205 protein-coding genes, 1 tRNA gene, 3 rRNA genes and 3 pseudogenes (1 of these 212 cut by a window edge) are annotated in these 226371 nt (G+C 70.9%); 132 read left to right on the top strand and 80 right to left on the bottom strand.

What is annotated here, in order from left to right:
• On the bottom strand, window positions 1-166 hold the beginning of the coding sequence (locus tag AC3IYJ_RS09710; protein WP_489400908.1) for an HNH endonuclease. The gene continues 167 nt to the left of window position 1, outside the view; only the first 166 of its 333 coding nucleotides appear in the window; the start codon lies at window positions 164-166; its stop codon lies beyond the left edge, outside the window.
• Window positions 167-636: 470 nt separating this feature from the next.
• On the opposite strand from AC3IYJ_RS09710, the gene AC3IYJ_RS09705 reads away from it, so the two are divergent.
• From AC3IYJ_RS09705 to AC3IYJ_RS09605, 21 genes are all read left to right on the top strand, one after another.
• Entirely contained in the window at window positions 637-1122 is a 486-nt protein-coding gene (locus AC3IYJ_RS09705; protein ID WP_489400907.1) for a hypothetical protein, read from the top strand.
• Between the two features lie 612 nt (window positions 1123-1734).
• Window positions 1735-2487, top strand: a complete 753-nt coding sequence (locus tag AC3IYJ_RS09700; RefSeq protein ID WP_489400906.1) for a PD-(D/E)XK nuclease family protein — start codon at window positions 1735-1737, stop codon at window positions 2485-2487.
• Between the two features lie 135 nt (window positions 2488-2622).
• Window positions 2623-3456, top strand: a complete 834-nt coding sequence (locus AC3IYJ_RS09695; RefSeq protein ID WP_489400905.1) for an AAA family ATPase — start codon at window positions 2623-2625, stop codon at window positions 3454-3456.
• A gap of 34 nt (window positions 3457-3490) precedes the next feature.
• The gene (locus tag AC3IYJ_RS09690; protein WP_489400904.1) at window positions 3491-3838 is read left to right on the top strand and encodes a hypothetical protein; all 348 of its coding nucleotides are present in this window, start codon (window positions 3491-3493) and stop codon (window positions 3836-3838) included.
• Window positions 3838-4269 (top strand): endonuclease VII domain-containing protein, encoded by a 432-nt coding sequence (locus tag AC3IYJ_RS09685; RefSeq protein ID WP_489400903.1) that lies wholly within the window; start codon window positions 3838-3840, stop codon window positions 4267-4269. Before AC3IYJ_RS09690 ends, AC3IYJ_RS09685 begins: the two co-directional genes overlap by 1 nt.
• The gene (locus AC3IYJ_RS09680; protein ID WP_489400902.1) at window positions 4262-4570 is read left to right on the top strand and encodes a hypothetical protein; all 309 of its coding nucleotides are present in this window, start codon (window positions 4262-4264) and stop codon (window positions 4568-4570) included. Before AC3IYJ_RS09685 ends, AC3IYJ_RS09680 begins: the two co-directional genes overlap by 8 nt.
• 114 nt (window positions 4571-4684) lie before the next feature.
• The gene (locus tag AC3IYJ_RS09675) at window positions 4685-5077 is read left to right on the top strand and encodes a CHC2 zinc finger domain-containing protein (protein WP_489400901.1); all 393 of its coding nucleotides are present in this window, start codon (window positions 4685-4687) and stop codon (window positions 5075-5077) included.
• Window positions 4971-5600 carry a topoisomerase gene (locus AC3IYJ_RS09670; RefSeq protein WP_489402761.1) on the top strand — a complete coding sequence of 210 codons (630 nt, stop codon included), beginning with the start codon at window positions 4971-4973 and terminating at the stop codon, window positions 5598-5600. Before AC3IYJ_RS09675 ends, AC3IYJ_RS09670 begins: the two co-directional genes overlap by 107 nt.
• On the top strand, window positions 5597-6034 hold the full coding sequence (locus AC3IYJ_RS09665) for a DUF3310 domain-containing protein (RefSeq protein ID WP_489400900.1): 438 nt from the start codon (window positions 5597-5599) through the stop codon (window positions 6032-6034). Before AC3IYJ_RS09670 ends, AC3IYJ_RS09665 begins: the two co-directional genes overlap by 4 nt.
• Window positions 6031-6417 carry a hypothetical protein gene (locus AC3IYJ_RS09660; protein ID WP_489400899.1) on the top strand — a complete coding sequence of 129 codons (387 nt, stop codon included), beginning with the start codon at window positions 6031-6033 and terminating at the stop codon, window positions 6415-6417. Before AC3IYJ_RS09665 ends, AC3IYJ_RS09660 begins: the two co-directional genes overlap by 4 nt.
• A gap of 36 nt (window positions 6418-6453) precedes the next feature.
• Window positions 6454-7263 (top strand): metallophosphoesterase, encoded by an 810-nt coding sequence (locus tag AC3IYJ_RS09655; protein ID WP_489400898.1) that lies wholly within the window; start codon window positions 6454-6456, stop codon window positions 7261-7263.
• Window positions 7260-7811: a hypothetical protein gene (locus AC3IYJ_RS09650; RefSeq protein WP_489400897.1), complete on the top strand. Its 552-nt coding sequence runs from the start codon at window positions 7260-7262 to the stop codon at window positions 7809-7811. Before AC3IYJ_RS09655 ends, AC3IYJ_RS09650 begins: the two co-directional genes overlap by 4 nt.
• Window positions 7808-9802 (top strand): ribonucleoside-triphosphate reductase, adenosylcobalamin-dependent, encoded by a 1995-nt coding sequence (gene nrdJ / locus AC3IYJ_RS09645; RefSeq protein ID WP_489400896.1) that lies wholly within the window; start codon window positions 7808-7810, stop codon window positions 9800-9802. The genes AC3IYJ_RS09650 and nrdJ overlap by 4 nt, the downstream gene beginning before the upstream one ends.
• Window positions 9803-9873: 71 nt before the next feature.
• Entirely contained in the window at window positions 9874-10398 is a 525-nt protein-coding gene (locus AC3IYJ_RS09640; protein WP_489400895.1) for a hypothetical protein, read from the top strand.
• A 76-nt stretch (window positions 10399-10474) separates the two neighbouring features.
• Entirely contained in the window at window positions 10475-11182 is a 708-nt protein-coding gene (gene thyX, locus AC3IYJ_RS09635; RefSeq protein WP_489400894.1) for an FAD-dependent thymidylate synthase, read from the top strand.
• Window positions 11183-11332: 150 nt separating this feature from the next.
• The gene (locus AC3IYJ_RS09630) at window positions 11333-11827 is read left to right on the top strand and encodes an SAM-dependent methyltransferase (protein ID WP_489400893.1); all 495 of its coding nucleotides are present in this window, start codon (window positions 11333-11335) and stop codon (window positions 11825-11827) included.
• 14 nt (window positions 11828-11841) lie between these two features.
• Window positions 11842-13632 (top strand): DNA polymerase, encoded by a 1791-nt coding sequence (locus AC3IYJ_RS09625; protein ID WP_489400892.1) that lies wholly within the window; start codon window positions 11842-11844, stop codon window positions 13630-13632.
• Window positions 13633-13641: 9 nt separating this feature from the next.
• Window positions 13642-13908: a hypothetical protein gene (locus tag AC3IYJ_RS09620; RefSeq protein WP_489400891.1), complete on the top strand. Its 267-nt coding sequence runs from the start codon at window positions 13642-13644 to the stop codon at window positions 13906-13908.
• 299 nt (window positions 13909-14207) lie between these two features.
• Window positions 14208-14390, top strand: a complete 183-nt coding sequence (locus tag AC3IYJ_RS09615) for a hypothetical protein (RefSeq protein WP_489403080.1) — start codon at window positions 14208-14210, stop codon at window positions 14388-14390.
• Entirely contained in the window at window positions 14344-14799 is a 456-nt protein-coding gene (locus AC3IYJ_RS09610; protein ID WP_489400890.1) for a deoxycytidylate deaminase, read from the top strand. Before AC3IYJ_RS09615 ends, AC3IYJ_RS09610 begins: the two co-directional genes overlap by 47 nt.
• 202 nt (window positions 14800-15001) lie before the next feature.
• Window positions 15002-15262 (top strand): hypothetical protein, encoded by a 261-nt coding sequence (locus AC3IYJ_RS09605; RefSeq protein ID WP_489402760.1) that lies wholly within the window; start codon window positions 15002-15004, stop codon window positions 15260-15262.
• A gap of 46 nt (window positions 15263-15308) precedes the next feature.
• Here the strand turns inward: AC3IYJ_RS09605 and AC3IYJ_RS09600 are convergent, their stop codons facing one another.
• The 4 genes from AC3IYJ_RS09600 to AC3IYJ_RS09585 all read right to left on the bottom strand — a co-directional run bounded on the left by AC3IYJ_RS09600 (window position 15309) and on the right by AC3IYJ_RS09585 (window position 21465).
• On the bottom strand, window positions 15309-16823 hold the full coding sequence (locus AC3IYJ_RS09600; RefSeq protein ID WP_489400889.1) for a recombinase family protein: 1515 nt from the start codon (window positions 16821-16823) through the stop codon (window positions 15309-15311).
• Window positions 16824-17015: 192 nt separating this feature from the next.
• Window positions 17016-17996, bottom strand: a complete 981-nt coding sequence (locus AC3IYJ_RS09595; protein WP_489400888.1) for a DEDDh family exonuclease — start codon at window positions 17994-17996, stop codon at window positions 17016-17018.
• Window positions 17997-18050: 54 nt separating this feature from the next.
• Window positions 18051-20666, bottom strand: coding sequence for an MXAN_6230/SCO0854 family RING domain-containing protein (locus AC3IYJ_RS09590; RefSeq protein ID WP_489402759.1), 2616 nt, complete (start codon window positions 20664-20666; stop codon window positions 18051-18053).
• A gap of 175 nt (window positions 20667-20841) precedes the next feature.
• Complete coding sequence (locus AC3IYJ_RS09585) at window positions 20842-21465, bottom strand: TetR/AcrR family transcriptional regulator (RefSeq protein ID WP_489400887.1); 624 nt, start codon at window positions 21463-21465, stop codon at window positions 20842-20844.
• 119 nt (window positions 21466-21584) lie between these two features.
• On the opposite strand from AC3IYJ_RS09585, the gene AC3IYJ_RS09580 reads away from it, so the two are divergent.
• From AC3IYJ_RS09580 to AC3IYJ_RS09565, 4 genes are read left to right on the top strand one after another with little or no spacing between them, the layout of a single operon-like run.
• Entirely contained in the window at window positions 21585-22382 is a 798-nt protein-coding gene (locus AC3IYJ_RS09580) for an acetoacetate decarboxylase family protein (RefSeq protein ID WP_489400886.1), read from the top strand.
• Complete coding sequence (locus AC3IYJ_RS09575) at window positions 22382-23266, top strand: SDR family NAD(P)-dependent oxidoreductase (RefSeq protein WP_489400885.1); 885 nt, start codon at window positions 22382-22384, stop codon at window positions 23264-23266. The genes AC3IYJ_RS09580 and AC3IYJ_RS09575 overlap by 1 nt, the downstream gene beginning before the upstream one ends.
• A 19-nt stretch (window positions 23267-23285) precedes the next feature.
• The gene (locus AC3IYJ_RS09570; protein ID WP_489400884.1) at window positions 23286-24572 is read left to right on the top strand and encodes an amidohydrolase family protein; all 1287 of its coding nucleotides are present in this window, start codon (window positions 23286-23288) and stop codon (window positions 24570-24572) included.
• Window positions 24569-25804, top strand: coding sequence for an amidohydrolase family protein (locus AC3IYJ_RS09565; protein ID WP_489400883.1), 1236 nt, complete (start codon window positions 24569-24571; stop codon window positions 25802-25804). Before AC3IYJ_RS09570 ends, AC3IYJ_RS09565 begins: the two co-directional genes overlap by 4 nt.
• Before the next feature lie 73 nt (window positions 25805-25877).
• Here AC3IYJ_RS09565 and AC3IYJ_RS09560 read toward each other — a convergent pair whose 3' ends face one another.
• Complete coding sequence (locus tag AC3IYJ_RS09560; protein ID WP_489400882.1) at window positions 25878-29087, bottom strand: NACHT domain-containing protein; 3210 nt, start codon at window positions 29085-29087, stop codon at window positions 25878-25880.
• Between the two features lie 125 nt (window positions 29088-29212).
• Between AC3IYJ_RS09560 and AC3IYJ_RS09555 the strand changes: the two genes are divergently transcribed.
• Genes AC3IYJ_RS09555 through AC3IYJ_RS09545 form a run of 3 tightly spaced genes read left to right on the top strand, consistent with a single transcriptional unit; the run spans window position 29213 to window position 31891 of the window.
• Window positions 29213-30097 (top strand): sterol desaturase family protein, encoded by an 885-nt coding sequence (locus AC3IYJ_RS09555; RefSeq protein ID WP_489400881.1) that lies wholly within the window; start codon window positions 29213-29215, stop codon window positions 30095-30097.
• Window positions 30094-30807 carry a lysoplasmalogenase gene (locus tag AC3IYJ_RS09550; protein WP_489400880.1) on the top strand — a complete coding sequence of 238 codons (714 nt, stop codon included), beginning with the start codon at window positions 30094-30096 and terminating at the stop codon, window positions 30805-30807. Before AC3IYJ_RS09555 ends, AC3IYJ_RS09550 begins: the two co-directional genes overlap by 4 nt.
• Before the next feature lie 40 nt (window positions 30808-30847).
• Window positions 30848-31891, top strand: coding sequence for a zinc-dependent alcohol dehydrogenase family protein (locus AC3IYJ_RS09545; RefSeq protein WP_489400879.1), 1044 nt, complete (start codon window positions 30848-30850; stop codon window positions 31889-31891).
• A gap of 90 nt (window positions 31892-31981) precedes the next feature.
• Here the strand turns inward: AC3IYJ_RS09545 and AC3IYJ_RS09540 are convergent, their stop codons facing one another.
• Window positions 31982-33529, bottom strand: coding sequence for a S8 family serine peptidase (locus AC3IYJ_RS09540; protein ID WP_489400878.1), 1548 nt, complete (start codon window positions 33527-33529; stop codon window positions 31982-31984).
• Window positions 33530-33785: 256 nt separating this feature from the next.
• On the opposite strand from AC3IYJ_RS09540, the gene AC3IYJ_RS09535 reads away from it, so the two are divergent.
• From AC3IYJ_RS09535 to moaA, 3 genes are all read left to right on the top strand, one after another.
• Complete coding sequence (locus AC3IYJ_RS09535; RefSeq protein WP_489400877.1) at window positions 33786-34151, top strand: DUF485 domain-containing protein; 366 nt, start codon at window positions 33786-33788, stop codon at window positions 34149-34151.
• Window positions 34152-34159: 8 nt separating this feature from the next.
• The gene (locus AC3IYJ_RS09530; RefSeq protein WP_489402758.1) at window positions 34160-35803 is read left to right on the top strand and encodes a solute symporter family protein; all 1644 of its coding nucleotides are present in this window, start codon (window positions 34160-34162) and stop codon (window positions 35801-35803) included.
• Between the two features lie 195 nt (window positions 35804-35998).
• Window positions 35999-36988, top strand: a complete 990-nt coding sequence (gene moaA / locus AC3IYJ_RS09525; protein ID WP_489400876.1) for a GTP 3',8-cyclase MoaA — start codon at window positions 35999-36001, stop codon at window positions 36986-36988.
• Between the two features lie 89 nt (window positions 36989-37077).
• Here moaA and AC3IYJ_RS09520 read toward each other — a convergent pair whose 3' ends face one another.
• Window positions 37078-37335 carry a hypothetical protein gene (locus AC3IYJ_RS09520; RefSeq protein ID WP_489400875.1) on the bottom strand — a complete coding sequence of 86 codons (258 nt, stop codon included), beginning with the start codon at window positions 37333-37335 and terminating at the stop codon, window positions 37078-37080.
• Between the two features lie 136 nt (window positions 37336-37471).
• A complete protein-coding gene (locus AC3IYJ_RS09515) occupies window positions 37472-37804 on the bottom strand; it encodes a DUF3099 domain-containing protein (RefSeq protein WP_489400874.1) in 333 nt (110 codons plus the stop codon).
• A gap of 178 nt (window positions 37805-37982) precedes the next feature.
• Here AC3IYJ_RS09515 and AC3IYJ_RS09510 point away from each other — a divergent pair, with 178 nt between their 5' ends.
• Complete coding sequence (locus AC3IYJ_RS09510) at window positions 37983-38261, top strand: GlsB/YeaQ/YmgE family stress response membrane protein (RefSeq protein WP_489400873.1); 279 nt, start codon at window positions 37983-37985, stop codon at window positions 38259-38261.
• 123 nt (window positions 38262-38384) lie between these two features.
• On the opposite strand, the gene tyrS is transcribed toward AC3IYJ_RS09510, so the two are convergent.
• The 3 genes from tyrS to AC3IYJ_RS09495 form a co-directional block, all read right to left on the bottom strand.
• On the bottom strand, window positions 38385-39650 hold the full coding sequence (gene tyrS, locus AC3IYJ_RS09505; RefSeq protein WP_489400872.1) for a tyrosine--tRNA ligase: 1266 nt from the start codon (window positions 39648-39650) through the stop codon (window positions 38385-38387).
• A gap of 94 nt (window positions 39651-39744) precedes the next feature.
• A complete protein-coding gene (locus AC3IYJ_RS09500; RefSeq protein ID WP_489400871.1) occupies window positions 39745-41142 on the bottom strand; it encodes a metallopeptidase TldD-related protein in 1398 nt (465 codons plus the stop codon).
• Window positions 41142-42665: a TldD/PmbA family protein gene (locus AC3IYJ_RS09495; RefSeq protein ID WP_489400870.1), complete on the bottom strand. Its 1524-nt coding sequence runs from the start codon at window positions 42663-42665 to the stop codon at window positions 41142-41144. Before AC3IYJ_RS09495 ends, AC3IYJ_RS09500 begins: the two co-directional genes overlap by 1 nt.
• 184 nt (window positions 42666-42849) lie before the next feature.
• Here AC3IYJ_RS09495 and fabG point away from each other — a divergent pair, with 184 nt between their 5' ends.
• The 3 genes from fabG to AC3IYJ_RS09480 all read left to right on the top strand — a co-directional run bounded on the left by fabG (window position 42850) and on the right by AC3IYJ_RS09480 (window position 45092).
• Window positions 42850-43569, top strand: a complete 720-nt coding sequence (gene fabG, locus AC3IYJ_RS09490) for a 3-oxoacyl-[acyl-carrier-protein] reductase (protein ID WP_489400869.1) — start codon at window positions 42850-42852, stop codon at window positions 43567-43569.
• Window positions 43570-43574: 5 nt separating this feature from the next.
• On the top strand, window positions 43575-44345 hold the full coding sequence (fabI, locus tag AC3IYJ_RS09485) for an enoyl-ACP reductase FabI (RefSeq protein ID WP_489400868.1): 771 nt from the start codon (window positions 43575-43577) through the stop codon (window positions 44343-44345).
• A gap of 300 nt (window positions 44346-44645) precedes the next feature.
• Window positions 44646-45092 (top strand): hypothetical protein, encoded by a 447-nt coding sequence (locus tag AC3IYJ_RS09480; RefSeq protein ID WP_489400867.1) that lies wholly within the window; start codon window positions 44646-44648, stop codon window positions 45090-45092.
• On the opposite strand, the gene AC3IYJ_RS09475 is transcribed toward AC3IYJ_RS09480, so the two are convergent.
• A complete protein-coding gene (locus AC3IYJ_RS09475; RefSeq protein ID WP_489400866.1) occupies window positions 45073-45768 on the bottom strand; it encodes a FadR/GntR family transcriptional regulator in 696 nt (231 codons plus the stop codon). The genes AC3IYJ_RS09480 and AC3IYJ_RS09475 overlap by 20 nt on opposite strands.
• 78 nt (window positions 45769-45846) lie before the next feature.
• On the opposite strand from AC3IYJ_RS09475, the gene AC3IYJ_RS09470 reads away from it, so the two are divergent.
• From AC3IYJ_RS09470 to AC3IYJ_RS09455, 4 genes are all read left to right on the top strand, one after another.
• A complete protein-coding gene (locus AC3IYJ_RS09470; RefSeq protein ID WP_489400865.1) occupies window positions 45847-47169 on the top strand; it encodes a CynX/NimT family MFS transporter in 1323 nt (440 codons plus the stop codon).
• Between the two features lie 5 nt (window positions 47170-47174).
• On the top strand, window positions 47175-47297 hold the full coding sequence (locus AC3IYJ_RS09465; RefSeq protein WP_330295703.1) for an SGM_5486 family transporter-associated protein: 123 nt from the start codon (window positions 47175-47177) through the stop codon (window positions 47295-47297).
• A gap of 149 nt (window positions 47298-47446) precedes the next feature.
• Entirely contained in the window at window positions 47447-47647 is a 201-nt protein-coding gene (locus AC3IYJ_RS09460) for a hypothetical protein (RefSeq protein WP_489400864.1), read from the top strand.
• A 163-nt stretch (window positions 47648-47810) separates the two neighbouring features.
• Complete coding sequence (locus AC3IYJ_RS09455; RefSeq protein ID WP_489400863.1) at window positions 47811-48329, top strand: SixA phosphatase family protein; 519 nt, start codon at window positions 47811-47813, stop codon at window positions 48327-48329.
• Window positions 48330-48417: 88 nt separating this feature from the next.
• Here the strand turns inward: AC3IYJ_RS09455 and serB are convergent, their stop codons facing one another.
• The gene (gene serB / locus AC3IYJ_RS09450; protein WP_489400862.1) at window positions 48418-49617 is read right to left on the bottom strand and encodes a phosphoserine phosphatase SerB; all 1200 of its coding nucleotides are present in this window, start codon (window positions 49615-49617) and stop codon (window positions 48418-48420) included.
• Between the two features lie 353 nt (window positions 49618-49970).
• On the opposite strand from serB, the gene AC3IYJ_RS09445 reads away from it, so the two are divergent.
• Window positions 49971-52478: an ABC transporter ATP-binding protein/permease gene (locus AC3IYJ_RS09445; protein WP_489400861.1), complete on the top strand. Its 2508-nt coding sequence runs from the start codon at window positions 49971-49973 to the stop codon at window positions 52476-52478.
• A 125-nt stretch (window positions 52479-52603) separates the two neighbouring features.
• On the opposite strand, the gene AC3IYJ_RS09440 is transcribed toward AC3IYJ_RS09445, so the two are convergent.
• Window positions 52604-53275 (bottom strand): transglycosylase SLT domain-containing protein, encoded by a 672-nt coding sequence (locus AC3IYJ_RS09440; protein WP_489400860.1) that lies wholly within the window; start codon window positions 53273-53275, stop codon window positions 52604-52606.
• A 640-nt stretch (window positions 53276-53915) separates the two neighbouring features.
• Here AC3IYJ_RS09440 and AC3IYJ_RS09435 point away from each other — a divergent pair.
• The 3 genes from AC3IYJ_RS09435 to AC3IYJ_RS09425 all read left to right on the top strand — a co-directional run bounded on the left by AC3IYJ_RS09435 (window position 53916) and on the right by AC3IYJ_RS09425 (window position 56103).
• On the top strand, window positions 53916-55094 hold the full coding sequence (locus AC3IYJ_RS09435; protein ID WP_489400859.1) for a GAF domain-containing sensor histidine kinase: 1179 nt from the start codon (window positions 53916-53918) through the stop codon (window positions 55092-55094).
• On the top strand, window positions 55087-55746 hold the full coding sequence (locus AC3IYJ_RS09430; RefSeq protein WP_489400858.1) for a response regulator: 660 nt from the start codon (window positions 55087-55089) through the stop codon (window positions 55744-55746). The genes AC3IYJ_RS09435 and AC3IYJ_RS09430 overlap by 8 nt, the downstream gene beginning before the upstream one ends.
• Window positions 55747-55857: 111 nt before the next feature.
• On the top strand, window positions 55858-56103 hold the full coding sequence (locus AC3IYJ_RS09425) for a chaplin (protein ID WP_489400857.1): 246 nt from the start codon (window positions 55858-55860) through the stop codon (window positions 56101-56103).
• 308 nt (window positions 56104-56411) lie between these two features.
• On the opposite strand, the gene AC3IYJ_RS09420 is transcribed toward AC3IYJ_RS09425, so the two are convergent.
• A complete protein-coding gene (locus AC3IYJ_RS09420; RefSeq protein WP_489400856.1) occupies window positions 56412-57194 on the bottom strand; it encodes a hypothetical protein in 783 nt (260 codons plus the stop codon).
• 145 nt (window positions 57195-57339) lie between these two features.
• Here AC3IYJ_RS09420 and AC3IYJ_RS09415 point away from each other — a divergent pair, with 145 nt between their 5' ends.
• The 4 genes from AC3IYJ_RS09415 to AC3IYJ_RS09400 all read left to right on the top strand — a co-directional run bounded on the left by AC3IYJ_RS09415 (window position 57340) and on the right by AC3IYJ_RS09400 (window position 60633).
• On the top strand, window positions 57340-58134 hold the full coding sequence (locus tag AC3IYJ_RS09415) for an ABC transporter ATP-binding protein (RefSeq protein WP_330295693.1): 795 nt from the start codon (window positions 57340-57342) through the stop codon (window positions 58132-58134).
• A 104-nt stretch (window positions 58135-58238) separates the two neighbouring features.
• Window positions 58239-58670, top strand: a complete 432-nt coding sequence (locus tag AC3IYJ_RS09410) for an NfeD family protein (protein WP_489400855.1) — start codon at window positions 58239-58241, stop codon at window positions 58668-58670.
• A 115-nt stretch (window positions 58671-58785) separates the two neighbouring features.
• Window positions 58786-59763 carry an SPFH domain-containing protein gene (locus AC3IYJ_RS09405; protein WP_489400854.1) on the top strand — a complete coding sequence of 326 codons (978 nt, stop codon included), beginning with the start codon at window positions 58786-58788 and terminating at the stop codon, window positions 59761-59763.
• Between the two features lie 99 nt (window positions 59764-59862).
• On the top strand, window positions 59863-60633 hold the full coding sequence (locus tag AC3IYJ_RS09400) for a sulfite exporter TauE/SafE family protein (protein ID WP_489400853.1): 771 nt from the start codon (window positions 59863-59865) through the stop codon (window positions 60631-60633).
• Window positions 60634-60692: 59 nt separating this feature from the next.
• Here the strand turns inward: AC3IYJ_RS09400 and AC3IYJ_RS09395 are convergent, their stop codons facing one another.
• The 3 genes from AC3IYJ_RS09395 to AC3IYJ_RS09385 form a co-directional block, all read right to left on the bottom strand.
• Window positions 60693-61196, bottom strand: a complete 504-nt coding sequence (locus AC3IYJ_RS09395; RefSeq protein WP_384658294.1) for an HNH endonuclease — start codon at window positions 61194-61196, stop codon at window positions 60693-60695.
• Between the two features lie 161 nt (window positions 61197-61357).
• Window positions 61358-61891: a YbhB/YbcL family Raf kinase inhibitor-like protein gene (locus AC3IYJ_RS09390; protein ID WP_489400852.1), complete on the bottom strand. Its 534-nt coding sequence runs from the start codon at window positions 61889-61891 to the stop codon at window positions 61358-61360.
• Between the two features lie 51 nt (window positions 61892-61942).
• The gene (locus tag AC3IYJ_RS09385) at window positions 61943-62725 is read right to left on the bottom strand and encodes a sporulation protein (RefSeq protein WP_489400851.1); all 783 of its coding nucleotides are present in this window, start codon (window positions 62723-62725) and stop codon (window positions 61943-61945) included.
• 96 nt (window positions 62726-62821) lie between these two features.
• On the opposite strand from AC3IYJ_RS09385, the gene AC3IYJ_RS09380 reads away from it, so the two are divergent.
• From AC3IYJ_RS09380 to AC3IYJ_RS09355, 6 genes and pseudogenes are all read left to right on the top strand, one after another.
• Window positions 62822-63463 (top strand): DNA-3-methyladenine glycosylase, encoded by a 642-nt coding sequence (locus AC3IYJ_RS09380; RefSeq protein WP_489400850.1) that lies wholly within the window; start codon window positions 62822-62824, stop codon window positions 63461-63463.
• A gap of 534 nt (window positions 63464-63997) precedes the next feature.
• Window positions 63998-65522, top strand: a 16S ribosomal RNA gene (locus AC3IYJ_RS09375).
• 286 nt (window positions 65523-65808) lie between these two features.
• Window positions 65809-68932 (top strand): 23S ribosomal RNA (locus tag AC3IYJ_RS09370).
• A gap of 107 nt (window positions 68933-69039) precedes the next feature.
• Window positions 69040-69156, top strand: a 5S ribosomal RNA gene (gene rrf, locus AC3IYJ_RS09365).
• Together the 16S, 23S and 5S rRNA genes form the textbook arrangement of a ribosomal RNA operon.
• 105 nt (window positions 69157-69261) lie before the next feature.
• Window positions 69262-70530: pseudogene (locus AC3IYJ_RS09360) on the top strand (hypothetical protein); the annotation flags it as partial.
• Between the two features lie 426 nt (window positions 70531-70956).
• Window positions 70957-71853 (top strand): tetratricopeptide repeat protein, encoded by an 897-nt coding sequence (locus AC3IYJ_RS09355; RefSeq protein WP_489402757.1) that lies wholly within the window; start codon window positions 70957-70959, stop codon window positions 71851-71853.
• A gap of 64 nt (window positions 71854-71917) precedes the next feature.
• Here AC3IYJ_RS09355 and AC3IYJ_RS09350 read toward each other — a convergent pair whose 3' ends face one another.
• Window positions 71918-73189, bottom strand: a complete 1272-nt coding sequence (locus AC3IYJ_RS09350) for a DUF1015 family protein (protein WP_489400849.1) — start codon at window positions 73187-73189, stop codon at window positions 71918-71920.
• Window positions 73190-73275: 86 nt separating this feature from the next.
• Here AC3IYJ_RS09350 and AC3IYJ_RS09345 point away from each other — a divergent pair, with 86 nt between their 5' ends.
• The 4 genes from AC3IYJ_RS09345 (at window position 73276) to AC3IYJ_RS09330 (ending at window position 77415) form a co-directional block, all read left to right on the top strand.
• A complete protein-coding gene (locus AC3IYJ_RS09345; protein WP_489400848.1) occupies window positions 73276-74346 on the top strand; it encodes an HAD-IIA family hydrolase in 1071 nt (356 codons plus the stop codon).
• Between the two features lie 86 nt (window positions 74347-74432).
• Window positions 74433-75482, top strand: a complete 1050-nt coding sequence (locus tag AC3IYJ_RS09340; protein ID WP_489400847.1) for a FecCD family ABC transporter permease — start codon at window positions 74433-74435, stop codon at window positions 75480-75482.
• A gap of 80 nt (window positions 75483-75562) precedes the next feature.
• Complete coding sequence (locus AC3IYJ_RS09335) at window positions 75563-76564, top strand: FecCD family ABC transporter permease (RefSeq protein ID WP_489402756.1); 1002 nt, start codon at window positions 75563-75565, stop codon at window positions 76562-76564.
• On the top strand, window positions 76561-77415 hold the full coding sequence (locus tag AC3IYJ_RS09330) for an ABC transporter ATP-binding protein (RefSeq protein ID WP_489400846.1): 855 nt from the start codon (window positions 76561-76563) through the stop codon (window positions 77413-77415). Before AC3IYJ_RS09335 ends, AC3IYJ_RS09330 begins: the two co-directional genes overlap by 4 nt.
• A gap of 98 nt (window positions 77416-77513) precedes the next feature.
• On the opposite strand, the gene AC3IYJ_RS09325 is transcribed toward AC3IYJ_RS09330, so the two are convergent.
• Window positions 77514-77861 carry a sterol-binding protein gene (locus tag AC3IYJ_RS09325; RefSeq protein ID WP_489400845.1) on the bottom strand — a complete coding sequence of 116 codons (348 nt, stop codon included), beginning with the start codon at window positions 77859-77861 and terminating at the stop codon, window positions 77514-77516.
• Between the two features lie 65 nt (window positions 77862-77926).
• On the opposite strand from AC3IYJ_RS09325, the gene AC3IYJ_RS09320 reads away from it, so the two are divergent.
• From AC3IYJ_RS09320 to AC3IYJ_RS09300, 5 genes are all read left to right on the top strand, one after another.
• Window positions 77927-78205: a hypothetical protein gene (locus AC3IYJ_RS09320; RefSeq protein WP_489400844.1), complete on the top strand. Its 279-nt coding sequence runs from the start codon at window positions 77927-77929 to the stop codon at window positions 78203-78205.
• Window positions 78206-78212: 7 nt separating this feature from the next.
• Window positions 78213-79028, top strand: coding sequence for a TlyA family RNA methyltransferase (locus AC3IYJ_RS09315; RefSeq protein ID WP_384659522.1), 816 nt, complete (start codon window positions 78213-78215; stop codon window positions 79026-79028).
• Between the two features lie 2 nt (window positions 79029-79030).
• Window positions 79031-79987: an NAD kinase gene (locus AC3IYJ_RS09310; RefSeq protein WP_489402755.1), complete on the top strand. Its 957-nt coding sequence runs from the start codon at window positions 79031-79033 to the stop codon at window positions 79985-79987.
• A 112-nt stretch (window positions 79988-80099) separates the two neighbouring features.
• Complete coding sequence (gene recN / locus AC3IYJ_RS09305; RefSeq protein ID WP_489402754.1) at window positions 80100-81827, top strand: DNA repair protein RecN; 1728 nt, start codon at window positions 80100-80102, stop codon at window positions 81825-81827.
• 157 nt (window positions 81828-81984) lie between these two features.
• Window positions 81985-83121 carry a glycosyltransferase family 4 protein gene (locus tag AC3IYJ_RS09300; RefSeq protein ID WP_489400843.1) on the top strand — a complete coding sequence of 379 codons (1137 nt, stop codon included), beginning with the start codon at window positions 81985-81987 and terminating at the stop codon, window positions 83119-83121.
• 354 nt (window positions 83122-83475) lie between these two features.
• On the opposite strand, the gene AC3IYJ_RS09295 is transcribed toward AC3IYJ_RS09300, so the two are convergent.
• Window positions 83476-85098 (bottom strand): PucR family transcriptional regulator, encoded by a 1623-nt coding sequence (locus tag AC3IYJ_RS09295; RefSeq protein WP_489400842.1) that lies wholly within the window; start codon window positions 85096-85098, stop codon window positions 83476-83478.
• Between the two features lie 181 nt (window positions 85099-85279).
• Here AC3IYJ_RS09295 and AC3IYJ_RS09290 point away from each other — a divergent pair, with 181 nt between their 5' ends.
• Together AC3IYJ_RS09290 and AC3IYJ_RS09285 are read left to right on the top strand one after the other, a co-directional pair.
• Window positions 85280-86836 (top strand): APC family permease, encoded by a 1557-nt coding sequence (locus AC3IYJ_RS09290; RefSeq protein ID WP_489400841.1) that lies wholly within the window; start codon window positions 85280-85282, stop codon window positions 86834-86836.
• A 12-nt stretch (window positions 86837-86848) separates the two neighbouring features.
• The gene (locus tag AC3IYJ_RS09285; protein ID WP_489400840.1) at window positions 86849-88480 is read left to right on the top strand and encodes a flavin monoamine oxidase family protein; all 1632 of its coding nucleotides are present in this window, start codon (window positions 86849-86851) and stop codon (window positions 88478-88480) included.
• An 18-nt stretch (window positions 88481-88498) separates the two neighbouring features.
• Here AC3IYJ_RS09285 and AC3IYJ_RS09280 read toward each other — a convergent pair whose 3' ends face one another.
• Together AC3IYJ_RS09280 and AC3IYJ_RS09275 are read right to left on the bottom strand one after the other, a co-directional pair.
• Complete coding sequence (locus AC3IYJ_RS09280; protein ID WP_489400839.1) at window positions 88499-89881, bottom strand: FAD-binding oxidoreductase; 1383 nt, start codon at window positions 89879-89881, stop codon at window positions 88499-88501.
• 77 nt (window positions 89882-89958) lie between these two features.
• Entirely contained in the window at window positions 89959-91764 is a 1806-nt protein-coding gene (locus AC3IYJ_RS09275) for a glycoside hydrolase family 15 protein (RefSeq protein WP_489400838.1), read from the bottom strand.
• 475 nt (window positions 91765-92239) lie between these two features.
• On the opposite strand from AC3IYJ_RS09275, the gene pyrG reads away from it, so the two are divergent.
• The 14 genes and pseudogenes from pyrG to AC3IYJ_RS09205 all read left to right on the top strand — a co-directional run bounded on the left by pyrG (window position 92240) and on the right by AC3IYJ_RS09205 (window position 108019).
• A complete protein-coding gene (gene pyrG, locus AC3IYJ_RS09270) occupies window positions 92240-93910 on the top strand; it encodes a CTP synthase (protein ID WP_489402753.1) in 1671 nt (556 codons plus the stop codon).
• Window positions 93911-93990: 80 nt separating this feature from the next.
• A complete protein-coding gene (locus AC3IYJ_RS09265; RefSeq protein WP_489400837.1) occupies window positions 93991-94623 on the top strand; it encodes an NUDIX domain-containing protein in 633 nt (210 codons plus the stop codon).
• Between the two features lie 237 nt (window positions 94624-94860).
• Entirely contained in the window at window positions 94861-96834 is a 1974-nt protein-coding gene (locus AC3IYJ_RS09260) for a tetratricopeptide repeat protein (RefSeq protein ID WP_489400836.1), read from the top strand.
• A 152-nt stretch (window positions 96835-96986) separates the two neighbouring features.
• The gene (gene ald / locus AC3IYJ_RS09255) at window positions 96987-98102 is read left to right on the top strand and encodes an alanine dehydrogenase (protein ID WP_243340997.1); all 1116 of its coding nucleotides are present in this window, start codon (window positions 96987-96989) and stop codon (window positions 98100-98102) included.
• A 337-nt stretch (window positions 98103-98439) separates the two neighbouring features.
• The gene (locus AC3IYJ_RS09250; protein WP_384656661.1) at window positions 98440-99600 is read left to right on the top strand and encodes a ParA family protein; all 1161 of its coding nucleotides are present in this window, start codon (window positions 98440-98442) and stop codon (window positions 99598-99600) included.
• Window positions 99585-100076, top strand: coding sequence for a hypothetical protein (locus tag AC3IYJ_RS09245; RefSeq protein WP_489400835.1), 492 nt, complete (start codon window positions 99585-99587; stop codon window positions 100074-100076). The genes AC3IYJ_RS09250 and AC3IYJ_RS09245 overlap by 16 nt, the downstream gene beginning before the upstream one ends.
• A 257-nt stretch (window positions 100077-100333) precedes the next feature.
• Window positions 100334-101407, top strand: coding sequence for a segregation and condensation protein A (locus tag AC3IYJ_RS09240; RefSeq protein WP_489400834.1), 1074 nt, complete (start codon window positions 100334-100336; stop codon window positions 101405-101407).
• Window positions 101404-102069, top strand: a complete 666-nt coding sequence (scpB, locus tag AC3IYJ_RS09235) for an SMC-Scp complex subunit ScpB (RefSeq protein WP_489400833.1) — start codon at window positions 101404-101406, stop codon at window positions 102067-102069. The genes AC3IYJ_RS09240 and scpB overlap by 4 nt, the downstream gene beginning before the upstream one ends.
• Window positions 102069-103595, top strand: a complete 1527-nt coding sequence (locus AC3IYJ_RS09230) for a pseudouridine synthase (RefSeq protein WP_489400832.1) — start codon at window positions 102069-102071, stop codon at window positions 103593-103595. Before scpB ends, AC3IYJ_RS09230 begins: the two co-directional genes overlap by 1 nt.
• Before the next feature lie 119 nt (window positions 103596-103714).
• Window positions 103715-104323, top strand: a complete 609-nt coding sequence (pnuC, locus tag AC3IYJ_RS09225) for a nicotinamide riboside transporter PnuC (RefSeq protein ID WP_489400831.1) — start codon at window positions 103715-103717, stop codon at window positions 104321-104323.
• Window positions 104320-105459 (top strand): AAA family ATPase, encoded by a 1140-nt coding sequence (locus AC3IYJ_RS09220; protein ID WP_489400830.1) that lies wholly within the window; start codon window positions 104320-104322, stop codon window positions 105457-105459. Before pnuC ends, AC3IYJ_RS09220 begins: the two co-directional genes overlap by 4 nt.
• Complete coding sequence (locus tag AC3IYJ_RS09215; RefSeq protein ID WP_489400829.1) at window positions 105456-106211, top strand: NUDIX hydrolase; 756 nt, start codon at window positions 105456-105458, stop codon at window positions 106209-106211. Before AC3IYJ_RS09220 ends, AC3IYJ_RS09215 begins: the two co-directional genes overlap by 4 nt.
• Window positions 106208-107227 (top strand): ADP-ribosylglycohydrolase family protein, encoded by a 1020-nt coding sequence (locus AC3IYJ_RS09210; protein WP_489400828.1) that lies wholly within the window; start codon window positions 106208-106210, stop codon window positions 107225-107227. Before AC3IYJ_RS09215 ends, AC3IYJ_RS09210 begins: the two co-directional genes overlap by 4 nt.
• Before the next feature lie 3 nt (window positions 107228-107230).
• Window positions 107231-108019: pseudogene (locus AC3IYJ_RS09205) on the top strand (nucleotidyltransferase domain-containing protein).
• Between the two features lie 7 nt (window positions 108020-108026).
• On the opposite strand, the gene AC3IYJ_RS09200 reads toward AC3IYJ_RS09205, so the two are convergent.
• The 3 genes from AC3IYJ_RS09200 to AC3IYJ_RS09190 form a co-directional block, all read right to left on the bottom strand.
• On the bottom strand, window positions 108027-108749 hold the full coding sequence (locus AC3IYJ_RS09200; protein WP_489400827.1) for a nucleotidyltransferase domain-containing protein: 723 nt from the start codon (window positions 108747-108749) through the stop codon (window positions 108027-108029).
• Window positions 108750-108777: 28 nt separating this feature from the next.
• Window positions 108778-109254, bottom strand: coding sequence for a Rieske (2Fe-2S) protein (locus AC3IYJ_RS09195; protein WP_489400826.1), 477 nt, complete (start codon window positions 109252-109254; stop codon window positions 108778-108780).
• 87 nt (window positions 109255-109341) lie between these two features.
• Window positions 109342-109683, bottom strand: a complete 342-nt coding sequence (locus tag AC3IYJ_RS09190; RefSeq protein ID WP_489400825.1) for a DUF952 domain-containing protein — start codon at window positions 109681-109683, stop codon at window positions 109342-109344.
• Between the two features lie 161 nt (window positions 109684-109844).
• On the opposite strand from AC3IYJ_RS09190, the gene AC3IYJ_RS09185 reads away from it, so the two are divergent.
• The 5 genes from AC3IYJ_RS09185 to der all read left to right on the top strand — a co-directional run bounded on the left by AC3IYJ_RS09185 (window position 109845) and on the right by der (window position 114521).
• Window positions 109845-110300, top strand: coding sequence for a YidB family protein (locus tag AC3IYJ_RS09185; protein WP_489400824.1), 456 nt, complete (start codon window positions 109845-109847; stop codon window positions 110298-110300).
• Between the two features lie 139 nt (window positions 110301-110439).
• Window positions 110440-111528, top strand: coding sequence for a prephenate dehydrogenase (locus AC3IYJ_RS09180; RefSeq protein WP_489400823.1), 1089 nt, complete (start codon window positions 110440-110442; stop codon window positions 111526-111528).
• Window positions 111529-111633: 105 nt separating this feature from the next.
• The gene (gene cmk, locus AC3IYJ_RS09175) at window positions 111634-112341 is read left to right on the top strand and encodes a (d)CMP kinase (RefSeq protein WP_489400822.1); all 708 of its coding nucleotides are present in this window, start codon (window positions 111634-111636) and stop codon (window positions 112339-112341) included.
• Window positions 112342-112397: 56 nt separating this feature from the next.
• Entirely contained in the window at window positions 112398-112985 is a 588-nt protein-coding gene (locus tag AC3IYJ_RS09170; protein WP_489402752.1) for a lysophospholipid acyltransferase family protein, read from the top strand.
• 75 nt (window positions 112986-113060) lie between these two features.
• A complete protein-coding gene (der, locus tag AC3IYJ_RS09165; RefSeq protein WP_489400821.1) occupies window positions 113061-114521 on the top strand; it encodes a ribosome biogenesis GTPase Der in 1461 nt (486 codons plus the stop codon).
• 40 nt (window positions 114522-114561) lie between these two features.
• Here der and AC3IYJ_RS09160 read toward each other — a convergent pair whose 3' ends face one another.
• Complete coding sequence (locus AC3IYJ_RS09160) at window positions 114562-115050, bottom strand: hypothetical protein (protein ID WP_489400820.1); 489 nt, start codon at window positions 115048-115050, stop codon at window positions 114562-114564.
• 206 nt (window positions 115051-115256) lie between these two features.
• On the bottom strand, window positions 115257-116045 hold the full coding sequence (locus AC3IYJ_RS09155; protein WP_489400819.1) for a hypothetical protein: 789 nt from the start codon (window positions 116043-116045) through the stop codon (window positions 115257-115259).
• 296 nt (window positions 116046-116341) lie between these two features.
• On the opposite strand from AC3IYJ_RS09155, the gene AC3IYJ_RS09150 reads away from it, so the two are divergent.
• Window positions 116342-117007, top strand: coding sequence for a LysM peptidoglycan-binding domain-containing protein (locus tag AC3IYJ_RS09150; protein WP_489400818.1), 666 nt, complete (start codon window positions 116342-116344; stop codon window positions 117005-117007).
• Between the two features lie 10 nt (window positions 117008-117017).
• On the opposite strand, the gene AC3IYJ_RS09145 is transcribed toward AC3IYJ_RS09150, so the two are convergent.
• Window positions 117018-118739 (bottom strand): MFS transporter, encoded by a 1722-nt coding sequence (locus tag AC3IYJ_RS09145; RefSeq protein ID WP_489400817.1) that lies wholly within the window; start codon window positions 118737-118739, stop codon window positions 117018-117020.
• Window positions 118740-118972: 233 nt separating this feature from the next.
• On the opposite strand from AC3IYJ_RS09145, the gene AC3IYJ_RS09140 reads away from it, so the two are divergent.
• Window positions 118973-120088: a glycosyltransferase family 39 protein gene (locus AC3IYJ_RS09140; RefSeq protein ID WP_489400816.1), complete on the top strand. Its 1116-nt coding sequence runs from the start codon at window positions 118973-118975 to the stop codon at window positions 120086-120088.
• A gap of 263 nt (window positions 120089-120351) precedes the next feature.
• On the top strand, window positions 120352-121446 hold the full coding sequence (locus AC3IYJ_RS09135) for a phosphatase PAP2 family protein (RefSeq protein WP_489400815.1): 1095 nt from the start codon (window positions 120352-120354) through the stop codon (window positions 121444-121446).
• 284 nt (window positions 121447-121730) lie between these two features.
• Here AC3IYJ_RS09135 and AC3IYJ_RS09130 read toward each other — a convergent pair whose 3' ends face one another.
• Window positions 121731-122723: a helix-turn-helix transcriptional regulator gene (locus AC3IYJ_RS09130; RefSeq protein WP_489400814.1), complete on the bottom strand. Its 993-nt coding sequence runs from the start codon at window positions 122721-122723 to the stop codon at window positions 121731-121733.
• A gap of 161 nt (window positions 122724-122884) precedes the next feature.
• On the opposite strand from AC3IYJ_RS09130, the gene AC3IYJ_RS09125 reads away from it, so the two are divergent.
• Window positions 122885-124054, top strand: coding sequence for an acyl-CoA dehydrogenase family protein (locus AC3IYJ_RS09125; RefSeq protein WP_489400813.1), 1170 nt, complete (start codon window positions 122885-122887; stop codon window positions 124052-124054).
• Between the two features lie 59 nt (window positions 124055-124113).
• Here the strand turns inward: AC3IYJ_RS09125 and AC3IYJ_RS09120 are convergent, their stop codons facing one another.
• Window positions 124114-124566: a cell division protein SepF gene (locus AC3IYJ_RS09120; RefSeq protein ID WP_489400812.1), complete on the bottom strand. Its 453-nt coding sequence runs from the start codon at window positions 124564-124566 to the stop codon at window positions 124114-124116.
• A 283-nt stretch (window positions 124567-124849) separates the two neighbouring features.
• On the opposite strand from AC3IYJ_RS09120, the gene AC3IYJ_RS09115 reads away from it, so the two are divergent.
• From AC3IYJ_RS09115 to AC3IYJ_RS09100, 4 genes and pseudogenes are all read left to right on the top strand, one after another.
• Window positions 124850-126004, top strand: a complete 1155-nt coding sequence (locus AC3IYJ_RS09115; RefSeq protein ID WP_489400811.1) for a DUF5685 family protein — start codon at window positions 124850-124852, stop codon at window positions 126002-126004.
• A gap of 78 nt (window positions 126005-126082) precedes the next feature.
• Window positions 126083-126666 (top strand): annotated as a pseudogene (locus AC3IYJ_RS09110) (DUF1684 domain-containing protein).
• A 195-nt stretch (window positions 126667-126861) separates the two neighbouring features.
• Window positions 126862-127686 (top strand): S1 family peptidase, encoded by an 825-nt coding sequence (locus tag AC3IYJ_RS09105; protein WP_489402751.1) that lies wholly within the window; start codon window positions 126862-126864, stop codon window positions 127684-127686.
• 102 nt (window positions 127687-127788) lie between these two features.
• Window positions 127789-128268 (top strand): hypothetical protein, encoded by a 480-nt coding sequence (locus AC3IYJ_RS09100; RefSeq protein ID WP_489400810.1) that lies wholly within the window; start codon window positions 127789-127791, stop codon window positions 128266-128268.
• Window positions 128269-128320: 52 nt separating this feature from the next.
• On the opposite strand, the gene AC3IYJ_RS09095 is transcribed toward AC3IYJ_RS09100, so the two are convergent.
• The 7 genes from AC3IYJ_RS09095 to AC3IYJ_RS09065 form a co-directional block, all read right to left on the bottom strand.
• Entirely contained in the window at window positions 128321-129217 is an 897-nt protein-coding gene (locus tag AC3IYJ_RS09095) for a DUF4231 domain-containing protein (RefSeq protein WP_489400809.1), read from the bottom strand.
• Window positions 129218-129310: 93 nt separating this feature from the next.
• Window positions 129311-133306, bottom strand: coding sequence for an FxSxx-COOH system tetratricopeptide repeat protein (gene fxsT / locus AC3IYJ_RS09090; protein ID WP_489400808.1), 3996 nt, complete (start codon window positions 133304-133306; stop codon window positions 129311-129313).
• Window positions 133290-134693 (bottom strand): TIR-like protein FxsC, encoded by a 1404-nt coding sequence (locus AC3IYJ_RS09085; RefSeq protein WP_489402750.1) that lies wholly within the window; start codon window positions 134691-134693, stop codon window positions 133290-133292. Before AC3IYJ_RS09085 ends, fxsT begins: the two co-directional genes overlap by 17 nt.
• A gap of 43 nt (window positions 134694-134736) precedes the next feature.
• A complete protein-coding gene (locus AC3IYJ_RS09080) occupies window positions 134737-135594 on the bottom strand; it encodes an AAC(3) family N-acetyltransferase (RefSeq protein WP_489400807.1) in 858 nt (285 codons plus the stop codon).
• The gene (gene fxsBH, locus AC3IYJ_RS09075; protein WP_489400806.1) at window positions 135591-137891 is read right to left on the bottom strand and encodes a radical SAM/SPASM protein FxsBH, inactivated beta-hydroxylase extension form; all 2301 of its coding nucleotides are present in this window, start codon (window positions 137889-137891) and stop codon (window positions 135591-135593) included. The genes AC3IYJ_RS09080 and fxsBH overlap by 4 nt, the downstream gene beginning before the upstream one ends.
• A gap of 29 nt (window positions 137892-137920) precedes the next feature.
• The gene (fxsA, locus tag AC3IYJ_RS09070; protein ID WP_489400805.1) at window positions 137921-138178 is read right to left on the bottom strand and encodes an FxSxx-COOH cyclophane-containing RiPP peptide; all 258 of its coding nucleotides are present in this window, start codon (window positions 138176-138178) and stop codon (window positions 137921-137923) included.
• Window positions 138179-138372: 194 nt separating this feature from the next.
• Window positions 138373-139275 carry an alpha/beta fold hydrolase gene (locus AC3IYJ_RS09065; protein ID WP_489400804.1) on the bottom strand — a complete coding sequence of 301 codons (903 nt, stop codon included), beginning with the start codon at window positions 139273-139275 and terminating at the stop codon, window positions 138373-138375.
• A 300-nt stretch (window positions 139276-139575) separates the two neighbouring features.
• Between AC3IYJ_RS09065 and adhE the strand changes: the two genes are divergently transcribed.
• Window positions 139576-142209, top strand: a complete 2634-nt coding sequence (adhE, locus tag AC3IYJ_RS09060) for a bifunctional acetaldehyde-CoA/alcohol dehydrogenase (RefSeq protein WP_489400803.1) — start codon at window positions 139576-139578, stop codon at window positions 142207-142209.
• Between the two features lie 145 nt (window positions 142210-142354).
• On the opposite strand, the gene AC3IYJ_RS09055 is transcribed toward adhE, so the two are convergent.
• A complete protein-coding gene (locus AC3IYJ_RS09055) occupies window positions 142355-142912 on the bottom strand; it encodes a TetR/AcrR family transcriptional regulator (RefSeq protein ID WP_489402749.1) in 558 nt (185 codons plus the stop codon).
• A 225-nt stretch (window positions 142913-143137) separates the two neighbouring features.
• Between AC3IYJ_RS09055 and AC3IYJ_RS09050 the strand changes: the two genes are divergently transcribed.
• The 4 genes from AC3IYJ_RS09050 to AC3IYJ_RS09035 all read left to right on the top strand — a co-directional run bounded on the left by AC3IYJ_RS09050 (window position 143138) and on the right by AC3IYJ_RS09035 (window position 147823).
• Window positions 143138-144538 carry a purine-cytosine permease family protein gene (locus AC3IYJ_RS09050; RefSeq protein WP_489400802.1) on the top strand — a complete coding sequence of 467 codons (1401 nt, stop codon included), beginning with the start codon at window positions 143138-143140 and terminating at the stop codon, window positions 144536-144538.
• A gap of 89 nt (window positions 144539-144627) precedes the next feature.
• A complete protein-coding gene (locus AC3IYJ_RS09045; RefSeq protein WP_489400801.1) occupies window positions 144628-146280 on the top strand; it encodes an amidohydrolase in 1653 nt (550 codons plus the stop codon).
• Between the two features lie 112 nt (window positions 146281-146392).
• Window positions 146393-146491: a putative leader peptide gene (locus AC3IYJ_RS09040; protein WP_489400800.1), complete on the top strand. Its 99-nt coding sequence runs from the start codon at window positions 146393-146395 to the stop codon at window positions 146489-146491.
• Between the two features lie 687 nt (window positions 146492-147178).
• Complete coding sequence (locus AC3IYJ_RS09035; protein WP_489400799.1) at window positions 147179-147823, top strand: phosphatase PAP2 family protein; 645 nt, start codon at window positions 147179-147181, stop codon at window positions 147821-147823.
• Here AC3IYJ_RS09035 and AC3IYJ_RS09030 read toward each other — a convergent pair.
• The 4 genes from AC3IYJ_RS09030 to AC3IYJ_RS09015 form a co-directional block, all read right to left on the bottom strand.
• Window positions 147798-148346, bottom strand: a complete 549-nt coding sequence (locus tag AC3IYJ_RS09030; protein ID WP_489400798.1) for a hypothetical protein — start codon at window positions 148344-148346, stop codon at window positions 147798-147800. The genes AC3IYJ_RS09035 and AC3IYJ_RS09030 overlap by 26 nt on opposite strands.
• A 70-nt stretch (window positions 148347-148416) precedes the next feature.
• Window positions 148417-149601, bottom strand: coding sequence for an AAA family ATPase (locus AC3IYJ_RS09025; RefSeq protein ID WP_489400797.1), 1185 nt, complete (start codon window positions 149599-149601; stop codon window positions 148417-148419).
• Between the two features lie 4 nt (window positions 149602-149605).
• A complete protein-coding gene (locus AC3IYJ_RS09020) occupies window positions 149606-150268 on the bottom strand; it encodes an acetate uptake transporter (protein WP_489400796.1) in 663 nt (220 codons plus the stop codon).
• Entirely contained in the window at window positions 150265-151383 is a 1119-nt protein-coding gene (locus AC3IYJ_RS09015; RefSeq protein WP_489400795.1) for an ABC-2 transporter permease, read from the bottom strand. The genes AC3IYJ_RS09020 and AC3IYJ_RS09015 overlap by 4 nt, the downstream gene beginning before the upstream one ends.
• A gap of 244 nt (window positions 151384-151627) precedes the next feature.
• Between AC3IYJ_RS09015 and AC3IYJ_RS09010 the strand changes: the two genes are divergently transcribed.
• Complete coding sequence (locus AC3IYJ_RS09010; RefSeq protein WP_489400794.1) at window positions 151628-152488, top strand: esterase/lipase family protein; 861 nt, start codon at window positions 151628-151630, stop codon at window positions 152486-152488.
• A 112-nt stretch (window positions 152489-152600) separates the two neighbouring features.
• On the opposite strand, the gene AC3IYJ_RS09005 is transcribed toward AC3IYJ_RS09010, so the two are convergent.
• The 3 genes from AC3IYJ_RS09005 to AC3IYJ_RS08995 all read right to left on the bottom strand — a co-directional run bounded on the left by AC3IYJ_RS09005 (window position 152601) and on the right by AC3IYJ_RS08995 (window position 155398).
• Window positions 152601-153722 (bottom strand): lytic polysaccharide monooxygenase auxiliary activity family 9 protein, encoded by a 1122-nt coding sequence (locus AC3IYJ_RS09005; RefSeq protein ID WP_489400793.1) that lies wholly within the window; start codon window positions 153720-153722, stop codon window positions 152601-152603.
• A 240-nt stretch (window positions 153723-153962) separates the two neighbouring features.
• The gene (locus AC3IYJ_RS09000) at window positions 153963-154457 is read right to left on the bottom strand and encodes a ribonuclease FAU-1 family protein (protein ID WP_489400792.1); all 495 of its coding nucleotides are present in this window, start codon (window positions 154455-154457) and stop codon (window positions 153963-153965) included.
• The gene (locus tag AC3IYJ_RS08995; RefSeq protein ID WP_489400791.1) at window positions 154454-155398 is read right to left on the bottom strand and encodes a GNAT family N-acetyltransferase; all 945 of its coding nucleotides are present in this window, start codon (window positions 155396-155398) and stop codon (window positions 154454-154456) included. Before AC3IYJ_RS08995 ends, AC3IYJ_RS09000 begins: the two co-directional genes overlap by 4 nt.
• Before the next feature lie 83 nt (window positions 155399-155481).
• Here AC3IYJ_RS08995 and AC3IYJ_RS08990 point away from each other — a divergent pair, with 83 nt between their 5' ends.
• Window positions 155482-155874, top strand: a complete 393-nt coding sequence (locus AC3IYJ_RS08990; protein ID WP_489400790.1) for a GntR family transcriptional regulator — start codon at window positions 155482-155484, stop codon at window positions 155872-155874.
• A 6-nt stretch (window positions 155875-155880) separates the two neighbouring features.
• Here the strand turns inward: AC3IYJ_RS08990 and AC3IYJ_RS08985 are convergent, their stop codons facing one another.
• Together AC3IYJ_RS08985 and AC3IYJ_RS08980 are read right to left on the bottom strand one after the other, a co-directional pair.
• Window positions 155881-156423: a heme-binding beta-barrel domain-containing protein gene (locus tag AC3IYJ_RS08985; protein ID WP_489400789.1), complete on the bottom strand. Its 543-nt coding sequence runs from the start codon at window positions 156421-156423 to the stop codon at window positions 155881-155883.
• A gap of 210 nt (window positions 156424-156633) precedes the next feature.
• Window positions 156634-157734, bottom strand: coding sequence for a DUF5925 domain-containing protein (locus tag AC3IYJ_RS08980; protein ID WP_489400788.1), 1101 nt, complete (start codon window positions 157732-157734; stop codon window positions 156634-156636).
• Window positions 157735-157943: 209 nt separating this feature from the next.
• Here AC3IYJ_RS08980 and AC3IYJ_RS08975 point away from each other — a divergent pair, with 209 nt between their 5' ends.
• Complete coding sequence (locus AC3IYJ_RS08975) at window positions 157944-158744, top strand: SGNH/GDSL hydrolase family protein (RefSeq protein WP_489402748.1); 801 nt, start codon at window positions 157944-157946, stop codon at window positions 158742-158744.
• A gap of 11 nt (window positions 158745-158755) precedes the next feature.
• Here the strand turns inward: AC3IYJ_RS08975 and AC3IYJ_RS08970 are convergent, their stop codons facing one another.
• Entirely contained in the window at window positions 158756-160513 is a 1758-nt protein-coding gene (locus AC3IYJ_RS08970) for a serine/threonine-protein kinase (protein ID WP_489400787.1), read from the bottom strand.
• A gap of 258 nt (window positions 160514-160771) precedes the next feature.
• Here AC3IYJ_RS08970 and AC3IYJ_RS08965 point away from each other — a divergent pair, with 258 nt between their 5' ends.
• Entirely contained in the window at window positions 160772-161041 is a 270-nt protein-coding gene (locus AC3IYJ_RS08965; RefSeq protein ID WP_266876723.1) for a hypothetical protein, read from the top strand.
• Window positions 161042-161143: 102 nt separating this feature from the next.
• Here the strand turns inward: AC3IYJ_RS08965 and AC3IYJ_RS08960 are convergent, their stop codons facing one another.
• The gene (locus tag AC3IYJ_RS08960; protein ID WP_489400786.1) at window positions 161144-162355 is read right to left on the bottom strand and encodes a CaiB/BaiF CoA transferase family protein; all 1212 of its coding nucleotides are present in this window, start codon (window positions 162353-162355) and stop codon (window positions 161144-161146) included.
• 143 nt (window positions 162356-162498) lie between these two features.
• The gene (locus AC3IYJ_RS08955) at window positions 162499-163635 is read right to left on the bottom strand and encodes a type ISP restriction/modification enzyme (protein ID WP_489402747.1); all 1137 of its coding nucleotides are present in this window, start codon (window positions 163633-163635) and stop codon (window positions 162499-162501) included.
• A 156-nt stretch (window positions 163636-163791) separates the two neighbouring features.
• Here AC3IYJ_RS08955 and AC3IYJ_RS08950 point away from each other — a divergent pair, with 156 nt between their 5' ends.
• Window positions 163792-163953, top strand: a complete 162-nt coding sequence (locus AC3IYJ_RS08950) for a hypothetical protein (RefSeq protein ID WP_330295618.1) — start codon at window positions 163792-163794, stop codon at window positions 163951-163953.
• 82 nt (window positions 163954-164035) lie between these two features.
• On the opposite strand, the gene AC3IYJ_RS08945 is transcribed toward AC3IYJ_RS08950, so the two are convergent.
• Both AC3IYJ_RS08945 and hmgA read right to left on the bottom strand, forming a co-directional pair.
• The gene (locus tag AC3IYJ_RS08945) at window positions 164036-164785 is read right to left on the bottom strand and encodes a GntR family transcriptional regulator (RefSeq protein ID WP_489400785.1); all 750 of its coding nucleotides are present in this window, start codon (window positions 164783-164785) and stop codon (window positions 164036-164038) included.
• A 49-nt stretch (window positions 164786-164834) separates the two neighbouring features.
• Window positions 164835-166160, bottom strand: coding sequence for a homogentisate 1,2-dioxygenase (hmgA, locus tag AC3IYJ_RS08940; protein WP_489400784.1), 1326 nt, complete (start codon window positions 166158-166160; stop codon window positions 164835-164837).
• A 757-nt stretch (window positions 166161-166917) separates the two neighbouring features.
• Between hmgA and AC3IYJ_RS08935 the strand changes: the two genes are divergently transcribed.
• From AC3IYJ_RS08935 to AC3IYJ_RS08900, 8 genes are all read left to right on the top strand, one after another.
• Window positions 166918-169080 carry a right-handed parallel beta-helix repeat-containing protein gene (locus AC3IYJ_RS08935; RefSeq protein WP_489400783.1) on the top strand — a complete coding sequence of 721 codons (2163 nt, stop codon included), beginning with the start codon at window positions 166918-166920 and terminating at the stop codon, window positions 169078-169080.
• 26 nt (window positions 169081-169106) lie between these two features.
• Complete coding sequence (locus AC3IYJ_RS08930) at window positions 169107-169988, top strand: cupredoxin domain-containing protein (RefSeq protein ID WP_489402746.1); 882 nt, start codon at window positions 169107-169109, stop codon at window positions 169986-169988.
• Window positions 169985-171286, top strand: a complete 1302-nt coding sequence (locus AC3IYJ_RS08925) for a hypothetical protein (RefSeq protein ID WP_489400782.1) — start codon at window positions 169985-169987, stop codon at window positions 171284-171286. The genes AC3IYJ_RS08930 and AC3IYJ_RS08925 overlap by 4 nt, the downstream gene beginning before the upstream one ends.
• Before the next feature lie 48 nt (window positions 171287-171334).
• The gene (locus AC3IYJ_RS08920; protein ID WP_489402745.1) at window positions 171335-171955 is read left to right on the top strand and encodes a TetR/AcrR family transcriptional regulator; all 621 of its coding nucleotides are present in this window, start codon (window positions 171335-171337) and stop codon (window positions 171953-171955) included.
• 206 nt (window positions 171956-172161) lie between these two features.
• Window positions 172162-174384 carry a molybdopterin oxidoreductase family protein gene (locus AC3IYJ_RS08915; protein WP_489400781.1) on the top strand — a complete coding sequence of 741 codons (2223 nt, stop codon included), beginning with the start codon at window positions 172162-172164 and terminating at the stop codon, window positions 174382-174384.
• A 73-nt stretch (window positions 174385-174457) separates the two neighbouring features.
• The gene (locus AC3IYJ_RS08910) at window positions 174458-175882 is read left to right on the top strand and encodes a CitMHS family transporter (protein ID WP_489400780.1); all 1425 of its coding nucleotides are present in this window, start codon (window positions 174458-174460) and stop codon (window positions 175880-175882) included.
• A gap of 101 nt (window positions 175883-175983) precedes the next feature.
• Window positions 175984-177396: an aldehyde dehydrogenase family protein gene (locus AC3IYJ_RS08905; protein WP_489400779.1), complete on the top strand. Its 1413-nt coding sequence runs from the start codon at window positions 175984-175986 to the stop codon at window positions 177394-177396.
• Between the two features lie 68 nt (window positions 177397-177464).
• Window positions 177465-178544, top strand: a complete 1080-nt coding sequence (locus AC3IYJ_RS08900) for a Zn-dependent alcohol dehydrogenase (RefSeq protein WP_489400778.1) — start codon at window positions 177465-177467, stop codon at window positions 178542-178544.
• A 22-nt stretch (window positions 178545-178566) separates the two neighbouring features.
• On the opposite strand, the gene AC3IYJ_RS08895 is transcribed toward AC3IYJ_RS08900, so the two are convergent.
• Window positions 178567-179214, bottom strand: coding sequence for a TetR/AcrR family transcriptional regulator (locus tag AC3IYJ_RS08895; protein ID WP_371615141.1), 648 nt, complete (start codon window positions 179212-179214; stop codon window positions 178567-178569).
• A 105-nt stretch (window positions 179215-179319) separates the two neighbouring features.
• Here AC3IYJ_RS08895 and AC3IYJ_RS08890 point away from each other — a divergent pair, with 105 nt between their 5' ends.
• The 3 genes from AC3IYJ_RS08890 (at window position 179320) to AC3IYJ_RS08880 (ending at window position 181723) form a co-directional block, all read left to right on the top strand.
• The gene (locus AC3IYJ_RS08890) at window positions 179320-180471 is read left to right on the top strand and encodes an acyl-CoA dehydrogenase family protein (RefSeq protein WP_489400777.1); all 1152 of its coding nucleotides are present in this window, start codon (window positions 179320-179322) and stop codon (window positions 180469-180471) included.
• A gap of 186 nt (window positions 180472-180657) precedes the next feature.
• Complete coding sequence (locus AC3IYJ_RS08885; RefSeq protein WP_489400776.1) at window positions 180658-180969, top strand: YiaA/YiaB family inner membrane protein; 312 nt, start codon at window positions 180658-180660, stop codon at window positions 180967-180969.
• Between the two features lie 82 nt (window positions 180970-181051).
• Entirely contained in the window at window positions 181052-181723 is a 672-nt protein-coding gene (locus AC3IYJ_RS08880) for a TetR/AcrR family transcriptional regulator (RefSeq protein WP_489400775.1), read from the top strand.
• 24 nt (window positions 181724-181747) lie between these two features.
• Here AC3IYJ_RS08880 and AC3IYJ_RS08875 read toward each other — a convergent pair whose 3' ends face one another.
• Window positions 181748-182209: a MaoC family dehydratase gene (locus AC3IYJ_RS08875; RefSeq protein WP_489400774.1), complete on the bottom strand. Its 462-nt coding sequence runs from the start codon at window positions 182207-182209 to the stop codon at window positions 181748-181750.
• A 120-nt stretch (window positions 182210-182329) separates the two neighbouring features.
• Here AC3IYJ_RS08875 and soxR point away from each other — a divergent pair, with 120 nt between their 5' ends.
• The 3 genes from soxR to AC3IYJ_RS08860 all read left to right on the top strand — a co-directional run bounded on the left by soxR (window position 182330) and on the right by AC3IYJ_RS08860 (window position 184687).
• Window positions 182330-182773: a redox-sensitive transcriptional activator SoxR gene (soxR, locus tag AC3IYJ_RS08870; RefSeq protein ID WP_489400773.1), complete on the top strand. Its 444-nt coding sequence runs from the start codon at window positions 182330-182332 to the stop codon at window positions 182771-182773.
• Window positions 182774-182788: 15 nt separating this feature from the next.
• Entirely contained in the window at window positions 182789-183043 is a 255-nt protein-coding gene (locus tag AC3IYJ_RS08865; RefSeq protein WP_489400772.1) for a hypothetical protein, read from the top strand.
• A gap of 63 nt (window positions 183044-183106) precedes the next feature.
• Window positions 183107-184687 carry an IS1182 family transposase gene (locus AC3IYJ_RS08860; protein ID WP_489396696.1) on the top strand — a complete coding sequence of 527 codons (1581 nt, stop codon included), beginning with the start codon at window positions 183107-183109 and terminating at the stop codon, window positions 184685-184687.
• 99 nt (window positions 184688-184786) lie between these two features.
• On the opposite strand, the gene AC3IYJ_RS08855 is transcribed toward AC3IYJ_RS08860, so the two are convergent.
• The 4 genes from AC3IYJ_RS08855 to AC3IYJ_RS08840 form a co-directional block, all read right to left on the bottom strand.
• Window positions 184787-185413: a 3-keto-5-aminohexanoate cleavage protein gene (locus AC3IYJ_RS08855; protein WP_489400771.1), complete on the bottom strand. Its 627-nt coding sequence runs from the start codon at window positions 185411-185413 to the stop codon at window positions 184787-184789.
• A gap of 232 nt (window positions 185414-185645) precedes the next feature.
• Entirely contained in the window at window positions 185646-186236 is a 591-nt protein-coding gene (locus AC3IYJ_RS08850; RefSeq protein ID WP_489400770.1) for a hypothetical protein, read from the bottom strand.
• 153 nt (window positions 186237-186389) lie between these two features.
• A complete protein-coding gene (locus tag AC3IYJ_RS08845; protein WP_489400769.1) occupies window positions 186390-187811 on the bottom strand; it encodes a serine-threonine protein kinase in 1422 nt (473 codons plus the stop codon).
• A 66-nt stretch (window positions 187812-187877) separates the two neighbouring features.
• Window positions 187878-189176 carry an exo-beta-N-acetylmuramidase NamZ family protein gene (locus AC3IYJ_RS08840; RefSeq protein ID WP_489400768.1) on the bottom strand — a complete coding sequence of 433 codons (1299 nt, stop codon included), beginning with the start codon at window positions 189174-189176 and terminating at the stop codon, window positions 187878-187880.
• 115 nt (window positions 189177-189291) lie between these two features.
• Here AC3IYJ_RS08840 and AC3IYJ_RS08835 point away from each other — a divergent pair, with 115 nt between their 5' ends.
• From AC3IYJ_RS08835 to AC3IYJ_RS08825, 3 genes are read left to right on the top strand one after another with little or no spacing between them, the layout of a single operon-like run.
• The gene (locus AC3IYJ_RS08835) at window positions 189292-190062 is read left to right on the top strand and encodes an SDR family oxidoreductase (RefSeq protein ID WP_489402744.1); all 771 of its coding nucleotides are present in this window, start codon (window positions 189292-189294) and stop codon (window positions 190060-190062) included.
• On the top strand, window positions 190059-191780 hold the full coding sequence (locus tag AC3IYJ_RS08830; RefSeq protein ID WP_489400767.1) for a class I adenylate-forming enzyme family protein: 1722 nt from the start codon (window positions 190059-190061) through the stop codon (window positions 191778-191780). The genes AC3IYJ_RS08835 and AC3IYJ_RS08830 overlap by 4 nt, the downstream gene beginning before the upstream one ends.
• Before the next feature lie 51 nt (window positions 191781-191831).
• Window positions 191832-192440, top strand: a complete 609-nt coding sequence (locus tag AC3IYJ_RS08825) for a TetR/AcrR family transcriptional regulator (protein ID WP_489400766.1) — start codon at window positions 191832-191834, stop codon at window positions 192438-192440.
• 8 nt (window positions 192441-192448) lie between these two features.
• Here the strand turns inward: AC3IYJ_RS08825 and AC3IYJ_RS08820 are convergent, their stop codons facing one another.
• Entirely contained in the window at window positions 192449-193585 is a 1137-nt protein-coding gene (locus AC3IYJ_RS08820) for an alkene reductase (RefSeq protein WP_489400765.1), read from the bottom strand.
• A 62-nt stretch (window positions 193586-193647) separates the two neighbouring features.
• Between AC3IYJ_RS08820 and AC3IYJ_RS08815 the strand changes: the two genes are divergently transcribed.
• The gene (locus AC3IYJ_RS08815; protein ID WP_489400764.1) at window positions 193648-194043 is read left to right on the top strand and encodes a MerR family transcriptional regulator; all 396 of its coding nucleotides are present in this window, start codon (window positions 193648-193650) and stop codon (window positions 194041-194043) included.
• Here the strand turns inward: AC3IYJ_RS08815 and AC3IYJ_RS08810 are convergent.
• The 8 genes from AC3IYJ_RS08810 to AC3IYJ_RS08775 all read right to left on the bottom strand — a co-directional run bounded on the left by AC3IYJ_RS08810 (window position 194040) and on the right by AC3IYJ_RS08775 (window position 200103).
• Window positions 194040-194663 carry an acetate uptake transporter gene (locus tag AC3IYJ_RS08810; protein ID WP_489400763.1) on the bottom strand — a complete coding sequence of 208 codons (624 nt, stop codon included), beginning with the start codon at window positions 194661-194663 and terminating at the stop codon, window positions 194040-194042. The genes AC3IYJ_RS08815 and AC3IYJ_RS08810 overlap by 4 nt on opposite strands.
• Before the next feature lie 173 nt (window positions 194664-194836).
• On the bottom strand, window positions 194837-196075 hold the full coding sequence (locus tag AC3IYJ_RS08805; protein ID WP_489400762.1) for an acyl-CoA dehydrogenase family protein: 1239 nt from the start codon (window positions 196073-196075) through the stop codon (window positions 194837-194839).
• A gap of 10 nt (window positions 196076-196085) precedes the next feature.
• A complete protein-coding gene (locus AC3IYJ_RS08800) occupies window positions 196086-197138 on the bottom strand; it encodes a phosphotransferase family protein (protein WP_489400761.1) in 1053 nt (350 codons plus the stop codon).
• Window positions 197139-197285: 147 nt separating this feature from the next.
• Complete coding sequence (locus AC3IYJ_RS08795; RefSeq protein WP_489400760.1) at window positions 197286-198197, bottom strand: MBL fold metallo-hydrolase; 912 nt, start codon at window positions 198195-198197, stop codon at window positions 197286-197288.
• A 190-nt stretch (window positions 198198-198387) separates the two neighbouring features.
• Window positions 198388-198690 (bottom strand): hypothetical protein, encoded by a 303-nt coding sequence (locus tag AC3IYJ_RS08790; RefSeq protein WP_489400759.1) that lies wholly within the window; start codon window positions 198688-198690, stop codon window positions 198388-198390.
• Window positions 198691-198781: 91 nt separating this feature from the next.
• Entirely contained in the window at window positions 198782-199066 is a 285-nt protein-coding gene (locus AC3IYJ_RS08785) for a DUF202 domain-containing protein (RefSeq protein ID WP_489402743.1), read from the bottom strand.
• A 98-nt stretch (window positions 199067-199164) separates the two neighbouring features.
• Window positions 199165-199563, bottom strand: a complete 399-nt coding sequence (locus AC3IYJ_RS08780) for a YidH family protein (protein ID WP_489400758.1) — start codon at window positions 199561-199563, stop codon at window positions 199165-199167.
• Window positions 199564-199581: 18 nt separating this feature from the next.
• On the bottom strand, window positions 199582-200103 hold the full coding sequence (locus AC3IYJ_RS08775; protein WP_489400757.1) for an NUDIX hydrolase: 522 nt from the start codon (window positions 200101-200103) through the stop codon (window positions 199582-199584).
• Window positions 200104-200185: 82 nt separating this feature from the next.
• On the opposite strand from AC3IYJ_RS08775, the gene AC3IYJ_RS08770 reads away from it, so the two are divergent.
• The 3 genes from AC3IYJ_RS08770 to AC3IYJ_RS08760 all read left to right on the top strand — a co-directional run bounded on the left by AC3IYJ_RS08770 (window position 200186) and on the right by AC3IYJ_RS08760 (window position 204980).
• Window positions 200186-201841 carry an FAD-binding dehydrogenase gene (locus tag AC3IYJ_RS08770; protein ID WP_489400756.1) on the top strand — a complete coding sequence of 552 codons (1656 nt, stop codon included), beginning with the start codon at window positions 200186-200188 and terminating at the stop codon, window positions 201839-201841.
• A 540-nt stretch (window positions 201842-202381) separates the two neighbouring features.
• Window positions 202382-203326, top strand: coding sequence for a hypothetical protein (locus tag AC3IYJ_RS08765; RefSeq protein WP_489400755.1), 945 nt, complete (start codon window positions 202382-202384; stop codon window positions 203324-203326).
• Window positions 203327-203435: 109 nt separating this feature from the next.
• A complete protein-coding gene (locus tag AC3IYJ_RS08760) occupies window positions 203436-204980 on the top strand; it encodes an APC family permease (protein ID WP_489400754.1) in 1545 nt (514 codons plus the stop codon).
• Window positions 204981-205071: 91 nt separating this feature from the next.
• On the opposite strand, the gene AC3IYJ_RS08755 is transcribed toward AC3IYJ_RS08760, so the two are convergent.
• Window positions 205072-205431: a zinc ribbon domain-containing protein YjdM gene (locus AC3IYJ_RS08755; RefSeq protein WP_489400753.1), complete on the bottom strand. Its 360-nt coding sequence runs from the start codon at window positions 205429-205431 to the stop codon at window positions 205072-205074.
• 84 nt (window positions 205432-205515) lie between these two features.
• Window positions 205516-205603, bottom strand: a tRNA-Leu gene (locus AC3IYJ_RS08750).
• 175 nt (window positions 205604-205778) lie between these two features.
• On the opposite strand from AC3IYJ_RS08750, the gene AC3IYJ_RS08745 reads away from it, so the two are divergent.
• The 3 genes from AC3IYJ_RS08745 to AC3IYJ_RS08735 all read left to right on the top strand — a co-directional run bounded on the left by AC3IYJ_RS08745 (window position 205779) and on the right by AC3IYJ_RS08735 (window position 208555).
• Window positions 205779-207104 (top strand): M20/M25/M40 family metallo-hydrolase, encoded by a 1326-nt coding sequence (locus tag AC3IYJ_RS08745; protein WP_489400752.1) that lies wholly within the window; start codon window positions 205779-205781, stop codon window positions 207102-207104.
• 206 nt (window positions 207105-207310) lie between these two features.
• Window positions 207311-207544, top strand: a complete 234-nt coding sequence (gene chpH / locus AC3IYJ_RS08740; protein ID WP_112452274.1) for a chaplin ChpH — start codon at window positions 207311-207313, stop codon at window positions 207542-207544.
• A gap of 174 nt (window positions 207545-207718) precedes the next feature.
• Window positions 207719-208555 (top strand): chaplin, encoded by an 837-nt coding sequence (locus AC3IYJ_RS08735; RefSeq protein WP_489400751.1) that lies wholly within the window; start codon window positions 207719-207721, stop codon window positions 208553-208555.
• Between the two features lie 78 nt (window positions 208556-208633).
• On the opposite strand, the gene AC3IYJ_RS08730 is transcribed toward AC3IYJ_RS08735, so the two are convergent.
• Complete coding sequence (locus tag AC3IYJ_RS08730; RefSeq protein ID WP_112452273.1) at window positions 208634-208822, bottom strand: DUF5703 family protein; 189 nt, start codon at window positions 208820-208822, stop codon at window positions 208634-208636.
• A gap of 47 nt (window positions 208823-208869) precedes the next feature.
• Between AC3IYJ_RS08730 and AC3IYJ_RS08725 the strand changes: the two genes are divergently transcribed.
• On the top strand, window positions 208870-209544 hold the full coding sequence (locus AC3IYJ_RS08725) for a hypothetical protein (protein WP_489400750.1): 675 nt from the start codon (window positions 208870-208872) through the stop codon (window positions 209542-209544).
• 67 nt (window positions 209545-209611) lie between these two features.
• Here the strand turns inward: AC3IYJ_RS08725 and AC3IYJ_RS08720 are convergent, their stop codons facing one another.
• Entirely contained in the window at window positions 209612-211957 is a 2346-nt protein-coding gene (locus AC3IYJ_RS08720; protein WP_489400749.1) for an ATP-dependent DNA helicase, read from the bottom strand.
• A complete protein-coding gene (locus AC3IYJ_RS08715; protein ID WP_489400748.1) occupies window positions 211954-212946 on the bottom strand; it encodes an aldo/keto reductase in 993 nt (330 codons plus the stop codon). The genes AC3IYJ_RS08720 and AC3IYJ_RS08715 overlap by 4 nt, the downstream gene beginning before the upstream one ends.
• 193 nt (window positions 212947-213139) lie before the next feature.
• Between AC3IYJ_RS08715 and AC3IYJ_RS08710 the strand changes: the two genes are divergently transcribed.
• Window positions 213140-214189 (top strand): LLM class F420-dependent oxidoreductase, encoded by a 1050-nt coding sequence (locus AC3IYJ_RS08710; RefSeq protein ID WP_489400747.1) that lies wholly within the window; start codon window positions 213140-213142, stop codon window positions 214187-214189.
• 193 nt (window positions 214190-214382) lie between these two features.
• A complete protein-coding gene (locus AC3IYJ_RS08705) occupies window positions 214383-215171 on the top strand; it encodes a ferritin-like domain-containing protein (protein WP_489400746.1) in 789 nt (262 codons plus the stop codon).
• Window positions 215172-215184: 13 nt separating this feature from the next.
• Here the strand turns inward: AC3IYJ_RS08705 and corA are convergent, their stop codons facing one another.
• Window positions 215185-216150, bottom strand: coding sequence for a magnesium/cobalt transporter CorA (gene corA / locus AC3IYJ_RS08700; RefSeq protein ID WP_489402742.1), 966 nt, complete (start codon window positions 216148-216150; stop codon window positions 215185-215187).
• Window positions 216151-216231: 81 nt separating this feature from the next.
• Here corA and AC3IYJ_RS08695 point away from each other — a divergent pair, with 81 nt between their 5' ends.
• From AC3IYJ_RS08695 to mshC, 4 genes are all read left to right on the top strand, one after another.
• Window positions 216232-216954, top strand: coding sequence for a histidine phosphatase family protein (locus tag AC3IYJ_RS08695; RefSeq protein WP_489400745.1), 723 nt, complete (start codon window positions 216232-216234; stop codon window positions 216952-216954).
• Window positions 216955-217055: 101 nt separating this feature from the next.
• The gene (locus AC3IYJ_RS08690) at window positions 217056-217646 is read left to right on the top strand and encodes a DUF3090 domain-containing protein (RefSeq protein ID WP_330295577.1); all 591 of its coding nucleotides are present in this window, start codon (window positions 217056-217058) and stop codon (window positions 217644-217646) included.
• Window positions 217610-218446 (top strand): SCO1664 family protein, encoded by an 837-nt coding sequence (locus AC3IYJ_RS08685; RefSeq protein ID WP_489402741.1) that lies wholly within the window; start codon window positions 217610-217612, stop codon window positions 218444-218446. The genes AC3IYJ_RS08690 and AC3IYJ_RS08685 overlap by 37 nt, the downstream gene beginning before the upstream one ends.
• A gap of 181 nt (window positions 218447-218627) precedes the next feature.
• Window positions 218628-219857, top strand: coding sequence for a cysteine--1-D-myo-inosityl 2-amino-2-deoxy-alpha-D-glucopyranoside ligase (mshC, locus tag AC3IYJ_RS08680; RefSeq protein ID WP_489400744.1), 1230 nt, complete (start codon window positions 218628-218630; stop codon window positions 219855-219857).
• Window positions 219858-219945: 88 nt separating this feature from the next.
• Here mshC and AC3IYJ_RS08675 read toward each other — a convergent pair whose 3' ends face one another.
• The 5 genes from AC3IYJ_RS08675 to AC3IYJ_RS08655 form a co-directional block, all read right to left on the bottom strand.
• The gene (locus tag AC3IYJ_RS08675; RefSeq protein ID WP_489400743.1) at window positions 219946-220953 is read right to left on the bottom strand and encodes a PAC2 family protein; all 1008 of its coding nucleotides are present in this window, start codon (window positions 220951-220953) and stop codon (window positions 219946-219948) included.
• A 127-nt stretch (window positions 220954-221080) separates the two neighbouring features.
• Window positions 221081-222688, bottom strand: a complete 1608-nt coding sequence (locus tag AC3IYJ_RS08670) for a glycerol-3-phosphate dehydrogenase/oxidase (RefSeq protein ID WP_489400742.1) — start codon at window positions 222686-222688, stop codon at window positions 221081-221083.
• A 45-nt stretch (window positions 222689-222733) separates the two neighbouring features.
• On the bottom strand, window positions 222734-224260 hold the full coding sequence (gene glpK / locus AC3IYJ_RS08665; RefSeq protein WP_489400741.1) for a glycerol kinase GlpK: 1527 nt from the start codon (window positions 224258-224260) through the stop codon (window positions 222734-222736).
• A 78-nt stretch (window positions 224261-224338) separates the two neighbouring features.
• Window positions 224339-225121, bottom strand: coding sequence for an MIP/aquaporin family protein (locus AC3IYJ_RS08660; protein WP_489400740.1), 783 nt, complete (start codon window positions 225119-225121; stop codon window positions 224339-224341).
• Between the two features lie 327 nt (window positions 225122-225448).
• Window positions 225449-226216 (bottom strand): IclR family transcriptional regulator, encoded by a 768-nt coding sequence (locus tag AC3IYJ_RS08655; protein ID WP_489400739.1) that lies wholly within the window; start codon window positions 226214-226216, stop codon window positions 225449-225451.
• Between the last annotated feature and the right edge of the window lie 155 nt (window positions 226217-226371).

The raw sequence follows: 226371 nt of genomic DNA, 5'->3' as shown, positions 1-226371 counted from the left end.
AGGCCCGGGGTCGGATCCGACGCTCCCAGGCACTGTCACGCGTCTGGTTCCGAGCGCTCTTCCGTGCCCACGCTCGCTCAGGTGGGGCGTGCTCAACGCACCGGCCCGAGCGCACAGTTCGGCGGGGGCAGCCCCCCACAAGGCATATCGATGCAGCTCTAGGCATACCTACTTACTCCTTGGTAGTGATCACTTAAGGTGGAGCTAGTTGCTGGTTGCCCTTGGCGGCTCACTGCTGTGGTGGCCTCGGAGGTTCCTTGTCTGGCTCCGAGGCCACCCCTCCTTGGCTCTGCGACCTGCGGACTTAGTCCAGCAGGGAGACTCAACAAAGAGGAAGATTTAGGACTTAAAGGTTTCGGAGGTAATGATTCCGGTTCCTTGTGTATCTGTACAGAGAGTGACAAAGGAATGACTGAACTATGAAGTGCTCTTGTCTTTAGCTCTCAATATGTATGTACGTGTCCGGTGGGGAGTGCCAGGACGCGCCAGGGCTAAGCTGAGACCTGGATCACACCATCTCTAGTCATACTGTCTGGAGGTTGCCCCTGCGGGTAGAGTGCGGCTAACTCCGCCGCGCAACCCCGCTGGAGGGCGCACAACCACCAAGAAGAACCTACGGATTTGGGTAGGAAAGCCGTGAGAAAACTTCCTGACAACGCAGCGCTTCTGATGCTGCAAGAGGCTGGTAAGAGCCATCAGGAAATTGCCGATGAGTTCCACGTGACTCGGCAGGCCGTCACTTGGCGCTTCAACGAGATGGAGAAGTACAGCCGAGGCCCCTTGCGGCAGGTGTCCGAAGCTATTCCTTGGGACCTTTCAGACCCAGCCCTGAGGCGCAAGGTGTGGAGCCAGGAGCCCTACATGGGCCTCCGCGCCTTCGTTCAGACCCGCCTAGGCGCACAGGTGGGTCGGCGTGCCGAACTGGCGTTGAGGGCGTTTCTGAACCGCCTGGACAAGGGTGAGGTTCTTAACCTGGATGCGGAGCGCGGTGTGCACTACGTGCCGCGTGACCCCCAGCTTGATGGCGATCTCCTCGTGATCCGTTGGCCGGCAGATGTACCTCAGGATGGCCGGGTTGGCTTGTTCGAGCTTCTGGACGACGAGGCCGCGCTACCCGAGTAGAGCGGGGCAATCAGCGCCGAAACACGAGCCCGCAGAGGGGCCCCAGCAGGTGAGACCTGCTGGGGCCCCTTCTGGTTGTACGAACCCGAGGATCCCGACCGTGTGGCCTACGTCACACCAATTTTCACATTTGCTTCACGGGTCACCCGGCGTACGCTCGTGACCACGACGAGGGCGTACAGGCGTTCGAATCGTGGTCGAACCCTGGGGGGCGTGTGCTGATGATCTTGGGAGCGGGAGCTTCGCGCTGGAAGACGAAGGCGGAGCTGCGGCGGGCGGTAGGGGCCGCTCAGCCGGTGGCGCTGGCCGAAATGCACTCGTCCGAGGCGCTGCGGATCAAGCGCGTAGCCACCGAAAGCGCAGGAACGTACTACATCGTTACAGAATCGGACATCCTGCTTCCTGAGGACCATGACGCGTTGGAGCGCCTTGACGCCGAGCTTCGGTCCTTCTGGAGAAAACGAGTTGTCGAATCTCAGTTTTGGGCGCAGCCTCACAGGCAGTTCCCGCTGTCCAACCACTTCAGCGTGCACCTGGTGCACCCGGAAGTCCGAGCCGAATGGGAGGCGTATGGAAGAGAACCGCGCGCATGTCGCAAATATGACTCGCTCCGTGAGTCAGCTTGAGAGTTACGAGAAGTGTCCTAGGCAGTACGAACTTCAGCGGGTCGAGAAGATCATTCCTCGGCCCGCTGCTTGGTCTCATCAGGGCTCCGCGTTTCACGGGGCGGCTGAGATCTATGAAGGCGAAGGCCGCACCCTCACCGCGGATCAGGTCGCAGACCTTTTCCACGAGGACTACACGAATCGGGTCAACAAGGCCCTTGCCCGGGAACCGAACTTGGACCATTGGATGACCGCCGGCACCGACGGTCAGTCAGACATCGAGGCGCGGTATGTTCTGGGGATGGAGCAGACCCGGGCCTACGTCCGGTGGGCGGAGGAGAATCGGCCTGTCATCTGGAAGGACCCCGCAGGTCAGCCCGGTATCGAAACACACTTGACGGCAGACCTCGGCGGTGTCAGAGTCCAGGGCTACGTAGACCAGTTCGTCAGCCAGCCTGACGGGTCGGTCCGAGTGCGGGACCTCAAGACGGGTTCCACCAAGTCGAAGTTTCAGCTCCAGACCTACGGGGTCCTGGCGCGCAAGGTGTTGGGGGTGGAAGTCAATGACGCTGATTGGTACATGGCAAAGTCGGGCGGGCTTTCACGGCCCGTCGACCTCACCGCAGTTACTGAGGAAGCGATAGCCGAGCGCTTCGTGAGCATGGATCAGAGCGTGAAGGCCGGGGACTTTCCTGCCAGGCCGGGCTTCCTCTGCCGCTTCTGTGATGTCGGCTATGCCTGCTCTTCCAGGCGCGGGTAGGGAAAAACCATTGCCTTGCATATGCCGCAGGCGTATGCTGCGACCAGAGACGCCGCCCCTCGGGGCTTTTTTTAGAACCTCGCACTTGCTTCCCGTGATGATGTGGTCTGGGGGTCAAAGGAAGGAACTGAAGCCATGTTCTCGCTCACTCAATCGACAAGAATCCGGGGTGCGGCGGGTGAGCCAATCCCCAACTCGTTCAAGTCGCTCAGGCGGCTAGAGGTCGAGTTCCGCAGGTCCGAGCTATCGCTAGTTGTTGCCGGCCCCGGTACGGGAAAAAGCCTCTTCGCGTTGTTCCTTGCGATGACGGCCAACATCCCCGTTCTCTACTTCTCGGCTGACTCAAGCGCGGCCACGCAGGTGGCAAGGGCCACTGCCATGGTTACCGGGGATGACTCCAAGGTGGTCAAGGAAGCCCTTGTGGGAGGCGACTTCTCGGAGTATGAAAATGCCCTAGGCGGACGCTGGTGGACCCGATTCAACTTTTCGGCTCGTCCCACTCAGAAAGAAATTGAGTCCCACCTTCTGTGCTACCTGGAAGTTTATGGGTGCACACCCCATCTACTCGTGGTAGACAACATCACCAATGTGGATACGGGTGAGGTGGGGTCGGCGGAGAGCTACACATTCGGCCTGGAAGGGCTTTGTGAATACCTCTCGGAAATGGCGCGGGAGACAAGCGCTCACGTGCTCGGCCTACATCATGTAACTGGGGAACACTCAGACGGTTTGAATCCCATCCCGCTCTCAGGAGTCAAGGGCAAAGTGCACCGTGTTCCTTCGCTGATTCTCACCATTCATAAAGAGGTTGACGGGATGAACAGCCGCATTCTAAATGTGTCCCCAGTCAAAAACCGCGAGGGCTTCGAGGACTCCTCTGGTGGGACCTTCGCAAGCTTCCGGCTCAACCGCTCGAACCTCCGGCTGGAGGAACTGGACGAGGAGCTCCCGGGCTCTTTTGTTGCCTAATTACTTGCCTCCCGTGATGAAGGGTGTATGGCCAATGGAAAGCATGACGATGGTTCGAGAGATTCGCGGTGGCTTCAGGGCTGAGCGAGAGTTCGGCTTCGCCCTGGCAACGCGGTTTCCTGGTCTGGATCTCACTGGCTTGGACATCGATGGGGCGGCCCTGGTGGTAGTCATTGACAGCCCCCGTAACCTCAACCTCTTCCAGCTTTCCAAGGTGCTGATAGGTGCTGCCAAGGGCGGTGTCAGGACAGCGGTCATCGACTTCCAAGGCAGGCAGCTCATGGCCGCTATCTCGCTCTTCAACTTGTTTACTCTCGTGGACGAGAACGTGACGCTCAAGGAAATGAAGCGCTTGGAGTACCTCATTAAGGTGCGGGCCTAGTGCCGCGTAAAGGGTTCCGTGAATGTGTGAAGTGCGGGAAGAACAGGGCTGAGCAGTTCTTCACCTCGACCCGAGGCAAAGTCTGCTCCTCCTGCCGCAAGACCACCCGCCGGCAGGCGACCCGGAACGCTCGGATTCAGGCTACCTACGGCCTTTCGGTCGAGGAGTACGACCAGCTCTTTAAGGCGCAGGAGGGTAAATGCGCCATCTGTCGAGAGACCCGTACAACAAATCTGGCGGTTGACCACTGCCACAAGACGGAGGCCATCCGGGGCCTCCTCTGTGCCCGCTGTAACAGTCAGCTCCTAGCACGGGGGGCTAGGGATCGGCCCGAGGTTTTGCGGCGAGCAGCGGACTACCTAGAGAGCTATCCGGCTTGGAAAGTTCTCGGACCTCGTTACACCTTCGATAAAGGGATTGAGAATGGCTGAGGCCAAGCGCACGATCATCGACCAGGAAGTCACGAAGATCGAGAAGGTTCCGGCCATCTCGCTCACCATCACCATTGAGGAAGCCGAAGCGCTCACGGCCGTCCTCGTAAAGGTGGCCGGCAGCATGACCAATAGCCCGCGTAAGCACACCGGCGCAGTCCTGGAGAGCCTTGAGAAGGCACACGTACGGGACTGGCAGGCAGAGGGGCACCCCTTCTCCCTTCTCGCCACCGGAGGGGGAGGGATTGAGTTCAAGGACTTCCGCCCGGCGCCGAAGCCCTTCTATGGGGTGACCTTCTAATGCAGATCACTTACACGGGGGCTAATTCGCTCCGTGACGCACGCGGTGATTACCACACGTGGCAGGCCGCCGTTCGGGAGTATGACTTTCCTGTGACCGTGAGGCGAACTGGTGATGAGAAGCAGTCTGCCAAAGCCGTCAATCGTTAAGGTTCTGGCGCACTTCTACGGACTCGATATCAAGGCATCAAGGGGACGACAGAAAGTCTGTTGTCCCCTTCATGCTGACTCGAATCCGTCAGCTTCCGTGGATGTGACCGGGAACCGCTGGAACTGTTTCGTCTGCAACCTCTCAGAGGACTCATATGCAGTGATCATGAGGGAGAGAAACTGTGGCTTCCTTGAAGCCCAAGAATTTGCACGTACCCAACTCGGTGGAGATGGCCAAGACCTACCACCAGATGTACCGGGGGAGTCCAGCCGAGGAGTACGTAGCGGCTCGGGGGCTCGGGGAGGTCGCAACCCGGTTCGGACTGGGCTACGTCCATTTGGCTCAACCTGGACATGAGCGGTATACGGGAAGTCTCTGTATCCCCTACATGAGGCCTGCCGGCGGAGAGCACGGAGTAGCTACCTGCCGCTTCCGGTGTATCGCGGACAGGTGTGTACGGGACGTGGATGGCTCGTACTTCTTCGAGAAGGACCAGAAGGAAAGGCACGATCACAAGGGCGGCAAGTACATGAGCCTCCCTGGAGACCCTCCCCGCCTGTTCAACACGAACGCGCTAATCCAGCCGAGTGCCGTCCTGGTCGTAGTAGAAGGTGAATTCGACACCATGGCATGGGACTTGGCCGGCATCCCGGCCATCGGCGCCCCTGGTACAGGCACTTGGCGGGACTACTGGACCCCCGCTCTCTACGGCTACGAGACCGTATTCCTCATTGCTGAGGACGGACCAGGACTCACTTTTATGGACGAGCTAGCGGCCGACCTGCCTAACGGCAAGGTCATTCAGATGGACAACCGCGACTCAAACGCCATTCTCCTCACCTCCGGGCTGAAAGCCCTTACAGATCGGATCGGACTGTGAAGTTCAAGGCCGGAGATAAAATTCGCGTCGGTCCACACACGGGGACGCGGGTGGGTGCATATCAGGGGTACCGGGGGATCGTCCACTCTGTGAACTCGCATACGACAGCCCCCTACCCGTACGGCGTGAAGCTTTACGTAAACGGGCAGGCCAAGTTTCTCAACATGGCTGAGGACGAGATAGAAGCGGTTTCAGCGCCCGTATCTGATGGCGGGGACTCCGCGGTTGACCATCCGAGCCACTACACCTGGTTCCCCAACGGCCTTGAGGTAATCGACCTCACCGAGAACCTCAACTTCAACCGGGGTAACGCTGTCAAGTACATCTGCCGCGCAGGACGTAAGGACGCAGCAACAGAGCTGGAAGATCTTAAGAAGGCCCGTTGGTACGCCGACCGCGAGATTCAGCGACTGAGCAAGGAGCAGGGAAAGTGACCGCAGCAACCATTCCGAGTTTCACCAAGAAGGAAATCCTTGGTGCGCTGAAGGCCGTGGTGCAGGAGGCCCCTGACACGGTTTATAGGGCCCCCTGGTATATGGACCCCGAGCGCACTGGTAGGTGCTTCTACGTACACGTAGATAAGTCCGGGGTCCCGACCAGTGCCGGCTGTGTGGTGGGTCAGGTGCTTCACCGCCTGGGCGTGCCGCTCGATGCCCTCAGGCAGGCAGAGAGGCTGAGCGCTTCTGGAGCCCTCAAGCTCCTTGGGCAGGACGGTGAGAGCCAATTGGCGGAGCACCTGCAAAGGGTGCAGTTCCTTCAGGACCACGGGGAAACGTGGGAGGCCGCTTACACGGCTGTTTTCGGGAAGCTGTGGTGAAGCGGCTCATGGGCATTTCGGAACGGAGCTGACGATTTGAAGCGTGTAGTGGTGATATCTGACCTTCAGGTTCCGTATCACGACCCGAAGGCACTGAACAACCTCATCGGCTTCATCGGTGACTACCAGCCTGACGAGCTGTACCAGATCGGTGATCTCAACGACTACGAAACTCCGTCTCGCTGGAACGAGGGCACGCGGTTCGAGTATCGACAGCAGGTCAAGAGCGATTCTGACGTTACTAAGCGTCGGGTGCTCGAACCCATCAGGGCTGTCTATGACGGACCGTTCGGAATTCTGGAGGGCAACCACGATCTCCGGCCCCGCACATACCTAAGTGCGAAGGCTCCCGCCCTGGCCGAGTATGCCGATGACTTCCACTTCTCAAAGCTCCTCGACTTCAACTCTTTCGGCATCAGCCTGACCCCGGCATTTCACAAGGTTGGACCGGATACGGCTCTGATCCACGGACACGAGATCAAGGGCCTGTCCAGCATCGCGGGAACGACCGCATACGGGCACGCCAGCAAGGCCACGACGAATCTGGTCATGGGTCACACTCACCGCCTCGGTGTCCGCCGGCATGGTCCCTCGCATCTCGGCGGCATGCGGTGGGGATTCGAAGTAGGTCACATGATGGACCCGCGGAAGGCCCAATACCTCGGACCGGGTGCTGTGGCCAACTGGCAGAGCGGCTTTGGGGTTCTGTACGTCGGTGACCATGACGTTTCGCCTTACCCCGTAGACATCCGCCGTGACGGCTCGTTCGTGGTGGAGGGCGAGCGCTACGGAAAAGTAGTTCGCGGCGCCGGGGGGCGCTTTGTTAAGAAGGGGGTAGCCGCATGACCGTTATCGACTGGGCGCATGTCGGCGAGATTGCCGACAAGGCGGCGCGGTCCATCGCTTCAGCTTGGAGTGTGGTGGAAAAGGATGACGTGAAGCAGGAGATCCTTCTGCACGCCTATGAACGTCGCACTTACCTTGAGCAGCACTACGAGGACCAGTTCCTGTGGATGTTCTGCAAGAAGGCTGGCACGCAGTATGCCTCTAGGGAGCGCGATGCTCGGGATGTAGAGGACGGGAAGTATTACTACACTCCCGAAGAAGCTAAGGCTGCCCTCTCAACGTTCCTCTATTCCGATGAGGAACTGGGACAGATGCTCGGCCGCAGAGATGACCTCCTTGCCTGCCGCATCACTGATGCTCTGATGTCCGCTCGCATGGACGCTTCCACGGCACTAAACCGCCTGGCCAAGACACAGCGAGACATTGTGTTGCGTCGGTACGTCTACGGACTTCCGCCGAAGGACGATACCGAGCGCAAGGCGAGCAACCGCGGCTTGGATGCCTTGGCTCGTCAGATGAACCGGGACCTACGAAAGGTGACTGCATGACTTTTCCAACCGAGACGGCCAAGACCGTATACGAGCGCACTTACTCTCGGGTAAAGCCGACTGGTGAGCAGGAGACTTGGGCTGAGACCGTTCAGCGTGTGGTGGACGGCAACCTTGCTCTTGTCCCCGAGCGGTACACAGAAGAGGGCGAACGCGCCGCTCTCCTCGACCTGATTGCATCCTTCAGGGTGTTGCCGGCGGGCCGACACCTCAAGTCGTCCGGGGTCAACGAGTTCGCTCTCAACAACTGTTGGGCGGCAGGCTGGGACGCGAGGCGCCCTGAGGAGCACTTCACCTTTTCGCTCCTCCGCCTGGCGGAGGGTGGTGGAGTGGGGGCCAACTACTCTTCCCGGTACTTCGACGGCTTCCCTGAGCTGGTCATCCCCGTAGAGGTGCACATCGTGTGCGACCCCTCCCACGGTGACTATCTCGACCTCGTAGAGGCCGGGCTGATCTCCATCGAGTACAGCCACGAGTGGACAGGTGCCTACCAGGTCCAGGACAGCCGTGAGGGCTGGGCGGAAGCGCTGGGGGACCTGATCCGCACCGCGCACGCCCCTGAGACGCGTCACACGGCCCGCGTGTACGACGTGAGCCGTGTACGGGCAAAGGGGGCCCCGCTCAAGGCTTTCGGTGGTACCGCCAGTGGGCCTCAGCCCTTCGGGCGGATGCTCAAGGCCGTGGGCCAGGTGCTCAAGGACGGCGAAGGCCGTCCGCTCCACGGCATCGACGCCATGCGCATTGATCACGAGATTGCTCAGTGCATCGTCTCTGGAGGCGTCCGCCGATCCGCCCGTATGTCGATCATGCATTGGCGTGATCCACTCATCTGGACCTTCCTGCGGATCAAGTCGGAAGGAGGGCACTGGACAACGAATGTGTCGGTCGAGATTGACGCGGACTTCATTGACCTGCTCGGCAAGATGTCGTCGCCCTCTATGCCGATCCTGCGGGAGATCGCCGCCGGCATGCTCCGCAATGGAGAGCCAGGCGTTTGGAACTCCAGCCTGACGGCCGCGGGAGAGGTTGACGGGACCTACACCACCAACCCGTGTGGTGAAGCCACGCTGACCCCCTGGGAGCCCTGCAACCTTGGCTCAGTGAACCTTGGCGCCTTCGTGGATTCGGATGGAGTCGTTGACTACCCGGGCCTGACGAAGGCGCACCGCTACCTGACGCGGTATCTCATCAGGGCGACGTTTGCGGAGGTGGCTGATCCCAAGTCGGCTGTAGCCATTGCCCGCTTCCGGCGTATCGGGGTAGGGCATCTCGGGTTCGCTGACTTCCTGGTGAAGCAGGGAATCAGGTACTCGGAAGCTGCGGAACTCGGATTTGTGGGTTGGGATCTTGCCGACCTGTCTTATGAGGTTGACAAGGAAGCCGCAGCCTACGCAAACATCCTGCGCATCCCTGTTCCGATCAAGAAGCGCGTCATTGCTCCGACTGGGACGACTTCCAAGTTGGCCGGCGCGTCGGGGGAGGCGGTACACGCCCCCTTCGCTGGCTACTTCAAGAGGCGGATCAGGTTCAGCGATCTGGAACCTACAGAACGGGCGCAGGTGGAGGAGTACCGACAGAAGGGGTATGACGTTGAGCCGGACAAGTACGCGGCAAACACCAGCGTTGTCACGATCCCGACCAAGGACCCGCTTGCTGATTTGGGGGACTCCTTTGAGCACGCCGGAGAGCTTTCCTTGACGGACATGCTCTCGGTTCAGGCGCTATACCAGGAGCATTGGGCCGATCAGGCAGTGTCTTACACGGCTAATGTCGACCCTAAGGCTTATACGGTTGACGACCTGGTCAAGGCTCTGATTCCTTTCCTGCCGAAGCTCAAGGGGACCACGGTTTTCCCGGAGATGTCCTTTGAGCAGCCTCCTTACGAGCGCATCACCAGGGAGGAGTACGAGGAGCTAGCGGCAGCGGTCGGTGTTGAAACCGCTGACACCTCGTATGACGAGATCTGTGCATCCGGCGCCTGTCCCATCTAGGTGTCTCTTTTTTTGCCCAACAACTTGCTTCCCGTGATTACGGGGTGTGGGTTCATACCGCTGGAGAGCGAATGAGCTTCCCCAACCCATTTGATGGTGCCTCCCCGTGGGGCGAAACCAACACACCAGTCCCAGAGCCTCAGGAGGCCGCCTCTATGACCAACGTTCCAGTTACGTCGCCCAATGGCTTCAAGCTCGGCATGACCCTTAAGGGTGCTGCGGGTTATGACGCAGAGTGGCTCACTCCATGCGTCTACGGAGCCACCGCCGATGAGACGGCACAGCGGGCCGTCGACCTTATCAAGGCCCTGGCGGACCGGGGCGTAATTGAGCTGGTGTCTCACGCCGCGAAGAAGGTGCGGGAGACGCATCAGCCCACCGCCGGCAAGGGCGGGAATTCGGCACCCAAGACCTTCCAGGGCGGCAAGGTTCAGTCCGCTTCCCCGGCTGGTCCTGCTGGTGATTCCTGCCCGCACGGCCGAACTCTGCGCGAGGGCCAGGGCAAGAACGGCGGATGGGGAGCGATGTTCTGCAACGCCCCCAAGGGGTCTAACTGTGACCCGCTGTGGCGGCAGAAGGACGGCTCTTTCTCGTAGGAGCTAGCGAGCTTTAGCAAGGCACCTTTTAGGGGGCCGGGGATTCCTCGGCCCCCTTTTCCTTTGGAGTCATTCAGTGACAGGCATCCAGTTCAGGCCTGACGTAACCGTCAAGCTTGTAGATATTTCGGCCAACGATGCAATGGTTGCCAAGGCGGCAAGGGTCTCGACTGTCGGTAAGCAATCCGCGGTCGATGACCTGCCCACCGAAGCACTTATCAACTTCCTGATACGGGACCGCCACGGTTCCCCCTTCGAGCACACGCATTTCACATTCCTGGTAGAGGCTCCGATCTTCGTTGCCAGAGAGCACATGAGGCACCGTGCCGGCTGGTCATACAACGAGGAGTCCGGACGCTACAAGGAGCTTGCAGGGGTCTTTTATCAACCAGATGAACAGCGCTCGCTAGTTCAGGTGGGAAAGCCTGGGGCGTACACCTTCGAGTCAGGAACCCCAGCTCAGCATAAGGCGGTCAAAGAGGGTTTTTACTCGGCATACACCTGGGCTTATCAAGCGTACCTGTCCCTCCTGCGGCGGGGGGTGGCCCGGGAAGTTGCTCGAATGGTGCTGCCGGTCGGGACCTTCACGTCGTATTACGCAACATGCAATGCCCGGTCGCTCCTGCACTTTCTGTCGCTCCGAACCATCTCGGAAGTATCGCGCTTCCCCTCGTTCCCGCAGAGGGAAATTGAGATGGTCGCAGAGCGGATGGAGCGAGAGCTTTCTGTGGTGATGCCTCACACCTACGCAGCCTTCGTCAAGAACGGGCGGGTAGCGCCGTGATAGGGGGGCGGGGGGATTCTTAAGATACTTGATCTCTACTGCTGCCAGGGGGGAGCAGGCAAGGGGTATCGAGATGCGGGATTTGAAGTTGTCGGAGTCGACATTGCTCAGCAGCCCCGCTATCCATTTGAGTTCGTCCAGGCTGAAGCGATGCAGTTTCTGCTGACTTACGGCCAGCGATTCGACTTCATACATGCCTCGCCGCCTTGCCAGCTCTACAGCAAGACCCAGCGGATTCGGCAGAACGATCATCCGGACCTCTTGGGCCCTACTCGTGATGCACTGAACGCCGTTGGCGTTCCGTGGGTTATCGAGAACGTCATGGGGGCTGAGCCTCAGATGAAGAGCCCGGTCATGCTCTGTGGAGACTACTTCGGGCTGCACACATACAGGCACCGCCTTTTCGAGGCCGGGGGCTGGGTGCTTCCGCAGCCGGCGCACCCGGCTCACGTAAAGCGCCAAACGAAAATGGGCCGCCGTCGACTTCCCGGCGAGATGGGGATTTACGTCGGGAACTTCATTGGGGTGGATGGAGCAAAGGAAGACCTGGGGGTGCCGTGGATGTCTCGTGAGGGAATTCGTGAGTGCATCCCTCCCGCCTACACGGAGTACGTAGGTACGGAGTTCATCAAGCAGCTTGAATAGATGGGGGAAGGCTCTTGCAGCATCTCAGTTACCGGCTCAAGGGCCAGCCGATATCGATTCGGGTTGCGGAAACCGTTCGTGACCTTGAACAGTTCCGGGAGTTTGTATCTCAGCACCGCATCCTTGGATTCGACACGGAGACAACTGGGCTCGATTGGTGGGCGGATGACTTCCGGTGCCGTCTGGCTCAGTTTGGGACCGGCTCTGAGACCTGGGTCATTCCGGTGGAGAAGGGTCCGACCTTCGCGGAAGCGGTCCGCTGGGCTCTTCTCCGCCTTGAGTGGCTGGTAGCCCACAATGGCACCTATGACCTGCACGTTGTTGAGTCGACGCTCGGGATAACCATGGAGGAGCTTGCCCCAAAGATGTGGGACACCAAGCTCCTTGCTCACCTAGTCGATCCGCGGGCAGTCAAAGAGCGTGGTCCTGGCCTGAAGCTGGAAGAGCTGACCAAGTTCTATATTTGCGAGACCACGGCTGAAGAGGTCAAGGGCTCGATCCGGGAACTGGCTAAGAAGTACAAGACCACGAAGGAAAGAATCTGGAAGCTCGTTGAGCTTTTCGATCCGGACTTCCTGCTCTATGCAGGTATGGACCCGGCCCTTGCCTACCGTCTCTTTCAGCTCCTGTATCGGCTGGTGCCGGCACGCTCCAAGTCCCAGGGACTCATTGGGTGGGAGCACCAGCTAGCACACGTCACAGCCAAGATGGAGCGAAATGGCTACCTCCTAGATGTTGAGTACGCCGAACGGCGGTGCGAGGAGCTTTCGGCAGAGCAGCAGCGGCAAGAGCTCATTGCCCGAACGTTCGGCGTTGAGAACGTCAACTCGAATCAGCAACTGATCGACGTATTCACGGACCTCGGGGTAAGGCTGACCAAGCGGACCCCCAAGGGAAATCTGTCGATAGATGACGACGTGCTGTCAGCTATCAGTCACCCCCTAGCCGCTGCCGTGGTCCAGGCTAAAAAGGCGGGTAAGTGGCGGAAGACCTGGTTTGAGCGGGCCCTGAATGGTCGCGATTCAAGCGATCGGGTGCACGGAAGTATAAATAGTCTCCAGGCCAGAACATCCCGGATGTCAATTTCGGGAAGCATTCCGGCTCAGACATTCCCCTCGGGGGACGGCTATGTGCGTCACATGTTCCTAGCCGATGAGGGTCACGTCAGTTGCTCCATTGACTTCGGCAACATGGAACTTCGCTATCTAGCTGCGTTCTCTCGTGACCCCACGATGCTGAACGCATTTGTCAATGGATTGGATCTACACCAGATCACGGCTGACGCTGCGGACGTTGCCCGCAAGATCGGCAAAATGGCGAACTTCCTGACCGTATACGGCGGAGGTTGGGCAGCTCTTATGGAGCAGGCCCACGTAGACGAGGCCACCGCGAGAAAGGTGCTCGGAGCCTTCGCCCGCACCTATCCGGGAGTGGGCGTTTTCGGGAAGCGCCTTGCCGACGAAGCGCGCAGAACCGGGTTCATCTATACGGCCACTGGCCGGCGTCTGCCCGTAGACCCAGGTAAGTGGTTCCGAGCCCTGAATTATTACGTGCAGGGTGGCAGTCGGGACGTAACGGCTCGGGCCCTGCTCAAGCTCGATGCTGCGGGATTCACTCCCTACATGCGTCTCCCAATCCATGACGAGATCGTGTTTTCGTTCCCGAGGAATGAGGCAAAGGAGATGGCTCGTGAAGCAGCGCAGTTGATGCAGTTTTCCGTACAGGGCCTAATGATCCCCGCAGATGCCGAGATCGGTGATCGGTCCTGGGGGAGCGTGTTGGAACTCGAAGCAAGTAAACACTGAGGAGACGCGATGAGCGAGAACGAGAATGACGAGTCGGGCTCTTTCGAGGAACTGATTTCCGGAATCGAGACGGAGATGAACGCCGAGCGGCTTCACAAGCAGGCGGCGTACGCAGTTACGGCAGCTCGCATAGCCGGCACGGTCGTTACTGAGGCTGTTGCCGCTGGGGTCCCTTTCGAGCTTGCCAAGGAGATGGCTGCCGATACGTGGAACTCGCTTATGGGGTACCAGCCAATCATCCTTGACGAGACTGAGAGTGGGGAAGCAGCCGGGTGACCCCCATGGAAGAGCGCTGCGAAGGCCCGCGGAAGGGCCTCGCCGGTATGCCATACGCATCCATCGTGCCTAGCCGAACTCCCGCCTTGAAGTATCACGTTGGACTTGGGAGGGCTAAGGCAGCAGTCGCCTGGGAGCTGTCTAACCGGTACAACCCCGAGACCCGAAGGTTCGAGTACCAAGGCGTTCGGGGCGGAGAAGTCTACAAGCGTGAAGGCAACTCTTGGAAGCTTCTCTACCGAGTCGAAGCGGGAACGATTCCGGAAGATCTCCCCTGGAAGGCGGAGTAGTGATGGACTGTGAGTAAGGCGAAGCAGAGCGAAGCTCAGCGGGGATTTCTGCGAGACCTGAACGCTCTCGTGGAGCGGTACGGCCTCTTTCTTGAGTCTGCCGGCTGCTGCGGCGAACTCCTCCTTCTAGGAGGGAAGGCGCCGGTTGATCTCCGCTACGACTACGACGAAGAGGCCTACCGGGCCTTCTGAGCGGCCCTCGTGGGACGCCTGGGCTCTTGGCATAGCTGACGCTGTAGCACTTCGGGGGGACTGCACCCGCTCTCAGGTGGGCGCGGTCCTCCTGGACCGCAGGCACCGCTTGGTCATGTCCGGGATGAACGGCGTCCCCTCCGGCGAGCAAGGTTGCCTTGCGGGTGCCTGCCCGCGTGGCAGGACCACCTACGAAGAGATCCCAGCCGGCAGCGATTACGGCAACTGCATCGGCATTCATGCAGAGGAGAACCTTTTGATTCATGCGCGGCGTGAGGATCTCGATGGTGGGACCGTCTATGTAACTCGTGCACCGTGCTACCGATGCCTTCCCCGACTGAAGGCCGCTGGGGTCGCCCGAGTGGTGTGGCGAACTGGAACAGGGTGGGACGAGAAGATTTTGAACTGAGGGGTGGGGGGGCGTGACTAATGCAGAGTGGTTGGAACGATGGCTGTCTGAAGTGCCCGTTCTCACTGAGGGCCAAACGGACGAGATCCTTGAGCTGTTGGACCTGAAGCCAGCATGAACTGCGTACGCTGACCGGGTGGAACATCCGATCGGTGAGTGCTGCGGCTTGCCTGCGGCCTGCGTACCACTGACCATGTTCCCTATGGCCCGTTGCGAGGTATGCGGAAACGACTACGCCCTTTCGTTCACTGTCCTGACGAAGGATGGCTCACGGCACGAATTCGATTCGTTCGCCTGCGCCATTCACCGCATGGCTCCGATCTGTGAGCACTGCCGAGTTCAGATCGTCGGACAGGGTGTCGAGGCTGACGGTCAGTGGTTCTGCGGGGCGCATTGCGCCCGCGCTGAAGGTAAGACAGGCATTGTTGACCGGGTTGGAAGCGTGTCCAACTCGGCTGGATAACACGAAGGCCCCTCCCATCCGGGAGGGGCCTTTTGCGTGCTTGGAACTAGTGAGGTACGGGTTCGACTCGACTGGGGTCGAAGCGGCCACCCCGGCTCTTAGCAGGGTGGATGACCAAGGCCCGCAGTACCTTGCGGACTATGATGCGCTGCCGCTCAAGGGACAGATTCCCCCATCCGTTGGTCAGCAGCTCCTCAGTGATCGCACGTGTGCCGGCGGGCACGCTGTGGTAGGCCCGATCCGCAAGCAGCTCGTTCCGGCGAGCGTTCAAGTCATCCAGTGCGGTGACATAGGAACCGGCCCTGACCTTCTTAGCGGCCCATAGCTCTTGGAGTTCCTTTAGGTCGGTCTCTACTTCCTGAAGCTCCGCCGCACCCGTCCAAGGCTCGACCGTGGCCGTTAGCTGCTTCTGCGTGCTAGCCCGCAGCACCTGAGCCCAAACGAACTCTTGAATCAGCTTGTCGAGGTGTGGGCCATCGATGGCCAGTCGGCCGCAATACTCCGGACGCTGTTTGTTGCAGTTGTAGTTGTACCCTGCCGTACGCGCGCCCTTCGTCCACTTCGGGTGGCCTTTTAGACCCGCACCGCACCGACCGCAACGGGCGATGGCGGTTAGGAGGTAGCTGACGTTAGCCTCCCGAGTCTTCTGGTGTGCATCCCGACCCTTGGCGGCCTGGATCTTGTACCAGAGATCAAGAGTGGGGAAGAGGGGTTCCCAGTCACCCATGACGATTTGGTTCTGGTCGTCGTAAATGAGCTCTTCGTTGTAGGTGCGGATGCCCCAGTTCCTGGGCGCAAGGATCATGGCCTTGGCGCCGCCCCAGGTGAAGTGTTTCCCTGTGGTCGGGTTGATCACCCCGGGGCCGTTCTCGTCATCCGCAAGCCACTTCATGATGGTGGCGACCCGGTCACCAGCAAGGTGCTTCTCAACGGCCATGCGTCGGATCGGCGCGGTCTGGGGGTCAAGCTTGCTTGGGTCGCTCTCCAGCCAACCGAAGGTCAGCCCCCTGGCGTGCGACTGCCCCTTGTGTGCCCGGGAGACGTTCGCGCGGATCAGTCGGCGCTTGGTGTCCTCGCTGGACTTGTTCGCGATGTTCACGAAGAGGCGGGCTGAGAAGCGGCCGTCTGAGGTGGTCAGGTCGAAGTTCTGCCCTGAGAGGGTCTTGAAGACCAGGTGTTCCTTGGCGGTCTCGTAGTAGTCGATGACTCGCTCAAGGTCCCGGGGCTGGCGGTACACGCGGTCAATGTCGTAGGCGAGGATGCCGGACAGTCGGCCTGCCCCAAGATCCTTCACCATCTGCTCGAAGTCCGGACGCCTGACGTTGCGCTTGAAAGCGGAGAGGTTGTTGTCCTCGTACCACTTGATAGGCGCTCCGCCGGCAAGCGTCTCGATGTCCTCACGCTGGCGCAGGACACCCTTGCGCTCCTCCTCAGCCGCCTCTTCGGGCGTGAGGTGTCCGGACTTCACGGCTCTACGTATGTCCGCTAGGTCCGCATCTGAGATGCGGCAGTACCCCGCAAGCGGCTTGGCCAGCACGCGGTTCCCCTCCCTGACGTGCACGAATGCCCACTCTGATGGGGGAACTGTAGGGGCGAGTAGTCAACTCAGTCAAACAGGAGTACAGCACCCTGTGCGTGGACTTCGAAGGACATGCCGTAATCGTTTCCGCAGACTTCGCAACGTGCCATGCGCCACAGGGTGGGACCGGACCGGCCGGACGGGAAAGCGGACGCCGGGCGAGTCGCCCGACGGTCACCCGTCTGCCGCAGCCACGTCCCGCAGGAGCTGGGTGAAGGCGGCCTCGTCGACGACGGGGGTTCCGAAGGACTTCGCCTTGACCGTCTTGGAGGTAGCCGAGTCGGGGTCGTTCGTCACGAGCAGGCTGGTGAGCCGCGACACGCTCGTGGCGATGTGCAGGCCCGCCTCGACCGCACGGTCCTCCAGCAGCTCCCGGTCCACGGAGGTGTCCCCGGAGAAGGCGATCCGCATGCCCTGCTTGAGCGGCGCGCCGTCGCTGTAGCGCCCGGGGTTGGGGTACGGGCACGGCGGCCGCTTGCGCGAGGCCCGCCAGCTCGCGCTCCCTCCGTAGGAGGCCTGGTAGCCGACGCGCGGGGCGGCGGGGGAGTCCGACCACTCCGTCAGCGGCCGGCATTCCAGCAGGGGCAGCCGTACGTTGTCCCGCGCGGCTGCGTGCAGGGACGGCCGGAAGGCCTCCGCCAGGACGCGGGCGTCGTCGAGGGCGTGGTGGGCGCGCTGCTGGACCACGCCGAAGTGCGCGGCGAGCGACTCCAGCTTGTGGTTGGGCAGCGGGAGGTTCAGCTCCTTCGACAGGGCGATGGTGCACAGCCGCTGGCGGACCGGAGCGGCCCCGGCGGCCCGCGCGTACTCGCGGGCGATCATCTGCCAGTCGAAGATCGCGTTGTGTGCGACGAGCACCCGGTCGGCGAGCCGGTCGGCGAACTCCTCGGCGATGTCCTTGAACAGCGGGGCGTCCTGGAGCATGTCGCTGGTCAGGCCGTGGATCCACACCGGGCCGGGGTCCCTCAGCGGGTTGACCAGTGTGTACCAGTGGTCCTCGACATTGCCCTGAGCGTCGAGCCGGTAGACGGCGGCGGAGATTATCCGGTCGTCGCGAGCGAGCCCGGTGGTCTCCACGTCGACGACCGCGTACCCCTGCGGGTAGGCGGTCGGCCACATCGTCTCTGCGGTCGTACGGTCGGCGAGCATGGTCACAGAGGATATCGGCCCGCGCCGACACCCGGGGCCAGACGGGGTCCCGGCCCCTCCTCAGCCCAGCTCGGCCACGAGGTCCCCGGCGGTCACCCGGACGAAGGTCCCGGGCACTTCGGTGGGTCCGGGGAAGAGCCGGTAGGCCGTCCCGGAACCGCCCCCGGGTGCCACGCTCGCGGAGGTCAGCGCCAGGAACGCGCGCTTCCCGGAGGCCAGTTCGGCGGCCTCCGCGTCCGCGTCCGGGCGGGGCCGGCGCTCCTCGGGCGGCTCCAGGGCGGCGATCCGGGAGGCGAAGGCGGCCGGCTCCTCGGCGGCCGCGGCCCGGTACAGCCACACTTCGTCGAGCAGTCCGGGCGCCGGTGCCCGCCACAGGACGGCCACTTCCCGGGTGCGGGCGGCCGCCCGCCACACCGCGAGGTCCCACAGGGTCGTACGGGCGCCGGAGCCGAAGTGCTCCCACACGTCCCGGGCCACGGCCGCCAGCCGGTCCCCGTGCGAGCGCACGCTCTGGAATGCCCCGGACGGCGGCAGGTGGACATCGGCCCACAGGGCCCGGCGGGCGGCCAGGTCCACCACCATCGGCATGCACACCCGGGACTCGCCGGCCAGGTCGAAGCGCTGGCGGACGGTGCGCGGATCGTACGAGGAGTCGCGCGGCCCCTGCGCGGGCAGGGCCATGAAGCCCGCGAAGGCGTCCGGCAGCTCGTCGAAGGGCACGTTGTTGAAGCTCAGGACCAGGGGTACGGCGAAGACGTCCCCGTTGGCCGCGAGCGCTGCCAGGTCCAGGTCCACGTACTCGGTGGCCCCGTCGGGCGCGGGCGCCGAGGTCAGGTCGCCCGAGTGGGTGGCGGCGCCCCGGGGCCCGTGGCGCAGGGAGGTGTAGTCGCACAGCCCGGTGAACTTCCACTCGGCGTCGAAGAAGGCGACGGAGAGGTCCAGGTCGGTGCGGGTGCCCTGCGGCTCGGTCCAGTGCAGGAACAGCCGCAGCACCTCGCCCTCCGGCAGGGTCAGGGTGCTGCCGCGCGGTACGGCCACCAGGGCCTTGGCGGCGGTGCGTTCGGCGAACGGCACGGTCAGGTCGGCGAGCCCCGAGTCCAGGACCGCCACTTCGTACGGCTCGCCCTCGGAAGCCCCGAACCGGCGCAGTACCTCTGCCTCCAGCAGGGCGGTGACCCGCCCGACGAGCGGGGCGGGCAGCGGCGGGCGGGTCTCGGCCACCGACTGGGCCCGGGTCACCCGGCCGCGCGGGAAGAACACCCGGCGGCCGCCCGTACGGTCCTCGGACCGCATCCGGAGCGCGCCGAGCGCGGACAGCAGCGGGCCCGGACCGGCGCAGGGCAGCCCGTGTTCCAGCGCCCGCGCCAGCTCCGGGACCAGGGGGCCGCCGGTGTGCAGGCGCAGCAGGTGATCGAGGCGGCGCACGAGTTCACCGGGGCGCCGGCCGGCCAGCGCGGCGGCGGCCCCGGCATCGCCCTCGGCCAGGGCCTGTTCCAGACGCCCGGCCCAGGTGGCGGGCCGGATCCGGTCGCCGTCCGGGCAGACGCGCACGGCGTCCGGGTGCGCGGCCGCGGTCCGGCGCAGGGCGGTGCCGAGGGGGCCGGACAGGGGGGTGCCGCGCAGGACGGCGAAGGCGAGCGCGGCGCGCGGGTGGCGGGCGTGGTGTTCGAAGGGGTGCAGGATCTCGGCGGCCCGCTTCCATCCGGTGGGATGCCGCAGCAGGTCCTCGACCAGGTACGGGGTGGGCAGCGCGTCGAGGACCGCGAGCAGTTCGCGGCGCAGCGGCCGGGGGAGCGATGCGAACCGGGACGGCAGTGGCAGCAGCCCCGGATCCCCTTCGGAGCGCACGGCGAGCAGTCGCAGCACGTCGGTGGCGGTGGTCAGCAGCCCGGCGAGCATCGGCCGTACGGATTCCCGAGTCGAGGGGTTCTCGTACAGGGCGGCGAGCAGCAGGGCCTTGGTCTCCCGTACGGGGATCTCCGCGGGGAGCCAGTCGAGTCCTGGCGGGGCCGACCGGATCAGCAGGGGCAGGTCTTCGCGGTCCTCGGGGGACAGCGGGGTCCGGCGGCCGAGCAGGGAGGCGAGCAGCGCGGCGGCGTCGGCAGCCGGGTCGGTGCCGAGCCGGAGCAGCCGCAGCGGCCCGGCGGCCGCACCGGGGGCGGTCTTCGCCCGGCGGGGCGCGCGGTCGTCCGGGCGGTCGTCCGGGCGCAGGAAGGGGTCGGCCGGGTCGATGCGGCGGTTGCAGAGCGGGCAGCCGGTGTAGTCGGAGCCGTCCCAGCAGGAGCCGCAGACCAGGTGGGCGCACGGGGAGAGGGGACGCACCGAGCCGGTCGCGGCGCACAGGACGCACGGCTGGCCGGGTTCCTGGAACAGCAGGGCGAGGACGCGGTCGACGTACCAGCGCTCGGTGTCGCGGGGGATGGAGAAGGGGAAGCGGCGGAAGAGCGGCTTGTGGACCCGGTCGGAGCCCATCAGCGCGTCCACCAGCGCGAGCAGCCGCAGTCGTTCCTCGGCGAGGTCGGTCGGGGCGAGGACGGCCAGGGCGGCGTACAGCTCCCGGCTCAGGGCGTGGCCGCGCTCCAGCAGCTCGCCCTCCAGTGGGCGTACGCCGCTGGTGCCCGGGGAGGCCGCGGCCGGCGGCTGGTCGACGTAGACGCTCTGGAGCCGGCGCAGCATGAGCGATTCGACGGGTCCGATGGCAGACACAGCTGGGATTCCCCTCCGCAAATGAAAAACGGGGGCGGAGAGTGGGCGCGCGGGGTCTTTGCAAAAGGAGTGAGAAGGATGCGCGCCGGGGAGCCGCCCCCGTGTCCACGATCCCATCACGGAGTGGGGGTGCCACGCAAAGCGATTACCCGGCGGCCGTCAGCAGGGCCCGCACCAGGGCCCGTACGGATACCTGGAACAACCGTTCCGGGTCCACCGGCCGGGCCAGGGCGCGGGCCAGGGGCGGGTCGTGGGGGGCGTCGGCCGGGTCCCACAGCTCGCTCTCGGCGGGGGACTGGGTGGGGGAGCGTTCGCGATTGCGCTCGACCAGGACGAAGCCGATGATCTGGAACTGGATCGCGCGCACCGCGTCGGCGGCCCGTGCTCCGCGCAGTCCGGCCGCGTGCACCTCGTGCACCAGGGCCTGCTGTGCGGGCAGGAACATCCGCTCGGTGAGGCCGCGTTCGTGGACCATCGCGATCAGGTGCGGGCGTTCGCGCAGCTCGCGGCGGAGGATCCGGGCCACCGACAGGATCCGGTCGGCGGGGTTGCGGCCGACCGGGCGGATCGCGCCCATGTCCTGCACGGTCCGCTCCACGAGGGCGTCGAGCAGGGACTCGCGGTTGCCGACGTGCCAGTAGATGGAGGTCACCGCCGTGCCCAGCTCGGCGGCGAGCTTGCGCATGGTCAGGGCGGCCGGGCCGTGCTGTTTGACGAGCGAGGCGGCCGTGTCCAGCACCTCGGCACGGGTCAGCGCGGTTCTGGCCATGAGAGCCTTCCCAACTTTCTGTCGATTCGTCAGATCGGGTCGGTGCAGGGGTCTTTACCCTTCATCGGTCCCGGTGTAACTGTGTTACAGGAAGAACCTACCGAAGGGTGGTGCTGGACATGGCACGCGTACGGTACGGAGCGCGCACCGAGGCAGAGATCGCGGCGTCGCGCGAGAAGAGTTCCAAGCTCCCCGACATCTGGTCCACCGGCGTGGTGGCCGTCTGGGAGAGCGATCCGGACGTGGTGGCGGCAGTCCTGCCGCCGCCGCTGAAGCCGGCCGAACGGCCCCTGGTCCGGGCCAACATCAGCAAGGTGGACCTGCCCGGATACCCGCTCGGCGCCGGCTCCGTGGCCGTCGCCGCCCAGCACGACGGGGTCGAGGGCTGGTACCCGCTGGTCATGCCGATGACCATGGAACGCGCCCTGACCGGCGGCCGCGAGGTCTTCGGCGAGCCCAAGAAGCTCGGCGAGGTCACCGTGGAGCGCGACGGCCTGGTCGTCCGGGCCTCGCTGGCCCGGCACGGGATCGCCTTCGTGGAGGTGCGCGGGGCCGTGGACCGCGAAATGCCGCTGCCCGAACCCACCACCAAGACCGACTTCTACTTCAAGTTCCTTCCCGCCGTGGACGGTTCGGGCTTCGACTGCGACCCGGTCCTCGTGCACTGCACGCGCAACGAGAAGGTCCGCAAGCTGGAGCACATCACCGGCGACGTGGTGCTCCGGGAGTCGATGTTCGACCCCATCGCGGACCTCCCCGTACGCCGCGTCGTCGAGATCACCATCGGTGAGAAGACCACCGACCAGAAGGGCAGGGTCGTCGAGCGGGTCAGCGCCCAGGCCCTGCTCCCCTACATCCACCAGCGCTACGACGACCCCATGCAGATCCTCGACGGACCGCCCGAGGGGAGCGTCTGATGCGACTCGAACCAGGACAGGTGGCCGTGGTCACCGGAGCCGCCAGCGGCATCGGGCTCGCCATGGCCCGCCGCTTCGCCGCCGAGGGACTGAAGGTGGTGCTCGCCGACGTGGAGGAGGGCGCCCTGCGCGAGGCCGCCGGGGAACTCGCGGCGGACGGCGCCGAGGTGCTCGCCAAACTCGTCGACGTCAGCGACCGGGACTCCGTGATCTCCCTCGCCGACGCCGCCTACGAGACCTTCGGCGCCGTGCACGTGCTCTGCAACAACGCGGGCGTCGGCTCCGGCGCCGAGGGCCGCATGTGGGAGCACGAGCCCAACGACTGGAAATGGGCCTTCTCCGTCAACGTCTGGGGCGTCTTCCACGGCATCCAGGCCTTCGTCCCCCGCATGATCGAGGCCGGCGGCCCCGGCCACGTCGTCAACACCTCCTCCGGGGACGGCGGCATCGCCCCGCTGCCCACCGCCTCGGTGTACGCGGTCACTAAGGCGGCCGTGGTCACCATGACCGAATCGCTCTACGCCCACCTCAAGGCGGAGGGCGCGGCCATCGGAGCCTCCGTCCTCTTCCCCGGACCGCACATGCTGCGCACCGGGCTGTGGGAATCGCACCGCAACCGGCCCGACCGGTACGCCAAGGAACGCCCGCGCAAGTCCCCGTACCGCAGCCTCGACCAGTACGAGGCCGCGATGAAGCAGGCCGGGCACGAGGTGAACTTCACGCCGGTCGAGGACGTCGCCGCCCACGTCGTGGACGGCATCCGCGCCGACCGCTTCTGGATGCTCCCCGACAGCGAGCACAGCGACCGGCAGATCCGTGCCCGCTCGCAGTCGATGCTCGACCGGGCCAACCCCGCCTATCTGGAGAGCTTCATCCTCGACTGAGGGAACCGACAGGAGTGCAGTGAGTACGTACGAAGACCCGTATCTGATCATTTCCTCCGACTGCCACGCGGGGCTGCCCACCGAGCAGTACCGCCCCTACCTGGACAGCGCGTTCCACCCCCAGTTCGACGAGTTCCTCGGACAGCGCGACGCCCGCCGCGCCGAGGCCACCAAGCTGGGCGTGCGCAACGAGGCCTTCGCCGAGAAGTGGTTCCACGACCACGAGGAAGGCCTCAAGGGCGGCTGGGACGTCTCCCAGCGGCTGAAGGAACTCGACGGCGACGGCGTGGCCGCCGAGGTCGTCTTCCCCGACGCCGACGCCGTGGACAGCCAGACCGCCGCCCCCTTCGGGGTGGGCCTCGGGCTCTCCGGCGACCAGGACCCCGTCCTCGGCATGGCGGGCGCCCAGGCGCACAACCGCTGGCTCGCCGAGTTCGTCTCCGAGAACCCCGAACGCCACTGCGGGGTCGCCCTGCTCCCCATCACCGGCGATCCGGACAAGGTGGTCGCCGAGATCCACCGCGCCAAGGAATCGGGGCTCGGCGCCCTGATGATCCCCGCGATGTGGGTGGACAAGGCGCCCTACCACGACCGCCGTTACGACCCGGTGTGGGCGGCCGCGGCCGAGACGCAGATGCCGATCGTCACCCACTCGGGATCCTCGCCGCGCCACGAGTACGGGGACCACCTGGGCATCTTCGTCTCCGAGGTCACCTGGTGGCCCTCGCGCCCGCTGTGGTTCCTGCTCTGGTCCGGGGTCTTCGAGCGGCACCCGGGGCTGAAGTTCGGCGTCGCCGAGTCCGGCTGCTGGTGGCTGCCGAACCAGCTGTGGTTCATGGACCGGCTCTACCTGGGCGCGCACGGCGGCAAGAAGCTCTCGCCCTTCGAGGAGCTGAAGCGGCCGCCGAGCGAGTACCTGGACCGCCAGGTGTTCATCTGCGCCACCAACACCAAGCGGCGCGAGCTCGCCCAGCGCTACGAGATCGGCGTGGACAACATCCTGTGGGGCTCGGACTTCCCGCACCCCGAGGGGACCTGGCCCGCCACCCGGAACTGGCTGAAGAACACCTTCCACGACATCCCGGTCGGCGAGACCCGCCGCATGCTGGGCCTCGCGGCGGCGGAGGTCTTCGGCTTCGACACCGAGAAGCTGGCGCCGATCGCCCGCCGGATCGGGCCCACCCCGGCCGAGCTGGGCCAGAGCGAGGACCAGGCGGCCGTCGAAGCCTCCTGGGCGCGCTCGCGCGACGTGGGCCGGCACTGGCTGACGGAGAACGACTTCCCGGTCCTGGGGGTGAACGGATGACCTCGGCCGAGGATCGCGAGGACCGCTACACCGTCATCTCGGCGGACTGCCACGCGGGCGCCGACCTGCTGGACTACAAGCCGTACCTGGAGAAGCGGTACCACGAGGAGTTCGACGCCTGGGCCGCCACCTACGTGAACCCGTACGAGGACCTCCTCGCGGACTCGGCGGACGCCAACTGGAACTCCCAGCGCCGGCTGGCCGAGCTGGAGGCCGACGGGATCGTCGCGGAAGTCCTCTTCCCCAACACCATCCCGCCGTTCTTCCCCAAGTCCTCGCTGATGGCCCAGCCCCCGACGCCTTCGGAGTTCGCCCTGCGCTGGGCGGGGCTCCAGGCCCACAACCGGTGGCTGGCCGACTTCTGCGCGGACGCCCCGGGCCGGCGCGCGGGCGTGGTCCAGATCCTTCTGAACGACGTCGACGAGGCGGTGCGCGAGATCCGCCGCACCCGCAAGGCCGGCCTCACCGGCGGGGTCCTGCTGCCGGGGGTCCCGCCGGGCTCCGGGATCCCCGAGCTCCACTCGCAGGTCTACGACCCGATCTGGGCCGTCTGCGACGAGCTCGACGTCCCGGTCAACCACCACGGCGGTTCCGCGTCGCCGCCGCTGGGCGACGAACCGGCCGCGCGGGCCGTCTTCATGGTGGAGACCACCTGGTTCTCCCACCGGGCCCTGTGGCACCTCATCTTCGGCGGGGCCTTCCGCCGCAACCCCGGACTGAAACTGGTCCTGACGGAGCAGGGCTCCGGCTGGATCCCCGGGGTGATGGACATGCTCGACTACTACCACGGCCGCCTGGTGGCGGCCTCGGCCACCGCCGAGGCCAAGTTCGGGGCGGGCCTGGCGGAGTCCATGGGCAAGGGGCCCAGCGAGGTCTGGCGGGACAACTGCTTCGTGGGAGCCAGCTTCATGCGCCCCCACGAGGTCCCGCTGCGGGAGCGGATCGGCCTCGACAAGATCATGTGGGGCAGCGACTACCCCCACGACGAGGGCACCACCCCGTTCTCCCGCGAGGGCCTGCGCATCGCCTACGCGGGCCTGCCGCGCGAGGAGGTCGCCGCCATGGTCGGCGGCAACGCCGCCCGGGTGTACGGCTTCGACCTCGGCCTCCTCGACGTGCTGGCCGCGAAGCACGGCCCGCTGGTCTCCGAGATCGCGGAGCCCCTGACGGAGGTACCGGCGGGCGCGACCAGCCCGGCCTTCGCCCGAGGGGGCTCGGTCCGGGTCTGGTGACGCGGGCGCACGCGGGCCCCGGGCCCCGCGGCCCGGTGCCCCGGTGACCCGGCCGTGAACCCGCCGGAGCGGCTCAGTCCTTGCGGACGAGCCGCTCCGGCGGGATCCGCTCCGCCCCGGTCACTTGCGTCCCCCGGCGCACCTCGATCACCAGCTCGTCCAGGGACGCCAGCGGGGACAGGTCCACGGTCCCCAGGCATTCGCTCAGCACCACCCGGCGCAGCGCCCCGAACTCGCGCAGCGACTCCAGCGATCCCTCCAGGGCGCACCGGATCAGGACGAGCCGCGCGAGGCGCTCGTAGGGCAGGAGCGCCGCGACCGACACCGGCGCGGCATGGCGGATCTGCAGGCTGTCCAGGCCCCTGACGGGCAGGGCCCGTACCAGCTGCCGGTACTGGGTGCTCCCGGCCACCGTCAGCGTCGTCACCCCCGGCCACCGCTCGATCCCGTCCAGGGTCATCCGCCGGGCGCCCTGCCACAGGTGCAGCGCGGTCAGCGACCCGGCCGCCGGGACCTCACCGATCCGCCGCTCCCGCGGCTCGAAGCCGATGACCAGGGAACGCAGCCCCGGCACCCCCGCGAGCGGGGCCAGCGACAGGTCGTCCCGCAGGTAGCCGAAGGCGAGGCTGTCCGTGCCCAGGTCGGACACCACCTCGATCCCGTCCACCTGCGGGCAGTCCAGCACGCCCAGGTGCCGCAGCGCCGGGTGCCCGGCCAGCGGGGACAGATCGGCCAGCCGCGGATTGCGGTGCAGGATCAGCGACTCCAGGTCCCGGCGCCGGGTGATCTCCTCCGGTACCGGGCCGTCCCAGGTGACGTGCAGCCGGCGGATGTGCGGCAGCCCGTCCAGGGCCTTCAGCTGGCCTTCCGTGCGTACGTGCAGGTGGGCCACGCGCATGGGGGCGTCGGCCAGCACCGTCTCGGCGTACACCTCCACGGGGAACCGCCCCCAGGCGTCTGATAGTTCGCGGGCCGCCTCGTAGCGGTCGTCCGTCCGGAAGCCCGCGATCACCTGCAGCGCCCGGTCGCCGCCCACCAGCGCCGCCGTACGGATCGTAGCGGCCGCCTCGCCCTCGGTGAGCCCGGCCGGTTCCGGCAGCAGCTCCAGCACCAGCTCGCCCGCCTTGGCCAGCCCCTCGGCCTGGCTCGGGGACCGCGGGGGCAGCAGCCGCGCCGTACGGGTCTCCACCTCGCGCCAGACCTCCGGGTCCAGTTCCGGCGCGTGCTCCAGACAGGCCGCGGCGAGCAGCACCAGCCGGCTGCGGTCGGCCTCGGACCGGTCCGCGCGGGCCAGCAGCTCCCGCAGCAGGTAGGCGCGTTCGTCGGGCCGGGCGTGGCCCACCGCCATCCGGAAGACGTTGTCCCAGGTGTCCTCGTGCGCGTTGCGCACCAGGGCGCCGAAGTCCCGGGCCTCCACCGCCGCCTTGGCGCCGAGGTAGTCCTGGAAGGTGCGGTGGACGAAGTGGACCGAGCCCGGTACCAGCTCCCGCAGCAGCCCGCTGCGGATCAGCAGGTGCCGGAACACCATCTGCGCGGGTCCTTGGGCCCTGACCTGCGGCATGGCGTCGAGGGACTCGGCGATCATCGCGATCGCCTCGTCGTCCGACGCCTCCACCTGCCCGTTGCGGATCAGCCAGTACGCGAGCCGCTGGAGCAGCAAGGTCTGCTCGTCGCGGCTGAGGTAGACGCCCTCGACCCGGTAGATGTCCCGCTCGCTGTCGCGGCGGATCAGGAGCATGTCCAGGGCGGCGTCGTAGAGCTCCTTGCGGGCCCGGGGCAGGTACATCCGCCGGTCCCGGTTGAGCGCGCACAGCAGGGCGCACATCAGCGGGTTCGTCGCGAGCCTGCCCAGGTCCCGTCTGGTGTCCACCGCTTCGAGGAGCGCCGTCTCGCACCGGTCGAGCAGCGCCCGCTCCCGCGCCGAGCCCTCGCCCTGCCCCTCGGCCCCCGCCGGGCTCCCGGCCTCCGCCTCGACCCGGGAGCGGGCGGAGGCGTGCCAGTGCGTGATGAAGGCCTTCACGTCCTCGCGCTCCATCGGCAGCAGGGCGAGGGGGGAGAACCCCTGGGCGGTCAGCCAGTCCTCGGGGACGGCCGAGGGCCGGGTGGTGACCACGAAGCGGGCCGCGGGATAGGCGGCGAGCAGCTGGCGCAGCCAGGACTCGGTGCGGCTGCGCAGCCACGGCGGCACCTCGTCGACCCCGTCGACCAGCACCAGCGCCCGGCCCACGGAGAGCAGGTGTTCGACCCAGCCCGCGGGCGGGGTCAGCGGTACGCCGGTCGCGTCCAGCCAGTCCGCCGGCCGGGGCAGCCCGGTGGGGGAGTTGAACGAGCGCAGCGGCAGGACGAAGGGGACCAGCCTGTTCCAGTCCCGCAGCTGGGTGCCGAAGCTGCTGCGGGCCGCGTTGAGGGCCAGCCACTGGACGAGGGTGCTCTTGCCCGACCCGGCCGGGCCGCGCAGCAGTACCCGCTCGGCGGCGTCCAGGGCCAGTTCGGCCTTCATCGGCGTCTGCAGGCCGGGCTCTTCCAGGAGCTGGGCCCCGGCGACCGCGAGGCTGATGTAGGCCAGGTCCAGCGGCCATTCCTGGCGGCCCTGGCTGAAGGTCAGGCCGAAGAGCTGGACCCGGCTCTGGGTCTGGGCCACGTACTGCGCGTACTCCTCCTCGAAGGCCGCCGCGGCCCGCTCCGCCTCGGCGCGGGCCTCGGAGGGCGGGAGGCCCTCGGCGTGCTCCGCGTGCTCCGTCCGCTTCTTGGGGGCGTACCGGGCCGCGTACTCCAGGGAGTACGCGCGGCACACCGAGAGCAGCTCCCGGTACGCGGTGCGGGCCGCCGGGTTCAGGGCGGCGCCGGCCGGGGGCGGCAGGGCCACGGGCCGCTCCGGCTCCCCGGCCCGCTCCGGCGCGCCCGGCCGCTCCGGCCGCCCGGACCCCTCGGTCTGTCCCGCCTCGCCCGGCCGGCCGGCCTCGCCCTCCGGGTCCGCCGGGCCCGCCCTGTTCGTCCGCTCCGGCCCTTCGGCCCGGCCCGCCGCTCCTCTGGCCGGCCCCGGCCCGTTGGCCGAGAAGAGGGCCCGCGCCTCTTCCCGGCCCAGCGTGGCGAAGGCGTCGCCCACCGCCGACACCGCGGCCAGCCGGTCCCGCTCCGTCAGTCCGTCGCACGCCGCGGCCAGCCGGGCCGCCAGCCCGCGCGCGAAGCTCCGTAGGGCCGGCCTGCCCCGCTGGCCGGCCGGTGCCAGTTCCTGTGCCACCACGTTCGCCACCCGTAAGGCGGCCGTCTCGAAAGCCGTCATCCCCGTGTCCTCCCCCAGGACGTCCCCCGCACGGACATCATCCTCCGAACCGGCGGTAACTCAGATGGATACCGATCGGTAACAACCTCTAGCCGAGCCCCCGAACCCGCCTCTATGGTGCGGACATGCCGAACCTGCCCGATGTCGTGCTGTGGTCCATACCCGCCTTCGTACTGCTCACGGTCATCGAGCTCGTGAGCTACCGCATCCATCCCGACGAGGACGCCGCCGGGTACGAGACCAAGGACGCCGTCACCAGCCTCGGCATGGGGATCGGCAGCCTGGCCTTCGACTTCCTCTGGAAGATCCCGATCCTCGCGATCTACACCGCGGTCTACGAGCTCACCCCGCTCCGGGTCCCCGTCCTGTGGTGGACCGTCCCGCTCATGCTGCTCGCCCAGGACTTCTTCTACTACTGGCAGCACCGCGGCCACCACGTCATCCGGATCCTGTGGGCCTGCCACGTCGTCCACCACAGCAGCCGCAAGTTCAACCTCACCACCGCCCTGCGCCAGCCCTGGACCAGCGCCACCTCCTGGCCGTTCTACCTGCCGATGATCGCGCTGGGCGTGCACCCGGCCGCCATCGCGTTCTGCTACTCGGTCAACCTCGTCTACCAGTTCTGGATCCACACCGAGCGCATCGACAAGCTGCCCCGCCCCGTCGAGTTCCTCTTCAACTCGCCCTCCCACCACCGCGTCCACCACGCCTCCCAGGGCGGCTACCTGGACCGCAACTTCGGCGGGATCCTGATCGTCTGGGACCGGATGTTCGGCTCCTGGGTGGGGGAGACCGACAAACCCGTCTTCGGTCTCACCAAGAACATCAGCACCTACAACCCGCTGCGCGTGGCCACCCACGAATACGCCTCCATCGCCCGCGACGTGAAGGCCGCCCGGAGCTGGCGCGAGCGCGCCGGACGCGTCTTCGGCGGCCCCGGCTGGCAGCCCGCCGGCGCTGACGCCGGAGCCACCACCGTGTCCGCGAAGGCCTCGGAGCACGCCGCGTGAGCGCCACCGAGTCCCGTACGCCCTCCTGGGCGCGCCCCGTCGTGGCGCCGGGCGCCGGGCCCGCCGCGCGGATCCTGCTCGGCGCCTTCGCGGCCGCCACCGCCCTCGACCTCGGATCGCTCCTCGCGGGCTGGCACCCGGGACACCTCGTCGCCAAGCCGCTGCTGATGCCGCTGCTCGTGGCCTACGCGGCCCTGGCCGCCCGGGGCACCGGCCGTCCGGCCCCCCGGCTGCTGATCGCGGCCCTGCTGTTCGGCTGGGGCGGAGACCTGGCCCTGCTCTTCGACGCCGACCCGGCCTTCTTGATCGGCATGGGCTCCTTCGCCGCCGGGCACGTCTGCTACCTCCTGCTCTTCGGCCGCCGCCGCTCCCATCCGGCGCTCGGGGCCGCGTACGCCGGCGCGCTGCTCTCCACCGTCACGCTGCTCTGGGGCGACCTGCCCGCCGACCTGCGGATCCCCGTCGCCGGATACAGCCTGCTGCTCACCGCCATGGCCTTGCGGTCCAGCGCCCTCGGGTGGCGGGCGGGACTCGGCGGGGCGCTGTTCCTGCTCTCCGACACGCTCATCGCCACCGGGGTCGCCGACTGGCCGCAGCTGCCCCGGGCGGACTTCTGGATCATGGCGACGTACGTGGCGGCCCAGTACCTGCTGGCCACGGGAGCGCTCGCCTCGGAGCGGGCGTACGGTAGGGAAGTCCTACAGGACTGAACCATCTGTCTCCATCCCCTAGCCGGAGGACTGCATCACCATGCGCGCCACCGTCATCCACGCCCCGCACGACATCCGCGTGGAGGAGGTGCCCGACGCTGCGATCCAGCGCCCCGAGGACGCCGTCGTCCGCGTGCTGCGCTCCTGCATCTGCGGCAGCGACCTGTGGGCCTACCGGGGAGAGGCCAAGCGCCAGCCCGGTCAGCGGATCGGCCACGAATTCCTCGGTGTCGTCGAGGCGACCGGCACGGCCGTCTCCGGCCTGCGCGCCGGAGACCTCGTCGTCGCCCCCTTCATGTGGTCCGACGGCACCTGCGACTACTGCTCCGAGGGCCTGTACACCTCCTGCGTGCACGGCGGCTTCTGGGGCTCGGTCGGCCACGACGGCGGGCAGGGCGAGGCGGTCCGCGTCCCGCACGCCGACGGCACCCTGGTGAAGCTGCCCGCCGAGGCGGTCTCCGACGACCACCTGCTGACCGGTCTGCTGGCGCTGTCCGACGTCATGGGCACCGGCCACCACGCCGCGCTGGGCGCGGGGGTCCGCGAGGGCTCCACGGTCGCCGTCGTCGGCGACGGCGCGGTCGGCCTGTGCGGGGTCCTCGCCGCCAAGCGCCTCGGCGCCGAGCGGATCATCGCACTGGGCCGCCACGCGGCCCGTACGGACATCGCCAAGCTCTTCGGGGCCACCGACGTCGTCGCCGAGCGGGGCGAGGCCGCCGAGGCGGCCGTGCGCGAGCTCACCGGCGGCCAGGGCGCCCACTCCGTCATCGAGGCGGTCGGCACGGAGCAGTCCATGCGCACCGCCGTGAACATCACCCGCGACGGCGGGGCCATCGGCTACGTCGGCGTCCCGCACGGCAGCGGCACCGGCCTCGACCTCGGTGTCATGTTCGACCGCAACATCACCCTGCGCGGCGGCGTCGCGCCGGTCCGGGCGTACATCCCGGAGCTGCTGGCGGACGTGCTCAGCGGCGCGATCGACCCGGCGCCCGTCTTCGACCGGGCCGTCTCCCTGGACGAGGTCCCGGACGGCTACCGCGCGATGGACGACCGCAGCGCGCTCAAGGTGATCATCAAGGGCTAGTGCCGCTCCGCGGACCGCGGATCACGCAACGAGGGAGGGGCCGGCCGGGGGAGTACCCCGGCCGGCCCCTCCGTCACACGATCCGTTCCGCTACTTCACGGCCTTCAGCGCGTCGACCACGCCGTATCCGTAGTAGCCGGTCTGGCCCCACTTGCTCGCGCAGGTGGTGGCGTCGACCAGGGTGCCCGTGGCGTCGTAGATCTGCGTCGGGCAGGCCGCCTTCGTCGCCTGGCCCTTGAGCATCGCCTGGAGCTGCGACGGGGTCGCCCACGGGTGCGCGCTCTTGAGCAGGGCCGCGACGCCCGCGACGTGCGGGGTGGCCATCGAGGTGCCCTGCTTGTAGCCGTATCCGCCGCCCGGGAGGGTGGACAGCACGCGGCCGTTGGCGTCCGGGGTGGCCGGGATCTGCCACTTGTCGCCGCCGGGGGCGGCGACGTCGACGACGCCGAGGCCGTAGCTGGAGTAGTAGGACCGCAGGCCCTTGTCACCGGTCGCGCTGACCGTCACCACGCCCGGCAGCTGTGTGGGCAGGTCCAGGCAGACCTTCGGGTCGATGGTGCGCGGCACCGGGGTGGCGTCGTCGGGGCTGGTGTCGTCGACGATCGAGGCGGCCGACAGGTCCCAGTTGGAGTTCCCGGCCGCGGCGACGTTGAGGACGCCCTTGCGCTCGGCGTACTTGCTCGCCCGGGTGAGGGCCTCCACCAGCGCCTTCTGGTCGTCGTCCGTCTTGCAGTTGAACATCCACGGGTCGACGTAGTAGCTGTTGTTGGTCACCTCGATCCCCTTCTCGGCGGCGAACATGAAGCCGCACACGACCGCCTCGGTGAAGAAGAGGTTGGTCCCGTGCTCGGCCACCTTGATGCCGGCGACCTTCACGCCGGGCGCGACCCCGCTGATGCCGATGCCGTTGCGGGGGGCCGCGATGGTGCCCGCCACGTGGGTGCCGTGGTCGCTGCCGTCGGCGTACGGACGCCAGGCGCCGTCGGTGGTGTCGGCGACGCCGCCGACGCAGTTGGCCGACTGCTCCTTGGAGAAGTTCGCCGCGAGATCCGGGTGGGTGTCGTCAACGCCCGTGTCGATGACCCCCACCGTGACGTTCGGGCTGCCATCGTTGATCTTGTGAGCCTCGTCGGCCTTGATTGCCCGCAGGTCCCACTGGTTGGGTTCCAGCGGTTCCTGACCCTCCGTGGCGCTCGCCGCCGCCTTGGCGGCCTCCGCCGCGCTCAGCTTCTGCGTCGTGCCCTCCTCGGTGGTCTGCACCGCCGTCAGCGGGGCCGTCCGGGTGGCGCCGACCGATACGAACAGGCTGCGCTGTCCGCGGAGCTGCTTGGCGAAGTCGGGGTTCTGGGAGTGGGCGACGACCACTCCGATCTGCTCATAGGCGATGACGACGGTGCCGCCGGCCCGCTCGATGGCCTTCTTCGCCTGCTTCACGGTGCCGTACGCGGTCAGGTTCGCCACGTACGACAGCTTGGGGCCGGAGGTGTCGGGCTTGGCCGTCGCCGCCGAGTCCGCCGTGCTGCCGAGCGGTGCGGCGGAGGCCGCCACCGAGGGCAGGAAGGCGAGCGAGGCGGTGAGCGCCAGGCCGACCGGAAGGGCGAGTGCGCGCCGCCGGTGACCGGTTCCCGGATGAGCCATGGGTTCTCCACATCATCGTGAAAAAGCCGCGCGGGCGCGGTCGCGCCCGACGGGTTCATGACAGGCGAACCTAGTGCCGTCGTTCGACTCCGCGCCATCAGTTCGAGAAATCAGTTTCCTCGGAAACAAAGGGTGTTGAACCGTCCCGACCCGCCGGCCGTGCCGTTGACAGGGGGGATCAGCGCCACCGTCCCCCCACACGGAGGTTGTTTTGTCCGTCGTCCCCACCGCACCCGCGTCACAAGGAGAGTCCCCCGTGACCACCGAAGCAGCGCCGCCCCCGGGCAGCGCGGGAGCGCCGCCGGCGAGCCCCGCGGCCGAAGAGTTCGTACGCGTCCAGCAGAGCGCGGAGTTCACCGAACTGCGCCGCGCCCACCGCTCCTTCGCCTTCCCGCTCACCGTGGCGTTCATCGCCTGGTACCTGCTCTACGTCCTGCTCTCCAACTACGCGGGCGGCTTCATGGGGACCAAGCTCTTCGGGAACATCAACGTCGCCCTCGTGCTCGGCCTCGCCCAGTTCGCGACGACCTTCCTGATCGCCTTCCTGTACTCGCGGCACGCGGCCGTCAGGCTCGACCCCAGGGCCTCGGCCATCAAGGCGCAGATGGAGGCCGGAGCGTGAGCGCCCCCCTGCTGGTCGCCACCGGCGCCGCGGCCACGGCGGGCACCACCGTCGCCGCCGGAGCCACCGAGCACCGCCCGCTGATCATCACCCTGTTCGGGCTGTTCGTCGTGGCCACCCTGGCCATCACGATCTGGGCCGGCCGCCAGACCAAGGGCGCCGCCGACTTCTACGCGGGCGGCCGCCAGTTCACCGGTTTCCAGAACGGCCTGGCCATCTCCGGCGACTACATGTCCGCCGCGTCCTTCCTCGGCATCGCCGGAGCCATCGCGCTCTTCGGCTACGACGGTTTCCTCTACTCCATCGGCTTCCTCGTGGCCTGGCTGGTCGCGCTGCTCCTCGTCGCCGAGCCGCTGCGCAACTCCGGCCGCTACACGATGGGCGACGTGCTCGCGTACCGGATGCGCCAGCGCCCCGTACGGACCGCCGCCGGCACCTCCACGATCGTCGTCTCGATCTTCTACCTGCTCGCCCAGATGGCCGGTGCCGGCGTGCTCGTCTCGCTGCTCCTCGGCATCACCAGCGACCTCGGCAAGATCGTGATCGTCTCGCTGGTCGGCGTCCTGATGATCCTCTACGTCACCATCGGCGGGATGAAGGGCACCACCTGGGTCCAGATGATCAAGGCGGTGCTGCTCATCGCGGGCACCCTGCTGATCACCTTCCTGGTGCTGCTCAAGTTCAACTTCAACATCTCCGACCTGCTCGGCAAGGCCGCCGACAACAGCGGTCAGGGCGCGAAGTTCCTGGAGCCCGGCCTGAAGTACGGCAAGGACTCGCTCACCAAGCTCGACTTCATCTCGCTGGGCCTGGCCCTGGTCCTCGGCACCGCCGGCCTGCCGCACATCCTGATCCGGTTCTACACCGTGCCCACGGCCAAGGCCGCCCGTAAATCCGTCAACTGGGCCATCGGAATCATCGGCGCCTTCTACCTGATGACGATCGTCCTCGGCTTCGGCGCCGCGGCCCTGCTCAAGCGGGCCGACATCATCGCCTCCAACAAGGCCGGAACCACCGCGGCCCCGCTGCTCGCCCAGGAGATCGGCGGCGGCGCGGACTCCACCGGCGGAGCGGTCCTGCTCGCCGTGATCTCCGCGGTGGCCTTCGCCACCATCCTCGCGGTCGTGGCGGGCCTGACCCTGGCCTCCTCCTCGTCCTTCGCCCACGACATCTACGTGAACGTGATCCGCAAGGGCAGGGCGACCGAGAAGGAAGAGGTACGGGCGGCCCGCTGGTCCACCGTGGTCATCGGCGCCGCGGCCATCGCCCTCGGAGCCATGGCCCGGGACCTCAACGTCGCCGGACTGGTCGCGCTCGCCTTCGCGGTCGCGGCCTCCGCCAACCTGCCGACGATCCTCTACAGCCTCTTCTGGAAGCGCTTCACCACCCAGGGAGCGCTCTGGTCCATCTACGGAGGCCTGATCACGGCGGTCGGCCTGGTGCTCTTCTCCCCGGTCGTGTCCGGAAAGCCCACCTCGATGTTCAAGGACGCCGACTTCTACTGGTTCCCCCTGGAGAACCCGGGGATCATCTCGATCCCGGTCGGCTTCCTGCTGGGATGGCTGGGAACCGTCCTTTCCAAGGAGGAGGCCGACCCGCAGAAGTTCGCGGAGCTCGAGGTCCGCTCACTGACCGGCATCGGCGCGGCCTGACACGCTGCGCCCGAGCGAAATAGTCCGAACACCCAGCGTGGCCGTGTCGTATTTCCCTACGACGCGGCCACGTCCCGTCTCGTTCCTTTGGGCACCCCTACATGTCACGGCAGTCGCGTAGGCTCGTTTATAACGACCGCGCTCTATCCACAGCGGCGTAAACCTCTACAAACCGGACAGGGGAGGGGGCCCACAGTGCTTCTCGACACCTATGGCCGCGTGGCCACTGACCTGCGCGTCTCGCTCACCGACCGGTGTAACCTGCGCTGTACCTACTGCATGCCCGAAGAGGGCCTCCAGTGGCTCGGCAAAACCGATCTGCTCAGCGACGAAGAGATAGTGCGGCTGATCCACATCGCCGTCACCAGGCTCGGCATCACGGACGTCCGCTTCACCGGCGGCGAGCCGCTCCTGCGCCCCGGCCTCGTCGGGATCGTCGAGCAGTGCGCGGCCATGGAGCCCCGCCCCAAGATGTCCCTGACCACCAACGGCATCGGCCTCAAGCGCACCGCTCAGGCCCTCAAGGCCGCCGGCCTGGACCGGGTGAACGTTTCCCTGGACACCCTGCGGCCCGAGGTCTTCAGGACCCTCACCCGGCGCGACCGCCACAAGGACGTCATCGAGGGCATGGCGGCCGCCCGCGAGGCCGGCCTCACTCCCGTCAAGGTCAATGCCGTGCTGATGCCCGGACTGAACGACGACGAGGCCCCCGACCTGCTCGCCTGGGCCGTGGAGAACGAGTACGAGCTCCGCTTCATCGAGCAGATGCCGCTCGACGCCCAGCACGGCTGGAAGCGCGAGGGCATGATCACCGCCGGGGACATACTGCAGTCCCTGCGCACCCGCTTCACGCTCACCGAGGAAGGCGCCGAGGAGCGCGGCACCGCCCCGGCCGAGCGCTGGATCGTGGACGGCGGCCCGGCCACGGTCGGAGTCATCGCCTCGGTCACCCGCCCCTTCTGCGGCGCCTGCGACCGTACGCGCCTGACCGCCGACGGCCAGATCCGCACCTGCCTCTTCGCCACCGAGGAGTCGGACCTGCGCGCGGCCCTGCGCTCGGGCGCCGCGGACGAGGAGATCGCCCGCCTGTGGAAGGTGGCGATGTGGGGCAAGAAGGCCGGATCCGGTCTCGACGACCCGTCCTTCCTGCAGCCCGACCGCCCGATGTCGGCGATCGGCGGCTAGGGCGCAGGTCCCAGTACCGCCCCGGGCGCCCGCCGTCCGGGACTTCCCCGAGGGCTCGGCAGCGGCTACAACCGCTCCGAGCCCTCCGGCTACCCCTCAGACTCTGAAGCGATCCACTCGTCGAGCTTCACGACGTCCTTGAGGAAGCCGCGGACCCCCAGGAACTGGGAGAGGTGCTCGCGGTGCTCCTCGCACGCCAGCCAGGTCTTGCGGCGCTCGGGGGTGTGCAGCTTCGGGTTGTTCCATGCCAGCACCCAGGCGGCCGCGTCACGGCAGCCCTTGGCCGAACAGGTGGGTGCGGTGTCGCCGGATGCGTCGTTTCGAGGTGCGTCGTCGAGGGGAGTCACGGCTCAACCCTAAGACGGAAAGGCGACGCCGAGCAGCCACGGGGGGAGCTGCCCGGCGTCGGTCCGTCGCTCCGACGGGGGATGCGGAGCGCGTAGGCAGTATGTCACGCAGGACCCCGTGAGGTGCACTGGAACTTCATGATTGATCTGAGCTTTTCTTGAGGTTTCCCTCGTCCGGCGCGGGGTGCACAGGGGCCGGGATGAAGTGCGAGGGGAGCGAGGGCGTCGACTCCCGTCCCGCGTTGGCGATGACCACCGCCACGTACGGCAGCAGGGCCCCCGCGACGAGCGTCACGATGGCCACGGGCCGCTGCACGTTCCACAGGACGACCGTGGCGATGACCGACAGGGTTCTGATGGCCATCGAGATCACGTACCGGCGCTGACGTCCCCGCACGTCCTCGGCGAGGCTCATCCGGGCCCCCGTGATCCGGAAGACCTCGGCCTTGTTCCGCTTCGACCGCTCCACAACCCACCACCCGATCAACCGCCGAACACTCCCCGGCCCGGACCCTCCCAAGGTACGCCGCCCCTTACGGCCCGGGGAGAGCGGGTATCCCCCGAATGGAGCTGTCCGAAATGCGCTGTACGCCGGACGGGTCGAGACTGGGCCCACGTGCGCACGACGCGCCAGGAGGAGGCTCGACATGCATTGGTTGTGGGCGATCATCGTCGGTTTTGTGCTGGGCCTGATAGCCCGGGCGATCCTGCCGGGAAAGCAGCACCAGCCGCTCTGGCTGACTACTGTCTTCGGCATCATCGGCGCCGTGGTCGGCAACGCGGTGGCCTCGTGGATCGGTGTGGCCGACACCAAGGGCATCGACTGGATCCGGCACTTGCTGCAGCTTGCCGGAGCCGTCGTGATCGTCGGGCTCGGTGACATCGTCTACAACGCGCTCCGGGGCAACAAGCGGCAGACCACCTAGAGGCCTCCGGTCCGCGGCTCGGCGGACCATGACGGAGGGGCCGGCCGGACAGTGCGTCCGAACCGGCCCCTCCGCCGTGCGCGGCGGGCGCGCGGCCCGCCGTTCCGCTGTTGCGCGTACCGGCTAGCCGGTCACCTCGACCGCGGCCAGGTTCTTCTTGCCGCGGCGCAACACCAGCCAGCGCCCGTGCAGCAGGTCCTCCTTGGCGGGGACCGCGTCCTCGGCGGTGACCTTCACGTTGTTCACGTAGGCCCCGCCCTCCTTCACGGTCCGGCGGCCGGCCGACTTGCTGGCGACCAGCCCGGTCTCCGCGAGGAGGTCCACGACCAGGCCCGGCTCGGCGACCCTGGCGTGCGGCAGCTCGGACAGGGCCGCGGTCAGCGTGGCCTCGTCCAGCTCCGTCAGGTCGCCCTGGCCGAACAGCGCCTTGGACGCCGCGATCACGGCGGCGCACTGGTCCGCGCCGTGCACCAGCGTGGTCAGCTCCTCCGCGAGCGCCCGCTGGGCGGCGCGCGCCTGCGGCCGCTCGGCGGTCTGAGCCTCCAGCGTCTCCAGCTCCTCACGGGTCTGGAAGGACAGGATCCGCATGTAGGTGGAGATGTCCCGGTCGTCCACGTTCAGCCAGAACTGGTAGAACGCGTACGGGGTGGTCATCTCCGGGTCCAGCCAGACGGCCCCGCTCTCGGACTTGCCGAACTTGGTGCCGTCCGCCTTGACCATCAGCGGGGTCGCCATCGCGTGGACGTGCGCGCCCGGCTCCACCTTGTGGATCAGGTCGAGCCCGGCCGTCAGGTTGCCCCACTGGTCGGAGCCGCCCTGCTGCAGGGTGCAGCCGTAGCGCCGGTACAGCTCCAGGAAGTCCATGCCCTGCAGGAGCTGGTAGCTGAACTCGGTGTAGCTGATGCCCTGGTCGGACTCCAGCCGCTTGGCGACCGAGTCCTTCGTCAGCATCTTGTTGACCCTGAAGTGCTTGCCGATGTCCCGCAGGAACTCGATGGCGGACATGCCCGCCGTCCAGTCCAGGTTGTTCACCATCAGCGCCGCGTTCTCGCCCTCGAAGGACAGGTACGGCTCGATCTGCGAACGGAGGCGGCCCACCCACTCCGAGATGACGGTGGGGTCGTTCAGGGTGCGCTCGGCGGTCGGGCGCGGGTCGCCGATCTGGCCCGTGGCCCCGCCCACCAGTGCCAGCGGCCGGTGTCCGGCCTGCTGGAGCCGGCGCACGGTGAGCACCTGCACCAGGTGTCCCACGTGCAGCGAGGCCGCGGTCGGGTCGAAACCGCAATAGAAGGTGACGGGACCGTCCGCGAAGGCCTTGCGCAGCGCTTCTTCGTCAGTGGACAGCGAGAAGAGCCCGCGCCACTTCAGTTCGTCGACGATGTCCGTCACGGTTCTGGGTCTCCTTGAACGAGATGAAACAGATTGTTGAGGCTTCCCCGCCAGCATAGGCGGGGAAGGCCCGCACGTCAGACGCCTTCCGGGATCAAACTCCCTTGCTGACCGAACTCATGTTGAAGTCGGGGATCCGCAGGGCCGGCATCGCCGCCCTGGTGAACCAGTCGTTCCATTCGCGCGGCAGGGTCTTCTCGGTCCGGCCGGCCTCCGATGCCCGCGAGAGCAGGTCCACGGGGGACTCGTTGAACCGGAAGTTGTTGACCTCGCCGACCACCCGGCCGTCCTCCACCAGGTAGACGCCGTCCCGCGTCAGGCCCGTGAGCAGCAGCGTCGCCGGATCCACCTCGCGGATGTACCAGAGGCAGGTCAGCAGCAGTCCGCGCTCGGTCGCGGCGACCATCTCCTCCAGGGACTTGTCGCCGCCCCCGTCCAGAATCAGGTTTCCGAACGCCGGGGACACCGGCAGGTCGGTCAGGCCCGCGCTGTGCCGGGTCGTGGTCAGCCGGGCCAGCTCGCCGTTCTTGATCCACTCGGTCGCGGGGACCGGCAGGCCGTTGTCGAAGACGGAGGCGTCGTCGCCGGAGCTGTGCGCGATCACGAACGGCGCGGACTCCAGGCCCGGCGCGTTGGGGTCGGAGCGCAGGGTCAGCGGCAGCTCGGTCAGCCGCTCGCCGAGCCGGGTGCCGCCGCCGGGCTTGGAGAAGACCGTCCGGCCCTCCACCGCGTCCCGGGCCGCCGCCGACCACATCTGGTAGATCAGCAGGTCGGCCACGGCCGTCGGCGGCAGCAGCGTCTCGTACCGCCCGGCGGGCAGGTCGATCTTCCGCTCCGCCCAGCCGAGCCGGACCGCCAGCTCCGCGTCCAGCACGGTCGGGTCCACGTCCTTGAAGTCCCGCGTCGCGCGGCCGGCCCAGGCCGAGCGCTGGCGGTCCGGGGACTTCGCGTTGAGCTCCAGGGTGCCGTTGGGCTGGTCGTGGCGCAGGCGCAGCCCCGTAGAGGTGCCCACGTACGTGGAGACCAGCTCGTGGTTGGCGAAGCCGTACAGCTCCCGGCCGCCGGCGCGGGCGCGGGCGAAGGCCTCGCCGAGGGCCGGGGCGAAGGCGTCGAAGACCGAGGAGGAGGTCTCGGCCGGGGCGTCGGTGAAGTCCGGCGAGTACGGGGTCCCCGTGACCAGCGGCTGGGCGTCCTCGGCGGCGGCCGCCTCGCGCGCGGCCGCCTCGGCGGCCCGTACCAGCGGCTCCAGGTCCTCGGCGGTGACGGCGGAGCGCGAGACGACCCCCGAGGCCGTGCCCTCCTTGCCCTCGACCGTGGCGATGACGGTCAGGGTCCGGCCGCGGGTGACGCCGTTGGTCGTCAGGGCGTTGCCCGCCCAGCGCAGGTTGGCCGAGGACTGCTCGTCGGCGATGACGACACAGCCGTCGGCGGTGGAGAGCTCCAGCGCCCGCTCGACGATCTCGTGGGGCTTGGTCGTTCGGTTCGTCGCCATCAGCGTCCGGCCTCCTGCGTGGTGTTCAAGATGTTCACGTCGCGGAACAGCGTGGACGGGCAGCCGTGCGAGACGGCCGCCACCTGGCCCGGCTGGGCCTTGCCGCAGTTGAAGGCGCCGCCCAGCACGTAGGTCTGCGGGCCGCCGACCTTCTCCATCGAGCCCCAGAACTCGGTGGTCGTGGCCTGGTAGGCGACATCGCGCAGTTGTCCGGCCAGCTTGCCGTTCTCGATCCGGAAGAAGCGCTGTCCGGTGAACTGGAAGTTGTAGCGCTGCATGTCGATCGACCACGAGCGGTCGCCGACCACGTAGATCCCGCGCTCCACCCCGCCGATCAGGTCCTCGGTCGAGAGCCCGCCCGGATCCGGCTGGAGCGAGACGTTCGCCATCCGCTGCACCGGGACGTGCCCGGGGGAGTCGGCGAAGGCGCAGCCGTTGGAGCGCCCGAGACCGGTGAGCTTCGCGATCCGCCGGTCCAGCTGGTAGCCGGCCAGGGTGCCGTCCTTGACCAGGTCCCAGCTCTGCGCCTCGACGCCCTCGTCGTCGTACCCGATGGTGGCCAGCCCGTGCTCGGCGGTCCGGTCGCCCGTCACGTTCATGAGGGGGGAGCCGTAGGTGAGCTTGCCCAGCTGGTCGAAGGTGGCGAAGGAGGTGCCCGCGTACGCCGCCTCGTAGCCCAGCGCCCGGTCCAGCTCGGTGGCGTGGCCGATGGACTCGTGGATGGTGAGCCACAGGTTGGACGGGTCCACGACCAGGTCGTAGCGCCCGGCCTCGACGCTCGGCGCCCGCATCTTCTCGGCGAGCAGCCCGGGGATCTGCTCCAGCTCCGTGTTCCAGTCCCAGCCGGTGCCGGTCAGGTACTCCCAGCCGCGCCCGGCGGGCGGGGCGATGGTGCGCATGGAGTCGAACTCGCCGCTGGCGGCGTTCACCGCGACGGCGGTGAACTGCGGGTGGATGCGGACCCGCTGCTGGGTGGTGGAGGTGCCCGCGGTGTCGGCGTAGAACTTGTTCTCGTGGACCGCGAGGAGCGAGGCGTCCACGTGGGCCACCCCGTCGGCGGCCAGCAGCCGGGAGCTGAAGTCGGCGAGCAGCGCCGCCTTCTCCGCGTCCGGCACCTCGAAGGGGTTCACGTCGTAGGCGGAGATCCAGGTCTTGTCCGCGTGCACGGGCTCGTCGGCGAGCTCGACCCGCTCGTCCGAGCCGGCCGCCTTGATCACCTTGGCGGACAGCTTGGCCATGGCCACGGCCTGCGAGGCCACCTTGGCGGCGCCGTCCATGGTCAGGTCCACACCGGAGGCGAACCCCCAGCTGCCGGCGTGCACGACCCGGACCGCGTATCCGAGGTCGGTGGTGTCGGAGCCGCCGGACGGCTTGGCGTCCCGCAGCCGCCAGGAGGCGCTGCGGATCCGCTCCAGGCGGAAGTCGGCATGGTCGGCGCCCAGCGCGCGGGCCCGGGCGAGCGCCGCGTCGGCGAGCGCCCGCAAGGGCAGCGCGGTGAAGGCCGCGTCGATGGAATGGGGCACGGAGGTCCTCCCGGGGTCGGGGCAGCTGGCACGATCATGTCGCGCGGCGGCTTGCCGTGCCTACATCTTTCTGTAGGGACTCGACAGAGCGCGTACCGAGGCCCTGTGGGAGCCCGATTCTCCGTATGGGGTACCTGACCTATAGGTTTTTGGTATTCAGACCGCTAGTCGAAAGGGTGATCCGTTGAGCCGCTCGGTTCTCGTCACCGGAGGAAACCGGGGCATCGGCCTCGCCATCGCCCGAGCCTTCGCGGAGGCCGGAGACAAGGTCGCGATCACGTACCGGTCGGGCGAGCCGCCGGCGGAGCTCGCCGCTCTGGGCGTGCTGGCGGTCCGCTGCGACATCACCGACTCCGACCAGGTCGACCAGGCGTACAAGGAGATCGAGGACGCCCACGGCAATGTGGAGGTCCTGGTCGCCAACGCCGGCATCACCAAGGACACGCTGCTGATGCGCATGTCCGAGGACGACTTCTCCTCGGTCGTGGACACCAACCTGACCGGCACCTTCCGCGTGGTCAAGCGCGCGAACCGCGGGATGCTCCGCGCCAAGAAGGGCCGCGTCGTCCTGATCTCCTCGGTCGTCGGACTGCTCGGCTCGGCCGGCCAGGCCAACTACGCCGCGTCCAAGGCCGCGCTGGTCGGCTTCGCCCGTTCCCTCGCTCGCGAGCTGGGCTCCCGCAACATCACCTTCAACGTCGTCGCCCCGGGCTTCGTGGACACCGACATGACGAAGGTGCTCACCGACGAGCAGCGTGCGGGCATCGTCGGCCAGGTGCCGCTGGGCCGCTACGCGCAGCCCGAGGAGATCGCGGCCGCGGTCAGCTTCCTGGCGTCCGACAACGCCGCGTACATCACAGGAGCCGTCATTCCCGTTGACGGCGGATTGGGCATGGGTCACTGATCACCATGAGCGGAATTCTCGACGGCAAGCGCATCCTCATCACCGGGGTGCTGATGGAGTCGTCCATCGCCTTCCACACCGCCCGGCTGGCCCAGGAGCAGGGCGCCGAGGTCATCCTCACCGCGTTCCCGCGGCCGACGCTGACCGAGCGCATCGCACGCAAGCTGCCCAAGCCCGCCAAGGTGATCGAGCTCGACGTCACCAACGACGAGCACCTGGCCCGCCTGGCGGACCTCGTCGGCGCGGAGCTCGGCGGCCTCGACGGGGTCGTCCACTCCATCGGCTTCGCCCCGCAGGACGCCCTCGGCGGCAACTTCCTGAACACGCCGTTCGAGTCGGTCGCCACGGCGATGCACGTCTCGGCGTTCTCGCTGAAGTCGCTGACCATGGCGTGCAAGCCGCTGTTCCCGGCGGAGGGCGCGTCCGTCGTCGGCCTCACCTTCGACGCGCAGTACGCCTGGCCGCAGTACGACTGGATGGGCCCGGCCAAGGCCGCGCTGGAGGCCACCAGCCGCTACCTCGCCCGTGACCTGGGCAAGGAGAACATCCGCTGCAACCTGATCTCGGCCGGTCCGATCGGCTCGATGGCCGCGAAGTCCATCCCGGGCTTCTCGGACCTGGCGGACGTCTGGAACCACCGCTCCCCGATGGAGTGGGACATGGCGGACCCGGAGCCGACGGGCAAGGGCGTCGTCGCCCTGCTGTCGGACTGGTTCCCGAAGACCACGGGCGAGATCGTCCACGTGGACGGCGGCCTGCACGCGATGGGTGCCTGATCCGGCGTGCTCGATCCTGACGGTGCCTGATCCAGGGACCGGTTCCATCCGTACGGCGGCGGCCGCGGCTCCCTTTCCGGGAGGCGCGGCCGCCGCCGTTTTCGGCTGCGGGCGGGTGCGGGCGACGGGGGCCCGTACCCGTCCTGGTGTGTCCTGACGGCGCCCGGGTGCTGTTCCCGCGGGCGGTTCGATCAGATTTTCGGCGTCTGATCAGATCTTCCCGAGTCGAAAATCGTGACATTTGCCTGCAAACTGGCCCCGTCGGGATCTTCCCGGCTCCTGTGGGGAGGAGGTACGGGAGTGCGTGCGAGGCGGAGCCGAGCGGTATCGCTACTGGTCACCTCGGTGGTCCTGACCGCATTCCTGGTCCCGGGGGCCGTCGCACAGTCGGAGGACATCGACCCCGCGCCCGGCCCGGAGACGGTGGCCCCCGCCGCGGGGGACCGGGCCGTCGTGGACCTGACCCAGATCCCCGTCGAGCCGCCCGTACGCCCCGCGCAACCCGCGGCCCGGGAGCTCTTCGGCGCCGACTGCGACACCGAGATCCTGGGCTCGCAGGTGATCGCGAACTGCCACAACGGCTATCCCGAAACCGACGTGGTCCGCCTGCACGTGGAGTGCGACCGCTGGTGGGACGTGGACGGGGACGGCGCGGCCGTGGCCATCGGACCGGCCGGCCGCGCCGACCTCACCGGCCGCTGCTGGAAGGAAGTCCGCTCCGCCTGGGTCAGCCACCGGCGGCAGTGACCCGCGCCTCCTTGCCCAGGCAGGCGAACGGATAGCCGGCCGCCTCCGAGGCCGCCGTGTCCGCGTCCCCGCTCCGGATCGCCTCGACCAGCCGGGCGTGGTCCATGTGCGACGCGGGATCGAGGTCCGTGCCCACGTCGCCGCGCAGCCAGTCGGCCACCAGATCGCCGAGGTCCGCGTACAGCTCGATGAGCACGTCGTTGTGCGAGGCCGCCACCACCGCCATGTGCAGGGCCACGTCCGCCGCGATGAACACCTCCGCGTCCCCGCCCGACCAGGCCTCCTCGCGCCGGGCGAGCAGCGCGTCCAGCTGTACGAGGTCCCGCGCGGTCCGCCGCTCCGCCGCGAGGCGGGCCGCCGAGGACTCCAGCGTCGAGCGCAGCTCCGCGATGTGGCGCGGGTCGGCCCCGGCGAAGCGGCGGTGCATCACCCCGGCCAGCTCGCTGGTGGCCAGGACGTAGGTCCCCGAGCCCTGGCGGATGTCGAGGAGGCCGTTGTGCGCGAGGGCCCTGACGGCCTCCCGCACGGTGTTGCGGGCGACCCCCATCAGCTCCACGAGCTCGGGCTCGGTGGGGATGCGGGAGCCGACGGGCCATTCGCCGGTGGTGATCTGGTTCCTGAGCTGGGCGATCACCTGGTCGACGAGCGCGGATCGCCGGGGCGAGGTCAGCGGCATGCGGTCGGGGGTCCTTTCCGGACGCGGAACGGGAAGCAGACTGGACAACCAATCATCCCATGATTCTATGATGGTTCAATGTCCGAAGAAATCCAGACCTTAAACCAACCCCAGGCCGCGCGCACGGCATCTCCGCGGCCCACTGCCGCCATGCGTGCGGCGTCCGCCCTCCACCCGGCCCCGCAGCCGGCGTGGCTCGGACCCGTGCTCCTCGTCGGCATCGTGCTGGCCGCCCTCAACCTGCGGCCCGCCATCACCAGCCTCGGCGCCCTCTTCGAAGAGACCCGTACGGGTCTCGGCATGAGCGGCACCGTGGCAGGCCTCATCACCTCCGTGCCCACGCTCTGCTTCGCCGTCTTCGGCGTCACCGCGCCCCGGCTCTCCCGCCGCTTCGGCCCGGCCGCCGTCGTCTGCGCCGGCATGGCCGCCGTCGCCGCGGGCCTGCTGATCCGGCCCTTCGCGAGCAACGCCGCCGGGTTCCTCGCCGCCAGCGCCCTGACCCTGGCCGGCATAGCCCTGACCAACGTGCTCCTGCCGGTGATCGTCAAGCGCTGGTTCCCGGACCGGGTCGCCACCATGACCGGCCTCTACTCCATGGCCCTGGCCGCCGGCACCTCGCTCGCCGCGGCCGCGACCGTCCCGATGACCGAAGCCCTCGGCGGCAGCTGGCGCACCGGCCTGCTGATGTGGGGCTTCCTCGCCGTGGCCGCCGTACTGCCCTGGCTGGCCATCGCCGCCGCCGCCCGCAAGGAGAGGGCGGCAGCCGCCGACCCCGCACGCCCGGCCGGCCGCACCGGAGCCGACACCGGGCCGCGCGTCGTGCGCAGCCGTACCGCGTGGGCCCTCGCCGGCTACTTCGGCCTCCAGGCCACCGGCGCGTACATCACCATGGGCTGGCTCCCGCAGATCTTCCGCGACGCCGGAGTCTCCGCCTCCACCGCCGGAGTCCTGCTCGCCGTCACCATGGTCATGGGCGTCCCGCTCGCCTTCGTCATCCCCGGCCTGGCCGGACGGATGAAGAACCAGGGCCCCATCGCCGCCGCCCTCGGCCTCTTCGGCCTCGTCGGCTACCTCGGCCTCTACCTCGCCCCCGTCGGCGGAGCATGGGCCTGGGCCCTGCTGCTCGGCGTCTCCAACTGCTCCTTCCCGCTCGTCATCACCCTGATCGGGCTGCGCGCAAAGTCCCCGGCCGGCGTGGTCAAGCTCTCCGCCTTCGCACAGAGCACCGGATACCTGATCTCCATCCCCGGACCGCTCCTCATCGGCGCCCTCTACCAGCACAGCGGCGGCTGGGACCTGCCCCTGGCCCTCATGGCCGGACTGCTCGTCCCGCAGATCGCGCTGGGCCTGCTCGCGGGCCGGGACCGCACGATCGAGGACGAATGCGGCATGCGAGACTGAACGGCATGTCGCCCGTACTCGAACCCAATCCCCAGAACGGCCACAAGAAGCTCGGCCTCGTGCTGGGCGCGATGCTCCTCGTGACCGTGATCATCTCCATCATCGCGACCATTGCCTCCCCGGGATAGCAGGACCGTTGGTGGGGTTATCCCCCCAACCCCTAGGGGGTCAGGCTCAGGGTGAAGTGGGGTGCGTCCCCGATGGGAACCGCCGGCTCGAATCCTTAGATTCGAAGAGCAAGAGCGAGACCGTCCCACGCGCACCCACGGAGGCGGCCATGTCGGCCCCCACGCACACCCCCGCCCCCCGAGCCCTCGGGGCCAACGCCCGCCTGCACTGGTGGACGCTCGCCCTGCCCGCCCTCGCCTTCGCCCTCCTGCTCACGCTCCTCGCCGGATCCGGCGAGGCCCAAGCGGCCTCCGGCGGCGGCTCCGCGCTCGTCCAGGTCACCCACCAGCTGCTGCGCGCCGTCGGCTGACAGCGCACCAGGTCGCGGGTGTCGGGCGCCACGACGGGGCGGAGGCCGCCCGACGCGGGACCGGAGGCGGGCGGGCGCAAGTGCGCCCGGCGCTCCTCACACGCCCGGGTGAGCCCCTCAACACCCTGCGCCCCGTGGCTCGATTCATGCGAAGCTGGGAGCCATGAGCGCCGACACACCCCGCAGGATCGTCCTCCTCCGGCACGCCAAGGCCGAATGGTCGGACGGCACGGACCACGACCGCCCCCTGGCGGAGCGCGGCCGTCACGACGCCCCGGCGGCCGGCCAGAAGCTGGCCCAGACCGGTATCACCTTCGACCTGGCCCTCTGCTCCAGCGCGGCCCGGACCCGCGAGACCTGGAAGCTGGCCGTCCAGGAACTGCCGCACCGGCCGAAGACCTCGTACGAGGAACGGCTCTACGAGGCCTCGCTCGGCGAGCTCATCGCCCTGCTCAACGAGACCTCCGACGAGGTCGACAATCTGCTGGTCATCGGCCACAACCCCGGCATGCACGCCCTCGCCGACGCCCTGGCCGGGACCGCGGAGGGCGACGTACTGGCCCGGATGAACCGCTCCGGCTTCCCCACCTCCGCGATCGCCGTGGTCTCCTTCACCGGCTCGTGGAAGTCCGTGGAGCACGGCATCGGCACCCTGCTCGACTTCTGGACCCCGCACGTCTGAGCGCGGTCAGCGCCCCCGGACACCAACGACGGAGCGGGCCCCGGCACGGACTAGTGCCGGGGCCCGCTCCGTCGTGGGGCAGGATCGCTCACGCCAGGTCGGCGGCCTCGACCTCTTCGCGGGTGATGCCCAGCAGGTACAGCACGGCGTCCAGGAACGGCACGTTCACCGCGGTGTCCGCGGCCTGGCGGACCACCGGCTTGGCACAGAAGGCCACGCCCAGCCCGGCGGCGTTCAGCATGTCCAGGTCGTTGGCTCCGTCGCCGATGGCCACCGTCTGGGCCAGCGGTACGCCCGCCTCCGCGGCGAACCGCCGCAGCAGACGGGCCTTGCCCGCCCGGTCCACGATCTCGCCGACGACCTTGCCGGTCAGCTTGCCGTCGACGATCTCCAGGGTGTTCGCGGAGGCGAAGTCCAGCCCGAGCCGCTCGCGCAGATCGTCCGTCACCTGGGTGAACCCGCCGGAGACCACGCCCACCTGGTAGCCGAGCCGCTTGAGGGTGCGGATCAGGGTCCGGGCGCCGGGGGTCAGGCGCACCTCGGAGCGGACCTTGTCCACGACGGAGGCGTCCAGGCCCGCCAGCAGCGCGACCCGGGCGTGCAGGGACTGCTCGAAGTCCAGCTCGCCGCGCATGGCCCGCTCGGTCACCTCGGCGACCTCGGCCTCGCAGCCGGCGTGCGCCGCGAAGAGCTCGATGACCTCGTCCTGGATCAGCGTGGAGTCCACGTCCATGACGACGAGGCGCTGGGCCCGCCGGTGCAGCCCGGCCGAGACCACGGCCACGTCCACGCCGATCTGCGCGGCGGCGGTGGCCAGGGCGGTGCGCAGCGGCTCGGTCTCGGTGCCCGAGACGGCGAACTCCACGGCCGTCACCGGATACTTCGCGAGCCGGAAGATGCGGTCGATGTTGCCGCCGGTGGAGGTGATCCGGGCGGCGACGGCGGCGGTGGACTCGGCGGTGAGCGGGTGCCCGAGCACGGTGACGTGCGAACGGCCGCTGCCGCGCGGCCGGTTGTCACCGGTGCCGGAGAGGATCTCGGCCTGCAGCTTGAGCGAGTCGGCCCAGCTGTGGACGGTGGCCCGCAGCTCGCCTTCGGAGCTGTCGGTCGGATGGGTGACGAGGGCGCACAGGACGATGCGGCCTCGGGTGACCACCTGCTCGATGTCGACCACGTCGACGGAGTAGGCGGCGAGGGTGTCGAACAGCCCGGCGGTGATCCCGGGACGGTCCTTGCCGAAGATCTTGACGAGGAGGGTGGGGACGTCGGAGGTCTGCGAAGCGCTCATGGTGCCTTCACCGTATCTCCCCGGCCTGCGGGCAAGGACTCCCGTCCCACCTGGCGGAACCGTTTCGCTCCGGACGGCCCCGGACCGGCGGCGGACCGGCTCGGGAGCGGCCCGCGGCCGAGCGGGTCCCGCACCCCTTCCGGGGCGCACCACGAGCAGCGCGGGGTGGTCGGGAAGTCCCGAATCGCACACTCCGGGAGACTTTCGACCCTCCCCGCAGGGCCCTTCGTGCCCCGTGACGTGGCCCGGATTCCCCTTGTGGCCGTGCGCCTGAAATAGTTCCCCCGGATGTTCGCCATCCCTAGACTCCCTGACGTCATGGGGGATTCTCGGGGGACTTAAGTGGGGCTGGAGTGCCGGAACTCGTACTGGAATTGAATGGAAGGACCTGGACGCTCGATCCGTCCAGGTCGTACTCGCTGGGGCGCGATCCCCAGGGAGACGTGGTGATCGATGACGCCCGGGTGTCGTGGCGACACGCCACCATCGCCTGGAACGGGCGGGGTTGGGGGATCGAGGACCACGGGAGCACCAACGGCACGTACGTGCACGGGGCGAGGGTCCAGCAGGCCGAGCTCGTGCCCGGTACGCCGGTGCACCTGGGCAACGCCACCGACGGCCCGCGGCTGAATCCCGTCGCGGGCGCGGCCGCGCCGGTGCCGCAGCCGGCCGCTGCGCAGCAGTCGGCCCAGGCGTACGCGCCGCCGCAGCAGCCCCAGGCCCCGCAGGCCTGGGAACAGCAGCAGCCGCAGCAGCCTCAGCAGGTCCAGCTGCCGCAGCAGCAGGCACAGCAGCAGGCACAGCAGCAGGCCCCACCGTTCCCTCAGCAGCAGGGCGGCGGCACACCGGGCTACGGGGACCACCGCAGCCCGACGACGTTCCACCAGCTCGCGCTGGGCCACGTCATCCGGATCGGCCGTGCGCTGGAGAACGAGCTGGTGGTCTCCGACCTCCAGGTCTCGCGCCACCACGCGGAGTTCCGCTCGATGCCGGGCGGCCGCTTCGAGATCCGCGACCTCGGCAGCCACAACGGCACCTACGTCAACGGCCAGCCGGTGGCGAAGTCCGGTACCGCGCTGCTCGGCCCGAACGACATCGTCGGCGTCGGCCACTCGACCTTCCGGATCGTCGGAGACCGGCTCGAGGAGTTCGTCGACACCGGTGACGTCTCCTTCTCGGCCCGCCACCTCACGGTCACGGTCGACGGCGGCAAGCAGATCCTCAAGGACGTCACCTTCGGCGTCCCGGAGAAGTCGCTGATCGGTGTCATCGGCCCCTCCGGGTCCGGAAAGTCGACGCTGCTCAAGGCGCTCACGGGCTACCGCCCGGCCAACGAGGGCGACGTCCTCTACGACAACCGCAACCTGTACAAGCAGTTCGCGGAGCTCCGCCAGCGCATCGGCCTGGTCCCGCAGGACGACATCCTGCACAAGGAGCTGCGGGTCCGCACCGCCCTGAAGTACGCGGCCAAGCTCCGTTTCCCTGCGGACACCACCGAGTCCGAGCGGGCCGCCCGCATCGACGAGGTGCTGCGCGAGCTCAAGCTCGACATCCACAAGGACAAGAAGATCACCGCGCTCTCGGGTGGCCAGCGCAAGCGCGTGTCCGTGGCCCTGGAGCTGCTCACCAAGCCGTCGCTGATCTTCCTGGACGAGCCGACCTCCGGCCTCGACCCGGGCATGGACCGCGATGTCATGCAGCTGCTGCGCGGCCTCGCCGACGACGGCCGCACGGTCCTCGTGGTCACCCACTCCGTCGCCGAGCTGGCCATCTGCGACAAGCTGCTGGTCATGGCGCCGGGCGGCTCGGTGGCGTACTTCGGTCCGCCGGACGAGGCGCTGAACTTCTTCGGCTACACCACCTGGGCCGACGTGTTCTCCGCCTTCGAGAGCTACCGCGACTACGACTGGGCCGGCCGCTGGAAGGGCTCCCAGCACTACCAGCTGTACGCGGCCGACATCGACGCGGTCGCCCCGCAGTCGGTGCAGCCCGCCGTGCAGCAGACGCGGCCCCCGAAGCCGCAGGGCTGGGGCTCCCAGCTGTGGACGCTGATCCGCCGCTACCTGTCGGTCATCGCGTCCGACAAGGGCTTCATCGGCCTGATGCTGATCCTCCCGGCGGTCCTGGGCGTGGTGTCCACGGTCATCCCGGCGAAGTTCGGCCTCGTGGCCCCGCCGACCGGCTTCAACACCGCGGCCGGCACGATCATCCTGATCCTCGCGGTCGGCATGTGCTTCTCGGGCGCAGCCAACTCCGTCCGTGAGCTGATCAAGGAACGGGTGATCTACGAGCGGGAACGCGCGACGGGCCTGTCCCGGTCGGCCTACCTGATGTCGAAGGTGATCGTCCTCGGCTTCATCACGGCCGTCCAGGGCGTGATCATCTGCGGTATCGGCTTCTTCCCGCGCGACTTGCCGACCGAGGGCCTCTTCATGCCCCCGGCCGTCGAGATCTGCCTGTCGATCACCGCGCTCGGCTTCACCTCGATGATGTTCGGTCTGGTCATCTCCTCGCTGGTGAAGACCTCCGAGAAGACGATGCCGCTGCTGGTCATGTTCGCGATCGTCCAGGTCGTCTTCACCGGCATCCTCTTCCAGGTCTACGACTCCTTGGGCCTGGAGCAGGTCGCCTGGCTGATGCCGTCCCGCTGGGCCGTCGCCGCCGCAGGCACCACCCTGCACCTGACCAAGCTCATGGCCCCGTGGGACCGCGAGCACCCGGAGAACACCGACCCGCTCTGGGACGCCACGGTCGGCCAGTGGAGCTTCGACATCATCGTGCTGATCCTGCTGGGCGTCGCCTGCGGCTTCGCGGTCGCGCGCCTGCTGCGCCGCCACGAGCCCGAGGTCATGCGCAAGTAGCACCCGGTACCGCCGTACGCACGAACGCCTCGTAGCCCCGTACGGCACGCACGAACGCCTCAGGGCGGCACCGGAACACCGGGGCCGCCCTGAGGCGCATGGGGGGCTGGGGGGACGTCTGAGGCCTAGTAGGCGCTGTTGACGTTGTCCATCGAGCCGTAGCGGTCGGCGGCGTAGTTGCACGCGGCGACGATGTTCGCGACGGGGTCGTACAGGTCGAACTTCGTGCCCTTGACGTGGTAGGCGGCGAAGGTCGGCTGGATCACCTGGAGCAGGCCCTTGGACGGGATGCCGTTCTGGGCGTTGATGTCCCAGTTGTTGATCGCCATCGGGTTGCCGCTCGACTCGCGCATGATGTTGCGGTGGATGCCGGCGTACGTGCCCGGAATGCCCTCCCGCTTCATGATGAAGAGGGCTTCCTTGATCCAGCCGTCCAGGTTGTTCGCGAAGACCGGGGTGCGGGCGGCCGATCGGCTGGCGGCCTCCTTCGCGTCACGGTCCTTCTTCGCGTCCGCCTCGGCCTTGGCCTTGGCGGCGTCCGCCAGGACCTTGGCCTGCTTGTCGGCGACGACCTGCTGGACGGTGAGGTGCTGGTGCATGGCCTGCGTCTGAGCGTTCTCGACGACCTTGGACCAGGCGACGGGGGCGGTGGCCACGACCGTCGAGGTCTCACCGGCGCCGGCCGGGACGAGGGAGAAGGCGAGGGCGGCGGCGCCCAGGGTGGCTACACCGGCGATCGAAAGCTTGTGGGCCTTCGTCAGACGACGACTGTGGCCGGGAGTGCTGGTCTCGGACATGCGTAGCAACCTCTTCGAATAGCGGGAGCCGCATGAAAGCGCCGCGAGGATCCGGGGATCAGCGGCGCTGTGCGACGAGGGCAATTCTTAGCGGTGGCAAAAACGCCTGGCAAAGGTGTGACGTACGATGCTGCTTAGTGGATCACGGGCGGTTGATCGGCACCCATTTGACCGCTCGGCGCTAGGTGGGGCAGTGCTGACAGCATCCTTATTTGTCCACTAGGGAACTTCGTAAGTGATCTGCGTCCTATGCTCGGGCTCACATCGGCCGCGTAACAATCTCACCGAATGTTGCGGCAGCAATTCATTGAGTCACCGATCTCATCCTTGAGTAGCAGGCGAACCGCCCGGAACTCCTGCCAAAGGCAGAGAAGGACCCCCGATCCGGCCTCCTCAGGCCGTACACCCGCTCCGCCCACCGTCGCCCCCGGTCCGGCGGCGAGCGGACCCAGGGCCGAACGGCATGGCGCAATGTCCGTTATATGCAGTCCCTATCTCCGTAGCGCCCGCGCCCCGTCCCACACCCGGCCCCCGCCTCGGTCCTAGGGCCGGCCCCCGCCTCGGTCCTAGGCCGAGCCCTGCGCCCGGCCTAGGCCCCGCGCCCGATCCCGCAGGTCGCAGCCGCGAGTACGGTGAGGCCATGACCGGTAGTCCGCTGCGCGGCGGCCCCTGCGCACCCCGCGGCCCCCGCAGCGGCCTGGCCGCCGTCAGCACGGCGCTGCTCGCCATGAGCCGTCGGCTGGAAGTGCGCGACGTCCTGCGCACGATCGTCGCCTCGGCCCGCGAACTCCTCGACGCCGAGTACGCCGCCCTCGGCGTCCCGGACGACCACGGCGGCTTCGCCCAGTTCGTGGTGGACGGCATCAGCGAGGAGCAGTGGAGGGCGATCGGCCCGCTGCCCCGCCAGCACGGCATCCTGGCCGCGATGCTCCACCAGGACGGCCCCGAGCGACTGGCCGACGTACGGGAGGACCCGCGCTTCGAGGGCTGGCCCGCCGCCCACCCCGACATGTCCGACTTCCTGGGGCTGCCCATCCGTGACGGCGAGGAGACCCTCGGGGCCCTCTTCCTCGCGAACAAGCGACCCGGCGCCGACGGCGGGCGCGGATTCACCGACGAGGACGAGGAACTCCTCTCCCTCCTCGCCCAGCACGCGGCGATCGCCCTCACCAACGCCCGCCTCTACGAGCGCAGCCGCGAGCTGACCATCGCCGAGGAGCGCTCCCGCCTCGCCCACGAGCTGCACGACGCGGTCAGCCAGAAGCTCTTCTCGCTGCGCCTGACCGCCCAGGCCGCCGCCGCCCTGGTGGACCGGGACCCGGCACGCGCCAAGGAGGAGCTCCACCAGGTCGCCGCCCTCGCGGCGGAAGCCGCCGACGAACTGCGCGCCGCCGTCACCGAGCTCCGCCCCGCCGCCCTGGACGAGGACGGCCTCACCGCCACCCTGCGCAACCAGGTCCGGGTCCTGGACCGCGCGCACGCCGCCCACGTCACCTTCGCCTGCGACGGCGTACGGGCCCTTCCCGCGGCCCAGGAGGAAGCCGTCCTGCGCGTGGCCCAGGAGGCCCTCCACAATGCCCTGCGCCACTCGGACGGGGAGCTGATCGCCGTCACCCTGAGCCGCCGGGAGGCCGGGGGAGCCGTCCTGAAGGTCACGGACGACGGATCCGGTTTCTCCCCGCCCACGGTCCGCCGGGCCGGCCGGCACCTCGGCCTGGTCTCCATGCGGGACCGCGCGGCCGGCGTCGGCGGCCGGCTCACCGTCCACTCGGAGCCCGGCACGGGCACCACGATCGAACTGGAGGTCCCCGGTGGCTGACGCGTCCGACCGGAGCAGCCGCACCAGGGTGCTGCTCGTCGACGACCACCAGGTGGTCCGCCGCGGCCTGCGCACCTTCCTGGAGGTCCAGGAGGACATCGAGGTGGTCGGCGAGGCCTCCGACGGAGAGGAGGGCATCGCCCGGGCGGAGGAGCTGCGCCCCGACGTCATCCTGATGGACATCAAGATGCCGGGCACCGACGGCATCGAGGCCCTGCGCAGACTGCGCGCGCTGGCGAACCCGGCCCGCGTGCTGATCGTCACCAGCTTCACCGAGCAGCGCACGGTGGTCCCCGCCCTGCGTGCGGGCGCCGCCGGATACGTCTACAAGGACATCGACCCCGACGCCCTGGCCGCCGCGATCCGCTCGGTCCACGCCGGTCATGTCCTCCTCCAGCCGGAGGTCGCGACGACCCTGCTCTCCGAGGAGGGCCACCCGCCGTCCCCCGGCCGCGCGGGCTCCCTGACCGACCGCGAACGCGAGGTGCTCCGGCACATAGCGGACGGGCGCTCGAACCGGGAGATCGCCCGGTCGCTGGTCCTCTCGGAGAAGACGGTCAAGACGCACGTTTCGAACATCCTGATGAAGCTGGACGTCACCGACCGCACCCAGGCGGCGCTCTGGGCGGTCAGACACGGACTCACGGAGTGATTCATACGGTCGGGTGTATGTCGCCCACATGGCGCATCCCGTTCGTCGGATGACCGTTCTTCATGACGTGCCGCGGCGGCTGGCCGCGGCAGACGTACGGAGGACCAGAACGTGAAGAACATCAAGAAGGCCACTGCCGTCACCATGATCGCGGGCGGCCTCCTCGCCGCCGGCGCGGGTGTCTCCTCGGCGCACGGCGGTGCGTCGGCGGAGGGCGAGGCCCTGAACTCGCCCGGCGTGGCCGCGGGGAACCAGCTCCAGCTCCCCGTCCACATCCCGGCCAACGTCGTGGGCAACACGGTCAACGTGATCGGCCTGCTGAACGGCGTGTGGGGCAACACGGGCATCAATTCCTGATGCGCCCCTCGCACTGCTCCGCAGGCTCCGGCCCGCTGCGCCGGACTCCGTCCGCCGGGCAACCGGCGCCCGTGTAGCCGTGCTCGCCTCCGGCCCCGCTTCCCCCCTCTCCCTGGGAAGCGGGGCCGTTGCCGTCCCCAGCCAAATCCAGCCCCGCCGGCGTTTGAGGCGCGGGGTCTGGGGCGGAGCCCCAGAGGGCCCGGTGCAGCCGGGGACGCTCGCGCAGCGGCGCCGCACCCGAATCGCGCCCACCGCCGCGGGCACCGCCGCGCCCACCGCCGCAGCCGATCCAGGCCCGGTCCCCGCGGCTAGCGGAGCCGCTCCTCCACCGCCGAGTTGTACGCCGCGACCAACGCCCGCCGAGCGACCCGCTCCACGGGCCGCAAGGCCTCCGCCCGCGCGGCCATCTCCGACGCCGCCACCGCCGCCCCGTGTCCCCGCTCGTACGCCAGGGACACCATCAGGTCCACCCGCTGCGCCAGCGACAGCACCCGTACCGCCCGCGGCGGGTACCCGGGGGCCAGTACCTCCCTGGCCGAGGTCTCCGCGCGCGCCCGGTAGGCCGACAGCGCCGCCTGGGCCACCGGCCCCGATCCGGCCACGTCCAGCCGGGTCAGCACCACCGTGGCCTCGCGCAGCGCCTCCGCCAGCTCCCGCTCCGCCTCGCCGAGCGAGGGCACGTCCGCCGGCGGAGCCTCCCGCACCGGCAGGCAGTGCCAGACGACCGAGACGTGCACGTCCCCCTCGGGACCGGCCTCGTGGACCTCCGGCACCAGCCCCACCGCCGCGCCCACCGCGAGGACCGCCTCCTCGGCGTCCAGCGCCCTCGCATTGAACTCCGGAGGCCCGCTCAGTCCCAGCGGATGCCCCGGCGCCGGCAGGGCGACCCGTAGTCCGGTCACCCCCAGCGCCCGCAGCCGCCCCAGCGCGAGGGTCAGTCCCACCGGGCCGGATTCCCCGGGGAGCCCCTCCACGCGGTGCACGGCGTCCTCGCCCACGATCGACAAAACGGCCTCGTCGGGCGAGACCAGACCGGCCAGCAGAGCGTTCCCCCAGGCGGCGAGCCGCCCTGAACGTGGTTCGAAAAGCATCCCCCTACTTTACGGATCCGCACTGACGGGGCACCAGGACCCGGCCTGGCGCCCGGACCCCTCCGCGAGTGGCGTAGGTTTTCCCCTGGGGCTGCGCCTTCCGGTGCACAGACGAACCGAGACTGCAAGGGGAGACAACACGCTCATGAGCGATGTTCTGGAGCTGGTGGACGTATCCGTGGTCCGCGAGGGCCGGGCGCTGGTGGACCAGGTCTCCTGGTCGGTCAAGGAGGGGGAGCGCTGGGTGATCCTCGGCCCCAACGGCGCCGGGAAGACCACCCTGCTGAACCTCGCCTCCAGCTACCTCTTCCCCACCAAGGGCTCCGCCTCCATCCTCGGCAGCACCCTGGGCAAGGTGGACGTCTTCGAGCTGCGCCCCCGCATCGGCATGGCCGGCATCGCGATGGCCGACAAGCTCCCGAAGCGGCAGACCGTCCTGGAGACCGTCCTCACCGCCGCGTACGGAATGACGGCCACCTGGCAGGAGGAGTACGAGGACATCGACGAGCAGCGCGCCCGCGCGTTCCTCGACCGCCTCGGCATGACGGAATTCCTGGACCGGAAGTTCGGCACCCTCTCCGAGGGCGAGCGCAAGCGCACCCTGATCGCCCGCGCCCTGATGACCGACCCCGAGCTGCTCCTCCTCGACGAGCCCGCGGCCGGTCTGGACCTCGGCGGCCGCGAGGACCTCGTACGCCGCCTCGGCCGGCTGGCCCGCGACCCCATGGCGCCGTCCATGATCATGGTCACGCACCACGTCGAGGAGATCGCCCCCGGTTTCACCCACGTGCTGATGATCCGCCAGGGCAAGGTGGTCACCGCCGGTCCCATCGACCTGGAATTGACCTCGCGCAACCTCTCCCTGTGCTTCGGGCTGCCGCTCGTCGTCGAGCGCAACGGCAACGACCGCTGGACCGCCCAGGGCCTGCCCCTGCGCTAAGGGTCGAGGCCGCCCTCCGGGCGACGACGCCACTTTGACGACGAGCCCTGGCAGGGACTCCCGCACCCTGTCCTGACCGCGCCCACCCGACCTACCATGACCATGTGGACATCGACGCGTGGGTGTGGTGGCTCATCGGCGCGGTCGGACTGGGCATTCCCCTGGTTCTGACCGCGATGCCCGAATTCGGAATGTTCGCGGTCGGCGCCGTGGCGGCGGCCGTCACGGCGGCGCTCGGCGGGGGAGTGGTCGCCCAGGTACTGGTTTTCGTGATCGTCTCGGTCGCCCTCCTCGCGGTGGTCCGCCCGATCGCTAAGCGGAGCCGCAACCAGAAGCCCCAGCACCGCAGCGGAATCGACGCCCTGAAGGGCCGCAGCGCCGTGGTCCTGGAACGGGTCGACGCGAGCGGAGGCGGCCGGATCAAGCTCGCCGGCGAAATCTGGTCGGCCCGCGCCCTCGACGCGGACAGCAGCTTCGAACCGGGCCAGTCCGTCGACGTGGTGGAGATCGACGGGGCGACCGCGGTCGTCATGTGAAGCCGGCGCTACGCGGCGACCAGCAGTTACGCAAGCAGCCGACGCGCGGCCCCGGGGTCTGCGAGACTCCGCTGAACGGGGCAGCACAGACAGCCGGAAGGGCACGGGGAACCGCATGCAACCGATCATCATCGTTTTGATCATTCTGGTGGTTCTGGTCTTCATCGCACTGGTCAAGACGATCCAGGTGATCCCGCAGGCCAGCGCCGCCATCGTCGAACGGTTCGGCCGCTACACCCGCACCCTCAACGCGGGCCTGAACATCGTCGTCCCGTTCATCGACTCGATCCGCAACCGGATCGACCTCCGCGAGCAGGTCGTCCCCTTCCCGCCGCAGCCGGTCATCACCCAGGACAACCTGGTCGTCAACATCGACACGGTCATCTACTACCAGGTGACCGACGCCCGCGCCGCGACGTACGAGGTGGCCAGCTACATCCAGGCCATCGAGCAGCTCACAGTCACCACGCTCCGCAACATCATCGGCGGCATGGACCTGGAGCGGACCCTGACCTCCCGCGAGGAGATCAACGCGGCGCTGCGCGGGGTCCTCGACGAGGCCACCGGCAAGTGGGGCATCCGCGTCAACCGCGTGGAACTCAAGGCCATCGAGCCGCCGACCTCCATCCAGGACTCGATGGAGAAGCAGATGCGCGCCGACCGCGACAAGCGCGCCGCGATCCTCCAGGCCGAGGGTGTCCGCCAGTCCGAGATCCTGCGCGCCGAAGGTGAGAAGCAGTCCTCCATCCTGCGCGCCGAGGGTGACGCCAAGGCCGCCGCCCTGCGCGCCGAGGGCGAGGCCCAGGCCATCCGTACGGTCTTCGAGTCCATCCACGCCGGTGACGCCGACCAGAAGCTGCTCGCCTACCAGTACCTCCAGATGCTCCCGAAGCTCGCCGAGGGCGACGCGAACAAGCTCTGGATCGTCCCCAGCGAGATCGGCGACGCCCTCAAGGGGCTCTCCGGCGCGATGGGCAACTTCGGTCCGATGGGCGCCGCTTCGGGCTTCAACCCGGGCAACATCGGCAAGGACGGCGGCGACGCGGCCGACAAGGCCGCCGCGGAGCGCCGCGAACAGCCCCCCATCGACTGAACCGCCCGTCTCCTCCTGCATGATCAGTGAGGCCCCTCGACCTTCATGGCGGGGAGGCGACTCACTCATGCAAAGGGGACGGCTGTGTCTGCCTTCTCGATGTCTCTCTGGGAATCCCTGGCGGTCTTCGCCGCCGGCGTCGGCGCCGGCACCATCAACACCATCGTCGGCTCCGGCACCCTGATCACCTTCCCGGTGCTGCTCGCCACCGGCCTGCCGCCGGTCACCGCGAACGTCTCCAACACCCTGGGTCTCGTGCCCGGCTCGCTCAGCGGAGCCCTCGGCTACCGCAAGGAGCTCCAGGGCCAGCGCAGCCGCATCCTGCGGCTCGGGGCGGTCTCCCTCGTCGGCGGACTCGCGGGCGCCGTCCTGCTCCTGACCCTGCCCTCGGACTCCTTCGACACGATCGTGCCCGTCCTCATCGGCCTGGCCCTCGTGCTCGTCATCTTCCAGCCCCGGCTGGCCGCCGCTCTGCGCAGGCGCCAGGAGGCTGCCGGAGCCGGTACGGGCCACCCCGACGGGGGACCGGCCCTGCTCACCGGAATGCTGCTCTCCAGTGCGTACGGGGGCTACTTCGGCGCCGCGCAGGGCGTGCTCTACCTCGGGCTGATGGGGCTGCTGCTTCGCGAGGACCTCCAGCGGATCAACGCGGTGAAGAACGTCGTCGCGGCGATGGTGAACGGCATCGCGGCCGTCTTCTTCCTCTTCGTCGCCGAGTTCGACTGGACGGCCGTCCTGCTCATCGCCGTCGGATCCACCATCGGCGGCCAGATCGGCGCCAAGGTCGGCCGCAAGCTCTCGCCCACCGTCCTGCGCGCGGTCATCGTGACCGTCGGGATCATCGCGATCGTCCAGCTGCTGCTCCGCTGAGCGGCGTACCCCAGGTACGCCGCCCAACGCAGCCGTCTACGCGTCAGGACGAAACCGTCCTACGCGGAACGCCCCAGCCACTCCGGCAGGGGATCGCGCCCGCCCACCCCCAGCGCGAGCAGCATCGCGTCCGCGGGCGAAGGCACGAACGGCTTCCGGAGGAGCGGCATCCCCGCCTCCTCCGGAGTCCGCGCCGCCTTGCGGTGGTTGTCCTCGGCGCACGAGGCCACCGTGTTCAGCCAGGTGTCCCCACCGCCCTGGGCCCGCGGAAGTACGTGGTCCACGGTCGTCGCGCGCTTCCCGCAGTACGCGCACCGGTGTTGGTCCCGGACCAACACCCCCCTTCGTGACCAGGGAGCATGTCTTCGGAAGGGCACCCGGACGTACCTGCAGAGCCTGATCACCCGGGGCAGCGGAAGATCCATGGTGGCCGCGCGCACACGCAGCTCGGGGTGCGACTGTTCGACGACGGCCTTGTCCTGAAGGACCAGGACCACGGCCCGGTTCAGCGTCACCGTCGACAGCGGCTCGAAGCTCGCATTCAGCACCAGCGTGTCCCGCATCTCGCCCACCTCCCGTGTGCAGGCCCGCGACCACCATGGCGGCAGGGCCCGCGACCACTCTGGTCGCGCGCGCCACGCGGGACAACGCAATAAAAATGCCCGGTCCTGGCCGTCTTTAGACCAGGACCGGGCAAACGCTCGGAGAACGAGAAGCGGAATGATCAGCCCGCGGGGGCTTCGTACTCACCGATCAGCTGCGCCCGCCCCAGCGTGTGGAAGCGCAGATTGAACCCGACGACCGCCGGCGAGACCTCCGCACCGGGACCCAGCTTCTCCGAGTCCACCGCGTACACGGTGAACACATACCGGTGCCGCTCACCGGCCGGCGGAGCCGCCCCGCCGAAGTCCTTGGTGCCGTAGTCGTTCCGTACGTGCACGGAGCCGGCCGGCAACCCCTCGAACTTCCCGCTGCCCGCCCCGGCCGGCAGCTCGGTCACCGAAACCGGCAGGTCGAAGAGGACCCAGTGCCAGAACCCGCTGCCCGTCGGAGCGTCCGGGTCGAAACAGGTCACGGCGAAGCTCTTCGTCCCCTCCGGAAACCCCTCCCACCGCAGCTGCGGAGAGAGGTTCCCGCCGGAGAGGACCTGGGCGTCCGCCAGATCGGCCCCGGGCTCGATGTCCGCACTCACCACGGAGAAGGCGTGCACCTCGGGGTGGAATGCGTGCGGAAGAGGTGCCCTGCTCTGTTCGGCCACTGCTGAACCTCCACAATCGGATACGCGTACCACCCCGAGCCTAGAGTGCCCCTAGAACCAGTTGCGCTGAGAACCCACGGACGCGATCCACTGGTTCATGTACGCCGCCCAGTCGGTCCCCTGGTAGGACTGCAGCCCGACCTGGAAGCAGCGGTAGGTGTCGCTGCCCTCGCTGAACAGACCCGGCTTCTTGTCCATCTCCAGGACGACGTCCATCTCGCGGCCGTCGGAGACGAAGGTCAGCTCGACCTGGTTCAGCCCCCGGTACTGCGACGGCGGCAGGAACTCGATCTCCTGGTAGAAGGGCAGGGTCTGGCGCGTCCCCCGGATGTGCCCGCGCTCCATGTCCGCACTGCGGAAGGAGAAGCCCAGCTGCACGAAGGCGTCGAGGATCGCCTGCTGCGCCGGCACCGGGTGCACGTTGATCGGGTCGAGGTCACCGGCGTCCACCGCGCGCGCGATCTCCAGCTCGGTGCTGACCCCGATGTTCATCCCGTTCAGGTGACGGCCGCCGAAGTGGGTGATCGGCGTCTCCCACGGGATCTCCAGCCCGAACGGCACCACGTGCACCGCGCCCGCCTGTACCTGGAAGGCACCACCGAGGCGCTGCTTGGTGAAGACGATGTCCTGCTTGTACTCCTGGTCACCGCCCTCCACCTCCACCCGCGCCTGGAGCCCGACGGACAGCCCCTCGATCTGCTGCTCCACGGACCCGCCCTGGATCCGCACCTCGCCCTGGACGATCCCGCCCGGCACCACGTTCGGCTCGGTGATGACCGTGTCGACCGAAGCGCCGCCGGCACCCAGGCTCGCGAACAGCTTCCTGAACCCCATGCTCTGACTCCCCTTGAAGGCTCTGACGATTACCCCTACAAACGCGGAACCTTAGGCCCCGGTTGCAGGTGCGCCTCTTCCACTACGCTCGACCGGATGAGCGCGCGCCCCGACCGTACGCCCCTGGCCCGGTCCTTCTTCGACCGCCCGGTCCTCACCGTCGCCCCGGACCTCCTCGGCCGCACCCTGGTCCGCCGTACCCCGGACGGCCCCATCGAACTGCGCATCACGGAGGTGGAGGCGTACGAGGGGCAGTCGGACCCCGGCTCCCACGCCTACCGCGGCCGCACGGCGCGCAACGCGTCGATGTTCGGTCCACCCGGACACGCGTACGTCTACTTCATCTACGGCATGTGGTTCAGCCTCAACCTGGTGTGCGGACCGCCGGACCACGCGAGCGGTGTCCTGCTCCGAGCGGGGGAGATCACGGTGGGCGCCGAGCTGGCCCGTAAACGTAGGGTTTCAGCCAGAACCGACCGAGAACTGGCCAAAGGGCCGGCCCGCCTGGCCACCGCCCTGGACGTGGACCGCTCCCTCGACGGCGCGGATCTCTGCGGAGGTCCGGATTCCCCCCTCACCCTCCTGGCCGGGACCTCGACCTCGCCCGACCTGGTGAGCAACGGTCCGCGCACCGGAGTGGGCGGGGCCGGCGCGGCACACCCCTACCGCTACTGGATCACCCAGGACCCGACGGTGAGCCCGTACCGCGCCCATGCGCCACGCCGCCGCTCAACTTGACTCGGCACCGGCGGACGCCTAACGTAGCCCGAGCCACTTTAACGGGGCACTGCCATCAGCAGACCCCCGGAGTGGCCAACCCACACCTACGACTTACCCCTGGCGGGGTCTTATTCGGCATGCCCGAATTCGATCCCAACCGGCCGATTATGAGCCGCACGGGATAAGCGCTAATGTGGTGGAGCGCCGAAAGGCACAGGCCCCCAACGGCCACCGAATTCAAATCCAAGCCGGAAACGGCGCGGAAATGATCTGGTAGAGTTGGAAACGAAGGAAGCGCCCGGAGGGCCTGGAAACAGGAACAAAGGAAGCGTCCGTTCCTTGAGAACTCAACAGCGTGCCAAAAATCAACGCCAAAAAGTTGATACCCCGTCCATTTCGGTGGATGAGGTTCCTTTGAAAAAGACCTGTGAGGTCGCGGTTCTGCCGTGATGCTTGCAGGCAATTACACAGCGAGGACGCAGTGGACGGTCGGTCTTATTCCGACATGACTGTCCCGCTCTAAGTGCGTGTGCACCCGATTACGGGTAAACATTCATGGAGAGTTTGATCCTGGCTCAGGACGAACGCTGGCGGCGTGCTTAACACATGCAAGTCGAACGATGAAGCCCTTCGGGGTGGATTAGTGGCGAACGGGTGAGTAACACGTGGGCAATCTGCCCTTCACTCTGGGACAAGCCCTGGAAACGGGGTCTAATACCGGATAACACTCCTGCCTGCATGGGCGGGGGTTAAAAGCTCCGGCGGTGAAGGATGAGCCCGCGGCCTATCAGCTTGTTGGTGGGGTAATGGCCCACCAAGGCGACGACGGGTAGCCGGCCTGAGAGGGCGACCGGCCACACTGGGACTGAGACACGGCCCAGACTCCTACGGGAGGCAGCAGTGGGGAATATTGCACAATGGGCGAAAGCCTGATGCAGCGACGCCGCGTGAGGGATGACGGCCTTCGGGTTGTAAACCTCTTTCAGCAGGGAAGAAGCGAAAGTGACGGTACCTGCAGAAGAAGCGCCGGCTAACTACGTGCCAGCAGCCGCGGTAATACGTAGGGCGCAAGCGTTGTCCGGAATTATTGGGCGTAAAGAGCTCGTAGGCGGCTTGTCACGTCGGATGTGAAAGCCCGAGGCTTAACCTCGGGTCTGCATTCGATACGGGCTAGCTAGAGTGTGGTAGGGGAGATCGGAATTCCTGGTGTAGCGGTGAAATGCGCAGATATCAGGAGGAACACCGGTGGCGAAGGCGGATCTCTGGGCCATTACTGACGCTGAGGAGCGAAAGCGTGGGGAGCGAACAGGATTAGATACCCTGGTAGTCCACGCCGTAAACGTTGGGAACTAGGTGTTGGCGACATTCCACGTCGTCGGTGCCGCAGCTAACGCATTAAGTTCCCCGCCTGGGGAGTACGGCCGCAAGGCTAAAACTCAAAGGAATTGACGGGGGCCCGCACAAGCAGCGGAGCATGTGGCTTAATTCGACGCAACGCGAAGAACCTTACCAAGGCTTGACATATACCGGAAAGCATTAGAGATAGTGCCCCCCTTGTGGTCGGTATACAGGTGGTGCATGGCTGTCGTCAGCTCGTGTCGTGAGATGTTGGGTTAAGTCCCGCAACGAGCGCAACCCTTGTCCTGTGTTGCCAGCATGCCCTTCGGGGTGATGGGGACTCACAGGAGACCGCCGGGGTCAACTCGGAGGAAGGTGGGGACGACGTCAAGTCATCATGCCCCTTATGTCTTGGGCTGCACACGTGCTACAATGGCCGGTACAATGAGCTGCGATACCGTGAGGTGGAGCGAATCTCAAAAAGCCGGTCTCAGTTCGGATTGGGGTCTGCAACTCGACCCCATGAAGTCGGAGTTGCTAGTAATCGCAGATCAGCATTGCTGCGGTGAATACGTTCCCGGGCCTTGTACACACCGCCCGTCACGTCACGAAAGTCGGTAACACCCGAAGCCGGTGGCCCAACCCGTAAGGGAGGGAGCTGTCGAAGGTGGGACTGGCGATTGGGACGAAGTCGTAACAAGGTAGCCGTACCGGAAGGTGCGGCTGGATCACCTCCTTTCTAAGGAGCACAGTACCGATTGCAGACAAACGTTCTGCACGGTCAGCTCAGGGTGGAACGTTGATTAGTTGGCACGGTTTCCAAAACCTTCTGTGAGTACTGCTTCGGCGTGGAAAACAGTTTGAGTGGCGGGGATCGTGCTTGGCACGTTGTTGGGTATCTGAGGGTACGGCCGTAAGGTCTTATCTTCTGCGATGCCGGCCCCAGTGAACTTCACTTCTAGTAGGTGAGGGTGGTGGGTGGCTGGTCGTTGCTTGAGAACTACACAGTGGACGCGAGCATCTGTGGCCAAGTTTTTAAGGGCGCACGGTGGATGCCTTGGCACCAGGAACCGATGAAGGACGTGAGAGGCCGCGATAGGCCCCGGGGAGCTGCCAACTGAGCTTTGATCCGGGGGTGTCCGAATGGGGAAACCCGGCAGTCGTCATGGGCTGTCACCCACTGCTGAACACATAGGCAGTGTGGAGGGAACGCGGGGAAGTGAAACATCTCAGTACCCGCAGGAAGAGAAAACAACCGTGATTCCGGGAGTAGTGGCGAGCGAAACCGGATCAGGCCAAACCGTATGCGTGTGATACCCGGCAGGGGTTGCGCATGCGGGGTTGTGGGAATTCTTTTGATCGGTCTGCCGGCCGGTCGGCGAGTCAGAAACCGTTGATGTAGTCGAAGGACATGCGAAAGGTCCGGCGTAGAGGGTAAGACCCCCGTAGACGAAACATCAGCGGCTTGCTTAAGAATCTCCCAAGTAGCACGGGGCCCGAGAAATCCCGTGTGAATCTGGCGGGACCACCCGCTAAGCCTAAATATTCCCTGGTGACCGATAGCGGATAGTACCGTGAGGGAATGGTGAAAAGTACCGCGGGAGCGGAGTGAAATAGTACCTGAAACCGTGTGCCTACAAGCCGTGGGAGCGTCGCCGTTATTCTTCGGAATAACGGTCGTGACTGCGTGCCTTTTGAAGAATGAGCCTGCGAGTTAGCGGTGTGTAGCGAGGTTAACCCGTGTGGGGAAGCCGTAGCGAAAGCGAGTCCGAATAGGGCGATTGAGTTGCACGCTCTAGACCCGAAGCGGAGTGATCTAGCCATGGGCAGGTTGAAGCGGAGGTAAGACTTCGTGGAGGACCGAACCCACCAGGGTTGAAAACCTGGGGGATGACCTGTGGTTAGGGGTGAAAGGCCAATCAAACTCCGTGATAGCTGGTTCTCCCCGAAATGCATTTAGGTGCAGCGTCACGTGTTTCTTGCCGGAGGTAGAGCACTGGATAGGCGATGGGCCCTACCGGGTTACTGACCTTAGCCAAACTCCGAATGCCGGTAAGTGAGAGCGTGGCAGTGAGACTGTGGGGGATAAGCTCCATGGTCGAGAGGGAAACAGCCCAGAGCATCGACTAAGGCCCCTAAGCGTACGCTAAGTGGGAAAGGATGTGGAGTCGCAGAGACAACCAGGAGGTTGGCTTAGAAGCAGCCACCCTTGAAAGAGTGCGTAATAGCTCACTGGTCAAGTGATTCCGCGCCGACAATGTAGCGGGGCTCAAGCGTACCGCCGAAGTCGTGTCATTGCAGCAATAGGGCCAACGCCCGCTGTGATGGGTAGGGGAGCGTCGTGTGCCGGGTGAAGCAGCAGCGGAAGCTAGTTGTGGACGGTTCACGAGTGAGAATGCAGGCATGAGTAGCGATACACACGTGAGAAACGTGTGCGCCGATTGACTAAGGGTTCCTGGGTCAAGCTGATCTGCCCAGGGTAAGTCGGGACCTAAGGCGAGGCCGACAGGCGTAGTCGATGGACAACCGGTTGATATTCCGGTACCCGCTTTGAAACGCCCAATATCGAATCAGGCGATGCTAAGTCCGTGAAGCCGTTCCGGACCCTTCGGGGAAAGGAAAGTGGTGGAGCCGACGAACCAGACTTGTAGTAGGTAAGCGATGGGGTGACGCAGGAAGGTAGTCCAGCCCGGGCGGTGGTAGTCCCGGGGTAAGGGTGTAGGCCGAGGGGTAGGCAAATCCGTCCCTCATATAAGGCTGAGACCTGATGCCGAGCCGATTGTGGTGAAGTGGATGATCCTATGCTGTCGAGAAAAGCCTCTAGCGAGTTTCATGGCGGCCCGTACCCTAAACCGACTCAGGTGGTCAGGTAGAGAATACCGAGGCGTTCGGGTGAACTATGGTTAAGGAACTCGGCAAAATGCCCCCGTAACTTCGGGAGAAGGGGGGCCATCACTGGTGAAGGAACTTGCTTCCTGAGCTGGGGGTGGCCGCAGAGACCAGCGAGAAGCGACTGTTTACTAAAAACACAGGTCCGTGCGAAGCCGTAAGGCGATGTATACGGACTGACGCCTGCCCGGTGCTGGAACGTTAAGGGGACCGGTTAGTCACATTTCGGTGTGGCGAAGCTGAGAACTTAAGCGCCAGTAAACGGCGGTGGTAACTATAACCATCCTAAGGTAGCGAAATTCCTTGTCGGGTAAGTTCCGACCTGCACGAATGGCGTAACGACTTCTCGACTGTCTCAACCATAGGCCCGGTGAAATTGCACTACGAGTAAAGATGCTCGTTTCGCGCAGCAGGACGGAAAGACCCCGGGACCTTTACTATAGTTTGATATTGGTGTTCGGTTCGGCTTGTGTAGGATAGGTGGGAGACTTTGAAGCTGTGACGCCAGTCATGGTGGAGTCGCCGTTGAAATACCACTCTGGTCGTGCTGGATGTCTAACCTCGGTCCGTGATCCGGATCAGGGACAGTGTCTGATGGGTAGTTTAACTGGGGCGGTTGCCTCCCAAAAAGTAACGGAGGCGCCCAAAGGTTCCCTCAGCCTGGTTGGCAATCAGGTGTTGAGTGTAAGTGCACAAGGGAGCTTGACTGTGAGACCGACGGGTCGAGCAGGGACGAAAGTCGGGACTAGTGATCCGGCGGTGGCTTGTGGAAGCGCCGTCGCTCAACGGATAAAAGGTACCCCGGGGATAACAGGCTGATCTTCCCCAAGAGTCCATATCGACGGGATGGTTTGGCACCTCGATGTCGGCTCGTCGCATCCTGGGGCTGGAGTCGGTCCCAAGGGTTGGGCTGTTCGCCCATTAAAGCGGTACGCGAGCTGGGTTTAGAACGTCGTGAGACAGTTCGGTCCCTATCCGCTGTGCGCGTAGGAATATTGAGAAGGGCTGTCCCTAGTACGAGAGGACCGGGACGGACGAACCTCTGGTGTGCCAGTTGTCCTGCCAAGGGCATGGCTGGTTGGCTACGTTCGGGAGGGATAACCGCTGAAAGCATCTAAGCGGGAAGCCTGCTTCAAGATGAGTATTCCCACCTCCTTGAGAGGGTAAGGCTCCCAGTAGACGACTGGGTTGATAGGCCAGATGTGGAAGCCCGGTAACGGGTGGAGCTGACTGGTACTAATAGGCCGAGGGCTTGTCCTCAGTTGCTCGCGTCCACTGTGTTAGTTCTGAAGCAACGAACGGTTGCTGGTTTCTAGAGCTAGAACATAACTATAAAGTGTGCTTGTTCGCTCGAAACCGATTAGGGTTTCGGTGGTCATAGCGTTAGGGAAACGCCCGGTTACATTCCGAACCCGGAAGCTAAGCCTTTCAGCGCCGATGGTACTGCAGGGGGGACCCTGTGGGAGAGTAGGACACCGCCGAACAATTTTTCAAAGGACCCCTGGTCCAGCGTTCAACGCTGGACCAGGGGTCTTTTTTGTTTTCCAGAGCTTTTCGCCGAAGCGCGGCCATGGGTTGGCTGCGCGAGAATGACTAGCGGTACCCCGACGACAGGAGTCACACCCATGTCCAACTCTCCCGACGATCGTCCGGAGCGCGAGCCTCGGCGCAACGACGGCGGTGACAGGGGCGGCTACCGCGGGGGCCGTGACGACAGCCGTGGCGGCGACCGTCCGCCCTTCCGTCGCGATGACCGCGGTGGCCGTCCGGCCGGCGCCGGAGCCGGTGATGGCGGTTTCCGCCGTGACGACCGTGGTGGCCGTCCCGCCGGTGGCGGTGGCTTCCGCGGCAACGACCGTGGCGGCGACCGCCCCAGCTACCCGCGCCGTGACGACGACCGTGGCGGCCGTCCCACCGGTGGTGGCGACCGTCCGTCCTTCCCGCGTCGTGACGACCGTGGTGGCGACCGTCCGCCGTTCCGTGGCAACGACCGGGGTGAGCGTCCCTCCGGTGGCGGCTTCCGCGGCAACGACCGCGGTGACCGTCCGTCGTTCCCCCGTCGTGACGACCGTGGTGGCGACCGTCCCTCGTTCCCGCGTCGTGATGACGACCGCGGCGGCTTCCGCGGCGGTCGCGACGACCGTGGCGGCGACCGCCCCAGCTACCCGCGCCGTGACGACGACCGTGGCGGCCGTCCCACCGGTGGTGGCGACCGTCCGAGCTACCCCCGTCGTGACGACCGTGGTGGCGACCGTCCGCCGTTCCGTGGCAGCGACCGGGGCGAGCGTCCCTCCGGCGGTGGCTTCCGCGGCAACGACCGCGGTGACCGTCCGTCCTTCCCCCGTCGTGACGACCGTGGTGGCGACCGTCCGCCGTTCCGTGGCAACGACCGGGGTGAGCGTCCTTCCGGTGGCGGCTTCCGCGGCAACGACCGCGGTGACCGTCCGTCGTTCCCCCGTCGTGACGACCGTGGTGGCGACCGTCCCTCGTTCCCGCGTCGTGATGACGACCGCGGCGGCTTCCGCGGCGGTCGCGACGACCGTGGCGGCGACCGTCCGTCCTTCCCGCGTCGTGACGACCGTGGTGGCGACCGTCCGCCGTTCCGTGGCAGCGACCGGGGTGAGCGTCCTTCCGGTGGCGGCTTCCGCGGCAACGACCGTGGCGACCGCCCCAGCTACCCGCGTCGCGATGACGACCGGGGTGGGCGTCCCACCGGTGGTGGCGACCGTCCGAGCTACCCCCGTCGTGACGACCGTGGTGGCGACCGTCCGTCGTACCCCCGTCGTGATGACGACCGCGGCGGCTTCCGCGGCAACGACCGCGGTGACCGTCCGTCGTTCCCCCGTCGTGACGACCGTGGTGGCGACCGTCCCTCGTTCCCGCGTCGTGATGACGACCGCGGCGGCTTCCGCGGCGGTCGCGACGACCGTGGCGGCGACCGCCCCAGCTACCCGCGCCGTGACGACGACCGTGGCGGCCGTCCCACCGGTGGTGGCGACCGTCCGAGCTACCCCCGTCGTGACGACCGTGGTGGCGACCGTCCGTCGTTCCCGCGTCGTGATGACGACCGCGGTGGCTTCCGCGGCGGTCGCGACGACCGTGGCGGCGACCGTCCGTCGTACCCGCGCCGTGACGACCGCGGCGGCGACCGCGGTGGGTTCCGCGGCCGTGACGACCGTGGCGGCGACCGTGACTTCCGTGCCGACCGCGACCCGGTCAAGCGGCTTCCGATCGACGACGACGTCACCGGTTTCGAGATCGACTCCGATGTCCGTCAGGAGCTCCTGAGCCTGCCCAAGGGCCTGGCCGAGGAAGTCTCCAAGAACCTGGTGATGGTGGCCCGGCTGATCGACGAGGACCCGGAGCAGGCGTACGCGTACTCGCGCATCGCCCTGCGTCTGGCCTCCCGTGTCGCCGCCGTGCGCGAGGCCGCCGGCTTCGCCGCGTACGCCACGCAGAAGTACGCCGAGGCGATCGCGGAGTTCCGTGCTGCCAAGCGCATGACCGGTTCCGTCGAGCTGTGGCCCGTCATCGCCGACTGCGAGCGCGGCCTCGGCCGTCCGGAGCGGGCGCTGGCGATGGCCGGTGAGCCCGAGGTGCAGAAGCTGGACAAGGCCGGCCAGGTCGAGATGCGCCTGGTCGCGGCCGGTGCTCGTCGGGACATGGACCAGCTCGATGCCGCCATCGTGACCCTGCAGAGCCCCGAGCTGGCCTCCAGCTCCGTGCAGCCGTGGACCGCGCGTCTGCGGTACGCCTACGCCGACGCCCTGCTGGCCGCCGGCCGTGAGGACGAGGCGCGCGAGTGGTTCGCCAAGACCCTCGAGGCGGACAAGGACGGGGCCACGGACGCCTCCGACCGGCTCGCCGAGCTGGACGGCGTCGAGTTCGTCGATGCGGCCGCCGATGACGAGGACGACGTCCAGGACGGCGTCGGCGTCGAGGACCAGTTCGACGACGACGACGAGGACGAGGACGACGACCCCGAGGTCGCGGCCGCGGAGCGGGCTTCCGACCAGGCCGAGTACTACGACGAGGACGACGACGAGTACGAGGGCGGCGCCGACGGTGACGCCGATGTCGACGTCACCGACGAGATCGTCGTCCTGGACGGGGACGACGAGGACGACCGCGACCGTGGCGCGGACCACCGTGACGCGGACAAGGCCCGTGACAACGGCTGAGTGAACTGAGAAAGGGCGGTACCCCCGATGGGGGTACCGCCCTTTTTTTGTCGGTCCGGGCCGGTCAGTCCAGGCTCCGCAGCACCAGGCCGGTGGCCGGCTTGGGGCCGAAGGAGGTGGACTTGCGGGGCATCGTCACGCCCTGGCGGGCCAGGTCCCGGACGACCGCCTCCCGTACGGGGTGCATCAGGACCGCCGTGCCGCCGTTGCGCTCCGCCATGTCGACGGTGGCCGCTGTGTCGTGGATGTACACGATCTGCTCGGGGGTGTCGGGGATGCCCCAGAGGGTGTCCAGGAGGGTCGCGTGCAGAACGGTGGCGTCCAGTCTGCGCCAGGCCTCCGGGCGGTCGCGGCGGACCGTGCGCTCGATGAGGGCCGGATCGGGGTCGGTGACCAGGTGGAAGGTGCCGTCCCCGGTGAGCAGGAAGGCGTTGCCGCGCTCCGCGGCCTCCTCCAGGGCCTCCATGGCCATCGCCAGCGGGCCGTCGACCGGGCGGACCCGGAAGTGGCCGTCGAGGGCGGCCAGCGCGGCGGGCAGCGGGAGCTGGCGCAGCATCCGGTGGATGGCACGGACCTGGAGCGGGTAGCGGGCGGTGTCCACGAGGAGGACCAGGCCGAAGTCCCACGCGGTGGGGGAGCCGTGCTCCTCCTGGAGGCGCAGGTACGTCGCCCAGCGGTGGTGGCCGTCGGCGATGAGGGCCTGGCGGTCGCCCAGGTCGGCGGTGATGGCCGCCAGACCGGCGGGGTCGCTGACGGCCCACAGCCGGTGCTGGAAGCCGTCCTCGGTGGTGGTGGAGAACAGCGGGGTGGTCCGCGCGGTGCGCTCGACGACCGCGGCGGCGCCCGCGGCCGGATCGTCGCCGAGGTAGGTCAGCAGGAGCGGTTCGAGGTTCGCCGAGGTGGCCCGCATCAGGCCGGCCCTGTCGGTGACCACGTGGGGCATGACGTCCTCGTGGGGGAGGACGATGCCGGCTTCGGCGGTGGAGAGGGCGAGGGCGCCGATGATGCCGCGCTGCAGCAGATCGCCCTTGCGCTGCTCGTAGACGTACAGCGCGGCGTCCGGGTCGGCGCTGAGGATGCCCTCGCCGAGCCAGTCGCGCAGGGTGCGGGCCGCCTGCCGGTTGCGGGCGTCGGGGGTGTCGGCCTGCGGCAGGATCAGGCGGACGATGTTGTGCGGGTCGGCGGACTCGAGGTGGTCGAGTCCGTCGGGGCGCACGACCACGTCGTACGGCGGCGAGGTGACGGCGGCCAGGCTGCCGACGCGCTCGGGGACGTAGCGCAGGCCGTGGAAGGGGATCAGCCGCAGTCCATGGTCGGCGGTGCCAGAGGTGGTCATTGGAGAATCGTAGACGCGTCTCGGCATACGGGATGATCAGGGTATAGGGAAACCGGACAGGATCTATGGCACGAGGAGCGGACACCATGACCCGGCAGAGCAGGACCAGTCCCGCGGGCAGTGAGCGGAGTCTGCACCAGGCGTACGACACGGCTCTGCTCGATCTCGACGGGGTGGTGTACGCGGGCGGCCAGGCCATCGCGCACGCCGTGGAGTCGCTGGCCGCGGCGCGGGCCGACGGGATGCACCTCGCGTACGTCACGAACAACGCGCTGCGCACCCCGGACGCGGTCGCCGAGCACCTGGGCGAGCTCGGGATCCCGACGGAGGCCGCCGAGGTGATCACCTCGGCGCAGGCCGTGGCCCGGCTCATCGCGGAGCAGGTGGCGCCGGGCTCGAAGGTGCTGGTCATCGGTGGCGAGGGGCTGCGGGTCGCGCTGCGCGAGCGCGGGCTGGTGCCGGTGGACTCGGCCGAGGAGGAGGGCCTCGCGGCGGTGGTCCAGGGGTACGGGGGTCCCGACCTGCCGTGGGGGCGGTTCGCGGAGGCCTCGTACGCGATCAACCGCGGGGTGCCGTGGTACGCGTCGAACACCGATCTGACGATTCCGGGGGCGCGGGGGATCGCGCCGGGCAACGGGGCCGCGGTGGAGGTCGTACGGATCGCCACGGGCGCGGAGCCGCAGGTGGCGGGCAAGCCGCTGCCCCCGATGCACCGGGAGACCGTGCTGCGGACCGGGGCGGAGCGGCCGCTGGTGGTGGGGGACCGGCTGGACACCGACATCGAGGGCGCCTTCAACGGGGAGGTGGACTCGCTGCTGGTGCTGACCGGGGTGACCGACGGAGCGCAGCTGCTGAGGGCCGAGCCGAAGTACCGGCCCACCTACGTCGACCGGGACCTGCGCGGGATGCTGACCGGGCAGCCCGAGGTGGTGCCGGCCGGGGGTGCCGGGGGCGGCTTCCGCTGCGGGGACTGGACCGCGGTGGCGCTGGACGGCGTACTGGAGCTGCGGGGCGGGGACGGCGACGCGTCGGGTGTGCTCGGCGAGCAGTCGGCCATCGACGGGCTTCGGGCGCTGTGCGCGGCGGCCTGGACGTACGCCGGGGACGGTGCGTGCGGTCTGGACGCGGAGAAGGCGCTGGCCCGGCTGGGGCTGTAGGAGGCGGGCTGCAGGAGGCGGGGCGCGGGAGCGCCGGCGGCTCGGGGGGGAACCGAGCATTCCTCAGGGTAGGCTAACCTAACTTGGTGTTGGTTGAGAGTCCCCCCGAACAGAGCGCGGCGCCGCCGGCGGCCGCCACCCGCGCACACCACGGCGCGCGAGCCGCCGGGCTGCTGGCCGCCTTCGGCGTCCTGGCGCTGATCGCGGTGGCGAGCATCGCCGTCGGCGCCAAGCAGATACCCGTCCAGGACGTCTGGCACGGCCTGTTCCACTACTCCGGAACCACCGCCGACGTCGTGGTGCGGGACCTGCGGGTCCCGCGCACCCTCCTGGGGATGCTCGTCGGGCTCGGCCTCGGCCTGTCCGGGGCCGTGATGCAGGCACTGACCCGCAATCCGCTGGCCGAGCCAGGCATCCTCGGCATCAACGCAGGGGCCGCGGCCGCCGTCGTATCGGCGATCAGCTTCTTCGGGGCCGACTTGCTGAGCGAGTTCGTCTGGTGGGCGTTCCTCGGAGCGGCCCTCGTATCCGTCCTCGTGTACGTGCTCGGCGGCAGCCGCACCGCCACCCCGGTGCGCCTCGCGCTCGCCGGTACGGCCGCCAGCGCGGCCCTCGTCGGCTACGTCAACGCCGTGCAGCTGATGGACAGCAAGGCGCTGGACAAGCTGCGCTTCTGGACGGTGGGATCGCTGGCCTCCGCCAACATGGACACCGTCGAGCAAGTGGCGCCCTTCCTGATCGTCGGCGCCGTGCTCGCGCTCATGCTGGGCCGCCCGCTCAACGCCATGGCGATGGGCGACGACACCGCCCGCGCACTCGGCGCGAACCTGACGCGGACCCGGATCGGCGCGATGGCGGCCATCACCCTGCTGTGCGGGGCGGCGACCGCGGCCTGCGGGCCGATCGTCTTCGTCGGCCTGATGATCCCCCACCTGGTGCGGGTGTTCACCGGGCCGGACATGCGCTGGGTGCTCGCCTACTCGGCGGTGCTCTCGCCCGTGCTGCTGCTCGGCGCCGACGTCATCGGCCGGGTCATCACCCGGCCGGCCGAACTCCAGGTCGGCATCGTCACCGCCCTCATCGGCGGACCCGTCTTCATCTACCTCGTCCGGCGCAAGAGGATGGCCCAGCTGTGACAGTGACCTCCGCACGCCGGAAGGAACCCGCGGCCCGGACCGGCCGTCCCGGACCCCGGCCGGTGCGCCTGCCCGGCGGGATGTCGCTGCGCGTGGAGCGGCGCGCGCTCGCGGTGGGGGCGCTGCTCCTGCTGCTCACGCTCGCGACGGCCGTGCTCCTCATCGGCACCGGCGACTTCGACATCGCCCCGTGGGACGTCGTGCGGACCCTGCTGGGCAACGGCACCCCGACGCACGAGTTCATCGTCAACGACCTGCGGCTGCCGCGGGTCCTGGTCGCCATCCTCGTCGGCGCGGCCCTCGGCATGGCCGGGGCCGTCTTCCAGTCCGTCTCGCGCAACCCGCTCGGCTCCCCGGACGTACTGGGCTTCGGCTACGGCTCGGCCGTCGGCGCGCTGCTCGTCATCATCGTCTTCAAGGGCGGCGCCGGCGAGGTGGCCGTCGGGGCGCTCGTGGGCGGCCTGGTGGCCGGACTCCTCGTCTACCTGCTCGCCTACAAGCAGGGCATCCACGGCTACCGGCTGGTCCTCGTCGGAATCGGCGCCTGCGCGATGCTGACCGCCGTCATCCAGTACCTGCTGACGAAGGCTCAGCTCGTCGACGCCACCCGCGCGATGGTCTGGCTGACCGGGTCGCTGGCCGGCCGGGACTGGGCGCAGGTCTGGCCGCTGCTCGTCACCTGCGCGGTGCTGTTCCCGCTGGTCCTCGGCCGGAGCCGGGCCCTGCGGATGATCGAGATGGGCGACGACGCGGCGCACGCGCTCGGCGTGCGGGTCGAGCGGACCCGGCTGCTCCTGATGGTGGCGGCGATCCTGCTCACCACCGCGGCCAGCGCCGCGGCCGGGCCGATCAGTTTCGTGGCGCTGGCCGCACCGCAGTTGGCACGCCGGCTGACCCGGTCGCCCGGCGCGAGCCTGCTGACCGGCGCGCTGATGGGCTCCCTGCTGCTGCTGGTGTCCGACTGGGCCTCGCAGCGGGCCTTCGGGGCCGACCAGCTGCCGGTGGGCGTGGTGACGGGCCTGGTCGGCGGCGTCTACCTGTTGTGGCTGCTCGTCACCGAGCGCAAGGCGGGCCGCATATGAGGAACCGGAGCGGCGTGAGCGACCAGAGGAGCAGGCAAGTGCAGCGGCTGACCGCGGAGAACGTGACCCTCGGCTACGACCAGCGGGTCATCGCCGAGAACCTGTCGGTGGAGATCCCGGACAACTCCTTCACCGTGATCGTCGGCCCCAACGCCTGCGGCAAGTCCACCTTGTTGCGGGCCCTGGCGCGGATGCTGAAGCCCTCGCAGGGGCGGGTGCTGCTCGACGGGCAGGCCATCGGGTCGATGCCGGCGAAGAAGGTGGCCAAGACGCTGGGGCTGCTGCCGCAGTCCTCGATCGCGCCCGACGGGATCACGGTCGGAGACCTGGTCTCGCGCGGCCGCTACCCGCACCAGGGGCTGCTGCGGCAGTGGTCGCGGGAGGACGAGCGGATCGTCGCCGAGTCGATGGCCTCCACCGGGGTCGCCGAGCTCGCCGACCGGGCCGTGGACGAGCTGTCGGGCGGCCAGCGCCAGCGGGTGTGGATCGCGATGGCGCTGGCGCAGCAGACGCCGCTGCTGCTGCTGGACGAGCCGACCACGTACCTGGACATCCAGCACCAGATCGACGTGCTGGACCTGTGCGCGGAGCTCCACGAGAGCCGGGGCCGGACGCTGGTGGCCGTGCTGCACGACCTGAACCATGCGGCCCGCTACGCGACGCACCTGATCGCGATGCGGGGCGGGAAGGTCGTCGCGGAGGGGCCGCCGGGCGAGGTGGTGACGGCGGAGCTGGTGGAACGGGTGTTCGGGCTGCGGTGTCAGGTCATCGCGGATCCGGAGACGGGGACTCCGCTGGTCGTTCCCGCGGCTCGGGGGGCACGTGCCCGTGTTGTGGCGGGGGTCGAGTAGCCGGGTGCGGCGCCGTTTCCTGGGGCTCCGCCCCAGACCCCGCGCCTCAAACGCCGGCCGGGCTGGATTTGGCGGGGCTGGATTTAGGCGGGTTGGATTTACAGCAGGCTCTTGAGCCTCAGGAGGTCGCGGAAGCCGGCTTCCAGGCGGATGCGGCCGGAGGCCCAGGCCCTGGCGAACTTGAGGTCGCCCGCGACCAGGGCGACCAGGTCGTCGCCGGTCATGGCGAGGCGGATCCCGGCCTTGGCGGGCGGCGGGCCCGGTACCACCGCGTCCACCCGGATCCGGCCTCCGTCGAGGCGGCCCGTGAACGTCCGGTCCAGGTCGGTGATGTGGCAGCTCAGCGAGCGGTCGAGCGCGGTCGCACCGCGCACGTCGCCTTCGGCCCGTGCCAGGTTGTCGGAGAGTTGGTCGAGTGCTTCACGGCACTCCTCGATCGTAGCCATCGTGATCCCGACCGTACCGCAGAGCCGTGCGTGGTCGCGGCGCGCTACCGGGTAGCGTCTTGGGCATGACCGAAGACGTGCCCGTGCCCGCGCCCGACGCGCCGCAGGACCCGGACGGAGCGGGGGCCGCCGACGGGCCCGCCGGGCCGGTCGCGCTGGGCCTCGTACGCACGCCCACCGGGCACGCCGAGGTCGACGCGCGGCTGGAGCGGCTGGCGGACGCGGACGGGCTCCCGGCGGACGGACACCTCGAGGTGTACGAGGATGTGCACAGGGGGCTGCGCTCCGCGCTGACCGCGCTGGACGCGCCGACCGGCCCCCGTCCGTACGAAAACAGGAGCTGAACCGAACGTGGCAGGAGTGGCACGCCGCCGCCTGGACGCCGAACTGGTACGCCGCAGCATGGCCCGCTCACGCGAGCACGCCGCGCAGCTGATCGCGGCGGGCCGGGTGACCGTGGGCGGCAACACGGCGACGAAGGCGGCCACCCAGGTCGAGACCAGCGCGGCCCTCGTCGTCCTCAAGGACGAGGACGATCCCGACTACGTCTCCCGGGGCGGCCACAAGCTGGCGGGCGCGCTCGCGGTCTTCGTACCGCAGGGGCTGCTCGTCGAGGGCCGCCGGGCCCTGGACGCGGGCGCCTCCACGGGCGGTTTCACCGACGTGCTGCTGCGCGCGGGCGTCGACCACGTGATGGCCGTCGACGTGGGCTACGGGCAGCTCGCCTGGTCGCTGCAGAGCGACGACCGGGTCACCGTGAAGGACCGTACGAACGTGCGCGAGCTGACGGTCGAGCAGCTCGACGGGGTCCCCGTGGACCTGGTCGTCGGCGATCTGTCCTTCATCTCGATCGGCCTGGTGCTGCCGGCTCTCGTACGGTGCTGCGCGCCGGACGCGGACCTCGTGCTGATGGTCAAGCCGCAGTTCGAGGTGGGCAAGGAGCGGCTCGGCAGCGGCGGCGTGGTGCGCAGCACCGAGCTGCGCGCCCAGACCGTGCGGGACGTCGCGGCGCAGGCCTGGAAGCTGGGCCTGGGCGTGGCCGGGGTCACCGCGAGCCCGCTTCCGGGCCCGTCCGGCAACGTCGAGTATTTTCTGTGGCTGCGGGCGGGGGCACCGGCACTCGACCCGGCGGATGTTGACCGTGCAGTGGCGGAGGGGCCGCAGTGACCATGACTTCAGGGGAATCGGCGCCGTCGGGGGACCCGGCGGAGTCGGCCGGACCGGCGGATCCGGGGCAGCGGACCGTCTTCCTGCTCGCGCACACCGGGCGGCCGGCGGCCATCCGCAGTGCCGAGCTGGTCGTACAGGGGCTGCTCAAGCACGGACTGGGCGTACGGGTCCTGCGGCACGAGGCGGTGGACCTGCCGCTGCCGCCCGAGGTGGAGCTGGTGGCCGAGTGCACCCCGGAGGTGTTCGACGGGTGCGAACTGCTGATCGTGCTGGGCGGGGACGGGACCCTGCTGCGCGGGGCGGAGTTCGCGCGCGGCTCGGGGGTGCCGATGCTGGGCGTCAACCTGGGCCGGGTCGGGTTCCTCGCGGAGGCCGAGCGGGACGACCTGGACAAGGTCGTGGACCGGGTCGTGGCGCGGTCCTACGAGGTCGAGGAGCGGATGACCCTCGACGTGCTCGTGCGGACCAACGGGGACGTGGTGCACCGGGACTGGGCGCTGAACGAGGCGGCCGTCCAGAAGGTGTCCCCGGAGCGGATGCTGGAGGTGGTCCTGGAGATCGACGGGCGCCCGGTGTCCGGCTTCGGCTGTGACGGGATCGTCTGCGCGACTCCGACGGGCTCGACCGCGTACGCCTTCTCGGCCGGCGGGCCGGTGGTGTGGCCGGAGGTGGAGGCGCTGCTGATGGTGCCGATCAGCGCGCACGCGCTGTTCGCGAAGCCGCTGGTGACCTCGCCGGACTCGGTGCTGGCGGTGGAGGTGCAGACCGGGACCCCGCACGGGGTGCTGTGGTGCGACGGGCGGCGGACGGTGGAACTGCCGGCCGGGGCCCGGGTCGAGGTCCGGCGGGGCACGGTGCCGGTGCGGCTCGCGCGGCTGCACCACGCGTCCTTCACGGACCGGCTGGTCGCGAAGTTCGCGCTGCCGGTGTCGGGGTGGCGCGGGGCGCCGCACTAGGGCCGATGACGGGCAGTCCTACGTAAATAGTATGAGTGTTCGAATCGATCTGGGCGGGTGACGTCACATGGCACCCGTGAAACCTCGGTATCGTCGTCCCGTGCTTGAGGAGATGCGGATACGGTCGCTCGGGGTCATCGACGACGCGGTGGTCGAGCTGTCGCCCGGTTTCACCGCGGTGACCGGCGAGACCGGCGCCGGCAAGACGATGGTCGTCACCAGCCTCGGGCTGCTGCTCGGCGGCCGGGCCGACCCCGCGCTGGTGCGGATCGGGGCCAAGGCGGCGGTCGTCGAGGGCCGCATCGTCATGCGCCCGGACGCCCCCGCCGCCCTGCGCGCCGAGGAAGCCGGGGCGGAACTCGACGACGGCGCCCTGCTGATCAGCCGGACCGTCTCCGCCGAGGGCCGCTCGCGCGCCCACGTCGGCGGCCGCTCCGTCCCCGTCGGGCTGCTCGCCGAACTCGCCGACGACCTCGTCGCCGTCCACGGCCAGACCGACCAGCAGGGCCTGCTCCGGCCCGCCCGGCAGCGCCAGGCCCTCGACCGGTACGCGGGCGACGCCGTGGCCGTCCCGCTGGAGAAGTACGCCGCCGCCCACCGCAGGCTGCGCGCGGTCTCCGCGGAACTCGAAGAGATCACCACCCGGGCCCGGGAGCGCGCCCAGGAGGCCGACCTGCTGCGCTTCGGACTCGACGAGATCGCCGCCGTGGAGCCGGTCGCGGGCGAGGACACCGAGCTGGCGGCGGAGGCCGAACGCCTCGGGCACGCCGAATCCCTGGCCTCGGCCGCTCAGATCGCCCACGCGGCCCTCGCGGGCAACGTGGAGGACCCGGAGGGCGTCGACGCGGGCGCGCTCGTCGCCGGGGCGCACCGCGCACTGGAATCCGTACGCTCGCACGACCCGGCGCTCGGCGTGCTCGCCGAGCGGATCGGGGAGCTCGGGATCCTGCTCGGGGACGTGGCCGGTGAGCTCGCCGGATACGCGGACGACCTGGACTCCGACCCGCTGCGACTGTCGGCCGTGGAGGACCGGCGGGCGGCGCTGACCCAGCTGACGCGCAAGTACGGGTCCGCCGACAACTCGGTCGACTCCGTACTGGAGTGGGCCGAGCGGGGTTCCGCACGGCTGCTGGAGCTGGACGGCGACGACGAGCGGATCGGCGAACTGACCGTGGAGCGGGACGGGCTGCGCCTGGAACTCTCCGCACTGGCCCAGGCGTTGACCGATGCGCGGGGCGAGGCGGCGACCCGCTTCGCTTCGGCGGTCACCGAGGAGCTGGCCTCGCTGGCGATGCCGCACGCGCGGGTCACCATCGACATCCGCCAGACCGAGGACCCCGAAGGGGTGGAGGTCGGCGGCCGCCTCGTCGCCTACGGGCCTTCGGGCACGGACGAGGTCGAACTGCTGCTGGCCCCGCACCCCGGCGCCCAGCCGCGGCCGATCGCCAAGGGCGCCTCGGGCGGTGAGCTGTCCCGGGTGATGCTGGCCGTCGAGGTCGTCTTCGCGGGCTCCGACCCGGTGCCCACGTACCTCTTCGACGAGGTGGACGCGGGCGTCGGCGGCAAGGCGGCCATCGAGGTCGGGCGCCGCCTCGCGAAACTGGCCAAGTCGGCGCAGGTCGTGGTGGTCACCCACCTGCCCCAGGTGGCGGCCTTCGCCGACCGCCAGCTGCTGGTGGAGAAGACCAACGACGGCTCCGTGACCCGCAGCGGCGTCACCGTCCTGGAGGGCGAGGACCGGATCCGCGAGCTGTCGCGGATGCTGGCCGGCCACGAGGACTCGGCGTCGGCCAGGGCGCACGCCGAGGAGCTGCTGGCGGCCGCGCGGGCGTCGTCGTAGGCGTCGTCCTGGGCGTCGTTCCGGGCGTCGTCGTGGGCGTTGGACGGGGCGGGGCGTAGTCGTCAGGCTGACGCCCCGCTAGCCCGTGTGGGTGAGGCTCGGGGGCGCACAGCGGTATCTCGTACGGGATCCGCACCCGTATGGTCCCGGAACGCGCGTGCGGACTGGCATCCTGGGCGACGTCTCTGCCTCCCTCACCCTGGAGCTTCGGCCCGTGAGCAGCTCCCCGGTCACCGTCCCCGTCCTTCGCACCGTCCAGGTGCTCGGCGGCGCGAGCGGTGGTGCGCACGTTCGGTCGCTGGCCACCGGGCTCGCCGCCCGGGGCGTACGGGTCACCGTGTGCGCACCCGTGGAGGCGGAGGGGGAGTACGACTTCACCGGCGCCGGAGCGCGGTTCACCCCGGACGCGGTGAGCGCCCTGCGGGCCGCCTGCGTCGAGGCCGACGTGGTGCACGCGCACGGCGTACGGGCCGGCATGCGCGCGGCCCTGGCCCTGCGCGGCCGCCGGATCCCCCTGGTCGTCAGCTGGCACGGCGGCGGCCCCGGCGCGGGCCGGCTGAGCCTGATGCTGGAGCGGCACGTCGCCAGGGCCGCCGCGATCGTCCTCGGGGCCTCCTCCGCACAGGTGGACCTGGCCCGGCGGCTCGGCGCGCGGGACGCGCGACTGGCGGCGGTGGCCGTACCGGTGCCGGAGGGGCCGGCGGCCGTCCTGGATCCCGGTGACCCCGGCAAGGCGCGGGCGGAACTGGGCGTCGTGGGAAGGCCGTTGCTGATCGCGGTCGGCAGCCTGGTGCCCCGGCGCGGGTACTCCGTACTGCTCGACGCGGCGCGGGCCTGGCGGATGCTGGACCCGATGCCGCTGCTGGTGATCGCGGGGGAGGGCCCGATGCGGGCGGAACTCGCCCGGCGCATCCACCTGGAAGGCCTGCCCGTACGACTGCTCGGCCGTCGGCGGGACGCGGCGCGGCTGCTGGCCGCGTCGGACGTCGCGGTCCTCTCCAGCCGGTGGGAGGCGCGGTCGCCGCTGGCACAGGAGGCCCTGCGGGTGGGCGTGCCGCTGGTGGCGACGGCGGTGGGCGGTCTCCCCGAGCTGGTGGGGGAGGCGGGAGTGCTGGTCCCGTACGGGGACGCCGGGGCGCTGGCCGAGGCCGTGTCCGGGCTGCTCGCGGATCCCGCGCGGCGGGAGGCCCTTGCGGTGGCGGGGCGCGCCCAGGCGGGGACGTGGCCGTCGGAGGACGACACGGTGGCGCAGGTCCTGTCGGTGTACGACGAGCTGGTCGACCGGCGTCGGTAGCCAGTGGGTTGGCCCTGCGGGGCATGTCCCCGACCCGCCCGTCGCCCGTTCCCTGGGGCTCCGCCCCAGACCCCGCGCCTCAAACTCCCCCAGCTACCGCTGGGAGGTGCCCCCGGGCGAGGCTGGATTTTCCAGCCCGTCCGGCGTTTGAGGACCGGGTCCGGGCAGAGCCCGGGGAACGGTGGAAGGGCGGGTAGGGGACCAGCCCCGCAGGGCCGACCACCCGCACCCGCCCACCGGGCAGGCGCCGGGACGGCAGTGGCGGCACCACCGCCGAGCCCCCGACGGACGGAGTCCGGCGCAGCGGCGTGAAGCCGGGGAGGCCCGCCAGGGCCGAGTCGCGCGAGCGGCGCGTCAAGAAGATGCCGTGTGGCGGCGCGCCCGGAGGGCCAGGCTGAGGGAGAGGACCGTCTCCGGGTCGTCCAGGTCCGCGCCCAGGAGTTCCGAGATGCGGGCCAGGCGGTTGTACAGGGTCTGGCGGTTCAGGTGGAGCTCGCGCGCGGTCTCCGCCTTGCGGCCCGCGTGGGCCAGGTACGTCTCCAGGGTGGGGAGCAGCGGCGGCCGGGAGACGGTGTCGTGCACGCGCAGGGCGCCGATCGCGCGGTCCACGAAGGCCGCCAGGTCGGGGTGTTCGCGCAGCCGCCACAGGAGGAGGTCGATGTCCAGGCGCCTGGCGTCGTACCAGGGCCGGGCGGGGAGCCCGTGTGCGGCCGTCGCGGTCTCCGCGGCGTGGCGCAGGCCCGCCGAGGCCGCCGCCCAGCTGCCGCAGACCCCGACGACCACGGCCGGCGGAGCCCCCGCCCGGTCCAGGCCGGCCCGCTCGACGCCGGCCCGCAGCGCCGCCGCGACCCGGTCCGCCACCGTCGTGCGTTCGGCGTCGCTGCGCAGGGAGACCAGCAGGGGGACGCGGCCTTCCACCGGGCGGACTCCGAGGAGCACCGGGACGCCGACCGAGGAGAGTTCCTCCAGGACCGCGCGGGCCAGGACCGCCCAGTTCCCCGACGGGGCAAGGTCCGAGGAGAGCCGCATGACCACCGGGAGCAGCGGGCCGGCCCCGGGTTTGAAGCCCAGTACGCGGGCCTGCGCGGGGGCGTCCTCCGCGGAGATCCGGCCCTCCGACAGGTCGGTCAGGAAGTCCCCTCGGCCGCGCGCCGCCAGCTCGTCCTCCTGCCGGGCCTGCATCAGCACGACGGCCAGTACGCCTGCCGTCCGCTCCGCCGCCATCCGGTGCACGGGCAGCAGCGGGGCGGACACGCCGAGCAGGACCAGCCGGGCCCGGACCGATCCGCTGCCGTGGCCGCCGCCCGGCACGTCGACGACCACGGCGTTGCCGGTCGGCTCGGCCGGGCGCTGCCCGCGCAGGCCCTCCCACACCTGGAGCGGGTCCGCCGCGGCCTCGCCGGAGACCGGCCCGGCCGCGTAGAGGAGCTGTCCGTCGGGGGTCTCCAGGAAGACCGGGTTGGCCGTGAAGTCGGCCAGGATGTGCAGGACCTGGGGGATCCCGCCGCCGCCCAGCAGGGCCTCGGTGCAGCGGCGGTGGACCTCCTCGGCCCGCTGGAGCAGGGCGTAGTGGCCGTTGACGATCTCGGTGTGCACCTCCTCCGTGACCGTCACGAAGGGGACCTCGCGGTGCAGTTGGACCAGCGGGAGGCCGGCCGCGCGGGCGGTCTCCACGATCGTGGCGGGCAGCCGGGTGAACCTCGGCCCCAGTTCGACGACCAGCGCGGCGATGCCGCGGTCCGCGAGGCGGCGTACGAAGGCACGCTGCTCGGCGGGCCGGGTGCCGAGGCCGAGCCCCGTGGTCAGCAGCAGCTCACCGCCCTTGAGCAGGGACGCGATGTTGGGGACCTCGCCCGCGTGCACCCAGCGCACGTTCCGGCCGAGCCGGTCGGCGCAGGCCACCACCTCGGGCAGCCCGCTCCGCAGCCCCGGCAGCTCCAGTGCCCGCTGAACCGTGATCCCGCCCTGATTGTCCATATCGCGGACGGTACCGGGAGCCCTGTTCCAGGCACATCACCGGGCGGTTACGAGGGTCGATCTCCCCCCGTCCGGCCCGACAACTCGTCTGCCCTGCAAGGAGATTATCGGACTGGATGCCGATTGTGGCGTACGTCACGCACCGAGAGAGTGAGCGCCCTCACGACAGGAACGAGGAGCCATGAGCACGGACAGCAGCTCGGACAGTGGCACGGATGGAAGATCGGGCAATGGCGCACCCCAGGTCCAGCGCCTCAAGGCCAATTCGGTCGGCCTGGTCGGCGTCGTCTTCATGGCCGTGGCCACCGCCGCCCCCATCACCGCGATGACCGGCAACCTCCCCATCGCCGTCGGCTTCGGCAACGGCATCGGCGCCCCCGCCGGCTACCTCTTCGCGACCGCCGTGCTCACCGTCTTCGCGGTCGGCTACGTGGCCATGGCCAAGCGGATCACCGCCGCCGGCGCCTTCTACGGGTACATCTCGCACGGGCTCGGCCGGATCGCCGGCATGGCGTCGGGCATGCTCGCGGTTCTCGCGTACATCGTCTTCGAGGCCTCGATCGTCGGAGTCTTCTCCTACTTCACCAAGACCACCGTCCACGACCAGCTCGGCATCGACCTGCCGTGGATCGTCTACGCGGCCGCCATGCTCGCGATCACCGCCGCCCTCGCCCACTTCGACATCAACCTCACCGCCAAGGCGCTGGGCGTGATGCTCGTCGCCGAGATCGCGGTCCTCTTCGCCGTCGCCACCGCCGTCCTGATCGCGGGCGGCGGCCCGGACGGGATCCCGGTCTCGCCCCTCAACCCGAAGAACGCCTTCACCGGCACCTCCGCCGGGCTCGGCCTCTTCTTCGCCTTCTGGTCCTGGGTCGGCTTCGAATCCACCGCCATGTACGGGGAGGAGTCCCGCGACCCGAAGCGGGTCATCCCCAAGGCGACCCTGATCTCGGTCGTGGGCGTCGGCCTCTTCTACATCTACGTGTCCTGGATGACCATCGCCGGCAACGGCCTGACCAAGTCGGTGGAGCTCTCCGCCTCCGCGAGCCCCCTCGACCTGTTCTTCGCCCCGACCCACACCTTCATCGGCGCCTGGGCCGTCGACGCCTTCCAGTGGCTGCTGCTCACCGGCTCCTTCGCCTGCGGCATGGCCTTCCACCAGTGCGCCGCCCGCTACCTGTACGCGATCGGCCGCGAGGGCTTCCTCCACCCCGGCCTGGGGCGCACGCACCCCAAGCACGGGTCCCCGTACATCTCCTCCATGGTGCAGACGGGCATCGCCACCGGCCTGGTCGCGCTGTTCTGGCTGACCGGGCAGGACCCCTACGTCCACCTGTACACGCTGCTCGCGATCCTCGGCACCATGGCGATCCTCATCGTGCAGACCCTGTGCTCCTTCGCGGTGATCGGCTACTTCCGCAAGAACCACCCCGAGGACCGGCACTGGTTCCGCACCTTCACGGCCCCGCTGGTGGGCGGCATCGCCATGGCCGCCGTGGTCGTGCTGCTGCTGGTCAACATGAGGACGGCGGCCGGGCTGGCCGCCGACTCGTTCTTCTTCACGCTGATCCCGTGGATCGTCGGGGTCGTCTTCTTCGGCGGCCTCGGGCTCGGCCTGTGGCTGAAGTTCAAGGCCCCCGAGCGCTACGAGATCATCGGCCGCGTGGTCCTGGAGGACGCGGCCGAACGCACCGACGACCCCGCTCCCGCCGTTCCTTCCGACGCGAACGTCCGATAAGGAGCCACCGCCATGGCCCGTACGCCGCTGATGCACGCGCTGCGACAGCTCGCCGCCGAACACGCCGCCGCCCGCCGCCTGGGCCTGCCCGTGGCAGAGGTCCGCGGATCCACCCGCCGCCAGCTCCTCGGCCGGGCCGCGGCCCTCGGCCTCGGCACCGCCCTGGCCTCCTCGGCGGGTGCGACCGCCCACGCGGTGGAGGCGCTCCCGGAGAAGAAGCCCGTCACCCCCGCTCGCGTCGCCGTGGTCGGCGCGGGAATCTCAGGGCTGACCGCCGCCCTCACCCTCAAGGACGCGGGCGTGGCCTGCACGCTCTACGAGGCCAACCCGAGCCGCGTGGGCGGCCGGATGTGGAGCCAGCGCTCCCTGTGGGGCTACGGGCAGACATCCGAGATCGGCGGCGAACTGATCGACACCAGCCACAAGAAGATCCTGGAGCTGTGCCGCCGTTTCAACCTGTCCGTCGAGGACTTCCTCGGCGGCGGGCCCAACGGGGCCGAGGAAGTCCTCTGGTTCGACGGGACGTACTACCCGCGCGCCCAGGCCGACCAGGACTTCAATGCCGTCTACCAGGCGCTCCACCGTGACCTCCAGGAAGCCGGCGAGGTCTCGTGGAACTCGACGACCCCCGCCGGCACGGCCCTGGACAACATGACCCTGTACGAGTGGATCGAGACCCGGATCCCCGGCGGCCACGGCTCGCAGCTAGGCCGCTTCATCGACGTCGCGTACAACGTCGAGTACGGGGCCGACACCGATCAGCAGTCCGCGCTCGCCCTCGTCCTGCTCATGGGCTACCAGTCCAATCCCGGCAACTTCAACGTCTGGGGGCTGTCCAACGAGCGCTACCACATCACCGGCGGCAACGATCAGCTGCCGAACGCCATCGCCAAGGCCCTGCCCGCCGGTTCGCTCGTGATGGGCCGCGAGCTGACCGCCGTGCGCGTGGCCGCCGACGGCACCCAGACGCTGACCTTCAACGACGCGGGCGCCACCCGCACGGTCGTCGCGGACCACACGATCCTGTGCCTGCCGCTGCCCATCCTGCAGCGGATCGACCTCACCGGGGCCGGCTTCGACCCGCTGATGAGGAACCTGCTGCGCGATGCCCGCATGGGCTACTGCACCAAGCTGAACATGCAGTTCACCAGCCGCCCCTGGCGCGGCACCGGCCCCTGGCCGGGGGTCTCCGCGGGGGACTGCTTCACCGACACCGAGGTCCAGCAGACCTGGGACACGACGAAGGTGCAGCCCGGCAACGCCGGCATCCTGCTCCAGTACGGCGGCGGCACCCTGGCCGGCTCGCTCACCCCGGGCAGCCCCTTCGCCACCGATTCCGACCCCTACGTACGCGGCCTCGCGGGCCGGATGCTGACCGGGATCGACGCGTTCTTCCCCGGCACCAAGGCCGCCTGGACGGGGCGCGCGCAGCTCTCGGCCTGGCACCGCAACCCGTACTCCCTGGGCGCGTACTCGTACTGGCCGACCGGCTACCTGCACAAGTACGCCAAGTACGAGGGCACCGCGCAGGGCCGGATCCACATCGGCGGCGAACACTGCAGCTACGACTTCCAGGGCTTCATGGAAGGCGGGGCAACCGAAGGGGAGCGGGCGGCGAAGGAGGTGATCACCGCCCTGAGCTGACGGGCCCCGGGCCGGCGGCTACGCGGGCCTGATGTTGTGGTTGAAGCGGAAGACGTTGTCCGGGTCGTACGTCCGCTTCAACTCGCCCAGCCGCCGCATGTTGTCCGGGCCGAGGCCGGCGACCACGCGGTCCCCGCCCTCGTCCCCGGTGAAGTTGAGGTAGACCGCGCCGGTGCTCCACGGCTGGACGTCGGCGCGGACGTCCTTGACCCACTGGCGGACGCGGTCGTCGTCGGCCGGGTCCTCCCAGGCTCCGAACGGGTGCACCGCCCAGGGCGCGTCGCGGAAGGGCACCGGGTAGTCGGCCGGACCCTCGGCGATCGCGCCGCCCTGCGGCCACACGACGTGCTGGGTGCCGCTCGGCACCGGCATGGAGTCCGCACGGGCGCAGAACACGTCCACGAACGCGTCGGGCACGCCTGTCAGGTATTCGGCCGACCAGTAGTTCCGCATGCCCGGCGGGTCGTCGAGCATGCACTGGAGCTCCGCGTAGGGCAGGGCCGTCACCATTTCCACCTCGTGCGGGATGGCCAGCAGCGGCGCGGCCAGCCTGCGCAGCTCCTCCTCGGGTCCCGCGTACGTCACCAGCGCGCCCGCCAGTAGCGCGCCGACCAGGTGTGCGGGCACGAACTCCTCGGGCGGGCCGGTCATGTAGATGGCGCCGCCGCCCGCCTCGCGCGGTCCGGATTCCATGACGTCCCGGTACGTGCGGACCACTTCGGGTCCGTGCTCCGGCAGGTACAGCAGGAACGCGATGGACATGACCGGAAGCTCGTGCAGCCGCAGGGTCAGGGAGGTCGCGATACCGAAGTTCCCGCCGCCGCCGTGCAGCCCCCAGAACAGTTCGGGGTGGTCCTGCGCGGTCGCCGTCACCATCTCGCCGTCGGCCGTGACCAGGTCGACGCCGAGCAGGTTGTCGACCGCCAGGCCGAACTTCCGGTCCAGCCAACCGGTGCCACCGCCCAGCACGAAGCCGCCGACCCCGGTGGTGGAGACGCGGCCGCCGGTGGTCGCCAGCCCGTACGGCTCGCAGGCCCGGTCCAGGTGGCTCATCGTGGCGCCGCCCTCGACCTGGACGGCCGAGGCCCCGGGATGGACCGTCACCGCGTGCATCCGGCGCAGATCCACAACCAGGCCACCGTCGTTGAGGGACATCCCGGCGACGCTGTGGCCGCCTCCCCGGACCGCTATGGGCAGGTCGAGACGGCGCGCGAAGCGCACGGCGGTCACCACGTCCACGGGGCTCTCGCACTGCGCGATCGCGGCGGGTCTGCGATCGATCATCCCGTTGTAGAGCGCGCGGGCCTCGTCGTACCCCGGATCGTCCGGAGTGAAGACGTCACCGGACAGGTCTTCGCGGAGCTCGGCAAGGGCCGTGCCCGCCTTCGAGAGGGGAGCCATGGCCACCCCCCCTTCCGCAGAAGGGCGTAGGACCCTTCAAGCGTAGGCGGGCACGATCCGTCGTGCGCGTCGGCCCGTCAGCCCCCGTACGCCCCGCTCGCGGTGAGCCGCAGGGCCGTGTCGATCAGGGGGACGTGGCTGAAGGCCTGGGGGAAGTTGCCCACCTGGCGCTGGAGCTTGGGGTCCCACTCCTCCGCCAGCAGACCCAGGTCGTTGCGGAGCGAGAGGAGCTTCTCGAAGAGGCGCCGGGCCTCGTCGACGCGGCCGATCATCGCCAGGTCGTCGGCCATCCAGAATGAGCACGCGAGGAAGGCCCCCTCGTCCCCCTCCAGACCGTCCACGCCCGCTTCCTCGCCCGCCGTCGGGTAGCGCAGGATGAAGCCGTCAGGGGTGGACAGCTCGCGCTGGATCGCCTCGATCGTGCCGATCACCCGCTTGTCGTCCGGCGGCAGGAAACCCATCTGCGGGATCAGCAGGAGGGAGGCGTCCAGCTCCTTGGAGCCGTAGGACTGCGTGAACGTGTTGCGTTCCTTGTCGTAGCCCTTCTCGCACACGTCCTGGTGGATCTCGTCGCGCAGCTCCCGCCAGCGCTCCAGCGGCCCGTCGGCGTCCCCGCTCTCGATCAGCTTGATCGTGCGGTCCACGGCCACCCAGGCCATCACCTTGGAGTGCACGAAGTGCCGGCGCGGTCCGCGCACCTCCCAGATGCCCTCGTCCGGCTGGTCCCAGTGGGTCTCCAGGTAGCGGATCAGCTTGAGCTGGAGCAGCGACGCGTAGTCGTTGCGCGCCAGACCCGTCATGTGGCCCAGGTGCAGGGCCTCGGTGACCTCGCCGTACACGTCGAGCTGGAGCTGCCCGGCGGCGCCGTTGCCGACCCGGACCGGGCGCGAGTTCTCGTACCCCGGCAGCCAGTCGAGCTCGGTCTCGCCGAGCTCCCGCTCGCCCGCGATCCCGTACATGATCTGCAGGTTCTCCGGGTCGCCGGCCACCGCGCGCAGCAGCCAGTCCCGCCAGGCGGCGGCCTCGTCGCGGTACCCGGTGCGCAGCAGGGAGGAGAGGGTGATGGCGGCGTCGCGGAGCCAGGTGTAGCGGTAGTCCCAGTTGCGGACCCCGCCGATCTCCTCGGGGAGGGAGGTGGTCGGCGCGGCGACGATCCCGCCCGTGGGGGCGTACGTGAGGGCCTTGAGGGTGATCAGGGAGCGGATCACCGCCTCCCGGTACGGGCCGTGGTACGTGCACTGCTCGACCCAGTCGTGCCAGAACCCGGTGGTAGCCGTCAGGGCCTCCTCGGCCTCCGGCGGCTGCGGCGGCTCCTTGTGCGAGGGCTGCCAGCTGATGCAGAAGGCCATCCGGTCGCCGGGGCCCACGGTGAAGTCGGAGTAGGTGGTCAGGTCCTTGCCGTAGGTCTGTGCCTCGGTGTCCAGCCAGACCGAGTCCGGGCCCGCGACGGCGACCGTACGCCCGTCGACCTTGTGCACCCAGGGCACCACGCGGCCGTAGCTGAAGCGCATGCGCAGCGCGGAGCGCATGGGGACCCGCCCGCTGATGCCCTCCACGATGCGGATGATCTGCGGGGCGTGGTTCTCGCGGGGCGGCATGAAGTCGATCACGCGGACCGTGCCGCGCGGGGTGTCCCACTCCGACTCCAAAACCAGCGAGTCACCGCGGTAGCGGCGCCGCGAGGCGCGCGGGGGCTCGGCGCCGGCCGGGAACGCCGGGCCGATCCGCCAGAACCCGTGTTCCTCGCTGCCGAGGATGCTCGCGAAAACGGCATGGGAGTCGAAACGCGGCAGGCACAACCAGTCCACTGCCCCGTCCCGGCAGACCAAAGCCGCGGTCTGCATGTCCCCGATCAGTGCGTAATCCTCGATGCGCCCGGACACGTTGCATCTCCAGTCGAACAGCACGTCCGCCCCGTAGGGCGCTGGCATTGCGCGGTCGCGCGGTAACGCGGAGCTCCCCGTTCCTGTGTGTGTGGAACGCCGCGCCCCGCCCATGATTCCGGAACAGGCCGGGTTACGCCGTTCGCGGGGCTGCTCGACGGTGATGTGGTCGATCTCCGAGCAGGATAAGACGGAACCCTAGTGATCCCCTCGAGCCCCGGGACAATGGCGCTCGGCCGAACGGGTGAGCTGGAACGATGTCCCCGCGAAGGGGGTCCGGGCAGGCTTCGGCGCGTGGCCGGAAGCGGACCGGCCCAGGCGCTGATAGGCTGGTATCCCGTGGACCGGTGGTCTGCCTGTGCGAATCAGGAGCCCCGAAACCGCAGCTTCGGCGCCCCCTGAGACCCCTCCGGATCGATGGTGGCAGGCGCCGGACGCACCTCACCTCGCGACCCACGGGAGCCCCCTCTTGGCGATGCCGTCCGCTGCTTCTCGAAACAGCACAGCCATGACGACCAAGCACATCTTCGTCACCGGGGGTGTCGCTTCCTCCCTCGGCAAGGGCCTGACGGCCTCCAGCCTGGGTGCGCTGCTGAAGGCGCGCGGTCTGCGGGTCACGATGCAGAAGCTCGACCCGTACCTGAACGTCGACCCCGGCACGATGAACCCCTTCCAGCACGGCGAGGTGTTCGTCACCAACGACGGCGCCGAGACCGACCTGGACATCGGTCACTACGAGCGTTTCCTCGACGTCGACCTCGACGGCTCGGCCAACGTCACCACCGGCCAGGTCTACTCGCAGGTCATCGCCAAGGAGCGGCGCGGCGAGTACCTCGGTGACACCGTGCAGGTCATCCCGCACATCACCAACGAGATCAAGCACCGCATCCGCCGCATGGCCACCGCGGACGTCGACGTGGTCATCACCGAGGTCGGCGGCACCGTCGGCGACATCGAGTCGCTGCCGTTCCTGGAGACGGTCCGCCAGGTCCGCCACGAGGTCGGCCGCGACAACGTCTTCGTCGTGCACATCTCGCTGCTGCCCTACATCGGCCCCTCCGGCGAGCTGAAGACCAAGCCGACCCAGCACTCGGTCGCGGCCCTGCGCAACATCGGCATCCAGCCCGACGCCATCGTGCTGCGCGCCGACCGCGAGGTCCCCACCTCCATCAAGCGCAAGATCTCGCTGATGTGCGACGTCGACGAGGCGGCCGTGGTTGCGGCGATCGACGCCAAGTCCATCTACGACATCCCCAAGGTGCTGCACACCGAGGGCCTGGACGCCTACGTCGTGCGCAAGCTCGACCTGCCGTTCCGCGACGTCAACTGGACGGTGTGGGAGGACCTGCTGGACCGGGTCCACAACCCCGACCACGAGGTCAAGGTCGCGCTCGTCGGCAAGTACATCGACCTGCCGGACGCCTACCTGTCGGTGACCGAGGCGCTGCGCGCCGGCGGTTTCGCCAACAAGGCGCGCGTCCAGATCAAGTGGGTCACCTCCGACGACTGCAAGACCCCGGCCGGCGCCGCGGCGCAGCTGGCCGACGTGGACGCGATCTGCGTGCCCGGCGGCTTCGGCGACCGCGGTGTCAACGGCAAGGTCGGCGCGATCACCTACGCCCGCGAGAACAAGATCCCGCTGCTCGGCCTGTGCCTGGGCCTGCAGTGCGTGGTCATCGAGGCCGCGCGCAACCTGGCGGGCATCGAGGACGCGAACTCCACCGAGTTCGACGCCTCCACCGCGAACCCGGTGATCTCCACGATGGAGGAGCAGCTGGCCTTCGTCGAGGGCGCGGGCGACCTGGGCGGCACCATGCGTCTGGGCATGTACCCGGCGAAGCTCGCCGAGGGTTCCATCGTGCGCGAGGTCTACGGCGACCAGGCGTACGTGGACGAGCGCCACCGCCACCGCTACGAGGTCAACAACGCCTACCGCGGCGAGCTGGAGAAGAAGGCCGGTCTGGTCTTCTCCGGCACCTCCCCGGACAACAAGCTGGTCGAGTACGTCGAGTACCCGCGCGAGGTGCACCCCTACCTGGTGGCCACCCAGGCCCACCCGGAGCTGCGCTCGCGTCCCACGCGCCCGCACCCGCTGTTCGCGGGCCTGGTCAAGGCGGCCGTGGAGCGCCAGCAGGCCGCGAAGTAGAGGTACGACCGCATAACGTTGGCAGCCGGGGTACGGAGATCCGTACCCCGGCTGTCGCGCGTTGTGGAGGGCTTCGGGGCATGGACATCAAGGACACGGCGGAATCCTGGGAGACGGTGTCGGCACAGCGGCCGTTCCAGGGCGCGAAGACGGCGGTGGCCTCGGACGAGGTCCGGATGCCGGACGGGTCCGTGGCCCGCCGCGACTACCAGGTGCACCCGGGATCGGTGTGCGTACTGGCCCTGGACGACGCGGGACGGGTGCTGGTGCTGAGCCAGTACCGCCACCCGGTGCGCAGGCGGCTGTGGGAGCTCCCGGCCGGCCTGCTGGACGTGGTGGGGGAGAACCCGCTGCACGGGGCGCAGCGCGAGCTCTACGAGGAGGCGCACGTCAAGGCCGAGGACTGGCGGGTGCTGGCCGACTTCTACGCCTCGCCCGGCGGCTCGGACGAGGCGATCCGGATCTTCCTCGCCCGGGGCGTCTCGGACGCGGAGGGTGAGCGGTACGCCGAGTCCGGCTCGGAGGAGGCGGACATGGAGCTGGCCTGGGTGCCGCTGCCCGAACTGGTGCACGGCGTACTGGCGGGCGAGCTCGGCAACCCGGGGATGGTGACCGGCGTCCTGGCCCTGTCGGCCGCCCTCGCGGCCGAGGGCGGCCTCGACTCCCTGCGCCCGGGGCAGACCCCCTGGTCGGCCCGCCCCTACGAGGCGTAGGCCGTCCCTTCCGGATCTTGTCGGGGTCCGCGCCGCCCGGCACCGCACCTCGCCGCACTCGAAAGGGACGGCTCAGCCGTTCGTTTTTCACGACGCGCCGGTCCCGGCACCGGCGTGTCGTAGAAAAGGTGACGATCGGCTGATCCGATCGGGCGATTTGTCCGCCGCGCTCCACCCGGGTCGTCGCTCTGCGTGAACTACGCTCGCAATCCGAAGGCAGCGAGAGGAGCGGATCCCGTGACGGATTTCGTCGGGCGGCGGCGTGAGCTCAAGGAGCTGCGCGAGGACATCGCGCGGACCGGGCTCGACACCCTCTCGGGCCGCAAGGCCAAGGCGCCGCGGGCCCGGGTCCTGCTCGTCGCGGGGCGGCCGGGATCGGGGCGGACCGCCCTCGCCGAAGCCCTGGTGCGCGAGATCGCCGACGACTACCCGGACGGGGTGCACAAGGTCCGCCTCACCGCCCCCGGCGGCGAGGCCGTGGCCACCGAGCGCGCCATCCGCACCCTCCTGGAGGGGCTCGGGCAGCCCACCCCGCCCGGAGCCGCCGAGGACGAGCTCAGCTCCGCCCTGCGCACGGCCCTCGCGGGCCGCCGGGCCGTGCTCCTCGTCGACGACGCCGCCGACCCGCACCAGGTCGACGCCCTGCTGCCGGACACCCCCGAGTGCCTGGTCGTGGTCACCGCGCAGGGCCCCCTCACCGGGATTCCGGATGTCCGCCCCTGCACCCTGGGAGGCCTGGACACCCCCTCCGCCGTCCGCATGCTCGTCCAGTGCATCGGTGACATCCGGGTGGCCAACGACCCCCGCGCCGCCGAGGCCCTCGCCGAGGAGTGCGGGGGGCAGCCCGCCGCGCTGAGCCTGGCGGGCGGCTGGCTCGCCGCGCACCCCAAGGCCTCCCTCACCGATGTGGCCAAGCAGCTCCACGACATGCCCGCCAACACCAGCGGCCCGCTCGCCCGCGCCTTCCGGCTCGTCTACGAGTCCCTGCCGCAGCCCGCCCAGCGGACCCTGAGGCTGCTTCCGCTTGCCCCGGCCGGGCTCATCGACTCGCACACCGCCTCCGCCCTGGCCGGCTGCTCCGTGGCCGCCGCGCAGTCGATCCTGGAGGACTTCGCCGCGCTGGGCCTCGTGCGGGGCGCCCACGACGGGCTGTTCCTGCTGCCCGGCTGCCTCGCACCCCTGCTCCAGGCCCTGCTGAAGGCCAAGGAGCGCCCCGCCGAGGTCCAGCTGGCACGGGCCCGGATGCTGGAGCGCACCGTACGGCTGCTGCTCTCCTGCCGGGCCATGGCCGAGGAGGGCGAGGACAGCGGTCTCGGCGTCCCGGAGAAGCTGGACGGGCTGCCGCGCGTCCTGCGCTTCGCCGACCGGCGGGCGGCGGCGACCTGGCTGGACACCCGGCTGCCCGCGCTGTCGGCGGCCGCCTCCCTGGCCGTCGCCGACGGGGAGTTGGACACCCTGGCCCGGCGCCTGGTCGCGGCGCTGGCCGGGGCCCTGTCCGACCACCGCGGCACCGCCGAGGCGGCCCCCGAGCTGTACGGGCTGCACCGGCTGGTCCTGGACGTGGCCCAGCGGCGCGATCTGCACCGGGAACAGGCCGCCGCGCTGCTGAACCTGGCCGATCTGGACGCCGGGACCGGCCGTACCCAGGAGGCGCTGGAGCGCTACCGGGCCGCGCTGGACGCCGGAAGGGCGGCGAACGACCCGTACGCGACGGGCCGCGCGATGGAATCCGTAGGCGGCGCGTACCAGGAGCTCGCGGACTGGTACCGGGCCTCCGACTGGTTCGGCCGGGCCCTGTCGCACTCCCTCGCGCGGGGGGAGCGGGAGGACGAGGCGAGGCTGTACGGACGGCTCGGAAACGTACACACGTACGCGGGCCGGTACGGAGAGGCGCTGCGAAGCTGGCGGGCCGCCTTCGCCGGGTACCGCAGGCTCGCCGATGTCCCGGGCCAGGCAAAGGCGTTGAGCGAGATGGCGCGGATCCAGGAGTACGCGGGGCGGCCCGAGGAATCGCTGCACACCTGCAGGCAGGCGGTGGAGCTCGCGCGCAAGGCGGGCGACCTGCGTCTTCAGGCCGCGCTTCAGGTGCGGCTGGCCGACACCCTCGACCGGCTCGGCGATCCCGCGGCGGCCCGGCTGCACCGGTCCGCAGCCGACAGATTGTTGGGAGATGACCCCGCAGCCTGCGAAATCCGTAGTGGTTCCGACTGAGATTGTTGGTTTGCAAGGCTAGACAGCAGCTCGTCCTTCATTAGACTGGGTTCACCAGGGCAGTCCCTGGGGCATCCCGTTGCGTGTTCTTGTAAACGGGTTTGTATGGAAGTACCCCGAAACATCCCCTGAGCCAAGGACCGTGAGCCACGATGAAGGTCGGCATCCCCCGCGAGGTCAAGAACAACGAGTTCCGGGTCGCCATCACGCCCGCCGGCGTGCATGAGCTGGTCCGCAACGGCCACCAGGTCTTCATCGAGCAGAACGCCGGTGTGGGCTCCTCGATCACGGACGCCGAGTACGTCTCGGCCGGTGCCGAGATCCTGGGCACCGCCGACGAGGTCTGGGCGACCGCGGACCTGCTGCTGAAGGTCAAGGAGCCCATCGCGGAGGAGTACCACCGCCTCCGCAAGGACCAGACCCTCTTCACCTACCTGCACCTCGCGGCCTCCCGCGAGTGCACGGACGCCCTGCTGGAGTCCGGCACCACCGCCATCGCGTACGAGACGGTCGAGACGGCGAACCGCGCCCTCCCGCTGCTCGCCCCGATGTCCGAGGTCGCGGGCCGGCTGGCCCCGCAGGTCGGCGCCTACCACCTGATGCGCTCGGTCGGCGGCCGCGGCGTCCTCCCCGGCGGCGTGCCCGGCACCCACGCCGGTGAGTGCGTGGTCATCGGTGGCGGCGTCTCCGGCTGGAACGCCGTGCAGATCGCCGTCGGCATGGGCTTCCACGTGACCCTGCTGGACCGCGACATCAACAAGCTCCGCGAGGCGGACAAGATCTTCGGCACGAAGATCAAGACCATCGTCTCCAACGCCTTCGAGCTGGAGAAGGCCGTGGTCGAGGCCGACCTCGTCATCGGCGCGGTCCTCATCCCGGGTGCGAAGGCCCCGAAGCTGGTCACCAACGAGCTCGTCGCCAAGATGAAGCCCGGAAGTGTCCTTGTCGACATTGCGATCGACCAGGGCGGCTGCTTCGAGGACTCCCGCGCGACCACCCACGCCGAGCCGACCTTCCAGGTCCACAACTCGGTCTTCTACTGCGTCGCCAACATGCCGGGTGCGGTGCCGAACACCTCCACCTACGCGCTGACCAACGCCACGCTGCCCTACATCGTGCAGCTCGCGAACCTCGGCTGGGTCGAGGCGCTGCGTCGCGACCCCGCGCTCGCGCTGGGCCTCAACACCCATGACGGGCAGGTCGTTTACCGCGAGGTCGCCGAGGCCCACGGTCTCGAGACCCTCGAGCTGAGCACGCTCCTCGGCTGATTTCGAGCCGCTCCGTCAACGACTGACGTCAATCTCACGTATCCGGCCGGACCTTGCCCGCAAGGTCCGGCCGGACGTGTTTGCGGGACGGTCGACGGGGCCGCTCAACTCGCCTCGAACGTAACCCTTTAACCCTTTCGCACACCTGCGAAACTTCCCGGCGACAGCTCGTGCGCCCTTGACAGAGTGGTGTTCGGTTGCCGACACATCGTGCCGGGTCCGGCGGATTGTGTTGCCGCTGAGTGGTGACACGCCATAGAGTCGCCAACCGTCGGCATGGTGCCACGCTGACCTATCGATAAGTGTCCTGGTCACGTCCGAGGAGGTAAGACGACTTGTGAATGAGTCGACATTTGCCCCTGGGGGTGGTCGAGCAGGTACGCCTGCGCGGGGTCAGGGCCCTGCCGGAATCGAAGCTGTCGGCTCCGTCGCAGTCCGCACCTTCGCAAACCACCAGCGCATGACGACGCCCCAAAAGAGCATGGACGGCCTAGACGTGAACTCCAGGGCCGGCGACCTGAGCGGCGAAAAGCCCGTGGGTTTCGCCGACTACGACAAGGTGCCCGAAGGGCACTTCTACGACCCCGACGCGGAGTACGAGCCGGACCCCGAGTACGCGGCCACTCTCGCCCCCGACGCTGCCCGCCAGCGTCGTGAGCGGATCGGCCCGACCGGACGCCCGCTGCCGTACTTCCCCATCCCGGGTCCGCTGACCGACCACGGTCCGGCGAAGATCATCGCGATGTGCAACCAGAAGGGCGGCGTGGGCAAGACCACGTCGACCATCAACCTGGGTGCCGCTCTCGCCGAGTACGGGCGCCGCGTGCTGCTCGTCGACTTCGACCCCCAGGGCGCACTGTCCGTGGGTCTCGGCGTGAACCCGATGGAGCTCGACCTGACGGTCTACAACCTGCTCATGGAGCGGGGCATGTCGGCCGACGAGGTGCTGCTCAAGACGGCGGTTCCGAACATGGACCTGCTGCCGAGCAACATCGACCTGTCCGCTGCGGAAGTGCAGTTGGTCAGTGAGGTCGCGCGCGAATCGACGCTGCAGCGGGCCCTGAAGCCCCTGATGGCCGACTACGACTACATCGTGATCGACTGTCAGCCCTCGCTCGGTCTGCTGACCGTGAACGCCCTGACGGCGGCTCACAAGGTCATCGTGCCGCTGGAGTGCGAGTTCTTCGCGCTGCGCGGTGTGGCCCTGCTGACCGAGACCATCGAGAAGGTGCAGGAGCGGCTCAACCCGGAGCTGGAGCTCGACGGCATCCTCGCCACGATGTACGACTCCCGTACGGTGCACAGCCGCGAGGTGCTGGCGCGCGTGGTCGAGGCCTTCGACGACCACGTCTACCACACGGTCATCGGCCGCACGGTGCGCTTCCCGGAGACCACGGTCGCCGGTGAGCCCATCACCACGTACGCCTCCAACTCCGTCGGCGCCGCCGCCTACCGCCAGCTGGCCAGGGAGGTGCTCGCCCGGTGTCCCGCCGAGTGAGTCTGCCCGGAGCCGACGAACTGTTCCGGACGACCGGGGGGATGGCGCTCACGTCGTCCTCGCCGGCGTCGCGGGGAGTCGAGCACGCCGCGTCGGCGGCGGAGGGCACGGCGGGGGAGGGCCGCAGCCGGGAGGCTGAGGCCGGTACGGAGCCGGGGGTGGGCGCGCAGAGGCGTCCGCAGGAAGGTTCCGGTGGCGTCACCGTCCCGGCCCCTTCGCCCGGCCGGGTCAAGGGACAGGGCCGCGGTGCGAACCGGCGGCCCAGCGGGCGCGAGCGGCACGACGAGAAGATCACGGTCTACGTCTCCGCGGAGGAGCTCATGGACCTGGAACACGCGCGGCTGGTGCTGCGCGGGGAACACGGTCTGGCGGTCGACCGCGGCCGCATCGTCCGCGAAGCGGTGGCCGTGGTCCTGGCGGACCTCGAATCCCGCGGCGACGCCAGCATCCTGGTCCGCCGCCTGCGGGGTCGCTGACTCCTTTCTGACGCAGCGCTCGCACGGCTCGGCCCTGGCGGGCCTCACCGGCTTCGCGCCGCTGCGCCGGACTCCGTCCGTCGACGCCTGGGTGGGGTCCCGGCCACCGCCGCCCGAGGCCCCACCGCCCGTGGTCCCGCCAGGTCCGCCCTGGCGGGTCCCCGCGCCGGGGCGACTGCCGCGCGTGGGAGCCTTGGGCACGGGCCCCCCGGCCCCGGCCCGACCGGCCGTTCCCTTCCGTACCACCCTGGACCGCGATGCCCTCTCCAGACGAACCCGGCCACCCGTCCCGCCGCCGGCTGGGCCGCGGCCCGGGTGCCCCCGTAGCGGTGGAGGAGGCGGCCGCGGGCTCCGTGGCGGCCCCGGGCGGCTCCGTGGGCCCCGTAGAGCCTGTAGAGCCCGCAGAGGCCCCGTACGGGCCCGGTGCGGCCCCGGAGGACGTCGGGGCGGCCGAGGCGGCCGAGGCGGCCGACGGGGCGCCCGCAGGGCCCGAGGGGGACGGCCGGGCGCCGGAGCCCGAGGCCGGGTCCGGAGGCGACGGGCGGTTCACGCTGCGGCTCGCCAACTTCGAGGGGCCCTTCGATCTGCTCCTGCAGCTCATCTCCCGGCACAAGCTCGACGTCACCGAGGTGGCGCTCTCGCAGGTCACCGACGAGTTCATGGCGCACATCCGGGCGATGGGGCCCGACTGGGACCTCGACCAGACCACCGAGTTCCTGGTCGTCGCCGCCACCCTGCTCGACCTGAAGGCCGCCCGGCTGCTGCCCGTCGCCGAGGTCGAGGACGAGGCCGACCTCGCGCTGCTCGAGGCCCGGGACCTGCTCTTCGCGCGGCTGCTCCAGTACCGGGCGTACAAGCGGATCGCCGAGATCTTCCAGGAGCGGGCCGAGAGCGAGGGGAAGCGGTACCCGCGGACCGTCGCCCTGGAGGCCCGCCTCGCCGAACTGCTCCCCGAGGTGGTCATCGGCATCGGCGGCGAGGGGCTGGCCCGCCTCGCCGTCAAGGCCATGCAGCCGCGGGCCGCACCACAGGTCTACGTCGACCACATCCACGCACCGCTCGTGAGCGTGCGGGAGCAGGCCGGGCTGGTCGTGGCGCTGCTCAAGGCGCGCGGCGAGGCCACCTTCCAGGAGCTCACGGAGGACGCCGCCGACACCCTCACCGTGGTCGCGCGCTTCCTGGCCCTCCTGGAGCTCTACCGGGAGAAGGCGGTGGTCCTGGACCAGGAGGAGGCCCTGAACACGCTCACCGTGCGCTGGAGCGGCGGGGACGGGGACGGCATGCCGAAGGTGACGGACGAGTTCGACCGGATCGTGGAGGTCCAGGAGTGATCGCGGAAACGAGCGGCGGCGCCCAGGCGCGTCCGGCGTCGGGCGGCGAGGTGGCCGGGCTGGCCCTGAAGCCGGCCCTGGAGGCCGTCCTCATGGTCGTGGACGAGCCGGCGACCGAGGCGCACCTCGCCAAAGTGCTGGAGCGGAGCCCCAGGGAGGTCGCGGAAGCACTGCGCGAGCTCGTGGACGAGTACGAGATCCAGGGCCGCGGATTCGAGCTCCGGCTGGTCGCCGGGGGCTGGCGGTTCTACAGCCGCGGGACCTTCGCGCCGGCGGTCGAGGCCTTCGTACTGGACGGTCAGCAGGCCCGCCTCACCCAGGCGGCCCTGGAGACCATGGCCGTCGTCGCGTACCGCCAGCCGGTCAGCCGGTCGCGGGTTTCGGCGGTCCGCGGAGTCAACTGCGACGGGGTCATGCGCACCCTCCTCCAGCGGGGTCTGGTGGAGGAGGCGGGGACGGAACCCGAAACAGGTGCGATCCTGTACAGGACGACGAACTACTTTCTGGAGCGGATGGGCCTGCGTGGCCTGGACGAGCTCCCGGAGCTCGCGCCCTTCCTCCCCGAGGCGGACGCGATCGAAGCCGAGACGCAAGAGGGTGTTCCGTCGTTCGATCCGGATGCACCGGATACCGATGAAGACGACAAGACGACGGAACTTTGATGCGAAGCAGCAACGGCAACGGTGGCGGCAACAGGAACAGCGGCGGCGGTGGTGGCGGCGCGCGCGGTGGCTCCCGCGGCGGCAGCTCCAGCGGTGGCGGCGGTGGCTACCGCGGTAGCGGCTCCGGCGGTGGCAGCGGCTCGGGCGGTGGCTCGCGCGGCGGCAGCTCGGGCGGTGGCTACCAGGGCGGCGGCTCCCGTGGCGGCAGCTCGGGCGGTGGCTACCAGGGCGGCGGCTCCCGTGGCGGCAGCTCCGGTGGTGGCTACCAGGGCGGCGGCTCGCGTGGCGGCAGCTCCAGCGGCGGCGGTTACCAGGGTGGCGGCTCGCGCGGTGGCAGCACCGGCGGCAGCTCCTCCGGCGGCTACCGCAGCGGCGGCAGCTCCAGCGGTGGCGGCTACCAGGGCGGCGGCTACCAGGGTGGCTCCGGCTCGCGTGACCGTGACCGCGAGCAGGCCCCCCGCATCCGCAACCCCCGTCCCGAGGAGCGTCGCTACGACGTAGGCCCCGAGGGAGAGCGCAACGGCCGCGGCGGTGCCAAGGCCGGTGGCGGCGGTGCCCGCGGCGCGGCCGACGGCAACCGCGGTGGCGGTGCGCGCGGCGCGGCGGCCCGCGGTGGCGCCAAGGGCGGCCCCAAGGTCTCCCGGACCCCCGGCATCGGCGGGGCGGGCGGCCCGCGCATCGGCCCCGGCTCCCGCAGCGGCCAGTCCAAGCCGCGCGAGCTGGAGGCGCGGATCGAGGAGCGCGTGCGCGACCGGTACGCCGACAAGCCCGTGATCAAGACCCCGAAGACCTTCCCGGGTGCCGAGGAGGAGGGTGAGCGTCTGCAGAAGGTGCTCGCCCGCGCCGGCATGGGTTCGCGCCGTGCGTGCGAGGAGCTCATCGAGCAGGCCCGCGTCGAGGTCAACGGCGAGATCGTGCTGGAGCAGGGCAAGCGGGTCAAGCCGTCCGACGAGATCAAGGTGGACGGCCTGACCGTCGCCACCCAGTCGTACCTGTTCTTCGCGCTGAACAAGCCGGCCGGCGTCGTCTCCACCATGGAGGACCCCGACGGCCGCCAGTGCCTCGGCGACTACGTCACCAACCGTGAGACGCGTCTCTTCCACGTCGGCCGGCTCGACACCGAGACCGAGGGCATCATCCTGCTCACCAACCACGGTGAGCTGGCCCACCGCCTCACGCACCCGAAGTACGGCGTGAAGAAGACCTACGTCGCCGCGATCACCGGCCCGCTGCCGCGCGAGATCGGCAAGCGCCTCAAGGACGGCATCGAGCTGGAGGACGGGTACGCCCGCGCCGACCACTTCCGTGTCGTCGACCAGCTCGGCAAGAACTACCTGGTCGAGGTGACCCTCCACGAGGGCCGCAAGCACATCGTCCGCCGCATGATGGCGGAGGCCGGCTTCCCGGTCGAGAAGCTCGTCCGGACCGCCTTCGGCCCGATCGAGCTCGGCGACCAGAAGTCCGGCTGGCTGCGCCGCCTGACCAACACCGAGGTCGGCATGCTCATGCGCGAGGTCGGCCTGTAAGGCCCACCCCCGCACCACCGGAAACCCGCGACGCCTTCGGGCGTCGCGGGTTTTTCTGCTTGTGCGGGGCCCCCGCAGGCCTTTATAGTCAACCTGACTATAAAGGGAGTGGGGCTGTCATGGGGTGGCAAACGAGCTGGACCGAGATCCTCGGATTCGTCACAGGGGCCCTGTGCGTCCTGCTGGTCGCCCGGCAGCACATCGCCAACTGGCCGATCGGCATCGCCAACAACGTCTTCTTCCTCGTGCTCTTCGACCGGTCCGGCCTCTACGCCGACGCCGGGCTGCAGATCGTCTTCATCGCCCTCGCCGCGTACGGCTGGTGGTCCTGGACCCACGGGGGTGGACCAGGAACCGCCGAAGCCCTGCCGGTGCGCCGCACCACGGCCGCCGAATGGGCCTGGCTGGCCGTGGCGGGGGCGGTGGGGGTGTTCGGGCTGACGCTCCTGCTGGGCCGCGCCACCGACTCCACCGTCCCGTTCTGGGACGCGCTCGCCACCGGGCTCTCGCTCGCGGCCACCTACGGGCAGTGCCGCAAGCTCGTCGAATCCTGGTGGCTGTGGATCGCGGCCGACCTCGTCTACATCCCCCTGTACGTCTACAAGGGGCTGTACCTGACCTCCCTGCTCTACGTGGTCTTCCTCGCCCTGTGCGTGGCCGGACTGCTCGGCTGGCGCCGGGCGCTCCCAGCACGCGGCACCCGCGAGGTCCTGGAGGCGAAGGCATGAGGCGCCGCGACCAGCCCGTCGACGGCGAGACCCGCCACGGCGAGCCCCTCCACAAGCGTGGCCTGGTCCTCGGCAAGTTCTATCCGCCGCACGCCGGCCACCACCACCTGGTGCGCACCGCCCAGGACCAGTGCGAGCGCCTGACCGTGCTCGTCTGCGCCGCCTCGGTGGAATCGGTGCCGCTCGCCGACCGGGTCGCCTGGATGCGCGAGGCGCACCCGGGAGCCGAGGTCGTCGGCGCGGTCGACGACATCCCGGTCGACCTGCACGACCCGGCGGTCTGGGAGGCGCACATGGCGATCTTCCGGCGCGCCGTGGGCCACCGGATCGACGCCATCTTCACCTCGGAGGAGTACGGGACCGAGCTCGCCCGGCGGTTCGGGGCCGAGGAGGTCTGCGTGGACCGGGACCGGACCCTCTTCCCGGTGTCCGGAACGGCGGTACGGGCGGACCCGGCCGGGAACTGGGAGTTCCTGGGACCCGCCGTACGGGCCGCACTGACCCGGCGGATCGTCGTCCTCGGCGCCGAGTCGACCGGCACGACCACCCTCTCGCGGGCGCTGGCGGAACACTGGCGGCGGCGCGGCGGGGTCTGGGCCAAGACGGGCTGGGTCGAGGAGTACGGCCGGCGCTACAGCGAGGAGCGGCTCGCCGCGGCCCGCGCGGCGGACCCGGCGGCGACCTGGGCCGACGTGAGCTTCACCTCGCAGGAGTTCCCGGTGATCGCGCGGCGCCAGGACGAGGCGGAGGAGCGCGCGGCCCGGCTGGGGTCGCCGGTCCTCTTCTGCGACACCGACTCCCTGGCCACCGGCATCTGGCACGAGCGCTACATGGGCGGGCGCAGCGAGGAGGTCGAGCGGATCGCCGCCCGGACCCGCCGGGACCTGTACCTGCTCACCGACCACGCGGACGTGCCCTTCGAGGACGACGGGCTGCGCGACGGACCGCAGCTGCGGCCGTGGATGACCCGGCGGTTCCGGGAGGAGCTGGAGCGGACCGGACAGCGCTTCCTGGTGGTGAGCGGGGACCGGGAGACGCGGCTGGCGACGGCCGTGGCGGCCGTGGACGAACTGCTCGGCGAGGGCTGGCACTTCGCCGACCCCCTGCCCGAGCGCGCACGGGAGGACAGCCGATGAGCGCGGCCGCCGTTCCCGGCTACGACCCGTACGCCTTCGAGCCGTTCGCGGTGACCGTGGACCTGGCCGTCTTCACCGTGCGCGGCGGACTGCTGCACGTCCTGCTGATCCGCCGCGGCCAGGAACCGTACGCCGGCGCCTGGGCGCTCCCCGGCGGCTTCGTACTGCCCCGGGAATCCGCCGAGACGGCCGCCCGGCGCGAACTGGCCGAGGAGACCGGCCTGTCGGCGGAGCTGGTCGCCGCGCTGCGCCTGGACCAGCTGCGCACCTACAGCGAACCGGACCGCGACCCCCGGATGCGGGTGGTCTCGGTGGCCTTCACGGCCCTGGTCCCCGACCTGCCGGAACCGGCGGCGGGCGGCGGCGGGGACGCCGACCGCGCCCGCTGGGTTCCGGTGGGGGAGGCGTCCGGCGCGGGCTCCGCACTGGCCTTCGACCACGCCGGGATCCTGGCGGACGCCCGTTCCCGGGTGGGCTCGAAGCTGGAGTACAGCTGCCTGGCCACCGCCTTCTGCCCGCCCGAATTCACCCTCGGCGAGCTCCAGGCCGTCTACGAGACCGTCTGGGACACCGCCCTGGACCGGCCCAACTTCCGCCGCAAGGTGCTGGCCACGCCCGGCTTCGTCGAGGCCGTGCCCGGAGCCGCCCGGCTCACCGGGGGCCGCGGCAAACCGGCCGCGCTCTACCGGCCCGGACCCGCGACGGCCCTGCACCCGCCCCTGCTCCGCCCCACGGAAGGACCCACACGATGACCAGGACCGCGAAGCGAGCGGCGACGGGCGCCATGATCGGCCTGGCCCTGGGGGACGCGCTCGGCTTCCCCACCGAGTTCAACGACGTACCCGGGATCCTCGCGAAGACCGGCCCGTGGCGGCAGATGAGCCTGCCCCGCCCGGCGATCGTCACGGACGACACGCAGATGACCCTGGCCTTCGCCCGGGGCATACGGACCGCGACGGACCGCGGCCCGGTCGGACCGCTGCGCCTGGCCCGCCCGGTCCGCGAGGAGTTCGTGGACTGGTACCACTCCCCGGAGAACAACCGGGCCCCGGGCAACACCTGCCTGAAGGCCTGCAACCTCCTGAACCTCCCCGAGCGGGACTGGCGCGACGCCAGCCAGATCGGCTCCAAGGGCTGCGGCGCGAACATGCGGGTGGCACCGGCCGGGCTGGTGCCCGGCTGGACGGACGAGGAGCGGGCCGGCGCGGCCCAGCTCCAGTCCGGCCTCACCCACGGCCACCCGACGGCGCTGGCCGCCTCCGACCTGACGGCGCGGGCCGTGTACCTGCTGGCGCAGGGCACCGAACCGACCGGCCTGGTCGGTCTGCTGCGCTCCTACGCGCTGGAGAACCGCACCCGCTACCACGAGCGCTGGCTCGGCGACCTGTGGACGCGCACCTCCAGCGACGCCTCGGCGGAGTCCTTCATCGCAAGGGGCTGGGACGAGTGCCTGGGCGTCCTGGACCGGCTGGCCGCCGCACTGCGGGACCCGTCCCCGGAAACGGACCCCTGCCTGACCACGGGCGAGGGCTGGATCGCGGAAGAGGCCCTGGCCACCGCCCTCCAGTGCTTCCTGCTCTTCCCGGAGGAACCCCTACTGGCCCTGCGCCGCGCGGCCTGCACCTCGGGGGACTCCGACTCCATCGCCTGCCTGGCCGGCGCCTTCGCGGGCGCCCACCTGGGGGCCGACGTCTGGCCCCGCGACTGGGAGGGCCGCATCGAGTACCGGGACGAGCTGCTGGCCTTCGGCGCACTCTGGGATGCTTGATCCATGCTGGATGCACTGAGTTTCGACCTGACGTCCGTCGTCGAGGAGCAGCCCGACCCGCTGCTCTTCGCGACGGTCTCGGGCGCCCACCTGTACGGATTCCCCTCCCGGGACTCCGACATCGACCTGCGCGGAGCCCACCTGCTGCCGGCGGCGGACCTGCTGGGCCTGCGCGACCCCGAGGAGACCCGCAGCCGGATGTGGTTCCGGGACGGCACCGAGATGGACCTGGTCACGCACGACGTGCGCAAGTTCGTCCGGCTGATGCTGAACCGCAACGGCTACGTCCTGGAACAGCTGCTGTCCCCGCTGGTGGCGCACACCACCCCGGCGCACCAGGAGCTGGTCTCGCTGGCTCCCGGGGTCCTGACCTCGCACCACGCCCACCACTACCAGGGCTTCGCGAAGACCCAGTGACGGCTCTTCGGCAGGACGGCCGAGCTCAAGCCGCTGCTGTACACGTTCCGGGCGCTGCTCACCGGGATCCACCTGATGCGCTCGGCGCAGGTCCAGGCCCACCTGCCGACGCTGCTGGGCGAGGTCCCGGAGGCTCCCGGGTACCTGGCGGGGCTCATCGAGGCCAAGGTCGAGGCCGAGCACGGGGCGGCCGTGGGGCTCGACGAGGGACGGGTGGAGCGGGACTTCGAGGCCCTGCAGGAGGTGCTGGTGCAGGCGCGGGAGCGCTCGGTGCTGCCGGAGCACGCGACCGCGTTCGACGCCCTCGACGAGTTCGTCGTACGGCACCGGGCGCCGGCCGCGCTCCCGGCGGAGACGGCCCGGACGAGCGCCTAGCCCTGGCCTAGCCCTGGCCGATCCGGTCGAGGGCCGACGCGCGGCGGCTGCGCAGGAGGAAGTCCGCCACGCGGGGGAGGTCCGGGTCCTCGGGGAGGGGGGTCGTGGTGAGCGCGGACTCCGATTCCTCCATCAGGCGGATCATCCAGGCGTCGACCTCGTCCCAGGTGAACTCGCCGCGGCGGACCGCGAGGAGGCGGTCGCGGTGCGGGCCCGCGTCGATCACCAGGCGGCCCGTGCGCAGCAGGTCGCGGCAGGACAGGAGCAGGCGCAGCAGGTGCATGGCGTGCTTCCAGCGCGGGGCGCCCTGGTTGCGGAGGTCCGCGAGGAGTTTGCCGCGCTGGGTGGCCGCGTACCGGCTGAAGGTGGTGTGGGCCCGTCGGGAGAGGAACGCCCCGCGCAGGGAGAGGAGTTCCTCCCCGACCGGGGTGAGTTCTTCCACGAGTGGGGAGTGCAGGCACTCCAGGATGTTCGGGTTGGCGCGCAGGGCGAGCTCGCAGAAGCGCTCCAGCTCCCAGGAGAACTCCTCGTCCCGCGGCCCCTCCACGTGCGTCGGCGGCTTCTCGAAGCGCCAGAAGAGCGGGGTCGGGGCGAGGTAGACACCGCGCCGGTCGGTGTCGCTCGCCTCCGTCGCCAGGCCGAACGCCCTCGAACCCATCACGCACGCGTAGACCGTGTGGTCCCTGACCAGGGTGAGTTCGAGCGGCTCGGGCGTCGGCTTGTCGTTCATCCCCCGACCCTAGGGGGACCGGTCACCGCTAGGCGAGGGAGATTTCGCCCGCCGGGGAGACCACGATCTTCTGCTCCGCCAGCGGCCGGGTGGCCGGGCCGTGCGCCACCGCCCCGTCCGCGACCTGGAACTTGCTGCCGTGGCACGGGCAGTCGATGGTGCCGGCCTCCACCTTGTTCACGAGGCACCCCTGGTGCGTGCACACGGCCGTGAAACACCGGAAGGAACCGGCCGTCGGCTGGGTGACGACCAGCTTCTGGTCCTTGAGGACCGTGCCGCCGCCGACCGGTACGTCGGCGGCCTTGACCAGGGACTTGCCCCCGCCGGCCGGAGCCGAGGCGGGCGCCGAGGCCTCCGGGGACGGCGCGGAGGGCGAGCTGCCGCCCTCGGCCTTCGGCTTCGTCGCGTCGTCGGATCCTGCGCATGCGGTGAGCACGCCGCCCGCCAGGACGGTCGCGCCCGCCGCCAGGACGGTGCGCCGGGCGGTGAGGCTGGGGTCGCTCATGAGTTCTCCTCGGGTGATCCACGGGATGGCGAGAGGCATCCTGGCGTGTGAACGGGGTTCGGGAAACCCCGCCACGCTCTCGCCCGGTCAGTTCTCCGGCCGCCAGGGGACGAGCGCGGCCGGGGAACCGGGTGTGCGTACGACCTGCCACACGTGGACCACGGCGTCCCGGTTCAGTGGACCGTGGACGTGCGGGTAGAGGGCCCCCGATTCACCCTCCCGGCGGACCTCCGAGGTCAGGGCCGATTCGTCGAGTTCCAGGGCCAGCAGGGTGCCCGGTACGTCCGCGTAGTGCGAGGAAGCGATCGCGAGCGCCGTCCGCGGGTCGGCCGAACAGTGGACGAAGCCCTCGGAGTCGAGCGAGGCGGGGGCGTACGGGAGCGCGGGCTCGGCGGTCCAGTCGGCGAGCGGCACGAGGTGGAAGATCATGCCGATCGTTCTACCGCAGCGGCCGCCCCGTCCCGCGTCCCGTCCCGCGCCCCGCTCTGCGCCAAGTGGCGGACCCGCCCGCTCTGGGCGACATTGTCCGTATCTCGAAGCCGGGTGCGCCTCGTTCCGCGCGCCGCGGTCCCTCTTCGAAAGGCAGCACCATGGCGGGTAATGACCTCGGTTCCCTTCTCGGCGGCCTCCTCGGCGGCGGCAGCGGCGGCGGCGGACAGGGAGGCGGCGGCGCGGGTGGCGGTGGCAACATCCTCGGCGCGCTGCTCGGCACGCTCATGGGCGGCGGTGGCGGAGCCCAGGCGGCCGGCGGCGGCGCGAACAACCCGCTCGGCGGCCTCATGGACATGCTGACCAAGTCGGGTCTGGTGGACCAGGCCCGGTCCTGGGTCGGCACGGGAGAGAACCAGCCGGTCAGCGGCGCCCAGATCGCCGAGGCCCTGCCGGACGGGACCCTGCAGAAGGTCGCCGAGCAGGCGGGCGTCAGCCCCGAGGACGCGGCCGCCCAGATCGCGCACGCGCTGCCGCAGGCCGTGGACAAGCTGAGCCCGACCGGCTCGCTGCCCTCCGGCTCGCTCGAGGACATCATCAAGCAGCAGAACCTGTAGGGCAGTCGGTTCAGGAGAGGGCCCGGCACTCCGTCCCACCGGACGGACGGCCGGGCCCTCGCGCGTCCCGGCTGGCTACCCTGAGGGAGGCACCGCCGCCACCGTCCCGATCTTGCCCCTACCTCTCCCTGGAGCGCCCGTGAGAACCGCCGTCGTCATCGGAACCGGACTGATCGGCACCTCCGCGGCCCTCGCCCTCGCCGCCCGCGGGATCGCCGTCCACCTGATCGACCGCGACGCCGCCAACGTCCGTACCGCCGCCTCGCTCGGCGCCGGTTCGGAGGAGCCCTGCGAGGGCCGGGCCGACCTCGCGATCATCGCCGTGCCGCCGGCCCACGTGGCCGCCGCCCTCGCCGACGCGATCGGCCGGGACCTGGCCCGCGCCTACGTGGACGTGGCCAGCGTCAAGGGCGGCCCGCGCCGCGAGCTGGACGCGCTCGGCGTGGACACGAAGGCGTACATCGGCACGCACCCGATGGCGGGCAAGGAGCAGTCCGGACCGCTCGCGGCGACGGCGGACCTCTTCGAGGGCCGCCCGTGGGTGCTGACGCCGGCCCGGGAGACCGACCACGAGGTGCTGAACCTGGCGCTGGAGCTGGTTGCCCTGTGCCGGGCCGTCCCGGTGGTCATGGACGCCGACGCCCACGACCGCGCCGTCGCACTGGTCTCGCACACCCCGCAGCTGGTCTCCAGCATGGTCGCGGCCCGGCTGGAGGAAGCCGACGAGACGGCCGTGCGCCTGTGCGGACAGGGCATACGGGACGTGACGCGGATCGCGGCCTCCGACCCGCGGATGTGGGTGGAGATCCTCTCGGCGAACCCGGGACCCGTCGCGGACGTCCTGGCCGGCATCGCCGCCGACCTGGAGGAGACCGTGGAAGCCCTACGGGGCCTGCAGTCGGCCGACGAGGAAAAGCGGCGCGACGGCGCGGCCGGCATCGAGGACGTACTGCGGCGCGGCAACGCCGGCCGGGTCCGGGTACCGGGCAAGCACGGCGCGGCGCCCGCGGCCTACGAGACGGTGGCCGTGTTCATCTCCGACCAGCCGGGCGAGCTGGCGCGGATCTTCGCCGACGCCGGGCGGGCCGGGGTCAACATCGAGGACGTGCGGATCGAGCACGCGACGGGCCAGCAGGCGGGTCTGGTGCAGCTGATGGTGGAACCGCGGGCGGCGGCCGGCCTGGCGGCGGACCTGCGCGACCGCGGCTGGGCGCTGCGCCAGCAGTAGCCGGGCGCCCGTCCGGCGGGCGGCGGCGAAAAGCCCGGTAACCTGGAGGAGGGGCGCTATTGGCGCGCCCGGACACGTACGCGCAACCAGGAAGGTGCCCGCACCGTGGAAACCGTAGCTCCGTCCGCCGTGATCGTCGCCATCGACGGTCCCTCCGGCACGGGCAAGTCCAGCACTTCCAAGGCCGTGGCCGCCAAGCTCGGGCTGCGCTACCTGGACACCGGTGCCCAGTACCGGGCCATCACCTGGTGGATGATCACCAACGGTGTCGACACCGACGACCCGCAGGCCGTCGCCATCGCGGCGGCCAAGCCCGTCATCGTGTCCGGCACCAACCCGTCCGCCCCCACCATCACGGTGGACGGCCTGGACGCCTCCGGCCCGATCCGGACCCAGGAGGTCACCTCGAAGGTCAGCTCCGTGAGCGCCGTCCCCGAGGTGCGCACCCTGATCACAGAGCTCCAGCGCTCCATCGCCGCCCAGGCGGCCGACGAGGCCGAGGGGATCGTCGTCGAGGGCCGGGACATCGGCACCACCGTGCTGCCCGCCGCCGATCTGAAGATCTTCCTGACCGCCTCGGCCGAGGCCCGCGCGGCCCGCCGCAGCGGCGAGCTGCGCGGCAAGGAGGCCACGGACCTCGCGGCGACCAAGGAAGCGCTGATCAAGCGCGACGCCGCGGACTCGGGCCGCAAGACCTCCCCGCTGGCCATGGCCGGCGACGCCGTCGAGGTGGACACCACCGAGCTCACCCTCGACCAGGTGATCGAGTGCGTGGTTACCCTGGTGGAGGAGAAGAGGGCGGGGCGCAAGTGAGCGATACGCCCTCCCTCAAGGGTGCGGCGGTCGGCCGGCGGATCGGCATCGGTCTCATGTACGGCCTGTGGAAGCCGCGCGTGCTGGGGGCCTGGAAGGTCCCCGCATCCGGCCCCGTCATCCTGGCCGTCAACCACTCCCACAACATCGACGGCCCCATGGTCATGGGCACGGCCCCCCGGCCGCTGCACTTCCTGATCAAGAAGGAGGCGTACGTCGGCCCGCTCGGCCCCTTCCTCGAAGGGATCGGGCAGGTGAAGGTTGACCGCTCCGGCGCCGACCGGGGCGCGATAAGCCGCGCGCTGGGCGTGCTGGAGAACGGCGGGGCCCTGGGGATCTTCCCCGAGGGCACCCGGGGCGAGGGAGATTTCGCCTCGCTGCGCGCGGGCCTCGCGTACTTCGCGGTCCGCGGCGGGGCGCCCATCGTCCCGGTCGCCGTACTGGGCAGCACCGAGCGGCGCGGCCGCGTCGTCAAGGCGCTGCCACCCCTCAAGAGCAGGGTCGACATCGTCTTCGGCGATGCCTTCGACGCCGGGGACGGCAGTGGCCGCCGTACCCGTACCGCGCTGGACCAGGCCACCGTACGCATCCAGGACCGGCTGACCGCCCACCTGGCCGATGCCAAGCGCCTCACCGGGCGCTGAGCGAGACTTGACCTAGTAGTGGAACCGCGCTGCGCGGGTGCCACCGATCACCACGAACGACGAGGAACGGACTTCATGAACGACCAGCACGACCACGGAGCACTTGGCGACGCCGAGTACGCGGAGTTCATGGAGCTCGCCGCGGAAGAGGGCTTCGACATCGAGGACGTCGAAGGCGCGCTCGAGGAAGCCGGCCACGGCCCGCTGCCCGTCCTCGCCGTCGTCGGCCGGCCGAACGTCGGCAAGTCGACCCTGGTCAACCGGATCATCGGCCGCCGCGAAGCGGTCGTCGAGGACAAGCCCGGCGTCACCCGCGACCGAGTCACCTACGAGGCCGAGTGGGCCGGCCGCCGTTTCAAGGTCGTCGACACCGGCGGCTGGGAGCAGGACGTCCTCGGCATCGACGCCTCGGTCGCCGCCCAGGCCGAGTACGCCATCGAGGCCGCCGACGCGGTCGTCTTCGTCGTGGACGCCAAGGTCGGCGCCACCGACACCGACGAGGCCGTCGTCCGGCTGCTGCGCAAGGCGGGCAAGCCCGTCGTCCTGTGCGCCAACAAGGTCGACGGGCAGAGCGGCGAGTCCGACGCGGCGTCCCTGTGGTCGCTCGGCCTCGGCTACCCGCACCCGGTCTCCTCCCTGCACGGCCGCGGCACCGGTGACATGCTGGACGCCGTCCTGGAGGCCCTGCCCGAGGCGCCCGAGCAGAGCTTCGGCACCGCAGTCGGCGGTCCGCGCCGGATCGCCCTCATCGGCCGCCCGAACGTCGGCAAGTCCTCCCTCCTGAACAAGGTCGCCAAGGAGGACCGGGTCGTCGTCAACGAGATGGCCGGCACCACCCGCGACCCGGTCGACGAGCTGATCCAGCTCGGCGGGGTCGTCTGGAAGTTCATCGACACCGCCGGTATCCGCAAGAAGGTCCACCTCCAGCAGGGCGCCGACTACTACGCCTCCCTGCGTACGGCCGCGGCCGTGGAGAAGGCCGAGGTCGCGGTCATCCTGATCGACACGACCGAGAACATCAGCGTCCAGGACCAGCGCATCATCACCATGGCCGTCGAGGCCGGGCGAGCGATCGTGATCGCGTACAACAAGTGGGACGGGCTCGACGAGGAGCGCCGCTACTACCTCGAGCGCGAGATCGAGACCGAGATGCAGCAGGTCGCCTGGGCGCCGCGGGTGAACGTCTCGGCGCTCACCGGCCGCCACATGGAGAAGCTGGTCCCGGCCATCGAGACCGCGCTCGCCGGCTGGGAGACCCGTATCCCCACCGGTCGGCTGAACGCCTTCCTCGGCGAGGTCGTCGCCGGTCACCCGCACCCGATCCGCGGTGGCAAGCAGCCGCGCATCCTGTTCGGCACCCAGGCGGGCAGCAAGCCGCCGCGGTTCGTCCTCTTCGCCTCGGGCTTCCTGGAGCACGGCTACCGCCGATTCATCGAGCGCCGCCTGCGCGAGGAGTTCGGCTTCGAGGGAACCCCGATCCACATCTCGGTCCGGGTGCGCGAGAAGCGCGGCGCCCAGCACAAGCGCAAGATGTAGTGGAACCGGTGCAGGGCCGCCGGGGCTGGGCGAGGTTTCCCTAGAAGCCCCGGCGAGGAGCGGGCGGCAGGGCCGCCGGGATGTGCTGCATCCCGGTCTGGTGCTGCCGCCCGCTCGTGTACCCGGAGACGGAGCCCGAGCCGGCGTACGAGAACTGCGGCTGGGGCTGGGGCTGCTGCGGGGCGTGGGCGGGCTGCCAGACGTCCGTCTGCTGCCATGAGGAACCGTTCCAGCCGCTGCCCTGGGCGGCGGCGTGGGAACCGTCGTAGGCGCTGCCGTGGGAGCCGCCGTAGCCGCTCCCGTACGTGCTCCCGTACGTGCCCGGGTACGGGGCTGCGCCGGGGTACGGGGCCGCGTCGGTGCCCGCGTACGAGCCGCCGTAGGAGAACGCCGTGAAGCCGAGGTCCTCCTCGCCCGTGCGGTCGCCGGGCAGGGTCCGGAAGGCGCGCAGGTACTCCGAGTACAGCAGGTCGTAGATCGGGGTGTGCGAGGCGGCCGGAGCGCTCTCCAGCTCCCGTGCGGGGCGCATCGGGGGGACGCTGCTCGGATAGGACGGGGCGCGGGAGACATCGTAGGAATGCACGTATCAGCCAACGAAACGGGCGGCCCACGGATGCGGGGTCACGGGGCGGAAAACGCAGATCGCCGGGGGTGCGCGGGACGGACCGCGCACCCCCGGCGCATGCCGCCCGGCCCCCTGGGGGGCGGACGGCGGTTCGGGGGAGGTTCTGCCGATCAGGCGCCCGGGGTGCCCGCCAGCGGCATCGAGGCGGCCACCAGCTTGCCGTTCGCGGCGGCCTTGTCCAGGGCGGCGCGGAGCAGGTCCTCGCGGGGCTGCTGGCCGATGGAGTCGACCGGGGCGGCGTAGACCAGGACGCGCTGGGTCTTGTTGACCGCGGCCCGCCAGCCGTCGGTGACCGACAGCGGCTTGTGCGCCTGCCACCAGGCGATCTGGCCGGGCTGCAGGACGGAGTGCAGCTGGCCGGCGGCGAGCAGGATCGACCAGCCGTTCAGCGCCGACGGCAGCTCGTCGGTGTCGGTGACCGGGACGAAGCCCTGCTCGATGAGGAGCGGGAGGAAGTCGTCGCCGGGACCGGTGGTGCCGGGGCGGGCGATGGGCGCGGTGGGCTCCACGACCAGGGCGGGGTGCAGTTCCCCGTTGATCAGGATCAGTCCGCTGGTGATGCCGAGGACGGCCTGGCCGCCGGGCACGGACTGCGGTACGTCGCCGGCGGGGGCGGAGGGGCTGTCGCCGGTGATGGAGCGGACGGCACCCTGGAGGTGGGCCTCGGGGACCGAGACCACCTGGGAGGGGATGCAGCCCGCGTGGGCGAAGGCGAGGACGGCGGTCTCGTCGCCGACGAACAGCACGGTGCTGGTCTGCTCGCGCTCGGAGTCGCCGGGGGTGCGGCAGGACGTGCAGTCGTAACTGCCGGGGGACCCGTCACCGGCGAGCAGCCGCTCGGCCTCCTCGTCGCCGATCTCGGCACGTACCTCATCACTGACTTCGAGCATGCGCGGCACGGGGTGGCTCCTCGGACTAGGCGTGCGGGGCCGGGGGGTTCCGGCTCGCCGGGCTCAACGGGGGAGTGGTGGCCGGGGTCACGCCGTTTGAGGGAACGGAATCGAACCGGACCCCCGAAGGAGTGAACGGTCCGACCGGGGCGTTCTTTTCGTTCCAACTGTTTTCCTGTTGTGCGCAGTTGGTGGCCGGTGTGGATCGTTTCGGCGGCGGGCCGGGCGGGGCCGAGCGGGTGGCGGCGGCCGGGGCGCGGTGTGGCGGGTGCGGGCCCCGGTCCGGGGCTGCGTAGCGTGACGCGATGCGCAACTTGGGGATCCCGGCCGCCGTCCGTGCCGCCGCGCTGGTGCTCGTGCTCGCTCCTGCGTTCTTCCCGCTGCCGGAGGCGGCCGCCGCGGCCGCGCCGCCGCCGCCCGCACCGGGCGCGCACGGCCGGTCGGTGGACTGCGGACCCGGGGGGAAGTGGCCCTGGGACTGCGTGGCCGACTGCGAGAGCGGGGGCCGCTGGGCGGTCAACACGGGGAACGGTTTCTACGGGGGCCTGCAGTTCTGGCAGCCGACGTGGGAGGAGCACGGGGGCCTGCTGTTCGCCCGGAGGGCCGACCTGGCGACGCGGGAGCAGCAGATCCGCGTCGCGGAGGAGCTGCTGGGGACCCAGGGCTGGGAGGCGTGGCCGGTGTGCGCCACGCGGTACGGGCTGTCGGGGCGGATGCACGTGGTGCGGAGCGGGGACACGCTGACGGGGATCGCGCGGCGCCACCGGGTGAAGGGCGGCTGGCAGGCGCTGTACGAGGCGAACCGGGCGCTGATCGGCCCGCGCCCGGAGGTCCTGCGGATCGGCGTTCTGCTGACCCTGCCCCGGGCGGCTCACGCGCCGGTCGCCCCGGCGCCGTCGGTACCCCCAGGGGCTCCGGTCCAGGCCCCGGCTCAGACTCCGGTTCAGGCCCCGGCGGCGCCGAAGGCCTGAGCGCGCCGGCTCAGGCCGGGCGGCCGACCGCCGGGTCGACGGTGCCCGAGGGCTGCGCCGGGATGCGGGCACCGGTGCCCCCGGAGGCCGGGGCCGACGCCTCGGGTCCCGGCTGCGCGGGGACCCGTACCGGGCCCCGTTCCTGCTCGGCGGCCTCGGGGTCCGCGCACTCCATCGTGCGCGGGAGCTTCAGGGCCATCAGCGCACCCGCCAGCAGCAGGGCGGCGCTGACCACCAGCGTCACGTGCAGCCCGTGGACGAAGGACTGCCGGGCGGCCGCGTACAGGGAGTCCCCCGCCGCTCCGCCGAGGTGCGCCGCGATCTGGTACGCCTCGCCCAGCGAGTGCGCCGCGTCGGCGGACTGCGTCGCGGAAACCCCCGGCACCCCGGTCAGCCCGGGTGCGTACGCCGCGTTCATCACGCTGCCGAGCAGCGCGATGCCCATGCCCGCGCCCAGCTGGTACGAGGTCTCGCCGATCGAGGCCGCGCCGCCGGCGGTGGCCGCCGGGGCCTCGCTGAGCATCGACTCGTAGGCGGCGAAGAGCGTGGTCTGCAGGCCGAAGCCGAGCAGGACGAAACCGACGGTGAGCAGCACCGGCCGGTCGTGCTGGCCCATGAGGGTCAGCAGCAGCACCGCGAAGGCGGTCAGCACGAAGCCCAGGGAGACCATCCGGCGCGGCCCGGTCCGGGCCAGCGTGTAGGAGCCGGTCGCGCCCGCCGCCATCGCGGCGAAGGTGAGCGGCAGCAGTCGCAACCCGGTCTCCAGCGGGCTCAGGTGCAGCACCAGCTGGAGGTACTGGACGGCGATCAGCTCCAGCCCGACCAGCGCGAGCATGGCCAGCACGATGCAGCCGACCGAGGTGGTGAAGGCGGGGCGCGAGAACATCCGCATGTCGATCAGCGGGTGCTCGCGCCGCTTCTGCCGACGCACGAAAGCCGCCAGCAGTGCCGCGCCGAGCAGCAGTGGAACCAGTGCTTCGAGGTCGGCGATCTGCCGCTCCGCGCCGAACCGCTTGACCCCGAGGACCGCGCCGAGGACGCCGCCGGCGGCCATCAGCGCGCCGAGCACGTCCCAGGGCCCGTCGCAGGTGCCCTTCGACTCGGGCAGCAGCCACCGGCCCAGGGGCAGGAGCAGGATCATCAGCGGGATGTTGATGAGGAAGACCGAACCCCACCAGAAGTGCTGGACGAGGAAGCCTCCGAGGACCGGCCCGCTCGCCGCGCCGACGGCGGCGACGGCGGTCCAGATGCCGATGGCCAGGGCCCGCTCGCGGCGGTCGGGGAAGACCTGGCGCAGGATCGACAGGGTGGCCGGCATGATCATCGCGCCGCCGACGCCGAGCAGGGCGCGGGCGGCGATGAGGACCTGGGCGTTGTCGGCGAGGGAGGCGACGGCCGAGGCCACGCCGAACAGCCCGTAGCCGAGGAGGAGGACGCGGCGGCGGCCGATGCGGTCGCCGAGGGTGCCGAAGAGGATCAGCAGGGAGGCGCACACCAGCGGGTAGGCATCGACGATCCACAGGAGCTCGATCGAGCCGGGCCGCAGGTCTTCGGTGACGGAGGGGACGGCCACGTGCAGGATCGTCGCGTCGAGCGCGACGAGGACCAGGCTGACGCACAGGACCGCGAGCACCGCCCAGCGGCTGGCCCCGCCGGAGGCCGCGCCGAGTCGCCGCAACAGCTGCCGGGGGGAAGGGTTCCTGTCGCCGGTGGTCACGTTCGTCCCCGACATGCATGTACCTCCCAGGTGATCCCTCGCACTCGGCGGACCAGCGTCTTCTCGGAGCCACAGGGGGTGAAGGTGGCGTCCTACGGGGTCCGGCGTCGACACGCGAGTGAAGAGTCAGCGTACGCGAGTTCGGCTCTGGGACACGTGGTCAAGCTCTCATCCCGCCGTCGGCCGCAGTGTGGTGTGTGCCACTCGCCGCGCACCCCCGCCCGCACCGGGCCGCGCCATCGATAATCATGCCCGTGAAGGATCTTGGATTTCGCCGGGCCGCGCCCGCCCTCGCCGTCTTCGCGGCGGTCCGGCTGCTGGGGCTGACGGTGCTCGCGGTGTGGGGGGCGGTGGCCGGCAGCAGCGCCCACACGCTCCTCTCGGCGCGCTGGGACTCCCTCTGGTACGCCCGCATCGCTGCCGACGGGTACGGGTACGAGGTGGCCCTCCCCAACGGGGACGTCCACTCCAACCTGGCCTTCTTCCCGCTGCTGCCCTGGCTGGAGCGGCTGGTCTCGGCCGTCACCGGCCTCGGCCACGGGTCCGCGGGCCTGGTGGTGTCGGCGCTCGCCGGGCTCGCCGCCGCCTGGGGGATCTTCGCGGTGGCCGACCTGCTCCACGGCCGCCGGGCCGGGGTGCTCGCCGTCGGGCTCTGGGCCGCGCTGCCCGTGGGGATCGTGCAGTCGATGGCGTACAGCGAGTCGCTGTTCACCGCGCTGGCCGCCTGGAGTCTCTACGGGGCCCTGCGCGGCCACTGGCTCACCGCCGGTCTGCTCGCGGCCGGAGCGGGGCTGACCCGCCCGGTCGGGGCCGCGGTGGTCGCGGCGGTCTGGGTGGCCGCGGCCTCGGCCCGGCGCCGCGGGGAGGGCTCCGGGCGGGCGGTGGCGGGGGCCCTGCTGGCTCCGCTGGGCGCGGCCGGGTACGTCCTGTGGGTCGGCGCGCGGACCGGCGGCGGCCCGACCGGATACCTGGACGTGCAGGGAGGCTGGGGCAACGGCTTCGACGGCGGCTGGGCCTTCGCCCGCTTCATCGGCGCCCGCCTGGCCTCCTCCGCCTTCCTCGCCGGGGTCGGCCTGATCGCCGGGGTCGTGCTGGTGCTGTGGCTGTACGGGCTCTGCGTACGGCAGCGGCAGCCGCTTCCGCTGCTCGTGTACGGCGGGATCGTGGTGGCGCTGGCGCTGTGTGCCTCCGGATACTTCGGCTCCAAGCCCCGGCTGCTGCTGCCCGCCTTCCCGCTGGTGTTCCCGCCGGCGGCGGCGCTGGCCGGGTGGCGGCCGGGCCGGGCGGCCGCGGCTCTGGGCGCGCTGGCGGTCGTATCGGCGGGGTACGGGGCTTTCTGGCTGAACGGCTCCGGCCCTCCGTAGAGAGCGGCGCGGCGAGCGGCCGTACGGGCTCAACATCACGGAATGGAGCATTCCGTTCCATCTTTGAGCAAAGCAATTGAGCCGTGTCGATAAAACCCGGATAAGTGTGAGAGGAAATGGCCGGGCCAAGGGACCGGCAGCTCTCCGATCAAAGGCCTAATGGCGGGAATTAAGTCCGCGTGAGACCAACTCCACATCACATGGTCATCACAAAGCCCGCGATTCGACCGGGCCGCCCATCGGCGCGCGGTAACGTCGATTGAGTGCGTACCGACCAAATCCTGCCCAGACTGGAGCGGGTGTTCGCCCGGCTGGACCGGGAACCAGAGCGACCGGCTCATCTGCAAACCCCGCAGATGAGCCGGCACCGCGTCGTGCTCCTCGGAGCGACACTCGTCTTCTACCTCGCGATCGTCGTGGCCGTCCTGACCACCTCCTGGCTCGTCCGCCTGGACTGGCAGGTCATGTTCTTCCGGCCCTACGAGCAGTGGCCGCAGCTCCACGCCTTCCTCGACTACCTCGTCGTCCTGGGCCAGCGCGGACCCACCGCCGTGATGGTCGCCGCCTGGCTCGGCTGGCGGTCCTGGCGCCAGCACACACTGCGCCCGCTGATCACCCTCGGCGTGGCGCTGCTGCTGCTCAACATCACCGTCGGCGCCGTCAAGCTCGGCCTGGGCAGGCTCGGTCCGCACTACGCCACCCAGATCGGTTCCGCCGAGCTCTTCGCCGGCGGGGATATATTTCCTTCCGGCCACACCGCCAACGCCGTTGTGACCTGGGGAATCCTGGCCTACCTGGCCTCCACCGTGGTCACCCGCCGGGTGCTCTCCGTGGTCTCCGCGGTCGTCTCGCTGAGCGTCGGCGCCACCACCGTGTACCTGGGCACCCACTGGGTCAGCGACGTCCTGCTCGGCTGGTCCGCCGGTCTGCTCGTGCTGCTGGCGCTGCCGTGGTTCGAGCCCCTCATCGCCCACGCCGAGGCCTACGTGTTCGGCGTGCGCGCCCGGCTGCGCTCCCTCGTGGAAGCCGGGCGGGTGCCCGAGACCCTCACCGGGATGCTCGTCCCGCTGCTCTCCGCGGGCGGCAAGTGGCAGCTCCAGCGGGCCGCCGGGCCCGCCTCCGAGGCTTCGCCGGAGCCCGCCGTACCGGCGGTCGCGGTCGCGGCACCGGTCCCGGCCGCCCTGCCGGTCGCGGCCGGGCACTTCCCGGCGGCCCGGCCCGCCGGCCACCTCGCCGCCCGTCCGCACCTGGTCCGCTCCGAGCGGCCTCCTGCCACCCCGGTCGGCGGCCGCCGACCGGCCCACGCCGACCGCACCCCGGCGCGCGGCACGGCGGCCCGCCCGGCCACCGGAGGCTGAACCGCGGACGGTACGCACACCCTTCCGCAGCGACGGCGGGCCCCGGTCGAGGACCGGGGCCCGCCGTCCTCGTACGTCCGGCCCGGTCGTCAGCCGCGCGCCCGGACGTTCCTCCGTACCGGGTCACGCTTGTGTTACGGAATGTCGACAGTCCTGTGGCCGCCGAATTTGTCTGAACCATTTATTTCCCGGCCTGCGACACGCCCGGGGTGAATTCTCTTTCGAATTCCTCCAGGACTTCCCCGAATTCCCGCCGGAACCCACTTCAGGCCCCCTCTGCTTCCTTACATCTCCTTCACTTCCGAGGGTGCTTCGCGAGGTTCGAGAGACCTGCCGAGGAGATCTCGCAGAGCCCTGATCCGGTCGTTCAGCTCAACCGGCTCCACGACTTCGAACTCACAGCCGAGCAGCATGATGTGAATCACCAGAACATCGAGGTTCACCGCACCCGTGCGCAGGAGGCAGCTCCACTCGTCGAGGGGCTCCAGGGTCCCGTGGGCCGGCCCGACGATCTGCGCGGCCCGCGCCACCGGCACCCGCAGCCGCACCACCGCCCGGACCGCGTACGCCCCTTGCGAGATCCCCCGGGAGACGTACGCGGCGAGGTCCTCGGCGGGCGGCGGGCGCGGGGTGAAGCGCGGGCCGTGCGGGGGCCTGGGCTCGATCCGGTCGGCCCGGAAGGTCCGCCAGTCCTCCCGGTCCAGGTCCCAGGCGACCAGGTACCAGCGGCGCTCGGTGCACACCAGCCGGTGCGGTTCGACGGTGCGGCGGGTGACGTTGCCCTCGTGGTCCCGGTAGCCGAAGCGCAGCCGCTCGGCGTCGCGGCAGACCGTGGCCAGTTCGGTCAGCACGGCCGGGTCGACGGTGGAGGGGCCGGTCCCGCGCAGCATGGGCACGGTGAACCGGTTCAGCGCCGACACCCGGCCCCGCAGCCGGGACGGCAGCACCTGTTCCAGCTTGGCCAGGGCCCTGACGGAGGCCTCCCCGATCCCCTCGACGCCGTTGCCGGCGGCGGTCCGCAGCCCCACGGCCACCGCGACGGCCTCGTCGTCGTCGAGCAGCAGCGGAGGCAGCTCCGCCCCGGCCCCCAGCTGGTACCCGCCGCCGGTGCCGGGGCTGGCGTTCACGGGATATCCGAGCTCCCGCAGCCGGTCCACGTCCCGCCGCACGGTGCGCGGGGTCACCCCGAGCCGGTCGGCGAGATCGGATCCGGTCCATTCCCGGTGGGACTGCAACAGGGACAACAGGCGGAGCAGCCGCGCGGAGGTCTCGAGCATCCGAGCAGTCTGCCCCCATCCGGGCGGGTTCCCGAACCGCGCGGACCGGTCCGCGCCGGGCCGGGCCGGATCGGCACCCGAAGCGGGTGGACCGCGCGGGGGGCGGAGCGACAAACTTGCAGCGCTAGGTTTCCGCACACCCCGGCCTGCCAGGAGGCTCCGTGTCCTTCGTTCCCACCGACCCGCTCGGGCTCGACGATCTCCTCACCCCCGAGGACCTCGCCATCCGCGACACCGTCCGCGACTGGGCGACGGACCGGGTGCTGCCGAACATCGCCGAGTGGTACGAGAACGGCGAGCTGCCCGGCATCCGGGACCTCGCGAAAGAACTCGGCGCGCTCGGGGCGCTCGGGATGTCCCTCCAGGGGTACGGCTGCGCCGGGGCGAGCGCCGTCCAGTACGGGCTCGCCTGTCTGGAGCTGGAGGCCGCCGACTCCGGGATCCGCTCCCTGGTCTCCGTGCAGGGCTCGCTGGCCATGTACGCGATCTGGAAGTACGGCTCCGAGGAGCAGAAGCAGCGCTGGCTGCCCGGCATGGCCGCCGGCGAGCTCATCGGGTGCTTCGGGCTGACCGAGCCCGACGTGGGCTCCGACCCGGGCGCGATGCGCACGTACGCCAAGCGCGAGGGCACCGACTGGGTGCTCAACGGGCGCAAGATGTGGATCACCAACGGATCGGTCGCGGCAGTGGCCGTCGTCTGGGCGCAGACCGACGAGGGGATCCGCGGGTTCGCCGTGCCGACGGACACCGCCGGGTTCTCCGCGCCCGAGATCAAGCACAAGTGGTCCCTGCGCGCCTCGGTGACCAGCGAGCTGGTCATGGACGACGTACGGCTGCCCGCCGACGCGGTGCTTCCGGGGGTCACCGGGCTCAAGGGGCCGCTCGGCTGCCTCAGCCACGCGCGGTACGGGATCGTGTGGGGTTCCATGGGCGCGGCGCGCGCCAGCTTCGAAGCGGCGCTCGACTACGCGAAGACGCGCGAGCAGTTCGGCAGGCCCATCGGCGGGTTCCAGCTCACCCAGGCCAAGCTCGCGGACATGGCGCTGGAGCTCCACAAGGGGATCCTGCTCGCCCATCACCTGGGTCGGCGGATGGATGCGGGCACCCTGCGACCCGAGCAGATCAGCTTCGGCAAGCTCAACAACGTCCGCGAGGCCATCGACATCTGTCGCACCGCGCGGACCATCCTCGGTGCCAACGGGATCTCCCTCGAATACCCCGTCATGCGGCACGCCACCAACCTCGAATCGGTCCTCACCTACGAGGGGACCGTCGAGATGCACCAACTGGTGCTGGGCAAGGCACTCACCGGGCTCGACGCCTTCCGGTGAGCCGGCCGGTCCTCAGTCGGTGAGGGTCCCCCAGCTACCGCTGGGAGGTGCCCCCGGGCTCAGTTCTGGTTGAAGAAATCGCGCGAGCGGCCGCCGGCCTCGCCGCTCACGACCTGGGTGTCGGCCGGGGTCAGCAGGAAGACCCTGGTCGCCACCCGCTCGATCGAGCCGCGCAGTCCGAAGGTGAGACCGGCCGCGAAGTCAACCACGCGCTTCGCGTCGCCCGGGTCCATCGACGACAGGTTCACGATGACCGGGACACCGTCGCGGAACAGCTCGCCGATGCCGCGGGCGTCACGGAAACCGTCGGGGGTGACCGTCGCGATACGCCGGCCCGACTCGACGGCGGACTCCGACGCGACCTTGACGCGCGGGTCGGTGACCCACTGCTCGCCGGGGCCGACCACCGAACCACCCTGCGTGGCCTCCGCGTAGTCGTCGTCGTAGTAACGCTCGTCGTCGCTGTCCTCCACGAGACCCAGCCAGGCACTCGCTTTGCGCACCGAACCCATGGACGCCTCCTTTCATCGCGGTCAGTCTGTCTTCTCTTCCGCGTCCCTATCGTCGTCCATGATGCTGACAACGCGCCAAGTGGATAGTCGCCGCGCAAGGGTTTCGTGACGGTACTGGTGCAGAACATCCGTTGCACGGTCAAGGATCCTGGCGGGTACCGCTGCTGTCTGAGTGAAAATACGACCAGTGCCGCCGTGCGGGTGACCGACGGGGACGTACGGGTGAAGGGCCGGGCTCGTTACGATGCCCGTCGAGCACGCGTAGGACACACGGGGGAGCACCATGTTCGGCATCGTCAGACCTTGCACGCACAGACTGGGGGAGCGGTTCAAGGCCGAGTGGATGGCCCATCTGTGCGGGCTGTGCCTGGCACTTCGGGGCGACCACGGCCAGTTCGCGAGGATTGTGACCAACTACGACGGGCTGCTCGTCTCCGTTCTGACGGAGGCTCAGTCGGGTCCGGCCCCCGGCGCCCGGCGCACCGCCGGGCCCTGTCCACTGCGCGGCATGCGCACCGCCCCGGTGGCCCGGGGCGAGGGGGCGAGGCTCGCGGCCGCCGTCTCGCTCGTCCTGGCCTCCGCGAAGGTACGGGACCACGTGGCCGACCGGGACGGGCTGTTGGCCCGCGCCCCCATCGCGCTGGCCGCACGCCGGGTGGCCCGGGGCTGGGACCGGGCCGGCGCCCGTACCGGGGCCTCGCTCGGCTTCGACACGGCCGTGCTCGTCGACGCCGTGGACCGGCAGGCGGGCATCGAGACCCTGGCCGGCATCGGCACGCCGGTGCTCGTGGTGACCGAGCCGACCGAGACGGCCACGGCCGCCGCCTTCGCCCATACCGCGACTCTCGCCGGACGGCCGGACAACGCTCCCGCGCTCGCGGAAGCGGGGCGCTACTTCGGGCGGCTCGCGCACCTGCTGGACGCCGTGGAGGACCAGGGCGCCGACGCCGCCGCCGGGGCCTGGAACCCGCTGACGGCCACCGGTACCTCCCGGGCCGAGGCCCGCAGGCTCTGCGACGACGCCCTCCAGGGCATCAGGCTGGCCATGGGCGACGCACGGTTCGCGGACGCGGGCCTGGCCCACCGGCTGCTGGTGCACGAGCTGCGCACCTCCGTGGACCGGGCCTTCGGGACGGCCGGCTGTTCCCATACCGTGACGGACTCGGCGGGTCAGGGCGGCTTCGGTCCGCCGCCGATGGACTTCGGTCCGCCGCCGCCCCCGCGCAAGCCCCGCAGGGACCTCCTGCCGGGCTGCGCGGTGGCCCTCGGGCTCTTCTGCACCTGCCAGCTGTGCTGCACGGAGCACGAGGGGCCCTGGTCCCGCGAGAAGAAGCAGCCGTGGTGCGACAACTGCGACTGCGGGGACCCGGGCTGCGGGGACTGCGACTGCGGTTGTGACGGCTGCGACTGCTGCTGCTGTCCCTGTGACGGCTGCTGAGGCTGCCTCAGATTCGCGCAGGCCCGGACGGCGTACCTTGCGGTTCCCGGCCGGGCCGGTGTGGAAGGGTTGAGCGGCATGAACGCTGACTCATTTTCCGCAGAGGATCCGGCCACCGCCTGGAAGCGGTGGCACGAGCATCGGGTGGCCACCGTGTCCGCCCCCTACGGGCCCCTGTCCCTGACCGGAACCCTCCCCCAGACTCCGTCCGGGGGACCCCCGGGCTCGCCGACTACCCGGAAGGTCGAATTCCCGCCGTTCCGGGGAACTGGCGCGTCACCGGCGGCGCGGTGACCCTGACCGCGGCCCCCGAGGACGGCATCGCCCTCGACGGGGAGCCCTTCACCGGTGAGGCCGTTCTCGCCCCCGACGACACCGCGCCCTCGCACTCCCGGGTCGCCGTGGACGCGGACGACGGCAGCCTCTGGGCCGTCCTCGGGGATGCCACCGGCGGGCGTTCCAGCTACCGCTTCCGCTTCCTCAGGCCCGGCACCCCGGCGGCCGACGGGTCGATCACGGTGGACCTCAACCGGGTCCAGCTGCCGCCCTGCGCCGTCGCGGACCACTTCGTCTGCCCGTTCCCGCCACCCGGGAACACGTTGCCCTTCGAGCTCGCGGCGGGCGAGCGGAGGCTGAAAGACGCCCTTGTTCCCGCCATCTGACGCCAGGACACTCCCGACAACGTCTCTCGAGGCTTGTCAGGGGCACGTCGAGCAGCCCGGTGCCGCTCGCGCCCCCGACGGCCCCCCACGGGCTCCGGCACCCCACACCGGCCGGGCCTCCGATCCCTTCCGGGAGGACGACAAGTGAGGATCACCCGCATCATCCGTTCCAGGCTCTTCGCCGTGGCCACCGGCATGGCCGCGGTGGCCGCCCTCGCCGCCCCCACCACCGCCCACGCCGACGGCGGCTTCAGCGCCGACCGGCTCGCCGTCGCCGGCGCCTCGGTCCTGCGCGCCGACGTCGGCGGCACCGCCTGGCACACCGACCCCGCCACCGGAACCCTCGTGGTCACCGCCGACTCCACCGTCTCGGCCGCCGGGCTCGCCAGAATCCGTCACGAGGCCGGGGCGAACGCCGCCGCGCTGCGCATCGAGCGGATCCCCGGCAAGCTGACCAAGCTGCTCTCCGGCGGAGACGCCATCTACACCTCCGGCTGGCGGTGCTCCCTGGGCTTCAACGTGCGCAGCGGCAGCACCTACTACGTGCTCACCGCCGGTCACTGCACCGACGGCGCGGGCAGCTGGTGGACCAACTCCTCGCACACCACGGTCATCGGGTCCACCGTCGGCTCCAGCTTCCCGGGCAACGACTACGGCCTGATCAAGTACGCCAGCAACTCCCCGGTACCGCCCGGCACCGTCGGCGGTCAGGACATCACCAGCGCCGTCAACGCCACCAACGGCATGTCCGTGACCCGGCGCGGCTCCACCACCGGCATCCACAGCGGCACGGTGACCGGCCTCAACGCCACCGTGAACTACGGCGGCGGTGACGTGGTCTACGGAATGATCAAGACCAACGTCTGTGCCGAGCCCGGCGACAGCGGCGGTCCGCTCTACTCCGGCACCCGCGCCGTCGGCCTCACCTCCGGCGGCAGCGGCAACTGCTCCTCGGGCGGCACCACGTTCTTCCAGCCCGTCGTCGAAGCCCTCAACGCGTACGGGGTCAGCGTGTACTAGACCGTCACGGGTTCAGGGCCCGGCCGAGCCCCCTGGACGTCCTCCCGCCTTCTGGGAGGATGTCCAGGGCGTCCGTGTCCATGGGGGGGAGCAGGTCTGCGAATGAAACGAATCGGCGTGACCGGCCACAGGTCGATCCCGGACGAGGCGCTCGGTCACGTGGAGGCGGGCCTGCGGGCCGTGCTGGGAAGCCACGAGGGGCCGCTGGAGGCCCTCTCCAGCCTCGCCGAGGGTGCGGACCAGCTCTTCGCGGCCATCGCGCTGGAATGCGGCGCCGACCTCACCGTGGTCATCCCCAGCGGGGACTACGAGGAGGGCTTCGAGGGCGCCGAGGCCCTGGAGCGCTTCCGGGGGCTCAAGAGCCGGGCCACCCAGGAGGTCCGCATGGACTTCGCCCGCTCCACCGACGAGGCCTACTACGCCGCCGGCGCCTACATCGCCGACTCCTGCGACCGCCTCGTCGCCGTCTGGGACGGCCTGCCCGCCCGGGGCCACGGCGGCACCGCCGAGATCGTCGCCTACGCGCGCGCGCTCGGGAAGCCCGTCACCGTGATCTGGTGCGAGGGCGTGACCCGGGACTGAGGCCACGCCCCGCGCACCACTGCGGATCTCAACTGCCGCCGGTCGCCGGTCGTCAACTGCTGTGCCGGGCAAGCCAGTCGGTGTGCTGCGGGGACACGTACCGCTCCGTCTCGTAGACCGCGGACGGCCACTGCGTCTCGGTGATGGTCGTCTGCATCACGACCATCATCGCGGAGAGGTCCTGTTCGATCAGGGTGTGCGCCTCGATCAGCGGATGGTGGCGGCGCACCTCGTTCCAGGCGATGCCCGCCGTCGCGGCCGCGCTCAGCAGCCCCGTCAGCCTCGGCCCCGGACCCGAACCGAAGGCCCCGAAGAGGGCGAACAGCAGCGCCAGCAAGGTCAGCAGCACGATCGACCACGACCACAGGGCCGTGGCCCGCCGGGACACCTCCGTCTTGCGCTGGTACCAGTTGCGCTGCTCGATGAGCCGGTCACGGACGTACGTCTCCCTGCGGACCTGGTAGTCCAGTCCCCGCAGCCGGAACATCACACCGGTGATCTCGCCGCCCTCCGGCACCAGCCCGGCGGTCCGTGGATCCTCCCAGCCCATCTTCCGCAGCTCGTTCAGTCCCGCCTCCAGCCGGGTCCGGTACGTCTCCTCGACCCTCGGGACGTCACTGCCGAAGGGCGCGCCGTGGACGGCGTACCGCCAGGCCAGCGATTTGATGAACTCCGCGGCGCTGCGGTTGAGCTGCCACTGCGGGCGGGCCCGGCGCCGGGTGGCCCGTACGCCCACGCCCAGCACCCCGGCGTACGCGAGCACGCTGAGGAGCCCGGACAGGTAGGCGGAGCCGAGCTTCGGCCCGTCGGGCAGGGCGGCGATCCCGGCGGCCACGACGAGCAGCATCAGCTGGGCGCGGGTGGCCTGGGTGGACTCCCGCTGCCGGGAGATCGCCGCCTGGTCGGTGTGGTGGAAGAGGACCGGCAGGTCCTCGTTGCGAAAGGTCATGCTGTCACTCACAGCGAACCCCCCAGTCTGCTGGTTCTGCCTGTATCGGGGAGGTGCGGGGGCGGCGCCCGGCGGGAGCCGCCCCCGGTCGGATCACACCGCCAGCGGCTCCAGGTCACGGTGGACCCGCCGTTCGTCACGCGCGTACCGGGTCAGGCCGTGGTCCTCGCCCAGCAGCCGCGTCAGCTCGGCCACCGCCTCCGCCCGTACCCGGTTCGCCTCCTCCTTGCGCCCCATCATGTCCAGGCTGATCGCCAGGTTCGACGAGCTCGCCAGGGTCTCCGGATGGTGCACGCCCAGCGCCTCGCGCAGCCGCATCACCGAGATCCGCTCCAGCTCCAGCGCCCCCTCCGGATCGCCCAGGTCGGCACGGGCGTTGGCCAGGTTGAGGTTGGCGAAGATGGTGTGCGGGTGGTTGTCGCCCAGCACCTCCCGCATGTAGTGGATGGTCTGGCGCAGCATCGGCTCGGCAGTCTCCGCCGCCCCCGTGCCCCAGTGGAACACCGCGAGGTTGTTGACCGCGGCCAGGGTGTACGGGTGCCGCTCGCCCGGCACCTTGATGTACTCGTCCACCACCTCCTGGGCCAGGTCCCGGGCCCCGCCCGGGTCCCCGGTCGCGAACATGTCGGCCGCCAGGTTCAGTTCGCAGGCCAGCAGGTCCGGGTTGACCGCGGTGTACTTGGCCCGGTAGCGGTTGCGGGTCGCGGTCGTCAGCCGCAGCGCGTCCTCCACGTCTCCCGCCCGGCGCAGCGAGACCGCCAGGTTCTTGGCCGCCGACAGGGTGCCCGGGAAGGCCCGTCCCAGCGTCCGCTTGTAGATCTCGTACGTCCGGCTCAGCAACTGCACCGAGTCGTCGTACCGGCCCACCTCGCGCAGGTCGCGGGCCAGGTTCTGCGCCGAGGACAGGGTGTACGGGTGGTCCGTGCCCAGGACCTCGGTGCGCCGGTCGAAGACCTCCTGGTCGATCTCCCTGGCCCGCGCGTACTGCCCGATCATGCGCAGGTTGAGCGCCAGGTTGTTCGCGGCCGCCAGGGTGCGCGGGTGCGCCTCGTGGAAGATCTGCCCGAAGCCCTCGTGCGCGGCCGTGGCCAGTTCCATCGCCTCGCCGTACCGGCCGAGCGCGCCCAGGTCCATCGCCAGGCCGCTGGTGGTCATGTAGGTGTGCGGGTGCGAGGTGCCCAGTGCGTTCTGCTGGCGCTCCAGCGTGCCCTCGTCGAGCTCCATCGCCTCCACGAACCGGCCCTGCGAGCGCAGGATGTTGGAGAGGTGGAACCGCAGGTACAGGTACTGGAGGTCGTCGCCGCCCAGGGTCTCGCGCCAGGTCTCGCGCAGCTCCTCTCCCAGCGTGTACGCGGCCTTGAAGTCACCGCGCTTCCACAGGTAGCGGACGCGGTCGATCAGGAGCCGGCGGGTCTCCGGCTCCTTGCAGAACCGGGCCTCGGACGGAGTCAGGTGCGGCCAGATGGTGTTGAACCGCGGCCAGGTCTCCGGGTTGTCTATCGGCTCGTCGTCGTCCGGCCGGGCACCCGCCAGGATCCGGTGCACCGCGTGCCGGGCCTCGCGCTGCTCCTCCTCGGACAGCTGCGCCCGGATCACCGCCTGGACCAGCCGGTGCACCTGGATGCTGTTGCTGACCTGGTCGACCTTGGCCAGCGCGAACCGGCCGATCTCCCGGATGACGCGGCCGAGCACCAGCTTCTCCTGGAGGGAGGAGTCGTACGGCTTGAGGGCGTCGATCATCTCCTTGCTGTAGAGCAGGTTCGCCGAGATCGGCTCGGGCGCGAAGAAGGCGCACAGCTGGAGCAGCCGTACGGCGGCGGGGGAGCGGGACTGGAGCCGTTCGATCGAGACGTTCCAGGTGGCGGCCACCGGCTCCGGGTACCCGGGCGGCTGGTTCAGCGACAGCACCCGGGCGGCCTGCTGGGCCAGCTGCTCGATGTACGCGGACACCGGGGTCGCGGTCTCCGCGATCCAGGCACCCGCCTGCTCCACCGCGAGCGGCAGGTCCCCGACCGCGACGGCCACCTGCTCGGCGTCGTCCTTGCTGAGCCCGGGGGCCCGGCGCTGGAGGTGCTCGATGGACTCCTCGCGCAGGAACACGTCCACGGGCAGCGCGTCACCGTACTGCGACCAGGACTGGTTGCGGGAGGTGACGAGCACGTGCCCGGGGCCGCCCGGCGGGAAGAACCGCTTGAGCGTCTCGGGATCGTCGGCGTTGTCGAAGACGAGCAGCCACCGCGAGGAGGGAACTCCGCGCCGCAGCAGGTCGATCGCCTCCTGGGAGGCCGCCGACATGTCCTCGCCGGTCTGGGCGCCGAGGCGTACGGACAGCTCGGCCAGGGCGGCGACCACGTCGTCGGTCTGCTCCGAGGAGATCCACCAGACCAGGTCGTAGTCGGCCATGAACCGGTGCACGTACTCCAGCGCCACCTGCGTCTTGCCGACGCCGCCGAGCCCGTACAGGGTCTGCGGCTGCGGCAGCACCACGGCCATGCCGCCGCCGAGCTGGTCGCGCATCCGCTCCAGCACGATGGAGCGGCCGGTGAAACCGGGGTTGCGGGGCGGCGCGTTCCAGATCTTGGGAACCGTCCCGGGGAAGCGGGGGCCGGGCGCGGAGGCACTGGCCACGCTGTCGGGCAGCGCCATCGGCCGCTCCACGGCGCGCAGCAGCGCGGTCGTGGCGTGCACCTCGTCGAGTCGGAAGAGGTCCACCGGATTGCGGTCGATGTACGGGGTGGACAGGCGTACGTCGCCCACCCTCAGCGGCACCAGCTGGCGCCGGCCCCCCGTCGGGTCCTCGGCGGCGGCCCGCTCCCACACGTCCACCGCGCGGGCGGACTTGAGGTAGGCGCTGGAGAGCAGCACCACGGTCCGCGCCGCGGTGTCCACGGTGAGCCCGGCCCCGCCCAGGGTGTCCCCGGCGGCCGTGTTCGGGGCCCGTTCGGCGGAGACGTCCTTGGGCACGACCCGGAAGCCGGCCCGGGTGAGCACCGACTCGATCCAGTCGGCCCACATGCGGTTCTCGGCGACGTAGGAGAGGAAGAGGTCGGCGGGCAGGGCGGGGCGGCGCCGGGTGAAGGCGTCGCGGATGCGCAGGCGCACCTCCTCGCCGATGGCGGGCATGGAGGTGACGTCGCCCTCGGTGACGACGGTGGTGAGCCGTTCGAAGGCGGAGAGCAGGGAGTTGGTCAGCCCGGCCTCGTCCCCGAAGGTGGCCAGGGTCTCCTCGTAGGCGTAGTAGGGGCGGTAGGGGATCTCCACCGCGCCCCAGTAGGAGGTGAGTTCGTCCCCGACGAGGCCGTTGGGGAAGCGGTCGAACTTGATCCGGGCCAGCGCGCGGCCGGCGTCGGCCTTCTCCTTCTCGCCCTCGTCGATGCGCATCGGGACCGGGTAGATCTTGATGCCGCGGTCGTTGAACCGCTCGTCGATCTGCCGGGCCACGGAGGCGGCGCCGTCGATGGACTGGTCGGAGAGGGTGAAGCAGTCGACCAGGACGTCGGGGAGGTGGACGGTGCAGATGTCGGCTATGTCGGAGAGGCCGGTGCGGCTGTCGATCAGGACGTAGTCGTAGTTCCGCTTCATGTCGGCCCGCAGGGCGTCGAAGAAGAGGCCGCCGCCGAGCCGGTCGTAGAAGTTGTCCCAGTCGAAGGTGGAGACGGTCGCCGAGTACTCGCGGTTCTGCCGTCCCGCCGAGACGAAGTCGAGGGTGCCGCCGTCGGGGAACTCCCAGCCGAGGGTCTCGGGGGTCAGCGAGACGGCGTGCGGCTGGATCCGCGCGTAGTCCTTGTGCCAGTCGTCGGCGCGCTGCACCGGGCTGGTGGCCGCCCACGCGTACTCGCTGATCAGGTCGATGACCCCGGTGGTGGCACCGAGGGTGGAGGGGTCCAGGAAGGGATGGAAGAACCGGTGCAGGCCGGGAGCCTCCAGGTCCCAGTCCACGGCGAGGACCCGCTTGCCGTTGGCGGCGAGGATCCAGGCCGTGTTGGCCAGCGCCATCGTGCGGCCGGTGCCGCCCTTGTACGAGTAGAAGGTGACGATCCGCCCCTCGCGCTGTCCGTCACGATTCTGGCTGTCACGACTCGCTGTCATCCGCGTCCCCCCGGTCGTTGTCGTTGGTGTGCTCCGGCGTACCGGCCCTGCCCCGTCCTTCGGCCGTGTTCGGCGGGAAGGGTGCGACGGGCGGTGGCGCCGGGGGCCCGTTCATCCCCATCGGCCCCAGCAGCCGGGGCCGTTCGGAGCCCCCTGCCGGGGTGCCCGCCGGCGGGTAGACCTGGGCGTGTCTGAGGAACTGCTGGGCGGCCGCCTCCACCACCTGCGGCAGGATCTGCCCGAGCGTCTCCATGTTGGCCACGCCGTTGGCGGCGGCCCGGCAGGCGGCCCGGCCCTGGCTCATCTTGACGGGCATGGTCTCCTCGAGCCGGTTGGCCAACTCGCCCTCCTTCGCGCGGCTCTGGTGGTCGTAGCGGTTCCACGGCACGACCACGTTGATCCACGGCCGGGACTCCAGGTCGAAGGCGGCCAGGCGCTGGCGCCGCTGTTCGTCCTCCACCGCCCACCGGTCGACGATCAGGATCTCGGGCCGGGTCGGCGGCTGTTTGGAGTCGAAGTGCCCGGCCTCGTCGTCGAAGGACCCCACGCTCGTCTGGTAGTTGAGGTTGCGGACCAGGTCCTCGGCCACATAGGCGATGGGCCGCTGGGACACCGGGTGGTACGGGTTCCACTCCAGGGCGCTGTCCCCGTAGTACTCGGGGCTGCGGCCCTCGGGCAGGTCGTGCCGGGAGGCGGCGGCCACCGTGACGTGGAGGGTGCGGGCGGTGCTGCTCGGAGAGCCGAAGGCGCTCGGCACCAGCCGGTAGTCCAGCGGACGGATCGGTTTGAGCCGGACGGTCTCGGCGACCCGGACGATCCGCTTGGCGAGCTCGTAGACGGCGCTCTCGTACTGCTCGGCGTATCCGCGCAGTTTGATCAGGCCGTACAGCCCGTCGGTGACGTAGCGCTCGCCGAAGGTGTTGTGGTTGAACTGCAACCGCTCGGCAGGGAGCGGCAGTTGGGAGGGCGGAACCGGCACCCACAGGGCGGGCACGATGGCTTCGGCGGGCTGGTTGCTCAGCGCCTCGTGCTGGATGGTGCGCTGCGCGAAGGCGAACCACTCCTTCCCGCACATCTCACTGGCGAAGTAGCGCGGCGAGAACAGGGGGACGAAGACCCGGCAGGTGGCGAGCGCCGCACCGAGCCGTTCCGACCAGCCCTCACCGCTGCGTATCTCCCGGTCCATGAAGCCCGCCTCGGCTCCCGCCGGCAGGTTCGTCAATGCCATGACATGGCTGCAGAGATCACGGAAGAGGCGCTCCACCCACATGTCCGGATCGGGTCCCCCCGCTCCGAACCTCGGTGTATGCGCATAACTGAGAAAAAAATACGGCTGCACTGATGCGGGCACACGACCCCCGTCCCGAAGATACGAGCGAAGAAACATCATTCCGGAGCTTCTCCGCCGCTTCCCCTCATCGTTCAGTCAATCAGCGTCTGTTTTCAGTCATCCATTTCGTCGCGTGATCGACGGCATCCGGAAGAGAGAAGAGCATGGTCGATGCTCCCCCCACCCGCCCCCGGCGCACCCGGTCGTCCGGGAAAGCCCCGCCGATCTCGGCGAAATCGCTGTCGTCCAGCGAGATGTCCTCGTACGCGGTCCACCCTTCCCCCGTCGGAGCCCCTTCGCGGCGACGGGGCTGCCCCCCCGGAAGCCCCGGATGGTTCACCTTCACCACACACTCGTACATGCGCAAGAGGGGCTTCGGAATTCGATACTCCGCGAGATGGAAAGCGGTGCAGACCGAAAATCCCACATTGATCATCAGTACCTTCCACCCCTCCCCGCACATTTTTCCCAGGGGTGATTCCTCACCCAAATGGCTGGTCAGAGGGTGTCCGGCACACAGTTCCCGGGCACCCGCGCCGACCGCCGCGAAAGAGGTCTGCGGATGATCGCTGCGCACGGCTCCCGGGGCGGTGCGCACGGCCTCGGCGAGGACGCCCATGCCCCGGCTCGGGGTGCGCGCCGGGTCGAAGGCGGGCATCCGCTCGCGGAAGGCCATCACCTCCTCCTCGGAGAGGCCCGCGATCCGCTCCAGATGGGCGCTGGAGGTCTTGGAGTTCTCCGGGGTGAAGGCAGGGACCACCAGGGTGCCGCGCGGGCCCAGGACGCCGAGGAGGGCGTCGAGCAGGGCCTCGGGGCGCAGCCCGGTACCGCCGAGGGAGGCGTGCGCCATCAGACGGGTGCCGGGGCGGACCCCGAGGCGGCGCAAGTCGGCGGCGGGGTCCCCGGCGGAGTCGGCGACCGGGTCTCCCTCGGGGTCGGCGGCCGGGGCCGGGCTCACGCGTCGACCGCCTTGAGCTCCCAGCGCAGCTCCTCCACGAGCCGCTTCCCCGTGCTCGTCAGCTCCGCCGCCTCCGACAGACGGTCCAGCGCCCGGCTGATCCGGTCCGCCCCGCCCGGCTCGGCGCTCGCCGTGGCCCGCCGGTAGGCCTCCACGGCCACCCGCTCGTGCACGTCGGCCAGCAGCCGGGACACCGGCACCGGGCGCTCCCGCCACGGGGAGGGGTGCTGCCATTCCCCGTCCAGCGCGTACAGGTCGCTCACCTCCGTCAGCGCCTGCAGCCGGGCCCGCCGCCACCCGGTCAGCAGCGCCAGCGCGGTCTCCCGCACCCCTGCCGCGTACGGGACTCCGAGCGCGCCCGGCCCGTGCCGTCCGGCCTCGCCCCAGCCGGCCGTCCTGGGGCCGCCGGCGAGCGGGGTCAGCGTGGTCAGCCCGGCGCGGGCGGCGCGGGCGGACTCCGGCACCGCCTCGTGCAGCAGCGCCCAGGCCCCGCCGAGCCGCTCCCGCCACTCCTCGGCCTCCCCGGTGCCCAGGCGCAGCCGGGGCGGGCGGGCGAAGCAGTTGCGGTGGGGGTCCAGGTCCTCCAGGGCCACCGGGGCCTCGTCCGGCCCGGGGGACCAGGTCCGTACGGGCTGCCAGCGGGCGTCGCCCGCCGCGGGCCCGAAGCGGTGCTCGGGGCGGCCCCCCTCGCGGACGGCGTACCCCTCGTCGGTGGTGTGCAGCGCGGCCCGCCCGTCGGTGCCGGGCTCGCCCAGGCGCAGCAGGCCGAGCGTCGGGAGGTACACCTCGCCGTCCCGGTAGGCGACCTCGGCGGGCAGATCGAGCCCGCCGCGCAGGACGGCGGCGGCGGCCAGCGCGGTCAGCCTGCGGGCCGCCCCCTGGCCGTCGCCGCGGCCCTCCCGCCCGGCCTCGATCGAGGCCATCACCCACGTCCGGGTGAACGGGTGGGCCAGTACGGCGTCCAGCGCGTCCTCGCCCGCCTCCCCGGCCCGCTCCACGGCGACCAGCACCTCCCAGGCGCGCGCCCAGTCGGGATCACCGGCGCGGCCGTCGTTCAGGAGGGCGAGCAGGTTGCGGGTGAGCTGTTCCTGGGAGCCGGCGAGTTCGGCGGGGTCGGACAGTTCCGGCGCGCTCGCACGGGCGCCCGTACGGCCCTCGACCCCGTCGACGAGCTCGCGCAGGTCGGTGCAGTAGACGGAGGGGTTGTCGAAGCCACCACTGCCGGCCGCGGCCGCGCCCGCACCCTCGGAAGGGCCGGTCTCGGCGGCCTTGTAACGGTGCGTGTAGAGCCCGCCTCCGCACGAACGTACGACGGGGCACCGGCGGCACGTATCGCTGACGCCGGCCAGGCCCAGCTGCCGGGCGCGGACCCCGGGATGGGCCGCGACCTGGTCAAATGCGTGATCGAAGACGTTGAACCCGGTGGTGGCGGCCCCCTCGAAGGCGCTCTTGAGGGAGTCGACCTGTTCGAGGTTCCCGTCGGTCTCCACGACGACGAGGTCGGTGGGCGCGAGGCCCAGGGCCTCGGTGAGGCTGGGTCCGCCGCGGAGGGTGGAGAAGAGGGATTCGAAGATCCGTACGGGGGTGGGGCGTTCGAGGCTCTCCCAGTGGTCGAACACCCGCAGCAGCCAGCGCGCGTAGGTGTCGGGGGCGCCGTCGGGCCGGACCGGAGGCGTCTGCCAGGTGGCGTGAGGGAGCAGGAAGTCCACGCGCGGGGGTGTCAGTTCGACGAGGGCGTCGAGGACGGCCACGGGGTCGTTGGCCACGTCGATGGTGCAGAGCAGGCCCTGGTAGAGGTGGCGGTAGGGCTCGGAGCGCAGGAGCTCCACGGCGGCCAGGACGAGCGGGTGGCTGGTGCGTCCGTCGGCGAAGCGGCGGTGGCGGTCGTTGGCCGCGCGGTCCCCGTCGAGGGAGACGCTGACCTTGACGCCGAATTCGGCGAAGAGGTCCAGGCAGCGGCTGCCCAGCTGGAGCCCGTTGGTGTGGATGCGCAGGTCGAGGGCGGCGATGCCGTCGAGGGCGCGGGTGAACTCCTCGCACACGAGCCGCAGGCGGGCCGTGCCGGCCAGAAGCGGTTCCCCTCCGTGAAGGATGACCGTGACGGAGGGGAGTTCGTGTGACTGTGCGTGTTCGGCGAGCCGTGACGCGGTGCGGGAAATGACCTCGGGGGAGATCACTTTCGGCCGGCCCCGCCAGCTCTGGTCTGCGTGTTCATAGACATAGCAATGATCACAAGCGAGATCGCATCTGCTGTGAACCTTCAGGACGATCTCGCGGAAAGCGATCAGGCCGGTCATTCCGCCAGTCTAGAGCTCGGACTTCCGGGTCAGAGTGCAGAGTTGAAGATCGGCGCCTGAACCTGTCGACCGGATTCCGTCGGAAGGACGCGCCCGAGGGTCGCGGCCGCGCGCGCACCGCGGACGTCGATGCGGTCGAGCGGGACTCGGCGGGACTTGACGGTGCTGGTCGGAGGGGTTGCGGAGGTGTTCATGACGCCGTCCTCGGGGAGGTCATGGGGATGGGGAGGGTTGACATCGGCGAGAAGCCGGTGTCTGGCGCGGACTTTACCCTTCTTGGTGCCCATCGGCGCGCTGAACGACCAAGGGGTTGCCTATAACGTGACCTCTCGTACGCCCGTATGTGACGGGCGGTCACCCACCCCTGGAAAACATGACCGAATTCCCCGGGCTGCATATTCGACCGTTTGCCTGACAGCAAGATCCTTTTCATTTTCCGGGGCTCCGCGCTTCTTCCCCGGCCGTCCTTCCCCGACCCGCCCTACGCCGGCTGCTGCTCGTTCACGGGCGGTGCGGGAACCTCCTTGAGCAGCCACGTCAGTACGTCGGGCAGTGCGTGCAGCGCTCCGAAGTGCGCGGCGGCCGGGTCGATGGTGGTGGTGGCTCCGGGGATGCGGCGGCCCAGCCAGCGGGAGTGGCCCACGGGGGAGAACTCGTCGAGGCCCCCGTGCCAGATCAGCACAGGGCAGCGGATGTCGGCGGGGTCGAAGCCCCAGGGGCTGCTGAAGGCGATCATGTCGTCGATCCAGCCGTAGGCGGAGGTGCGGACCCCTTCCCGGTAGTTCCGCAGCAGCATCGAGCGCAGGCCGGCGTCCGCGACGATCAACCGGTCGCTCTCGGTGAGTTCGCGGCGCAGTTCGTCCAGGAGCCGGCCGGGGTCCTCGGCGATGCCCGCGGCGCGCGGGATCATCCCGGCGGCCAGCTCCTCCGGGTCCCGGCCGGCGGTGGAGTACGCGGTGACGTTCGAGGCGGTCATCCCCTCGAACCAGTCGAGGTCCTCCGCGTCCCGGGGGGCGAGGGGGACCAGGGCGGCCGTCCGCGTGACCCGCTCCGGGAGCAGGGCCGCGCAGGCCAGCGCGCCGGGGGCGCCGCCGGAGCGGCCGGCCACGGCGAAGGTTTCCAGGCCCAGGGAGTCGGCGACCGCGGCCACCTCCTGGGCAACGTCGGCGACGGTGCGGCCCGGGTGGCGGTCGGAGCCCCCGTAACCGGGCCGGTCGTAGGCGATGAGCTGCATCCGGCGCTGGTAGAGCACCATGCCCCGAGGGGCGGGTCCCAGCCTGCTGCCCGGCATGCCGTGGAGCAGGAACACGGGTCGGCCGTCCGGGTCGCCCCAGCGCTCCACCGTCAGATTCCGCCCGTCCGCGACGCGCACCTGACTGCGCACGCGCTCCCTCCCTCACGGTCGACGAGACTCGTCACGGTGATTGTGCTCGCTGGGGGAGGAGTGCGGTAGGGCGCACTCCGCCAGAAATTCTTGTGAAAGTTTTCACAAGCGCACAGGGGTCTTAAGTCCTGAGGCGTACATGCAGGTCAGAGGCGTGATCAGGAGGGAGTGGACGGGCGTGCACGGTCCTTCGGCCCGGTGGGAAAGGGCTTTTTCGGCACGGCAGCTTCCGCTTTTGGGTGTCGAATTGAGTCATCAGGAAAGCGGTTCGAGTTGAGTCGAAATGAAGGAGTTCCTGCCATGCAGGCCAACGAGATGGTGGATGGACTGGTCCAGGGGGCGCTCAAGGCGCTCGACCAGTTCGCGTCGTTCAACCAGGAGCAGGTCGACCACATCGTCAAGAAGGCCTCGCTGGCCGCGCTGAGCCAGCACGGTGAGCTCGCGCAGCTGGCCGTCGAGGAGACCGGCCGCGGACTCTTCGAGGACAAGGCGGTCAAGAACCTCTTCGCCTGCGAGCACGTCGTGAACTCGATGCGAGGGCTCAAGACCGCCGGCGTCATCCGCCGCGACGAGCTCAACGGCATCACGGAGATCGCCGAGCCGGTCGGCGTCGTCTGCGCGATGACTCCGGTCACCAACCCGACCTCCACCACGATCTTCAAGGCGCTGATCGCGCTGAAGACCCGCAACCCGATCATCTTCGCCTTCCACCCCTCCGCGCAGAACTGCTCGGCCGAGGCCGCCCGCATCGTCCGCGACGCCGCCGTCGCCGCCGGCGCCCCCGAGAACTGCGTCCAGTGGGTCACCGCCCCCTCCATGGAGGCAACCGGCGCCCTCATGAACCACCCGGGCGTCTCGACCATCCTGGCGACCGGTGGAAACGCCATGGTCAAGGCCGCGTACTCGTGCGGCAAGCCTGCCCTGGGCGTCGGCGCGGGCAACGTCCCGGCGTACGTCCACAAGAGCGCCAAGCTCGGCCGCGCGATCCACGACATCGTGCTCTCCAAGGCCTTCGACAACGGCATGATCTGCGCCTCCGAGCAGGCCGTCATCCTCGACGCCGAGATCTACGAGAAGGGCCTCGCCGAGTTCAAGCGGCTCGGCGCCCACGTGGTCTCCGCCGCCGAGAAGACCAAGCTGGAGCAGTTCGTCTTCGGCACCACCGCCTACGCGGCCGACGCCTCCGGCGCCAAGCTGAACCCGGCGGTCGTCGGCAAGTCCCCCCAGTGGATCGCCGAGCAGGCCGGCTTCACCGTCCCCGCCGAAGCCTCGATCCTCCTCGCCGAATGCAACGAGGTCGGCGAGAGCGAGCCGCTGACCCGCGAGAAGCTCTCCCCGATCCTGGCCGCCCTGAAGGCCTCCGACACCGAGCACGGTCTCGAACTGGCCGCCGCGATGGTCGAGTTCCACGGTCTGGGGCACAGCGCCGCCATCCACGCCGAGGACGAGGAGCTCGTCGAGGAGTTCGGCAAGAGGGTCAAGGCGATCCGCGTCATCGCCAACTCGCCCTCCACCTTCGGCGGCATCGGCGACGTCTACAACGCCTTCCTCCCCTCGCTCACCCTCGGCTGCGGCTCGTACGGACACAACTCGGTGTCCAACAACGTCACCGCGGTCAACCTGATCAACGTCAAGCGGATCGGACGGCGCAACACCAACATGCAGTGGTTCAAGGTCCCGCCGAAGATCTACTTCGAGCGCAACTCCATCCGGTACCTCGGTGAGATGGACGGCATCACCCGCGTCTCGATCGTCACCGACAAGACCATGGTCGCCATCGGCTTCGTGCAGAAGGTCGTCGACATCCTGCAGGCCCGCGAGGGCGCGGTGTCGATCCAGATCATCGACAACGTCGAGCCCAACCCGGAGCTCGCCACCGTCCAGGCCGGCGCCGCGATGATGCGCGACTTCAAGCCCGACACGATCATCGGCCTCGGCGGCGGCTCGCCGATGGACGCCGCGAAGATCATGTGGCTGATGTACGAGCGCCCGGAGGTCGAGTTCGGGGACACGAAGGAGAAGTTCTTCGACGTCCGCAAGCGCGCCTACAAGTTCCCCTCGCTCGGCGAGAAGGCCAAGATGGTCGCCATCCCGACCACCTCGGGCACCGGCTCCGAAGTCACCCCGTTCGCCGTCATCTCCGACCCGGCCGCGGCCCAGAAGTACCCGCTCGCCGACTACGCGCTGACCCCGAACGTGGCGATCGTCGACCCGATGCTGCCGATGGGCCTCCCGCCCAAGGTGACCGCCGACTCCGGCTTCGACGCCCTGACGCACGCCACCGAGGCCTACGTCTCCGCCTACTCGAACGACTACACCGACGGCCTGTGCCTCCAGGCCATCAAGCTCATCTTCGAAAACCTGCAGCGCTGCGTGGTCGACGGTCCCAACGACCCCGAGGCCCGCGAGAAGATGCACAACGCCTCCACGGTGGCGGGCATGGCCTTCGCCAACGCCTTCCTCGGCATGGTCCACGCCATGGCGCACACCCTGGGCAACACCTTCCACGTCGCCCACGGCCGCACCAACGCGCTGCTCCTGCCGCACGTGATCCGCCACAACGGCACCGTCACGCACAAGGCCACCCCGTGGCCGAAGGCCGAGGTCTACCGGGCGCCGGAGCGCTTCCAGGAGATCGCGAAGATGCTGGGCCTGCCGGCCGGCACGGCCGCCGAGGGCGTCGAGTCCTACGCCAAGGCCGTTGAGGAACTGCGCGCCAAGTGCGGGATCACCGCCTCCTTCGCCGAGGAGGGCGTGGACGAGCAGGCCTTCATCGAGGCCCTGCCGACCCAGGCCATGAACGCCTACGCCGACCAGTGCGCCCCCGCCAACCCGCGGATGCCGATGATCGACGACCTGAAGCAGCTCATGCTCCAGGCGTACTACGGCAACGCCGAGGGTGCCCCGGCCAAGAAGGCCGCCAAGAAGAAGTGACCCTTCTTCTTCCGAAGAACCTCCGCTAAGGAGCGGAAAAGCCCGTCCGGGGCGCTAAGGCCCGGGCGGGCTTTCCACGTGTCCGGGGTGGGCCCTGGACCTGCCGGGCGTCGTATGGGGCCAGGGTGTGCCTGTCAGGCACCCCCTACAGGTGCGGGACCAGCAGGGCCGCCGCCGAGCGGGCGCGCTCCAGGGACGTGGCCCGGTCGGCGCCGCGCTGGCCCAGCACCACGCGGGTGCTCAGCCCGTCCAGCAGGGCGAGCAGCTCCGAGGCGCGGGCGGGGACGTCCAGGCCGGCGCCGAAGCGGCCCTGGTCCACGCCCTTGGCGAGCAGCGCCTCCAGGTCCTGCTGCCAGCCGTCGTCGATCTCCTGCTGCGCGGCGCGCAGCTGCTCGTTCGAGGGGGTGCGGGCCCACAGCTCGATCCAGAGCGTCCAGCGCGGGTCGCGGGGGCCGCGCGGCAGGTACAGCTCCAGGAAGAGCGCGAGCTTGCGGTGGGCGGTGACCCGGCGGCCCAGCAACTCGGCCCGCTCGACGGCCAGTTGCTGCTCGCTCCAGCGCAGCGCGGCCAGCAGCAGCCGGTCCTTGCTGCCGAAGTAGTACAGGATGTGGCCGCCGCTGGTGCCGAGCCGCTCGGCGAGCGCGGACATGGTGAGCGTGGCCAGTCCGTCCTCGGCGATGGCCGTCATGGCCTCTTCCAGCATCCGCTCCTGGGCGATCTGCCCGTCGCGCCGCCGGGCCCCTCCCGCCGCGCCCGCTGCTCCTGCCACCCCGTGCCGCCTTCCCGATCTTCGTGGGCCGACCTTATCCCGGACGGGGTCTTGACGCGGCCCCGGTCGGCAGCGCATCTTGAATGCCATTCAAGAACTTAGAACGCCATTCAAGGTCAGGCGCGGCGGTTCACCGGGTCGAAGGTCAGGGACGCACACATGACGCAGCAGGAGACGACGGCCGACGTCGACGAGGTCTTCAGAGTCGAGACGCACGGCATCGACCCCATCCCGGATGCCGAGCGCCACGGCGATGCCAAGGACCTCTTCTGGCTCTGGTTCGGGTCCAACCTCACCTTCACCTACGTGATCAACGGCGCCCTCGCCGTGGCGTTCGGCCTCTCCTTCTGGCAGGCCACCGCCGTGGTCGTGATCAGCGGGCTCTCCTTCTTCGCGGTCAGCGCCGCCGGACTCAGCGGCATCCGCACCGGAACCGCCACCCTGGTCATCTCCCGCGCCGCCTTCGGCGTACGTGGCAACTGGCCCGCCGGCGTCCTGAACTGGGTGGTGAGCATCGGCTACACCATCGTCAACACCGTCGTCGGAACCCTGGCACTGGAGGTCTTCTTCGGCGAGGTCGGCCTGGGCAGCGGCACTGCGGTACGGGCCCTCGCGCTCGGAGTCACCCTCGCGCTCACCTTCGCCGTCGCCATGTGGGGACACGCCACGGTCCAGTTCGCCGAGCGCTGGATGGCGTACGTCCTCGCCGTCGGCTTCGCGGCCCTGCTCGTCTTCGTCCTGCCCGGCGCCGTGACCGCCCCCGCCGCCGATGCCGTGGCGCCCGGCCTGTCCGGCTGGAGCCTGGCCTTCGTGGTGATGCTCGCGGGGCCCTTCTCGTACCTGCCCATGCCCGCGGACTACACCCGCTACCTGCCCCGCACCACCTCGCTGAAGTCGATCACCTGGATGGGCGCGCTGGGCGGGTTCGTCTCCTCCGTCGCCCTCGGGGTCGCGGGCGTCGCCGCCGCCACCCAGACCGACATGAGCGACGCCGTCGCCGGGGCCGAGAGCCTGCTGCCGGGCTGGTTCAAGCCGCTGTTCCTGGCCCTGGTGCTGGGCGGCTCCGTCACCAACTCGATCATCACCCTCTACTCGTCCAGCCTGAACCTCCAGGTCCTCGGCATCCCCTGGAGCCGGGCCCGGGCCATCGTGATCAGCGCCGCCGTCACCGCCGCCGGATCCCTCGCCGCGCTCTTCCTGGCCGACTTCACCACCTCGCTGCTCTCCTTCCTCTCCCTCCTGATCATCGTGTTCGCCCCCTGGGGCGGGGTCTTCCTCGCCGACATGCTGATGCGGCGCTGCCGCTACGACTCCGAGGCGCTCCACGCCGGGAGCGAGGGTGCCTACTGGTACCGCTCCGGCTACCACCCCGCCGGTATGACCGCCCTGCTCGCCGGCATGGCCTTCGCCGCCCTGACCTGCGACTCCGAGCTGTGGACCGGGCCGCTCGTGGCCCCGCTCGGCGGCGCCGACCTCACCCTGCTCGGCTCGGTGGTCTCCGGGCTCACGTACTGGGCGCTGGGTCGTCGGCGCGTGCCCGCGTACGTCCCGGCGGCCTGACCTCCCGGGCCGCCTGCCCCCGGGCCGTCTGCCCCCTCCCGCACCTCCTCCCTCCCTCCCACCCCTCTGCCGCACAGGAGCACCACCCCATGTCGCACCCCACCCCCGCCGATCTGCTGCTCACCGGAGCCCGCATCCACACCGTGGACCCCGCGCTCCCCGAGGCCGAGGCCCTGGCCGTGCGCGACGGCCGGATCGTGTGGGTCGGCCCGGACGCCGAGGCCGCCGCCTGGTCGGGCCCGGACACCGAGCGGATCGACGCGGGCGGCCGACTGGTGCTGCCCGGGTTCATCGACGCCCACAACCACGTCCGGCTCGGCTCCGACGCGGCCTGCGTCCAGCTGGCCGGGGTGCGGACGCTCGACGCGATCCTCGACCGGATCCGGGTGTGGCGGGAGGCCAACCCGGACGCCGAATGGATCGAGGCCGAGGCCTTCGACTACTCCGCCATCCCCGGCGGGCGCATGCCCACCGCCGCCGACCTGGACCCCGTCACCGGGGACGTCCCGGCGATCGTGCTCTCCTACGACGTGCACACGGCGTGGCTGAACACGGCCGCGATGCGCCGGCTCGGGGTCGCGAAGGACCGTACCGACCTGCCCTTCGGAACCGCCGCGGTGGACCCGCAAACCGGTGAACCCACCGGATTCGTCAAGGACTTCGCCATCAAGGGCCTCTCGCGCGACGGCCACCGCGCCCTGCGCGACCTGGGTGTGCCGTGGGCCTCGCCCGACCGCCAGTACGGGCGCCTCGCCAAGAGCCTTGACGACGCGATCAGCTTCGGCATCACCACGGTCGTGGAACCGCAGAACTCCCTGGACGACCTGGAACTGTACGAGCGCGCCCGCGCCGAGGGCCGGCTGCGCTCGCGGATCGTGGCCGCCCTGTTCCACCCGCGCGGCACCACCGAGGAGGACCTCGACCTCTTCGCGGCGGCCGCCCGCAAGCACGCCGGGGACCGCTTCCGGGTGGGCCCCCTCAAGCTCTACATCGACGACGTGGTGGAACCGCGCACGGCCGCGCTGCTGGAGCCGTACGCCGGCTGCGGCTCGCACCGCGGCGAGACCTTCTACCCGGCCGAGGAGTTCGCGGAGCTGCTCGCCGCCCTGGACGCGCGCGGATTCCAGTGCTTCGTCCACGCCACCGGAGACCGGGGCATCCGCACGGTCCTCGACGCCGTCGAGCACGCCCGGACGGTGAACGGCCCGCGCGACGCACGCCACCAGGTGGTGCACGTGGAATGCCTGGACCCCCAGGACGTGCCGCGCTTCGAGCAGCTCGGCGTCGTGGCCTGCATGCAGCCCCGGCACTGCGCCCCGGAGATCGCGGGCCCCGGCCAGGACTGGGCGCGCAACGTGGGGGAGGAACGCTGGCACAAGGCGTGGCCGATGCGCAGCCTCTCCGAGGCCGGGGCGGTACTGGCGTTCTCCAGTGACTGGAACGTCGCCGAGATGGACCCGATGATCGGCATCTACACGGCGCTGACCCGGCGTTCGCTGGACGGCGGCGAGCCGTGGCAGCCGGAGGAGACGGTGGACGTCGAGACGGCGGTGTACGGCTACACGATGGGCTCTGCCTACGCCAACTTCCTCGACCAGGACCGGGGTTCACTGACCGCGGGCAAGGCGGCGGACTTCGTGGTCCTGTCCCGGGACATCCTCGAGGCGGCCCCGGAGGAGATCCCCGGCACGGTCGCCGAGGTGGTGGTGGTCGCGGGCGAGGTGGTCCACCGGGCCGGATGAGGCCCAGGGGGCGCGGACTGCGCCCGCGTGTAACGCGGGCGTGGCCGGCGGGCGACGGCTCTGTGGCCGAACGGCCCTGACGGGCAAGGCCCGTTGCGTGGCGACCCGCCGGATGGCTAGCTTCGGAACCATGACGACGAGCGGAACTCCAGGTCTGACCAAGCGGCGCGCGGTGGACCTCATGCGCGTCGCGGGCGCGCTCTGTCGGTGACGGCCGAGCCCGCCCGCCCCGACCTTTCGCCGCCGTCCACCCGCCAGGAGTGTTCGTGAAGCCGTCCCGTTCCGCCGTGCTCGCCCTGGGCTCCGCCCTGGTGCTGTCCGCCACGGCCCTAGGTCGTGTCTGACGGCTCTGCGCGGCGTCGCGGCGCCCGGCACGCACTCTCGACGCACCGGCCGAAAGACCACGTACAACCAGTACGAGCGCATTCGGCCGGCACGCCGAGAGCACGCACCGGACGCCGCTCCTTCCCCACGCAGAACCGTCAGACACGACCTAGCCCTCCCGTCCGCCGCCCAGGCCGCGCCCGCCGACGGCGGGGCCGTCGTCCGCGAGTGGTACGACACCACCGCGCGGACCGTCGCCGCCGCCGGCGCGCCCACCCAGGTAACCAACAGCCGTACCTGGGCCATCAGTTGACTTGCCGCCGCCCGAGCCGGGCGGGAGGCCCCCGGCGGCCGCGACCGGGCCGCCTTCCAGGACGCCGCCGTCGCCTCCGCCGTCCACGACTCACTCGTCGCCCTCGCGCCCACCCGCAGGGCCGAGCTCGACTCCGCGCTCGCCGCCACCCTCGGGAGGATCCCCGACGGCCGCGCCGAGGACCGGGGCGTCGCCGCCGGGGCCCGGCAGGCGAAGCTCGCGCTCGCCTCCCGAGAGGGCGACGGCCTCGACCCCGCCTCCGTGAACGCGCCGTTCACCGTGCAGCCCGCCGGGCCCGGCGTATGGCAGCCGACGCCCGACGGCTACGCCCCCGCCGCGCAGTACGGCAACCGCGTGGCCCGGCCGTTCCTGCTCGACTCCCCGGACCAGTACCGGATCGGCCCGCCGCCCGCGCTGGACTCCCGCCGGTACCGGGCCGACCTGGCCGAGGTGCGCGCGTACGGAGCCGCCGACTCCACCGTCCGCAGCGCGCGCCAGACCGAGACCGCCACCTTCTGGTACGGCTCCTCGCTGACCCTGTACACCGAGCCGCTGCGCGTCGCGGTGACCCGCTCCCACGGCTCGGCCGCCGAACGGGCCGGGCTGATCGGGCTGTTCCACGCCGCCCTCGCGGGACCCCGTACCGCCCCGTTCTCCGTGACCAGCCCGACGGCGCCCGGCGTACGGCGCACGTACACGAGCTGGGAGCAGCTGACGCACGACAACGTCGACGCCCGGATCTTCTCGGGCATCCACACCCGCTCCGCCGGCGAGGCGGGAGTCACCCTCGGCAAGGCCGTCGGCCGGCACGCCCTGCGCGGCGCCGACCGACTGCTCGCACCTCTCGGCCAGCCGCGACGCCCGCCCGGCGGGACCGCGCTCAGATGCGCCGCAGGTGCTCCGTGAACAGGGCGCGGGTCCGGTCGACGTCGGCGGGGGAGGCCGCTCCGCGCTTGGGCAGCACGAGGAAGTGCTCCAGGCTTCCGGTGAGGACGAACAGCCCTGGGGTCTCGAACCACCAGGGGTAGCCGCGCCATTCGTCGGCGTGGTCGGGCTTCCCGTCGGCGGTGGTGGTGCGCAGGCCGTCCTCGGCGAGCGTCGTGCGGATGGTGCCGAGGGCGGCGTCGCTCTCGTAGAGGCGGTTCATCCGGAACTTGCGGCCCCACTGCCGGATGCCGAGCGTGGCGATGACGACGGTGACGGCCACGACGACGACGCCGGTCCAGCCGAGGTCCCACAGCACGACGCGCAGCAGTCCCGCGGCGGCCGCGAGCAGGGCGGGGAGCCAGAGCGTCTTGGTGCGCCCCGGCCAGGTCCCGAGGGTGTACCGCCGCAGGGCCTCGTCGTAGTCGGCGGCGGCCGGTGCGTACTCGAACCGGGCACTGTGCAGGGCCTCGGCCCCGGCCCGCCCGGATTGATCCATGTTCATGACAGCGGAGGGTACGACACCGCCTGCGCGGCCTCGCGGCCAGCCCGACGGGAGTCCCAAGGGTGACGGTTCAGCGCTTCGGCCAGTACCAGAGGGGCTCGTCCAGCGGGCCTTCGCGGCCCGCGACCTCGGTCTGGCCGAAGTCCTTGACCAGGGTGATCGTCCGCAGGTCGACCCGGTGCCGGCGGGTGCCCGCCGCCAGGGCGTCGGCCAGCGGGGCGGCGTGCGTGACCACCACCGTCTGGGTGTCCCGGGCCACCGTCAGGATCAGGTCCGAGAGCGGGCCCAGCAGATCCGGGTGGAGGCTGGTCTCCGGCTCGTTGAGCACCATCAGGGCGGGCGGGCGCGGGGTCAGCAGGGCCGCCGTCCACAGCAGATAACGCAGCGTCCCGTCGGAGAGTTCCGCCGCGCCCAGCGGGCGCAGCAGCCCGTGTTGGTGGAGCTCCAGCTCGAAGCGGCCGTCCCGCTCCGCGATCGCCACGCGGCTGCCCGGGAAGGCCGCCTCGACGGCGGTGTCCAGGGCCTCGTGGTCACCGGTCTCCCGGATCGTCTGGAGCGCGGCCGGCAGGTCGGAGCCGTCCGCGGCGAGTACGGGCGTACGGGTCCCGACGCGCGGGGTGCGGGCCGGGGCGTCGGAGTCGGTGCGCACGTGGTCGTAGAACCGCCAGGACCGGATCAGCTCGCGCAGGTGCAGGAGGTCGGGTGCCAGTTGGGGGTCCGCGAGCTCGCTGAGCATGGAGTCGTACGGGCGCAGGGCGCCCTGCGTGCGGTGCCAGCCCCCGTCGGCCGTCCGGGTCCGCACGGCGGGCCCCGCCCGGTCCGAGAGGAGCGCGGCCGGACGCAGGACCGGCCCGCTCCAGGTGCACTCCCGCTTGATCTCGGGGTCCAGGGCGAAGAGGGAGCCGCGCACCGGCACCGGGTGGCCGAAGTCCACGGCGTACCCGAACTCGTCCCCGGAGAAGCCGAGCCGCAGGCCCACCGGTTCGGAGCGGACCGTCGGCTGGACGGCGTACCGCCCCTCCCGCACCGCCCGTCCCGTCTTCTCCGGCCCGGCCCACAGCGTGGAGGGCAGCCCGCCCTCCCGGGCCAGCGCGGCGATCGCGCCGCCCCGCGCGGAGTCGGCGAGCAGCCGCAGCGAGCGGTAGAGGCTGGACTTGCCCGTGCCGTTGGCGCCCGTCACCACGGTGAGGCGGCCGAGTTCGACGACCAGCCTGCGCAGCGACCGGTAGTTCTCGACCGCGAGTGTCGTGATCACGCGGTCATGTCTCCGGGTGCTCCTCGGGGGCCAGGAAGCGGCCCATCGGAAGCACCTGGCGGCCCCAGGTGCTCGCCAGGATCTGCCCGGCCAGCAGGTACGTGGCCCCGAGCGCGGCCAGCAGCCCGCTCCAGCCGGTGATCCGGTTCCAGACGACCGACCCGGTGAACCCGCTGACCGTCATTGCGACGAAGACCACCAGCACGCAGGTGAACGTGGACAGCAGCACCAGGTGGATCCGCCAGCTGCCGATCCACAGCACGAACACCACGAACACCCACGGCAGCGTGAACAACCCGCTGACGTCCCCGCGCAGGGCCGGATCGGTGGCGGGCAGCACCCACTGGAGCAGGCAGGCCTTCGCCATCCAGAACAGTCCGAAGCCGCCGAACACGGTCGCGTGCCAGGTGTCGCCGCGCTGCGCCTGGAAGAGCCCGGCCAGCAGCTGGGCGAGCCCGCCGATGAAGAAGCCGACCAGCGGGAGCACCGAGTGGCCCAGCTTCTCGGGGAAGACGCCCGCGTCGATCCCGGTGGCGATGGTCGTGACGACGATGAAGCCGGTGAGGCCGAGCGCGCCCAGCTGTGCCTGCGCGCTCGGCTCCATCCGCTTGACGGAGACGGCCTGTTCGGCCGGGCCCTGCCGGTTGCGCAGGATCGGGTTGTTCATCGGCCGCCGACGTTCGCGGTCGGGCCGGTGACGTCCATGTCATCGGGCCCGTCGGGGAGCCCGCTGCCCACGGCCGGCCCGGCCTTGCCCCTGCGGGACACCGCGCAGACCATGGTGACGGCCGAACCGAGAACCGCCCAGCCGCTCAGCACCAGCAGCGGCCCGGTGATGTCGTTGCCCTTGAAGTACGCGATCGAGCGCGCGGCGTAGGTGCCCGCCCCCGGCGGCAGCCACGGCCCGATGGCCTTCCAGAACGGCGGCAGCAGCGGGTAGGGGTAGGCGCCGCCCGCGCTCGGGTTGCCGAACACGACCACCAGCAGGATCGCCAGGCCGATGCCCACCACTCCCGCCAGCCCCTGGAAGGCCAGCGTGATCGCTCCGACCGCGAAGACCACGAGGGTGCCGAGCCCCCACAGGGCCGGGATACTGCCGGGCAGGGCGCCCAGGACCGGTCCGGCGATGACCGCGCCGAGCAGGCCGGCCGCGAGGGCGTACACGAACAGCGCGCCGAGCCGGATGACGGCGCGGGCGGCGTTCGCGGGCCGGGCGCCGGCGCTGATCGCCAGGATCGCGGCGCACAGGTAGCCGCCCACGCACCAGCCGACGACCAGGTAGAAGGAGCTCAGACCGCGCCCGTCACCGGCCGCGGCCGGAGCCACGTCGACGGTCCTGAAGGCACGGCCCTGGGCCACCTCGACGCGGCCGATCACCTCTTCGAGCGCCTGCGGCAGAGAGGCCCCGGCCCCGCTCGCGACCAGCAGCTTGTCGGTCTTGCCCGTCGGGTCGATGATCAGCGCGCCGTCCACCTCCCGGTCCTTGATCTGCTCGACCGCCGTCGCCTCGTCCTTGACGGCGCGCGGGTCGAGCGGTTTGCCGGGCAGGGCGGCCAGCTGCTTCGCGGACTGCTCCGCGACCGGTGCCACGGGCGCCGACACGGCGATCGGGATCTCGCTGGGTCTGGGGTGGTGGAAGGCCCCGACGTAGGAGGTGATGAAGGCGAGCTGGAGCGCGAGAACGCCGAGGACCAGCAGGGCGGCCCGGACGGTCACCGCGTCCTTGATCTCGGCGAGGAACCCGCCGGACGGCCCCGGATCTGCGTTGGTGGGCTGGGTCATGTCTCACACGCTCGGCGTACCGGCGGCGGCGCGCAGCAGGGGTGGTCCGAACGGATGACGCCCGTCCGGGGGGTCGGCGCGGGACCCGGCTCATCTTTTACCGACGCGTAACTTCCCAGTCTTGCTACTCGCCCGTAATTTAACGGCTGCAGCACCCCTTGTGATCCGGATCACGGGATGAACCCCCACGTAATTCCCGCGCCATCCCCTCGTTACTCCCCTTGAAACGCAAGGAGATCACACGATGCTGCCCTGGAGACGCCTGCTCCGCCCGCTGGCCGTCCTCACCCTGACCACCGCCGCTCTCGTCGCCCCCACCGGCGCGGCCCAGGCCGCCTCGGCGCCGAGCAGCGGCTGGAACAACTGGTCGTGCAAACCGTCCGCCGCCCACCCGCGCCCCGTCGTCCTGGTCCACGGAACCTTCGGGAACTCCGTCGACAACTGGCTCGGCTTCGCCCCGTACCTCGTCCACCGGGGCTACTGCGTTTACTCCCTGGACTACGGGCAACTGCCCGGAGTGCCCCTGTTCAACGGGCTCGGCCCCATCGACAAGTCCGCCGGACAGCTCGACACCTTCGTGGACAAGGTGCTCGCCTCCACCGGAGCGGTCAGGACCGACATCGTCGGCCACTCCCAGGGCGGCATGATGCCGAACTACTACCTGAAGTTCCTGGGCGGAGCCGCCAAGGTCAACGCCCTCGTCGGGATCGCCCCCGACAACCACGGCACCACTCTGGACGGGCTCACCCAGCTCCTCCCGTACTTCCCCGGCGCCGAGAACCTGATCAGCACCGCCACCCCCGGGCTCGCCGACCAGATCGCCGGATCCGCGTTCCAGAAGAAGCTGAACGCCGGCGGGGACACCGTCCCCGGAGTCAAGTACACGGTGATCGCCACCCGCTACGACGAGGTGGTCACCCCGTACCGGAGCCAGTTCCTCGACGGGCCGAACGTCCGCAACGTGCTGCTCCAGGACCTGTGCGTGCTGGACCTGTCGGAGCACGTGGCCATCGCCCTCACCGACCGGATCGCCTGGCACGAGGCGGCCAACGCCCTCGACCCGGCGCACGCCGAACGGACCACCTGCGCGTCGGTCTTCGACTGACGGCGACGGGCGGCCCGTCCGGCGACCGGGTCCGGCGGCTACGGCCGGTGACCACGGCCGGTGACCACGGCCGGTGACCACGGCCGGTGACCACGGCCGGTGGCCTTCCGGCCTAGCGGCCGTGGCGGCCCGGCGTCGCACGGCGGCGGGCCAGCCCGAACAGCACGGCCGCGCCGACTGCCAAGGCGCCTGCCCCGGCGATCGCGATCGCCGGGGTGGAGCTGTCGGCGCCCGTCTCGGCGAGGTTGACCTCGCTCTGCGAGGGGATCGGCGACGGGGAGCCGTTGGAGTTGGTCTTCGGGTCGTTGTCCCCGTGCCCGTTGTGCTCCACCGTGGACTTGCTCGTGCCGTCGGCGATCTGCTGGTCGGTCGGGGCCTTGGCCAGCGGGCAGTCCTCGTCGGTGCCGGGAACCCCGGTGCCGGGCTTGCCGCCGGGGGCGGAGGGCTGGTTCGAGGGCTTGGAACCGGGCTTCGAGCCGGGCTTGCCGCCGGTGGAACCGCCCGTACCGCCGGTGGAGCCGGTGCCGGCGGTGGAGCCGCTGCCACCCGTGGAGCCCGTACCCCCGGTGGAGCCCGTACCGGCGCCGCTCCCGCCGCTGTCCTTGCCGAAGACCACGTCCGAGCAGGAGTAGAAGGCCTCCGGGCTGTCCGAGCGCTGCCAGATGCTGTAGATCAGGTGCCGGCCGGTCTTGTTCGGGACGGTGCCGGAGAACACGTAGTCGCCGCTCTGCATCCCGGGGTCGGAGACCTTCACGAACGGCGCAGGCTCCAGGTCGGACCACTTCAGCGGCTTCGTCGGGTCGTAGCCGTCCTTCGTCACGTACAGCTCGAAGGAGCCCTTGTGCGGGGCGGTCCCCTTGTAGCGGAAGGTGTGGGCGCCCGAAGCCATCGGGCTCGCGGGCCAGTCGGCGCGCGCCAGGTCCAGGCCCTTGTACTTGTCGTTGCCCGCCGAGCACAGCTGCCCGTCCGGGATCAGGGACTTGCTCTTGCCGGCCGCGTTGGCGATGTTCACCGCGTTCCAGTCGTAGAACGCCTGGGCCCCGCTCGCCGCGACCGCCGCCTTGCAGGCCGCCGACTTCGGGGCCTCGGGGCCCTCCGCGTAGCACGCCGCCACCCGGCTGACCGGGTCCGTCATCGAACCGTGGGCGGCCGCGGGCGCGGCGGCGTACGCGGCCACCGCGAGCGGAGCGAGGCCGACGGCGGCGATGCGGGCGGCGGTACGGCGTGCGGACATGGTGGATCTCCTCTGGGGCACGGCAGGGGGCGGCGCGAGTCGTGGATGTGCCAGTGGTCCGAGGCTGTGCGGCGCCGCCCCTCACGGGTGTCCGGCGCCGCCTCCGGCCCTCCCTGGCTCAGCCAAACTAACCGCCCGCACAGACCGTTCGGCGGCCTTCGGCCCCCGGGAGCCGATCCTTAGGGTCCGCTTAAGGAGCCGCTAAGCGGGCCGACAGAAAACCCGTGCACCGGGAACGGATCAGGCCAGGAGCCCGGCGATTCCGGCCGTGGAGCGGGCCTGGGCGTCCAGGGCGTCGAGGGCCCGGACGGCCTCGGCGGCCGCCTCGGGGTCGGTGGCGGCCAGGCCGCTCCCGGCGAACTCGTCCTCGTCCAGGCGCAGTACCTCGCCGCCGTCCGCCGACACCCACAGGTCGAGGTCCAGGTCCTCGACCAGGATCGCGTCGCCCGTCACCACCGCCGGGCGGGTCACGTCGCAGTACCAGCCCTTGAGGACGCCCGCGGCGGTGCGGACCTCCTTGACCGCGTACCAGCGGTCGCGCCAGAAGTGCTCGGTGAACACGTCGCCCGGCTCGAAGCGCACGAACCCGAAGTCCCGTACGCCCTCGGCCGCCCAGGGGGCCCGTACGGTGATCCGCGTGCCGGTGTCGGCCACCGGCTCGGCCGGGTAGCTGATCTTGGTGCGGCCCGCCTTGGTGAGGGTGACGGTCAGCAGGTCGGTCGGCCGGTCGCTCATCGGAGGGGATCCAATCGTTTCGTGAAGCGGGTCTCGGTCGCGCAGACCTCGTACCCGAACCAGGTGTTGACGGCGAGCATCGGGCCGTTGCCGGTGTCGTTGCCCGTGAAGGCCTGCGTGTAGCCGGCCTCGCGGGCCCGCAGCAGCGAGGCGTTCTTCGCGAGCTTGGCCATGCCCAGGCCGCGGAAGCCCCGCAGGGTGCCGGTCATGGCCGAGGAGTAGCGGGTGGCCCCGTCGGTGTGGGCGGCGGTGAAGGCGGCGACCGTACCGTCCACCAGGACGACGGTGGTGAGCTCCCGGTCCAGGCAGGGGTTGTTCCAGGTGTGCCGCAGCCAGTCCTCGTAGTCGTCGAACTCGACCGCCACGTCACCCGGTTCGTCGAGGGAAGCCGCCGCGTCGGCCTCGAAGAGCGGGCGCGGATCGGCGGCGAAGGCCGAGCCGGGGCGCAGTTCGACCCCGGCCGGCAGGTTCCGGGGCAGCGCGGGCAGGGCCGCCGAGGCCAGGTCCAGGCGCAGGAAGTGCGCGGAGCGGGAGGGGTGGTACCCGCGGCGCCCGGCGAAGGCGCGATGGGGCGGCTCGTCGAGCACCCAGGCGTACGAGTCCTTCGCGCCCTCGGCGGCGAGGTGCTCCTCCGCGGCGCGCAGCAGGGCGCTCCCGGCGCCGAGCCCGCGCTGTGCGGGGTCCACGTAGGCGTTGACGAAGCCCTGGCCGGGCTCGGGGCTGTCGTGGACGATGCCGACCTGTGCGGTGCCGACGACCTGCCCGTCGGGGGACTCGGCGACGAGGAGGCGGTAGCGCTTGGCGGGGTGGGCGCAGGCCAGCTCGAAGGCCACCCCGCGGGCCGTACTGATCATGAAGGGCAGGGCCGCGCGGCGCACCCGCACGACGGACTCGGCGTCGGCCGGGTCCTCCGGGCGCAGGTCACGGATGGTTGTGGACATGCTGGTGACCGTACGGCGGCCGAGGGGTGCGCGCCCGCGAATTTCGGGGCCGGCGACCGGGTCGATGGGGGACAATCGGCCGTGTGACCTCGACTTCTCCGCACCTGAAGATCCGCATCGACGGCGCCGCCGGCGCGGCCGCCCCGTACGAGCAGCTGCGCGCCCAGATCGCGGAGGGGGCGCGGGCGGGCCTGCTGCCGGCCGGGTTCAAGCTGCCGACGGTACGCGGCCTCGCGGAGGACCTGGGACTGGCGGCGAACACGGTGGCGAAGGCCTACCGGGCGCTGGAGTCGGACGGGGTCGTCGAGACCCGCGGCCGCAACGGCACCTTCGTCGCGGCGGCGGGCGACGGGGCGGCCCGGGAGGCGGCCACCGCCGCGCAGGCCTATGCGGAGCGGGCGCGGCGGCTGGGGCTGACCTTCGAAGAGGCGACGGCGACGGCGCTGGACGCGCTGCGCGCGCGGTACGGGGCCTGACCCCGGTCAGTCCTTGCGCGGCCGCAGTTGCGCCTGGAGGTGGTGCTGCATGGGCTGTCCCACCGCGGCCATCTCCTGCACGATCGTCAGCCCGCCGTCCTGGAGCGTGTACCGGCGCCTCATGCCGGTCACTTCCTTGGCCCGGGGGGTCAGTCCCACGGTGTCGGTGGCCATCTCGATCTCCGTGCCGGACACCCGGCCGACGTACGTCTCCACGATTCCCGTCGGGTGCGCGAGGGTGACCTCGATCGAGGCGTCCGGCAGGATCCGCCACCAGCCGGTCTCCCGGCCCGCGGGGCGCAGGGCCGTCCCGGACGCGTCGATCAGCCACGCGCGCGACTCGTAGCACAGGAAGGGCCGGCCGTCGTGGCTGAAGGTGATCTCCTGCTCGTACCGGAAGCCGTGCTCCAGGGTCGGGTACTCGCCGCTGCCCCGGCCGTGCCAGCGTCCGATGAGGCCCAGCACCGGCTGGAGCTGCGGGTGCGGCTCCGGGCCCTCGCCGAGGACGTGGCTGTCGGGGAAGGGGTTGTCCTGCGCCGGTTCGAGCACGGTTGAGTTCTCCTGTTCGTGGGTCCCCCGGAAGGGGAGGCGGTCGGTCGACGGGGGTCTCGGGCCGAGGGACGACCTGTGTCCGCGGCCCCATTGTCGTCGCCGCACACCCCGGACCGGCGCGCGCCCCGCGCCGCGGGCACCGGTGGCCTCGCCGCGCGCCTCGCGCAACAGGCCCCTGGTCCCCGAGGGCCGCCCCGGTGGCCGGAGCTACAGGTAGAGCCCCGCCTCGGAGTCGTGGCCCTGGGCCGGGAGCAGGGCCGAGGGGCCCGTCGTCCCGCGGCGCAGCGCGTAGAGCTCCGCCAGCGTCGCGCCCTCACGGGAGACGCCCTCGTCGGTGCCGAGCCAGTCCACCGCCTCGCGGTGCGTCAGGCGGCCGACCTCGATCCGGGCCAGGCAGCGGCCCGGCCGGACCACCGCCGGGTGGAGGCGCTCCAGGTCCTCGTTGGTGGTCACGCCCACCAGTACGTTGCGGCCCTGGCCGAGCAGACCGTCCGTCAGGTTGAGCAGCCTCGACAGCGCCTGCCCGGCGGTGTGCCGGGCCTCGCCGCGGATCAGCTCGTCGCAGTCCTCCAGGAGCAGCAGCCGCCAGCGGCCCTTCGCCGTGCCCTCGTCCTCGCCGATCGCGATGTCCATCAGGTAGCCGACGTCGTTGAACAGCCGCTCCGGGTCCAGTACGCAGTCCACCTGGCACCAGTCCCGCCAGGAGCGCGCCAGGGTGCGCAGGGCAGAGGTCTTGCCCGTGCCCGGCGGACCGTGCAGCAGGAGCAGCCGGCCCGCGATGTCGTCCGGGGTGACCTTCATCAGCCGGTCCATCGCCGAGGCCACCGGGGCGGTGTAGTTGGGCCGCACCTCCGGCCACGTGCCGGCCGCGATCTGCCGGGTCGTGCGGTAGGGGCCGCGGCGCGGGGAGACGTACCAGAACCCCATCGTGACGTTCTCCGGCTGCGGTTCGGGCTCGTCCTGCGCCCCTGCCGTGGCCTCTTCGAGCACCCCGGCGGCGAGCTCCTCGGTGACCGCGGTCACCGTGACGTCGGCGCCCCGGCTCCAGCGGGAGACGAGCATGGTCCACCCCTCGCCCTCGGCGAGCGTGGCGCTGCGGTCGGAGTCGCGCGCGGAGCGCAGCACGGTGGCTTCGGGCGGCAACAGGGTCGCGCCCGCCTTCACCCGCTCGATCGACACGCTGTGCGAGTAGGGCTGCTCGCCGGACGCGAAACGGCCGAGGAACAGCGCGTCGACGACGTCCGACGGGGAGTCGCTGTCATCGACGTTGAGCCGGATCGGCAGCGCGTCTTGAGGGTTGGCTGGCATGGCGACCATGATCCGGCACGAACTGCCCCCGTGCACCCGTGTTTCGCCGGATCGAGTGGCGGAGTTCCCTCTTCAAACGCCATGCGGGTGAAGATTCGGGCCGTATGTCTGCCCCAAATATTCTTGGCATGGACACTCCCAAAAATACCTCGGCTCGTTGTACCACGGACTCAGGAGCAACCCCCCCACAAGGAGCCGCATACATGAGCATGAAGATGCCGCGCTTCGCCGCCCTGGCCTCCGCCCTCTTACTCGCCGCGGGCGCCGCCCTGTTCGGGGCGGGACAGGCCTCCGCCGCCGCCGACTTCGGCTACGTCGCCCTCGGCGACTCGTACTCCTCCGGCGTCGGCGCCGGCAACTACGACAGTTCGAGCGGCGACTGCAAGCGCACCACCCGCGCCTACCCCGCGCTCTGGGCCGCCGCCCACTCCCCGCAGACCTTCTCCTTCACCGCATGCTCGGGTGCCCGTACCGGTGACGTGCTGAACAACCAGCTCGGACCGCTGAACTCCGGCACCGACCTGGTCAGCATCACCATCGGCGGCAACGACGCCGGATTCTCCGACGTCATGACGACCTGTGTGCTCCAGTCGGAGTCCACCTGCGTCAGCCGGGTCAACCAGGCCAAGGCCTACGTCGACTCCACCCTCCCCGGCCAGCTCGACCAGGTCTACAACGCCATCCACAGCCGATCCCCGGGCGCCCACGTGGTCGTCCTCGGCTATCCCCGGTTCTACAAGCTCAACGGCAACTGCGTGTCCGGACTGACCGAGGGCGAGCGCTCGGCCATCAACGGCGCGTCCGACTACCTCAACGCCGCCATCGCCAAGCGCGCCGCGAACCACGGCTTCACCTTCGCCTCGGTCGCCGGAGCCTTCACCGGCCACGAGATCTGCTCCGGCAACGAGTGGCTGCACAGCCTCAACTGGCTGAACATCGGCGAGTCGTACCACCCCACGGCCGCCGGACAGTCCAGCGGCTACCTGCCCGTCTTCGCCGGCGCCGCCTGACGGGCCGGGCGTCACGGGCTGAGCGTCGGACCCGGATTCGGTGACGGGGGGCTGCTCGGCCCGGAGGTTCCAGGGGAGGAGGTCCCGCTGGTCGGGGTCTCCTCCTCGCACGTCACCGAGAACTCCAGCCAGGCGGACGCCGCCCCCGGAGCGGTCGCCCCCGGGGTCCGGATCTCCAGCCGCGCGGCGTCCCGGTAGGCCGTGCCCTCCTGGTGCGTCAGCTCCGTGTGGTCCAGGCGCATGCTCGCCGGGCCGCCCGCCGGGAAGGTGACGGACTGCCAGCCGGGACCGGTGGTCTCCCCGCTCCGCGTGGCCCAGCGGTACTCCAGCACCGCCGGGGTGCGGTCCACCGAGACGGTGGCGGTGAAGGAGGGTGCACCGGTGGCGGGCGGCGGGCAGGTGCCGCGGTAGGTGTCCCGGACCGCCTGGACGGCGGAGAGGGTGAAGTTCGGCGCGGGACCGGCCGAGGCGGACCCGGAGGCGGAGGGGCTCGGCGTCGCGCTCGGCGAAGGGCTCGGAGAGGGGGTCGGGGATGGCGAACCGCTCTGCGTGGCGGTCGGCGCCCCTGTCGCTCCGCCCGAGTCGCCACCAATGTCCCGGCGGTCCTTCAGCAGCAGCCAGCCCAGCATGGCCAGCGCCACCAGCATCAGCACGATCCCGCCGGTCAGGACCAGGCCGGCCCGCCCCTGCCGGGTCGGCGGCCGGCCCGAGCTCCCGGGCATCGGCGCGGGCATCGGCCCCGGCATCGGCGCCGGCATCGGCGGGGTGTGGGGGCCGTACCGGTGCTGTGCGACGGAGGTGGGGAAGTCCGGTCCCGTCCGGCCCGGCACCGGTCCCGCGGCCGGACCCGACACCGGCCCGCCGGAGGCCCGTAGGACGGTCCCGCCCGCGCCGATGATCCGCAGCATCCGGGCCGCCTCCGCCGCGGGCAGCCGCCCGGCGGGATCCTTGACCAGGAGCCCCTCCAGTACGGGCGTCAGCGCCCCGGCCACCCGCGGCGGCGGGAACTCCTCGTCCGCCACGGCCCGCAGCGTGGCCAGCGGGGAGTCCCTGCGGAACGGCGAGACCCCCTCGACGGCGGTGTACAGCATCACCCCGAGCGACCACAGATCCGACTCCGGACCGGGCTCCCGCCCCAACGCCCGCTCCGGCGCCAGGAATTCGGGGGACCCGACCACCTCGCCCGTCATGGTGATGGCGCTGGATCCCTCCAGGCTCGCGATCCCGAAGTCCCCGAGCACCACCCGGCCGTCGTTGGCGATCAGCACGTTGCCCGGCTTCACGTCCCGGTGCAGCACCCCGGCCTCGTGCGCGGAGCGCAGCGCGGCCAGCACCTGTTCGCCGATGTGCGCGGTCCGCTGCGGGGTGAGCGGCCCGTCCGCCTCCAGCACCTCCGCGAGCGAGAGGCCCCGTACGATCTCCATCACGATCCAGGGCCGGCCGTCCTCGGTGGCCACGTCGTAGACCGTGACGACCCCGCGGTGCGAGACGCGGGCCGCGGCCCAGGCCTCCCGTTCCAGGCGCCGGTACATCCGGCTCACCTCGGCGGGGTCCATTCCGGCCGGCGCCCGCACCTCCTTGACGGCGACTTCGCGGCCCAACACCTCGTCCCGGGCCCGCCACACCATCCCCATGCCGCCGCGCCCGAGCGGGCCCAGCAGGCGGTACCGGCCGGCGATGACGCGCTCGGCGCCCACGTCGCCGTCGCCCGCACCCCCGACGTTCCCGCTCCCGTTGCTCCCGCCCTCGTTCGACGCGGACTCAGTCACCGCAAGCCTCATTCACGCGCGTCCACAGATGCGTTACCGGACGATCACTCCAAGTTAGCGCAGTGGGCGCGGTGCGGCCCCTGTCGCGGCAGGAGTCGGCACTCTGTGCGGAGAGTGACAGTCGACTCCGCTGAGTAGTCGTCAACTCCCGGTCACCGCAGGGGCAATTCACACCACCGGGATACCCGCGCGCGACGTAGGGGCGGTAGGGTTACCCTGCCCGGTGGGCCGGGTGCCCTCGTACGGGTGGGGAGAGACATGGAACAGATAGCAATGCGCAGCAGGCCGCCTCGCGTGCCTGCCATCACTTGCGGAAGCGGTGCGACCAGCTCGCGCCTCGACCGCCACCTTGCCGTGCTGGGCGGTCCCGCCGTCCCGCACCGGGAGGCTGCCGAGGCGACGCTGCTCATGCGCGAGCTCACCTCGCGCGACCACACGCACCGGCTGCGGAGCCGTAGCGCGCGCGTTTCGCTCTTCGCGCCGCTGAGGCGGCTGCGTCGCACGCTCTTCGGCAGCCGCCGTTCGTAACCGTCCGTATGGTCCGCACCGTCCGCGCCGCCGGCGTGCCCGTCCCGGCGGCGACACCGCTCCGTCCCCGGCCTGATCAGCAGTCCGATCGACCCTGCCCAGTCAGCGAACCACGCCGTCCCGGCGCAATGCCGTGATCTGTTCGCCCGTCATCCCCAGGGCGCGCAGCAGGGATTCAGTGTGTTCGCCGAGCGCGGGCACCGCACCCATGTGCGGTGCCGCGCCGCCGGGCAGCCCGATCGGCGGCAGCAGGGCGCGCAGCGGGCCCGCAGGCGAGCCCACCTCCCGCCAGCGGTCCCGGGCCGCCAGCTGGGGGTGCGCGGCCAGCTGCGCCACCGAGTTCAGCCGTGCGCAGGCGATGCCCGCCGCCTCCAGCCGGACGATCGCCTCGTCCGCGCCGAGCCGGGCCAGTGCCTCGGCCACCAGCGCGTCGGTCTTCTCCCGGTTCGCGGTCCGGGCCGCGTTCGTCGCGTATCCCGGATCCTCACCCAACTCGGGCTGCTCCAGCACGTGTTCCGCGAGCCGCCGCCACTCCCGGTCGTTCTGCACCGACAGCAGCACCCGGTCCCCGTCCGCCGTCGGGTAGGCGTCGTAGGGTGCGATCACGGCGTGCGCGAGGCCCGTCCGCACCGGCTGCCGGCCGCCGTGCATCGTGTGGTGCAGCGGATGCCCCATCCACTCGGCGAGCGCGTCCAGCATCGACACCTCCACCCGCCCCCCGCGCCCGGTGGTCCCGCGCCGCAGCAGGGCCGCGAGCACCCCCGAGAAGGCGTACATGGCGGCCGCGATGTCCGCCGCCGGGATGCCGGCCTTGACGGGCCGCTCCGGGGTGCCGGTCACCGAGACCAGCCCCGCCTCGCACTGGACGAGCATGTCGTAGGCGCGCTTGTGGGCGTACGGGCCTTCGGGTCCGTATCCCGAGACGTCCACGGCGACCAGCCGCGGGTAACGCGCGCACAGCGCCGCCGAGTCCAGCCCGAGCCGGGCGGCCGCGCCCTGGGCGAGGTTCTGCACGAACACGTCGGCGCCGTCCAGCAGCCCGTGCAGCACCTCGCGGCCGCGCGGATCCTTCAGGTCGAGCGCGAGCGACTCCTTGCCCCGGTTGGCCCACACGAAGTGCGAGGCGAGGCCGTGTGCGGCGGTGTCGTAGCCGCGCGCGAAATCACCGCCGTCGGGCCGCTCGACCTTGATGACCCGCGCGCCCAGGTCGGCGAGCTGGCGGGTGGCGAAGGGGGCCGAGATCGCCTGCTCGACGGAGACGACGGTGATGCCGTCGAGGGGGAGCGGGTCGGCGGCGCAGGGGTCGGGAGTCATGGACCCCTCCCTACCGGTTCGGACCCGTACCTGTCACCACGCGGTGTGCGGATATCCCGCCCGATGCGGGATTTGTTCGCGTAGGTCCGGTGCCGGTGCCTCCGTGGGTGCCGTGGGGCGGCCCCGGCACCCGCACCGGGCCTTCAGAGCAGCGCGAACTGTCCGCCCGGACCCTCTTCCTGGTGATCAAGAACCGAAGCGGGGCGCCGGGTCCAGTGCGGCGGCGGCAGGATCCCGGCCGCGCGCAGCCCGGCCGCCTCCAGCGCCGGTCCGGTCTCGAACGCGGCCCGCTGCGGAGCCAGATCGGCCAGCAGCGCCAGGGTGGTCACCAGGGCCAGCAGCTCCGAGGTCCAGCCCTGCGGCCACTGCGCCGGGCCCAGCGCGTCCAGGCCGTCGGCCTCCGGATCCCGGTGGGCGAGCCGGGCGGCGAACCAGGACTCCAGGACCCGGACGCCCTGGACCTCGTACTCCCAGGCCCCGGCCGGGACGGGCGAGAGCGTCCCGCCGCCGATGTCCAGGGTCTCGGTCTCCGGGTCGTACGAGAGCTCGCGCGGCCACGCAGGCAGCACGGAGCGGACGTAGGGCCTGCGTCCCCCGGGCAGCCGGGGCGGCTCGCCGCCGCGGGCCCCGCGCAGCTGGACGGAGAGCAGCCGGTGCCCCAGCTCCAGCCCGGCCCGCCAGCACGCGGGATCGGCGGTGAGCGGGACCTCGTACCCCCGGGGCCCCGGACGGCCCGCGGCGAGGATCCAGCAGAGCACGTCCTCGGGGGTGACCCAGGTGCCGTAGCGCTCGCCGAGCAGCGGCAGCAGGCCGGGGGCGAGATTGGGCTCGGCGCCGCCCGGCCGGCGGTGCAGCGGCCGGATCCGGCCGAGCCGCCCGGCCGGGAGGTGCGCGGTGACCAGCGGCGGCCCGGCGGTCCGCGGGGGCTCCATGACGAACAGCTGGTGCTCGTCCAGGACCCGCCACAGCTCCGGGCGGGCCAGGTCGATCAGCCGCTGGTCGGGCAGCAGCCACTGCTCGTCGAAGGGCTCGCGCAGGATCCGTACGGGCTCCGGGCAGGGGCCGGGCGCATCGGTGAAACGGGCGGTCGAGCCCGCGCGCTGGCCCGGCAGCGCGGCGGCCCCGGCGGCCGGGGTCCGGGCCCGGCTCGGGCGGAACAACCGCTCCCGCTCGGGCCCGGCGGCGCCCGCCAGGGCGGCCCAGCGGGCCCGCAGGGTCGCCGGATCGGGGGCCGCGACCCAGGCCCGGCCCAGGCGCAGGGAACCCACGGCCCAGGGCATCAGATCGTCCAGCAGCGGGACCTGTGGAAGTGGTGCGTCAGCGCTCACCCGGCCGATGGTAGCGACGCCGCTCCGCGGCCGGGCCGCGCCCAGGCCGGAGAGTTAGGCTCCTTGTGTAGGGAATCCGAGGCACTCCGGGAGACCCGGGAGGCGGTCATGAGCCAGTACGACGAGTACTCGACCCCGTCGCAGGCGGAGGGGGAGCGGCTCGACGAGGACATGGACGAACAGCAGAAGAAGCAGCGCCACGCCCAGACGATGCGGACCACGCCTTCGCAGGCGGAGGGCGAGCGGGGCACGGAGGGCGAGGAGAAGTAGCCGGGGCGGCTGCCCCGGGGCGGTCGGCGCCGGCCGCGGGTCGGTGGGCGCCGGCCGCCGGTCAGTGGGCGCCGACCGCCGGTCAGTGGGCGTCGACCGTCACGGTGAAGGAGAAGCGGTCGCCGCGGTAGCGGATGCGCGCCACGTCGACCACCCGGCCGCCCTTGTCGTAGGTGACGCCCGTGTAGTGCAGGATCGGGCTCAGCAGGGGAACTTGGAGCAGCTCGGCGGTGACCGGGTCCGCGAGCCGCGCCTCGACGGTGTCGGTGATCCGGCTGATCTCGACCTTGGCGATGTCGCGCAGCACCTTCGTCATCGGCCAACGCTCCAGGTCCGCAAGGTCGATCGCCTCCGCCAGCTCCGGACGGACCGCGTTCTCCGCCCAGTTGGTCGGCTCGCCGCTCTCGCTGTCGTGGCGCAGCCTGCGGTACGTGACGACCTCCGGCGTGTCCGGGAAGTGCTCCAGCAGCTCCCCGGACACCGGAGTCCGGGCATGGCCGAGAATCGTCGTACGGTCGCCCGACTGCTGCGCCACGATCGCGTCCACCGACCCCAGCAGGCGGACCGGGGCGCCCCGCATCGCCCCCGGCTCGATGAAGGTCCCGCGCCGCCGGTGGCGGCTGATGAGCCCCTCGGTCTCCAGCTCCTTGAGCGCCTGCCGCATGGTCAGCACGCTCACCCCGTAGTGCTCGGCGAGCTGCTCCTCGGTGGGCAGGCGCAGCGAGGCGTCCGCGGTGCGCCCGAGTATCGAGGCGCGCAGCGACTGGGAGACCTGGTACCAGAGCGGCAGCTTCCGGTTCAGTACCAGCGAGTCGGGGGCGAAGGCGGTCACGGGTGGTTCTCCGTACGACGGGTGGGGGCGGTGCGGCGTTCTGGTGATGTTAGGGGCGGAAGTGACGCTGGAGACCCTCCCAGACGTCGTCGTATCCGCTCTGGAGGTGGTCCGCTCCGGCGGCCTGGGCGGTGGCGGTGATCGGCCAGCGGGTCTCGAACATGAAGGCCAGGCCGTCGTCGATCTTCTGCGGCTTCAGCTCGGCGGCGCTCGCCCGGTCGAAGGTCTCCCGGTCGGGGCCGTGCGCGGACATCATGTTGTGGAGTGAGCCGCCGCCGGGGACGAAGCCTTCCGCCTTGGCGTCGTAGGCCCCCTCGATCAGGCCCATGTACTCGCTCATCACGTTCCGGTGGAAGTACGGCGGGCGGAAGGTGTCCTCGCCGACCAGCCAGCGCGGGGCGAAGACCACGAAGTCCACGCCCGCCAGCCCCGGGGTGTCGGAGGGAGAGGTCAGCACGGTGAAGATCGACGGGTCGGGGTGGTCGTAGCTGATGGAGCCCAGGACGTTGAAACTGCGCAGGTCGTAGACGTACGGGACGTGCGTGCCGTGCCAGGCGACCACGTCGAGCGGCGAGTGGTCGTAGGTCGCGGTCCAGAGGTTGCCGCAGAACTTGTTGATCACCTCGGTCGGGCGCTCGTGGTCCTCGTACGCCGCCACGGGCGCCCGGAAGTCACGCGCGGCGGCCAGACCGTTGGCGCCGATCGGGCCCAGGTCGGGCAGCTCGAAGGGACGGCCGTAGTTCTCGCAGACGTAGCCGCGGGCGGTCTCGTCCTGGAGCTCCACGCGGAAGCGGACCCCGCGCGGGATCAGGGCCATCTCGCCGGGGCGGGCGCTCAGCAGCCCGAACTCGGTGCGCAGCAGCAGGCCGCCGCGCTCGGGGACGATCAGCAGCTCGCCGTCGGAGTCGCTGAACACCCGGTCGGTCATGGGGGAGTTGGCGGAATAGAGGTGGATGGCCATGCCGGTGCGCTGGGTGGCGTCGCCATTGCCGCCCAGGGTCCAGAGGCCGGCCACGAAGTCCGTGCCGGGGGCCGGGTCGGGCAGGGGGTTCCAGCGGAGCCGGTTGGGGTCCGCCGGGGCCTCGGTGAAGGGCCCGGTGCGCAGGGCGCCGTTGCCGGTCCGGGTGAAGGGCGGATGCGCGGCCGAGGGGCGGATCCGGTAGAGCCAGGAGCGGCGGTTGTGGGACCGGGGCTCGGTGAACGCGCTGCCGCTGAGCTGCTCGGCGTAGAGGCCGAGGGGGGAGCGCTGGGGCGAATTCCGGCCGATCGGAAGCGCCCCGGTCACGGCCTCCGAGCTGTGCTCGTTGCCGAAGCCGGTGAGGTAGCCCAGAGCCTCCGCCGTCTTCTTTGCCTGCTCGCTGCCGCCGCCGCTCATTGCACGCTCCCGATCTACCGAAGGAATCCTATGGCTGACAGTAGGATTCCTTCGGCGGCACGTCAACGGGAAGATCCCGGCCGGTCGGCCGACACGGCCGGATCGCGACGGGCGGACCGGTTCCGCGGTCACCGGGAGTCCGATGGCCAGGGGGGACCCTTCATGGCCTGCCGCCTGCCGCCTGCCGCCTGCCGCCTGCCGCCTGCCGCCTGTCGGTCCGACGGCCCGACGGTGCGGTGGTCGGGGGCGGGAGGGTTGCGAGGGTTGCGAGGGGTGCGGCGTGGGCGGTCGGGGCGGCCCGGCGCGGTACGTCGGGCAGTGCGCGCATTCCCGGCATGCCGTCCATGGTTGCCGTTGCCGTTGCGGTTGCGGTTGCGGTTGCGGTTGCGGTTGTCGTTGCCGCGGCGCCGCCATGGCCGCGTCGGTCCGCGGTCTCTGCCGCTGTCCGGGGCGGGGGCGGGCGTGGGACCCGTCATCCGCGCGCGGCGGGCGCGCCCCTTGGGGCACCGGCCCGGGGGGAGGCGGTTGCCCCCACCGACCCGCAGTTGACGCCCAACCGACTTCAACCGGGCCCAGTCGCCCCCCAACTGCCCCCGTGCGGCCCGTCGGTGCGGCCCAGCGGTGCGGCCCGACTGGGCCGTACGGCCCCCGGTCGACCCCGGTGGAACGCAAGGGCCGGGTTACGACTTGGCCCGTCGGCGGTCGATTCGTGCATGAGGGGATCCAAAAAGATGAACAATCCTCTACTCTCACGCGCATGTCGTGGACCCGCAGGTTTCCTGCCGTGCCGGCGGCTCTCCTCGCCGCCCTCCTGGCCTTCCTCTCCCTCCTCGTCTCCGCGCCCGTCGCCGCCGCGCACGAGGAACGCCCCGTCGAGCTCCCCGACGGGACCGGCTCCGTACCCCAGTACCGGGCCGGCGAGCCCGACCTGATCGTCTGCAAGACGGACCGGCCCGCCTTCGAGCGCCGGATATCCGCGTACCCGGACGATCTCAAGCAGCGCAACCTCGCCCTCTACGAGCGCTGCGAGAAGAACGGCTACCGGGACATCCAGGCCGCCGTCGACGCCGTGGACCGGCCGGGCATGAACATCGCGATCCTTCCCGGCCTCTACGAGGAGGAGCCCTCGCTCCCCAAGCCCACCGGGGAGTGCGCCTCGCTCAAGGCCCCCAACTCCTCGCTCGGCTACCAGATCCTGAGCTACGAACAGCAAGCGGCCTGCCGCCACAACCAGAACCTCGTCGCCATCCTCGGCAAGACCAACCTGCAGATCGAGGGCACCGGAGCCTCCCGGCAGGACGTGGTCATCGACGCCAAGTACCAGAAGCTCAACGCCATCCGCGCCGACAAGTCCAACGGCATCTACTTCCGCAACTTCACCGCGCAGCGCACCACCTTCAACTCGCTGTACGTGCTGGCGGGCGACGGCTTCGTCATCGACGACGTCCTGACCCGCTGGAACGATGAGTACGGCTTCCTGACCTTCGCCAGCGACCACGGGCTGTACAAGAACTGCGAGTCCTACGGGAACGGTGACTCCGGCATCTACCCGGGCAGCGCCTCCAACATCAACGACGGCCGCGGCTACGACGTCCCCCGCTACTCCATCGAGATCACCGGCTGCCGCAGCCACCACAACATGGTCGGCTACTCCGGCACCGCGGGCGACTCGGTGTGGGTGCACGACAACGAGTTCGACCAGAACATGGGCGGCGCCTCGATGGACAGCGCCTTCCCCGGACACCCCGGACTCCCGCAGAACCACGCCCACTTCGAGCGCAACCTGATCCACGACAACAACGCCGACTACTACCACTTCGTCGCCGACGGCACCTGCGCCAAACCGCCGATCGAGCGCGGCTACGAGCAGGGCGTGGTCTGCCCGCAGATCTCGATGCCCCCCGGCACCGGCATCATCACCGCCGGCGGCAACTGGAACCTCTACGAGAACAACTGGGTGTACGGGCACCGGCGCGCGGGCTTCTTCCTCTCGGCCGTGCCCGCCTTCATCCGCGGCGAGGAGTCCTGGGAGAAGCAGGCGGACACCTCCCACCACAACCGCTACGCCGGCAACATCCTCGGCAAGGACAAGTCCGGCGCCTCCCGCCCCAACGGCATGGACGTGTGGTGGGACGGCCAGGGCCGCGGCAACTGCTGGCAGCAGGGCCCGGACGGCTCCACCCCGGGCACGCTCCCGGAGTGCGGCAAGAGCCGGGGCGCGGTCTCCGGGGGCTCGGCCCGGCTGGCCGGCGAGCCGGTGAAGCTGGCCCAGCTCCTCGTCTGCGCCGACTACAACGTGCAGGCGCGCAAACTCCCCGCCGGATGCGACTGGTACGGAGCCCGGGGCCTCCAGCGGGTGGAGACCCAGATCGCCCTGGCCGTCGCGGTGGTCCTGCTCCTGGTCGGCGGCCTCCTGTGGTGGCGCCGTCTGCGCTCCTCCCGTCTGGCCACCACGGCCACCCTGCTCGGTCTCGCCGGCCTGGTCCTGGACGTGGCGGGTTCCACCATGGGGCTGGTCGCCGGCCCGGTACCCGCCCTGGCGCTGCTCTGCCTCGGCCTGTGGTGGACCGGCATCGGTCTCGCCCTGCGCCCCACCCGGCCCTGGCTGGCCCGCCTGACCCTGCTCCTGGGCGCGCTCACCCTCCTCGACGCCTTCGACAAGGCCGTCCTGATGATCCCCTGGATCCCGCTCAGCCCCGCCTGGATACGGGGCCTCGTCGCGGTGGTGTGGATCCTCTGGGCCGTCATCGCCTCCGCCCGGCCGGGCGGTACCCCGGCCCGCCCCGACGGCTCGGGCGGAGACCCGGCGGGAGACCGCGTCCCCGTCCCGGCCGGACCGGCCCCGGCCCGGAGCGCGCAGGCCGAGGCCCAGGCGCCGGCCGATCCGGGGTCCGGCGCGGCCGCGGGGGAGCAGGAGTGAGCGGCGCCCCGGGCGAGAGCCCCGAGATGCGGTTCCGGTGCGACGGCTGCGTCACGCCGCCGCGCCGGAACCGCCGGGCGGGCCGCACCGCCGCACTGCTCGCGCTGGCCGTGCTCCTGGCCGGCGGCGCGGTGGCGGGCTGCGGCGGGCGGGCCACCACCCACCACAAGCCCGGCACCAGCCACGAGCAGGCCTCCGGCAACGTGGGCACCCTGCTCACCGCCGACGACGGCGCGGGCCACCGGCTCCGCGAGGTCCCGGCCGAGGGTGCGCCGGAGGTCCAGCTCACCGCCCGGCCGGACTCCGAGGACGGCTGGAACCTCCAGCTGACGGTGAAGAACTTCCGCTTCACCCCCGACAGCGTCGGCGGCGCCGCCCTCCCGGGTGCCGGGCACGCGCACCTGGAGCTGGACGGCCGCAAACTGGCCCGCCTGTACGGCCCTTGGTTCCACCTGCCGGCGGCACAGGTCCCCGAAGGCACGCACACGCTGACCGTCCGCCTCTACGCGGACGACCACACAGCCTGGGCCGTCGCGGGCAAGCCGGTCGAGGGCACCCTCCAGCTCACCGCGACCCCGGGCCAGGCCGGACACAGCCACCCCCCGGCCTCGCCCCCACCCGCGTCCGCGTCCCCGCAGCCGCAGGCCGACCGTACGGTCACCATCACCGTCCGGGGCGGCAAGGTCACCCCCGCCCCGGGCCGCGTCGAGGTGGCGCGCGGCGAACGCGTTGCCCTGCGCGTCACCAGCGACCGCGCGGACACCCTGCACGTCCACGGCTTCGACAAGGAACTCGCCCTGCCGGCAGGCCAGGAGGCCACCCTGATCCTGACGGCCGACCGCACCGGCCTCTTCGAGGTCGAGACCCACGAGTCCGACCTCGTCCTGACCCAACTCCTCGTCCGATGACCGCAGTCCTGCGTTCAGCCGATCCGCTCACCGTGCTCGCGCACGGCATCGGCTCCCAGCACGATCTGCCCATCTCTCCCTTCTACGCGTTCGCCGGCGCCTTCACCGCGCTCTTCGTCTCCTTCCTCGCACTCGGTCTCCTCTGGTCGGCCTCCCGCTTCCGCGGCGACCGCTCCGGCATCGCCCTGCCCGCCCGGATCCAGCGGGTGGCCGACGCGCCGGCCACCCGCACCGTCCTGCGCGGCCTCGGCCTCGCCGGCGCGCTCGCCGTCCTCCTGTACCTCCTCCTCGGTCCCGACGACCCCGCCCGCAACCCCGCTCCCGGCGCCGTCTACGTCCTCCTCTGGGTCGGTCTCGTCCCCGCCTCCCTCCTCTTCGGCCCCGCCTGGCGCCTCCTCAGCCCGCTCCGATCCCTGCACCGGCTGCTCTCCCGCCTGTGGCACCCGGCGCCCCGCCCGCTTCCCGCCCGGCTCGGGCAGTGGCCCGCCGCTGCCGGGCTGTTCGCCTTCACCTGGCTCGAACTGGTCTCTCCCGATCCCGCCTCCACCACCACCCTCCTGATCGCCCTGACCGGCTACGCCACCCTCCAGCTCCTCTTCGCCGCCCGCTTCGGCGAGCGCTGGTTCGCCGACGCGGACGCCTTCGAGGCGTACTCGGCCCTCCTGGCCGGGCTCTCCCCCCTCGGCCGCCGCAGCGACGGCCGCCTGGTTCTGCGTAACCCCTTCCACGGACTCGACGCGACGCCCGAGCGGCCCGGCCTCGTCGCCACTGTCTGCGTCCTGCTCGGATCCACCGCCTACGACGGCTTCTCCGACAGCCCCTCCTGGATCAACGCGATCCAGACCTCCCCCCTCGGCCGCACCCCCGCGGCCACTCTCGGACTCCTCGGGTCCATCGCCCTCGTCGCCGCCCTCTACTGCCTCTGCGCGGCGGTCACCCGCCTCGTCTGCGGCCCGCACCCCGGCCCGCTGACCGCCTACGCGCACTCACTCGTACCGATCGCGCTCGGCTATCTCGTCGCCCACTACTTCTCCCTCCTGGTAACCGAAGGGCCACGTACGGTAATCGTGGCACTCGGCACTGACAACGCTCCGGAACCCTTGCCACCACTGGGTCCGGGCGGCCTCGCCGCCCTTCAGGTCATCGCCGTGGTCACCGGCCACGTGCTCGGTGTGATCGCCGCGCACGACCGTTCCGTACGCCTCTTCCCACCCGCGAAAGCCGTGGCAGGGCAGCTGCCGATGCTTGCGCTGATGATCACGTACACGGTCGGCGGCCTCAGCCTGCTCCTGAACTGAAGGCCCCTACCGACACCGCCGCCGAGCCGGACGACCAGGAGCGGCATGATGGACCCCGTGCCCCCAGCCCACTCCTTGCGCCGTACGCCGATCCAGCAGCGCAGCGCCGACCGGCTCGCCCGGATCCTCGACGCCTGCGCCGAACTCCTCGACGAGACCGGGTACGAGAACCTCAGCACCCGGGCCGTCGCCCTGCGTGCCGGCGTGCCCATCGGCTCGGTCTACCGGTTCTTCGGCAACAAGCGGGCCATGGCCATCGCCCTCGCCCACCGCAACCTCGACCGCTACGCCGACGGCATCGAGGAGCGGCTCGCACAGCTCCCCGCCACCGCCTGGCGGCCGGTCGTGGACGCGGTGCTGGACGAGTACCTCGTGATGAAGCGCAGCGTTCCCGGCTTCGCCCTCGTCGACTTCGGGATTCCGGCGCCACCGTCCGAGGGTCCGGCCTCCGACCCCAACCACCAGGTCGCCGTGCGCCTCACCGAACTCCTCGGCGCCCACCTGGACCTCACCCCGGACCCCGTCCTGCAACGGGCCGTCCTGGTCGCGGTCGAAGCCACCGACGCCCTGATCCAGCTGGCCTTCCGCAACAACCCCGACGGTGACCCCGACATCGTCGCCGAGACCCGCGCGATGATGCATGCCTACCTGGCCCGCGTCCTGGACTGACGGCCCCGCTCGCCGACGCTTTCCCCGGGCCATCCGGCCATCCGGCCACCCGGCCGCCCGACATCCCGGCGGCCCCCGCTCTCCCGCGTCGTTCCGATGCCGGGGACCCCTCCCCACCGTCCCTACCGGTCGGTATGCTCGGTGCCCGCCCGCGTGCCGAACGGCCCGCGCACCCGTGCCGCAGCCTGCAGCCCCTGGGAGGGCCCATGCCCCGCACCGCCCTGCGCATCTGCCCCCTCTGTGAAGCCACTTGCGGCCTCACCCTCACCATCGAGGGCACCACCGTCACCGGCGCCCGCGGTGACCGCGACGACGTGTTCAGCCGCGGTTTCATCTGCCCCAAGGGAGCCGCCTTCGGAGCCCTCGACGCCGACCCCGACCGGCTGAGAAGCCCCCTGGTCCGGCGCGACGGCCGACTCGTGGAGGCCACCTGGGAGGAGGCCTACGAGGCGATCGCCGCGGCCGTTCCCGCGCTCGTGCGGGAGTACGGGGCCCAGTCCGTCGGAGTCGTCCTCGGCAACCCGAACACCCACACCATGGCGGGCCACCTCTACCCGCCGCTGCTCCTCAAAGCCCTCGGCACCCGCAACCTCTTCACCGCCAGCACCCTCGACCAGATGCCCAAGCACGTCTCCAGCGGGCTGCTCTTCGGCGACCCCTTCGCCATCCCGGTCCCCGACCTCGACCGCACCGACTTCCTGCTGCTCGTCGGGGCCAACCCGGTCGAGTCGAACGGCTCCCTGTGCACCGCCCCCGACTTCCCAGGCCGGCTCAAGGCGCTGCGCGCCCGCGGCGGGACCCTGGTCGTCGTCGACCCGCGCCGCACCCGCACCGCCAAGCTCGCCGACCGCCACCTCGCGCCCCGGCCCGGCAGCGACGCGCTGCTCCTCGCCGCCCTCGCCCACACCCTGCTCGCCGAGAAGTCGGCCGAGCCCGGCGCGCTCGCGGAACACGTCCTGGGACTCGGGGAACTCGCCGAGGCCCTCGGTAGTTTCACTCCTGAGGCCGTTGCCCCCGCCTGCGACCTCCCGGCCGACGAGATCCGCGACCTCGCCCGCGCCCTCGCGGCCGCGCCGACCGCCGCCGTCTACGGGCGGATCGGCAGCAGTACCGTGGAGTACGGCACGCCGGCCAGCTGGCTGGTCGACGTGCTGAACATCCTGACCGGCAACCTCGACCGGCCGGGCGGCGCCCTGTTCCCGCTTTCCGCGACCGACCGCGCACCCCGGCCGGCCGGACCCGGCAAGGGCTTCGGCCTCGGCCGCTGGCACAGCCGGGTCAGCGGCCACCCCGAGGCCAAGGCCGAATTCCCCATGGCCGCGCTGGCGGAGGAGATCGACACCCCGGGGGAGGGGCGCATCCGCGCCCTTGTCTCGATTGCGGCGAACCCCGTGCTGTCCGCCCCCGACGGCCGGCGCCTCGACGCGGCCCTGGCCGGGCTCGACTTCATGGTCAGCGTCGACCCGTACCTGAACGAGACCTCACGCCACGCGCACGTGGTCCTGCCCCCGCCGCCGCCCGCGCAGAGCGCCCACTTCGACTTCGCCTTCAACGCCTTCGCCATCCGCAACCAGGTCCGCTACTCGCCGCCCGCCGTCCCGCTGGAGGACGGGCGGATGGGCGAGTGCGAGATCCACGCGCGCCTGGTCCTGGCCGTCTCCGGCATGCACGGGGCCGCCCCGGCGGCCGTGGACGACCTGGCGATCCAGAGCACCCTCGCCCGGGAGGTCGCCGACCCGCACTCCCCGCTGCACGGTCAGGACCCCGCGCGCCTCGCTGGGCTCCTGGCCGGCGACAGTGGACCCGAGCGCCGCCTCGACCTGATGCTCCGACTCGGCCCGTACGGTGACCGCTTCGGAGCAGAACCCGGCCTGGGACTGGAGCGGCTGCGGGCGCAGCCGCACGGGATCGATCTCGGGCCGCTGCGGCCCCGGCTCCCGGGGCTGCTCAAGACGCGCAGCGGCAGGATCGAGCTGCTGCCGGAGCCGATCGCGGCCGAGCTCCCCAGGCTGCGCGCGGCGCTCGCCGACCGCCCCGCCACCCTGGTGCTCGTGGGCCGCCGCCACCTGCGGTCCAACAACAGCTGGTTGCACAACGTCCCGGCCCTCACCGGAGGTTCCAACCGCTGCACCCTCCAGGTCCACCCGGACGACGCGGCCCGCCTCGGCCTCGCCGACGGCGGCCTGGCCCGGATCACCGCGGACGGCGGCAGCCTGGAGGTCCCCGTAGAGGTCACCGACTCGGTCCGCGCCGGGGTCGTCAGCCTCCCGCACGGCTGGGGCCACGACCGCTCCGGAACCCGCCTCTCGGTGGCCTCGGCGACCCCCGGCGCCAACGTCAACCAGCTCCTCGACGGCACCCGGCTCGACCCGCTCTCCGGCACGGCCGTGCTCAACGGTTTCCCCGTCGAACTGACACCCATCCCCTGAGCTGGGGTTTTGCTCGTATTGCTCACGCGTGGACGTCTTGTTGGGCCCCGGAGGAGGCACCTAGGTTCCCCCCATGCTGACCTTCCTCGGCTTCGCCATGATCGCGACTTTCCTCGTCCTGATCATGCTGAAGAAAATGTCGCCCATCGCGGCGCTCGTCCTCATCCCCGCGCTCTTCTGCGTGTTCGCCGGACAGGGCGCGCAGCTCGGCGGCTACGTCATCGACGGGGTCGGCAAGCTCGCGCCGACCGCCGCCATGCTGATGTTCGCCATCGTCTACTTCGGCGTCATGATCGACGTCGGCCTCTTCGATCCGATCGTGCGCGGCATCCTGCGCTTCTGCAAGGCCGACCCGATGCGCGTCGTGGTCGGCACGGCGGTCCTCGCCGCGATCGTCTCGCTCGACGGGGACGGGTCGACCACCTTCATGATCACCGTCTCCGCGATGTACCCGCTCTACAAGCGGCTCGGCATGAGCCTGGTGGTGATGACCGGGGTCGCGGCCACCGCCAACGGGGTCATGAACACCCTGCCCTGGGGCGGCCCCACCGCCCGCGCCGCCACCGCACTCAAGCTCGACGCCGCCGACATCTTCGTCCCGATGATCCCCGCACTCGCGACGGGCCTGGTCTTCGTCTTCGCCCTCTCCTACGTCCTCGGCCTCAAGGAGCGCCGCCGGCTCGGCACGCTGTCGCTCCCCGGCGACGCGCGGCAGACGGAGGAAGCGGCCGAGGAGCTCGCCGTGGTCGCGGTCGCCGCCGCCGGAGGTACCCGTACGCCGGTCGACCCGTCTGCCCCCTCGGGCCCCTCCACCCCCGCCGCCACCGGATCCGTTCCCGCCCCCGACGAAGACGGTTTCCAGGGCCTCGACCCGCACCGCGCGACCCTGCGCCCCCGTCTCTACTGGTTCAACGCGGGCCTCACCGTCGCCCTGCTCGCCGCCATGATCATGGAACTGCTCCCCATCCCGGTGCTCTTCCTCCTCGGCGCCGCCCTCGCCCTCACCGTGAACTACCCGCACATGCCGGACCAGAAGGCCCGGATCGCCGCCCACGCCGACAACGTCCTGAACGTCGCGGGCATGGTCTTCGCCGCCGCCGTCTTCACCGGTGTCCTCTCCGGCACGGGCATGGTCAAGCACATGGCCGACTGGCTGGTCGGCGCCATCCCCGAGGGCATGGGCCCGCACATGGCCCTGGTCACCGGCCTGCTCAGCCTCCCGCTCACCTACTTCATGTCCAACGACGGCTTCTACTTCGGCGTCCTGCCCGTCCTCGCCGAGGCCGGCGCCGCGCACGGGGTGTCCCCGCTCGAGATCGCCCGGGCCTCCCTGGTCGGCCAGGCCCTGCACATGTCGAGCCCGCTGGTTCCGGCCGTCTACGTCCTCGTCGGCATGGCCAAGGTGGAGTTCGGCGACCACACCCGTTTCACCGTGAAATGGGCGGCTCTGACCTCACTGGTGGTCCTCGGGGCAGGGATGCTTTTCGGCATCATCTGACCCCGTCCGCCCCTGGCGCCCGCAAAACTACCGGCGCTAGTTTGTAGGGTGTTGGCGACGTCTACAGGTCCATGCACTCGCGCGTGCTCGGGAGGAATGTCATGAAGGCCCACGACGGGATGTACATAGGCGGCGAGTGGCGCGACGCCGTAGGGCGCGACCGCATCGAGGTCCTCAACCCGGCGGACGAGCAGGTCATCGCCTCGGTCCCGGCCGGTACGGCCGAGGACGTGGACGCGGCCGTACGTGCGGCACGTGCGGCCTTCCCGTCCTGGGCGGCCACGGCTCCGGCCGAGCGGGCGGCCCTGATCGGAGCCCTGCGCGACGTGCTGGTCTCCCGCAAGGGCGAGTTCGCCGAGACCATCACCGCCGAGCTCGGCTCCCCGCTGGGCTTCTCGGAGATGGTCCACGTCGGGGCGCCGGTCGCGGTGGCCTCCTCGTTCGCCGAGCTCGGGGCCACGTACGCCTTCGAGGAGCGGCTCGGGAACTCGACCGTGCTGCTGGAGCCGGTCGGTGTGGTCGGCGCGATCACGCCCTGGAACTACCCGCTGCACCAGATCGTTGCCAAGGTGGCACCCGCTCTCGCCGCCGGCTGCACCCTCGTCCTCAAGCCGGCCGAGGACACCCCGCTGACCGCACAGCTCTTCGCCGAAGCCGTGCACGAGGCGGGGATCCCGGCCGGGGTCTTCAACCTGGTGACCGGCACCGGCCCGGTCGCCGGCCAGGCCCTGGCCGCGCACGAGGGAGTCGACCTCGTCTCCTTCACCGGATCCACCGCCGTCGGCAGGCAGATCGGTGCCACGGCCGGCGCCGCCGTCAAGCGGGTCGCCCTCGAGCTGGGCGGCAAATCGGCCAACGTCATCCTGCCCGGAGCCGACCTGGCCAAGGCCGTCGCGACGGGCGTGGGCCACGTCATGAACAACTCCGGCCAGAGCTGCAACGCGCTCACCCGCATGCTCGTCCACCGGGACCAGTACGAGGAGGCCGTCTCCCTCGCGGCCGCCGCCGTCGCCAAGTACCCCTCCGGCGACCCCCGCGACCCGGGCACCCGCCTGGGCCCGGTGATCAACGCCAAGCAGCGCGACCGGGTGCGCGGGTTCATCGCCAAGGGCGTGGAGGAAGGCGCTCGCCTCGTCGCGGGCGGGCCCGAGGCGCCGCACGGACAGGGGTACTTCATCGCCCCGACCGTGTTCGCCGACGTCACGCCCCGGATGACCATCGCGCAGGAGGAGATCTTCGGCCCGGTGCTGTCGATCCTCTCCTACGAGGACCAGGACGAGGCCCTGGCCATCGCGAACGGCACCGTGTACGGGCTGGGCGGAGCCGTCTGGGCCGCGGACGAGGAGACGGCGGTGGCCTTCGCCCGCCGGATGGACACCGGCCAGGTGGACATCAACGGCGGCCGCTTCAACCCGCTCGCGCCCTTCGGCGGGTACAAGCAGTCGGGCGTGGGCCGCGAGCTGGGCCCGCACGGCCTCGCCGAGTACCTCCAGACCAAGTCCCTGCAGTTCTAGCCGGCCCAGCCCAGCCGCAGTCCAGCCCAGCCCCAGTCCCAGCCCCCGCGATCACGGAGACATCGATCATGGTCCGCGCCGCCGTCCTGCCCGCCGTCGGAGCACCGCTGGAGATCCGGGACATCGTGCTGCCCGATCCCGGCCCCGGGCAGGTCCGGGTGCGGCTCGCCGCAGCCGGGGTCTGCCACTCCGACCTCTCCCTCACCAACGGCACCATGCGGGTACCCGTACCCGCCGTCCTCGGCCACGAGGGCGCGGGCACGGTGCTCGCCGTCGGCGAAGGGGTCACCCATGTCGCCCCGGGCGACGGGGTCGTGCTCAACTGGGCCCCGTCCTGCGGGGAGTGCCACCACTGCTCGATCGGTGAGGTCTGGCTCTGCGCCAAGGCCCTCGCCGGGGTCGGCAACGTCCACGCCCACGACGCCCAGGGCACCGAGCTGCACCCCGGGCTGAACGTGGCCGCCTTCGCCGAGGAGACGGTCGTCGCGGCCAACTGCGTACTGCCCGCCCCCGAAGGGATCCCGCTCACCGAGGCGGCCCTGCTCGGGTGTGCCGTCCTCACCGGCTACGGAGCCGTCCACCACAGTGCCCAGGTCCGCCCCGGCGAATCGGTGGCCGTCTTCGGAGTCGGCGGGGTGGGACTCGCCGCGCTCCAGGCGGCCCGGATCGCCACGACGGGTCCGATCGTGGCCGTGGACGTCTCCCCGGCCAAGGAGGAACTGGCGCGGGCAGCCGGCGCCACGGAGTTCGTGCTCGCCTCCGACACCACCGCCAAGCAGATCCGCGCGCTGACCGGCGGGCACGGCGCGGACGTCGCCATCGAGTGCGTGGGCCGCGCCGAGACCATCCGCGGCGCCTGGGAGTCCACCCGCCGTGGCGGCCGTACGACGGTCGTGGGCATCGGCGGCAAGGAGCAGCAGGTCTCCTTCCACGCGCTGGAGATCTTCCACTTCGCCCGCACCCTCACCGGCTGCGTCTACGGCAACAGCGACCCCGCCCGCGACCTGCCGGTGATCGCCGCCCACGTCCGGGCCGGCCGGCTCGACCTCGGAGCCATGGTCACCGACCGCATCACCCTCGACGGCATCCCGGCCGCCTTCGACGCGATGCTGGAGGGCAAGGGCGGCCGGTCGCTGGTCGTCTTCTGACCCCGGCGCCCGCCCGGAGTGGCTACGGGGTCTGCGCCAGGGCCGCGTACTGGAGGGCCAGGCCGTCCAGCAGGGCGGCCAGGCCCGTTTCGAAGGCGCCCTCGTCCACTTCCTGCTGCCGTTTCGCCAGGAGGTGGGCCTGGCCCAGGTGCGGGTAGTCCGAGGGGTCGTACGCCGTGCGGTCGTCCACGAAACCCCGGGCGAACGAGGCCACCGCCGAGCCCAGGATGAAGTACCGCATCAGCGCGCCGATCCGGGTCGCCTGCGCCGGGGGCCAGCCCGCGGCGGTCATCGAGCCGAAGACGGCGTCCGCCACCCGCAGCCCGGCCGGCCGGCGTCCCGGGCCGCGCGCCAGCACCGGGACGATGTTCGGATGGTCGGACAGGGCGGCCCGGTACGAGTGCGCCCAGTCGTGCAGCGCGACCCGCCACTCCCGTCCGTCCCCGGGCTCGAACATCGACAGGTCGACCCGCGCGCTCACCGCGTCCGCGACCGCGTCCAGGATCTCGTCCTTGGTGCGGAAATGGTTGTAGAGGGAGGGTCCGCTGACTCCCAGAGCCGCCGCCAGCCGCCGCGTCGAGACGGCCTCCAGGCCCTCCGCGTCCACCAGCGCACCCGCCGCCTCGACGATGCGGTCTCTGCTGAGGAGGGGCTTGCGCGGTCTGGCCATGCGCCACATAGTAGGGCCTGCCCGCCATAAACTACCGGTGCTAGTTAACCTCCGGGTTGACCCCGCGCCGAAGCTGCGACCTCGCAGTCCGACCGGAGGTGCCCGGTGAATCTGGAGCTCAGCGCGGAGCAGTCCGCCGTCCGCGATCTCGCCCGCGCGTTCACCGAGCGTGAGATCGCCCCGTACGCCGCCGAGTGGGACCGCGCCGAGAGCGTGGACCGGGCCGTCGTCAAGAAGCTCGGCTCCGTCGGCTTCCTCGGCCTGACCGTTCCCGAGGAGTACGGCGGCTCCGGCGGCGACCACCTCTCCTACGTCCTGGTCACCGAGGAGCTCGGCCGCGGCGACTCCGCCGTCCGCGGCATCGTCTCCGTCTCCCTGGGCCTGGTCGCCAAGACCATCGCCTCCTGGGGGAGCGAGGAGCAGAAGCGGGCCTGGCTGCCCCGGCTGTGCGCCGGCGAGGCGCTCGGCTGCTTCGGCCTCACCGAGCCCGGCACCGGCTCCGACGCCGGGAACCTCACCACCCGCGCCACGCGCGAGGGGGACTCGTACCTGATCAGCGGCAGCAAGATGTTCATCACCAACGGCACCTGGGCCGACGTGGTGCTGCTCTTCGCCCGGACCGACGACGAGCCCGGCCACCGCGGTATCTCCGCCTTCCTCGTCCCCGCCGACAGCCCCGGCCTGACCCGGCGCGAGATCCACGGCAAGCTCGGACTGCGCGGCCAGGCCACCGCCGAACTCGCCCTCGACGGGGTCCGCGTGCCCGCCTCCGCGATGCTGGGCCCCGAGGGCAAGGGCTTCTCCGTGGCCATGTCGGCCCTCGCCAAGGGCCGGATGTCGGTGGCCGCAGGCTGCGTCGGCATCGCCCAGGCCGCCCTGGACGCGGCCGTCTCCTACGCCGCCCAGCGCGAGCAGTTCGGCAAGCCCATCGCCCACCACCAGCTGGTCCAGGAGCTGATCGCCGACATCTCCGTCGACGTGGACGCGGCCCGGCTGCTGACCTGGCGGGTCGCCGACCTGATCGACCGGGGGCAGCCCTTCGCCACCGAGTCCTCCACGGCCAAGCTCTTCGCCTCCGAGGCCGCCGTCCGCGCCGCGAGCAACGCCCTCCAGGTGCACGGCGGTTACGGCTACATCGACGAGTACCCGGCGGGCAAACTGCTGCGCGACGCCCGCGTGATGACCCTGTACGAGGGCACCAGTCAGATCCAGAAGCTCCTGATCGGCCGCGCCCGCACGGGAGTTTCCGCCTTCTGACCCCGCAGTGGTCCCGGTGGGGAAGCGCGAAGGGCCGTTGTACGGCGCGGCCACGGATCCCTGCCCGAGCTGCAGGACCAGCGGGCCGTCCAGGACGCGGTCTCCAACTCCGCCCGGAGCAGGATGAGTACGTGCGTGAGTACGAGCGCGGATGTGACGCGGACCGCGCCGGGCCACGCTGGACCCATGAACGAGACACCGGTCAAGCAGCAGAACACGGGGGCTTACTACGGCCAGGCCGTCGCCTCCTTCGGGATCGCCATCGGCGCCGTGGCGCTGGGGATCTACAACATGAACGCCGACGGCTGGGTCCGCGCCTTCCTCGGCATCGCGGTCCTGTACCTCACCACCTCGGCCTTCACCCTCGCCAAGGTGGTCCGTGACCGGCAGGAGGTCACGCAGATCGTCAGCCGGGTCGACCAGGCCCGCATGGAGAAGATGATGGCGGAGTACGACCCCTACGCCCCCAAGCCGAAGGCGCCCGGCGGTCCGGCCTAAGCGCTTGCTCACCCTCCGGTAAGCTGTCCTTTCCCATCAGGGCAAGGGCACTGCAGGGCAGCACGAAGAGGGTGAGACGGCTATGGACGGCGTGCAGGAGACGGTCGACGGCTACCGGCCGTGGTCGGAGGTCACCCCCGACGCCGCGCGGCGGCTGCTCATCGCCGCCGTCGAGGCCTTCGCGGAGCGCGGGTACCACGCCACCACCACGCGCGACATCGCCGGACGGGCCGGCATGAGCCCGGCCGCGCTCTACATCCACTACAAGACCAAGGAAGAGTTGCTCCACCGGATCAGCCGGATCGGCCACGACAAGGCCCTGGAGATCCTGGACAGCGCCGCCGCCGGCCCGGGAACCGCCGCCGAGCGGCTCGACGTGGCCGTACGGGCCTTCGTGCGCTGGCACGCGGCCCACCACACCACCGCGCGCGTGGTCCAGTACGAGCTCGATGCTCTCGGTCCGGAGCACCGTTCCGAAATCGTGGCACTGCGCCGGCAGAGCGACGCCGCGATCCGCCGCATCCTCTCCGACGGGGTCGCCGCGGGGGAGTTCGACGTCCCCGACGTCCCCGGCACCACCCTCGCCGTCCTCTCGCTCTGCATCGACGTCGCCCGCTGGTTCAGCACCGAAGGCCGCCGCACGCCCGACGAGGTCGGCGCGCTCTACTCCGGCCTCGTGCTCCGCATGGTGGCCGCCCGGCCCGGGACCCCCGGTACCCCCGAGACTCCCGGATCCGGCACGGCTTGGAAGTAGTACCGGCTCGTGAGTAGTACCGGCTCAGAAGTAGTAGCGGGAGACCGACTCCGCCACGCACACCGGCTTCTCGGCGCCCTCGCGCTCGACCGTGACGGTCGCCGCCACCTGTACGCCGCCGCCCGCCTCCACGACCTCCGTGATCAGCGCCGTCGCGCGCAGTCGCGAGCCGACGGGTACGGGCGCGGGGAAACGCACCTTGTTCACGCCGTAGTTGATGCCCATCTTCATGCCCTCGACCCGCATGATCTGCGGCACCAGGCTCGGCAGCAGCGACAGCGTGAGGTACCCGTGCGCGATGGTGGAACCGAAGGGCCCGTCCGCCGCCCGCACGGGATCCACGTGGATCCACTGGTGGTCGCCGGTGGCGTCCGCGAAGAGGTCGATCCGCTTCTGGTCCACCTCCAGCCAGTCGCTGGGGCCGAGCGGCTCGCCGATCCCGGCGGTCAGCTCCTCGGCGGACGTGAAGATCCTCGGTTCGGACATACCCGTACCTCTCCCTGACGAATAAGCGCTTGCTCAGCAGCTCAGCATGCTGGGGTCGTATGTATCTGTCAACGACGGGTTCACCGGCCGATGTCGGTCCGGCCGACTACCCTCGGCGGTGTGCCGCAGATTCCCGAAAAAGTCCACGAGCTCACCGTCGGCCAGCTGTCCGCCCGCAGCGGCGCCGCCGTCTCCGCACTGCACTTCTACGAGACCAAGGGCCTGATCACCAGCCGCCGCACGGCCGGGAACCAGCGCCGCTACAGCCGCGACGCCCTGCGGCGCGTGGCCTTCGTACGCGCGGCCCAGCGCGTCGGGATCCCCCTCGCCAGCATCCGCGACGCGCTCGCCCGGCTCCCCGAGGGCCGCACCCCCACCCGCGAGGACTGGGCCCGCCTCTCCGAGAGCTGGCGCGCCGAGCTCGACCACCGCATCAGCCAACTGAGCCGCCTGCGCGACCATTTGACCGACTGCATCGGCTGCGGCTGCCTCTCCCTGGAGAACTGCGCCCTGTCCAACCCGGACGACGTCTTCGGTGAACGCCTCACCGGCTCCCGGCTCTAGGAGGTCTGGTCCCGAGTGGAACCGGTCTGGATGGTGGCGGCGAACGTCGTGGCCTGGCGTCGGCGTGGAGCGGGCGGCCAGGAACTGCGCCCGGGGACGAAGAGCTTCAAGGGCGGGGCGAAGGTGTACGTCGCCCGTGTGCACTGGGGGCCGGGAGGCGACCGGGGCACCGTGATCTATGCGCGCCAGTACCGGGCGGAGATCGCGCCGTCCGGCCCGCACCCGGACCGATGCCTGTGCCACGCGTGCCTCACCGGCGAGTCCGTCTAGAAGGTTGCTGAAAATCTCGGGTTCTGGCCCCGGCTCGGTCGAGTCGGGGCCAGTCTTGTAGGCATGCAGGGGGAATGGGCCGGGGAGACGGTCGGGCCGGATGTGTGGGAGACCTGCCGGGAGTTGATCCCGGCGGGGAGTGTGTTCGCATTCTTGGCCGAGCATCGCGAGGCACTGTTCCCGGCGGGGACCTTCGCCGACATGTATCCCTCGTCCAACGGCCGTCCGAGTCTGCCGCCGCAGGTGCTGGCCGCGACGGTGGTGCTGCAGAGTCTGCAGGGGTTGTCGGACTTTGAGGCCGTTCAGGAACTGCGGTGTGACCTGCGGTGGAAGGCCGCCTGCGGGCTTGGCCTGTATGACATGGCCTTCGATCCGTCGCTGCTGACGTACTTTCGGCGCCGTCTGCGTACTTCGGCCGATCCGATGCGGATCTTCACCACGGTCAAAGAGGTCGTGGCCGCGACCGGCGTACTCAAGGGAAAGCAGCGACGGGCGCTGGACTCCACCGTGCTCGATGACGCGGTGGCCACCCAGGACACCGTCACCCAGATCATCTCCGCGATCCGCCGGGTGATCCGCGAGGTCCCCGGCGGCCAGGAGACGGCCGCGGCGTGGTGCTCGGCGCACGACTACACCGATCCGGGCAAGCCGAAGATCGCCTGGAACGATGAGGCGGCCCGCGCCGCGCTGGTCGACGCGCTGGTGACCGACGCCTTCAACCTCCTCGGGCACCTGCCCGAGGAGGAACTGGGCGAGAAGGCAGCGAACGCGGTGGGCCTGCTGGCCCTGGTCGCTGGCCAGGACGTCGAGCCTGCCGAGGATTCCGACGGCCGCGACGGCCGCTGGCGCATCGCGAAGCGCACAGCGCCGGACCGGATCGTATCGACCGTCGATCCCGACGCCCGTCACATCCACAAGAACCGCACCCGCCACCAGGACGGCTTCAAAGGGCATGTGTCCTTCGAGCCGGAGACCGGGCTGTTCACCGCGGTCGCCCTGACCGGCGGCTATGGTCCCGGCAATCACGAGGCCTCCGTCGCCGCCGATCTGCTGGAGGGGGAAAACGACGGGTTAACCGTGCTCGGCGATTGCGCCTACGGCACCGGTGAACTGCGCGAGCAGCTGCAGGCCGCCGGCCACACTCTGGTGATCAAGCCGCCGCCGATGCGGCGGGCCGTCCCCGGCGGCTTCACCATCGACGACTTCCACATCGACCAGGCGGCCGGCACCGCGACCTGCCCCGCGGGACACACCGCCAACCTCGGGCGGGTCAAAGCGGACGGCGCCCGCACCGCCCAGTTCAAGCGCGGCTGCACCGACTGCCCCCTGCGGGAACGCTGCACAGCCTCCAAGACCGGACGCACCGTGAACGTCCATCCCCAGCACGAGCTGCTGGCCGCGGCCCGAGCACAGGCGGCCACCGACCCGGCCTGGCAGAACGAATACCGCCGATGGCGGCCACCGGTCGAACGCGCCATCGCCTGGCTCGTCGGCAAAGGCAACCGACGAGTCCCGCACCGGGGCGTCATCGCCAACAGCATCTGGCTCCACCACCGCGCCGCCGTCCTCAACCTCCGCCGACTGATCAACCTCGGACTCACCCGGACCGGCCACACCTGGCGTCTCGCCCCAGCCACCACATAGCGAAAGGGGCCGCCCGGCCCACGGCCGGACAGCCCCACAACAAGATCTTCAGCAACCTTCTAGCCAAGTCCGTCCGCCGGAGTCCGCCCGGCGAAGCCGTCACGGGCCGGATCCGGGCCGCCCGGCGGCCTGCCGGGCAAGCTCCGCCGCCGCGACCAGCTCCGCGTTCGACCGCGCCGCCCGGCCGTCCGGAAGGTGCAGCACATCGCCTACGCCGGTCCGCGCGCCCGTACCGCAGCGCGCGGCCAGCCGCAGCACGGGCCAGGAGGCCGCCTCCCGCCCGAACAGCAGCACCGGCACGGGCGGCAGCCGCCGCAGCAGTTCCACGAGCGCCCCCGGGTCGGCGAAGGCCAGTTCGGCGGTCAGCCGGACCCGCGCGTGGTCCCGGCCAGGCCAGGCCAGGAACCGGGCCAGCGGCTCCGGAGCCCCGCTCACCGGAACCTCCGCGTCGACCGCGACCCCGCGCTCCAGCAGGGCCTCGGCCAGCTCCCGGGCCCCGGGCTCCGCGAAACGCACCACCGCCCGGTCCGGCAGCACCGTCCAGGACCGCACCCGCTCCAGCCGCCCCGCCGGATCCGGCTCGGCGGCGACACTGGCGAGCACGCAGAGCGGCACACCGACCCCGGATCCCGCAGCCCCGGCCGCTCCGGATCCCGCCCCGCCGCCGATCCGGTGCTCCGACCCGATGCCCGCGTCCCGCAGGGCCGCCAGCAGCGGTCCCACCACCCGGGGGAGAGGCTCTCGCGACCGCACGGGGTGCGCGGATGCGCCAGTACCTCCCCGGCCCCCGCGGCCACCGCCCCCAGCGCCGATTCCACCAGGTCGCCGGGGGACACCGGCACGGCCGCCCCGTCGGCGGCCCCCCGGGAGCCGTTCAGCGACACCAGCAGCGTGGGCACGGACCGCCCCTGGCCTTGGCCCTGCCCCTGCCCCTGTCCAGGGTCCTGCCCCGTCGGTCTCACGCCGCGCCCGCCAGGCCCGGCCCGGCCGGGGCCGAGTCGGCCAGGGCCGGTCTGGGGACCACGATTCCGCAGCCCGCGCACACCGGGCCGTCCCACGCCCACACCGCGACGCCGGACGCCGCCGGCACCGGCCAGTGCAGTTCCCGCGCCCCGCACACCGGGCAGACCGTGCCCGGCTCCGACTCCAGCGCCGCCACCAGCCGCCGCAGCACCTCGCCCAGCGCCCCCTGCGGCCGGACCCCCGGATCGGCGCACCGCACCACCGCGTCCCCGCTCCCGCCCCAGGCCCACTCCGGCCGCCGCAGCCCGTCGTGCTTCTCGCGCCGGCGCCGCTCCGCGAACTGGCGCTCGTACTCCAGCCAGACCGCCCGCGCCTCCTCCAGCTCCTCCAGCGCGGCCACCAGCCGCAGCGGATCGGCCCCCCGGTCCTCGGGGCCGATCCCGTGCCGGTCGCACAGGTGCCACCAGGTCGCGCGGTGCCCGTAGGGGGCGAACCGCTCCAGGCAGCGGCGCAGCGAATGGCGCCGCAGGGCACGGTCGTTGCGCGCATCGCGCACCTGGTAGGCCAGACTCCGGAATCCCGCCATCACACCTTCACCTCCGCCGAGCGCCCAGCACCGAGCGCCGCGCCCGCCGCACGGTGTCACTTACAAGCGCCGGGCCGTTTTGCCCAACATGCCCGGCCCGGTGCGGGCGCATGCGGGGGCGGTCGAGGCGTGCGGGTGGCACGTGGCCGGAACTCAGCGCCCCATGCGCCCCGCGACGACCACCAGCCGGGCCAGTTCCTCGTGGCAGATGTCGCTGTGCGCCCCCGAAGGGGCCCCGCCGCTGCGCACCACGGAACCGGCGTCGACGCTGACGCAGCCCGTCGTCGGGAGGCCGCCGCGCAGGGCCGCGTCGAGGGTCAGCCGCGGTGTGCCGGGCACCGCCTGCACCCCGTCGTGCCCGATGGCGCCCCACCGGTCGTCGAATCCCATGAGACCGGCTGAATCGCCCGCCATCCGGGAGGCCAGCGGGTAGAAGACCTTGAGCGCCGAGTCGTAGGGGGAGTGGCAGGCCGCCACCGGGCCGTCGACCCGGCCCTGCAGTCCGTGCAGGGCGCCGCGGCGGTCCCGGTCGTGGGGCAGACTCTCGGCGAACGCGTAGTGGGAGAAGGCTCCTTGGAGGAGCGTCAGGGATTTCACGTTGCGGGCCCCGGTCGGCAGTGCGCGCAACGCGAAGGACACCACCCGGCCGCCGAAGCTGTGGCCGATGAGGTGGATCCGCAGGGCCGGGCGGCGGCCGGCCAGTTCCGCCAGGACCGGGCCGAGGCCGTGCTCGCCGACCACTCCGGCCCGTGCCTTCATCTGGTAGTACGTGGCCTGGCGCAGCACCTCCTTGGCGCCGTTCCACAGCGTCCGCATCCCGCCGCCGACCGAGAAGCCCTCGCCCGCGCAGCCGCCGGAGGATTCCCTGGGGAGCGTGGCGCCCGCCTCGATCAGGGCCTCGGTGAAGCTCCGGCACACCTGGAGCACGTCTTCGCTGAGGAAGGCGGGGACCTCGCGGGGGGTGAAGGCCGCCGCCAGATCGTCGCCCGCGCCCACCCCGTCCACCCCGGCCAGCTCCCGGACCAGCGCCCCGAACTCGGCGAACGCGCCCTCCTGCGCCGGGCGTTCCTCAAGGAGTTCGGCGATTCGGTCCAGCTCCGCGGCCCGGCCGGGCCAGAACGCGCCGAGCGCCTGCCGGGTGGCCGGGTCCAGGGCCGCCCCGTGGCCCGGCTCCGCGAGCAGCCCCGGCGCGGCGGATGCACCGGGCCCGCCGAGCAGCCCGTCGGCTCCGAGCAGCCCGCGGGCGTTCCGTGCGTCGAAGTCGGGGATCGGCTCGTCCGCGAACCGGATCGAGGGCCACACGACCCCCACGTACCCCAGCCGCACCCCGCTCCCCACCAGATCCGCGAAGGGGGCGTAGAACCGGTCGAAGAGCCGGATCGCGGTGGACCTCTCGGAGTTCCATCCGTGGGCGAAGACCAGCAGGTCGGTGGCCTCGATCCCGAAGAGTGCCTCACGCGTGCCCGGGGCCGCGTCGCCCTCGGAGTCGAAGGTCAGCTCCAGGTACGGGTGGACCCCGATCCCCGCCGTCTGCGCCGCCAGTCCGCCGATGTCCACCATGACGTCCCCCTCCACGCCGTGTCCCTGTCCGACAGCATCCTGCGGGGACGCCGACCCGGCCATACCCCGGGACGCACCGGCTCACGGATAGAGCAGGTACTTCTCCCGCACCGCCGCGAATCCCGCCAGGCCCGCCGCCCAGTCGCCGGCGACCTCCTCCACCCCGGCTCCCGCGTCGATCATCCGCCGGACCCGGTCGGAGCCCGTGAGCCGGTCGATCCACTGGTCCGTCCGCCACGCGAAGCCGCTCCATGTCCGCTTCGCCGTGACCAGCAGCCCGATGCCGGCCCGTACCGGGTCGAAGGCCTCCCGGTCGTGCACGATCATCCGGACCCCGCCGCAGACCTTCCCCGCGTGCTTGGAGAAGGACGGCGTGAAATACGCCTCCCGGAACCACACGCCCGGCAGTTCCAGCGCGTTCGCGGCCTGCGCCCAGCGCCGGTCGATTCCCTGCGCGCCGATCAGCTCGAAGGGGGTGGTGGTGCCGCGCCCCTCCGACAGGTTCGTCCCCTCGAACAGGCAGGTGCCGGCGTACGCGAGGGCCGTGCCCGGGGTCGGCATGTTCGGGCTGGGCGGCACCCAGGGCAGCCCGGTCGCGTCGAAGAACGACTCCCGCCGCCACCCCGTCATCCGGACCACCTTCGGCTCGGCGGCTCCCGGGCCCAGGAACTCGCCCGCGAAGAGCCCGGCCAGCTCGCCCGCCGTCATCCCGTGCGCGAGCGCGATCGGCTCCCGGCCCACGAAGCTCGCGTACGGGCGCTGCAGGACGGGCCCGGCCGCTCGTCGGCCGCCGACCGGGTTGGGCCGGTCCAGCACCACCACCGCCTTGCCTGCGAGGGCGGCCGCGCGCATGCAGTCGTAGAGGGTCCAGATGTAGGTGTAGAAGCGGGCCCCGACGTCCTGGATGTCGAAGACCACGGTGTCGATCCCGGCCGCCGTGAAGACGTCCGCGAGCTGCTGCCCGCTCTTGTCGTACGTGTCGTGGACGGGCAGCCCGGTCGCCGGATCCCGCCCGGCCCCCTCCGAATCGCCCGCCTGCGCCGTACCGCGGAAGCCGTGCTCGGGGCCGAACACCGCGACCAGGCGCACGCGTTCGTCGGCGTCCAGGACGTCGACCAGGTGGCGGGCGTCCGCGGTGATCCCGGTGGGGTTGGTGACCACCCCGACCCGCTGACCGGCCAGGGCGGCGTACCCGTCGGCGGCGAGGCACTCGAAGCCGGTCCGCACCCGGTCGGGGGGCAGGTCGGCGGCAGCGGCCGGTGCCGGGCCGGAGCCCGCGGCGCTCCCGGCGGCCCCCGCAGTACTTCCGGCGGCCCCCACGGCGCCCAGGCTTCCCGCAGCTCCGGCCAGACCGAGCAACCCACGTCGCGACAGCGTCATCGCGCCAAACTAGGGCGCCGACCCCTTCCGCCCCGACATACCGACTGGTTAGTCTGCCGGTGATCCGAAGCGCGCCGGCCGCGAGGTGGCTGTCGGCGGCCGGCCATGAAGGGTGATCTCCGTGAACGCGTTCCAGGACCAGCGAGTCGTCGTCACCGGAGCGGGGGGCGGCATCGGCGCCGCCCTCGCCCGCCGGTTCGCCGCCGAGGGGGCCACGGTCGTGGTCAACGACCTCGACGCCGCCAAGGCCGCCGCCGTCGCGGACGGGATCGGCGCCCGCGCCGTCGCCGTCCCCGGCGACGCCTCCGCGGTCGTCGCCGCGGCCCGCGAAGCGCTCGGCGGCACGGTGGACGTGTACTGCGCCAACGCCGGACTCGCCTCCGGCGGCGACGCCTTCGCGGAGGAGGCCGTCTGGGAGGCGGCCTGGGACACCAACGTCATGGCCCACGTGCGCGCGGCCAGGCAGCTGCTGCCCGACTGGCTGGAGCGCGGGAGCGGCCGCTTCGTGTCCACCGTCTCGGCCGCCGGGCTGCTGACCATGATCGGAGCGGCCCCGTACAGTGTCACCAAGCACGGCGCGCTCGCCTTCGCGGAATGGCTCTCGCTGACCTACCGCCACCGCGGGCTCCAGGTCCACGCCATCTGCCCGCAAGGGGTCCGGACCGACATGCTCACCGCCGCGGGATCGGCGGGCGAGCTGGTCCTCGCGCCGACCGCGATCGAGCCGGAAGCGGTCGCGGACGCACTGTTCGACGGCATGGAGAAGGGCCGGTTCTTGATCCTCCCGCACCCCGAGGTCGGGGACTTCTACGCGGCCCGCGCCACCGATGCGGAGCGCTGGCTCGGCGGCATGAACCACCTCCAGCGCAAATGGGAGGCCCGATGACCCAGGAAACCCCGGACGCCCCGGCCACACCGGAAACCCCCGTAACCCCGGACGCGGCCCCCGCCCCGCCCTCCCGCTACGCCGCCCAACCCTGGCTGGCCCGCCTCACCCCGGTCCAGCGGGCCCCCATCGCGCCCCTGCCCAGCGTGCTGCACGCCTTCCGCGCCGCCGTGGCCCGCGCCCCCGAACGCACCGCGCTCGCCTACTTTGACGGCCGCATCGGCTACGCCGAGGCAGACGCGCTCTCCGACTCCCTCGCCGGCCACCTCGCCGCCCGCGGCATCGGCCGCGGCGACCGGGTCGCGGTCATGCTCCAGAACACCCCGCACTTCGTGCTCGCCGTGCTGGCCGCCTGGAAGGCCGGCGCGGTCGTGGTCCCGCTCAACCCGATGTACAAGTCCGGCGAGGTCGGCCACATCCTGCGCGACTCCGGGGCCGCCGCTCTGGTGTGCGACGCCCGCGCCTGGCCCGCGTACCTGCGCGAGGCCTCGTACGGCACCGGTGTCCGGCTCACCCTGACCGCGTCCGACCTGGACTTCCAGACCCGCGACGACGTACGGGTCCTCGCGCCGGGCCGGCCGGAGCAGGCGGCCGACGCCGACGATCTCGCCGAAGTGGCCCGGCGGGGCCTGCCCGCACCGCCGGATCCGGGTCCGGCCGCCACCGCCACCGCCCTCATCAGCTACACCTCCGGCACCAGCGGCACCCCCAAGGGCGCCATGAACCCGCACGGCGCCCTCACCCACAACGCCACGCGCCAGGTCACCGGTCACCCCCTCCCCGAGGGCGCCGGCTACTTCGCCCTCGCCCCCCTCTTCCACATCACCGGCATGGTCTGCGAGCTCGCCGCCTGCTTCACCAACGCCGGCACCCTCGTCCTCGCCCACCGCTTCGACGCCGGCGTGGTCCTCGACGCCTTCCTCGAACACCGCCCCGCCTACACCGTGGGGCCGGCCACCGCCTTCATGGCGCTGGCCGCCCAGCCCGGAGTTACCCCGGAGCACTTCGCCTCGTTCCGGGTGATCTCCTCCGGCGGGGCCCCGCTGCCGCCCGCCCTCGTCGAACGCCTCCGCGACGCCTTCGGCTTCTACCTGCGCAACGGCTACGGCCTCACCGAGTGCACCGCCCCCTGCGCCTCCGTGCCCGCGCACCTCGAAGCCCCCGTGGACCCCGCCTCCGGCACCCTCTCCGTGGGCGTGCCCGGCGCCGACACCCTCGTGCGGATCCTCGACGAGAGCGGAGCCGAGGTCCCCTTCGGCGAGAGCGGCGAGATCGCCGTCCGCGGCCCCCAGGTCGTCCCCGGCTACTGGGGGCTGCCCGCCGACACCGCCAAGGCCTTCCCCGACGGTGAACTGCGCACCGGAGACGTCGGGTTCATGGACACGGACGGCTGGCTCTACGTGGTCGACCGCAAGAAGGACATGATCAACGCGTCCGGTTTCAAGGTCTGGCCGCGCGAGGTCGAGGACGTGCTCTACACCCACCCCGCCGTGCGCGAGGCGGCCGTCGTCGGCATCCCCGACCCCTACCGCGGCGAGAGCGTGAAGGCCTACGTGAGCCTGCGCCCCGGGACCACGGCCGACCCGGCGGAACTGTCCGCGTACTGCGCCGCACGCATCGCCGCGTACAAGTACCCGCGCCAGGTCGAGATCCTGCCTGTCCTTCCGAAGACGACCAGTGGCAAGATCCTGCGACGGGAACTGCGCGACCGCGGCTGAAAACAGCTGCACGCCGCACAGCCTAGGGATCAGGAAAGGAAGGCGAGCGCCATGGCCGCCAAGACCACGACGGAGACCGTCGGCGCACACGAGGCCCCGGTACCGCAGCGCCTGCTGGCCGTCGCGACCAGGCTGTTCGCCGAGCGCGGCTACGAACGCACCTCGGTGCAGGAGATCGTCGAGGCGGCCGGGGTCACCAAGGGCGCGCTCTACCACTACTTCGGATCCAAGGACGATCTGCTGCACGAGGTGTACGCACGGATGCTCCGGCTCCAGCAGCAGCGGCTCGACGCGGTGGCCGATTCCGATGCCCCCGTGGAGGAGCGGCTGCGGGCCGCCGCCGCCGACGTGGTGGTGACCACCATCGAGAACCTCGACGACGCGTCGATCTTCTTCCGGTCGATGCACCAACTGAGCCCGGAGAAGTTCAAGCAGGTGCGGGCGGAGCGCCGGCGCTACCACGAGCGGTTCCGGGCGCTGGTCGAGGAGGGGCAGCGCTCCGGGGTCTTCTCCACCGCGACCCCGGCGGACCTGGTGGTGGACTACCACTTCGGGTCCGTCCACCACCTGTCGACCTGGTACCGCGAGGACGGCCCGCTCACCCCGCAGCAGCTGGCCGACCACCTCGCGGACCTGCTCCTGCGGGCGCTGCGCCCGTAGCCCGCCGCTCACACCGACGCGGTCGCCAGGGCCGGGTAGTCGTTGTACCCCTCCGCCCCCTGTACGTGCATCAGGAACTCGGGGCGGAGCTCGTTGAGGGGGGCGTCCGCCCGCAGCCGGGCCACGAAGTCGGGATTGGCGAGGAAGCCCCGGCCCAGCGAGACCAGGTCGGCGCCCTCGGCCAGGAGCCGTTCGGCGACGCCCTTGCCGCCGTCGGCCTCGAACTGCTCCCGGGTGAGCGCCTGGTTGGCGATCAGCGTGCCCGGCCAGGCCTTGCGGTGCTCCTGGAACCGGGCCCGCTGCCCGTCGGCGTAGAGGATGTGGACATAGACCGGGTCGATCTCCGCCAGGGCCGCCAGCAACACCGGGTAGATCTCCTCGGTGTCGCCCTCCTCGATGCCGTTGACGCCCGCTCCGGGCGAGATCCGTATGCCCACCCGCTCCCGGCCGATGGCCCCGGCGACGGCCCGCACCACCTCGACGGCGAACCGGATCCGGTTCTCCACCGGGCCGCCCCACTCGTCGGTCCGCAGGTTGGTGCCCCGCGCCAGGAACTGGTGGGGCAGGAAGCCGTTGGCGGCGTGCACCTCCACCCCCGCGAAACCGGCCTCCACGGCATTGCGGGCCGCGGTCACGAAGTCGGCGACGGTGGACCGGATTTCCCCGGCCGTCATCGCGCGGGGAACGGCGGCGTCCCGCAGCCCGCCGGGGGTGTGCAGCTGCTCGGGGAGCCGTACGGCGGACGGCGCGAGCGGGACGTGGCCGCTGGTGTCCGGGTGACCGACCCGGCCGCCGTGTTCCAGCTGGAGGAACATGGCCGCGCCGCCGCCCAGTCCGTCGGCGCCCGCCCGCACCGCGTCGGTGACCCGGCGCCATCCGGCGATCTGCTCCGCGGTGTGGATGCCGGGGATGTTCGGGTAGGCCTGGCCCACGGCGCTCGGCGCGGTGCCCTCGGCGATGATCAGACCGGCCGTGGCCCGCTGCGCGTAGTGGACGGCCATCAGCTCCCCGGGGACTCCGTCGGCGCCCACCCGATTACGGGTCAGGGGTGCCATCACCAGGCGGTTGGGGAGTTCGAGCCCGCCGAGCACGGCGGAGTCGAAGAGACGGGAAGCGGTGGGAAGGACCTGCTGCGAGTTCGTCATGCCCGTAACCTAAAACCTGACACCAATGTCAGATTCAAGTGCGGAGACGGCGGGGGCGGGGCATGCGGATCGGCGAACTGGCGGCGCGCACCGGGGTCAGCGAGCGCTCGCTGCGCTACTACGAGACGCAGGGGCTGCTGGTCTCCGGCCGGACCCCCGGCGGCCACCGCGACTACGCGGAGCGGGCGGTGGACCGGGTCATCCGGATCCAGGAGCTCTACGCGGCGGGCCTGCACAGCGCGAAGATCGCGCAGATCCTGCCGTGTATGCGTGATGCGGACGGCGGGCCGAACGTACGGGCCACCCCCGCGCTCGTCGCCGAGCTGAAGACGGAACGGGACCGGATCGACCGGCTGATCGCCGATCTGATCCGGTCCCGTGAGGTACTGGACGAGGTCATCGACACGGCGGCGGGCCGCACCGCCGCGCCGATGACCTCGGCCGTCGAAAGGTCCTAGCCGAGCGGGGCCACGTCGCGCTTCCAGGTCTCCTTGGCCACCACGGCGAAGGAGATGTACCAGGCGACGCCGGCCGTGAACAGGCCGAGGAAGCCGCCGGTGTGGCCGAGCGCGGTGCTCTCGGCCAGGTCGCCGAGGGCGAGGAAGAGGAAGGTCAGCGCCAGCGAGACGAACAGCACGCGGTGCGCGACGTCCAGCTTCATCGCGGCGATCGACATGTACGCGGTGAAGATGAACCAGGCCACGAGGAACCAGCCGGTCGCCACGTGCGCCTGGTCGGCGGGCAGCGTCGGGACGACGAACTTCACGTAGGCCGCGAAGGACATCCAGAACGCGCCGTACGAGACGAACGCCGTGGTTCCGAAGGTGTTGCCGCGGCGGAACTCCAGCAGGCCCGCGACGAACTGCGCGAGGCCGCCGTAGAACAGCGCCAGCGGCAGCACGACGGCACTGAGCGCGGCGTTCGAGATCAGGCCCGAGTTGAAGAGGCTGAGCACGAAGGTGGTCAGGGCGAACGCCGCCAGGCCGAGCGGGCCCGGATTGGCCATGGGCTGCGGCGCGGTGGCGGGAGAGGTCGCGGCTTGCGGCGCGGCGGTGGGGACCAGGGTGGAGCTGGGCATGGCGAAGGGTACTTTCACTGGGGGGCATACCGAATATATCGGACTTCCCAAGTGGTCTGGACCAGTAAAGGTCCACCGTCGCGGGACCGAAGTCCCGCGCCGGACCGCCCCCGGCGCCCGGGGCCGCACCCCCTCCGGGCGCGGCCCGTCGCTCCCGTCAGGCCCACCAAGAACTACCGGTACCGCTTGAGCTCCCGGTGCGCGAGCGAGCGCTGGTGGACCTCGTCCGGTCCGTCCGCCAGGCGCAGCGTGCGCGCCGCCGCCCACAGCTCCGCCAGCGGGAAGTCCTGGCTGACCCCGCCCGCGCCGTGCAGCTGTACCGCCTGGTCGAGGATGCCGACGACCGCCCGCGGAGTCGCGATCTTGATGGCCTGGATCTCGGTGTGCGCGCCCCGGTTCCCGACCGTGTCCATCAGCCAGGCCGTCTTCAGCACCAGCAGCCGCAGCTGCTCCACGGTGACCCGGGCGTCCGCGATCCAGTTCTGTACGACGCCCTGCGCGGCCAGCTCCTTGCCGAAGGCGGTACGTCCGATCGCGCGCCGGCACATCAGCTCGATGGCCCGCTCCGCCATCCCGATGAGCCGCATGCAGTGGTGGATCCGGCCCGGCCCGAGCCGGGCCTGGGCGATGGCGAAGCCGCCGCCCTCCTCGCCGATCAGGTTCGCCGCCGGGACCCGGACCCCGTCGAAGACCACCTCCGCGTGACCGCCGTGGTCGTGGTCCTCGTACCCGTACACCGTCATCGCGCGCCGGACCTCGACCCCCGGGGTGTCCCGGGGGACCAGGATCATCGACTGCTGGCGGCGCGGGTCGGACCCGTCGGGGTCCGTCTTGCCCATCACGATGAAGATCTTGCAGTCGGGGTTCATGGCGCCGGAGATGAACCACTTGCGGCCCGTGACCACGTACTCGGAGCCGTCCGCGGAGCGCTCGATCCGCGTCTCGATGTTCGTCGCGTCCGAGGAGGCCACCTCGGGCTCGGTCATTGCGAAGGCCGACCGGATCTCCCCGGCCAGCAGCGGCTGGAGCCACTGCTTCTTCTGTGCCTCGTCCCCGAACTGCGCCAGCAGCTCCATGTTCCCGGTGTCCGGAGCCGCGCAGTTCGTCGCCATCGGCGCCAGGTGCGGGCTGCGGCCGGTGATCTCGGCGAGCGGGGCGTACTGGAGGTTGGTCAGCCCGGCGCCGTACTCGGCATCGGGCAAACCGTGCTCGTTCACCAAGAAGAGGTTCCAGAGCCCCTGGCGGCGCGCCTCGGCCTTCAGTTCACCGAACACGGCCGGGGTGTCCCAGGGCGAGGCCAGCCGCGCGCGCTGCTCGGCGGCGACGGGTTCCGCCGGGTAGACGTGCTCCTCCATGAACGTCAGGAGCCGCCCGCGCAGTTCCTCGGTCCGGGCGTCGAATGCGAAATCCATCGTGGGCTCCTCAGCCTTCCTGGAGGGTGGTCAGGGTGGTCAGGCCGTGCTCGATGAAGACCGGGACCAGCTCGCCGATCCGGTCGAACCCCGCGCCGACGGTCTGCCCGAGCGTGAAGCGGTAGTGGATGCCCTCGAGGATCACCGCGAGCTTGAACCACGCGAAGGCGGTGTACCAGGCGATCTCCGAGGTGTCCCGGCCCGAACGGGCCGCGTACCGCTCGATGAGCTCGGCGGGCGCCGGATGGCCCGGAGCACCGCTTGTCGTGCTCACCGGGGACCGGGTCAGGCCCAGGTCGGAGCTGTACATCACCAGCAGTCCGAGGTCCGTCAGCGGATCGCCGAGCGTGGACATCTCCCAGTCCAGCACCGCCCGGATCGCATCGTCCGGGCCGCCGATCAGCACGTTGTCGAGCCGGAAGTCCCCGTGCACCACCGTGGCCGCGGGGGAGCGGGGCAGGGACCGCCCGAGGGAGGCGTGCAGTTCGTCGATCCCCGCCAGCTCACGCCCCCGGGAGGCCGCGAGCTGCTTGCCCCAGCGGCGCAGCTGCCGGTCCAGGAAGCCCTCGGGCCGGCCGAAGTCGCCCAGTCCCACCGCGTCCGGGTCCACCGCGTGCAGGTCGACCAGGGTGTCCACGAGGCCCAGTACCGCCCGCCGGGTCCGCTCGGGGCCGAGCGCTGCCAGCTCGCCGGCCGTGCGGAACGGCACCCCGTCCACGAACTCCATGACGTAGAACGGCGCGCCCAGCACGGCCTCGTCCTCGCACAGCAGCAGCGGCCGCGGCACCGGCACCGCCGTGCCGTGCAGCGCCGCGATGACCCGGTGCTCGCGCCGCATGTCGTGCGCGGTGGCCAGTACGTGGCCCAGCGGCGGCCTGCGCACCACCCAGCGGGAGACCCCGTCGCCGACCTCGTAGGTCAGGTTCGAGCGGCCGCCCTCGATCAGCCGGCCGGTCAGCGGCCCGGCCACGAGCCCCGGCCGCACCCGGTCGAGATGACCGCGCAGCTGCTCCAGATCGAGGCCTCGCGGATGGGACGGCGAAGGTCCCGGGGCTGAGGTCATGGTGCGCACCTCCGTACGGAGTTGACGACGACGGATCGGACGCGACCCATCATGCCGACCAGTCGGTATGCCGTCCAGTGGGTGGACGGAGGAACACTCCGCCGACCACCGGGATCCAGGCCCCCGGGGACCCGGGCCCGCCGGGTGTCAGGCGTGGCAGAGGATCGGCGTCCCGCCGTTCATCACCGTCATGTCCCGCAGCACCGTCAGGATGTCCAGCGGCACGCCCTCGGGCTCACCGGCCAGCTCCGCGTACGCCCGGTGCAGGTTCGCCACCAGCCGCTCGCTCTCCCGCCAGGCCGCGAACTCGCCGAGATCGGCCTGCCGGGCCACCTCCAGCGGGGTCTGCCCCTTCGCCCTGCCCTCCCGGGCGAGCTCGGCCACGTACCGCAGATAGCGCTCGGTGGCCTCGTAGGCGCCGGGATCCGTGAGCGGCCCGTGCCCGGGTACGACGGTCTCCGCCCCCAGCGAGCGCAACAGCTCCAGTGCCCGCAGCGACCCGGCCAGGGAACCCATCGCCAGGAACGGCGTGCCCTGCGCGAAGACCAGGTCCCCGGTGAACACGATCCGCTGCCGGGGCAGCCACACCACGGAGTCGCCGGTGGTGTGCGCGACGCCCGGGTGGATCACCTGGACCTCGGTCTCGCCCACGTGCAGCGTCATGCGGTCGCTGTACGTCAGGTCGGGGGCGGTGATGTCTATCGCGCCGAAGTCGGTCGCCGGCCAGATCATCTCCAGCTGGTGCCCGGCGGCGAGCTGCTCGGACCGCGCGTTGTCGTGCCCCAGGATCAGCGCCTCGGGGGCGAACACGCCGTTGCCGTAGGTGTGGTCGCCGTGGTGGTGGGTGTTGACCACCGTGCGGGGGAGCGGCGCACCGGCGGCCTCCACCGCCGCGCGCAGGGCCAGCGCCCGCCGCTCGGTGGCGGCCGTGTCGACCAGCAGGGTCCGGCCGCCGCCGGTCACGAAGCCCGCGTTGTTCAGGCACCAGCCGCCGTCGGGCTGCACGTAGGCGTACACCCCGTCCGCGGGCTGGACGAGGTAGGGCTCTTCTACGGGCATCTGCGCTCTCCCCGGGTCGCTGTGACGGGCTGTCGGCATCCTGCCAGTCGCGGCGGCGCGGGGGGAGGGCGGGGGTTCGGCGGGTGGACCGGACGGCGCCCGGGGATCCGCAGGGCCACTCAGGAACCCTCGAGGTCCCTCAGAGCACCTCAGGGTCCCTCGGAGACCCTCAGGGGCCGTCGAGGGACCCTCAGTGGTCGTCGTAGTGTCCGTCGTGCGCGGCGTGCCGGTGTCCGTCGTGCAGGTAGTCGACGTGGTCGCCGTGCGGGACGGAGCCGTGTCCGCAGTCCGAGCCGTGCGTGTGCTCGTGCCCGCCGTGCTCGGTGTGCGTGGCCGGCTCGCATTCGTCCCAGTGGCCGGAGTGCTCGCGGTGCAGATGGCCGTCGTGCGCGTAGTCGACGTGGTCGCCGTGCTCGACCTCGGTGTGGCCGCAGTCGGGGCCGTGCGCGTGGGAGTGCTCGTGCGTGGGGTGCTCTCGGTGCATGGTCGTCATGGCGCCGACGCTAGTGCGCTGCGACCCGCTTCGCCCGTTGTGTCCGCTGCGCGCCGGAGTGGCGCGCAAGGCGGACCATCGGTTCTCCGGATCAGACGATGACCGCCATCGCGAAGACGGCGAGCGCCACCGTGCACGCCGTCGCCGCGAGCGCCGCCCCCGGGGTCAGCCCACCCGGCCGGGCCGCCGACAGCTCCCGCATCCGCCGGTGCGCCACCCCCATGAAGGCCAGCATGACCAGCGCGATCACCGCCACCCCGGCCAGTCCCGCCGGGGAGCCGTTCCTGTGCAGGGCCTGGCGCAGCGCCAGTACGGCCGCCACCGTGCACGAGAGCGTGGTGCGCCGCCACGCGAGCCGGGTCCGCTCCGGCTGCAGCCCCGCGTCCCGGCCGCCGGCGGACCGGCTGCCGGAGCCACCGCCGGAGCCGCGGGACCGGTCGCCGGAGCCGCCGGGTCCGTCGCCGCTCGTGACGCTCACCGCCCCGTGGTCCAGCCCAGCAGTACGACCACGACCATCGCCACCGCGACCAGCCCCACCCCCAGGCTCAGCACCACCGGGAACCGGGACAGCGGCAGGTCCTCGCCGCGCCGCATCGCCCGCTCGCACTGCACCCAGTGGTTCACCGCCCGCAGCGCGCAGGCCCCGCCCACCGCGAGCAGGGCGAAGGCCATGCCGACGCGGACCCCCCACCGCAGGTCGGGCAGGAACTGGTCCACGGCGAAACCGCCGCCGACCAGGGCCAGGGCGGTCCGGATCCAGGCCAGGAAGGTCCGCTCGTTGGCCAGCGAAAAGCGGTAGTCGGGGGTCTCGCCCTCTTCCTTCACCCGCTCCGGTGCGAACCAGAGCCGTACATCCCTGCCGAAGTCGATCACCTGCACCAATCTACTGCGCTACCGGGCATCCGCCCGGAACTCCCGCAGCCGTCGGTACGCCGCCAGACCGTCCGCCACCCAGGGCCACGACCCGTCCTCGACCCGCCGCACCACCTCCTCCTCCGGCAGCCACGTGTGCCAGGCCACCTCCGAGGCCTGCGGCCGGACGGGCAGCTCGCAGCGCACCTCGTGCACGTAGGACCACCAGGACCCGCCCGGACCCTCGTACAGGAACTTGAACAGCGGCTCCGGCTGCGCCAGCCCCGATACCCCGAGCTCCTCCTCGGCTTCCCGCAGGGCGGCCGAGGCGTAGCTCTCGCCGGCCCCGACCACCCCGCCCACGAACATGTCGTAGTGCGAGGGGAAGACCAGCTTCGAGGCCGTCCGGCGGTGCACGAACACCCGCCCCTGCCCGTCCCTGGCCAGCACGAACACGCACCGGTGGATCAGTCCGGCCGCGTACACCTCGCCGCGTCGGGCCTGCCCCGTCACCCGGTCCTCCCGGTCCACCACGTCCAGTACCTCGTCGGCCGCGCCCATACCTTCGTCCCCTCACTCCTGTTGACTGGTTACCGCTCCGTAGCAAAGGATCGCCCCACCACCGACGGAGGACGGGTTTCGCATGACGTACGACGCAGACGTGATCGTGATCGGGGCCGGGCTCGCGGGTCTCGTGGCCACCGCCGAGCTCGTCGACGCCGGCCGCAAGGTCATCCTGCTCGACCAGGAGCCCGAACAGTCCATCGGCGGCCAGGCGCACTGGTCCTTCGGCGGGCTGTTCTTCGTCGACTCGCCCGAGCAGCGCCGCATGCGGATCAAGGACACCCGTGAGCTGGCCCTCCAGGACTGGGCCGGCACCGCCGGCTTCGACCGCGAGGAGGACGCCTGGCCGCGCCGCTGGGCCGAGGCCTACGTGGACTTCGCGGCAGGCGAGAAGCGCCCCTGGCTGCACGCCCAGGGGGTCCGCTTCTTCCCCGTGGTCGGCTGGGCGGAGCGCGGCGGCTACGACGCGAACGGCCACGGCAACTCCGTACCCCGCTTCCACATCACCTGGGGCACCGGCCCCGGCCTGGTGGCACCCTTCGAACGCCGGGTCCGCGCCGGAGTGGCCCGGGGCCTGGTCCAGCTGAAGTTCCGCCACCGGGTCACCGGGCTCGCGCGCACGGACGGCACGCTCGACACCGTGACGGGCGAGATCCTGACCCCCTCCGACGCCGTACGGGGCACCGCGAGCGGACGCGAGAGCGCCGGCGAGTTCTCGCTGCGCGCCCAGGCCGTGATCGTGACCAGCGGCGGCATCGGCGGCAACCACGACCTGGTGCGCCGGCAGTGGCCGGCCCGGCTAGGCACCCCGCCGGAGCGGATGCTCTCCGGGGTCCCGGCGCACGTGGACGGACTGATGCTGGGCATCGCGGAGGAGGCCGGTGCCAGCCACATCAACAAGGACCGGATGTGGCACTACACCGAGGGCATCGAGAACTGGAACCCGATCTGGGCCGAGCACGGCATCCGCATCCTGCCCGGCCCGTCCTCGCTCTGGCTGGACGCGACGGGCAAGCGGCTCCCCGTACCGCTGTTCCCGGGCTTCGACACCCTCGGCACGCTCGACCACATCATGAGGACCGGCCACGACCACACTTGGTTCGTCCTCAACCAGCGCATCATCGGCAAGGAGTTCGGCCTCTCGGGCTCCGAACAGAACCCCGACCTGACCGGCAAGTCGGTCCGCGGGGTCATCGACCGGGCGCGCCAGGCCGTACCCGGCCCGGTGAAGGCCTTCATGGACAAGGGCGCCGACTTCGTCGTCGAGAAGGACCTCGCCGCCCTGGTGCGCGGCATGAACGCGGTGACCAAGGAAGGGCTGCTCGACGAGGAGACGGTCCGCCGCGAGATCGTCGCCCGGGACCGGGAGATCGCCAACCCCTTCACCAAGGACCTCCAGGTCACGGCGATCCACGGAGCCCGCAAGTACCTCGGCGACAAGCTGATCCGCACCGCCGCCCCGCACCGGATCCTGGACCCGGCGGCGGGCCCGCTGATCGCCGTCCGGCTCTCGATCCTGACCCGCAAATCGCTGGGCGGACTGGAGACCGACCTCTCCTCCCGGGTCCTGACGGAGACGGGCGAACCCCTGCCGGGCCTCTACGCGGCGGGCGAGGCCGCGGGCTTCGGCGGCGGCGGCGTCCACGGCTACCGGGCCCTGGAGGGCACCTTCCTCGGCGGCTGCATCTTCTCGGGCCGCGCGGCGGGCCGAGCCGCGGGCCGCGCGGTGGGCTGAGCCGCGGGCCTGAGCGGAGCCCGGACGGCGGCCGGGTGGTGAGCGGGGGAGCGGGGGAGCGGCCCGGGCGGAGCCCGGCCGGGGCTCGGGGCGGCCGGTAGCCGGGCCCACCGGGGCCCTGCCGGAATTCCCCGTGGGACAGGCGTCATTCGGCCACCGGCGCATAACCTTCGCCCGCCACCGGCAGGGGTCCCGCCCCGGTCCTGCGCCTGGCCGGCGCCGCCGCAGCCGGGGCCTGCGCCCCGCTCGGGGCGGCCGCCACCGGCCGGCCGCGCGGCGGGCCCCGGAGCGCGAAGGGGGCGGTCGGGAGGTCTTCGCGGGTCGCCGCGGACCGCCGCGGAGCCCGCCCGTGAGCCGCGCGGGGCCGCCCCGGAGCGGGCCTCCAGCGGAGTCGATCCCCCAACTCGCGAGCTTTTCGCACCAGTTGAAACGCGCCAGCCAGTGGACTGGACCTTGACGCGGAGCTGTGCGCACCGCTTTGCTGTGCGTGATCATTCGGCAACGCCGTCCAACCGCCCGCGCCTTGGAGGGAAACCGCGGATGTCTCCGCCTCCGCCGCCCCTCGGCCGCGCCCGCAAGCGGGACGCCCAGCTCTTCGACCCGGCACTCTGCGACTCCGAACTCGTCGACGTGCGCACCCAGTTCACCCAGGGCCGCTGGTCGAAGGCGCGCTCCCTCCTCGTGGCCACCGGCGACGACTGGGACCGCCGGGGCCACCGCCTCGTCGTCCTCGCCGAGACCCCGGCCGCCACCGCCTGGGCACGCGAATGGCTCCTCGCCGAACCGGAGAGCGCCGACGCCGTCACCCTCCTCGCCTGCGCGGCCGTCTTCACCGCCCTGCGCCGCAAGGGCACCCCCGAGGCCGCCGACGAGGCCTGCCACCGGGCCGCGGCCCTCTCCCCGGCCGACCCCACCCCCTGGCTCGGCCTGCTGCTCCTGAGCCGGGCCTTCGGCACCGAAGAGGAGTTCAGCCGCCACTTCGACCAGGTCCGGGCCCGCCACCGCGAGCACCACCACGCCCACCACCTGATGGTCTCCCTGCTGGCCGAGCGCACCCCCGGATCCGGCCACGACCCGCTCCACGAGGTCTACGACTTCGCCGCCTGGGCCGCCGAGGAGTCCCCGGCCGACTCCCCGCTCGCCGTCCTCCCCGTCATCGCCCACGCCGAGCGCTACCGGGTCCTCGCCGCCGTCCACGGGCACACCCCCGACGGGATCGCCGCCCACTGGTCCGGCCGCCGTGCCCGCCAGGTGCTGCGCTCCGCCTTCGATTGGTGGCTGGAGTGGGAGCGCGAGGACCACCCCCGCAACCGGGTGGACCTCAACTTCCTGGCCCACGCCAAGCTCTGCGAGGGCCGCCCCGCCGAAGCGGCCGCCCTCTTCCACCGCATCGGCAGCCACGCCACCCGCGCCCCGTGGTCCTACCCCGACCTCGACCCGCACAAGGCCTTCCTCGCCGCGCGCAGCGCCGCGCTGGGCACCTGACCTCCGCTCCCTGACGCCCGCGACCCCACTCGCATCCGCAGCCCGCACCCACGCGCAGCACCGCTCGTCCCCGCCCCGCAAGACTTCCCCGCCGAAAGGACCACCCGCCATGCCGACGGGCAGATCCACCACGCTCACCGACCCGGCCGAGATCAGCACGTACAAGGGCCAGGACCGCGCCCTGCGCGCCGACCGCCTCGGCACCGCGGGCCTGCTGCTCTCCGTACTCGCCGCGAGCGCCCCCCTGATGGTGGTCGCGGGTGTCATGCCCACCACCTTCGGAGTCATGGGCATCGTCGGACAGCCCCTGCTGTTCGTCATCCTCGGCGTCGTCCTCGCGCTCTTCAGCATCGGCTACGCCGAGATGAGCCGGCACGTCCACAACGCCGGCGCCTTCTACGCCTACATCGCGCGCGGCCTCGGCCCCACCGCCGGCGCCGGCGCCTCGTTCGTGGCCCTCGTCGCGTACAGCGCCATGCAGGTCGGCGTCTACGGCATCCTCGGCTTCGAGGTCTCCAGCCTCTTCGCCACCTACCTCGACACCGCACTCGCCTGGTGGATACCGGCCCTGGCCGCCGTCGCCCTCACCGGCGCCCTCGGCTGGCTGAAGATCGACCTCAACGCCAAGGTCCTCGGCGTCCTCCTGCTCATCGAGGTCGGACTCGTCGTCGTCTTCGACGTCGCCGCCCTCGGCAAGCCCGGCCCCGACGGCCTCTCGCTGCACGCCTTCGACCCCGCGACCCTCAGCGGCGCCGGCCTCGGCACCGCCCTGTGCTTCTGCATCGCCGCCTTCGTGGGCTTCGAGCAGTCCCCGGTCTACGCCGAGGAGACCAGCAAGCCGCACATCGTCGTCTCCCGGGTGATGTTCCTCGCCGTGGGCTTCGTCGCCCTCTTCTTCGCGCTCAGCGCCTGGGCCCTCACCGTCGCCACCGGCCCCGGCGAGGTGGTCAAGGCCTCCGCCGAAGCCGGCCCCGGCCTGCTTTTCCAGCTCACCGAGAGCCGCCTGGGCACCGCCTTCACCGACGCCCTGCACGTCCTGTTCGTGACCGGCATGTTCGCGGCGATGCTCAGCTTCCACAACGTCGTCGCCCGCTACGCCTTCGCGATGGGCCGCGAGGGCCTGCTGCCGGCCTCCTTCGGCCGCACCAACGCCGGGACCGGCGCCCCCGCCACCGGCTCGCTCCTGCAGACCGTGATCTCCGTGGTCGTCGTCCTCGCCTTCGCGTTCACCGACGACCTGCCGAACGGCGACCCCACCACGCCCGTCCTGCACCTGTTCACCTGGATGGGCAGCGTCGGCGCCCTCGGCGTGACCCTGCTCATGGCCGCGGCCTCCGTCGCCGTCATCGCCTTCTTCGTCCGCCGCGGCACCGCGGGCGCCCAGATCTGGCGGCTCGTCGCGGCGGGCCTGGCGGGCATCGCGCTGCTCGCCATCGCCGTCTACACCGTCAGGGACTTCGGCGTCCTGGTCGCCGCCGAGGAGGGCTCCGCGCTGAGCTGGATGCTGCCCGGCATCATCGGCGCCGCGGCCGTGGCCGGCCTGGCGTACGGCCTGTTCCTGCGCTCCTCGCGTCCCGAGGTCCACGCCCGCATCGGCCTGGGCAACGAGGCCTTCCGCCTCGACCAGGCGGCCGAGGCCATCCCGGGCGACTGACCGGGCCCGACCGGACCGGGCCCGACCGGGCCAGGACACGACGAGAGGGGCCCCGCCGCGGCGGGGCCCCTCTCGTCGCATCCACCCGCGGTCAGGCCTTCTTGACCACGCTGGACTTGAGCTGCATCGCACCGAAGCCGTCGATCCTGCAGTCGATGTCGTGGCCGTCGACCCCGTCGATGAGCCGGATGTTACGGACCTTCGTGCCGGCCTTGATCCCCGAGGGGCTGCCCTTGACCTTGAGCGCCTTGGCCACGGTCACGGTGTCCCCGTCGCTGAGCACATTGCCCACGGAGTCCTTCACGACCCGCTCCCCGGAGCCCGCCGCGGCCTGCGCGTCCTCTTCGGCGGGCACCCACTCGTGACCGCACTCGGGGCACACCACGAGCGCGTTCATCTCGTAGGTGTACTCGCAGGAACATTTGGGACAAGGAGGAAGATTCTCATTCACTTCCCCAGAATATCCCCACCAGGCCTTGGCCCGGCCCGTGCCCCACAAACGCAGAAAACCCCACGTGAAGTGGGGTTTTCGCTTTGGTGTCCGAGGGGGGACTTGAACCCCCACGCCCGATAAAGGGCACTAGCACCTCAAGCTAGCGCGTCTGCCATTCCGCCACCCGGACAAGGTGTCTGTCTCGCGTCCCTTGCGGGCCGTTCCGACGTGGAAAACATTACCAAACATTCCGGGGTCCTCGATCACACCCCCCGACGGCCGGGTCCGGCCTTGGGCGCAGCGGCGCGGAGCGGGAGGATGGGAGGCAGTTCGGTACCGATCAGTGGTCAGTGGGAGGAAGCAGCGTGAGCGAGTCGAGCGCGGGCAGGACCGTATCCGGCGAGGACGAGGTCGTCGACCTCTGCCGGGACCTCATCCGGATCGACACCAGCAACTACGGGGACCACTCCGGCCCGGGCGAGCGCAAGGCGGCCGAGTGGGTCGCCGAGCAGCTCGCCGAGGTCGGGCTGGAGCCGCAGATCTTCGAATCGCACAAGGGGCGTGCCTCGACGGTGGCGCGCATCGAGGGCGAGGACCCCTCGCGGCCGGCGCTGCTGATCCACGGGCACACCGACGTGGTCCCGGCCAACGCGGCCGACTGGACCTACGACCCCTTCGCCGGCGAGATCGCCGACGGCTGCGTGTGGGGCCGCGGCGCGGTCGACATGAAGGACATGGACGCGATGACGCTGGCCGTCGTGCGCGACCGCATGCGCAGCGGCCGCAAGCCCCCGCGCGACATCGTGCTGGCCTTCCTCGCCGACGAGGAGGCCGGCGGCATCTACGGCGCCCGCCACCTCGTCGACAAGCACCCCGGGCTCTTCGAGGGGGTCACCGAGGCGATCGGCGAGGTCGGCGGCTTCTCCTTCACCGTGAACGAGAACCTGCGGCTGTACCTGGTGGAGACCGCCCAGAAGGGCATGCACTGGATGCGGCTCACCGTCGAGGGCACCGCCGGCCACGGGTCGATGACCAACAACGACAACGCCATCACGGAGCTGTGCGAGGCCGTGGGGCGCCTGGGCCGCCACACCTGGCCGGTGCGGGTCACCAAGACCGTGCGCAGCTTCCTGGACGAGCTCTCGGACGCGCTGGGCACCCCGCTCGACCCGGACGACATGGATGCCACGCTCGCCAAGCTCGGCGGCATCGCCAAGATGGTCGGCGCGACCCTGCGCAACTCTGCCGCCCCGACCATGCTCGGCGCCGGCTACAAGGTCAACGTCATCCCCGGGCAGGCCACCGCACACGTGGACGGCCGTTTCCTGCCGGGCTACGAGGACGAGTTCTTCACCGACCTCGACCGGATCCTGGGCCCGCGCGTGAAGCGGGAGGACGTCCACGCGGACAAGGCGCTGGAGACGGACTTCGACGGGAGGCTCGTGGACGCCATGCAGACCGCCCTGAAGGCCCACGACCCGATCGCGCGCGCGGTCCCGTACATGCTCTCGGGCGGTACGGACGCCAAGTCCTTCGACGACCTCGGCATCCGCTGCTTCGGCTTCGCGCCGCTGCAGCTGCCGCCGGAGCTGGACTTCGCCGGGATGTTCCACGGGGTGGACGAGCGGGTGCCGGTGGAGGGCCTCAAGTTCGGCGTGCGCGTGCTCGACCGGTTCATCGACGAGTCCTGACGTTCCCCGGTCTGTCTCCCGGTTCCCCGGTTCCTCCCGGGGCACCGGGAGGAACCGGGAGGTACCTAACGCCGGGGAATCGGGAAGGTGTGCGGATTCCACTGAGAAGAGTGAATGCGCTCATACGCTCGTAGCCCCGGTGATCCCTCCTCGTTACAGGTGGTGCGGTCCGCGGCTGGGACCGCGCTTGCCTACTAGGAGGAACAATGCTCAAGAAGGTTGCCGCTGCTGCGGCTGTCACCGGTGGTCTGGTTCTCGCGGGTGCGGGTCTGGCTGTCGCCGACGCGGGTGCCCAGGGTGCGGCCATCGGTTCGCCCGGTGTCGCGTCCGGCAACGTCATCCAGGTTCCGGTTCACGTTCCCGTGAACGTCTGCGGCAACTCGATCTCCGTGATCGGCCTGCTGAACCCGGCTTTCGGCAACACCTGCGTCAACGCCTGAAGTTTCTGAAGTTCGTGGCCCCGGAGCGCATTCCAGCTCTCCGGGGCCGCCGGGCTTTACGGCCCGACATCGATCTTCCGGCGCACCAGGCGAGGGGAGCCTTTACGGCCAGTGCGCCGGCCGAGCGTGCGCGCGCGTGCGCGTGCACCACGCACACCAGGGGACGAAGTAAAGATGCGACGACATGCACAGGTCACCGGCAGGAAGACCTTGATCACCATGGCGGCCGCGGGGGGTCTGCTCGCGATCGGCGGGGGCTACGCACACGCGGACTCCGCGGCCTCCGGCCAAGCCGCGCACTCACCGGGCCTGCTGTCCGGGAACACCGTTCAGGCACCCGTGGACGCACCGTTGAACCTCTGCGGGAACACGGTGACGGTGGTGGGGGCCCTGAATCCGGCCTTCGGCAACGACTGCGCCAACGTCTCGGGCCGGCCGGGCCACCCGCAGCACCCCGAGAACCCGGACGAGCCGTGCGACGAGGACTACCCGGGTGACTACGGGAACCCGGGTGGGCCGGGTGACGACGGCACCCCGGGCGATCACGGGAACCCCGGGACTCCGGGCGACCACGGCACCCCGGGCGACCACGGCACCCCGGGCGACCACGGCACCCCGGGCGACCACGGCACCCCGGGTGACCACGGGAACCCCGGGACTCCGGGCGACCACGACACCCCCGGCGGCCCCGGTACGCCGGGCAATCCGGGCGGCAACCCGGGCAACCCCGGTACTCCCGGCACCGGGCAGCCCGGAACGCCCACCGGCACCCGCACGGGCACCGGCACCGGCTCGGTGACCCCGGTCACCTACAGTGCCCCGGGAACCGGCTCCGGCACCGGTACCGGAATCGACACCGGCACCGGCACCGGCACCGGAACCGGCTCAACCCCGGCCAGTGGACTGGCCGAGACCGGCTCCGGTGACGCGCTCACCGCCGGAGTGCCCCTGGCCGCAGGCATGCTGCTGGCGGGCGCCGTGCTCTACCGCCGGGCGCGCAACGCCGCCTGACGGTTGTTCACCCGGAACCCTCCGCGTCGCGGGTGTCCGTCGGCCCAGGCCGGAAGGCACCTGCGACGCGGATCCGGGTCACCAGGTCGCGCGGACCTGACGGATGATCCGGCGGCGCAGTCGGACGCGGCGGCTGCCGTCCCGGAGCAGCGTCAGCCGGTCGAGCTCCCAATGCCCGTACTCGGCATGATCGGTCAACAGACGGGTCGTTTCCTGGCGCGGAACCCCGCGGGGCACGTACAAGTCGACAAATTCGTATTCCGGCATCGCATCTATTGTGCAAGCAGAGCCCTGCTACGGATAGCGTCTGCACTATGTCTGATGCCGCTCTGCCCACTGTTGCCGAGGTACGCGCCGCCGCCGAGGCGGTCAAGGCCGCGCTCGACCGTCACCTCGCCGCGGTCGAGAGCAGGACCGGGGACGATGACCCGGACGTCTACGCGGCGTTCAACGAACTCGCCGCCGCTGCAGAGGAGTACGACGAACTCCTCTACGACCGCTACGACGAGGTCACCCCGTTCGAGATCCCCACACCCGAGGACGGGCTCCCGTACACCGGGCCTGCCGAGCCCGCCGCCTTCAGCGTGCTCATCCGCCGCGACTACGCCGTCGTCGAACCGGCCCGCCTGATCGCCCAGGCCGAGCGGGTCGTCGCCCACGACCGTGAAGCCGAACTCGACCAGGACGGTGGCACCGCCGACGCGATCGGCGTGCTCTTCGGCGAGTACGAGCCGGACGAGATCGCCTCCCGTGCCAAGGACTTCGGTCTGGAGGAGGGGGACTCCACGCTCTGGATCGCCGCCTCGGAGGAGATCACGGAACCGGGGGAGTGGCTGAGCGCGCCCTTCGCGCACATCGACCCGCAGGACGTGATGCACCGCTTCGACGTCAGCTCGGTCTTCGACGAGGAGCAGGACGGCGAGTACCTCGACGAGGAGGCCGAGGAGGCCGACGGCGAGGCGGCCCGGCCGGGCCTCGCCCCCGCCTGACCGGACCCTGTACCCGCCGAACGCCGCGGCCCCCGTCCCACCCGGGACGGGGGCCGCGGCGCGTTTCCTACTCGGGCCGCGCCTGCGCCGCCTCGGCGAGCGCCCGCAGCAAGGCCGTCAGCCGGGTCGTACGGGGCTTCGGGGCCACCTCCGCGACCGCGCGAGGCAACGCCTGGTCCACCCCGTGCACCACCGACAGGTGACGTCCCGCGCGCCCGAACGCCGTGTACACCCAGTCCCGGGACAGGGCCTGCGCCGCGTCCCCGGGCAGTACGACCACCACGGCCGGCCAGCGCGAACCCACGGCCTGGTGTGCCGTCACGGCCCAGCCGTGCCGAACCTGGGACTCCACCCGCTCCTTCGGTACGAGGATCCGCGCGCCCGCGGCGGCCTCCAGATGCAGCCCCTGAGCGTCGGCCGACACCACCCGGGCCGGCAACGCCCGCCCGGCGGAGGGCACATGGACCACCCGGTCCCCCGGGTCGAAGCCGCCGAACCGGCCGGGACCGGGGTTCAGCCGCTCCTTGAGGGCGGCGTTGAGCGCCCGGGTGCCCGCCGAGCCGCCGTGGCCCGGGGTGATGACCTGGACCGCGTCCGCCGGGATCCCGAAGGCGCGGGGCACCGACTCGGAGACCAGCTGCACGGTGCGGTGCACGGCCTCCCCGGCATCGCGCACCGGAACGATGACGACCTCCTTGCCGGGGGCGTCCACCTGGTTCAGCTCCCCGATCCCGACCCCGGAGACCAGCTCGCCGATCGGGCCGGGATCCGGAACGCGGGAAACGATCTGGGGGAAGGCACGGGCCGCGAGCACATCGGCGAAGACCCGGCCGGGGCCGGCGCTGCCGAGCACCCCGGGGTCGCCGGACAGCACCAGTCGGGCGCCGTCGGGCACGGATTCCACCAGTGCCGCCGCCGTTTCCACGTCCAGCTGCGGGGCGTCGAGGACGATGAGCAGGTCCAGTGCGAACTGCCCGTCCGCGTCGCGGCCGGGGCCCTCGGCGCCGGCCAGCAGACCGGCCACGGTGACGGCACCCTCCGCACCCTCCGCGCCCGCGGGGGCGTGCGCGGCCAGCCAGGCCCGCAGACCGGCCTCCCGGGCGGCCGCGAGCAGGGCGAAGGGCTCGGAGCGGGCGGCCTCGCCGCCGGTGTGGGTGACCAGGCCGTGGGCGGCGACGGCGCGGATCAGCTCGGCGCCGGGGCCGTTGCCGCCGGCGGCCTTGTCCCAGTCGGCGGGGTCCGTGAAGGTGTTGGCGAGCCGGGCCAGGCCCTCGGCGAGGCTCTCCTCGGCCATGGCGGAGCCTTCCAGGCCCACGAGGAGACGGACCGGCTGCTCCTCGTCCTCGGCGACGGGCGGGCCGACCGGCTCCTCGAAGGTGAGGACGGCTCCGTCGCCGACGGCCGCCTCCAGTGCTTCGGCCGGGTCGGGCACGCCGTACTGGGCGAGGGCGGACTCCAGGGTGGGTGCGTCGAGCACCGTATGACCCTTGGCGGCGGCCTGGCCGAGCAGCCAGCCCACCAGCGCGGCGGCCCGCCGCTCGTCCCCGGGGCCGGTCTCTTCGGGGCCGAGGAGGGCGCGGGCGAACCCGTCGGCCTGGGTCGGGCGGACCCCGGCGACGGCGAGGAGCCGCCAGGGGGATTCGGCGAGCTGCCCGGCCGCGTCGGCGCCGAGCGCGAGGGCCGCCTGCGGGGCCAGGGCCTCGGGGGCCCCGCCGCGGGCGAGGAGGGCGCGGAGCGCATGGACGGCGTCGGGGGAGGGCTCCCGCGGGGGCGCGGGGGCGGGAGCGGGTGCACGCTCCGGCGCGGGTGCCTCCGGCGGTGCCGACTGTGCCTGCGGCTGTGCCGGTGCCTGGGTCCGTGCGGGTGCCTGGCGGCGCAGCGGGGCGGGGGGCTGGCCACCGCTCTCCACGGCCCGTACGGCGGCCAGCAGATCGGCGGCCGTCCCGCTGAGCTTCGCCCCGGCCTCGATGGGGGCCTCGCGCTCGGCCTTGCGCCGGGCGATGCGCTCCCGCTCGATCTTCTGCGCGGCCAGCTCCGCCGCCGCTTCGCTGAGCGCGGGCTTGGCCTCGGCCTCGGCGGCCTGCGCGGAGTCGGCGCCGGTTTCCCCGTCGGCGGACCCTGCGGGGCTTTCCCCCACCCCACCCCTTCCCGAAACCGGAGGCTCCGCCCCCGGCCCCCCGTCACCGCTCCCGGCTTCGCCGGAAGGAGCCGGCTCCGGGTCGCTGTCCCCGGCTTCGCCGGGCCCGGCGGCGGGTGCCTCCGCTGCGGGAGCGTCCTCGGCTTCGCCGGACTCCGGGGCCTCGGCCGTCGGCGCCGGCGTTTCGGCCTCGGCTTCCGGGGACTCCGGGGCTTCGCCGGAGTCCGGGGCCCCCGCAGCTTCCGCGGTGGCGGTGTCGGCGGCGGTCTCGCTCACAAGGTGCTCCAGTCCTGATCGGGATAGCGGTGGACAGGCGCCGAGACGTCGTCCAGAGCTCGGCGGATCTCCTCCGGAAGACTAAGCGTCTCCACCGACAGGGCCGCCCCGAGCTGCGCCGATGTCCGGGCGCCGACGATCGGCGCGGCCACTCCGGGACGGTCCCGGACCCACGCCAGGGCCACCTGGAGCGGGGTCACCGCCAGTCCGTGGGCGGCCGTGGCCACCGCGTCCACGATGCGGCTCGCCGCGTCGTCGAGGTACGGGTCCACGAAGGCCGCCAGGGTTTCCGAGGCGCCCCGGGAGTCCGACGGGGTACCGGCCCGGTACTTGCCCGTCAGGACGCCCCGGCCCAACGGGGACGAGGGGAGGAGGGACACGCCCAGGTCGAGGGCGGCCGGGACGACCTCGCGCTCCACGCCCCGCTGGAGGAGCGAGTACTCCATCTGGGTCGACGCCAGCCGGGTCCGTACGCCCTGCGCCGCGATCTGCCAGGTCGCCGCCTTCGCCAGCTGCCAGCCGCTGAAGTTCGACACCCCGGCGTACCGCGCCCGGCCGCTGCTGACCGCCAGGTCCAGCGCCTGGAGGGTCTCCTCCAGCGGGGTCCCGGGGTCGAAGGCGTGGACCTGCCAGAGGTCGACGTAGTCCGTGTTCAGACGGGCCAGGGACTCGTCCAGGGCGGCCAGCAGATGGCCGCGCGAGCAGTCGAAGGGGCGGTCCCGGTCCGCGACCCCGCCCGCCTTCGTGGCGATCACCAGATCCCGCCGCGGCACGACGGAACCGATCAACTGCCCGAGGAGGTACTCCGCCTCCCCGCCCCCGTACACGTCCGCCGTGTCGACGAGCGTGCCGCCCGCGTTCCAGAACGTCTTCAACTGCGCGGCGGCTTCCGCCTCGTCAGGTCCGTCCGCCGACCGGCCCCAGGTCAGTGTGCCGAGACCGATCCGGGAGACGCGCAGTCCGGTTCGGCCGAGATGCCTCTGCTCCATGAGGGCTGAGACTACTGCGGCACTGACGCGGGGCACCCGGGCGCGCTAGAGTCCCCGCAGACCGACGTTACTGATGAGTACTCAATCGGTGTCCTTCCGGCGCTCTCCGGTTGCCCGTTCGTGCTCGCCGGTACCCGTCGGCCACTCGTCAGCGCTCATCGTTGGAACGGTCAAAGGGTTAAGGGGACTGCGCATGCGGCTCGGCATCAATCTCGGTTACTGGGGCGCCGGCATGGACGCCGACAACCTCGCCGTCGCCCAGGAGGCCGACCGCCTCGGCTACGACGTCTGCTGGGCCGCCGAGGCCTACGGCTCCGACGCCCCGACCGTCCTGGCCTGGGTCGCCGCCCAGACCGAGCGGATCGACGTGGGCTCCGCGATCCTGCAGATCCCGGCCCGCCAGCCCGCGATGACCGCGATGACGGCCGCCACCCTGGACTCCCTCACCAAGGGCCGCTTCCGGCTCGGCCTCGGGGTCTCCGGACCGCAGGTCTCCGAGGGCTGGTACGGAGTGAAGTTCGACAAGCCGCTCGCCCGGACCCGCGAGTACGTGGAGATCGTCCGCAAGGCCATGAGCCGCGAGCGGCTGTCCTACGAGGGCGAGCACTGGACCCTGCCGCTGCCCGGCGGACCGGGCAAGCCGCTCAAGCTCACCGTGCACCCCGAGCGCGAGCACATCCCGCTCTACATCGCCGCCATCGGGCCCAAGAACCTGGAGCAGACCGGCGAGATCGCCGACGGAGCACTGCTGATCTTCCCGGCCGCCGAGCACCTGGAGGCCACCGCGCTCACGCACATCCGCGCGGGCCGCGAGAAGGCCGGGCTGACGATGGACGGCTTCGACGTCTGCCCGACCGTGCCGCTGGCCCTCGGCGAGGACGTGGCCGGGCTCGCGGACATGTTCCGCCCGTACACCGCCCTGTACGTGGGCGGCATGGGCAGCCGCAAGCAGAACTTCTACAACCAGCTCGCCCAGCGCATGGGGTACGAGAAGGAAGCCGCCGAGATCCAGGACAAGTACCTGGCGGGCGACAAGCAGGGCGCGGCCACCGCGGTCCCGCACTCGCTGATCGACTCCACCACCCTGCTGGGCCCGGTGGAGCGCATCGCCGACGGGATGCGGGCCTACGCCGAGGCCGGGGTCACCACCCTGACGCTCGCCCCGGCCGGCTTCACCCTGGACGAGCGGATCGCCGCCCTGCGGGCCGGCACCGAGGCCATGGAGATCGCGGGCCTCGCCTGACGGACCGGGACCGCATGCTCTGCGGCCGTGGTGGGGGCTCGGGGGGTCTTCCCCGCCACGGCCGACACAGCCAACAACGCGCCCGGTGCCCGCGGGGTTACGCTCCCCGGGCCACCGGTCCTGCTCGTTCATTCGGCCGAACCGCACCGCGCACCCGGTTGCCCGGCCCGCCGATCGGCTTTTGACTCGACGCATGCTCTCTGCACGCAGCCTGTTCCAGGAGATCGTCGACCACGACGGGTCCTTCCAGCTGTTCTGCTCCATCGCAGCCGGCGGCGAGGCCCAGGGAGGCTGGGAGAACGCCCGGATCGCGGCACTGGTCCCCGACTCCATGCGCGATCTCGCCCCCAAGATCACCCGGCACGGGGCCGACGAGGACAAGCACGGCCGGATCTTCAACGCGCTGCTGCGCAAGCGCGGCCTGGCCCCCGTACCGGTCCCGCCCGAGACCGACTACACGATGCTGCTGGAGCGCCGCGGCATCGGCCTGGCGCACGAGACCCTGCGCGGGCAGCGGGCCCTGAGCGAGGAGGACATCGTGGTCTACCTCGCCCACAGCCGGGTCACCGAACAGCGCGCCGCCGAGCAGATGGTCCTGCTGGTCCGCCACTTCGGGGACCACCCCGACCTCGGCAAGGCCGTCCGCATGATCAGCGGCGACGAGGACAACCACCTCGCCTACTGCCACGAGGAACTCCTGCGCCTCGCCCGCGCCGGCCACGCCCGGACCATCCACCGGGTGCTGCGCGAGAGCGCGCTCGCCGAGATCGCCGTCTACCGTGACGTGAGCCTCGCCGTCATGGGCCACATGGGACGCCTGCTGCACTGGCCCGCCCCCAAGGCGGCCGCGCTCGCCGCCGGGATCCGCGCCGTGTACGCGTACGAGCGGCTCAGCGGCTGGCACCGGATGGTCGCCCTGCGCCCGCCGGAGCGTCGCAACGCGCTGGGCGGCGCAGCGACGACGGCGCCCGAGTTCGCCTGAGGTCCGAAGGGTGTCAGAGCCAGCCGCGGCGCTTGAACATGCGGTGCAGCCCCAGACACAGCACCGCCATCACCACGACCACCGCCGGATAGCCCCAGCCCTGCTTGAGCTCCGGCATGTGCTCGAAGTTCATACCGTAGATCCCCGCCACCATGGTCGGCACCGCCGCCATCGCCGCCCACGCCGAGATCTTGCGCATGTCGTCGTTCTGCCGGACCCCCATCTGCGCCAGATGCGCGGCCAGCGCGTCCGACAGCAGCCGGTCCAGGCCCTCGATGTACTCGTTGGCCTTCGTCAGGTGATCGGCGACATCGCGGAAGAACGGCTGGGCGTGTTCGTGCACGAAGGGCACGGACCCGAAGGCGAGCCGGTCCATCGGCTGCAGCAGCGGGCTCGTCGCCCGTCGGAACTCCAGGACCTGCCGCTTGAAGCCGTAGATCCGCGCCGCCGTGTTCTTGGTGTCGGCGGGGTTCGGCGAGAACACCTCCGCCTCCAGCTCCTCCAGATCCGCCTGGAGTTCGGCCGCCACCTCGATGTAGTGGTCCACCACCGCGTCCGAGACCGCGTACAGCACCGCCGTCGGACCGTGCTTGAGCACCTCCGGCTCATGCTCCAGCCGCCGGCGCACGGCGGCCAGCGCGGCCCCCTCGCCGTGCCGGACCGTGACCACGAACGAGTCGCCGATGAACACCATCAGCTCGCCCGTGCTCACCGTGTCGGCGCCGTCGTCGTAGAGCACCGGCTTGAGGACCACGAAGAGCGAATCGTCGTAAACCTCCAGCTTCGGCCGCTGGTGCGCGGTCAGCGCGTCCTCCACGGCCAGCGGGTGCAGCCCGAACTCCGCACTGACGTGCTCGAATTCCGCCGCCGTCGGCTCGTGCATGCCCACCCACAGGAAGGCGTCGCCGGTCGCCCGCGCCTCGTCCAGGGCATCCGAGAAGTCCTCGGGCGCCTGGGAGCGGCGGCCGTTGCGGTACATCGCGCAGTCGACAATCACCCGCGCATTCTTCCCTGCCCCGCGGCCCGCCCGCACACCGGCACGAACGCATAGGCTGGCCGCATGGCCACGCTGATCCTCGTACGACACGGGCGGTCCACCGCCAACACCGCCGGACTGCTCGCCGGATGGACCCCGGGGGTGAACCTCGACGAACGCGGCGAGGAGCAGGCCGCGGCGCTCCCCGGACGGCTCGCCGGCGTACCGCTCGCCGCCGCCGTCACCAGCCCGCTGGAGCGGTGCGCCCAGACCCTGGCCCCGCTGCTGGCCGCCCGGCCCGGACTCGAAGTCCACACCGACGAGCGCATCGGCGAATGCCACTACGGCGACTGGTCGGGCCGCAAACTCTCCGAACTCTCCGAAGAACCCCTGATGCGCATCGTCCAGCAGCACCCGTCGGCCGCCGCCTTCCCCGGCGGCGAGTCCATGCGGGCCATGCAGGCCCGCGCCGTGGACGCCGTACGGGACTGGGACGCGCGCATCGAGGAGGAGCACGGCGCCGACGCCGTCTTCCTGATGTGCTCGCACGGCGACATCATCAAGTCCCTTGTCGCGGACGCCCTCGGCATGCACCTCGACCTCTTCCAGCGGATCCAGGTCGACCCCTGCTCCGTCACCGTGATCCGCTACACGCCCACCCGGCCCTTCCTGCTCCGGCTCGGCGACACCGGCGACTTCGCCTCCTTCACCCCCCGCGAAACCCCGGCCGCGGACCCGGCCGCCTCCCCGGACGGGGCCGGAGCGGGCGGCGACGCGGTCGTGGGGGGCGGCGCGGGCGCGGTGTGATCGAACGGCGCAGTAGGCTGGACGGGCCAACCCATGGGCCCCGCCCTGCCCCTGCCTCCCCGGACCCCGTCCGGGGACCCCTGGACACTTGGAGACTGGACGTGCCCCGTCAGGTGTTCCTCTACGACCCGCCGGACCGCTTCGTCGCGGGCACGGTCGGGCTGCCTGGACGCCGTACGTTCTTCCTGCAGGCCTCCGCCGGACCTCGCGTCACCAGCGTCTCCCTGGAAAAGACCCAGGTCGCGGCGCTCGCCGAGCGGATGGACGAGCTGCTGGACGAGGTCGTACGGCGCACCGGGGGCAATGCCCCGGTCCCGGCCGTGGCCCCCGCCGAAGTCACCGACACCGCGCCCCTGGACGTCCCCGTCGACGAGGAGTTCCGCGTCGGCACCATGGCCCTGGCCTGGGACGGCGAGGAACAGCGCATGATCGTCGAAGCGCAGGCCCTCGTCGAGCTCGACGCCGACTCCGAGGAGGACCTCGCCGAAGCGGAGGAGCGGCTCCTGCAGGACGAGGAGAACGGCCCGCCCATGCTGCGGGTGCGCCTCTCCGGCGCCCAGGCGCGGGCCTTCGCCAAGCGGGCCCTGGACGTGGTCAACGCCGGCCGGCCGCCGTGCCCGCTGTGCAGCCTCCCGCTGGACCCGGAAGGGCACGTCTGCCCCCGCCAGAACGGCTACCGGCGCCAGGCGTGAACACCACGGGGGAACTGGAAGAGCTGCTCGCCCACGGCGAGCTCACGGTCGTCGGCCGGATCCGCGAGGCCTCCAACGCCGTCCTGCTGTGCAGCGTCACGCACGAGGGCGTGAGCGCCGACTGCGTCTACAAGCCGGTCAAGGGCGAGCGACCCCTGTGGGACTTCCCCGACGGCAACCTCGCCCAGCGCGAGGTCGCCTCCTACCTGGTCTCCGAGGCCACCGGCTGGGGGCTGGTCCCCCCGACCGTGCTGCGCGACGGACCGTACGGCGAGGGCATGGTCCAGCAGTGGATCGAGACCGAGGAGACACCGGAAGCCGGACTCCTCGCACTCGTCGAGGGCGAGGAAGCGGGAGAGGGCTTCAAGCCCGTCGCCTTCGCCGAGGTCGGCGAGGGCCGCACCGCGCTCCTGGTCCACGCCGACGACGACCGGCTGCGCCGGCTCTCCGTCCTCGACGTCGTGATCAACAACGGCGACCGAAAGGGCGGCCACCTGCTGCCCGCCCCCGACGGACGGCTCTACGGCATCGACCACGGAGTGACCTTCCACACCGAGGACAAACTGCGCACCCTGCTCTGGGGATGGGCGGGGGAGCCGCTGACCGGGGAGGCCCGGTCCGTGCTGACCTCCCTGGAGGCCCGGCTGGCCGGGGGAGAGCCCCTCGCCACCCGACTGGCGGAACTGGTCACCACCGCCGAGCTGGACGCCGTACGGGCCCGGGTGGCCCTGCTGCTGCGCACCGGCAGGCACCCGCAGCCGTCGGGACAGTGGCCGGCGATCCCCTGGCCGCCCGTCTAGGGCTCCGGGGCTCCGGGGGCGCCCGTCCGAGCCCGCCCGGACGCGTCTGAGCGGGGTCTGGGCCCGGCCGTGCCCAGCAGCGTCCGTACGCACATATCCGGCCATGGCGCAAGAGCGCCTATCCAGACAACAGTGCAGGTCCGGTTCGTTTTCGGAACACCCGTCCGGTTACGCTCGACGCATGCATGCCTGGCCCGCTTCTGAGGTCCCCGCCCTGCCTGGCAAGGGCCGCGACCTCCAGATCCACGACACCGCGACCCAGGGGACGATCACCCTCGCCCCCGGTCCCGTCGCCCGAATCTACGTCTGCGGGATCACCCCGTACGACGCGACGCACATCGGTCACGCGGCCACCTACAACGCGTTCGACCTCGTGCAGCGCGTGTGGCTCGACACCAAGCGGCAGGTCCTCTACGTCCAGAACGTCACGGACATCGACGATCCCCTGCTGGAGCGGGCACAGCGCGACAACCAGGACTGGAGCGAGCTCGCCGAGCGCGAGACGGCCCTCTTCCGCGAGGACATGACCGCCCTGCGGATGCTGCCCCCGCAGCACTACATCGGCGCGGTCGAAGCCATACCCGGCATCGTGCCCCTGGTCGAACGGCTGCGGGACGCGGGCGCCGCGTACGAGCTCGACGGCGACGTCTACTTCTCCGTGGAGTCCGACGCGAACTTCGGCAAGGTCTCCAACCTGGACGCCGAAGCCATGCGCCTGCTCTCCGCGGAGCGGGGCGGCGACCCCGACCGCGCGGGCAAGAAGAACCCGCTCGACCCGATGCTGTGGATGGCCGCCCGTCCGGGCGAGCCCAGCTGGGACGGCGGCTCCCTGGGCCGCGGCCGCCCCGGCTGGCACATCGAGTGCGTGGCCATCGCCCTGGACCACCTGGGCATGACCTTCGACGTCCAGGGCGGCGGCTCCGACCTCGTCTTCCCGCACCACGAGATGGGCGCCTCGCACGCCCAGGTGCTGACGGGCGAGTTCCCCATGGCCAAGGCGTACGTACACGCCGGCATGGTCGCCCTGCACGGCGAGAAGATGTCGAAGTCCAAGGGCAACCTGGTCTTCGTGTCCGCCCTGCGGCGGGCGGGCGTGGACCCGGCGGCGATCCGCCTGGCCCTGCTCTCGCACCACTACCGCGCGGACTGGGAGTGGACCGACGAGGTCCTCGCCCAGGCGGTGGCCCGCCTGGAGCGCTGGCGCGCGGCCGTGTCCCGCCCGGACGGCATCTCCGCCGACGCCCTCGTCGAGGAGGTCCGGGAAGCCCTGGCCAACGACCTGGACGCCCCTGCCGCCCTCGCGGCCGTGGACCGCTGGGTCGAGCTCCAGATCGCCACCGACGGCGACGACGAGTCGGCCCCGGGCCTGGTCTCCCGCACGGTCGACGCCCTGCTGGGCGTGGCCCTGTAGGTCCCCCACGGAGGGGCTGGATCGCCCGCAGGGCGATCCAGCCCCTCCGGCGTTCGAGGAGCGGGGTGCGGGGCTGCGCCCCGCCCGGCTAGGCCTCCGGCGGCTCCGGGGTCTCGTTCTCGGGCTCGCCCGCGGCCGCGGCCGGCGGCTCCTCGGACGGCTCCGCCTCCGCCTTCCGCTTCGGCGGGCGGGTCAGCCCGCTGGAGGTGTCCCGCAGGTACGACCCGTCACCCGCCTCGGGCGCCGGACCCGCGGCCGGATCACGCCGCCGCAGGTACCGCTCGAACTCCCGGGCGATCGCGTCCCCGGAAGCCTCCGGCAGATCGGCCGTGTCCCGGGCCTCCTCCAGCGTCTGGACGTACTCCGCCACCTCGCTGTCCTCGGCCGCCAGTTGGTCCACGCCCACCTGCCACGCCCGCGCGTCCTCCGGGAGTTCGCCCAGCGGGATCCGGATGTCGATCAGATCCTCCAGGCGGTTGAGCAGCGCCAGCGTCGCCTTCGGGTTCGGCGGCTGGGAGACGTAGTGCGGCACCGCCGCCCACAACGACACCGCCGGGACCCCGGCATGGGTGCAGGCCTCCTGCAGGATGCCCACGATGCCCGTCGGGCCCTCGTACTTCGTCTCCTCCAGATCCATCGTCCGCGCCAGGTCCGCGTCCGAGGTGACCCCGCTCACCGGCACCGGCCGTGTGTGCGGGGTGTCCCCGAGCAGCGCGCCCAGGATCACGACCATCTCCACGCCCAGCTCGTGCGCGAAGCCCAGAATCTCGTTGCAGAACGACCGCCACCGCATGGACGGTTCGATGCCCCGCACCAGCACCAGATCGCGCGGCTTCGCGCCGCCGATCCGGACCACCGACAGCCGGGTGGTCGGCCAGGTGATCTTTCGCACCCCGTTGTCCAGCCACACCGTCGGCCGGTTGACCTGGAAATCGTAGTAGTCCTCGGCGTCCAGAGCCGCGAAGACCTCGCCCTTCCACTCCCGGTCCAGGTGCGCGACCGCACCGGAGGCCGCGTCACCCGCGTCGTTCCAGCCCTCGAACGCGGCCACCATGACCGGGTCGATCAGCTCGGGCACGCCCTCAAGCTCGATCACCCAGGTCTCCTTCCGAAGTTCCCTTGCGTACGTGGGTCAGCCTAAGCCTTGATGGGACGCCAGCCACAGCCCACGACAGAGGGGCGGTTCCCCCTGGAACCGCCCCTCTGCCCGCTCGCACCGCCGGTTATGCCTTGTCGGCCAGCATCTCCTCGACGCGGCCGCGCACTTCGGCGCTGTCCAGGCCGCGGACCGTCACCGTCGTACGGCGGCGCAGCACGTCATCGGCCGTCTCGGCCCACTCGTTGTCCCGGGCGTAGGCGACCTGCGCCCAGATCTCCGGACCGTCCGGGTGGATCCGCTCCGCGAGCGCCGGGTCCTCGTTCGCGAGCCGCGCGATGTCGAAGGCCAGCGAACCGTAGTGCGAAGCCAGGTGGCGCGCGGTCAGCGGGTCCATCCGCGAACCCGGCTCCCGGTCCACCAGCAGCCGGTGCGCCACCGCGTTCGGGTTGGCGACACCCGGCAGCGCGATCCGGCGCACCAGCGACTTCACCGGCTCCATGTCCTCGGTCAGCGGGCTCCCCGGCAGCTTCGCCAGCTTGTCCATGACCACACGGCCGATGTGCCGGTACGTCGTCCACTTGCCGCCGGCCACCGACAGCATGCCGCCCGCGCCCTCGGAGACGACCGTCTCGCGCTTGGCCTTCTCGACCCCGCCGGGACCGCCCGGCAGCACCCGCAGGCCCGCGAAGGCGTACGTCATCAGGGAACGGTCCAGATCGGCGTCCTTCACCGAGAAGGCCGCCTCGTCCAGGATCTGCTGGATGTCGGCCTCGGTGGCACGCACGTCCGCCGGGTCGCCTTCGTAGACCTCGTCCGTGGTGCCCAGAAGGAGCTGGTCCTCCCACGGCAGGGCGAAGGTGATGCGGTACTTGTCGATCGGGGTGGCCATGGCGGCCTTCCACGGCGACTTGCGCTTCATGACTATGTGCGCGCCCTTGGACAGCCGGATGGAGGGCATCGAGTGCTTGTCCTCCATGCGCCGCAGGTGGTCCACCCACGGGCCGGTGGCGTTGAGCACCACGCGGGCGTCCACACCGAACTCGGTGCCGTCCAGACGGTCCTTGAGCTCGGCGCCGCTGACCCGGCCGCGCGTCATGCGCAGCCCGGTGACCTCGGCGTGGTTCAGGACGACCGCGCCCGACTCGACGGCCGCGCGGACCGTCATCACGGCGACCCGCGAGTCGTTCATCTGGTGGTCGTAGTAGACGGCGACGGCCTTGAGGCCGTCCGTCTTGAGACCCGGGTTGTCGGCGGCCGCACGGGCCGGCGAGATGATCTTGCCCATGCCGTCGCCGAAGGCCGACAGCGCCGAGTACGCGAACACGCCCGCGCCCAGCTTGGCCGCGCCGACCGGACCGCCCTTGTACACCGGCAGGTAGAACGTGAGCGGGTTGACCAGGTGCGGGGCCACGTCCTTGGCCAGCACCCGGCGCTCGTGGTGGTTCTCCGCGACCAGCTTGACCGAACCGGTCTGCAGGTAGCGCAGGCCACCGTGGACCAGCTTGGAGGAGGCCGAGGAAGTGGCGCCGGCGAAGTCGCCGGCGTCCACCATGGCGACCCGCAGACCCGACTGCGCGGCGTGCCAGGCCACCGAGGTGCCCAGGATTCCACCGCCGATGACCAGCAGGTCGTACGTGGCCTTCGCCAGCTGCTCACGGGTCTCGGCGCGGCTCGCGTTCGAACCGGCGGTCGGGTGCGTACCCAGTGTGGGAACGCTCTGCAGGCTGCTCATATCCCTTGACTCCTACTTACTCGTCGAATTGCGCCGGCCGTGCGGTCAGCTGGCGTCTTCGTCGTCGACCCAGCCCATGGACCGCTCGACGGCCTTGAGCCAGCTCTTGTACTCGCGATCCCGCTGCTCGGCGGGCATCCGCGGGGTCCACTCCGCCGCGCGGCGCCAGTTGGCGCGCAGGGCGTCGGTGTCCGGCCAGAAGCCGACGGCCAGGCCGGCGGCGTAGGCGGCGCCGAGGCAGGTGGTCTCCGCGACCATCGGGCGCACCACGGGGGCGTCCACGAAGTCGGAGAGCGTCTGCATCAGCAGGTTGTTGGAGGTCATGCCGCCGTCGACCTTCAGGGCCGCGAGCTCGACGCCCGAGTCCTTGGTCATGGCGTCGGTGATCTCACGGGTCTGCCAGGCGGTGGCCTCCAGGACGGCACGGGCGATGTGCGCCTTGGTGACGTACCGGGTGAGGCCGGCGATCACGCCGCGGGCGTCGGAGCGCCAGTACGGGGCGAACAGGCCGGAGAAGGCCGGCACGAAGTACGCGCCGCCGTTGTCCTCGACCGAGGACGCGAGGGTCTCGATCTCGGCCGCGGTCTTGATCATGCCCATCTGGTCGCGCATCCACTGGACGAGCGAGCCGGTGACGGCGATGGAGCCCTCCAGCGCGTAGACCGGCTTCTGGTCGCCGATCTGGTAGCCGACGGTCGTCAGCAGGCCGCTGTAAGAGTTGATGATCTTGTCGCCGGTGTTCATCAGCATGAACGTGCCGGTGCCGTACGTGGACTTCGCCTCGCCCTCGGCGAAACAGGTCTGGCCGAACAGCGCGGCCTGCTGGTCACCGAGCGCCGAGGCGACCGGGACGCCGGCCAGGACGCCTTCCTTGACGTGGCCGTAGACCTCGGCGGAGGACTTGATCTCCGGGAGGACGTTGAGGGGCACGTCCATGGACTCGGCGATCTTCTCGTCCCAGGCCAGGGTGTGCAGGTTCATCAGCATGGTGCGCGAGGCGTTGGTGACGTCGGTGACGTGCACACCGCCCTGGGCGCCGCCGGTGAGGTTCCAGATGACCCAGGAGTCCATGGTGCCGAAGAGGATGTCCCCGGCCGCGGCGCGCTCGCGCAGGCCCTCGACGTTGTCGAGCAGCCAGCGGACCTTGGGGCCCGCGAAGTAGCTCGCCAGCGGCAGGCCGGTCTCGCGGCGGAAGCGGTCCTGGCCGACGTTGCGGCCGAGCTCCTTGCACAGGGCGTCGGTACGGGTGTCCTGCCAGACCAGCGCGTTGTGGACCGGCTCGCCCGTGTGGCGGTCCCACAGCAGGGTGGTCTCGCGCTGGTTGGTGATGCCGACGGCCTTGACGTCGGCCGAGGTGATCTCGGCCTTGGCGATGGCCCCGGCGACGACCTCCTGGACGTTGGTCCAGATCTCCGCGGCGTCGTGCTCGACCCAACCCGGCTTCGGGAAGATCTGCTCGTGCTCCTTCTGGTCGACGGCGACGATGCGGCCGTCACGGTCGAAGACGATGCAGCGGGAGGAGGTGGTGCCCTGGTCGATCGCGGCGATGAAGGGACCGGTGCTGGTGGTCATGGTGGCTGCTCCTGGCAGGTGTCGAAGTAGGCGGAATCAGAATGGCGGTGCGGGTCGTGCCGTGGTGCCGATTGCTGATCAGGCGAACGCGATGTTGTACAGACCACCGGCGAGCGCGGCACCCGCGAGGGGGCCGACCACCGGGATCCAGGAGTAGCTCCAGTCCGAGCCGCCCTTGTTGGGCAGCGGCAGCAGGGAGTGGACGATGCGCGGGCCGAGGTCGCGGACCGGGTTGATCGCGTAGCCGGTCGGACCGCCCAGCGAGAGGCCGATGCCGACGACCACGAACGAGGTGATCAGGACGCCGATGACGCCGAGGCCCTTGCCGTCGTCCTGGAGGCCCTGGGTCAGGATGGCCAGGACCAGGACGGCGGTGCCGATGATCTCGGTGGTGAGGTTCTGGACGACGTTGCGGATCTCGGGGCCCGTGGAGAAGATGCCGAGCACCGGGCCGGCCACGTCGTGCGGGTGCGGGTCCTTCGGGCCGAGCTTGGCGTCGCGGATGTGCTCCGGGTCGGCCAGGTGCGCCTGGAACTGACCGTAGTAGGCGAGCCACATCAGGACCGAGCCGATCATCGCGCCGAGCAGCTGGCCGGCGAAGTAGACCGGTACGTCGCTCCAGTCACCGCTCTTGATCGCGAGGCCGACCGTGACGGCCGGGTTGAGGTGCGCGCCGGAGAGCGGTGCGGACACGTAGGCGGCGATCAGGACGGCGAAACCCCAGCCGAACGTGATCGCGACCCAGCCTGCGCCCCGCGCCTTGGAGCTCTTGAGCGTCAGTGCGGCGCAGACGCCGCCGCCGAGCAGTGTGAGCAGGGCGGTACCGATGGTCTCGCCGAGGAAGATGTCGGAGCTGGACACCCGCGACTCCTTTGTCGTTCAGGGGTGGTGGCCACCGGGTCCCTCCGGCGGTCCACACACTCAGTGAGTGCTGCACCGGTCCTTGGCCTTGTCACACCTTAACGCGTATTGCCGTTAGGTGTTCGGCAATGCCGACCGATGAACGGCAGTTTTCCGCCAGGGGGAGCGGGCGTCAAGGGTTCGCCTGGCCAAGGGGCCGGATTGTTACCACTCGGTGTGATCGACCAAATCAGGCCATTGGGTGATCATAAAAAGCAAAAAACCGCCCAGATGCCGCATTGATGCGGCCTCTGGACGGTCCGGACAGGGTGATGAGGGTCGGCCGGATCAGAACCGGCCCGCCCCCAGATCGCGGGAAACCGCCCGCGCGCAGTCCCGTACGGACGCCACGAGGGACGCCCGGGGCTCCCCGGAGTCCCCGCACATCCGCTCCACGGCCCCCGCGACCGCCACCGCGCCGACCGGCATCCTGCGCCGGTCGTGGATGGGGGCCGCCACCGAGGCGAGCCCGTCCCAGGTCTCCTCGATGTCGCTGGCCCAGCCGCGCGCCCGGGTCAGCTCCAGGATCCCCTCGAAGCCCGCCCCGTCCGTGACCGTACGGGGGGTGAACGCCTCCCGCTCCACCTCCATGACCTGGGTGTGAGCCACCGGGTCGTACGCCGACAGCACCTTGCCCAGGGCCGTGGAGTGCAGCGGCTGCATCGCCCCGACCTCCAGGACCTGCCGGCTGTCGTCGGGGCGGAAGACGTGGTGCATGATCAGCACCCCGCTCTTGTGGAGCACCCCCACGTACACGCTCTCCCCGCTCGCGCGGGCCAGATCGTCCGTCCAGACCAGGGCGCGGGCCCGCAGCTCGTGGACGTCCAGATAGCTGTTGCCCAGACGCAGCAGCTCCGCGCCGAGCTGGTAGCGGCCGGAGGCCGGGTCCTGCTCCACGAAGCCCTCGGCCTGCAGGGTGCGCAGGATCCCGTGTGCCGTCCCCTTGGCCAGGCCGAGGGAAGAGGCCACGTCCGAGAGCCCCAGGCGGCGCTCACCGCCCGCCAGGAGCCGCAGCATCGCAGCGGCTCGTTCGAGCGACTGGATGTTCCGTGCCATCGCGCAGCCTCCTGCTGACGTAGTTCGACAATGCTGAACACTATCGGTCGATGCCGACTTCTTGCATGGTGGCAAAAGTGTTCGGAAACGATGCGGCCGGGCTGCCCCGGCCGAAAGTCACCACCCACCCCCGCGCACAGAATGCAGTCCGCCAC

It is taken from the genome of Streptomyces sp. GL_140 (genome assembly GCF_057834465.1).
This window is presented reverse-complemented; position numbering and strand designations above follow the sequence as displayed.

What these genes read in the sequence shown, in the direction of transcription:
- AC3IYJ_RS08900 (WP_489400778.1), top strand. Translation starts at nt 177,465, where the DNA reads ATGGTCCGCGCCGCCGTCCTGCCCGCCGTCGGAGCACCGCTGGAGATC.
- AC3IYJ_RS08895 (WP_371615141.1), bottom strand. Translation starts at nt 179,214, where the DNA reads ATGGCCAGACCGCGCAAGCCCCTCCTCAGCAGAGACCGCATCGTCGAG.
- AC3IYJ_RS09195 (WP_489400826.1), bottom strand. Translation starts at nt 109,254, where the DNA reads ATGAGCGACCCCAGCCTCACCGCCCGGCGCACCGTCCTGGCGGCGGGC.
- AC3IYJ_RS09105 (WP_489402751.1), top strand. Translation starts at nt 126,862, where the DNA reads ATGGCCGCGGTGGCCGCCCTCGCCGCCCCCACCACCGCCCACGCCGAC.
- AC3IYJ_RS09285 (WP_489400840.1), top strand. Translation starts at nt 86,849, where the DNA reads ATGGCCCGTACGCCGCTGATGCACGCGCTGCGACAGCTCGCCGCCGAA.
- AC3IYJ_RS08800 (WP_489400761.1), bottom strand. Translation starts at nt 197,138, where the DNA reads ATGACCTCAGCCCCGGGACCTTCGCCGTCCCATCCGCGAGGCCTCGAT.
- AC3IYJ_RS08805 (WP_489400762.1), bottom strand. Translation starts at nt 196,075, where the DNA reads ATGGATTTCGCATTCGACGCCCGGACCGAGGAACTGCGCGGGCGGCTC.
- AC3IYJ_RS09000 (WP_489400792.1), bottom strand. Translation starts at nt 154,457, where the DNA reads ATGAGCGACCGGCCGACCGACCTGCTGACCGTCACCCTCACCAAGGCG.
- AC3IYJ_RS08955 (WP_489402747.1), bottom strand. Translation starts at nt 163,635, where the DNA reads ATGCCCTGGGCCGTGGGTTCCCTGCGCCTGGGCCGGGCCTGGGTCGCG.
- AC3IYJ_RS09030 (WP_489400798.1), bottom strand. Translation starts at nt 148,346, where the DNA reads ATGAACATGGATCAATCCGGGCGGGCCGGGGCCGAGGCCCTGCACAGT.
- AC3IYJ_RS08925 (WP_489400782.1), top strand. Translation starts at nt 169,985, where the DNA reads ATGACCGCAGTCCTGCGTTCAGCCGATCCGCTCACCGTGCTCGCGCAC.
- AC3IYJ_RS08810 (WP_489400763.1), bottom strand. Translation starts at nt 194,663, where the DNA reads ATGCCCAGCTCCACCCTGGTCCCCACCGCCGCGCCGCAAGCCGCGACC.
- AC3IYJ_RS08975 (WP_489402748.1), top strand. Translation starts at nt 157,944, where the DNA reads ATGAAGATGCCGCGCTTCGCCGCCCTGGCCTCCGCCCTCTTACTCGCC.
- der (WP_489400821.1), top strand. Translation starts at nt 113,061, where the DNA reads ATGAACGACCAGCACGACCACGGAGCACTTGGCGACGCCGAGTACGCG.
- AC3IYJ_RS09585 (WP_489400887.1), bottom strand. Translation starts at nt 21,465, where the DNA reads ATGGCCAGAACCGCGCTGACCCGTGCCGAGGTGCTGGACACGGCCGCC.
- AC3IYJ_RS09160 (WP_489400820.1), bottom strand. Translation starts at nt 115,050, where the DNA reads ATGCGCCCCGCACGGGAGCTGGAGAGCGCTCCGGCCGCCTCGCACACC.
- AC3IYJ_RS08995 (WP_489400791.1), bottom strand. Translation starts at nt 155,398, where the DNA reads ATGTCCACAACCATCCGTGACCTGCGCCCGGAGGACCCGGCCGACGCC.
- AC3IYJ_RS08815 (WP_489400764.1), top strand. Translation starts at nt 193,648, where the DNA reads ATGCGGATCGGCGAACTGGCGGCGCGCACCGGGGTCAGCGAGCGCTCG.
- AC3IYJ_RS08725 (WP_489400750.1), top strand. Translation starts at nt 208,870, where the DNA reads ATGTCTGATGCCGCTCTGCCCACTGTTGCCGAGGTACGCGCCGCCGCC.
- AC3IYJ_RS09605 (WP_489402760.1), top strand. Translation starts at nt 15,002, where the DNA reads ATGGCCCGTTGCGAGGTATGCGGAAACGACTACGCCCTTTCGTTCACT.
- AC3IYJ_RS08695 (WP_489400745.1), top strand. Translation starts at nt 216,232, where the DNA reads ATGGCCACGCTGATCCTCGTACGACACGGGCGGTCCACCGCCAACACC.
- AC3IYJ_RS09690 (WP_489400904.1), top strand. Translation starts at nt 3,491, where the DNA reads ATGGAAAGCATGACGATGGTTCGAGAGATTCGCGGTGGCTTCAGGGCT.
- AC3IYJ_RS09335 (WP_489402756.1), top strand. Translation starts at nt 75,563, where the DNA reads ATGTCGCTGCGCGTGGAGCGGCGCGCGCTCGCGGTGGGGGCGCTGCTC.
- AC3IYJ_RS09100 (WP_489400810.1), top strand. Translation starts at nt 127,789, where the DNA reads ATGAAACGAATCGGCGTGACCGGCCACAGGTCGATCCCGGACGAGGCG.
- AC3IYJ_RS09500 (WP_489400871.1), bottom strand. Translation starts at nt 41,142, where the DNA reads ATGGCGACGAACCGAACGACCAAGCCCCACGAGATCGTCGAGCGGGCG.
- AC3IYJ_RS09240 (WP_489400834.1), top strand. Translation starts at nt 100,334, where the DNA reads ATGCCCTCTCCAGACGAACCCGGCCACCCGTCCCGCCGCCGGCTGGGC.
- AC3IYJ_RS09675 (WP_489400901.1), top strand. Translation starts at nt 4,685, where the DNA reads ATGAGAAGCAGTCTGCCAAAGCCGTCAATCGTTAAGGTTCTGGCGCAC.
- AC3IYJ_RS09040 (WP_489400800.1), top strand. Translation starts at nt 146,393, where the DNA reads ATGGCTAGCTTCGGAACCATGACGACGAGCGGAACTCCAGGTCTGACC.
- AC3IYJ_RS09310 (WP_489402755.1), top strand. Translation starts at nt 79,031, where the DNA reads ATGACTTCAGGGGAATCGGCGCCGTCGGGGGACCCGGCGGAGTCGGCC.
- AC3IYJ_RS09095 (WP_489400809.1), bottom strand. Translation starts at nt 129,217, where the DNA reads ATGACCTTTCGCAACGAGGACCTGCCGGTCCTCTTCCACCACACCGAC.
- ald (WP_243340997.1), top strand. Translation starts at nt 96,987, where the DNA reads ATGAAGGTCGGCATCCCCCGCGAGGTCAAGAACAACGAGTTCCGGGTC.
- hmgA (WP_489400784.1), bottom strand. Translation starts at nt 166,160, where the DNA reads ATGAGCGGCGGCGGCAGCGAGCAGGCAAAGAAGACGGCGGAGGCTCTG.
- AC3IYJ_RS08960 (WP_489400786.1), bottom strand. Translation starts at nt 162,355, where the DNA reads ATGACTCCCGACCCCTGCGCCGCCGACCCGCTCCCCCTCGACGGCATC.
- nrdJ (WP_489400896.1), top strand. Translation starts at nt 7,808, where the DNA reads ATGACTTTTCCAACCGAGACGGCCAAGACCGTATACGAGCGCACTTAC.
- AC3IYJ_RS09085 (WP_489402750.1), bottom strand. Translation starts at nt 134,693, where the DNA reads ATGTTTCTTCGCTCGTATCTTCGGGACGGGGGTCGTGTGCCCGCATCA.
- AC3IYJ_RS09400 (WP_489400853.1), top strand. Translation starts at nt 59,863, where the DNA reads ATGTCTCTCTGGGAATCCCTGGCGGTCTTCGCCGCCGGCGTCGGCGCC.
- AC3IYJ_RS09215 (WP_489400829.1), top strand. Translation starts at nt 105,456, where the DNA reads ATGAGCGCGGCCGCCGTTCCCGGCTACGACCCGTACGCCTTCGAGCCG.
- AC3IYJ_RS09555 (WP_489400881.1), top strand. Translation starts at nt 29,213, where the DNA reads ATGCCGAACCTGCCCGATGTCGTGCTGTGGTCCATACCCGCCTTCGTA.
- fabI (WP_489400868.1), top strand. Translation starts at nt 43,575, where the DNA reads ATGAGCGGAATTCTCGACGGCAAGCGCATCCTCATCACCGGGGTGCTG.
- AC3IYJ_RS08730 (WP_112452273.1), bottom strand. Translation starts at nt 208,822, where the DNA reads ATGCCGGAATACGAATTTGTCGACTTGTACGTGCCCCGCGGGGTTCCG.
- AC3IYJ_RS08950 (WP_330295618.1), top strand. Translation starts at nt 163,792, where the DNA reads ATGAGCCAGTACGACGAGTACTCGACCCCGTCGCAGGCGGAGGGGGAG.
- AC3IYJ_RS09295 (WP_489400842.1), bottom strand. Translation starts at nt 85,098, where the DNA reads ATGGACAATCAGGGCGGGATCACGGTTCAGCGGGCACTGGAGCTGCCG.
- AC3IYJ_RS09695 (WP_489400905.1), top strand. Translation starts at nt 2,623, where the DNA reads ATGTTCTCGCTCACTCAATCGACAAGAATCCGGGGTGCGGCGGGTGAG.
- AC3IYJ_RS09415 (WP_330295693.1), top strand. Translation starts at nt 57,340, where the DNA reads ATGAGCGATGTTCTGGAGCTGGTGGACGTATCCGTGGTCCGCGAGGGC.
- AC3IYJ_RS08965 (WP_266876723.1), top strand. Translation starts at nt 160,772, where the DNA reads ATGGAACAGATAGCAATGCGCAGCAGGCCGCCTCGCGTGCCTGCCATC.
- AC3IYJ_RS08735 (WP_489400751.1), top strand. Translation starts at nt 207,719, where the DNA reads ATGCGACGACATGCACAGGTCACCGGCAGGAAGACCTTGATCACCATG.
- AC3IYJ_RS09170 (WP_489402752.1), top strand. Translation starts at nt 112,398, where the DNA reads ATGTACGGCCTGTGGAAGCCGCGCGTGCTGGGGGCCTGGAAGGTCCCC.
- AC3IYJ_RS08765 (WP_489400755.1), top strand. Translation starts at nt 202,382, where the DNA reads ATGTCTCCGCCTCCGCCGCCCCTCGGCCGCGCCCGCAAGCGGGACGCC.
- AC3IYJ_RS09050 (WP_489400802.1), top strand. Translation starts at nt 143,138, where the DNA reads ATGACGCAGCAGGAGACGACGGCCGACGTCGACGAGGTCTTCAGAGTC.
- AC3IYJ_RS09020 (WP_489400796.1), bottom strand. Translation starts at nt 150,268, where the DNA reads ATGAACAACCCGATCCTGCGCAACCGGCAGGGCCCGGCCGAACAGGCC.
- AC3IYJ_RS09045 (WP_489400801.1), top strand. Translation starts at nt 144,628, where the DNA reads ATGTCGCACCCCACCCCCGCCGATCTGCTGCTCACCGGAGCCCGCATC.
- AC3IYJ_RS08850 (WP_489400770.1), bottom strand. Translation starts at nt 186,236, where the DNA reads ATGGCGGGATTCCGGAGTCTGGCCTACCAGGTGCGCGATGCGCGCAAC.
- AC3IYJ_RS09280 (WP_489400839.1), bottom strand. Translation starts at nt 89,881, where the DNA reads ATGGCTCCCCTCTCGAAGGCGGGCACGGCCCTTGCCGAGCTCCGCGAA.
- AC3IYJ_RS09130 (WP_489400814.1), bottom strand. Translation starts at nt 122,723, where the DNA reads ATGCTCGAGACCTCCGCGCGGCTGCTCCGCCTGTTGTCCCTGTTGCAG.
- recN (WP_489402754.1), top strand. Translation starts at nt 80,100, where the DNA reads ATGCGGATACGGTCGCTCGGGGTCATCGACGACGCGGTGGTCGAGCTG.
- AC3IYJ_RS09565 (WP_489400883.1), top strand. Translation starts at nt 24,569, where the DNA reads ATGACCTCGGCCGAGGATCGCGAGGACCGCTACACCGTCATCTCGGCG.
- AC3IYJ_RS09265 (WP_489400837.1), top strand. Translation starts at nt 93,991, where the DNA reads ATGGACATCAAGGACACGGCGGAATCCTGGGAGACGGTGTCGGCACAG.
- AC3IYJ_RS09405 (WP_489400854.1), top strand. Translation starts at nt 58,786, where the DNA reads ATGCAACCGATCATCATCGTTTTGATCATTCTGGTGGTTCTGGTCTTC.
- AC3IYJ_RS09630 (WP_489400893.1), top strand. Translation starts at nt 11,333, where the DNA reads ATGCAGTTTCTGCTGACTTACGGCCAGCGATTCGACTTCATACATGCC.
- AC3IYJ_RS08655 (WP_489400739.1), bottom strand. Translation starts at nt 226,216, where the DNA reads ATGGCACGGAACATCCAGTCGCTCGAACGAGCCGCTGCGATGCTGCGG.
- AC3IYJ_RS08790 (WP_489400759.1), bottom strand. Translation starts at nt 198,690, where the DNA reads ATGACGACCATGCACCGAGAGCACCCCACGCACGAGCACTCCCACGCG.
- adhE (WP_489400803.1), top strand. Translation starts at nt 139,576, where the DNA reads ATGCAGGCCAACGAGATGGTGGATGGACTGGTCCAGGGGGCGCTCAAG.
- AC3IYJ_RS09460 (WP_489400864.1), top strand. Translation starts at nt 47,447, where the DNA reads ATGTCGGCCCCCACGCACACCCCCGCCCCCCGAGCCCTCGGGGCCAAC.
- AC3IYJ_RS09005 (WP_489400793.1), bottom strand. Translation starts at nt 153,722, where the DNA reads ATGTCCGCACGCCGTACCGCCGCCCGCATCGCCGCCGTCGGCCTCGCT.
- mshC (WP_489400744.1), top strand. Translation starts at nt 218,628, where the DNA reads ATGCATGCCTGGCCCGCTTCTGAGGTCCCCGCCCTGCCTGGCAAGGGC.
- AC3IYJ_RS09190 (WP_489400825.1), bottom strand. Translation starts at nt 109,683, where the DNA reads ATGATCTTCCACCTCGTGCCGCTCGCCGACTGGACCGCCGAGCCCGCG.
- AC3IYJ_RS09325 (WP_489400845.1), bottom strand. Translation starts at nt 77,861, where the DNA reads ATGGCTACGATCGAGGAGTGCCGTGAAGCACTCGACCAACTCTCCGAC.
- AC3IYJ_RS09140 (WP_489400816.1), top strand. Translation starts at nt 118,973, where the DNA reads ATGCCCGTGAAGGATCTTGGATTTCGCCGGGCCGCGCCCGCCCTCGCC.
- AC3IYJ_RS09385 (WP_489400851.1), bottom strand. Translation starts at nt 62,725, where the DNA reads ATGGGGTTCAGGAAGCTGTTCGCGAGCCTGGGTGCCGGCGGCGCTTCG.
- AC3IYJ_RS09470 (WP_489400865.1), top strand. Translation starts at nt 45,847, where the DNA reads ATGTCCGAAGAAATCCAGACCTTAAACCAACCCCAGGCCGCGCGCACG.
- pyrG (WP_489402753.1), top strand. Translation starts at nt 92,240, where the DNA reads ATGCCGTCCGCTGCTTCTCGAAACAGCACAGCCATGACGACCAAGCAC.
- AC3IYJ_RS09545 (WP_489400879.1), top strand. Translation starts at nt 30,848, where the DNA reads ATGCGCGCCACCGTCATCCACGCCCCGCACGACATCCGCGTGGAGGAG.
- AC3IYJ_RS09440 (WP_489400860.1), bottom strand. Translation starts at nt 53,275, where the DNA reads ATGTCCGAGACCAGCACTCCCGGCCACAGTCGTCGTCTGACGAAGGCC.
- AC3IYJ_RS09210 (WP_489400828.1), top strand. Translation starts at nt 106,208, where the DNA reads ATGACCAGGACCGCGAAGCGAGCGGCGACGGGCGCCATGATCGGCCTG.
- AC3IYJ_RS09220 (WP_489400830.1), top strand. Translation starts at nt 104,320, where the DNA reads ATGAGGCGCCGCGACCAGCCCGTCGACGGCGAGACCCGCCACGGCGAG.
- AC3IYJ_RS08825 (WP_489400766.1), top strand. Translation starts at nt 191,832, where the DNA reads ATGGCCGCCAAGACCACGACGGAGACCGTCGGCGCACACGAGGCCCCG.
- AC3IYJ_RS09465 (WP_330295703.1), top strand. Translation starts at nt 47,175, where the DNA reads ATGTCGCCCGTACTCGAACCCAATCCCCAGAACGGCCACAAGAAGCTC.
- AC3IYJ_RS09055 (WP_489402749.1), bottom strand. Translation starts at nt 142,912, where the DNA reads ATGCTGGAAGAGGCCATGACGGCCATCGCCGAGGACGGACTGGCCACG.
- AC3IYJ_RS09580 (WP_489400886.1), top strand. Translation starts at nt 21,585, where the DNA reads ATGGCACGCGTACGGTACGGAGCGCGCACCGAGGCAGAGATCGCGGCG.
- AC3IYJ_RS09575 (WP_489400885.1), top strand. Translation starts at nt 22,382, where the DNA reads ATGCGACTCGAACCAGGACAGGTGGCCGTGGTCACCGGAGCCGCCAGC.
- AC3IYJ_RS09230 (WP_489400832.1), top strand. Translation starts at nt 102,069, where the DNA reads ATGCGAAGCAGCAACGGCAACGGTGGCGGCAACAGGAACAGCGGCGGC.
- AC3IYJ_RS08715 (WP_489400748.1), bottom strand. Translation starts at nt 212,946, where the DNA reads ATGGAGCAGAGGCATCTCGGCCGAACCGGACTGCGCGTCTCCCGGATC.
- AC3IYJ_RS08760 (WP_489400754.1), top strand. Translation starts at nt 203,436, where the DNA reads ATGCCGACGGGCAGATCCACCACGCTCACCGACCCGGCCGAGATCAGC.
- AC3IYJ_RS09670 (WP_489402761.1), top strand. Translation starts at nt 4,971, where the DNA reads ATGTACCGGGGGAGTCCAGCCGAGGAGTACGTAGCGGCTCGGGGGCTC.
- AC3IYJ_RS09420 (WP_489400856.1), bottom strand. Translation starts at nt 57,194, where the DNA reads ATGCTTTTCGAACCACGTTCAGGGCGGCTCGCCGCCTGGGGGAACGCT.
- AC3IYJ_RS09145 (WP_489400817.1), bottom strand. Translation starts at nt 118,739, where the DNA reads ATGTCGGGGACGAACGTGACCACCGGCGACAGGAACCCTTCCCCCCGG.
- AC3IYJ_RS08670 (WP_489400742.1), bottom strand. Translation starts at nt 222,688, where the DNA reads ATGAGCAGCCTGCAGAGCGTTCCCACACTGGGTACGCACCCGACCGCC.
- AC3IYJ_RS08915 (WP_489400781.1), top strand. Translation starts at nt 172,162, where the DNA reads ATGCCCCGCACCGCCCTGCGCATCTGCCCCCTCTGTGAAGCCACTTGC.
- AC3IYJ_RS08930 (WP_489402746.1), top strand. Translation starts at nt 169,107, where the DNA reads ATGCGGTTCCGGTGCGACGGCTGCGTCACGCCGCCGCGCCGGAACCGC.
- AC3IYJ_RS09510 (WP_489400873.1), top strand. Translation starts at nt 37,983, where the DNA reads ATGCATTGGTTGTGGGCGATCATCGTCGGTTTTGTGCTGGGCCTGATA.
- AC3IYJ_RS09010 (WP_489400794.1), top strand. Translation starts at nt 151,628, where the DNA reads ATGCTGCCCTGGAGACGCCTGCTCCGCCCGCTGGCCGTCCTCACCCTG.
- AC3IYJ_RS09640 (WP_489400895.1), top strand. Translation starts at nt 9,874, where the DNA reads ATGAGCTTCCCCAACCCATTTGATGGTGCCTCCCCGTGGGGCGAAACC.
- AC3IYJ_RS09560 (WP_489400882.1), bottom strand. Translation starts at nt 29,087, where the DNA reads ATGACGGCTTTCGAGACGGCCGCCTTACGGGTGGCGAACGTGGTGGCA.
- pnuC (WP_489400831.1), top strand. Translation starts at nt 103,715, where the DNA reads ATGGGGTGGCAAACGAGCTGGACCGAGATCCTCGGATTCGTCACAGGG.
- AC3IYJ_RS08710 (WP_489400747.1), top strand. Translation starts at nt 213,140, where the DNA reads ATGCGGCTCGGCATCAATCTCGGTTACTGGGGCGCCGGCATGGACGCC.
- AC3IYJ_RS08880 (WP_489400775.1), top strand. Translation starts at nt 181,052, where the DNA reads ATGGACGGCGTGCAGGAGACGGTCGACGGCTACCGGCCGTGGTCGGAG.
- AC3IYJ_RS09200 (WP_489400827.1), bottom strand. Translation starts at nt 108,749, where the DNA reads ATGAACGACAAGCCGACGCCCGAGCCGCTCGAACTCACCCTGGTCAGG.
- glpK (WP_489400741.1), bottom strand. Translation starts at nt 224,260, where the DNA reads ATGACCACCAGCACCGGTCCCTTCATCGCCGCGATCGACCAGGGCACC.
- AC3IYJ_RS08905 (WP_489400779.1), top strand. Translation starts at nt 175,984, where the DNA reads ATGAAGGCCCACGACGGGATGTACATAGGCGGCGAGTGGCGCGACGCC.
- AC3IYJ_RS09115 (WP_489400811.1), top strand. Translation starts at nt 124,850, where the DNA reads ATGTTCGGCATCGTCAGACCTTGCACGCACAGACTGGGGGAGCGGTTC.
- AC3IYJ_RS09435 (WP_489400859.1), top strand. Translation starts at nt 53,916, where the DNA reads ATGACCGGTAGTCCGCTGCGCGGCGGCCCCTGCGCACCCCGCGGCCCC.
- AC3IYJ_RS09380 (WP_489400850.1), top strand. Translation starts at nt 62,822, where the DNA reads ATGAGCGCGCGCCCCGACCGTACGCCCCTGGCCCGGTCCTTCTTCGAC.
- fxsT (WP_489400808.1), bottom strand. Translation starts at nt 133,306, where the DNA reads ATGACAGCGAGTCGTGACAGCCAGAATCGTGACGGACAGCGCGAGGGG.
- fxsA (WP_489400805.1), bottom strand. Translation starts at nt 138,178, where the DNA reads ATGGGCACCAAGAAGGGTAAAGTCCGCGCCAGACACCGGCTTCTCGCC.
- AC3IYJ_RS09590 (WP_489402759.1), bottom strand. Translation starts at nt 20,666, where the DNA reads ATGCTGCGCCGGCTCCAGAGCGTCTACGTCGACCAGCCGCCGGCCGCG.
- AC3IYJ_RS09320 (WP_489400844.1), top strand. Translation starts at nt 77,927, where the DNA reads ATGACCGAAGACGTGCCCGTGCCCGCGCCCGACGCGCCGCAGGACCCG.
- AC3IYJ_RS09455 (WP_489400863.1), top strand. Translation starts at nt 47,811, where the DNA reads ATGAGCGCCGACACACCCCGCAGGATCGTCCTCCTCCGGCACGCCAAG.
- AC3IYJ_RS09620 (WP_489400891.1), top strand. Translation starts at nt 13,642, where the DNA reads ATGAGCGAGAACGAGAATGACGAGTCGGGCTCTTTCGAGGAACTGATT.
- AC3IYJ_RS09330 (WP_489400846.1), top strand. Translation starts at nt 76,561, where the DNA reads ATGAGGAACCGGAGCGGCGTGAGCGACCAGAGGAGCAGGCAAGTGCAG.
- AC3IYJ_RS08840 (WP_489400768.1), bottom strand. Translation starts at nt 189,176, where the DNA reads ATGACGCTGTCGCGACGTGGGTTGCTCGGTCTGGCCGGAGCTGCGGGA.
- AC3IYJ_RS09540 (WP_489400878.1), bottom strand. Translation starts at nt 33,529, where the DNA reads ATGGCTCATCCGGGAACCGGTCACCGGCGGCGCGCACTCGCCCTTCCG.
- AC3IYJ_RS09345 (WP_489400848.1), top strand. Translation starts at nt 73,276, where the DNA reads ATGACCCGGCAGAGCAGGACCAGTCCCGCGGGCAGTGAGCGGAGTCTG.
- AC3IYJ_RS08885 (WP_489400776.1), top strand. Translation starts at nt 180,658, where the DNA reads ATGAACGAGACACCGGTCAAGCAGCAGAACACGGGGGCTTACTACGGC.
- AC3IYJ_RS09185 (WP_489400824.1), top strand. Translation starts at nt 109,845, where the DNA reads ATGGCGGGTAATGACCTCGGTTCCCTTCTCGGCGGCCTCCTCGGCGGC.
- AC3IYJ_RS09680 (WP_489400902.1), top strand. Translation starts at nt 4,262, where the DNA reads ATGGCTGAGGCCAAGCGCACGATCATCGACCAGGAAGTCACGAAGATC.
- AC3IYJ_RS08935 (WP_489400783.1), top strand. Translation starts at nt 166,918, where the DNA reads ATGTCGTGGACCCGCAGGTTTCCTGCCGTGCCGGCGGCTCTCCTCGCC.
- AC3IYJ_RS08795 (WP_489400760.1), bottom strand. Translation starts at nt 198,197, where the DNA reads ATGCCCGTAGAAGAGCCCTACCTCGTCCAGCCCGCGGACGGGGTGTAC.
- AC3IYJ_RS08770 (WP_489400756.1), top strand. Translation starts at nt 200,186, where the DNA reads ATGACGTACGACGCAGACGTGATCGTGATCGGGGCCGGGCTCGCGGGT.
- fxsBH (WP_489400806.1), bottom strand. Translation starts at nt 137,891, where the DNA reads ATGACCGGCCTGATCGCTTTCCGCGAGATCGTCCTGAAGGTTCACAGC.
- AC3IYJ_RS09150 (WP_489400818.1), top strand. Translation starts at nt 116,342, where the DNA reads ATGCGCAACTTGGGGATCCCGGCCGCCGTCCGTGCCGCCGCGCTGGTG.
- AC3IYJ_RS08705 (WP_489400746.1), top strand. Translation starts at nt 214,383, where the DNA reads ATGCTCTCTGCACGCAGCCTGTTCCAGGAGATCGTCGACCACGACGGG.
- AC3IYJ_RS09015 (WP_489400795.1), bottom strand. Translation starts at nt 151,383, where the DNA reads ATGACCCAGCCCACCAACGCAGATCCGGGGCCGTCCGGCGGGTTCCTC.
- AC3IYJ_RS08910 (WP_489400780.1), top strand. Translation starts at nt 174,458, where the DNA reads ATGCTGACCTTCCTCGGCTTCGCCATGATCGCGACTTTCCTCGTCCTG.
- AC3IYJ_RS08775 (WP_489400757.1), bottom strand. Translation starts at nt 200,103, where the DNA reads ATGGGCGCGGCCGACGAGGTACTGGACGTGGTGGACCGGGAGGACCGG.
- AC3IYJ_RS09290 (WP_489400841.1), top strand. Translation starts at nt 85,280, where the DNA reads ATGAGCACGGACAGCAGCTCGGACAGTGGCACGGATGGAAGATCGGGC.
- serB (WP_489400862.1), bottom strand. Translation starts at nt 49,617, where the DNA reads ATGAGCGCTTCGCAGACCTCCGACGTCCCCACCCTCCTCGTCAAGATC.
- AC3IYJ_RS09395 (WP_384658294.1), bottom strand. Translation starts at nt 61,196, where the DNA reads ATGCGGGACACGCTGGTGCTGAATGCGAGCTTCGAGCCGCTGTCGACG.
- AC3IYJ_RS09650 (WP_489400897.1), top strand. Translation starts at nt 7,260, where the DNA reads ATGACCGTTATCGACTGGGCGCATGTCGGCGAGATTGCCGACAAGGCG.
- AC3IYJ_RS08830 (WP_489400767.1), top strand. Translation starts at nt 190,059, where the DNA reads ATGACCCAGGAAACCCCGGACGCCCCGGCCACACCGGAAACCCCCGTA.
- AC3IYJ_RS08860 (WP_489396696.1), top strand. Translation starts at nt 183,107, where the DNA reads ATGCAGGGGGAATGGGCCGGGGAGACGGTCGGGCCGGATGTGTGGGAG.
- corA (WP_489402742.1), bottom strand. Translation starts at nt 216,150, where the DNA reads ATGTACCGCAACGGCCGCCGCTCCCAGGCGCCCGAGGACTTCTCGGAT.
- AC3IYJ_RS09475 (WP_489400866.1), bottom strand. Translation starts at nt 45,768, where the DNA reads ATGCCGCTGACCTCGCCCCGGCGATCCGCGCTCGTCGACCAGGTGATC.
- AC3IYJ_RS08920 (WP_489402745.1), top strand. Translation starts at nt 171,335, where the DNA reads ATGGACCCCGTGCCCCCAGCCCACTCCTTGCGCCGTACGCCGATCCAG.
- AC3IYJ_RS09120 (WP_489400812.1), bottom strand. Translation starts at nt 124,566, where the DNA reads ATGGGTTCGGTGCGCAAAGCGAGTGCCTGGCTGGGTCTCGTGGAGGAC.
- AC3IYJ_RS08875 (WP_489400774.1), bottom strand. Translation starts at nt 182,209, where the DNA reads ATGTCCGAACCGAGGATCTTCACGTCCGCCGAGGAGCTGACCGCCGGG.
- AC3IYJ_RS08980 (WP_489400788.1), bottom strand. Translation starts at nt 157,734, where the DNA reads ATGCCAGCCAACCCTCAAGACGCGCTGCCGATCCGGCTCAACGTCGAT.
- AC3IYJ_RS08820 (WP_489400765.1), bottom strand. Translation starts at nt 193,585, where the DNA reads ATGACGAACTCGCAGCAGGTCCTTCCCACCGCTTCCCGTCTCTTCGAC.
- chpH (WP_112452274.1), top strand. Translation starts at nt 207,311, where the DNA reads ATGCTCAAGAAGGTTGCCGCTGCTGCGGCTGTCACCGGTGGTCTGGTT.
- AC3IYJ_RS09350 (WP_489400849.1), bottom strand. Translation starts at nt 73,189, where the DNA reads ATGACCACCTCTGGCACCGCCGACCATGGACTGCGGCTGATCCCCTTC.